At 72.0% G+C, this 230,686-nt stretch carries 172 protein-coding genes and 4 pseudogenes (1 of these 176 cut by a window edge); 98 read left to right on the top strand and 78 right to left on the bottom strand.

Translation table 11 applies throughout. The features are described from left to right. Both ACWDZ7_RS18250 and ACWDZ7_RS18245 read left to right on the top strand, forming a co-directional pair. Positions 1 to 195 carry the 3' portion of a hypothetical protein gene (locus ACWDZ7_RS18250; RefSeq protein WP_451798033.1) on the top strand. The gene continues 471 nt to the left of window position 1, outside the view, so only the last 195 of its 666 coding nucleotides appear in the window; the start codon falls outside the window, past its left edge; the stop codon is at positions 193 to 195. 83 nt (positions 196 to 278) lie between these two features. Next, on the top strand, positions 279 to 887 hold the full coding sequence (locus tag ACWDZ7_RS18245) for a sigma-70 family RNA polymerase sigma factor (RefSeq protein WP_451798031.1): 609 nt from the start codon (positions 279 to 281) through the stop codon (positions 885 to 887). Between the two features lie 589 nt (positions 888 to 1,476). Here the strand turns inward: ACWDZ7_RS18245 and ACWDZ7_RS18240 are convergent. Beyond that, on the bottom strand, positions 1,477 to 1,953 hold the full coding sequence (locus ACWDZ7_RS18240) for a GNAT family N-acetyltransferase (protein WP_451798030.1): 477 nt from the start codon (positions 1,951 to 1,953) through the stop codon (positions 1,477 to 1,479). A gap of 282 nt (positions 1,954 to 2,235) precedes the next feature. On the opposite strand from ACWDZ7_RS18240, the gene hemC reads away from it, so the two are divergent. From hemC to ACWDZ7_RS18220, 4 genes are all read left to right on the top strand, one after another. Beyond that, entirely contained in the window at positions 2,236 to 3,171 is a 936-nt protein-coding gene (gene hemC / locus ACWDZ7_RS18235; protein WP_451798029.1) for a hydroxymethylbilane synthase, read from the top strand. A gap of 94 nt (positions 3,172 to 3,265) precedes the next feature. Next, complete coding sequence (locus tag ACWDZ7_RS18230; protein ID WP_451798027.1) at positions 3,266 to 4,594, top strand: sensor histidine kinase; 1,329 nt, start codon at positions 3,266 to 3,268, stop codon at positions 4,592 to 4,594. A 13-nt stretch (positions 4,595 to 4,607) separates the two neighbouring features. After that, positions 4,608 to 5,252, top strand: a complete 645-nt coding sequence (locus ACWDZ7_RS18225; RefSeq protein ID WP_451798025.1) for a LuxR C-terminal-related transcriptional regulator — start codon at positions 4,608 to 4,610, stop codon at positions 5,250 to 5,252. Positions 5,253 to 5,419: 167 nt separating this feature from the next. Continuing rightward, a complete protein-coding gene (locus tag ACWDZ7_RS18220) occupies positions 5,420 to 6,838 on the top strand; it encodes a PP2C family protein-serine/threonine phosphatase (protein ID WP_451798023.1) in 1,419 nt (472 codons plus the stop codon). A 6-nt stretch (positions 6,839 to 6,844) separates the two neighbouring features. Here the strand turns inward: ACWDZ7_RS18220 and ACWDZ7_RS18215 are convergent, their stop codons facing one another. Next, on the bottom strand, positions 6,845 to 8,338 hold the full coding sequence (locus ACWDZ7_RS18215) for a DNA-binding protein NsdB (RefSeq protein WP_451798021.1): 1,494 nt from the start codon (positions 8,336 to 8,338) through the stop codon (positions 6,845 to 6,847). A gap of 234 nt (positions 8,339 to 8,572) precedes the next feature. Between ACWDZ7_RS18215 and ACWDZ7_RS18210 the strand changes: the two genes are divergently transcribed. Together ACWDZ7_RS18210 and ACWDZ7_RS18205 are read left to right on the top strand one after the other, a co-directional pair. Continuing rightward, positions 8,573 to 9,757 carry an aminoglycoside phosphotransferase family protein gene (locus tag ACWDZ7_RS18210; protein ID WP_451798020.1) on the top strand — a complete coding sequence of 395 codons (1,185 nt, stop codon included), beginning with the start codon at positions 8,573 to 8,575 and terminating at the stop codon, positions 9,755 to 9,757. A gap of 227 nt (positions 9,758 to 9,984) precedes the next feature. After that, the gene (locus tag ACWDZ7_RS18205) at positions 9,985 to 11,973 is read left to right on the top strand and encodes an N-acetylmuramoyl-L-alanine amidase (RefSeq protein ID WP_451798019.1); all 1,989 of its coding nucleotides are present in this window, start codon (positions 9,985 to 9,987) and stop codon (positions 11,971 to 11,973) included. A gap of 25 nt (positions 11,974 to 11,998) precedes the next feature. Here the strand turns inward: ACWDZ7_RS18205 and ACWDZ7_RS18200 are convergent, their stop codons facing one another. Both ACWDZ7_RS18200 and ACWDZ7_RS18195 read right to left on the bottom strand, forming a co-directional pair. Further along, positions 11,999 to 14,362 (bottom strand): glycoside hydrolase family 95 protein, encoded by a 2,364-nt coding sequence (locus tag ACWDZ7_RS18200; RefSeq protein ID WP_451798017.1) that lies wholly within the window; start codon positions 14,360 to 14,362, stop codon positions 11,999 to 12,001. Positions 14,363 to 14,522: 160 nt separating this feature from the next. Then, on the bottom strand, positions 14,523 to 15,023 hold the full coding sequence (locus tag ACWDZ7_RS18195; RefSeq protein ID WP_451798015.1) for a hypothetical protein: 501 nt from the start codon (positions 15,021 to 15,023) through the stop codon (positions 14,523 to 14,525). Between the two features lie 236 nt (positions 15,024 to 15,259). Here ACWDZ7_RS18195 and ACWDZ7_RS18190 point away from each other — a divergent pair, with 236 nt between their 5' ends. Further along, complete coding sequence (locus tag ACWDZ7_RS18190; RefSeq protein WP_451798014.1) at positions 15,260 to 15,766, top strand: hypothetical protein; 507 nt, start codon at positions 15,260 to 15,262, stop codon at positions 15,764 to 15,766. Further along, complete coding sequence (locus ACWDZ7_RS18185; RefSeq protein WP_451798012.1) at positions 15,742 to 15,873, top strand: hypothetical protein; 132 nt, start codon at positions 15,742 to 15,744, stop codon at positions 15,871 to 15,873. The genes ACWDZ7_RS18190 and ACWDZ7_RS18185 overlap by 25 nt, the downstream gene beginning before the upstream one ends. 29 nt (positions 15,874 to 15,902) lie before the next feature. Here the strand turns inward: ACWDZ7_RS18185 and ACWDZ7_RS18180 are convergent, their stop codons facing one another. The 5 genes from ACWDZ7_RS18180 to ACWDZ7_RS18160 form a co-directional block, all read right to left on the bottom strand. Continuing rightward, a complete protein-coding gene (locus ACWDZ7_RS18180; protein ID WP_451513989.1) occupies positions 15,903 to 16,145 on the bottom strand; it encodes a DUF397 domain-containing protein in 243 nt (80 codons plus the stop codon). A gap of 107 nt (positions 16,146 to 16,252) precedes the next feature. Further along, positions 16,253 to 17,467, bottom strand: coding sequence for a thiolase domain-containing protein (locus tag ACWDZ7_RS18175; protein ID WP_451798114.1), 1,215 nt, complete (start codon positions 17,465 to 17,467; stop codon positions 16,253 to 16,255). A gap of 8 nt (positions 17,468 to 17,475) precedes the next feature. Beyond that, a complete protein-coding gene (locus ACWDZ7_RS18170; RefSeq protein WP_451798010.1) occupies positions 17,476 to 18,558 on the bottom strand; it encodes a thiolase domain-containing protein in 1,083 nt (360 codons plus the stop codon). Further along, positions 18,559 to 19,521: a Zn-ribbon domain-containing OB-fold protein gene (locus ACWDZ7_RS18165; protein ID WP_451798008.1), complete on the bottom strand. Its 963-nt coding sequence runs from the start codon at positions 19,519 to 19,521 to the stop codon at positions 18,559 to 18,561. Between the two features lie 67 nt (positions 19,522 to 19,588). Continuing rightward, the gene (locus tag ACWDZ7_RS18160) at positions 19,589 to 20,389 is read right to left on the bottom strand and encodes a crotonase/enoyl-CoA hydratase family protein (protein WP_451798006.1); all 801 of its coding nucleotides are present in this window, start codon (positions 20,387 to 20,389) and stop codon (positions 19,589 to 19,591) included. 222 nt (positions 20,390 to 20,611) lie between these two features. Between ACWDZ7_RS18160 and ACWDZ7_RS18155 the strand changes: the two genes are divergently transcribed. Next, entirely contained in the window at positions 20,612 to 22,234 is a 1,623-nt protein-coding gene (locus tag ACWDZ7_RS18155) for an acyl-CoA synthetase (RefSeq protein WP_451798005.1), read from the top strand. A 13-nt stretch (positions 22,235 to 22,247) separates the two neighbouring features. Here the strand turns inward: ACWDZ7_RS18155 and ACWDZ7_RS18150 are convergent, their stop codons facing one another. Further along, on the bottom strand, positions 22,248 to 22,868 hold the full coding sequence (locus tag ACWDZ7_RS18150) for a chorismate mutase (RefSeq protein ID WP_451798003.1): 621 nt from the start codon (positions 22,866 to 22,868) through the stop codon (positions 22,248 to 22,250). A 63-nt stretch (positions 22,869 to 22,931) separates the two neighbouring features. Beyond that, a complete protein-coding gene (locus ACWDZ7_RS18145) occupies positions 22,932 to 23,777 on the bottom strand; it encodes an alpha/beta fold hydrolase (protein ID WP_451798001.1) in 846 nt (281 codons plus the stop codon). Between the two features lie 183 nt (positions 23,778 to 23,960). Here ACWDZ7_RS18145 and paaK point away from each other — a divergent pair, with 183 nt between their 5' ends. Together paaK and ACWDZ7_RS18135 are read left to right on the top strand one after the other, a co-directional pair. Next, complete coding sequence (gene paaK / locus ACWDZ7_RS18140) at positions 23,961 to 25,244, top strand: phenylacetate--CoA ligase PaaK (RefSeq protein ID WP_451798112.1); 1,284 nt, start codon at positions 23,961 to 23,963, stop codon at positions 25,242 to 25,244. 130 nt (positions 25,245 to 25,374) lie between these two features. After that, the gene (locus ACWDZ7_RS18135; RefSeq protein ID WP_451798000.1) at positions 25,375 to 25,776 is read left to right on the top strand and encodes a hypothetical protein; all 402 of its coding nucleotides are present in this window, start codon (positions 25,375 to 25,377) and stop codon (positions 25,774 to 25,776) included. Between the two features lie 23 nt (positions 25,777 to 25,799). Here the strand turns inward: ACWDZ7_RS18135 and ACWDZ7_RS18130 are convergent, their stop codons facing one another. The 5 genes from ACWDZ7_RS18130 to ACWDZ7_RS18110 are packed head-to-tail and all read right to left on the bottom strand — an operon-like array spanning position 25,800 to position 30,383. Further along, a complete protein-coding gene (locus tag ACWDZ7_RS18130) occupies positions 25,800 to 26,468 on the bottom strand; it encodes a class I SAM-dependent methyltransferase (RefSeq protein WP_451797999.1) in 669 nt (222 codons plus the stop codon). Positions 26,469 to 26,481: 13 nt separating this feature from the next. Continuing rightward, positions 26,482 to 27,594: a nitroreductase/quinone reductase family protein gene (locus ACWDZ7_RS18125; RefSeq protein WP_451797998.1), complete on the bottom strand. Its 1,113-nt coding sequence runs from the start codon at positions 27,592 to 27,594 to the stop codon at positions 26,482 to 26,484. Next, entirely contained in the window at positions 27,594 to 28,421 is an 828-nt protein-coding gene (locus ACWDZ7_RS18120; RefSeq protein ID WP_451797996.1) for an SDR family oxidoreductase, read from the bottom strand. The genes ACWDZ7_RS18125 and ACWDZ7_RS18120 overlap by 1 nt, the downstream gene beginning before the upstream one ends. After that, on the bottom strand, positions 28,418 to 29,464 hold the full coding sequence (locus ACWDZ7_RS18115; protein ID WP_451797994.1) for a type III polyketide synthase: 1,047 nt from the start codon (positions 29,462 to 29,464) through the stop codon (positions 28,418 to 28,420). The genes ACWDZ7_RS18120 and ACWDZ7_RS18115 overlap by 4 nt, the downstream gene beginning before the upstream one ends. Before the next feature lie 31 nt (positions 29,465 to 29,495). Continuing rightward, positions 29,496 to 30,383 carry a UbiA family prenyltransferase gene (locus ACWDZ7_RS18110; RefSeq protein WP_451797992.1) on the bottom strand — a complete coding sequence of 296 codons (888 nt, stop codon included), beginning with the start codon at positions 30,381 to 30,383 and terminating at the stop codon, positions 29,496 to 29,498. A gap of 180 nt (positions 30,384 to 30,563) precedes the next feature. Here ACWDZ7_RS18110 and ACWDZ7_RS18105 point away from each other — a divergent pair, with 180 nt between their 5' ends. From ACWDZ7_RS18105 to ACWDZ7_RS18095, 3 genes are read left to right on the top strand one after another with little or no spacing between them, the layout of a single operon-like run. Next, positions 30,564 to 31,778 (top strand): cytochrome P450, encoded by a 1,215-nt coding sequence (locus tag ACWDZ7_RS18105; RefSeq protein WP_451797991.1) that lies wholly within the window; start codon positions 30,564 to 30,566, stop codon positions 31,776 to 31,778. 32 nt (positions 31,779 to 31,810) lie between these two features. Continuing rightward, positions 31,811 to 32,842: a polyprenyl synthetase family protein gene (locus ACWDZ7_RS18100; RefSeq protein WP_451797989.1), complete on the top strand. Its 1,032-nt coding sequence runs from the start codon at positions 31,811 to 31,813 to the stop codon at positions 32,840 to 32,842. 2 nt (positions 32,843 to 32,844) lie between these two features. Further along, positions 32,845 to 33,321, top strand: coding sequence for an SRPBCC family protein (locus ACWDZ7_RS18095; RefSeq protein ID WP_451797987.1), 477 nt, complete (start codon positions 32,845 to 32,847; stop codon positions 33,319 to 33,321). Here the strand turns inward: ACWDZ7_RS18095 and ACWDZ7_RS18090 are convergent. Continuing rightward, positions 33,266 to 34,105, bottom strand: a complete 840-nt coding sequence (locus ACWDZ7_RS18090) for a methyltransferase domain-containing protein (protein ID WP_451797985.1) — start codon at positions 34,103 to 34,105, stop codon at positions 33,266 to 33,268. The two genes, ACWDZ7_RS18095 and ACWDZ7_RS18090, sit on opposite strands and share 56 nt — an antisense overlap. Then, a complete protein-coding gene (locus ACWDZ7_RS18085) occupies positions 34,102 to 36,003 on the bottom strand; it encodes a prenyltransferase/squalene oxidase repeat-containing protein (RefSeq protein ID WP_451797983.1) in 1,902 nt (633 codons plus the stop codon). Before ACWDZ7_RS18085 ends, ACWDZ7_RS18090 begins: the two co-directional genes overlap by 4 nt. A gap of 469 nt (positions 36,004 to 36,472) precedes the next feature. Here ACWDZ7_RS18085 and ACWDZ7_RS18080 point away from each other — a divergent pair, with 469 nt between their 5' ends. Genes ACWDZ7_RS18080 through ACWDZ7_RS18070 form a run of 3 tightly spaced genes read left to right on the top strand, consistent with a single transcriptional unit; the run spans position 36,473 to position 38,432 of the window. After that, positions 36,473 to 37,528: an aromatic ring-hydroxylating oxygenase subunit alpha gene (locus ACWDZ7_RS18080; RefSeq protein ID WP_451797981.1), complete on the top strand. Its 1,056-nt coding sequence runs from the start codon at positions 36,473 to 36,475 to the stop codon at positions 37,526 to 37,528. 45 nt (positions 37,529 to 37,573) lie between these two features. Further along, positions 37,574 to 37,930: a winged helix-turn-helix transcriptional regulator gene (locus ACWDZ7_RS18075; protein ID WP_451797980.1), complete on the top strand. Its 357-nt coding sequence runs from the start codon at positions 37,574 to 37,576 to the stop codon at positions 37,928 to 37,930. Positions 37,931 to 37,982: 52 nt separating this feature from the next. After that, positions 37,983 to 38,432 carry an FhaA domain-containing protein gene (locus ACWDZ7_RS18070; protein WP_451797978.1) on the top strand — a complete coding sequence of 150 codons (450 nt, stop codon included), beginning with the start codon at positions 37,983 to 37,985 and terminating at the stop codon, positions 38,430 to 38,432. Here the strand turns inward: ACWDZ7_RS18070 and ACWDZ7_RS18065 are convergent. Continuing rightward, positions 38,395 to 39,900 carry an acyl-CoA synthetase gene (locus ACWDZ7_RS18065; RefSeq protein ID WP_451797976.1) on the bottom strand — a complete coding sequence of 502 codons (1,506 nt, stop codon included), beginning with the start codon at positions 39,898 to 39,900 and terminating at the stop codon, positions 38,395 to 38,397. The genes ACWDZ7_RS18070 and ACWDZ7_RS18065 overlap by 38 nt on opposite strands. Positions 39,901 to 40,006: 106 nt before the next feature. On the opposite strand from ACWDZ7_RS18065, the gene ACWDZ7_RS18060 reads away from it, so the two are divergent. Then, on the top strand, positions 40,007 to 42,430 hold the full coding sequence (locus tag ACWDZ7_RS18060) for a penicillin acylase family protein (protein ID WP_451797975.1): 2,424 nt from the start codon (positions 40,007 to 40,009) through the stop codon (positions 42,428 to 42,430). Between the two features lie 44 nt (positions 42,431 to 42,474). Here the strand turns inward: ACWDZ7_RS18060 and ACWDZ7_RS18055 are convergent, their stop codons facing one another. Genes ACWDZ7_RS18055 through ACWDZ7_RS18040 form a run of 4 tightly spaced genes read right to left on the bottom strand, consistent with a single transcriptional unit; the run spans position 42,475 to position 46,741 of the window. Then, positions 42,475 to 44,049 carry an acyl-CoA synthetase gene (locus tag ACWDZ7_RS18055; protein ID WP_451797974.1) on the bottom strand — a complete coding sequence of 525 codons (1,575 nt, stop codon included), beginning with the start codon at positions 44,047 to 44,049 and terminating at the stop codon, positions 42,475 to 42,477. After that, a complete protein-coding gene (locus ACWDZ7_RS18050) occupies positions 44,046 to 45,158 on the bottom strand; it encodes an NAD(P)H-dependent flavin oxidoreductase (protein WP_451797973.1) in 1,113 nt (370 codons plus the stop codon). The genes ACWDZ7_RS18055 and ACWDZ7_RS18050 overlap by 4 nt, the downstream gene beginning before the upstream one ends. A 54-nt stretch (positions 45,159 to 45,212) precedes the next feature. After that, positions 45,213 to 46,103, bottom strand: a complete 891-nt coding sequence (locus ACWDZ7_RS18045) for a PaaX family transcriptional regulator C-terminal domain-containing protein (RefSeq protein ID WP_451797972.1) — start codon at positions 46,101 to 46,103, stop codon at positions 45,213 to 45,215. Further along, positions 46,100 to 46,741, bottom strand: coding sequence for a GNAT family N-acetyltransferase (locus tag ACWDZ7_RS18040; RefSeq protein WP_451797971.1), 642 nt, complete (start codon positions 46,739 to 46,741; stop codon positions 46,100 to 46,102). Before ACWDZ7_RS18040 ends, ACWDZ7_RS18045 begins: the two co-directional genes overlap by 4 nt. 134 nt (positions 46,742 to 46,875) lie before the next feature. Here ACWDZ7_RS18040 and ACWDZ7_RS18035 point away from each other — a divergent pair, with 134 nt between their 5' ends. After that, entirely contained in the window at positions 46,876 to 47,943 is a 1,068-nt protein-coding gene (locus ACWDZ7_RS18035) for an alpha/beta hydrolase family protein (RefSeq protein ID WP_451797969.1), read from the top strand. Here ACWDZ7_RS18035 and ACWDZ7_RS18030 read toward each other — a convergent pair. From ACWDZ7_RS18030 to ACWDZ7_RS18015, 4 genes are all read right to left on the bottom strand, one after another. Then, the gene (locus ACWDZ7_RS18030) at positions 47,919 to 49,487 is read right to left on the bottom strand and encodes a phytoene desaturase family protein (protein ID WP_451797967.1); all 1,569 of its coding nucleotides are present in this window, start codon (positions 49,485 to 49,487) and stop codon (positions 47,919 to 47,921) included. The two genes, ACWDZ7_RS18035 and ACWDZ7_RS18030, sit on opposite strands and share 25 nt — an antisense overlap. A 61-nt stretch (positions 49,488 to 49,548) precedes the next feature. Beyond that, entirely contained in the window at positions 49,549 to 51,786 is a 2,238-nt protein-coding gene (locus ACWDZ7_RS18025) for a tetratricopeptide repeat protein (protein ID WP_451797966.1), read from the bottom strand. Further along, positions 51,768 to 52,712 carry an oxygenase MpaB family protein gene (locus tag ACWDZ7_RS18020; RefSeq protein ID WP_451797964.1) on the bottom strand — a complete coding sequence of 315 codons (945 nt, stop codon included), beginning with the start codon at positions 52,710 to 52,712 and terminating at the stop codon, positions 51,768 to 51,770. The genes ACWDZ7_RS18025 and ACWDZ7_RS18020 overlap by 19 nt, the downstream gene beginning before the upstream one ends. 4 nt (positions 52,713 to 52,716) lie before the next feature. Beyond that, positions 52,717 to 53,733, bottom strand: coding sequence for a LuxR C-terminal-related transcriptional regulator (locus ACWDZ7_RS18015; protein ID WP_451797963.1), 1,017 nt, complete (start codon positions 53,731 to 53,733; stop codon positions 52,717 to 52,719). Between the two features lie 165 nt (positions 53,734 to 53,898). Between ACWDZ7_RS18015 and ACWDZ7_RS18010 the strand changes: the two genes are divergently transcribed. From ACWDZ7_RS18010 to ptlD, 18 genes are all read left to right on the top strand, one after another. After that, positions 53,899 to 54,261: a hypothetical protein gene (locus ACWDZ7_RS18010; protein ID WP_451797962.1), complete on the top strand. Its 363-nt coding sequence runs from the start codon at positions 53,899 to 53,901 to the stop codon at positions 54,259 to 54,261. A 110-nt stretch (positions 54,262 to 54,371) separates the two neighbouring features. Further along, positions 54,372 to 54,542, top strand: a complete 171-nt coding sequence (locus ACWDZ7_RS18005) for a hypothetical protein (protein WP_451797960.1) — start codon at positions 54,372 to 54,374, stop codon at positions 54,540 to 54,542. Positions 54,543 to 54,579: 37 nt separating this feature from the next. After that, a complete protein-coding gene (locus ACWDZ7_RS18000; protein WP_451797958.1) occupies positions 54,580 to 55,038 on the top strand; it encodes a cobalamin B12-binding domain-containing protein in 459 nt (152 codons plus the stop codon). Continuing rightward, positions 55,035 to 56,345, top strand: coding sequence for a methylaspartate mutase (locus tag ACWDZ7_RS17995; RefSeq protein ID WP_451797956.1), 1,311 nt, complete (start codon positions 55,035 to 55,037; stop codon positions 56,343 to 56,345). Before ACWDZ7_RS18000 ends, ACWDZ7_RS17995 begins: the two co-directional genes overlap by 4 nt. Positions 56,346 to 56,412: 67 nt before the next feature. After that, positions 56,413 to 57,414 carry an asparagine synthetase A gene (locus ACWDZ7_RS17990; RefSeq protein ID WP_451797954.1) on the top strand — a complete coding sequence of 334 codons (1,002 nt, stop codon included), beginning with the start codon at positions 56,413 to 56,415 and terminating at the stop codon, positions 57,412 to 57,414. Continuing rightward, entirely contained in the window at positions 57,411 to 58,709 is a 1,299-nt protein-coding gene (locus tag ACWDZ7_RS17985) for a glutamate synthase-related protein (protein WP_451797953.1), read from the top strand. Before ACWDZ7_RS17990 ends, ACWDZ7_RS17985 begins: the two co-directional genes overlap by 4 nt. Further along, the gene (locus ACWDZ7_RS17980) at positions 58,709 to 59,992 is read left to right on the top strand and encodes an MFS transporter (protein WP_451797952.1); all 1,284 of its coding nucleotides are present in this window, start codon (positions 58,709 to 58,711) and stop codon (positions 59,990 to 59,992) included. Before ACWDZ7_RS17985 ends, ACWDZ7_RS17980 begins: the two co-directional genes overlap by 1 nt. After that, entirely contained in the window at positions 59,985 to 61,484 is a 1,500-nt protein-coding gene (locus tag ACWDZ7_RS17975; protein ID WP_451797950.1) for an amidase family protein, read from the top strand. Before ACWDZ7_RS17980 ends, ACWDZ7_RS17975 begins: the two co-directional genes overlap by 8 nt. Continuing rightward, a complete protein-coding gene (locus tag ACWDZ7_RS17970) occupies positions 61,481 to 61,687 on the top strand; it encodes an MbtH family protein (RefSeq protein WP_451797949.1) in 207 nt (68 codons plus the stop codon). Before ACWDZ7_RS17975 ends, ACWDZ7_RS17970 begins: the two co-directional genes overlap by 4 nt. A gap of 69 nt (positions 61,688 to 61,756) precedes the next feature. Further along, positions 61,757 to 72,988, top strand: coding sequence for an amino acid adenylation domain-containing protein (locus ACWDZ7_RS17965; RefSeq protein ID WP_451797947.1), 11,232 nt, complete (start codon positions 61,757 to 61,759; stop codon positions 72,986 to 72,988). Positions 72,989 to 73,017: 29 nt separating this feature from the next. After that, positions 73,018 to 76,974 carry a non-ribosomal peptide synthetase gene (locus ACWDZ7_RS17960; protein ID WP_451797946.1) on the top strand — a complete coding sequence of 1,319 codons (3,957 nt, stop codon included), beginning with the start codon at positions 73,018 to 73,020 and terminating at the stop codon, positions 76,972 to 76,974. Next, positions 76,971 to 77,321, top strand: coding sequence for a nuclear transport factor 2 family protein (locus ACWDZ7_RS17955; protein ID WP_451797944.1), 351 nt, complete (start codon positions 76,971 to 76,973; stop codon positions 77,319 to 77,321). Before ACWDZ7_RS17960 ends, ACWDZ7_RS17955 begins: the two co-directional genes overlap by 4 nt. Positions 77,322 to 77,364: 43 nt before the next feature. Next, positions 77,365 to 78,429 carry a branched-chain amino acid aminotransferase gene (locus ACWDZ7_RS17950; protein WP_451797942.1) on the top strand — a complete coding sequence of 355 codons (1,065 nt, stop codon included), beginning with the start codon at positions 77,365 to 77,367 and terminating at the stop codon, positions 78,427 to 78,429. 309 nt (positions 78,430 to 78,738) lie between these two features. Continuing rightward, positions 78,739 to 79,935, top strand: a complete 1,197-nt coding sequence (penM, locus tag ACWDZ7_RS17945; protein WP_451797940.1) for a pentalenolactone synthase — start codon at positions 78,739 to 78,741, stop codon at positions 79,933 to 79,935. A gap of 32 nt (positions 79,936 to 79,967) precedes the next feature. Beyond that, positions 79,968 to 80,819, top strand: a complete 852-nt coding sequence (gene ptlH / locus ACWDZ7_RS17940) for a 1-deoxypentalenic acid 11-beta-hydroxylase (protein ID WP_451797939.1) — start codon at positions 79,968 to 79,970, stop codon at positions 80,817 to 80,819. Positions 80,820 to 80,883: 64 nt separating this feature from the next. Next, complete coding sequence (locus ACWDZ7_RS17935; RefSeq protein ID WP_451797938.1) at positions 80,884 to 82,374, top strand: MFS transporter; 1,491 nt, start codon at positions 80,884 to 80,886, stop codon at positions 82,372 to 82,374. Between the two features lie 43 nt (positions 82,375 to 82,417). Further along, positions 82,418 to 84,232, top strand: coding sequence for a neopentalenolactone/pentalenolactone D synthase (gene ptlE, locus ACWDZ7_RS17930; protein ID WP_451797936.1), 1,815 nt, complete (start codon positions 82,418 to 82,420; stop codon positions 84,230 to 84,232). A 34-nt stretch (positions 84,233 to 84,266) separates the two neighbouring features. After that, complete coding sequence (ptlD, locus tag ACWDZ7_RS17925) at positions 84,267 to 85,202, top strand: neopentalenolactone/pentalenolactone F synthase (protein ID WP_451797935.1); 936 nt, start codon at positions 84,267 to 84,269, stop codon at positions 85,200 to 85,202. On the opposite strand, the gene ACWDZ7_RS17920 is transcribed toward ptlD, so the two are convergent. From ACWDZ7_RS17920 to ACWDZ7_RS17900, 5 genes are all read right to left on the bottom strand, one after another. Then, positions 85,159 to 86,346 (bottom strand): acyl-CoA dehydrogenase family protein, encoded by a 1,188-nt coding sequence (locus ACWDZ7_RS17920; RefSeq protein ID WP_451797933.1) that lies wholly within the window; start codon positions 86,344 to 86,346, stop codon positions 85,159 to 85,161. The two genes, ptlD and ACWDZ7_RS17920, sit on opposite strands and share 44 nt — an antisense overlap. A 126-nt stretch (positions 86,347 to 86,472) precedes the next feature. Continuing rightward, entirely contained in the window at positions 86,473 to 86,919 is a 447-nt protein-coding gene (locus ACWDZ7_RS17915) for a ferredoxin (protein ID WP_451514031.1), read from the bottom strand. 236 nt (positions 86,920 to 87,155) lie between these two features. Beyond that, a complete protein-coding gene (locus ACWDZ7_RS17910; protein ID WP_451797932.1) occupies positions 87,156 to 87,713 on the bottom strand; it encodes a hypothetical protein in 558 nt (185 codons plus the stop codon). Between the two features lie 47 nt (positions 87,714 to 87,760). Beyond that, complete coding sequence (locus tag ACWDZ7_RS17905) at positions 87,761 to 89,260, bottom strand: PepSY-associated TM helix domain-containing protein (RefSeq protein WP_451797930.1); 1,500 nt, start codon at positions 89,258 to 89,260, stop codon at positions 87,761 to 87,763. Positions 89,261 to 89,359: 99 nt separating this feature from the next. Continuing rightward, positions 89,360 to 90,463, bottom strand: coding sequence for a cation diffusion facilitator family transporter (locus tag ACWDZ7_RS17900; protein ID WP_451797929.1), 1,104 nt, complete (start codon positions 90,461 to 90,463; stop codon positions 89,360 to 89,362). Positions 90,464 to 90,557: 94 nt separating this feature from the next. Here ACWDZ7_RS17900 and ACWDZ7_RS17895 point away from each other — a divergent pair, with 94 nt between their 5' ends. Together ACWDZ7_RS17895 and ACWDZ7_RS17890 are read left to right on the top strand one after the other, a co-directional pair. After that, a complete protein-coding gene (locus ACWDZ7_RS17895; protein WP_451797927.1) occupies positions 90,558 to 90,905 on the top strand; it encodes an ArsR/SmtB family transcription factor in 348 nt (115 codons plus the stop codon). Between the two features lie 95 nt (positions 90,906 to 91,000). Then, positions 91,001 to 92,209, top strand: coding sequence for a cytochrome P450 (locus ACWDZ7_RS17890; RefSeq protein ID WP_451797925.1), 1,209 nt, complete (start codon positions 91,001 to 91,003; stop codon positions 92,207 to 92,209). 189 nt (positions 92,210 to 92,398) lie between these two features. Here the strand turns inward: ACWDZ7_RS17890 and pstS are convergent, their stop codons facing one another. Further along, complete coding sequence (pstS, locus tag ACWDZ7_RS17885) at positions 92,399 to 93,469, bottom strand: phosphate ABC transporter substrate-binding protein PstS (RefSeq protein WP_451798110.1); 1,071 nt, start codon at positions 93,467 to 93,469, stop codon at positions 92,399 to 92,401. Positions 93,470 to 93,732: 263 nt separating this feature from the next. On the opposite strand from pstS, the gene argG reads away from it, so the two are divergent. From argG to ACWDZ7_RS17870, 3 genes are all read left to right on the top strand, one after another. Further along, positions 93,733 to 95,184 carry an argininosuccinate synthase gene (gene argG, locus ACWDZ7_RS17880; protein WP_451797923.1) on the top strand — a complete coding sequence of 484 codons (1,452 nt, stop codon included), beginning with the start codon at positions 93,733 to 93,735 and terminating at the stop codon, positions 95,182 to 95,184. 170 nt (positions 95,185 to 95,354) lie between these two features. Next, on the top strand, positions 95,355 to 96,296 hold the full coding sequence (locus ACWDZ7_RS17875; protein ID WP_451797922.1) for an alpha/beta fold hydrolase: 942 nt from the start codon (positions 95,355 to 95,357) through the stop codon (positions 96,294 to 96,296). Positions 96,297 to 96,351: 55 nt separating this feature from the next. Next, positions 96,352 to 97,041 (top strand): TetR/AcrR family transcriptional regulator, encoded by a 690-nt coding sequence (locus tag ACWDZ7_RS17870; protein WP_451797921.1) that lies wholly within the window; start codon positions 96,352 to 96,354, stop codon positions 97,039 to 97,041. Positions 97,042 to 97,045: 4 nt separating this feature from the next. On the opposite strand, the gene ACWDZ7_RS17865 is transcribed toward ACWDZ7_RS17870, so the two are convergent. The 3 genes and pseudogenes from ACWDZ7_RS17865 to ACWDZ7_RS17855 all read right to left on the bottom strand — a co-directional run bounded on the left by ACWDZ7_RS17865 (position 97,046) and on the right by ACWDZ7_RS17855 (position 100,092). Then, positions 97,046 to 97,978, bottom strand: coding sequence for a LysR family transcriptional regulator (locus tag ACWDZ7_RS17865; RefSeq protein ID WP_451797919.1), 933 nt, complete (start codon positions 97,976 to 97,978; stop codon positions 97,046 to 97,048). 59 nt (positions 97,979 to 98,037) lie between these two features. Continuing rightward, positions 98,038 to 99,441 (bottom strand): annotated as a pseudogene (locus ACWDZ7_RS17860) (alpha-amylase); the annotation flags it as partial. Between the two features lie 129 nt (positions 99,442 to 99,570). Beyond that, positions 99,571 to 100,092 carry a CGNR zinc finger domain-containing protein gene (locus tag ACWDZ7_RS17855; RefSeq protein WP_451797917.1) on the bottom strand — a complete coding sequence of 174 codons (522 nt, stop codon included), beginning with the start codon at positions 100,090 to 100,092 and terminating at the stop codon, positions 99,571 to 99,573. Positions 100,093 to 100,117: 25 nt separating this feature from the next. Between ACWDZ7_RS17855 and ACWDZ7_RS17850 the strand changes: the two genes are divergently transcribed. The 5 genes from ACWDZ7_RS17850 (at position 100,118) to ACWDZ7_RS17830 (ending at position 105,187) form a co-directional block, all read left to right on the top strand. Then, positions 100,118 to 100,660 (top strand): GNAT family N-acetyltransferase, encoded by a 543-nt coding sequence (locus ACWDZ7_RS17850; RefSeq protein ID WP_451797916.1) that lies wholly within the window; start codon positions 100,118 to 100,120, stop codon positions 100,658 to 100,660. 186 nt (positions 100,661 to 100,846) lie between these two features. Continuing rightward, complete coding sequence (locus tag ACWDZ7_RS17845) at positions 100,847 to 101,944, top strand: M20 family metallopeptidase (RefSeq protein WP_451798109.1); 1,098 nt, start codon at positions 100,847 to 100,849, stop codon at positions 101,942 to 101,944. Beyond that, positions 101,941 to 102,732 carry a GNAT family N-acetyltransferase gene (locus ACWDZ7_RS17840; protein WP_451797914.1) on the top strand — a complete coding sequence of 264 codons (792 nt, stop codon included), beginning with the start codon at positions 101,941 to 101,943 and terminating at the stop codon, positions 102,730 to 102,732. The genes ACWDZ7_RS17845 and ACWDZ7_RS17840 overlap by 4 nt, the downstream gene beginning before the upstream one ends. Further along, on the top strand, positions 102,729 to 103,829 hold the full coding sequence (gene menC, locus ACWDZ7_RS17835) for an o-succinylbenzoate synthase (protein ID WP_451797912.1): 1,101 nt from the start codon (positions 102,729 to 102,731) through the stop codon (positions 103,827 to 103,829). Before ACWDZ7_RS17840 ends, menC begins: the two co-directional genes overlap by 4 nt. Before the next feature lie 134 nt (positions 103,830 to 103,963). Next, a complete protein-coding gene (locus ACWDZ7_RS17830; RefSeq protein ID WP_451797910.1) occupies positions 103,964 to 105,187 on the top strand; it encodes a GDSL-type esterase/lipase family protein in 1,224 nt (407 codons plus the stop codon). Between the two features lie 15 nt (positions 105,188 to 105,202). Here the strand turns inward: ACWDZ7_RS17830 and ACWDZ7_RS17825 are convergent, their stop codons facing one another. The 5 genes from ACWDZ7_RS17825 to ACWDZ7_RS17805 all read right to left on the bottom strand — a co-directional run bounded on the left by ACWDZ7_RS17825 (position 105,203) and on the right by ACWDZ7_RS17805 (position 109,808). Further along, positions 105,203 to 105,811: a GNAT family N-acetyltransferase gene (locus ACWDZ7_RS17825; RefSeq protein ID WP_451797909.1), complete on the bottom strand. Its 609-nt coding sequence runs from the start codon at positions 105,809 to 105,811 to the stop codon at positions 105,203 to 105,205. A gap of 53 nt (positions 105,812 to 105,864) precedes the next feature. After that, entirely contained in the window at positions 105,865 to 107,178 is a 1,314-nt protein-coding gene (locus tag ACWDZ7_RS17820) for an MFS transporter (RefSeq protein WP_451797907.1), read from the bottom strand. After that, positions 107,175 to 107,879, bottom strand: a complete 705-nt coding sequence (locus ACWDZ7_RS17815; protein ID WP_451797905.1) for a helix-turn-helix domain-containing protein — start codon at positions 107,877 to 107,879, stop codon at positions 107,175 to 107,177. Before ACWDZ7_RS17815 ends, ACWDZ7_RS17820 begins: the two co-directional genes overlap by 4 nt. Positions 107,880 to 108,073: 194 nt before the next feature. Continuing rightward, the gene (locus ACWDZ7_RS17810; protein WP_451519718.1) at positions 108,074 to 108,292 is read right to left on the bottom strand and encodes a chaplin family protein; all 219 of its coding nucleotides are present in this window, start codon (positions 108,290 to 108,292) and stop codon (positions 108,074 to 108,076) included. 163 nt (positions 108,293 to 108,455) lie between these two features. After that, positions 108,456 to 109,808 (bottom strand): NAD(P)-binding domain-containing protein, encoded by a 1,353-nt coding sequence (locus tag ACWDZ7_RS17805; protein ID WP_451798107.1) that lies wholly within the window; start codon positions 109,806 to 109,808, stop codon positions 108,456 to 108,458. Positions 109,809 to 109,988: 180 nt separating this feature from the next. On the opposite strand from ACWDZ7_RS17805, the gene ACWDZ7_RS17800 reads away from it, so the two are divergent. Next, positions 109,989 to 110,348 carry an ArsR/SmtB family transcription factor gene (locus tag ACWDZ7_RS17800; protein WP_451797904.1) on the top strand — a complete coding sequence of 120 codons (360 nt, stop codon included), beginning with the start codon at positions 109,989 to 109,991 and terminating at the stop codon, positions 110,346 to 110,348. Here ACWDZ7_RS17800 and arsB read toward each other — a convergent pair. Continuing rightward, entirely contained in the window at positions 110,338 to 111,495 is a 1,158-nt protein-coding gene (gene arsB, locus ACWDZ7_RS17795) for an ACR3 family arsenite efflux transporter (protein WP_451797903.1), read from the bottom strand. The two genes, ACWDZ7_RS17800 and arsB, sit on opposite strands and share 11 nt — an antisense overlap. Then, the gene (locus ACWDZ7_RS17790) at positions 111,495 to 111,806 is read right to left on the bottom strand and encodes an ArsR/SmtB family transcription factor (protein WP_451797902.1); all 312 of its coding nucleotides are present in this window, start codon (positions 111,804 to 111,806) and stop codon (positions 111,495 to 111,497) included. The genes arsB and ACWDZ7_RS17790 overlap by 1 nt, the downstream gene beginning before the upstream one ends. A gap of 88 nt (positions 111,807 to 111,894) precedes the next feature. Between ACWDZ7_RS17790 and ACWDZ7_RS17785 the strand changes: the two genes are divergently transcribed. Next, entirely contained in the window at positions 111,895 to 112,308 is a 414-nt protein-coding gene (locus tag ACWDZ7_RS17785) for an arsenate reductase ArsC (protein WP_451797900.1), read from the top strand. Positions 112,309 to 112,721: 413 nt separating this feature from the next. Here ACWDZ7_RS17785 and ACWDZ7_RS17780 read toward each other — a convergent pair whose 3' ends face one another. After that, positions 112,722 to 112,886 (bottom strand): hypothetical protein, encoded by a 165-nt coding sequence (locus tag ACWDZ7_RS17780; protein ID WP_451797898.1) that lies wholly within the window; start codon positions 112,884 to 112,886, stop codon positions 112,722 to 112,724. A 181-nt stretch (positions 112,887 to 113,067) separates the two neighbouring features. Between ACWDZ7_RS17780 and ACWDZ7_RS17775 the strand changes: the two genes are divergently transcribed. After that, the gene (locus ACWDZ7_RS17775; RefSeq protein WP_451797896.1) at positions 113,068 to 113,454 is read left to right on the top strand and encodes a hypothetical protein; all 387 of its coding nucleotides are present in this window, start codon (positions 113,068 to 113,070) and stop codon (positions 113,452 to 113,454) included. Here the strand turns inward: ACWDZ7_RS17775 and ACWDZ7_RS17770 are convergent. After that, positions 113,438 to 114,427 (bottom strand): RICIN domain-containing protein, encoded by a 990-nt coding sequence (locus ACWDZ7_RS17770; RefSeq protein WP_451797895.1) that lies wholly within the window; start codon positions 114,425 to 114,427, stop codon positions 113,438 to 113,440. The two genes, ACWDZ7_RS17775 and ACWDZ7_RS17770, sit on opposite strands and share 17 nt — an antisense overlap. A 229-nt stretch (positions 114,428 to 114,656) precedes the next feature. Between ACWDZ7_RS17770 and ACWDZ7_RS17765 the strand changes: the two genes are divergently transcribed. The 4 genes from ACWDZ7_RS17765 to ACWDZ7_RS17750 all read left to right on the top strand — a co-directional run bounded on the left by ACWDZ7_RS17765 (position 114,657) and on the right by ACWDZ7_RS17750 (position 116,553). After that, on the top strand, positions 114,657 to 115,115 hold the full coding sequence (locus ACWDZ7_RS17765; RefSeq protein ID WP_451797894.1) for a hypothetical protein: 459 nt from the start codon (positions 114,657 to 114,659) through the stop codon (positions 115,113 to 115,115). Between the two features lie 50 nt (positions 115,116 to 115,165). After that, on the top strand, positions 115,166 to 115,630 hold the full coding sequence (locus tag ACWDZ7_RS17760) for a hypothetical protein (protein ID WP_451797893.1): 465 nt from the start codon (positions 115,166 to 115,168) through the stop codon (positions 115,628 to 115,630). 52 nt (positions 115,631 to 115,682) lie between these two features. After that, positions 115,683 to 116,108, top strand: a complete 426-nt coding sequence (locus tag ACWDZ7_RS17755) for a peptidoglycan-binding domain-containing protein (RefSeq protein WP_451797891.1) — start codon at positions 115,683 to 115,685, stop codon at positions 116,106 to 116,108. 94 nt (positions 116,109 to 116,202) lie between these two features. Further along, complete coding sequence (locus ACWDZ7_RS17750; RefSeq protein ID WP_451797890.1) at positions 116,203 to 116,553, top strand: hypothetical protein; 351 nt, start codon at positions 116,203 to 116,205, stop codon at positions 116,551 to 116,553. A gap of 7 nt (positions 116,554 to 116,560) precedes the next feature. On the opposite strand, the gene ACWDZ7_RS17745 is transcribed toward ACWDZ7_RS17750, so the two are convergent. Continuing rightward, on the bottom strand, positions 116,561 to 117,061 hold the full coding sequence (locus ACWDZ7_RS17745) for a metallophosphoesterase family protein (RefSeq protein WP_451797889.1): 501 nt from the start codon (positions 117,059 to 117,061) through the stop codon (positions 116,561 to 116,563). A 95-nt stretch (positions 117,062 to 117,156) separates the two neighbouring features. Between ACWDZ7_RS17745 and ACWDZ7_RS17740 the strand changes: the two are divergent. Beyond that, a pseudogene (locus ACWDZ7_RS17740) lies at positions 117,157 to 117,285 on the top strand (hypothetical protein); the annotation flags it as partial. 238 nt (positions 117,286 to 117,523) lie between these two features. Further along, positions 117,524 to 118,933, top strand: a complete 1,410-nt coding sequence (locus tag ACWDZ7_RS17735) for a DEAD/DEAH box helicase (RefSeq protein ID WP_451798105.1) — start codon at positions 117,524 to 117,526, stop codon at positions 118,931 to 118,933. A 294-nt stretch (positions 118,934 to 119,227) separates the two neighbouring features. Here ACWDZ7_RS17735 and ACWDZ7_RS17730 read toward each other — a convergent pair whose 3' ends face one another. Next, a complete protein-coding gene (locus ACWDZ7_RS17730) occupies positions 119,228 to 120,571 on the bottom strand; it encodes an MDR family MFS transporter (RefSeq protein WP_451798103.1) in 1,344 nt (447 codons plus the stop codon). 251 nt (positions 120,572 to 120,822) lie between these two features. On the opposite strand from ACWDZ7_RS17730, the gene ACWDZ7_RS17725 reads away from it, so the two are divergent. From ACWDZ7_RS17725 to ACWDZ7_RS17705, 5 genes are all read left to right on the top strand, one after another. Then, entirely contained in the window at positions 120,823 to 125,919 is a 5,097-nt protein-coding gene (locus tag ACWDZ7_RS17725; RefSeq protein ID WP_451797887.1) for an amino acid adenylation domain-containing protein, read from the top strand. A gap of 3 nt (positions 125,920 to 125,922) precedes the next feature. Next, entirely contained in the window at positions 125,923 to 131,001 is a 5,079-nt protein-coding gene (locus ACWDZ7_RS17720) for a MupA/Atu3671 family FMN-dependent luciferase-like monooxygenase (RefSeq protein WP_451797886.1), read from the top strand. A gap of 67 nt (positions 131,002 to 131,068) precedes the next feature. Next, positions 131,069 to 134,191 carry a type I polyketide synthase gene (locus ACWDZ7_RS17715; protein ID WP_451797885.1) on the top strand — a complete coding sequence of 1,041 codons (3,123 nt, stop codon included), beginning with the start codon at positions 131,069 to 131,071 and terminating at the stop codon, positions 134,189 to 134,191. Beyond that, complete coding sequence (locus tag ACWDZ7_RS17710) at positions 134,188 to 136,818, top strand: MupA/Atu3671 family FMN-dependent luciferase-like monooxygenase (RefSeq protein WP_451797884.1); 2,631 nt, start codon at positions 134,188 to 134,190, stop codon at positions 136,816 to 136,818. Before ACWDZ7_RS17715 ends, ACWDZ7_RS17710 begins: the two co-directional genes overlap by 4 nt. A gap of 11 nt (positions 136,819 to 136,829) precedes the next feature. After that, positions 136,830 to 141,515, top strand: coding sequence for a non-ribosomal peptide synthetase (locus tag ACWDZ7_RS17705; protein WP_451797882.1), 4,686 nt, complete (start codon positions 136,830 to 136,832; stop codon positions 141,513 to 141,515). 142 nt (positions 141,516 to 141,657) lie between these two features. On the opposite strand, the gene ACWDZ7_RS17700 is transcribed toward ACWDZ7_RS17705, so the two are convergent. Together ACWDZ7_RS17700 and ACWDZ7_RS17695 are read right to left on the bottom strand one after the other, a co-directional pair. After that, entirely contained in the window at positions 141,658 to 142,452 is a 795-nt protein-coding gene (locus ACWDZ7_RS17700; protein WP_451797880.1) for a thioesterase II family protein, read from the bottom strand. Between the two features lie 4 nt (positions 142,453 to 142,456). Beyond that, positions 142,457 to 142,657, bottom strand: coding sequence for an MbtH family protein (locus ACWDZ7_RS17695; RefSeq protein WP_451797879.1), 201 nt, complete (start codon positions 142,655 to 142,657; stop codon positions 142,457 to 142,459). 315 nt (positions 142,658 to 142,972) lie between these two features. Between ACWDZ7_RS17695 and ACWDZ7_RS17690 the strand changes: the two genes are divergently transcribed. From ACWDZ7_RS17690 to ACWDZ7_RS17660, 7 genes are all read left to right on the top strand, one after another. Next, complete coding sequence (locus ACWDZ7_RS17690) at positions 142,973 to 144,076, top strand: DUF6421 family protein (protein ID WP_451797878.1); 1,104 nt, start codon at positions 142,973 to 142,975, stop codon at positions 144,074 to 144,076. 63 nt (positions 144,077 to 144,139) lie between these two features. Beyond that, the gene (locus tag ACWDZ7_RS17685) at positions 144,140 to 144,649 is read left to right on the top strand and encodes a flavin reductase family protein (protein ID WP_451797876.1); all 510 of its coding nucleotides are present in this window, start codon (positions 144,140 to 144,142) and stop codon (positions 144,647 to 144,649) included. A 116-nt stretch (positions 144,650 to 144,765) separates the two neighbouring features. Continuing rightward, the gene (locus ACWDZ7_RS17680; RefSeq protein WP_451797875.1) at positions 144,766 to 145,980 is read left to right on the top strand and encodes a cytochrome P450; all 1,215 of its coding nucleotides are present in this window, start codon (positions 144,766 to 144,768) and stop codon (positions 145,978 to 145,980) included. 37 nt (positions 145,981 to 146,017) lie between these two features. After that, on the top strand, positions 146,018 to 146,800 hold the full coding sequence (locus ACWDZ7_RS17675; protein WP_451797873.1) for a restriction endonuclease: 783 nt from the start codon (positions 146,018 to 146,020) through the stop codon (positions 146,798 to 146,800). Positions 146,801 to 146,865: 65 nt separating this feature from the next. Continuing rightward, a complete protein-coding gene (locus ACWDZ7_RS17670) occupies positions 146,866 to 148,650 on the top strand; it encodes an N-acetylglutaminylglutamine amidotransferase (protein ID WP_451797871.1) in 1,785 nt (594 codons plus the stop codon). Then, positions 148,623 to 150,620, top strand: a complete 1,998-nt coding sequence (locus ACWDZ7_RS17665; RefSeq protein WP_451797870.1) for a S9 family peptidase — start codon at positions 148,623 to 148,625, stop codon at positions 150,618 to 150,620. The genes ACWDZ7_RS17670 and ACWDZ7_RS17665 overlap by 28 nt, the downstream gene beginning before the upstream one ends. A 98-nt stretch (positions 150,621 to 150,718) precedes the next feature. Then, entirely contained in the window at positions 150,719 to 151,813 is a 1,095-nt protein-coding gene (locus ACWDZ7_RS17660; protein ID WP_451797869.1) for a carboxylate-amine ligase, read from the top strand. 66 nt (positions 151,814 to 151,879) lie between these two features. Here the strand turns inward: ACWDZ7_RS17660 and ACWDZ7_RS17655 are convergent, their stop codons facing one another. Both ACWDZ7_RS17655 and ACWDZ7_RS17650 read right to left on the bottom strand, forming a co-directional pair. Continuing rightward, positions 151,880 to 152,080 (bottom strand): hypothetical protein, encoded by a 201-nt coding sequence (locus tag ACWDZ7_RS17655; RefSeq protein ID WP_451797868.1) that lies wholly within the window; start codon positions 152,078 to 152,080, stop codon positions 151,880 to 151,882. Between the two features lie 36 nt (positions 152,081 to 152,116). Beyond that, entirely contained in the window at positions 152,117 to 152,311 is a 195-nt protein-coding gene (locus tag ACWDZ7_RS17650; protein WP_451797866.1) for a DUF2795 domain-containing protein, read from the bottom strand. A gap of 155 nt (positions 152,312 to 152,466) precedes the next feature. Here ACWDZ7_RS17650 and ACWDZ7_RS17645 point away from each other — a divergent pair, with 155 nt between their 5' ends. From ACWDZ7_RS17645 to ACWDZ7_RS17590, 12 genes are all read left to right on the top strand, one after another. Beyond that, positions 152,467 to 153,459: an NAD-dependent epimerase/dehydratase family protein gene (locus ACWDZ7_RS17645; RefSeq protein ID WP_451797865.1), complete on the top strand. Its 993-nt coding sequence runs from the start codon at positions 152,467 to 152,469 to the stop codon at positions 153,457 to 153,459. A 135-nt stretch (positions 153,460 to 153,594) separates the two neighbouring features. Next, positions 153,595 to 155,226, top strand: coding sequence for a carbamoyltransferase family protein (locus ACWDZ7_RS17640; RefSeq protein ID WP_451797863.1), 1,632 nt, complete (start codon positions 153,595 to 153,597; stop codon positions 155,224 to 155,226). A 3-nt stretch (positions 155,227 to 155,229) separates the two neighbouring features. After that, positions 155,230 to 156,234, top strand: a complete 1,005-nt coding sequence (locus tag ACWDZ7_RS17635; RefSeq protein ID WP_451797862.1) for a glycosyltransferase family 2 protein — start codon at positions 155,230 to 155,232, stop codon at positions 156,232 to 156,234. Then, complete coding sequence (locus ACWDZ7_RS17630) at positions 156,231 to 156,833, top strand: D-glycero-alpha-D-manno-heptose-1,7-bisphosphate 7-phosphatase (RefSeq protein ID WP_451797861.1); 603 nt, start codon at positions 156,231 to 156,233, stop codon at positions 156,831 to 156,833. Before ACWDZ7_RS17635 ends, ACWDZ7_RS17630 begins: the two co-directional genes overlap by 4 nt. Further along, a complete protein-coding gene (locus tag ACWDZ7_RS17625) occupies positions 156,830 to 157,819 on the top strand; it encodes a glycosyltransferase family 9 protein (protein WP_451797860.1) in 990 nt (329 codons plus the stop codon). The genes ACWDZ7_RS17630 and ACWDZ7_RS17625 overlap by 4 nt, the downstream gene beginning before the upstream one ends. Further along, positions 157,816 to 158,766, top strand: a complete 951-nt coding sequence (locus tag ACWDZ7_RS17620) for a glycosyltransferase (protein WP_451797858.1) — start codon at positions 157,816 to 157,818, stop codon at positions 158,764 to 158,766. Before ACWDZ7_RS17625 ends, ACWDZ7_RS17620 begins: the two co-directional genes overlap by 4 nt. A 17-nt stretch (positions 158,767 to 158,783) precedes the next feature. Further along, positions 158,784 to 160,004, top strand: a complete 1,221-nt coding sequence (locus tag ACWDZ7_RS17615) for a glycosyltransferase (RefSeq protein ID WP_451798101.1) — start codon at positions 158,784 to 158,786, stop codon at positions 160,002 to 160,004. Continuing rightward, the gene (locus ACWDZ7_RS17610) at positions 160,004 to 160,591 is read left to right on the top strand and encodes a D-sedoheptulose-7-phosphate isomerase (RefSeq protein ID WP_451797856.1); all 588 of its coding nucleotides are present in this window, start codon (positions 160,004 to 160,006) and stop codon (positions 160,589 to 160,591) included. Before ACWDZ7_RS17615 ends, ACWDZ7_RS17610 begins: the two co-directional genes overlap by 1 nt. Further along, positions 160,588 to 162,066, top strand: a complete 1,479-nt coding sequence (gene rfaE2 / locus ACWDZ7_RS17605) for a D-glycero-beta-D-manno-heptose 1-phosphate adenylyltransferase (RefSeq protein WP_451797855.1) — start codon at positions 160,588 to 160,590, stop codon at positions 162,064 to 162,066. Before ACWDZ7_RS17610 ends, rfaE2 begins: the two co-directional genes overlap by 4 nt. Beyond that, positions 162,063 to 163,013, top strand: coding sequence for a glycosyltransferase family 9 protein (locus ACWDZ7_RS17600; RefSeq protein ID WP_451797854.1), 951 nt, complete (start codon positions 162,063 to 162,065; stop codon positions 163,011 to 163,013). The genes rfaE2 and ACWDZ7_RS17600 overlap by 4 nt, the downstream gene beginning before the upstream one ends. Then, on the top strand, positions 163,010 to 163,879 hold the full coding sequence (locus ACWDZ7_RS17595) for a glycosyltransferase family 2 protein (protein ID WP_451797852.1): 870 nt from the start codon (positions 163,010 to 163,012) through the stop codon (positions 163,877 to 163,879). Before ACWDZ7_RS17600 ends, ACWDZ7_RS17595 begins: the two co-directional genes overlap by 4 nt. Further along, positions 163,876 to 164,772 (top strand): glycosyltransferase family 2 protein, encoded by an 897-nt coding sequence (locus tag ACWDZ7_RS17590; protein ID WP_451797851.1) that lies wholly within the window; start codon positions 163,876 to 163,878, stop codon positions 164,770 to 164,772. The genes ACWDZ7_RS17595 and ACWDZ7_RS17590 overlap by 4 nt, the downstream gene beginning before the upstream one ends. Before the next feature lie 101 nt (positions 164,773 to 164,873). On the opposite strand, the gene ACWDZ7_RS17585 is transcribed toward ACWDZ7_RS17590, so the two are convergent. Further along, positions 164,874 to 166,034, bottom strand: a complete 1,161-nt coding sequence (locus ACWDZ7_RS17585) for a hypothetical protein (RefSeq protein WP_451797849.1) — start codon at positions 166,032 to 166,034, stop codon at positions 164,874 to 164,876. 101 nt (positions 166,035 to 166,135) lie between these two features. After that, entirely contained in the window at positions 166,136 to 166,879 is a 744-nt protein-coding gene (locus tag ACWDZ7_RS17580) for a TetR/AcrR family transcriptional regulator (RefSeq protein WP_451797848.1), read from the bottom strand. 151 nt (positions 166,880 to 167,030) lie between these two features. Here ACWDZ7_RS17580 and ACWDZ7_RS17575 point away from each other — a divergent pair, with 151 nt between their 5' ends. Both ACWDZ7_RS17575 and ACWDZ7_RS17570 read left to right on the top strand, forming a co-directional pair. Beyond that, positions 167,031 to 169,253, top strand: coding sequence for an MMPL family transporter (locus ACWDZ7_RS17575; protein ID WP_451797847.1), 2,223 nt, complete (start codon positions 167,031 to 167,033; stop codon positions 169,251 to 169,253). A 196-nt stretch (positions 169,254 to 169,449) separates the two neighbouring features. After that, on the top strand, positions 169,450 to 170,193 hold the full coding sequence (locus ACWDZ7_RS17570; protein ID WP_451797846.1) for a S1 family peptidase: 744 nt from the start codon (positions 169,450 to 169,452) through the stop codon (positions 170,191 to 170,193). Between the two features lie 123 nt (positions 170,194 to 170,316). Here the strand turns inward: ACWDZ7_RS17570 and ACWDZ7_RS17565 are convergent, their stop codons facing one another. The 3 genes from ACWDZ7_RS17565 to ACWDZ7_RS17555 all read right to left on the bottom strand — a co-directional run bounded on the left by ACWDZ7_RS17565 (position 170,317) and on the right by ACWDZ7_RS17555 (position 175,531). Further along, positions 170,317 to 173,487 carry an amino acid adenylation domain-containing protein gene (locus ACWDZ7_RS17565; RefSeq protein WP_451797845.1) on the bottom strand — a complete coding sequence of 1,057 codons (3,171 nt, stop codon included), beginning with the start codon at positions 173,485 to 173,487 and terminating at the stop codon, positions 170,317 to 170,319. 17 nt (positions 173,488 to 173,504) lie between these two features. Beyond that, on the bottom strand, positions 173,505 to 173,945 hold the full coding sequence (locus ACWDZ7_RS17560; RefSeq protein ID WP_451797843.1) for a pyridoxamine 5'-phosphate oxidase family protein: 441 nt from the start codon (positions 173,943 to 173,945) through the stop codon (positions 173,505 to 173,507). Between the two features lie 656 nt (positions 173,946 to 174,601). Further along, positions 174,602 to 175,531: a TerC/Alx family metal homeostasis membrane protein gene (locus ACWDZ7_RS17555; protein ID WP_451797841.1), complete on the bottom strand. Its 930-nt coding sequence runs from the start codon at positions 175,529 to 175,531 to the stop codon at positions 174,602 to 174,604. Positions 175,532 to 176,028: 497 nt separating this feature from the next. Here ACWDZ7_RS17555 and ACWDZ7_RS17550 point away from each other — a divergent pair, with 497 nt between their 5' ends. Both ACWDZ7_RS17550 and ACWDZ7_RS17545 read left to right on the top strand, forming a co-directional pair. After that, positions 176,029 to 176,952, top strand: coding sequence for an alcohol dehydrogenase catalytic domain-containing protein (locus ACWDZ7_RS17550; protein ID WP_451797839.1), 924 nt, complete (start codon positions 176,029 to 176,031; stop codon positions 176,950 to 176,952). Beyond that, a complete protein-coding gene (locus tag ACWDZ7_RS17545) occupies positions 176,916 to 177,155 on the top strand; it encodes a hypothetical protein (RefSeq protein ID WP_451797838.1) in 240 nt (79 codons plus the stop codon). Before ACWDZ7_RS17550 ends, ACWDZ7_RS17545 begins: the two co-directional genes overlap by 37 nt. 32 nt (positions 177,156 to 177,187) lie before the next feature. On the opposite strand, the gene ACWDZ7_RS17540 is transcribed toward ACWDZ7_RS17545, so the two are convergent. Next, positions 177,188 to 178,396, bottom strand: a complete 1,209-nt coding sequence (locus ACWDZ7_RS17540; protein WP_451797836.1) for a serine hydrolase domain-containing protein — start codon at positions 178,394 to 178,396, stop codon at positions 177,188 to 177,190. A gap of 239 nt (positions 178,397 to 178,635) precedes the next feature. On the opposite strand from ACWDZ7_RS17540, the pseudogene ACWDZ7_RS17535 reads away from it, so the two are divergent. Together ACWDZ7_RS17535 and ACWDZ7_RS17530 are read left to right on the top strand one after the other, a co-directional pair. Then, positions 178,636 to 178,816, top strand: a pseudogene (locus ACWDZ7_RS17535) (transcriptional regulator); the annotation flags it as partial. Continuing rightward, entirely contained in the window at positions 178,813 to 179,205 is a 393-nt protein-coding gene (locus ACWDZ7_RS17530; protein WP_451797835.1) for a VOC family protein, read from the top strand. The pseudogene ACWDZ7_RS17535 and the gene ACWDZ7_RS17530, both read left to right, overlap by 4 nt. A 16-nt stretch (positions 179,206 to 179,221) precedes the next feature. Here the strand turns inward: ACWDZ7_RS17530 and ACWDZ7_RS17525 are convergent, their stop codons facing one another. Then, on the bottom strand, positions 179,222 to 179,770 hold the full coding sequence (locus ACWDZ7_RS17525) for a phosphatase PAP2 family protein (RefSeq protein WP_451797834.1): 549 nt from the start codon (positions 179,768 to 179,770) through the stop codon (positions 179,222 to 179,224). Between the two features lie 50 nt (positions 179,771 to 179,820). Further along, on the bottom strand, positions 179,821 to 180,801 hold the full coding sequence (locus ACWDZ7_RS17520) for a YihY/virulence factor BrkB family protein (protein ID WP_451797833.1): 981 nt from the start codon (positions 180,799 to 180,801) through the stop codon (positions 179,821 to 179,823). A 110-nt stretch (positions 180,802 to 180,911) separates the two neighbouring features. Here ACWDZ7_RS17520 and ACWDZ7_RS17515 point away from each other — a divergent pair, with 110 nt between their 5' ends. Next, positions 180,912 to 181,172, top strand: a complete 261-nt coding sequence (locus tag ACWDZ7_RS17515) for a GlsB/YeaQ/YmgE family stress response membrane protein (RefSeq protein WP_451519634.1) — start codon at positions 180,912 to 180,914, stop codon at positions 181,170 to 181,172. A gap of 84 nt (positions 181,173 to 181,256) precedes the next feature. On the opposite strand, the gene ACWDZ7_RS17510 is transcribed toward ACWDZ7_RS17515, so the two are convergent. Genes ACWDZ7_RS17510 through ACWDZ7_RS17490 form a run of 5 tightly spaced genes read right to left on the bottom strand, consistent with a single transcriptional unit; the run spans position 181,257 to position 192,833 of the window. Beyond that, complete coding sequence (locus ACWDZ7_RS17510) at positions 181,257 to 181,952, bottom strand: formyltransferase family protein (protein ID WP_451797831.1); 696 nt, start codon at positions 181,950 to 181,952, stop codon at positions 181,257 to 181,259. A gap of 3 nt (positions 181,953 to 181,955) precedes the next feature. After that, entirely contained in the window at positions 181,956 to 183,206 is a 1,251-nt protein-coding gene (locus ACWDZ7_RS17505) for a cytochrome P450 (RefSeq protein ID WP_451798099.1), read from the bottom strand. After that, complete coding sequence (locus ACWDZ7_RS17500) at positions 183,203 to 184,987, bottom strand: beta-ketoacyl synthase N-terminal-like domain-containing protein (protein WP_451797830.1); 1,785 nt, start codon at positions 184,985 to 184,987, stop codon at positions 183,203 to 183,205. Before ACWDZ7_RS17500 ends, ACWDZ7_RS17505 begins: the two co-directional genes overlap by 4 nt. Positions 184,988 to 185,022: 35 nt before the next feature. After that, complete coding sequence (locus tag ACWDZ7_RS17495; protein WP_451797828.1) at positions 185,023 to 186,855, bottom strand: non-ribosomal peptide synthetase; 1,833 nt, start codon at positions 186,853 to 186,855, stop codon at positions 185,023 to 185,025. Further along, positions 186,852 to 192,833 (bottom strand): acyltransferase domain-containing protein, encoded by a 5,982-nt coding sequence (locus ACWDZ7_RS17490; RefSeq protein ID WP_451797827.1) that lies wholly within the window; start codon positions 192,831 to 192,833, stop codon positions 186,852 to 186,854. The genes ACWDZ7_RS17495 and ACWDZ7_RS17490 overlap by 4 nt, the downstream gene beginning before the upstream one ends. Positions 192,834 to 193,510: 677 nt before the next feature. Between ACWDZ7_RS17490 and ACWDZ7_RS17485 the strand changes: the two genes are divergently transcribed. Both ACWDZ7_RS17485 and ACWDZ7_RS17480 read left to right on the top strand, forming a co-directional pair. After that, the gene (locus tag ACWDZ7_RS17485; RefSeq protein WP_451797826.1) at positions 193,511 to 194,884 is read left to right on the top strand and encodes an MFS transporter; all 1,374 of its coding nucleotides are present in this window, start codon (positions 193,511 to 193,513) and stop codon (positions 194,882 to 194,884) included. A gap of 66 nt (positions 194,885 to 194,950) precedes the next feature. Then, positions 194,951 to 195,352, top strand: coding sequence for an NUDIX hydrolase (locus ACWDZ7_RS17480; protein ID WP_451798097.1), 402 nt, complete (start codon positions 194,951 to 194,953; stop codon positions 195,350 to 195,352). 89 nt (positions 195,353 to 195,441) lie between these two features. On the opposite strand, the gene ACWDZ7_RS17475 is transcribed toward ACWDZ7_RS17480, so the two are convergent. The 5 genes from ACWDZ7_RS17475 to ACWDZ7_RS17455 all read right to left on the bottom strand — a co-directional run bounded on the left by ACWDZ7_RS17475 (position 195,442) and on the right by ACWDZ7_RS17455 (position 200,267). Continuing rightward, positions 195,442 to 196,551 (bottom strand): hypothetical protein, encoded by a 1,110-nt coding sequence (locus ACWDZ7_RS17475; RefSeq protein ID WP_451797824.1) that lies wholly within the window; start codon positions 196,549 to 196,551, stop codon positions 195,442 to 195,444. Positions 196,552 to 196,571: 20 nt separating this feature from the next. Then, on the bottom strand, positions 196,572 to 197,633 hold the full coding sequence (locus ACWDZ7_RS17470) for a hypothetical protein (RefSeq protein ID WP_451797823.1): 1,062 nt from the start codon (positions 197,631 to 197,633) through the stop codon (positions 196,572 to 196,574). Between the two features lie 739 nt (positions 197,634 to 198,372). Beyond that, complete coding sequence (locus ACWDZ7_RS17465) at positions 198,373 to 199,065, bottom strand: DUF3618 domain-containing protein (protein WP_451797821.1); 693 nt, start codon at positions 199,063 to 199,065, stop codon at positions 198,373 to 198,375. After that, on the bottom strand, positions 199,041 to 199,490 hold the full coding sequence (locus tag ACWDZ7_RS17460) for a phage holin family protein (RefSeq protein ID WP_451797820.1): 450 nt from the start codon (positions 199,488 to 199,490) through the stop codon (positions 199,041 to 199,043). Before ACWDZ7_RS17460 ends, ACWDZ7_RS17465 begins: the two co-directional genes overlap by 25 nt. Positions 199,491 to 199,493: 3 nt before the next feature. Further along, entirely contained in the window at positions 199,494 to 200,267 is a 774-nt protein-coding gene (locus tag ACWDZ7_RS17455) for a hypothetical protein (protein WP_451797819.1), read from the bottom strand. 371 nt (positions 200,268 to 200,638) lie between these two features. On the opposite strand from ACWDZ7_RS17455, the gene ACWDZ7_RS17450 reads away from it, so the two are divergent. The 3 genes and pseudogenes from ACWDZ7_RS17450 to ACWDZ7_RS17440 all read left to right on the top strand — a co-directional run bounded on the left by ACWDZ7_RS17450 (position 200,639) and on the right by ACWDZ7_RS17440 (position 205,083). After that, positions 200,639 to 201,076, top strand: coding sequence for an NfeD family protein (locus ACWDZ7_RS17450; protein ID WP_451797818.1), 438 nt, complete (start codon positions 200,639 to 200,641; stop codon positions 201,074 to 201,076). Between the two features lie 29 nt (positions 201,077 to 201,105). Beyond that, positions 201,106 to 202,197 carry an SPFH domain-containing protein gene (locus tag ACWDZ7_RS17445; RefSeq protein WP_451797817.1) on the top strand — a complete coding sequence of 364 codons (1,092 nt, stop codon included), beginning with the start codon at positions 201,106 to 201,108 and terminating at the stop codon, positions 202,195 to 202,197. Positions 202,198 to 202,408: 211 nt separating this feature from the next. Next, positions 202,409 to 205,083, top strand: a pseudogene (locus ACWDZ7_RS17440) (FAD-binding and (Fe-S)-binding domain-containing protein). A gap of 82 nt (positions 205,084 to 205,165) precedes the next feature. Here ACWDZ7_RS17440 and ACWDZ7_RS17435 read toward each other — a convergent pair. Next, positions 205,166 to 206,986 carry a thiamine pyrophosphate-requiring protein gene (locus ACWDZ7_RS17435; protein ID WP_451798095.1) on the bottom strand — a complete coding sequence of 607 codons (1,821 nt, stop codon included), beginning with the start codon at positions 206,984 to 206,986 and terminating at the stop codon, positions 205,166 to 205,168. A gap of 574 nt (positions 206,987 to 207,560) precedes the next feature. Further along, entirely contained in the window at positions 207,561 to 207,794 is a 234-nt protein-coding gene (locus ACWDZ7_RS17430; protein ID WP_451797816.1) for an alcohol dehydrogenase catalytic domain-containing protein, read from the bottom strand. Between the two features lie 149 nt (positions 207,795 to 207,943). Here ACWDZ7_RS17430 and ACWDZ7_RS17425 point away from each other — a divergent pair, with 149 nt between their 5' ends. Further along, a complete protein-coding gene (locus ACWDZ7_RS17425) occupies positions 207,944 to 208,354 on the top strand; it encodes a four-helix bundle copper-binding protein (RefSeq protein ID WP_451797815.1) in 411 nt (136 codons plus the stop codon). Positions 208,355 to 208,472: 118 nt separating this feature from the next. Continuing rightward, complete coding sequence (locus tag ACWDZ7_RS17420) at positions 208,473 to 211,172, top strand: SpoIIE family protein phosphatase (RefSeq protein ID WP_451797814.1); 2,700 nt, start codon at positions 208,473 to 208,475, stop codon at positions 211,170 to 211,172. Here the strand turns inward: ACWDZ7_RS17420 and ACWDZ7_RS17415 are convergent. The 7 genes from ACWDZ7_RS17415 to ACWDZ7_RS17385 form a co-directional block, all read right to left on the bottom strand. Beyond that, positions 211,169 to 212,431 (bottom strand): lipase family protein, encoded by a 1,263-nt coding sequence (locus ACWDZ7_RS17415; protein ID WP_451797812.1) that lies wholly within the window; start codon positions 212,429 to 212,431, stop codon positions 211,169 to 211,171. The genes ACWDZ7_RS17420 and ACWDZ7_RS17415 overlap by 4 nt on opposite strands. Before the next feature lie 109 nt (positions 212,432 to 212,540). After that, positions 212,541 to 213,602 carry a methyltransferase domain-containing protein gene (locus ACWDZ7_RS17410; RefSeq protein ID WP_451797811.1) on the bottom strand — a complete coding sequence of 354 codons (1,062 nt, stop codon included), beginning with the start codon at positions 213,600 to 213,602 and terminating at the stop codon, positions 212,541 to 212,543. After that, positions 213,581 to 214,783, bottom strand: coding sequence for a glycosyltransferase (locus tag ACWDZ7_RS17405; RefSeq protein WP_451797809.1), 1,203 nt, complete (start codon positions 214,781 to 214,783; stop codon positions 213,581 to 213,583). The genes ACWDZ7_RS17410 and ACWDZ7_RS17405 overlap by 22 nt, the downstream gene beginning before the upstream one ends. Further along, a complete protein-coding gene (locus ACWDZ7_RS17400) occupies positions 214,780 to 215,655 on the bottom strand; it encodes an alpha/beta fold hydrolase (RefSeq protein WP_451797807.1) in 876 nt (291 codons plus the stop codon). The genes ACWDZ7_RS17405 and ACWDZ7_RS17400 overlap by 4 nt, the downstream gene beginning before the upstream one ends. 2 nt (positions 215,656 to 215,657) lie before the next feature. Next, positions 215,658 to 215,966 carry an acyl carrier protein gene (locus ACWDZ7_RS17395; RefSeq protein WP_451797806.1) on the bottom strand — a complete coding sequence of 103 codons (309 nt, stop codon included), beginning with the start codon at positions 215,964 to 215,966 and terminating at the stop codon, positions 215,658 to 215,660. 64 nt (positions 215,967 to 216,030) lie between these two features. Beyond that, on the bottom strand, positions 216,031 to 220,656 hold the full coding sequence (locus ACWDZ7_RS17390; RefSeq protein ID WP_451797805.1) for a beta-ketoacyl synthase N-terminal-like domain-containing protein: 4,626 nt from the start codon (positions 220,654 to 220,656) through the stop codon (positions 216,031 to 216,033). A 120-nt stretch (positions 220,657 to 220,776) separates the two neighbouring features. Then, positions 220,777 to 227,913, bottom strand: a complete 7,137-nt coding sequence (locus tag ACWDZ7_RS17385) for an SDR family NAD(P)-dependent oxidoreductase (protein WP_451797803.1) — start codon at positions 227,911 to 227,913, stop codon at positions 220,777 to 220,779. 318 nt (positions 227,914 to 228,231) lie between these two features. Between ACWDZ7_RS17385 and ACWDZ7_RS17380 the strand changes: the two genes are divergently transcribed. Continuing rightward, complete coding sequence (locus ACWDZ7_RS17380; RefSeq protein ID WP_451797802.1) at positions 228,232 to 229,365, top strand: DUF6801 domain-containing protein; 1,134 nt, start codon at positions 228,232 to 228,234, stop codon at positions 229,363 to 229,365. 159 nt (positions 229,366 to 229,524) lie between these two features. Next, positions 229,525 to 230,529: a COG1470 family protein gene (locus ACWDZ7_RS17375; RefSeq protein WP_451797800.1), complete on the top strand. Its 1,005-nt coding sequence runs from the start codon at positions 229,525 to 229,527 to the stop codon at positions 230,527 to 230,529. Positions 230,530 to 230,686: the final 157 nt, after the last annotated feature.

Genomic DNA, 230,686 nt, shown 5'->3' with positions numbered 1-230,686 from the left:
GCGTTCCGCACCGGACGCGCGCTCGCCGCGGCCGTCTTCGTGCCGCTGCGGCTCGTCCTCACCGTCCTCGTCGCGGCTCTCCCTCCGGCGCCGCCGCACGTCGGCGCGCTCGTGCCCGTGCCGCGGCTGCGGGGGGTCCTGCTCCAGTACGCCGTCTCGCGCAGAGGTCCACCGGTCCTTCCGGTCAGTTCCTGAAACCGCCCGCACCCCTCGGTGCCGGGCGGGTGTCCGGCGTTCGCGCCGCTCTCCGAACTCCCTTCACCGAAGGACCTTCTGCGATGACTCCTACCCTTTTGCGCTCCGGGCGCGCCACAGACCTGGCCCGTGACGACCTGCTCCGTGACGACCTGATCACTGAGTGGGCACTGGCGGCCCGCGACGGTGACGCCGAGGCGTTCGAGCGGTTCGTGCGGGCCACCCGGCGCGACGTCTGGCGGTTCGTGGCCCACCTCAGCGGCGATCTGCACGGCGCCGACGACCTGACCCAGGAAACGTATCTGCGCGCCCTGACGGGGCTGCGCGGTTACGCGGCCCGCTCGGGCGCCCGCACCTGGCTGCTCGCCATCGCGCGCCGCACCGTCGCCGACCGCTTCCGCACGGCGGCGGCCCGGCCCCGGATCGCCGACACCTCCGACTGGCAGGCGGCCGCGGAGCGCGCGCAGCCGCGCGGTCTGCCCGGGTTCGAGGAGGGCGTGGTCCTCCTGGACCTCCTTCAGGCGCTGGATGCGCCGCGCCGCGAGGCGTTCGTGCTGACGCAACTCGCCGGGCTGCCCTACGCGGACGCGGCGGCCGCCGCCGGCTGCCCGGTCGGAACCGTGCGCTCACGGGTGGCGCGCGCTCGGGAACGGGTGAGCGCGTTGCTGCTCGCGGCGGACCACACGGCTTGAGGACATGCCGCAGGCGGCTTGACGGATACGCCCCACGCGGCGTGCCGGATACGCCTCACGCGGCGTGCCCGACGCGGCTTGACGGACACGCCGCACGTGGCGTGACCGACACGCCCCACCCGGCGCCCGACGCGCCCAAGACGGCCTGACGGATACGCCCACGCGGCTTGCCCGACGCGTCCCGCCACCGGTCCCGCACCCCGTGCGGGTGCTGGTGGCGGGCGGGTGCGAGGGTCGTCTTCCTCGCCGCACTCGCCGGGTTCACGGTGGCGTCCGCGATCGGCGGCGCGGTGGGGCCGCTGCTGGGCGGCGTACACACCGAGTATCTGGGCTGGCGCTGGTGCCTGTACGTGAACCTCGCGTTCGCCGCGGTCGCCATGGCCGGCGGCGCGCGCCTGCTGCACGCGGGCGCGGGAGCAGTCGGCGATGCAGTCGTACGCGACCGCGTACTGGTGGCCGGCCCTCTTCTTCGCGGTCGGCCTGGTCGCCACCGTCGTCCTCCACCGCAGAGGGGCGCCGGCCCCGACCGAGGCGGGCGGCGGCCCCCGGCCCCCGGCCCGCCTCCGCGCGACGGCGGGACAGCGCGCCGCTACCGGTGCGTCTCCCGTACGAACAGGGTCACCGACACGCTCGCCTCGAAGCCGTTGCTCCGCATCAGCGCGGCCGACGCCGTGTTCCGGGACTCCACATCGGTCACCACGGCGCTCGCACCCGCTTCCGTGAGCGTCGCGCAGCAGGCCTTGACCAGGCGGCTCGCGACGCCCCGGCCCTGGTACTCGGGGGCGCTCGCGATCCACTCCAGGTTGCCCCAGTCGGTCCGCTGGTCGAAGCCCATCGAGCCGAGCACGAACCCGGCGAGCCGGTCCCCGTCGAGCGCCACCCAGCATGCGGACGCCTCACTGTCCAGGTGGCCCGCGATCGCCGTGAGCGACCAGGACGTGTACGGCTTCACCGATGTGTCGTAGACCTTGCGGCCCAGCGCGAGGACATCGGCCAGGTGGGTGGCCGTCATCGGCGCGAGGCCGATCGCCGGGCGCGGCGGCGCGGCGGAGGTGGACGTGGACATGGGGCCTCCCAGGGGGCCGGATGCGGCGCTCGGCAGCGGCTTCGTCTCCCTCACGCTATGAGGCGGCTCCCGGTCACGCATGCCGAGCGGGCCGGAGGGACAGGGCGAGGGAGAGGCCGGAGGGAGAGGCCGGAGAGACAGGGCCGGGGCTCCGGGCGGCTACTCACGGGCGTATGAGGGGCGCGTAGGGCCGTCCGCGCCGCAACTCGCCCGAACGGCAAGTATGTTGATCAGTTGGACACCCGTTCTGGGCGTCTCCGCGAAACCCTTATCGTGGACCGCATGCCCGTTCCTGAACTGATCCGCATCGTGTCCCGCTCCTCCCCCATGGCCCTGGCCCAGGTGGAGCGGGTCCGCGCCGAACTCGCCACGCTGCACCCCGGCATCCGCACCGAGGTCGTGCCCGTCACGACCTCCGGGGACCGCTGGATGGGCGATCTGGCGCGCCTCGGCGGCAAGGGGGCGTTCACCAAGGAGGTGGACGCCGCGCTGCTCGCCGGTGAGGCGGATCTCGCGGTGCACTGCGTCAAGGACGTGCCCGCGGACCGGCCGCTGCCCGCGGGGACGACGTTCGCCGCGTTCCTGAAGCGGGACGACATCAGGGACGCGCTCATCCACCCCGGCGGGCTCACCCTCGACGAGCTGCCCGCGGGCACCCGCATCGGCACGTCGTCGGTGCGCCGCCGCGCGCAACTCGCCGCCTCGCACCCGGAATTGGAGTGCGTGCCGATGCGCGGCAACGCGGGCCGCCGCCTGGAGAAGCTCGCCGCGGGCGACGCCGACGCGCTGCTGCTCGCCCAGTCCGGACTTGACCGCATCGGCCGCCCCGACCTGGCGAGCGAGGTCCTGTCGGTGGAGACGATGTGCCCGCCGATCGGCGCCGGGATCCTCGCCCTGCAGTGCCGCGAGGACGACACCACGACCATCGAAGCGGTGACGGGCCTCGGCGACAAGAACGCCTGGCGCGAGGCGACCGCCGAGCGGATGTTCCTGCACGTCCTGCAAGGCCACTGCAACTCACCGATCGCCGGGTACGCCCGCTCGGAGCGCGGCGGCGACCTGTCGCTGCGCGCCTGCGTCTTCACGCCCGACGGCAAGACGGTGCTCAACGCGCACGAGTGGGCCGGCCCGCTCGACCCGGCGACGCTCGGCACGTCCGTGGCCGTCGCCCTGCTGCGCCAGGGTGCCCGGGAGCTGATCGACGGCATCGCGCACTGAGGAGCCAGCCCTGTCTGCCTGGGGGGAAACCCCCAGATCAGAAGGGGGAAAACCGTGTTCCTCGCGGGACCCGCGTCGGCCTAGCCTCATGTACATGCAACTGCACAACCACATCCACGACCACGTGCGAGAAACGGCCGGCGCACCCCTCACCCGGCGGGCGTGGCGCGAGGCGGCGTACTGCCTCATCGGCTTTCCGCTGGGGCTCGCGGGTGGCGTGGTCCTCGCGGTGGTGCTCGCCCTCGGCGCCGGGCTGACGCTCTCCCTGGTGCTCACGGTGATGGGCGTGCTGCTGCTCATCGCGGGGCTGCGTCTCGCCCGCGCGCTGGGCGGCGTCCACCGTCGCCTCGCCGCGGCGCTGCTCGGTGAGCGGACGGCCGCGCCGCCGCCGTTCCGCCCGGGTGACGGCCTCGTGGGGCGGCTCGACGCGCGGCTGCGGGACGGCACCGGCTGGCGGTCGGCGACCTACGTCCTCACGAAGCTGCCGGTGGGCGCACTCGGCGCGTACGCCGTCCTGTGGTGGGTCACGGGCCTGGTGAACGTCACCGCTCCGCTTCGCTGGGCGCTGTTCGGGCAGCACCCGCAGGCCGGTGACCCGCAGGGCATGCCGGTGCTCACGCCCGTGCCGGTCGGCGGCCCGACCGCGGACACCTTCGCCGGGACCTGGCTCACGGTCCTGACCGGCGTCGCCACCCTGCTGTGCGCCCCCTGGGTGACCCGGCTCGTCGTCGCCGGCGACCGCTGGCTGATCCGGGCCCTGCTGGGGCCGGGCCGGCTCGCGGACCGCGTGCGGGACCTGGAGGAGACGCGCGCACTCGCCGTCGACGACTCGGTGGCTCTGCTGCGCCGGGTCGAGCGCGATCTGCACGACGGCGCGCAGGTCCGTCTGGTCGCGGTGGCGATGGGCCTCGACATGGTCAAGGAACGCCTCGACGCCGGCCGGCCCCTGGACGTGGCACGCGTCCGCCAACTCGTCGAGGGCGCGCACCGGAGCGCCACCGAGGCGCTCACCGAGCTCCGCGACCTGGCCCGCGGCCTCCACCCGCCCGCCCTGGACGACGGCCTGCCCGACGCGCTCGCCACACTCGCCTCGCGCAGCACGGTGCCGGTCGAACTGACGGCGGACGTACCCGTGCGGCCGACGCCGGCGATCGAGACCATCGCGTACTTCTGTGCCGCCGAGCTCCTGACCAACGTCATCAAGCACAGCGGGGCGCGCCGGGCCGCACTGACCGTGACCCAGCGGGAGGGGGCGCTGCGGCTCCACGTCAGCGACGACGGGCGGGGCGGCGCCGCCTTCGGCGCGGGCAGCGGTCTGACCGGGCTCGCGCAGCGCGTACGTACGGTCGACGGACTCATCGACGTACGCAGCCCCGAGGGCGGCCCGACGGTGGTCACCGTCGAGCTGCCGCCGCACGCGTGAGAGCATGCGGGCCATGCGTGTCGTGATCGCCGAGGACGCCGCCGTGCTGCGGGAGTTGCTGGCCCGGATGCTCGCCGACCGCGGGCACGAGATCTGCGCCGCCGTGGGCGACGCGGACGCGCTGCGCGAGGCGGTGGCCGAACACCGCCCCGACGTCACGGTGGTCGACATCCGGATGCCGCCGACCCACACGGACGAGGGGCTGCGCGCGGCCATCGACATCCGTGGCGCGCACCCCGGCACGGGGGTGCTGCTGTTCTCGCAGTACGTCGAGACGAAGTACGCCACGCGGCTGCTCGCGGCGGGCTCGGCGGGCGTCGGCTATCTGCTCAAGGACCGGGTCGCGAACGTCGCGGAGTTCACGGACGCCCTGGAACGGGTGGCGGCGGGCGGCACCGCGCTCGACCCGGAGGTCGTCACCCAGCTCGCCGGCGCAGGCCACCGCGCGGCCGAACTGGCCCCGCTCACCACCCGGGAGCGCGAGGTGCTCTCCCTGATGGCGGAGGGCCGCTCCAACGCGTCGATCGCCCAGGCCCTCTTCGTCTCGCCCGGCACGGTGGAGAAACACGTGGCGGCGGTCTTCGGCAAGCTCGGCCTCCCCGCCTCGCACGATCACAATCGGCGGGTCCTCGCGGTCATCCGGTATCTGCGGCCTTGAAGGGCGTCGAACGGCCTTGAACGTCCCGCAGGACAAAGGCATATGCCGCGAGCAACACCGTATCGGGTGTTGCCAAATCCCTTACGGACCCCCTTCTGCTGTGCGAAAGTCATTAGCGGTCCACCATCCGCCAAGTTGGTCGCACCGCACCTTCACCGGAGCACCCCATGCCGTCCCATGTCTTCGCGGACCACGCCGCCGCCCAGCCGCCCGAGCGCGGCACGGTCGACGCGCTGATCTCGCAGACGCGTCGGCTCCGCGGCGAGGTCGACGCCGTCCGGCGCGACGCCGTCAGCGACCGGGCGGACCCGGCGGGGCGCTGGCAGCGGGCCCTGTGCGACCTGGCGGTGCACCAGCTCGACGACCTCGATGACCATCTCGCCCAGCTGCGGGACGGCCCCCCGCGGGTGGGAGGGGAACCCGCGGCGCCGACCGCTCCCGCGCCCACCGAGTTACGCGGAAGCTCGCTCCTGAGCCGGGTGGGCAGCGCCGAGTGGAACCTCCTCACCGACGAGGCCAGCTGGTCCTGCGAGCTCTACCAGATCCTCGGCCGCGACCCGGCCGCTCCCCCGCTCTCCCTCGACGAACTCCCCTCCCTCGTGCACTCCGACGACCAGCCCCTGCTGACCGCGATGGTCACGGACTGCCTGATCGACGGAAAGCCCATCGACGGCGAGTTCCGCATCGTGCGTCCCGGCGGGGGCGTGCGCCAGGTGCACATGATGGGCGAGCCCGTGCTCGCCGGGGACGGCTCCACCGCCTCCATGTGGGCGGTCCTTCGGGACGTCAGCGAACTGCGTCGCAGCCAGCGCGTGCTCCGCGAGACCCATGACTCGCTGCGGCGCCGGCTCGACACGGCGGACGCCGGACACCGGTTCACGGTCGAACCGCGGGAGACGGACCTGCCGCCGTGGCGAGACGCGCTGCGCTTCCCGCGAGGCACCCCCGCACGGCTCGACCTCGCCGCCCACCACCTCCCCTCCTCACTCGGCGCGCCCGCCGGCGGCGACTGGTACGACGCGATGGAACTCCCCGACGGTCACGGCCTGTTGAGCGTCGGCGACCTCACCGGGAACGGCGTCACCGTCACCGCCGGCATGGCGATGCTCCTCGGCGCGCTGCGCGGCATGGCGGTCGCGGGAGCCCGGCCCGGCAAGCTCATGGGCTGGCTCAACGACCTCCTTGACGCCACGGTCCAGCCCGCCCTCGGCAGCGCGATCTGCTGCCGCTACGACCCCGACACGCGCCTGCTCACCTGGGCGCAGGCCGGGCACCCCGCCCCGCTGCTGTTCCGCGACGGGACGGGGCGCGCGCTGACGCCACCGGTCGGCGTGCTCCTCGGAGCCACCTCCGGAGCGGTGTACGAGCAGGCCGAAGAGCAACTGCGGCCCGGGGACCTGTTATTACTGCACACCGATGGTCTGGTGCCACGGCATGACAGGGACGCGGCGACGGGCCGGCTGCTCTCCCTCGCGCCCCGCTTCGCGGAGCGGCGTACGGCACGGGAGTGCGTGGAGACCGTCGTCGAGGAGTTCGGCGGGGCCCTGCGCGAGGACGACGCCTGCCTGTTGATCGCGCGGTGCTGAGTCCTGTTACGCCCTCGCTGTCCGGCCCGCCCGCTTGGCCCCCTTCGGCAGCGCGAGCTTGATCTCCTCGCGCAGGTCCTGGATCTTCGGATATCCGGCGTACTGCGCCGTCAGCCGGTACATCTCCCGGAGCCGGTCCCAGGTGCGGTGGGAGGAGTTGGCCCCCATCGACACCAGCGCGAGTCTCGCGTACCGGTCGGCCTGTTCGGGGTCGTCGGCGATGAAGCAGGCCGACGCCAGCGAGAGATAGTCGAAGATCTGCGAGCGGTCACGGCCCCTGGACCGCAGCTCGATGGCCTCCTTGGCGTGTCGCTGCGCGGTGTTCGCCGCGGCCGGTTCGTGGTCGGCGAGGGTGCGGTAGGCCAGGGCCTGCATGCCGTGCAGGTCGGCCTCGTCGAACATCTGCATCCAGCTCGGCGGGGGCACGTCGCCCTTGTCCGAGACGAACAGGTCCTCGGCGAGGCCGAGCGTGCGCCGCATCGCCTGACCGCGCCCCATCGACGCCTGCGCCCAGGCCTCGATGGTGTACAGCATCGCCTTGGTGCGGGGCAGCGCCTCCTCCCCCGCACCCGACTTGGCGAGCTTCATCAGGTCCAGGGCGTCGTCCGGCTTGCCCAGGTGCACCATCTGGCGCGCTGCCCGCGAAAGGGCCTCCCCCGCGCGAGGGCGGTCACCGCCCTCGCGCGCCGCGTGCGCCGCGATGACGAAGTACTTCTGGGCCGTGGGCTCCAGGCCGACGTCGTGCGACATCCAGCCCGCGAGGACGGCGAGGTTGGCGGCGACGCCCCACAGGCGGCGCTGGAGATGGTCGGGGTGGCGGTAGGCGAGCATGCCGCCCACCTCGTTGAGCTGGCCCACGACGGCCTTGCGCTGCAACCCGCCGCCGCGGGCCGCGTCCCAGGCGCGGAACACCTCGACCGAGCGCTCCAGCTCCTCGATCTCCGGTGACCCGATGGGGGCCGCCTCATAGCGGTCGAATCCGGCGGGGTCGGCGTACAGGGGGTCGCTGATACGGGGGGCGTCGGCCGCGAGGGCCGGGTCGGTGTGCAGCCAGTCGTGCATGGCGCTGCTGAGTGCGGAGCCTGCGGCAAGCGCGGCGCCCGCGCCCACCAAGCCGCGTCGGTTGAGCATGAGGTCCATTCCCGTGAATTCGGTGAGGACCGCGGCTGTCCGCTCGGGCGCCCACGGCACGCCGTCGGGGTGCTCCGCACTCCCGTCGTCGCGCCGCTTCCCTGGACGCCCGTGCCGGACCAGACCTAGATCCTCAGTGGTCACGACACGGCCGAGACGCTCGGTGAACAGAACAGCCAGCACCCGGGGCACCGGATCGCGCGGGATCTCCCCCATGTCGATCCACCGCCGCACCCGCGAGGTGTCGGTGGCCAGCTGGGAGTGGCCCATGGCCGCCGCCTGCCGGTTCACCAGTCTCGCGAGCTCACCCTTGGACCAGCCGGCCAGGCCGAACAGATCCGACAGGCGGGTATTGGATTGTCCGTTCACGTCAAGCCCCCAGGTTCTCGGCTGAGTTGACAGTAACCGCCTGTCAGTTGCTGAGCGACTATTCGCCAGGGTTCGCCAGGGTGCGCCACATGGTGTGCCAGGGGACGCCGGGTGTCAGGTAGGAGTGCGCCACCCCGACCCGGTCGCCGCGAGGTACTCCCCAGGGTGCTCCCCACGCGATCGGGGCGGGAGGCGCACGCAATCCACAGGCACACGAAGGGATCTGTATCGCCCATGTACGCAGCATCGTCCTCCGTGTCCGCCCCGCCCCGGCCGCTTCGCCCGCGCCCCCCGGCCCCCCGTGGCCGCGAGGTGCCCCCTTCCTCGGGCGGCCCCTATCTGGAACCGGTGCGGCCCTCCGCCGCGCAGCTCGGTGCCGGCCGGACGCGTCGCGCACCGGGATCCGGCGCACAACCGCTCAGCGGGAGACTCGACTTGTCCGGCCCCCAGGGGGCGCAACTGCGTACCGCGATCGCCTCGGTGCACCGCATCTGTCCGGAGTTCAACCCCGTGCAGGTGCTCCGCCGGAGCGGCCGCACCGTACTGCTCGTCGGTACGGCAGGACGCGGTGCCGCCGTCGCCAAGTGTTTACTGGACCACTCTTCCCTGTGGGCCGACCGGATCCGGCACGAAATAGCTGCCTACCGCTCGTTCGTCCGGCACCGCCCGCCGGTCCGTGCGCCTCGGCTGATCGCCGCCGATCCCGAGGACTGCACACTGGTGATCGAGCGGATGCCGGGACGGGTGGCGGCACTGCAGCGGCATCCGGTCGAGGCCCCGCCGCGGGCGGACATCCGGGCGGCGCTCGGCTCCGTGCTGCGCCTGAACCAGTGGCGGCCGCCGGCGGAGATGTTCGGCAGGCCGATGGACTACGGCAGGCGGATCTCCCGCTTCCACGAGCTGGGCCTGCTGACGGACCGCGACATGGGCGACCTGCAGAAGCTGCTGCACGGCATCGCGCACTCGGCGGTCCACCAGGGAGAGGGCCCCGAGGCCATGTGGCAGTTCTGCCACGGCGACGCCCTGCTGTCGAACATCCTGCTCTCGCCCGCCGGGCCCGTCCTGGTCGACTGGGAGCACGCGGGCTGGTACCTGCCGGGCTACGACCTGGCGACGCTGTGGACGGTCCTCGGCGACGCCCCGGTGGCGCGGCGCGAGATCAGTCAGCTGGCGCAGTCGGCGGGGCCCGCGGCGCGCGACGCGTTCCTGGTCAATCTCATGCTGGTGCTGACCCGCGAGATCCGTACGTACGAAACGGCCGTGCAGCGTTCGATGCACGAATCGGCCCCGGCGGCACCGGTCCCGGCCCACCCCGGTGCTGCGCCGTCCGGCGAGGAACAGCGGCTGCTCCTGAGGCGGCTGCACGACGACTGCCAGATGGCCCGCCGGGCCGTGCGAGCGGCGGTCGGCACTCGCTGACGGGGACCGGAGGTCCGCGGTACGCCCAGGACAGGGGCGCACCGCGGACTTTCGTATGCCTCTGGCCCATGTCGTCGGGAAGGGCATACCGGCCTATGCCGACACCGCCTCCTCCCCCTTCTCCTGGGCATGATTGACGGATCGTCGGAGAGCCGGTACCACTGACGCACGCCCGGCCCCGCACGCCCCGCCACGCTTCATCGGCCCAGGAGCCCCAGGAGGCTGCATTGCGAGGAACCACCGCCCGTACCTCGTCGGCGCGCGGACGCACCATCAGGACGGCGGGCGCCCTCGCGTCGGCCGGCCTGCTCGTGCCGCTGCTCGGCGCCGCCCCGTCATCCGGCGTTTCCCGAGAGCCGTCCACCACACAGCTGCAGGGCGCCTTCGCGTCCGCCGCCGCCGAGTACCGCGTGCCCCAGAGCGTGCTGCTCGGCGTCTCGTATCTGCAGTCCCGCTGGGACGCGCACGGCGGCGCGGCCAGCGTCACCGGCGGCTACGGCCCCATGCACCTCACCGACGCGCGCACCGCTCTGGCCTCCGCCCCGCACCACAGCGAGGGCGAGGAGGACCCGCGCGGCGACACCTCGCGCCCGATGCCGCCGCCCAAGGCGGAGATCCCGGAGGAGTCCGAACTCCCGGCGCGGCTCAGTACGTTGCCCCGCGCGGCCGAGCTGAGCGGCCTGTCGGCGGAGGAGTTGCGTACCGACACCGCCGCGAATGTGGAGGGCGGCGCCGCTCTGCTCGTCGCGGCCCAGAAGAAGCTCGGCAGGCCGCTGAGCGCCGACCCCGCCGACTGGTACGGCGCGATCGCCCGCTTCTCCGGCGCGGACGACGAGGCGACGGCGGCGACGTACGCCAATGACGTGTTCGCCGTCATCCGCGACGGCGAGCGGCGCACCACGGACGCGGGCCAGCGCGTGGCGCTCCCTGCGGTGCCCGGTCTGCGGCCCGACGCGGCGCAGCTGAAGCGCATGGGGCTGCGCGAGGCGGCCGCGGGTGAGACGGAGTGCCCGAGGACCGTGTCGTGCGAGTGGATCCCGGCGCCGTACGAGGAGTTCAAGGACCCCAACGGGAATCCGGACTACGGCAACCACGATCTGTCGAACCGGCCCAAGAGCCAGAGCATCGACTCGATCATCGTCCATGACACCGAGGGGCGGTGGGAGGGCGTCCTGAAGATGGTGCAGGACCCGACCTACGTCTCATGGCAGTACACCCTGCGCTCCACCGACGGCCACATCGCCCAGCACGTGAAGGCCAAGGACGTCGCCTGGCACGCGGGCAACTGGTACGTGAACGCCAAGTCGATCGGCCTGGAGCACGAGGGTTTCCTGACCGCTCCCGACACCTGGTACACCGAGGCGATGTACCGCACGTCGGCCCGTCTGGTGAAGTACCTCGCCAAGAAGTACGACATCCCGCTGGACCGCCAGCACATCCTCGGCCACGACAACGTCCAGGGCCCGGTCTCGTCCTCCATCCCGGGGATGCACACCGACCCGGGCCCGTACTGGGACTGGCAGCACTACTTCACCCTGCTCGGCAAGCCGTTCCACCGCACGGCGGGCCCGAACGGCGGTCTCGTGACGGTGGCCCCCGAGTACTCGGCGAACAGGCCGGAGTACACGGGCTGCGCCAAGCCCGGTGAGAAGTGCGTGCCGCACGGTTCGGCGGCGGTGCGGGTCCACACCGCGCCGCGTGACGACGCGCCGCTGATCAAGGACATCGGCAAGCGTCCGGGCGGCCAGGACTCGACGATCGACGTGAACGACGTCGGGGCTCGGCTCTCCACCGGTCAGCGGTACGCGGTCGCCGACCGCCAGGGCGACTGGACCGCCGTCTGGTACCTCGGCCAGAAGGCCTGGTTCAAGAACCCGAAGAAGCAGCCCACCGCCGTCGACGCGAAGGGGCTCGTGGTGACGCCGAAGGAGGGCGCGAGCGAGGTCCCGGTGTACGGGCGCGCGTACCCCGAGAAGGAGGCCTACCCGGCGGGCGTGCCCGTGCAGGCCGTCTCCCCGCTGCCGTACAAGATCCTGGCGGGCCAGAAGTACGTGATCGGCGACAAGGTGCCGGGCGAGTACTTCTACGCGCCGACGTTCGACACCACGCCGCACAAGGTGGTGCGCGGCAAGGACATGTACTACGTGATCCAGTACGGGCACCGCATCGGGTATGTGCGGGCGGCGGACGTACGGGTGGTCCCGTCGATGTCGTGACGCCGGACTTGGCGTGGGGGCAGACCTAGTCGAAGACGTAGCGCTGTCCGGCCCGCGCCCTGAACGTCGTCGTACCGCCTCTGAACAGGTCGCCGCGCACCGTGAGTTCGCGTGTGCGCGAGGCCTTCAGGACGATACGGGTGGCGCGGCCGGTCTCCCAGGTGATGTCGACGGTCGCGCCGCCGCGTGCGCGCAGGCCGCGCACCGAGCCGTCGGGCCAGCTCGCGGGCAGCGCGGGCAGGATCTCGATCGCGTCGTGGTGGCTCTGCAGGAGCATCTCGACGATGCCCGCGGTCGCGCCGAAGTTGCCGTCGATCTGGAACGGCGGGTGGGTGTCCCAGAGGTTGGGCAGCGTGGAGGACCTGAGCTGTTCGCCGAGCATCTTGTGCGCGTGGTCGCCGTCGCGCAGCCGCGCCCAGAAATTGATCTTCCACGCCTTGGACCAGCCGGTGCCGCCGTCGCCGCGCGCCGTGAGGGAGACCTTCGCCGCCTCGGCCCACCGGCTGCCGGGCTCGATCTGCCGGCCGGGGTGCAGGGCGTAGAGGTGGGAGACATGCCGGTGGTCGTCACTCTCACCGTCCATGTCGGCTTTCCACTCCTGGAGTTGGCCCCAGGAGCCGATGCGCAGGCCGGGGTCGAGGCCGTCCAGGGTCTTCTCCAGCTCGGCGCGGAAGGACGGCGAGTCGCCGAGCACCCGCGCCGCCTCCAGCGTGTTGGTGAGCAGGTCGTGGACGATCTGCTGGGCCATGGCGCCGCCCGCGGTGAAGTCGCCGTGCTCGGGCGAGTAGCTGGGCGTGGCGACCAGGGTGCCGTCGCGCGGGTCGGTGCGGAGGTTGTCGAGCCAGAACTCGGCGGCCTCCTTCATCGCCGGGTACGCGGTGGAGCGCAGATAGTTCGTGGAGCCGCCGAAGCGGTAGTGCTCGTAGAGCTGCGCGGTGAGCCAGGCGGCGGCCTCGGGGAACCAGAAGGCGGTCGACCAGTCGTGGACCCCGGTGAAGCCGTAGGGGTTGGTCTCGTTGTGCGCCACCCAGCCGCGGCTGCCGAACATCTCCTTGGCCGTGCGCCTCCCGGGCGTGCGCAGGGCCTCGACGAAACGGTCGTACGGAGCGGTGGTCTCCGCCAGATTGGCGGCCTCGGCGGGCCAGTAGTTCATCTGGAGGTTGATGTTGGTGTGGTAGTCGGCCGACCAGGGCGGGGTGGTGCTGTTGTTCCAGACGCCCTGGAGGTTGGCGGGCAGTGATCCCGGGCGCGAGGAGGCGATGAGGAGGTAGCGCCCGTACTGGAAGAACAGCGCTTCGAGCGCCCGGTCGGCGGCGCCGCTCGCTTCCCCGTCCTGCTTGTCCCCGTACTGCTTGCCCCCGTCCTGCTTTTCCCCGTACCGCTTGAGCAGCCGGTCGGTGGGGACGTCGGCGGGCAGGGCCTGGCCGAGGTCGAGGCCGACCCGGCCGAACAGGGCGCGGTGGTCGCGCACATGGCGGGCGCGCAGCGCCGCGTGGCCCGTCCCGATCGCCTTGTCGACGGCGCGGGTGACGGCCGCGTGCGGGTCTTCGCCCCGGTAGTCGGGGTAGGTGTCGGCGTAGTCGGTGCCCGCGGCGAGGACGAACCACACGTGGTCGGCGCCGGTCACGGTGACGCTGCCGTCGTCGTGCGCGACGCGTGTGCCGCCCTGGTGCCGGATCCGCAGCTGAGCCTCGAACTCCAGGCCGTTGTCGGCGAGTTGACCTCGTACGGTGATCCGGTCGTCGTCCGCCTTCGCGGTGAAGTCGGCGCGGGGCGAGGTGTAGCGGAGGGTGCAGGTGACCTGGGCGGCGCGGCCGGCGGAGAGGCGGCCGACGATCACTCGGTGCGGGTACGAGGCGAAGAACTCACGGTGGTGGCGCGTCTGTTCGTGGCGGTAGGTGACGGTCGCGAGGCCCTGGTCGAGGTCGAGGGCGCGGCGGTATGTGGTGGCGTCGGGGGCCGGGGCGCCGGGCACGTCGATGTGCAGGTCGCCGAAGGTCTGGTGGGCGCCGTAGCCGCGGCGGGACTGGCCGAGCCGCGCGGCGACCGCGTCGGGGGAGAGTCGGCTCTTGGCGTCAAGCTCCTCGCGCACGGCGTCGAGGGCGCCGGGTCTCGGGGCGCGCCAGTTGCCGAAGTCGTAGCCCTCCTTCGAGCCGGGGCCGCCGGTCCACAGGGTCTTCTCGTTGAACTGCAGCCGTTCCGAGGCGAGGGTGCCGAAGACCATGGCGCCGAGGGCGCCGTTGCCGATGGGCAGGGCCTCGCGCTCCCAGTCCTCGGCGGGAGCGGCGTACCAGAGGGTCGATTCACCCGATGTATCAGCCGCCTCGACGTCGTCGAGCGCCCCGCTTCCCGCCGCGAGAACTGCTGCGCTGCCGAGTGCGGACTTCATGGTGGTCCTTCGCGTGATCCCCTGAGTCATGACGGATCACGTTAAAAGTCCGATGACTGCCCTGACAAGACAGAAAACCGCCCCGCTCCTTGGACGGAACGGGGCGGTGCTTGGACGGAAGTGCGGGGTCGGCGGGGCGCTCGGGTCCGGCCGAGGGCGGTCAAGCCTGCTGGAAGAGTTCCGCGGGCAGCGGCTTCAGGAGGGCGTACAGGTCGTCGGTGATCGGCCGGTCCCAGGCGGCGATGGTCACCAGGACGTTGTCGCTGCGGTCGAACTGCACGCAGGAGATGCGGCTCTCCGAGAGCTTCAGGCGGCGCACGATGAGGAGGTTGTCCCCCTGCATCACCGGGATGTCCTCCGTCGAGACGACGGTGATCTCCTCGTCGTTCTCCAGGGCCAGGAGCAGCTGGGCCACCTCGAAGGGGACCTCGCCCTCGGCGGTCTCGCGCGCGGGGGAACCCTCGGGGAGGTTGCCGATGATCATGGCGGGGCCGCGCCCGCCGAACAGGTCGTAGCGCAGGAACACGCCCTGGCAGCTGCCGTCGGGGGCGGGCAGCAGACCCGCGCCGAGATTGCCGGGCCAGTCACCGGGATCCATGGCCAGTACATCGAAGTCCGGGCCCGCGGGGGTGGCGGAGCTGCGGCGGCGGAGGAAGGACATGCGCCCATGGTACGTGGCCGCCGACGTTTACCGACGCGGGGGCGCGGCTGGTCGGCGGGGGGCGGCGGGGCGGTGCGGGTCCATGGCCGGATACCGCACACCGAGTAGCCTCGCGGGGAGAAATCGGCGTGGGTGGGGCCGGTGGGGGGCGCTCGGTTGCGGGCTGAACCGGGGGCGAGATCGACGGCGCGGGGGAGGGGCGGGGGCAGAAGCAGGGACGGGGAGGGAGCAGGACAGTGGACGACCGCACGGACGGGGAGAGCGGCACGGGTGCGGAGACCGGCACGGGCGCGGAGGGCAGCACGGGCGTGGACACCGGCACGCGCGTGGACACCGGCACGGGCGCGGAAGGCAGCACCGGTGCGGAGGGCGGTGGGTGCGTGGGCGCCACCGAGCGTGTCGAGGGCAGTGGGCGCGTGGACGCCACCGGGCGGGTCGAGGGCGGCACGCGCGCGGGCGGCGGCACCGAGGTGGGCGGCCGCATGGCTGCCGGCCACCGTCTCACCGAGGACGACGACCGCGTACTGGCCGACCCCCGCACCGCCGCAGAAGACCACCACACCGGGAGCGAGACCCCGACTGCGGGCAACCGCACGGCCACCGATGACGCCCTGCCCGCAGGCACCCGCGCCCCGGCGGTCGTTCGCCCGGCCGGCGACCCCGCCACCACCAGCGCGGTCTGCCCCTGCTCCGCCGCGTCGACCTCCGCGGGAATCAGGTGCGCCATCTCCCCGACTGGCTGAGCGAGTTGCCGTCCCTGGAGAAGCTGGACCTCCGATGGAACGACACCCACGTCCACGAGGACCTCCTCCGGACGCTTGAGGGCAAGGGCTGCGTCGTACTCCGCTAGCCCAGGCACATCAGCGCGGCGAGCACGCTCTACGTCAGATCGAACTCCCCCGCACGCGCGCCGTGCACGAACGCCCCCCACTCCGCCGGAGTGAAGATCAAGGACGGGCCCTCAGGCCGGCCTCCGTTGCGCATCGCGACGAAACCTTCGACGAAGGCGATCTCCACGTCCCCGCGCCCTTCGCTGCTCGATCGCCAGTCGGCACTGCTGAGGTCGAGCTCCGGCTTGTCCCAGCCCGCGAATGGATGCTGCTGAATGGTGCCTTCGGCCACGTCCGTGCTCCTCCCAAATGCGTCGTCCGGCGTCAGCCTAGCTTTCGCTTCGGGCGCCGGACAGGTCGCGGAGCAAGGAGTGCGCTCCGTCCGGCGCGCCGGTGGCGTCAGGTGGTGGGCGGTTCGGCCCCGACGAGCCACATCGAGAAGAACTGGGCGCCGCCTCCATAGGCGTGCCCAAGTGCCTTGCGCGCCCCCGGTACTTGGTGCTCTCCCGCCTGACCGCGCACCTGAAGTGCCGCCTCCGCGAAACGGATCATGCCGGAGGCGCCGATGGGGTTGGTCGACAGGACGCCGCCGGACATGTTCACGGGGAGGTCGCCGTCCAGTTCCGTCACGCCGGACTCGGTGAGCTTCCAGCCCTCGCCCTCCGCCGCGAAGCCGAGGTTCTCCAGCCACATCGGCTCGTACCAGGAGAACGGCACGTACATTTCGACGGCGTCGATCTCCCGGCGGGGCTCCGCGATGCCCGCCTGACGGTAGACGTCGGCCGCGCAGTCCTTGCCGGCCTGCGGGGAGACGAAGTCCTTGCCCGCGAAGAGCGTCGGCTCGCTGCGCATCGCGCCGCCGTGCATCCAGGCGGGCGGCCGGGGCGAACGGGCCGCGCCCGCACGGTCGGTGAGGATCATCGCGCAGGCGCCGTCGGAGGACGGGCAGGTCTCGGAGTAGCGGATCGGGTCCCAGAGCATGGGCGAGGTCTGGACCTTCTCCAGGGTGATGTCGTGCTCGTGGAGGTGCGCGTAGGGGTTCTTCAGGGCGTTGCGGCGGTCCTTGTACGCGACGAGGGAGCCCACCGTGTCGGGGGCGCCCGTGCGCCGCATGTACGCGCGTACGTGTGGGGCGAAGAAGCCGCCCGCCCCCGCGAGCAGCGGCTGCTGGAAGGGGATGGGCAGCGACAGGCCCCACATCGCGTTGGACTCCGACTGCTTTTCGAAGGCGAGGGTCAGGACGGTGCCATGGATGCGGCCCGCGACGAGGTTGGCGGCGACGAGTGCCGTGGAGCCGCCGACGGAGCCGGCCGTGTGCACGCGGAGCATGGGTTTGCCGACGGCGCCGAGGGCGTCGGCGAGGTACAGCTCCGGCATCATGACGCCCTCGAAGAAGTCGGGCGCCTTGCCGATGACGACGGCGTCGATGTCGGCCCAGGTCAACTCGGCGTCTTCCAGGGCGCTTTTGGCCGCCTCACGGACCAGGCCCGCGATCGACACGTCACGCCGTGCGGCCACGTGCTTGGTCTGGCCGATTCCGACGACGGCGACGGGCTCCTTGCCGACCGAACCGCCCACCGAACCGCCCACCGAACTGCTCCCCGAACCGCTCATCGAACCGCTCATCGGGTCTCTCCTTCCAGGACGGCCACCAGGTTCTGCTGGAGGCAGGGCCCCGAGGTGGCGTGCGCGACGGCGCGGTCCGAGGCTCCTCGGTGGATGCGGGCGGCGGCCTCGCCGATGCGGATGAGTCCGGCGGCCATCATGGGGTTGGCGCCGAGCGCACCCCCCGACGGGTTGACCGCGACGTCGTCACCGAGCTTCAGGGCCTTGCGCAGGACGACCTCCTGTGCGGTGAACGGGGCGTGCAACTCTGCGGTGTCCACGGGGCGTTCGAAGGCTCCGGCGCGCTCGGCGGCCAGGCGCGTGGACGGTGAGTCGGTGAGGTCGCGCACTCCGAGTGCGTGGGCCTCGACGCGGTGGTCGATGCCCCGGATCCACGCGGGCCGCTCGCACAGCTCCCGGGCCCGCTCCCCCGCCGCGAGGATCACGGCGGCGGCTCCGTCTCCGACCGGCGGGCAGTCGCCGGTGCGCAGGGGACGTACGACGTATTCGCCCTGCGCGACCGAACCGGACAGCTGCGCGCGGGAGTTGGCGGTGGCGTCGGCCCGGCTGCGGTGGGCGATCCCGGCCAGCGCGGGCTCGTCGGTCTCGCCCGCGTCGATGAGCGCCTGAGCCTGGAGGGCGGCGAGCGCCACGGAGTCGGGCCAGAGCGGGGCGACGTAGTACGGGTCGAGCTGCCGGGTCAGTACATCGCGTACGGAGCCGGGCGAGGACTTGCCGTAGGAGTAGACGAGCGCGGTGTCGGTCTCGCCGGTCTGCAGCTTCGTCCACGCCTCGTACAGCGCCCAGGCGCCGTCCATCTCGACGTGCGACTCGGAGATCGGCGGCCAGGCGCCCACCCCGTCGAGCGCCATCGTGAAGGAGAAGGCGCGGCCCGCGAGATAGTCGCAGGAGCCGGAGCAGGTGAACCCGATGTCGCTGGTCTTCAGACCGGTGGCGGCCAGCACTTCGTGCAGTACCGGCATGAGCATCTCGACCTCGGACAGCTCGTCGGTGGAGCGCAGATGGTCGGTCTGCCCGAAGGCGACGACGGCGACGTCGCGGGCGGGCCGCGGCACGGACGGCTTGCGGGGCGGCGCCATCTAGATCAGCTCCTTGTACATGTCGTAGTCGGCGTCGGGCTCCCCCGTGGGCCGGTAGTGCTCGGGATAGCGGCCGCCTTCGGTCCACACCGGCTCGACGCGCAGGCCCATGCGGACCTCGTCGTAGGGGATGCCGGCTATGCGCGCGTGCAGCGCGAGGTCGGCGCCGTCCAAGGCGATGTGCGCGTACACGTACGGCACTTCGATGTCGAGGTTCTTCGCCTTGATGTTGACGATGCAGTACGTCGTGACGGTGCCGCGCGGCCCGACCTCCACCCGCTCCGCCGTGGCGACCCCGCAGGTGGGACAGGCGCCCCGGGGCGGGACGTACACCATGCGGCAGGAGGGGCAGCGCTCGCCGACGGTCTTCCGCTCGGAGAGGGCGTGGATGTACGCGGACTGGGCGCGGCCGGGCGAGTAGGTGTAATCGAGCCGGGCGGGCGCGACGATCCCGGTGACGGGTTCGGCGAACTCACCGCTGTGCGGCGCGCTTCGCCGGCCCCCGCCCTCTCCGTCGTACGGCTCGAAGCAGGCGATGTCCGTGATCGCGCCGACGCGTTCGGCGGCCCAGCGGATGCGGACGCGCATGCCGGTGCGCACGGCGTCCGGGCCGGGGGCGTCGAGGGCGTGCAGCAGGGCGGTGTCGGCGCCGTCCAGCTTCACCAGGACCCAGGCGAAGGAGGTAGCGAGGGGCTGGCCGCGGCGAGGCTCGTGGTTCCAGGCCCAGGTGGTGACGGTCCCCGTGGCGCCGACCTCGACGAGGTCACGTATCTCCTCGGCGGTCACGGGGTCGTACTCGACGGGCGGCACGAGCGTGCGTCCGTCACCGGTCTTCACACCGAGCACGGTGCGTTCCCGCAGCCCGGTCAGAAAGGCACTCTGCACGGGTCCGAGGGACCGCGTGAACGGAAACTCGACGACAAGAGGAGCACGGAGCACATCGGGGGACGGGCCGGACGCCATGGGCGAACTCCATTTCACTCAGGGGATGGAAGGAGCCCCGTAGGGGGCGCGGGGCTGTGCCACTGGCCTACGCCCGCCGGTACACAGGCGCCCGCTTCTCCGCAAAGGCTCTGGAGCCCTCCTTCGCGTCAGCGGTGTCGAAGACGGGCCATCCCCGTTCCAGTTCGGCCGCCAGGCCGTCCGTCTCCGTCAGCTCAGCGGCCTCGTACACCGATGCCTTGACCGCCTCCACGGCGAGTGGCCCGCATCCGTTGATCTGCTCGGCGATGACGAGCGCCTTCTCCAGTGCGGCGCCGTCCGGTACGACGTGCCCGACGAGGCCGATCGCGGCGGCCTCGGCCGCCGAGTAGGGCCGCCCGGTGAGCAGCATTTCGAGTGCGTGCGTACGAGGGATCTGGCGCGGAAGGCGCACGGTGGAGCCCCCGATGGGGAACAGGCCGCGCCGGACCTCGAAGAGGCCGAAGGTCGCCGACTCGCCGGCGACGCGGATGTCGGTGCCCTGGAGGATCTCCGTGCCGCCGGCCACGCAGTACCCCTCGACGGCGGCGATGACCGGCTTGCGGGGCCGGTGGTGGCGCAGCATCGCCTTCCAGTGCAGATCGGGGTCGGCCTTCATCCGGTCCCGGTACCGCTCGCCCTCCATCCCGCCGCCCGCGAGGGCCTTGAGGTCCATGCCCGCGCAGAACGCGCCGCCCGCGCCGGTCAGCACGATCGAGCGGACCGCGTCGTCCTCGTCGGCCGCCACCCAGCCGTCGTAGAGGCCCACGAGCATCGACAGCGAGAGGGCGTTCTTCGCTTCGGGCCTGTTCAGCGTGAGGATCAGTGTGGCGCCTTCGCGCCGCACGGAGAGGTGTTCCGTCCCACCCATGTGCCGTGCTCCCTCCATCGACGGCCACCGAACGGCCGGCCTGTCGCCTCCGGACCTGGAACAGGTTGCAGTAGGCGGGGAGCCAGTTCAATACTTTTCTGACAGTCAGTCAGTTTCTTTCTGCGAGAGCCCTTCCCACTCAGGGGAGCCTCTGCTCTGATGACCGCCAAGCCAGACGTCGGACGGGACGTCGGAGTGGGTGCCGGGGTCAGGAGGAGTGCGGTGGAGTACAACCTTGCCGACCTGTTCGAGTCGGTCGTCGACGTGGTCCCCGACCGTGAGGCGCTCGTCTACATCGACCACCCCGGCACGGGTGCGGAGCGCCGGCTGACCTACGCCGAGCTGGACACGGCGGCCAACCGCGTCGCACACCACCTGATCGACAGCGGCCTGAAGCCGGGCGAGCATCTGGGACTGCATCTGTACAACGGCGTCGAGTACCTCCAGACGGTCCTTGCCTGCCTCAAGGCGCGGATCGTGCCGGTCAACGTCAACTACCGTTACGTCGAGGAGGAGTTGGTCTACCTCTACCGCGACGCGGATCTCGCGGCGCTCGTCTTCGACGCCGAGTTCACCGAGCGGGTCGCGGCGACGCTGCCGCGCACGGAGAGGCTGCGACACCTGATCCGGGTGGGCACGCCGCCCGCCGTCGCACCGGCGCTCGACGCCATGGACGTCGTGGCGTTCACCGACGCGGAGGCGGCGGGCTCGCCGGGCCGGGGATTCGCGCCGCGCTCCGCGGACGACCTGTTCATCATCTACACCGGCGGTACGACCGGCATGCCCAAGGGTGTCATGTGGCGCCAGGAGGACCTGTTCTTCGCGGGGCTCTTCGGCGGCGAGCCGACGGGCGAGCCGGTGAAGCGGCCCGAGGAGCTGGCCGAGCGCGTCGCCGCCGGCGGTCCCGGCCTCACCTTCTTCCCCACTCCCCCGCTGATGCACGGCACGTCGACGCTGACGTCGTTCATCGCCTTCAACTACGGCCAGCGGGTGGCCCTCCACCGCAAGTACGTACCCGAAGAGGTGCTCCGCACCATCGCGCGGGAGAAGGTGTCGAGCGTGTCCCTCGTGGGCGACGCGATGCTCAGGCCGCTCATCGACGCCCTGCGCGGCCCGCTCAAGGGCACCGACCTGTCGTCGCTGTTCAGCGTCTCCTCGTCCGGGGCGATCATGTCGGAGACGGTCCGCGCCCAGTTCCAGGAGCTGGTGCCGGACGTGCTGCTCCTGAACAACTTCGGCTCCTCCGAGTCCGGCTCCAACGGCAGGGCCACGGACGACTCAGGCCCGGAGAAGGGCTTCCGCCTGGAGGTCAACGACCGTACGCGCGTGGTGGACCCGGCCACCCACGAGCCGGTCCCGGTGGGCGAGCCGGGCCGTCTCGCACAACGCGGCCACGTGCCGCTCGGCTACTACAACGACCCGGCGAAGACCGCCGAGACCTTCTTCCAGAAGGGCGACGAACGCTGGGTGCTTCTCGGTGACATGGCGACGGTCGACGAGAACGGCATCGTCACCGTCCTCGGCCGCGGCTCGCAGTGCATCAACACCGGCGGCGAGAAGGTGTATCCGGAGGAGGTGGAGCAGGCCCTCAAGTCGCATCCGGACGTGTACGACGCGCTGGTCGCCGGAGTGCCCGACGAGCGGTGGGGCTCCAGGGTCGCCGCGGTCGTCCAACTCCGCGCGGGCGCACCGTCGTTGGACCTGGACGCGGTCCAGCTTCACTGCCGTGCGCTGCTCGCCGGATACAAGGTTCCGCGCGCGGTGGTCTTCACGGACCACATCCAGCGCTCACCGAGCGGCAAGGCGGACTACCGGTGGGCGAAGGCGGTGGCGGCGGGAGGGTAGCCGTACCGGCGGCTTATGCCGCGCAGACGGACCGCAGAGCCCGCCCGAGGGCAAGCGTGTGCAGGGCGTCGAGCCGGTCGGCGCGCCGGACGTGTGCGGCGGCCGCGGTCAGGGCTCCGCCGCAGTACGGCGCGGTCCGCGCGCCCACTGAAGCGGCGATGCCCCGGACCAGCCGGCCGTTTACGCGGTTGATCTTCTCGCGGACCTCGGCGAGGTCGGGCCGCTCCTTGGGGACCTGGGACGGGTCGGCGTCCCAGCGCCGGAACAGCCCTCGCTGCACCATCTTGTTGGCCTCGATCTGGTCCCGGAAGATGCGCACCGTCGCCTCGGGGTCGCCGCCGATCTCCCGTGCCTCTTGGGCCACCGCGTCCAAGACCTGCTTCTCGCGGACAGGATCGTCGATGGGGCCGCCCGTGCCGTATTTGGCGGCGGCGACGAGGTCGGCGGTGGCGAGGCGCTGGGCCGACAGATCGGCGAGTGGGCGCAGTGGGGCGTACGGACCCGTGGACGCGGCGGTGGCAGCGGGGGCGGTCCGCTGCGCGGGCGCGGCCACCGCCGCGGCGCTGCCCGTGAACAGGGCGGCGGCCACGGCGCCAACAGCCAGCAAGCGGCCCGCGGTCGAGATCAGCTGCACGAGATGTGTCCTCCTGGGCCGTGTGCGTGGAGTCCCGCCTGCCGCGGGCGGACAGGGCACCGCTCAGTCCTGCGCGAGGAACCCCGCCACCCGCCGCGTGAACCACTCAGGGTCGTCCAGCCAGGGGAAGTGCCCGCCGCCGGGCTGCACTTGGCACACACCGGCGGGGAAGTGCGCGGCCAGCTCCTCGGCGCGGGCGGGGCTCGGTCCGCCGTCGTAGGCGCCCGCGAGCACGAGCACCGGCGCGCTCACGGCGGCGAGGGCGGCGCGGGTCGCGGGCGGGTCGAAGATGGCCTCGCCGTAGTACGCCTCGGACGCCGCCGCGTTCTTCTGGGCCGCGCTCTGGGCCCGGTGCGCCTGGGCCGCGGCGTCCCAACGGCCGTAGGTGAGCGGCGCGATGGCCTCCCAGCCCGCCGCGGGGGCGCGGCCCTGGGCGATCTCGCGCAGCGCGGTCTCGGCCGCCGGGTACCAGGGCTCGTCCTTGCGGAGCGCGGCCGCCTCGCGGCGGTCCTCGTCGGTGGCGGCGCCGCCTACGGCCAGCGTGGCCGGGGTGACGAGGACCAGGGTGCGGATCCGCTTGGGGTGGCGGGCCGCGTACAGCGTGGCGAGGTCGCCGCCGGCGGAGTGCCCGAGCACGTCGACCCGGTCGAGACCGAGGTGCTCGCGCAGCGCCTCGACGTCGTCGGTCTGCCGGTCGCAGCGGTACGTCGAGGGGTCGTCCGGCACCGCCGAGTCGCCCGTGCCACGCAGGTCGAGCAGGATGAGGCGACGGTGCGCCGTGAGCCCTCCGAGATCCCCCAGATAGACGGAGGCCCGCATGGGGCCGCCGGGCAGGCAGAGCAGCGGCTCGCCCTCACCCTTCTCGTGATAGGCCAGCTGGGTTCCGTCGTACGCGCTGAATACCGGCATGCCGGGGATCATCACATCCCGGCGCCCTTCAGGCAACGCTGTTGCCCATGCTCCACCAGCTCGAAGCGGTGGTGCGCGATCTCTTGACGCCCACCGCCCTGCCTGGATTACTGACCTCGACGGAAGATCGACGACCGAATGACCGGTCGCCCGTTCAGGACGGGAGAAGCCCTTATGGCGCGTATGCCGCTACAGCTGGACGAGGCGGAACGGCTCGGCCCAGGGGAGCTGGGGGCGCTGCAATTGGAACGCCTTCAGGACACGCTGCTGCACGCGTACGAGAACGTCCCGTTCTACCGGGCGGCGTTCGACAAGGCGGGCCTGCGCCCCGACGACTGCCGTTCGCTCGCCGATCTGGCGCGGTTCCCCCTCACCACCAAGGACGATCTGCGGGCCAACTACCCGTTCGGAATGTTCGCGGTGGAGCAGTCCGAGGTGCGCCGGCTGCACGCCTCCAGCGGCACGACCGGGCTTCCGACGGTCGTCGGGTACACCGAGCGGGACCTGTCCATGTGGGCGGACGTGGTGGCGCGCTCGATCCGCGCGGCGGGCGGCAGGCCCGGTGACAAGGTCCATGTGGCGTACGGCTACGGCCTGTTCACCGGCGGCCTCGGCGCGCACTACGGCGCCGAGCGGCTCGGCTGTACGGTGATCCCCGCGTCCGGCGGGATGACCGCGCGTCAGGTGCGCCTGATCCAGGACTTCCGCCCCGAGATCATCATGATGACCCCGTCGTACATGCTCACGCTCCTGGAGGAGTTCGAGCGACAGGGCGTCGATCCCCGTACGACGTCCCTGCGGGTCGGCATCTTCGGCGCGGAGCCGTGGACGCAGGAGATGCGGCGCGAGATCGAGGAGCGTTTCGCGATCGACGCCGTCGACATATACGGGCTCTCCGAGGTGATCGGCCCCGGCGTCGCGCAGGAGTGCGTGGAGACCAAGGACGGGCTGCACATCTGGGAGGACCACTTCTATCCCGAGGTCGTCGATCCGATCACGGGTGAGGTGCTGCCCGACGGGGAGCGCGGCGAGCTGGTGTTCACCTCGCTCACCAAGGAGGCCATGCCCGTGGTCCGCTACCGGACGCGGGATCTGACGCGGCTGCTGCCCGGCACCGCGCGCGTCTTCCGGCGGATGGAGAAGGTGACGGGCCGCAGCGACGACATGGTGATCCTGCGCGGGGTCAATCTCTTCCCCACGCAGATCGAGGAGATCGTGCTGCGCACGACGGGCGTCGCCCCGCACTTCCAGCTGCGCCTGACGCGCGAGGGACGCATGGACGCCCTGACGGTGCGGGCCGAGGCGCGCGCGGACACGCCGCCCGAGCGGCGCGCGGCGGCGGCCCGGGAGATCGCGGCGGCGGTGAAGGACGGCATCGGCGTCTCGGTCGGCGTCGACATCGTGGACCCGGAGACGCTGGAGCGGTCGGTGGGCAAGTTCAAGCGGATCGTGGATTTGCGGGAGTAGGAGCGGGCGGCAGCACCTCCGAGAGGCGTGTCACGTGAAGTGACGACTCACTCACGGTAAGTAGTAGCCTGTCTTGCCGTCGGCGGCCTCCTTCGTCAACCCCGTCGGCTTCACCTCGGAGGAAACTGTCATGCGTCGCTCTCTCGTATGTGTCTGCGCTGTTCTCTCGACTCTCGCGGCGTTCACTGCCGCGGTGCCGGCCGCCGCCGGGGAGCGGGCTCAGGGTCCGAAACCCGCGGGGTGCGGGAGTGACAGGGCCGCCTGGGCCGGAACGTACAAGCACGCCACGAAAGGGGGCACCTTCACGTTCAGGAAGAACGGCACGGCCACCCTCGCCGCACGGAGCGGAGCGACACGCTCCTTCACGTTCCAGGTGATCGAGTACGCGAAGGACGACTGGCGCGCGCGGCTCTCGTTCGCCGACAACGGCAGCCACCTGGCCGACCTCGTCCCCCAGTGCGCCTCTCGACAGGCGCCCGGTCGCGTCAGCCGGTTCAACATGCTCGGCCGCACCGACTTCGAACGCCGCTGAGCCGTCGGCCGCGGTGTGGTTCGTTACACCTGCCTTCGTGCGTGGAACAGGGCCACCGAGCCCACCACCGTCACCTCGTGGCAGGCGAACGTGCGGGTCAGTGCCGCCTGGAGGTCGTCGAGGCGGTCCTGGCGGTTGCACATGAAACCGCGCCAGTTGGCTGCCGCGAGCTGGAGTCCGGCGAGGGGGGTGTGGTCGACGCCCCGGGCGAGGATGGTCGAGCCGAACAGCACGCCGCCCGGCCTCAGGACCGCGCGGGCCTCCTCGAAGACGACGGCCTTCTCCGGGAGCGAGCCCGGCAGACAGTGCAGCAGGTAGCACATGCCGATAGAGTCCACCGAGTCCGGCGGCAGCCCCCACGGTCCGAGCACGTCGGCCCGGTGAAGGCGCGGCGCGTGGCGGCGCAGGCGGTGCGCCGCGGTCGTGAGCGAGTGCGGGTTGAGGTCCATCAGGGTCAGGTCCGGCGTCGGCGTCGGGAACCGGCACTCGTCGAGCAGCAGGCCGGTGGCGACGCCGATGTCGAGGTGGTGTGCCGAGACGTGCCGGTCGTACAGCTCGACGATCCGGCTCTTCGGGCAGCGCCAGGTGAGCGGGGAGTTGATGCCGTAGACGAGGCAGTCGTACGCCCGCAGGAACCCGCGCGTGTACAGCGCCTGTCCCCGGTGGGCCGGGCTCCCGCGCTCCACGGTCATGTCGCCGGGGCCTTCAGGCGGGACGGGACGTCAGACGCACCACGGGAATCTCCCGGCTCGTCCTGCGCTGATAGTCGGCGTACCCCTTGAAGTCCGCCACGACGCGCTCCCACCACGCACCCCTCTCCGCACCGGTCAGGACGGTCGCCCGCACGGGCCACGAGCGGTCGCCGATCCGGATGACCGCGTCCGGGTTCGTCGCGAGGTTGCGGAACCAGGCCGGGTGCTCGGCCGAGCCTCGGTAGGAGGCGACGACGATCACATCGTCGCCGTCCCGGTACGTGAACAAGGGGACGGAGTGGGGCTGCCCGTTCCGCCGCCTGGTGGTGGTGAGGATGCCGACCTGCTGTCCCAGCATCCGGGTGCCCAGGCGTCCGTGTGACCTCTCGTACAGCTTGGTGTGCGCGGCGTTGTTCGCGAGCTGTACGAGCCTGCTCCAACGAGAGACCCGTCGCCCCGTTCCTTGCGTCGTCATCCCTGTCGCTCCCTTTCCGGGCTCGGGGGCGCCGCGGAGCCGCTCCCGCAGCAGTGTCGGTACGACCCAGGCGGCGTGGGCGAGAGCGAGGCGTTCGACGCTCGCTCCGTTCGCGCGCAGCAACGACAGGCTGGCGCCCGTGCAGACGGCGGCGGCGGTCACCGCGGAATTGCCGGTCGCCACATGGGCGGCGCCGTACAGCACGCTCGTCAGGACCGCCGCGCCGACAGCCCCGTGCCGCCGTGCGAGCCTGCCTTGGAGCAGCCCGCGCCAGAACAGCTCCTCGCCCGGGGCGATGGCCAGCACCAGACAGGCACACATCCGGGCCGGACCGGCCGTGGCCGCCACCGCGTCGAGGGCCTTCGCGTCCTCGTCGAGCCGGGGCACGGCGCGACGCGCTCGGACGTCCATGAAGGAGCCCACGGCGAAGAGGCCGAGGCCGACCGGCAGTGCGACGGCGGCGTCCCGTCGTGACAGCGCGCATCTGCGAAGCGAACGGTCGGACAGCAGAGCCGCGAGGCCCAGGGAACCGTGCGCGAGGGCGAGACTGCGCCAGTGCGCGTGTTCCGGTCCGCGGAAGGCCGCCGCCAGGCCGGCCGCGGAGAGCGGAACCCCGGCGCCCGCCACGAGAGTTGGCGCACTGATACCCATCAGGCTCCTTCGGCGCGTCGCAGGGACGGGAACTTCGTGTGCACGCACCGCGCCCAGACCGCATGGGGAAGCAGTCTGCGCAGGGGCAGCAGCACGTGGGCGTCGGTGCCCACCCGATAGCGTGCGCGGGGGCGCCGGGCCGTCACGGCGCGCAGCACCACCTCGGCGACGCGGTCGGGGGACACACCGCGGGGCAGACGCTCGGCCATCTGCCGGTCCATCTCGGTGACGACGTCGCCGTAGGGCCCGGAGGCGTACCGGCTCAGTTCGGGGACGTTCTCGCCCCAGCGCGTGTTCACGGCGCCCGGCTGCACCACCGAGACGCCGATCCCGAACCGGGCGACTTCCAGTCTGAGCACCTCCGTCGCCGCCTCCAGCGCGTACTTGCTGCCGTGGTACGCCGCGCCCACCGGGAGCACGAGTTCGCCCGCCATGGAACTGACGTTGACGATGCGGCCGTCGCCGCGTGCGCGCATGCCGGGCAGGACGAGCTGGATGAGGCCGACCGGGCCGAAGACATTGGTCTGGAACTGGAGGTCCCAGCGGTCGAGAGGCACCTCTTCGCACGGGCCTAGCTCCCCGTAGCCGGCGTTGTTGACGAGCGCGTCGACCGTCCCGTACGCCTCGGTCACCTCCTTCACCACCTGCCGGCGCGCACTGTCGTCCGTCACATCGAGCCGCCGGACGGCACATCCCGCTTCGGCGAGCGGTTCCAGCGCCGCGACATCGCGTGATGTCGCGATCGTCGTGAATCCGCGGCGGACGGCCGCCAGTGCGACGGACCGCCCGATTCCGGAGGAGCAACCGGTGATGAGGATGACTGTCATTGGAATACACCCAGGGAGAAGTCGGCGCTGATACCGGGACCGAAACCGGCGATGAGTCCGCGTGCTCCCGTGGTGCCGGCGACGTCACTCGCGTAGAGGCGCGCCAGGGAATCGAAGATGAGGGTGCTCGCGGTGTTGCCGTGCTCGCCGAGGGCGGCGCGGCTGAACCGGTGATGCGACGGGTCGATGTCCAGATAGGTGGTCAGGTCGTCGAGGATGCGCGGACCACCGGCGTGCGCGATGACGAAGTCGAGATCCTGGTTGCTCCATTCGGCTTCCGTCAGCAATTGCCGGATGCCCGGCGTGACCGAGCGCATGGTCGTCCGCACACGGCTGTCGAGCCGGAAATGGAAGCCCGTGTCCTTTATCTCGTACGAGATCCAGTCGGCGGTGTTCGCTATGGTCTCGGCGGCCGAGAGCTCGATCCTGATTCCGGAGGCTCCGGTGCCCTTCATGACGGCCGCGGCGAATCCGTCGCCGAAGAGGCCGGCGGACAGCAGGGAGCCGACATCGGATTCGGTGGGCTGGTAGCAGAGTGAGCACAACTCGAAGGAGACCATCAGGGCGTTGCGGTCCGGATGGGCCCGGCAGTACTGCGCCGACATGCTGATCGCACTGCTGCCGGCGGCACAGCCGAGCTGTGCGACGGGCAGTTGGCTCAGGCGGGTGGGAAATCCGAGTTCGTTGATCATCCACACGATCGGCGACGGCATGCTGAAGCCCGTGCACGACACGAACACCACGGCGTCGATCTCGTCCTTCGACAACCGGGCGTTGTCCAGGGCGGTGGAGACGAGCGCGGGCAGATAGGTGCGGACGGCGTCCCAGTAGAGCTCGGTGCGAGCGGCGACTCCCGGGTGCCGCAGTGTCTCTTCGAGCGGCTGGAGAATACGGCGCGTCTGTACGCCGGTGTTCTCGATGAGCCGCAGGACGACGTCGAGGCGAGGGTGGTCCGCATGGACCCGGCGGGCGCTTTCCAGGGTGTCCTTGAGGGTGATCTCGTAGTCGGGGAACAGCACCGCCGGGCGGCACAGAACAGACATCCAATTACCGCCTCAATGCGGTGAGGGCCGGTCAGAGCCAGGTGGCCAGTACGAAGAGGGCGAAGAAGGCGGCGAGCAGGCGTGGCATGTGGAACCACGTCGGCATGGTGTCGTCGAACCTCGAACGCGCCACCGATACGGCGAGGAATGCCGCATAGGGAAGGCTGAGCAGAGGTGCCGCACAGCGAATCGAGTCGAATTCCAGAGCCACGCCGAGCAGGCACAGGTAGGGCGCCGTCAGCAGGGTCACGTACAAGATCTTGGCTGTGCGCCGGGAGAGCACATGGGCGACCGTCCGTTTTCCCGCCCGCAGATCGTCGGTGAGGTCGGCGAGGTTGTTGTGCAGCATGGTCGCGGCGAACAGGAACCCGCCCGCCATCGCGCCCAGGACGACGGGCAACGTGATGCTGTGCGCGTTGACCCACACCACGCTGCCCACGACGAGACAGCCGGCGAGCACGAAGTCGACGACCTCGCCGAGCGCCCGGTAGCCGAGGGGAGCGGGCCCGCCGGAGTAGAGCAGCGTCACGAAGATCAGGGGAATGATCACGAGCGACAGCGGGCTCGTCGTGTACAGCAGGTAGATGAACCCGCAGGTGGCGAGCGCGAAGCAGGCCAGGCCCGCCACGCGGACCCGCTTCATGGGCAGTCCGAGGGCGAGCGCGCTGCCCGGCCGGGCGTTGTCCGGCCGATCGACCCCGCGCCGGTGGTCGTCGTAGTCGTTGATCAGCCGTCGGCCGATGCTCTCCGGGACGAACAGGGCCAGCGTCAGCAGGGCGCGGGGCGTGGAGAGGGACCCGACGTACCGCGCGAGGGCGAGCGCGTACGCGGCCTGCAGGACGATGACCACGGTCATCTGCAGGCCGAGCGCGGATATCCAGGCACGGACCCGGGCGGCGCCGACCGGAGCCGTCGCCACGACTCCTGTATGAGCGACTCCCGTATGCGCATCCGCGTTCGCATCCGCATTCGCGTCCACATTCGCATCCACGGAGAGAATTAGAATTCCGTCACGATCGGCTGTCCAGAGACGCCGTTGTCCGGTGGGGACACCGTTGTCCTTATCCCGGGTGCGAGCGCTCTGCTAGCGTCGAATTTCATGAGCTCTGACGCGCGGGACGAGCGCCCGGATGAACTTCCGTATCCTTTCGGGGAGTATCACGGGCTCGAACTGCACGCGCTTTACCGGCGGTTGCAGGACCACCGGCCGCTCTGCCCGGTACGCATGCCGTACGGGGAACCGGCCCTGCTGGCCACGCGCTACGAGGACGTGAAGACCGTGCTCGGCGATCCGCGCTTCCGCCGAGCGGTGCCGGCCGGGCACGATCAGCCGCGGGTCACGCCCGAAGTGATCCCCATGGGCCTCATGGAAATGGACCCGCCCGACCACACACGCATCCGGCGGCTCATCGCGGGGGCGTTCAGCGCCCGGCGCGCCGAGCGACAGCGGCCCTCCGCCGAGGCGTTGGCCCATTCGCTCCTCGACGACATGCTGGCCGCCGGCTCGTGCGCCGATCTCGTCGAGAGCTACTCCGTGCCGCTGCCGATCGGAGTGATCTGCGACCTGCTGGGTGTGCCGTACGACGACCGCGCCACGTTCCACCAGTGGATCGTGGCGATGAACGAGCTGCTCTCCGGCAACGGCGATCAGATACGCATGGAGAACATCGGCCATCTGACCACGTACATGGCCGATCTGGTCGTACAGCGGCAGGGCCGGCCCACCGACGACCTGATCGGCGAACTGGCGCGGGCGCAGGACGAGGACGAGCGACTGTCCGAGGAGGAGCTGGTCTTCCTCTGCATGCTGCTGCTGGTGGCCGGCTACGAGACCACCTCGAACCAGATCGGCAACTTCGTCCATCTGCTGCTCACCCACCCCGGTCAGCTGGCCCTGCTGCGGGAGCGGCCCGAGTTGCTGCCCCAGGCCGTGGAGGAGTTGCTGCGGTTCACGCCGCTGAGCGTCTCCGCGGCGTTTCCACGCTATGCCGCCGCGCCGGTGAAGCTCGGGGACGAGGTCGTGGCCGAGGGGCAGCCGGTGCTGACGTCCACGTCGGAGGCCAACCGGGACCCCCGGGTCTTCGAGGACCCCGACCGGCTCGACATCACCCGTCCGATCACCGGCCATCTCGGCTTCGGCTGGGGCGCACACCACTGCGTGGGTGCCTCGCTCGCCCGGATGGAGCTCCAGGTGGCGCTCGGGTGCCTCCTCGACCGGCTGCCGGGCCTGCGGCTCGCGGTCGACGCGGAGGACGTGACGTGGAAGCGCAATCTGTTGTTCCGCGGTCCCGGGGAACTCCCCATCGCGTGGTGAACGGACGGAGAAACCGAGTGCATTCGACGCGCATGTCCCCCACGGCGGAGCGGCTCGTGTTCGCTCGGCTCGACCGTGATCTCAAACGCGTTCGGCGGTCCATGGCGCACGTCGCCGAGGTCGACGAGATCGGCGAGACCGGCGAGACCGGCGAGGTCGGCGTTCGTGAGGCGGAGGCCCCGTTCACCCACTATCTGAAGCGTCCGGGGCGGCTGTTCCGCCCGGTCCTGACGCTGGTCTCGTCCTACATCTTCGATGGTGGCGCGGCACGGTCCGAATCGGTCGTCGCCGCCGCCACAGGGATGGAACTCCTGCATCTGGCCACCCTCTGCCACGACGATCTCTGCGACCGCGCCACGACCCGCCGGGGCTACCCCACGGTCAACGCCGAGTTCGGGGACGACGCCGCTCTGCTGTCCGGTGACTATCTCCTCGCCTGCGCGACATCCACGTTCGCCTCGCTCGGGCATCACGAGATGCGGGTGGCCGGCAACACGCTCAAGGACATCTGTCTCGGACAGATGCTGGAGATGGCCGACGTGGACAACCTCGACCGCTCCGAAGAGGCGTACCTCTCCGTGATCTCGGGCAAGACGGCCGCGCTGATGGCCGCGTGCTCGCGCGTGGGCGCCGCGGTGGGCGGGGCGGGCGAGCCCGACCAGGAGATCATGGCCGCCTTCGGGCACAGCCTCGGCATGGCCTTCCAGATCTGGGACGACGTCCTCGACATCTGGGCCGCGCCCGGAGCGACCGGGAAGGCGCGGGGCCAGGACATCGAGAACGGCGTCTACACCCTGCCCGTGATCCACGCCCTGCGCGAGGAGCGCACGGAGCTGGCCGGCCTGCTCGGCCAACGTCCGCTCGGGCCGCGGCGGTACGACGAGCTGCTGCGGATCCTCGACCGGTGCGGGGCGCGGCAGCGGGCGGTCGAGGCGGCACGGAAGCACATCGAGCACGCGCTGACCGGCGTACGGCAACTTCAGTCGCCGGTGGACGCGGTCGCCCCGCTCGTCGATGTCGCCAGGCGCCTGATGCCCGAGATCGACCATCTGCTTCCGGAGTAGCCGTGGAGAACGCGGAGTTCGGGACCGCGACCTATCGGGTGACGATCGACGCCCCGCCCGACCATGTCCTGGCGACCCTGCGGAATGTCGCCGCCTATCCGGACTGGCAACCGGAGATCAAGTCGGTCGAGGTGCTGCGTCTCGACGGTCTCGGGCGCCCCGAGGAAGCCCGGATGACGGTCACTTCCATGGGGATGAGCATGGCGCTCACGCTGGCCCTGGAGCACGAGGCGCGAGAGATGCGGTGGTCCTTGATCGAGGGCGACTTCGTGACGCGGAACGACGCGCGGTACACGGTCGTCGGGACGGCGGACGGGCGCTCGGAACTGTCATTGCGTCAGGACCTCGCTCTGAAGTGGCACCTGCCGCCCGTGGTGGCCAGGCCCATGATCGCACGCAGGATCGGCGCGACCATGGACGCGGTCAAGCGGAGGGCCGAGGAGACGGCGAGGGGTGGTGCGTCGGAGCGGCGCTCGTGACCGGATGGTCGACTCGTGACGGGTGGTCGACTCGTGACGGGTGACCGCCCGTGGCCGGATGGGTCCGGTCGGATGGGTCGGCGGTCTTCACGCCGACCACTCCGTACAGCATCCTCGTCGACTTGACCCGCCGCATCCGTACGTCACCGTGGCGTCGCCCCGCCGCCCAGGAGAGCAGCTCGCGCGCGCCGGGCGCCAGACCGAACGCCTCCACCGGTACGCCGCCCGCGGCGCAGGCCCGCACCAGCGCCCCGGGGTCGACGAACAGGCGGTGGTCGTGGGTTCCCTTGGGGGCCGCCCAGGTGACGGGGATGTTCTCGCCCAGGGTGATGACCGCGGTCCGTGCCAGCCACGTGTCCGCGATGGTGTCGATGATCAGCGTGCCGCCCGGCCTGAGCAGACGGCAGCACTCGGCCACCACGTCGAGAGGCCGCTCGACGTGCTCCAGACAGTGGCCTGCCACGACGACGTCCGCGTGACCGTCGTCCAGTGGGATGTCCGCGATGTCGCCGATGATCACGTCGTCGACCCCGTGCCGCAGGGCCACCTCGGCGCTCCGGGCCGACAGGTCGACTCCGATGTGCCGGTATCCCTTGTCGGCGATGTACGGGTGGAGGAGGCCGCCGCCGCAGGCGATGTCGAGCAGTACGGCTCCGGGACGGGCCGCGGGCGGGACGTGCTCGGCGCGGGCGCGAGCGATCCACCTCAGGCTGGAGAACGGTCCGCGGGGCTGCCACCACAGGGACGACCAGGTGTCGTACTCGGCGGTCTCGACCGCGGTCATGCCTGGGCCTTCCGCTCGGCGTGCAGGGCAAGAGCCCACAGGGCGTAGGCGTTGGTGAGGGCGCTGTCGACGGCGTACACGTTGTCGGGGATGATGATCATCCACTCTCGGGTGTCGAGCCAACTCCCGTCATCCTGTTGGTGCTTGACGAGATGGTCGACGGCGGCTTCGACGCGGTCGGCGTCCACGACGCCGGTCGTGTAGGCGGCGATGACGCACCAGGCGGTCTGCACGACCGTGCTCTCGCCCGTCGCGCGCCGGGCCGCGTCGAAGGTGGAGGGGATGTCCTCCCCCCAGCCGCCGTCGTCGTTCTGGTGCTGATAGATCCACTCCATCGCCGACGCCACGGCGAGGTGACCGGAGCCGAGGCCCGCCTCCTTCAGGGCGAAGAGGACCTGGGCGGTGCCGTAGAGCCGGCCGCCCCACCTGCCGCACCACGACCCGTCGGCGTCCTGCTGCTTCAGAAGCCACCGCAGCGCCCGGCGGACCTTGGGATGCCAGCCGTACCCCTCCAGGCAGAGCATCTCGACGATGTGCGCGGTCACGCAGGGCGAGGGCGGCTCGATGAAACCCATTCCGGTGAGGACCCGCTTGCCGATGAGGGACCAGCGGTAGACGCCGTATCCGGACCAGCCGCCGCCGTTCGACTGCCATTCCAGGATCCAGCGGATGCCCTCGGCGACGGCGGTGTCCGTCTCCGGGGTGCGGTGCGCGCGCACCTGGTTGAGGGCCGCGATGACCATGGCGGTGTCGTCCACGTCCGGGTTCACGGTCGGGATTCCCTCGTAGTCCCAGACCAGTGCGGGCGGATGGGCGGCGTTGTGGGTGGAGTCGCTGCGGTGCTCCATCAGCCAGCCGATCGCGCGGTCGACCACGGGATCGGCTCCGGCCCGGCCACCCGCGGCGGCCAGGGCGCGCAGGGTGATCGCCGTGTCCATGACGGGGCAGGGGAAGATGCGCACCCGCCGTGTCCACTCGCTCTGGACCTCGCCCCGAGGCTCGCCCCGGTCCTGGACCTCGGCCCGGATGCAGTAGCGGTCGCACGCTTCCAGCGCGCCGCGGACGACCGGGTGCCGGGTGCCGTACCCCAGCGACCACAGGGCGAGCGCACACACCAAGGTCTCCGTCCAGCTGCCGCCCCAACTCCCGTCGGGCTCCTGCCTGCCGAGCAGCCAGCGTTCCGCCTTGTGCAGGGCCTTGCGGCGCAGCGGCTGCGGGGACGTCCGGTTGACGGCGTGCGCGACACGGAGGGCGGCGGCGCCGGCCGCCTTCTTCGACAGAGCGAGCGCGGAGGGCCGGGGCGCTGTGCCCGCGCGGCGCAACGGCGCCGTGTCGATGGGGAGTTCGCGTACGGGACGGACCACTCCCAGGATGCCCACCGCGACGACGAGCTCGCGCGCCAGGGGTTCGAAGTCCTCGACGGTGCCCGGGAACCAGGAGGGCAGCAGGATCAGTTCGGGCGGCAGCGGAGGAATCTCGTCCCAGCTCACCACCCCGGTGAGGGCCAGCCAGAAGCGGGTGGGGACCAGCTCGGCCGCCTCGATGCCGCCGTGGGTCCGCACGAACCGCGCGGCCCGGTCGAGCCGCTCCCGGTCCTCCTCGTACGCGGCGAGCTGGAGCGCCACATGCGTGAGGACGGTACCGGACAGGTCCGACGGGCCGCCCGTGTAGAGGGGAAAGCCTCCGTCGTCGTTCTGCTGGGAAATGATCCAGGTCCGTTCCTCAGCGATATGCGCGCTGTCGGCCGTGTCCAGGACATGCTGCACGAGAATGTCAGCGGATTCCCAGGACGTTCCACCGGTGGCGAAGTCGCCGGCCCAGCCGCCCGCCTTCTCCTGCTGCTCACCCAGTGCGGCGCGGCCCGCGGTCAGAGCGGGGAGAACGAAAGATTCGGTCACGGAATCATCGGCGAAGACCATTCGCGCACCGTAGCGTGCGTCGATCGGTGAGTCCATTGGGGAGAATGTCTTTTCCCCGCCTTTGGGGATGGGTCCCGTGATGTCAGGGGAGACTGGTATTCATGGGGCGCGGGAGATGCGCGTCCGCTGACTTGTTCCGGCCCGTGAGAGCGGGTGCGCCACTGCTCGGGCGGGGCAAGGGATGACAATTGTGGTTTCTGCCTTTGCCCGGGGTGCGGTGGGTGATCGGCGAGGCATCGACGGGTGGTGAATTCTTGCCGCTCTCGCGGCAGGGCCGATTCCGGCCACATCGGAACCGCCGGAAAAGCAGATCTCATTGACCGTGCTCTCTTTACCGTGATAGGGCGTTTGTAATGCGTATGCCGGCACGCGGGTGCCGCCTTATCATTCGGTTCTCCAGAGCGACGAACGGATACGATCCATTATGTTCGGCTGGAAAAAGACGGATGTGACTCTGTCCTCTCCCGTATCGGCGAACAGGCCGAGGCTGCCCTATCCCCATGGCTGGTTCGCGGTGGCGTTCAGCGGTGACGTGCCGCCCGGGCGGGTGGTGCGGCGCCGGTTCAAGGGCGAGGACCTCGTGGTGTACCGCACCCGGCAGGGCAGGCTCCGTGTCATACAGCCGTACTGTCCGCACCTGGGCGCGCATCTGGGGTTCGGCGGGAAGGTGGACGGCGAGGAACTCGTGTGCCCCTTCCACCACTTCGCCTACGGCCCCGACGGTACGTGCGTGCGGACGGGCTATGGAACCCGTCCGCCCAAGCTCCGCCTGAGCCACTGGACCGTCCGGGAGGTGAACGGCGTCGTCATGGTGTGGAGCCACCCCGAGAACGCCGCTCCCTCCTGGGAGATCCCGGCGGCCGATGCCGGGGCCGAGGGGTTCCCACCGCCCGCCAAGCACACGACGGTCATCATCGACCACCCTCAGGAAGTCGTCGAGAACGCGATCGACATCGGGCACTTCGGCGCGGTGCACGGCACGTCGGGTGCGCGGATCACCGAGCCGATCAGCGTCGACGGGCCACGGCTGACCATCGGTACCGCCGTGCACCGGATGGTTCCGCTGCTCGGCCGTTCCGATGTCGTGTTCGACGTCGAAGCGCATGGCCTCGGCTATGTGTGCGTCCGCGCGCACATGCCGCAGGTGAAGCTGTCCGCGCTCGTCCAGATCATGCCCACCCCCCTGGATCCCTGCCGCATCGAGACGCGCTTCACCGTCAGCGCCCGGATCGGTTCGCCGGGGAGCCGGCTGAGCGGGTACTCCTCGTGGCTGGCCACCCAGCTGTTCGCGAAACCGTCGTGGCAGGGCATCGACCAGGACGCGCCGATCTGGCGGAACAAGACGTATCTCAGGCATCCGAGGCCGGTCCAGGGCGACGGTCCGATCATGAGGTTCCGTGGCTGGGCGGAGCAGTTCTACCCGGCTGATCCCGGACGGGACGACGGTCCCGTACAGCCTTCCCGTCCCGTGCCTGTCGACAAGGGATCGTCCGCGCCCGCCTGAAGGCCCGGTCCACTCATCGGCACCACGGACGGAGGAATTGACGCGATGGCCATCCTGCCGCCCGGACACCGGGACGAGCGCCAGAAGTTCCAGGACGCGTACGAGGCCGCACGGATCCTCTCCGGGAAATGGATATTCGCCGTGCTGCTCCAGCTGGCGGCGAGAGGCCCCAGCTGCCACAACGACCTGGCCCGCGCGACGGGACTACTGGAGAACAAGCCGCTCGACCGGGCGCTGCGCCAGCTGGTGAACACGCAGCTCGTCGACCGGACGGTGCACGACGTCGGGGGCTCCGCGCCGCGCGTGCGCTACCGGCTGACGCCGAGGGGGTACTCGGTGCTGCCGATCATCGACGACCTGGCGGTCTGGTGGCAGGCGTCGGACCCGGCGGGCGAGCGGTGACGTCCGTCGAGCACACCCCTGTGACCGCACCCCTCTGGGTGAGTGTGCGCGCATGAGGGCCGGGCACCCGACGACGATGGGACTCATCGGCTCCGTCGAACACGCCATGGAGAAATGGACCGACACACTGTGGACGCTGCTGCTTCCGCCCCGCCAGGAGCGGTGCGAAGTGGTGGCCATACTCCACCGTCAGTGCGACGAGAACGCGCTGATCCTGGACCGGGAACGGACCGTCGTGCCCAACGCCTTCGTCGTCGAGCTGCCCCCGCCCGTCCACCGGCAACTCCGCGAGGCCGAGGCCGAGGTGGACTACCACCTCGCCGCCCAGGTACGCCGCCACGCCGCGGAACAGGGTTACACCTTCGCCGGCCCCGTGGCCGTCGATCTGCGCGCGTCGGGCAGCAGCGCCGTCGGCCGCTTCCGTATCCACAGCCACGTGGTGCCCCTGGACGGCCCTGAGGGCGTCACCCCTCGCCGAAACGGTCCCGCAGCTCCCGCTTGAGGATCTTCCCGCTGGCGTTGCGCGGCAGCTCGTCCACGAAGAGGACCCGCTTGGGTGCCTTGAAGGGGGCGAGTCTCTCGCGCGCGTGGGCGATGAGCCCGGCCTCGTCGAGCTCCGCGTCCTCACGTACGACGACGACGGCGGTGACCGCCTCGATCCAGCGCTCGTCGGGCAGCCCGATCACGGCGGCCTCCGCGACGCCCGCATGCTCGTACAGCGCGTCCTCGACCTGCCGGGAGGCGACGAGCACTCCGCCGGAGTTGATGACGTCCTTGACGCGGTCCACGACGGTGAAGTAGCCGTCCGCGTCCCGCACGGCGAGGTCCCCCGAGTGGAACCACCCGTCGCGGAACGCCTCGGCGGTCTCCTCCGGCTTCTCCCAGTAGCCGTCGCACAGCTGCGGCGACCGGTAGACGACCTCGCCGCGCGTGCCGTCCGGCACCTCACGGCCCTGTTCGTCGACGACGCGCGCCTCGACGAACAGGACGGGCCGCCCGCAGGAGTCCATGCGCCCCGCGTGCTCCTCGGGCCCGAGGACGGTGGCGAGCGGTCCGATCTCGCTCTGCCCGAAGCAGTTGTAGAAGCCGAGCCCCGGCAGCCCGGCCCGCAGCCGTTCCAGGACCGGCACCGGCATGATCGACGCTCCGTAGTACGCCTTGCGGAGCGCGCCGAGGTCGCGGGCGGCGAAGCCGGGGTGGTTCGAGAGGCCGATCCACACGGTCGGCGGCGCGAAGAGGCTGTCGGCGCGCCCCGCTTCGACGAGGTCGAAGATCCGCTCGGGGTCCGGCGCGTCGAGGACGGTGTTCTCGGCGCCGACCGCGAGGTAGGGCATGAGGAAGACCTGCATCTGCGCCGAGTGGTAGAGCGGCAGCGAGTGGACGGGCCTGTCGCTCTCCTTGAGGTCCAGTGCGGTGATCGCGCTCACGTACTCGTGGACCAGGGCACGGTGCGACATCATCGCGCCCTTCGGCTGTGCGGTCGTGCCGGAGGTGTAGAGCAGCTGCGCCAGGTCGTCGCCGCCGGGGCCCTGCCCGTCGTACGCGGATGACGCGGCGAGCCGCGCGAGGAGCGCGTCGTCCGTGTCGCGCAGGGCCAGGGCCGGCACGCCGGCGGGGAGGCGTGCCGTCAGGTCCGGGTCGGTGAGGGCGAGTGAGCTGCCGGACTGGCGGACGATGTACGCCAGGTCGTCGCCGGTCAGGTTCTGGTTGACCGGCACATGGACCAGGCCCGCCCGCGCGCAGGCGAGGAAGCCGATCAGGTAGGCGTCGGAGTTGTGGGCGTAGGCGGCGACCCGGTCGCCGGGGGCGAGGCCGTGGTCGCGCAGCACCCGGGCCGCGCGTGAGACGGCGTCGTCGAGTCGCTCGTACGTCCAGGACCGCTCGCCGTAGTGGAGCGCCGTGCGCCGTGGCGTGCGGCGCGCGCTGCGGCTGAGGACTCCGTCGACCGTGCTGTCGCGTACACCCGTCATGGCGTGATCCTGTGTCCCCCGCAGCGCCCCGGTCAAGGGACGACACAGATGACATACCGCTTGGTACGCTCAACCGCCCCTTCCGTCCATGCTGTTGGGAGGCACCATGCGTATCCGTACGAGACGACTGGCCGCCGCCGGGATCACCTTGCTGACCGCCGTGGCCCTGCTGCCGGCCGGCGCGGCGGCCGCGCCGCGCGACGCCCACCCCTCGGGCGGCGGCCTGCACGCCACCGTCCGGTACACCCAGTACGGCATCCCGCACATCCTCGCCAAGGACTACGCGGACCTCGGCTTCGGCACCGGGTGGGCGCAGGCCGCCGACCAGGTGTGCACGCTCGCGGACGGCTATGTGACCGTACGCGGCGAGCGGTCCCGCCACTTCGGGCCGGATGCCTCTCCCGGCTCCGCCCTTTCGTCGGCGTCCACGAACCTCAGCAGCGACCTTTACTTCGGTGGCGTACGGGACGCGGGCACCGTGGAGAAGCTCCTGAAGCAGCCCGCCCCGGCGGGCCCGAGCCGTCGGGCGAAGGAGCTGATGCGCGGCTTCGCCGCGGGCTACAACGCCTGGCTGAAGCAGAACCGCGTCACCGACCCTGCCTGCGCCAAGGCCGACTGGGTCCGCCCGATCACCGCCCTGGACGTGGCGCGGCAGGGCTTCGCCGTGCAGGTGCTCGGCGGGCAGGGGCGCGGCATCGACGGCATCACGGCCGCCCGGCCGCCGGGCGCCGCGGGCAAGGACCGCGCCGCCGACCAGGACCGTGTGGCCGACCCGCGGCGCTCGGCGGAGGCCGCCCGGGAGCTGTTCTCGGCGCACAACGCCGACATGGGTTCCAACGCCGTCGCGTTCAGCGGCGAGACCACCGCGAACGGCAAGGGGCTACTGCTCGGCAACCCGCACTACCCCTGGCACGGCGGGCGCCGCTTCTGGCAGTCGCAGCAGACCATACCCGGCGAACTGAACGTGTCCGGTGCCTCGTTGCTCGGCACCAGCGCGGTCAACATAGGCTTCAACGCCGACGTGGCGTGGAGCCACACCGTCGCCACGGGCGTCACCCTGAACCTGCACCAGCTCACGCTGGACCCGGCGGAGCCGACCACGTATCTGGTGGACGGCAAGCCGCACAAGATGACGAAGCGTACCGTCACGGTGCCGGTCAAGGGCGGCGCTCCTGTGACCCGCACCCAGTGGTGGACCCGCTACGGCCCCGTCGTCACCGGCCTCGGTCCGCAGCTCCCGCTGCCCTGGTCCTCGACGACGGCGTACGCGCTGAACGACCCCAACGCCGTGAACCTGCGCGGCAGTGACACCAACCTCGGCTTCGGCAGGGCGCGTTCCACCGCCGGAATCCTCAAGACCCTGCGCGACACGCAGGGGCTGCCCTGGGTGAACACCGTCGCGGCGGACCGGCGCGGCCACTCGCTGCTCACTCAGTCGCAGGTGCTTCCCCGCATCACCGACGAGCTCGCGCAGCGCTGCAGCACGGCTCTCGGCAAGGTCACCTACCCGGCGTCGGGTGTCGCCGTGCTCGACGGTTCGCGGGGCGCGTGCGCGCTCGGCTCCGACAAGGACGCGGTGCAGCCGGGCATCTTCGGCCCGTCGAGGATGCCGACCCTCAAGGACGCCCCGTACGCGGAGAACTCCAACGACAGCGCCTGGCTGTCCAACGCCGACCGGCCGATCACCGGCTACGAGCGGGTCTTCGGGACCATCGGCACCCAGCGCTCGATGCGGACGCGCGGCGCCGTCGAGGACGTGGCGGCGATGGCGAGGAAGGGCCGTCTGACGGTCGCGGATCTGCGACGCCAGCAGTTCGCGAACCGTGTGCCCGCGGCGGATCTCGCGGCGGACGACACCGCGAAGGCGTGCGCGGCGCTGCCCGGCTCCACCGCGCCGGGCAGTGACGGCAAGCCCGTCGACGTAGGCGAGGCGTGCACGGTCCTGGCGCGCTGGGACCACAGGATGGACACCGGCAGCCGGGGCGCGCTGCTCTTCGACCGCTTCTGGCGCAAGCTGACGGCGGCCGTGCCGAACGCGCGGCTGTGGAAGGTGCCGTTCTCGGCGGCCGACCCGGTGCGCACCCCGAACACCCTGGACACATCGGCGCCGGGCTTCGCGACGGCGCTGGCGGACGCGGTGACGGAGCTGACGGCGGCCGGGATCGCCCTTGACGCGCCGCTGGGCGAGAACCAGTACGTCGTACGCGGCGGAGAGCGCCTCCCGGTGCACGGCGGCACGGAGTCCCTCGGCGTCTGGAACAAGATCGAGGCGACCTGGGACGCGAAGGCCGGTTACACCGAGGTGGCGCACGGGTCGAGCCACATCCAGGCGGTCGGCTGGAACGACGGCCGCTGCCCGCGGGCCCGTACGCTCCTGACGTACTCGCAGTCCTCCAACCCGAACTCCCCGCACTACAGCGACCAGACGCGGCTGTACGCGAAGGAGCGGTGGGTGACGTCCCGCTTCTGCGAGAAGGACATTCTCGGCGATCCCGCACTGAAGGTGGTGCGGGTGCGCGAGCGCCGCTGAGGCAGCGGGCCGGGCCCTCACGGCCCGGCCCGCCCGTCCCCGGGTCACATGGCGCGCTCGCGGCCCTCCCAGTACGGGTCGCGCAGCCGCCGCTTGTACAGCTTGCCGTTCGGGTCGCGGGGCATGGTCTCGATGAAGTCGACGCTCTTGGGCCGCTTGTAGCCCGCGAGCCGCCGCTCGCAGTGGGCGAGGATGTCGGCGGCGAGCGCGTCGTCGGCGGCCCGGCCCTCGGCGACCTCGACGACGGCCTTGACCTGCTCGCCCCAGTCGTCGTGCGGAATCCCGAAGGCGGCGGCGTCGGCGACCGCCGGGTGGGTGAGCAGCGCCGATTCGATCTCGGCGGGGTAGACGTTCACCCCGCCCGAGATGATCATGTCGATCTTTCGGTCGCGCAGGAAGAGATAGCCGTCCTCGTCGAGGAGGCCGAGGTCGCCGACGGTGAAGAAGTCGCCGATGCGGTTCTTCCGCGTCTTCGACTCGTCCTTGTGGTACGAGAATCCGCCGGTGGACATCTTCATGTAGACGGTGCCCAGCTCGCCGGGCGGCAGACGGTTCCCGTCGTCGTCAAAGACGGCCAGCTCGCTGATGGGCCACGCCTTGCCGACCGTTCCCGGCTTCTTCAGCCAGTCCTGCGCGGTGGCGAAGGCGCCGCCGCCCTCGCTGGCCGCGTAGTACTCCTCGACGCACTCGCCCCACCACTCGATCATCGCCCGCTTCACATGGTCGGGGCAGGGGGCGGCGCCGTGGATGGCGTGCCGCATCGAGGACACGTCGTACGCGGCCTTCGTCGCGTCGGGCAGGGCGAGCAGGCGGTGGAACTGGGTCGGCACCATATGGGTGTGCGTGCACCTGTGCGCGTCGATGAGGCGGAGCATCTCCTCGGGCGTCCACTTGTCCATCACGACCAGCGGGTGGCCGATGTGCAGGGCGGCGCCCGCGAACTGGAGCACGGCGGTGTGGTAGAGCGGCGAGCAGACGAGGTGGACGTTGCCGTCGAAGGGCTTGATGCCGAAGATGCCGAGGAAGCCGCCGAGGTAGGACTCCTCGGGGAGCTTGCCGGAGAGCGGGCGGCGGATGCCTCGGGGGCGGCCGGTGGTACCGGAGGTGTAGTTCATGACCCAGCCGAGCGTGCGGCCTTCGGGCACCGACTCGGGCCGCCCGACGAGCAGTTGGCGGTAGGGGCGGAAGCCGGGCACGTCGCCGACGGCGTAGCGGTGGGTCGCCGGGAGCGCCGCCTCGTCGGCCGCCGCCACGGCCGCGTCGGCGAACCGTTCGTGGGCGACCAGCACCTTGGCGCCGGAGTCGGCGACGATCCAGGCGATCTCGGGGCCGACCAGGTGGTGGTTGACGGGGACGAGGTAGAACCCGGCCTGGGCGGCGGCCAGGTACGCGGTGAGGAACTCCACGCCGTTGGGCAGCACGACGGCGAACGCGTCACCGCGCTCCAGACCGGCGGCCCGCAGCCCGTGCACCAACTGGTTGGCGGCGCCGTGCAGTCGCCCCGCCGTCCACTCCTCGCCACCGGGGGTGACGAGCACGGTGCGGCCGGGGTCGGCCGTGGCCTGCGCCCAGAAGCCGTTGGGGGGTGTGCTCGCGGTCCTGCTCCCGGGTGCGCTCACGACTGGTTTCCCCTTCCCGCGATGCGGTTGATGCGGTCGACGGCCCGCTCGAAGCCGCGCGTCAGATCGTCGAAGACGGCCTGGACGGTGCGCTCGCTGTTCATCCGGCCGACGATCTGCCCGACCGGGGTGCCGAGCAGCTCCTGGACCTCGTACTTCTGGATGCGGGACACGGCTTCGGCGACGAGGAGGCCCTGGAGCGGCATCGGCAGCGTCCCCGGGCCCTGCGGGTCGTCCCAGGCGTCGGTCCACCGCGTACGCAGCTGGCGTGCGGGTTTGCCGGTCAGGGCCCGGGAGCGGACCGTGTCGCCGGAACCGGCGGCCAGCAGTTTCCGCGTCAGGGCGGGCGAGTGCAGGTCGGCCTCGGTGGTGGTGAGCCAGAGGGAGCCGAGCCAGACGCCCTGGGCGCCGAGCGCGAGCGCGGCCGCGATCTGTTCCCCGCTGCCGATGCCCCCGGCGGCGAGCACCGGCAGCGGCGCGACGGCCTCGACGGCTTCGGGGGTGAGCACCATGGAGGCGATCTCACCGGTGTGGCCGCCCGCCTCGTACCCCTGGGCGACGACGATGTCGATCCCGGCGTCCGCGTGCTTGCGGGCGTGCCGGGCGCTGCCGGCGAGGGCGGCGACGAGGACGTCGTCGGCGTGTGCGCGCTCGATCACGTCGGCCGGGGGTGAACCGAGCGCGTTGGCGAGGAGTCCGATCGGGTAGTCGAAGGCGACGTCGAGCTGGTCGCGGGCGACCTGCTCCATCCAGCCGGTGATGCGCCAGCCGGACGCCTCGCCCTCGGCCAGCTCGGGTACGCCGTGCCGGGCGAGGGTGTCCTTGACGAACTGCCGGTGCCCCTCGGGGATCATCGCCTCGACATCGGCCTCCGTGACGCCCTCGACCTTCTTGGCGGGCATGACGACATCGAGTCCGTACGGCTTGCCGTCGACGTGCTCGTGCAGCCAGTCGAGATCTCTGGCCAGTTCGTCGGGCGCCGTGTAGCGCACCGCTCCGAGCACCCCGAACCCGCCCGCCCTGCTGATGGCGGCGGCCACCGCGGGGAAGGGCGTGAAGCCGAAGATGGCGTGCTCGACTCCCAGTCTCCTGCTCAACTCCGTCTGCATGGCGGCAGGATGCCGCAGCGGCCCGGACGAGGGAAGGGGTTTTCTGATGCTGCGTCAGTTTCCCTCGCCGCCGCGGGCCTCCTGGGTGATGTCGGCGTACAGGCGGAAGACGGCCGGTCCGGCTCCGCCGTCGTCCCTCGCGCGCAGGGCCGCCCAGCATCGGGCGATCAGCTCCCGGGCCTGGGCGCCGGGCCAGGGGCGGGGCAGCAGCTCGGGCGGCAGCAGCGGATCGGGCTCCATGGCGCGGCTCAGCTCGGCCGCCAGCTCGATGGCGACGGTGAGGAGTTCCGCCGGGGAGAGCGCGGCGGAGTCCGTGAGCCGGTCCAGGCGCGGCCGTGCGACGCGGCCGAGCCGGTGGTAGCGGTCGGCGATCTCCGTCAGGGGCCAGAGCTCGCGGACGAGTGCGCGGGGGTCGCTCGTGTCGCCCCTGCGCAGATCCGTCGTGGTCAGGAGGGTGAGCGCGTCGTGCACCTGAAGGCGGCGGGCCGCCTCCTCGACGTACGGCTCCCAGGCGTTGGCGCAGACGTACAGCCCGCCCTGGAGCGGTGAGCCGCCGAGGTGGACGAGTGTCTCGCGCAGCGAGTCACGGGCCGTGCGCGCCGATTCGGGCACCGCGAAGGCGGCCAGGTGCCAGACGCCGTCCCAGGGCGCCTGTCCGGCGTCCTGCCGGAAGGCGTGGCGCAGGAAGTCCGCGTTCGGGGCGAGGGCGCGCGTGGTGTCCGCGGTCGCGCGCAGCTCCGCCTTGCGGCCCCGGCCCTCGTGGGTGAACCGGCCCTCGGCGACCAGGCGCTTGACGCACAGCCGCACCTGCTGGTCGCTCATGCCCAACGTGTTGGCGACGGTGTACAGCTCGTCCGCGGCGACCGTGCCGTCCTCGCGGATCAGCGCGTGGACGAGCATGCGGGTGGGGACCTCGACGTGGTCCGTCCCGGCGTTCGCGGTCATTTCGTCCCTCTCGCTCCGACGGCGCGGCGCATGGTGGTCACCGCGCCGAATCCCAGCAGTGCGCGCAGGTAGGGCGTGCGCTCGGTCCGTACGGCCGTGAAGCCGCGCCGCTCGTAGAGCGCCCTGGCGCGCGGGTTGGTGTCGATGACGTCCAGTCTGATCTCGCGGCAGCCCGCCTCCGCCGCCAGGGTGGCCACTTCCTCTATGAGCAGGCTCCCGACTCCGCGGCCCCGCATGCGCGCGTCCACGGCTATGCCGTCCATCACGAGCTGCCGCGGCGCCGGCCGGCGTTCGAAGAGGGCGAGGAGCAGGAGCCGGTGCAGCCCTCGCACATGACCGTACGCGCGCAGCACGGCGGCGGCCGATCCGCCGGTGAGGGAGCGGCCGCCGAGCTGGTAGCCGGCGAGGCCGACGAGCTGCCCGTCGAGGAGGGCGCACACCGCGCGGTCGCCGTCGAGGTGGGCCGCGATGAAGGGCACCGCCTTGTCCGGCGGGTTCAGCGCGGGGCCGAGTTTGCGGCCGAAGGCCTCCCAGTACAGCTCGGCCGCCCGGCGTCCGGCACCCGCCGGAACGCCCCGCAGGACCGTCACCGGTCCGCCGTCGGCGCCCGTCCCCACGCTCTTCGCATCGGCTTCCATGCCGCCACCCTCTCTCACTGCCATCCGGATTTCCGCGTTGCCACCAGAACCCAAACCTATCACCCACCGCACGATCGTATAAGTAATGATAGTTTTCGCTCCCCCGGCAATCCGAACAGTGGAGGTCGCCTCCCATGCGCCCGTCTCTCAAGTCGATCAAGCCCCGTCGGCGCGGGCTCCGCATCGCCGTGTGGACGCTCGTCGCCGCCCTGACTGTCGCCGCCGGACTCGGCGGTGTGGTGCTGTGGCAGAACTCCTACGCCATGGACGAGCGGCGGGTCTCGATCCGTCACGGCGGCCACACCCTGCGCGGCGTGCTCGCCACGCCCCGGGACGGCCGCGAGCGGCACGGACTCGTCGTGTACGTCCATGGCGACGGGCCCGTCGACGCCACCCACGAGGACGGCTACAAACCCATGTGGGAGGCGAACGCGCGAGCCGGGTACGCCTCCCTCTCCTGGGACAAACCCGGCGTCGCGGGCGCTCCCGGCGACTGGCTCGGCCAGTCGATGGCGGACCGGGCCGACGAGGTGGCCGCCGCCATCGCGTGGGCGCGGGCGAGGCCGGACATCGACGGCGACCGGATAGGGCTCTGGGGCGCCAGTCAGGCGGGCTGGGTCCTGCCGAAGGTCGCCGCCAGGACGCCGGTGAGTTTCGTCATCGCCGTCTCGCCCGCGGTCAACTGGCTCCGCCAGGGCCGCTACCACCTCCTCGCCGGACTGCGCGCCGACGGCGCGTCCCGGGCCCGCGTCAGGACCGAGGTGGCGCGGAGCGACGCCACCCGTCGGCTGCTGAAACGCCACGCCCCGTTCGAGGAGTACGTGAAGTCGACGGGCGGCGACACCGACGGCATGACCGCCGCGCGCTGGGGCTTCATCTCCAGGAACCACACGGCCGACGCGACGGACGACCTGCGGGCCCTGCGCGGCGTACCGGTGCTGCTGACCCTCGCGGGCCACGACCTCAACGTGGACACGGCCGAGACGGAACGCGTCTATCGCGGGGTGCTGGCAGGCGGCGGCGCGCTGACGGTCGAGCACTATCCGGACGCGGCCCACTCCCTGGTCAAGCGGTCCATCGAGCGGTCCGGCGCCAGGACCACGCTCACCGCCCTCTTCTCCCCCAGGTCACTCTTCGCGGACGGGTTCCTGGCGGACCAGCGGCGGTTCCTGCGGGCTCAGGCGCGCTCGTCGAGGGCGTAGAGCGTGGCCATGGCGGCGTTGTGGCCCGGGATGCCGCTGACGCCCCCGCCGCGCGCGGCGCCCGCCCCGCACAGCAGGACATTCGCGTGCCGGGTCTCCACGCCCCAACGCCCGGTGCCCTTCTCGGCGTAGGGGAAGGCGAGGTCGCGGTGGAAGATGTTGCCGCCGGGCAGCCGCAGGTCCCGCTCCAGGTCGAGCGGGGTCTTCACCTCGACGCAGGGGCGGCCCTCCGCGTCGAGTGCGAGGCAGTCGGCGATCGGCTCGGCGAGGTGCGCGTCGAGCTGGGCGAGGGTCGACTTCAGGAGGACGGCGCGGACCGCGTCGTTGTCCTGGGCGAAGAGCCGGGCGGGCGTGTGCAGTCCGAAGAGGGTGAGGGTGTGGTGGCCGCGCTCGACGAGATCGGGGGCGAGGATCGTCGGGTCGGTGAGCGAGTGGCAGTAGATCTCGGAGGGCGGCGCCGTGGGCGGGGTTCCCGCGGCGGCCTGGGCGTACGCCGTCGCCAACTCCTCGTACCCCTCGGCGATATGGAAGGTCCCGGCGAAGGCGTCGCACGGGTCGACGGACGTGTCACGGAGCCTCGGCAGCCGCTTGAGCAGCATGTTGACCTTGAGCTGGGCGCCTTCGGCGGGCGCGGGCGGCTCGTCGCCGAGGAGGGTGGCTAGGGCCTGTGGGGAGGCGTTGACGAGGACGTGCCGGGCGGCGACGGTCCGCTCGCCGCCGTCGCCTTCGCGGTAGGTGACTTCGCCGCGCCGCCCGTCGGTGGCGATCCGTGTCACCTCGCATCCGGTGCGCAGCCGGGCGCCCGCGATGCGCGCGGAGTCGGCGATGGCTCCGGTGAGGGCGCCCATGCCGCCGACGGGCACGTTCCAGTCGCCGGTGCCGCCGCCGATGACGTGGTAGAGGAAGCAGCGGTTCTGCCGCAGGGACGGGTCGTGGGCGTCGGCGAAGGTGCCGATGAGGGCGTCGGTGAGGACGATCCCGCGCACCAGGTCGTCGGCGAAGCGTTCCTCGATCGCCGTGCCGATGGGCTCTTCGAAGAGGGTGCGCCAGGCGGTGGCGTCGTCGACGCGGGCGCGCAGTTCCTCGCGGCTCGGCAGGGGTTCGGTGAGCGTGGGGAAGACCCGGCGGGCGACCTGCCCGGTCATGGCGTAGAAGCTCCGCCAGGCCTCGTACTCCCGGCCGCTCCCGGTGAGCCGCGCGAAGGCCTGCCGGGTGCGGGCCTCGCCGCCGCCGACGAGCAGGCCCGTGGGGCGGCCGGCACGCTCGGCCGGGGTGTAGGAGGAGATGGTGCGCGTGCGCACCCTGAAGTCCAGGTCGAGATCCCGGACGATCTTCTTGGGGAGGAGGCTGACGAGGTACGAGTAGCGTGACAGCCGCGCGTCGACCCCGGGAAAGGGCCGGCTGGAGACGGCGGCGCCCCCGGTCCCGGCGAGCCGCTCCAGGAGCAGCACGGACCGTCCGGCGCGGGCGAGATAGGCGGCGGCGACAAGACCGTTGTGGCCACCGCCGACGACGACGGCGTCATACACAGCACGATCGGGCATGACTCTTCCTAGCACGGGGGCCGCCGGCCGGGAATCCGTCCGCCGTGGGCGGCCACGCCGCTCAGTGGCTCCCGGCGGCCCGCCGCTGGCGGAGCGCCGCCACCCTGCGGTACAGCTCGACCGCCTCCGTGCCGCGGCCCAGCTGCTCCAGGCAGTGCGCCTCGTCGTTGCGGCTGGCGAGCGCGTCGGGGTGGTCGGCGCCGAGGACCTGCTCGCGGGCGGCGGCGACCCCGCGGTACTCCGTGAGCGCGTCGGCCCAGCGGCCGAGCCAGCCGAGGCCGACCGCGACCTCCCTGCGGCTGACCAGCGTGTCGGGATGGTCCGCGCCGAGCACCCGCTCCCGTATGGCGCACACGTCCCGCGCCTCCGCGAGGGCCTCCTCCCAGCGGCCCTGCCGGCCGAGATTCACGCCGAGCCCGTGCCGTGCCCGCAGGGTCTCCGGGTCGGCGGGGCCGTTGACGCGCGTACGGTCGTCGATCAGATCGCGGTACAGCTCCAGGGCCTCGGCGCTGCGCCCGAGCCTGCCGAGGCTGATGCCGACCTCGTAGCGGGCGGCGAGCGTGTCGGGGTGGTCGGGGCCGAGCGCCCGCACCCGCGCATCGGCGACTTCGCGGTAGGTCTGCAGGGCTTCCGGCCAGCGGCCCAACTGGCCGAGCGCGTACGCCACTTCATAGCGGGTGACGAGCGTGTCGGGGTGGGTCGCGCCGAGGACGCGGGCGCGGGCCGCGGCCACCTCTTCGGCCAGGCGGTAGGAGTCCTCCAGACGGCCGAGGCGGCTGAGGTTGTACGCGAGGTTGTGGCGACAGCGCAGCGTGTCCGGGTGGTCGGGGCCCGCCGTGCGCTCACGGACGGCGAGCACCGAGGTGTACACCTGGTGGGCCTCGAAGTGCCGCCCGAGCTGTCCGAGTACGTACGCCGTCTCCTGGCGGGCGGCGAGCGTCTCGGGGTGGTCGGGGCCGAGGGAACGCTCCCGTCCCTGGGCGACCCGGCCGTACTCGCGCAGCGCGTCGGCGGCGCGCCCGGTGCGGCTGAGCGTGAACCCGACCTCGTACCGGCTGGCGAGCGTGTCGGGGTGGTCGGGGCCGAGGACGTGCTCGCGCTCGGCCGCGACCGCGCGGTGCACCTCGCCCGCCTCCGCCCAGCGCCCGAGCCTGCCGAGGCTCAGCCCCGCGTTGTGGCGGCTGGTGAGGGTGGCCACCAACTCCGGGGACGGCTCGGGGCGTTCGGGCTGCCGGGACACGGCTGTCCGGCGCGCGTCGACGCGCGGGATCCACTCGCCGGTCAGGCCCGCCGCCGCGTCGGGCGGGGTGGCGCGCAGCACGGAGGCGCCGCTCGCCTTGTGCCCGGTGGTCATGCCGCGGGTCCAGGAGGGCAGCCGCGGCGCGCCGGACGGCGGCTGCTCGAGGCGGCGCACCGGGGGCGTGACGACGGTCGGGACGTACGAGGGTGTGGCGCGGCCCGCGGCGATGCGGCGGCGCAGCTCCCGCGCGTCCGGGGGCCGGTCGCCGGGGTCCTTGGCGAGCAGGCCGAGGACGACGTCCTCGAAGTACGCGGGCAGTTCGCCGCGGTGGCGGCGCGGCGGCTCCGGGATGGTGTCGCGGTGTCCGACGAGGACGGCCCAGGCGTCCTCCAGGTCGAACGGCGGGGCGCCGGTGGCGATCTCGTAGAGCACGCAGCCGAAGGAGTACAGGTCGCTGCGCCGGTCGACGGGTTCGCCGCTGATCTGCTCGGGCGACATGTAGTGCGGCGTGCCCATCGCGATGCCGGTGCCGGTCAGACGCGAGGTGAAGCCGATGTCGGCGCCGAGCCGGGCGATGCCGAAGTCGCAGATCTTCACGGTGCCGTCGGAGAGCAGCATGATGTTCGCGGGCTTCAGGTCCCGGTGCACGATGCCCTGTTCATGGGTGTACGCGAGAGCGGCGGCGACCTGGTCGGCGATCTCCACGACGTCGGCGACGGGCAGCGGGTGCTGCTTGTTGTCCTCCAGGAGCTGACTGAGGTTGCGGCCTTCGAGGAGCTCCATCACCAGATAGAGCACGCCGTCGTACTCACCGAAGTCGTGGACGACGGTGACGCCCCGGTGCTGGAGTCCGGCCGCCACCCGCGCCTCGCGGCGGAAGCGCTCGCGCAGCACGCGGGTGAAGGACTGGTCGTGGTGGTGGCCCATCGGCTTGAGGCATTTGACGGCGACCTGGCGGCCGAGCGACTCGTCGCGCGCCCGCCACACCTCGCCCATGCCTCCGCGCCCGATCAGATCCAGAAGCCGGTAGCGGCTCTGGATCAGCCTGGTTTCCGCCATCTCGTGCTGTCGCCCCCGTTGCCTCGCTGCGCCCTCCCCGGCCCGTCCAGTATGGCGGCCCGACTGTCGAGTTTGTACGGGACGGGGCGGCTGCCGGGCCCGAGGCGGGCCATGGCGCGCAGGATGTGCCGGGGCGGAAGTTGCCAGCGCACACGTGAGGGGACGGCGCGCAGGGCGGTGCCGGTGAGGGTCAGGCGCCGGGTCACCGTGGCGGGCGGTGGGGCGGCTCTGCCGTACAGCTCATGGGCGTACGACGGCAGGGAGGCATACGCCAGATCGGCCACACGCCGCCACAGCAGGGCGCGCGCCGGGACGAGCAGGGGGTGCGTCGGCGGGCTCCGCAGGAAGTCGTCGACGGCGCGGGCGTCGGGCCCGGCGGCCAGCTCGGGGCGCACCTGGTCGAAGTACGCGGCGAGTCCGGCCGTGGAGCCGGGTACGTCGTCGGGGTCGAGGCCGACCAGCCGGGCGCTCCGCCGGTGTTCGTCGACGTACCGGTCGGCGAGCGCGTCCGGCATCCGGATCCCTGACCGGCGTACGACATGGAGGTAGGAGTCGATCTCCGCGCAGTGCACCCAGAGCAGCAGCCCGGACTCGTCTACGCCGTACCGCTCCCCCGTGTCGGGGTCGGTGGCCGTGAGCATCGTATGGATCCTGCGCACGCGGGCGCCCGCCTTCTCGGCGGCCTCGGTGGTGCCGTAGGTGGTGGTGCCGACGAAGTGGGCGGTGCGCATCAGGCGGCCCCAGGCGTCCTTGCGGAAGTCGGAGTTCTGCATGACGCCGCGGACCGCGCGGGGGTGGAGGGCCTGGAGGTAGAGGGCGCGGATCCCGGCGACCCACATCATGGGGTCGGAGTGGACCTGCCAGGTGACCGACGCCGGTCCGAAGAGTCCGGGGTCGGGCGGGGCCGCGGGCGTGTGCTCGGGCATGGTGCTATTCGTCCCCTCTCAGCCAGCCCTTCGCGACCGCCCGCGCACCCGCCTGGAAGCGGCTGCGCGCTCCCAGCTTCTCCATCAGGTCGGCGGCGATGCGGCGTGCGGTGCGCGGGGAGACCCCGAGGCGTTTGGCGACGGCCTCGTCGGTGAGGCCGTGGGCCAGCATCTTGAGGACTTCGGCCTCCTGGGGGGTGACGCCGTCCTCGTCGCGGTCGCGGGCGGCACCGCCGAGCGGGGTGGCCTTCTCCCACAGGGAGTCGAACAGGGCGCAGAGTGCGGTGAGCATGCCGTCCGCGCCGAGGACGAGGGCGCCGGCGGCGCTGTTCTCCCCGTTGACCGGCACGATGGCGACATCGCTGTCCAGGATCATCAGCCGTATCGGCAGGGAGGGCGTGGTCCTCACCTCGCCGCCGACTTCCGTGAGCCACTTGGCGTAGGCGACGGTGGCCGGGCTGTTCCGCACGCTGTCGAGGTACAGCGTCCGCATGCGCACGCCGCGGCCGAGGAGTTCCTCGTCCTGCGGTTTGGCCGCGTCCATGCTGGCGGCGCTCTGCGCACCGCCGGGGGCGAAGGTCATCACCTCGGCCTTGACCTCCCGGACGAGCACGTGGATGCGGTCCCGGATCTCCTCGATCCCCTCCAGCTGTTCGACGTCGGCCACGCTCTTGCGGGGGCGGCTGGCGGCGAAGTCGGCGGCGAGGCGGGTGGCGGCGGCGCGGAGCCGCTCGACCCGCTGCTGTTCGGCCACGAGCCGTTCCTGCTGCTGTGCGATGAGGGCCTGGATGCCCAGCTCCGGGTCGACGGCGCGGAAGATGTGGGGTTCCTCGAGGCAGGGGCGGATCAGCGCCAGTCCGCTCAACTTGTCCAGCGAGTCGCCCAGTTCGGCTTCGGAGAGGCCCAGTATCCCCCGCAGTTCGTCGAGGTCCGCCTGCGGCTGGGCCAGGAGGGCCTTGTAGACGTGCGCGCAGGTGTCGTCCAGTCCGAGCGCGTCCAGCACCCCGCCCCCTGAGTCCACCCGTCGATCCCTATCACACCATTGCTATCAAGCCGCGGGGAACGGCGGGAGATGCCCACATTCTCTGACCGAAAACCGCCGTGGAGCTGGCCGTTTCGGGACCTGGCATAGACCGGCCGCGAGCTGGTCTTGTTGGCTCCGCGTCGCCTTCAGCAAGCTCGGACGATGCAGCTTGTTCACGCACGGGTCCGGTTGGCCGTCGATCCCCCTGAGCCCGAGCGCCTCAGGGCGATCTTCCGGTCCCACGCACGTCGGCATGAAGGGATCCAGCACATCAGCATCCATCCGGACGCGGACCTGAGGCTGACGGTCGGGGTCTACGTGACCGCCGATTCGCTGTGCGAGGCGGAGGACACGGCGCGTGTGTTCGTGACGCGCACGCTGAAGTGCGAGTACGCGCTTCGGGGCGCCCGTGTCGCCGCCTGCTCGGCGGCACTGGTGCCGCAGTTCTACGACGGGCTCTGCGGCACCGGGGACGAGGGTGGACGGTCTATGCGAGGGCCGGATCAGGACACCGGTCAGACCTAGCGGCGCGCGGGGGCGGCGCGGGAATCTTCTTCCACCGGCGCAAGGGCGCCCCCACCACGGGGTGCGGCGGCCGGGTCACCCCGACGGTCCTTCACAAGAGGAGAGTTCGCATGCCCACCGGTGCCCGCTTTACGAAGTTTGTCGCTGTCCTCGTTCTCGCCACCGTCCCGGCCCTCGGGGCCGTGACGCTCACCGACGGGTCGGCGGGCGACATCAGCGGGCACGCGGCGGCCGGGTCCGCCACCGTCGCGCAGTCCAAGAACACCACCGGCTGGGACTGAGAACGCCCCGCGCACCGTCCATCCCTTCACAAGAGAGATGAGCACCGCCTTGAACCGACGACAGCCGGGCGACATACAAGGGCTGCGCACCATGGTCACCAGCCTCGCCTCCGACGCGCACACCTGGAACCTCGTGTACCTCCAGCTCCTGCTGGAGGAGTGGGGGCACGAGGTGGTGAACCTGGGCGCCTGCGTCCCCGACGAGCTGTTGCTCGACAACTGCCTCCGCCTCAACCCCGACCTGGTCGTGATCAGCAGCGTCAACGGCCACGGCTTCCACGAGGGAAAGCGGGTCATCGGCAAGCTGCGGGCCCGCGACGAGCTGGCGCGGACCTCCGTCGTCATCGGCGGCAAGCTCGGCATCGGCGGGGCCGGCGGGCGCGAGCGCGCCTCGGCGCTCACCGAGGCCGGTTTCGACGGCGTGTTCGAGGACAGCGGCGGAATGGGCGCGTTCCGCTCCTTCCTGGCGCGTCTGCCGCAGGGAGTGTCGTCATGACAGTGGATACGGCCGGACCCGGGCGGTCCTTCGGGGACTTCGTCGCCCGGGCCACGGCGTCCGGCCGGCTCGTCATCCAGCCGAGAATGGGCATCGGCGACCCCGCGGGGATGCGCGCCGGTCTGCACGCCGTGCGGGAGGCCGGGGTGTGCGCGGTCGGCACGATCACCTTGGACAGCTTCACCCGCGTGGGCGACCATGCCGCCGTCTACTCGGCGCTGGCCGCGGGCGATCCGCTGAACGGCTACCCGATCGTGGCCTACCCTCCCGAGTTCACCCGCGAAGTCCTCAACGGGCTGCACGACGACACCTTCCCTGTGCAGGTGCGGCACGGCTCGGCCCGGCCGCAGGACATCTTCGCCGCGCTCGGCGCGTGCGGCCTCCACGCGAGCGAGGGCGGCCCCCTCTCGTACTGCCTGCCCTACAGCCGTGTCCCCGTCGCCGACGCGGTGCGTCACTGGGCCGAGTCCTGCGAGCTCCTCGCGGAGCTGGGCGGGACCGGCGTACGGCCGCACCTGGAGTCCTTCGGCGGCTGCATGATGGGTCAGCTCTGCCCGCCGAGCCTGCTCGTGGCCATCAGTGTGCTGGAGGGGATGTTCTTCCGGCAGCACGGCGTGCAGAGCGTGTCCCTCAGTTACGCGCAGCAGACGCACCCGGAGCAGGACGCCGAGGCGGTACGCGCCCTGCGCCTGCTGTCCGCCGAACTCCTCGCCGGAGCCGACTGGCACGTCGTGCTCTACACCTACATGGGCGTCTACCCAAGGACCGAAGGCGGTGCGAGCGAACTCCTCGCGCAGGCCGCCCGGCTGGCGGTGCGGACCGGGGCGGCGCGGCTGATCGTGAAGACGGCCGCCGAGGCCCATCGCATTCCCACCGTCGAGGAGAACGTGACCGCGCTGCGGATCGCCGGCGCGGCGGCCGATGACGAGCGCTCGGCGGTGCGGCCCGACCCGCCGGACACCGGCATCCTCGCCGAGGCCAGAGCCCTGGTCGAGGCCGTCCTGAACCTCGACGCCGACCTGGGCAGGGCCCTGGTGCGGGCGGTGCGGCGGGGCTATCTCGACGTGCCGTACTGCCTGCATCCCGACAACGCGGGCCGCACGCGCGCGACCGTCGACGCGACCGGCCGGCTGCGGTGGTCGCACACCGGCGCCCTTCCGCTCGGCGGCCTCGTGGAGACGGACGGCCGTCACGAGGCCGACGCCGCGCAGCTCCTGCGCTCGCTGTCCTACGTGGAACAGACCTTCGACGGCGCCGCTCTGGAACGAGCCGTGAGCGCCGACGGCACGACGCTCGGCGTCGGCTGACCGTCCGGCACCCGACGCCCCGCCACCGCGAAGACGCCCCGCCACCTCACGAAGGAGACAGTCCGGCATGGACATCACCCAGCAAGACACCACCTCGCCCGGCGACCCGCGTGCCCACCTGACGTCGCCGGTCACCCGGGCCGTGCTCAAGACGCAGCACACGATGCTGGACGCGGCCCGCGAGTATCTGTCCGGGCAGGAGTTCACCGAGCTGCTGCCCCCGGTGATGGGCCCGGTGACCGACCCCGGAGCGCGGGGCGCCAAGCAGGTCGACGTGGACTACTACGGTCACCGCTACAAGCTGATGACCAGCGCGATCCTGTACAAGCAGGCGTCGCTGACCGCCTTCGACCGCATCTTCTGCGTGGCCCCGAACGTCCGCCTGGAGCCGCTGGAGACCAGTTCCACCAGCCGGCACCTCGCCGAGTTCCACCAGATCGACGTGGAGATCGCGGGGGCGACCCGCGACGACGCGATGGCGGTCGCGGAGGGGGTGGTCAAGCACATCGTGCGCCGGGTCGTGGAGCGCGCTCCGGAGCAGCTCGCCGAACTCGGCCGGGACACCGACGCGTTCACGGGGCTGCTGTCGCAGCAGCCGTTCGGCCGGCGCACCCACGCGTCCGCCGTGGCCGACCTGCACTCCATGGGCCACGACCAGAATCCGGACGCGGAGATCGACTGGGCCGGTGAGGCACTGCTGTCGTCCAAGGCCGACCAGCCCTTCTTCGTGACCGACTACCCCAAGGGCTCACGCGGGTTCTACGACAAGGAGAACGCCGAGCGGCCCGGGTATCTGCGCAACTTCGACCTGCTGGCCGCCGAGGGCTACGGCGAGCTGTGCAGCGGCGGAGAGCGCGAGCACGACTACGGCACGATCATCGCCCGGATGCGGGAGACCGGCGAGAACCCCGCCAAGTACGCCTGGTACCTGAAGGTCGTCCGCGAGGGCATCCCCGCCAGCGCCGGTTTCGGGATCGGCCTGGAGCGCCTGACCCGGTACATCGCCGGGCTGCACTCGGTGTGGCAGGCCAGCGCCTTCCCCAAGGTCCCCGGGGTGGTGGCTCCATGAGTGTCCTGCGAGCCGACCACTTCCCCGACGCGGAGGTGCGCGAACGCGCCCGCGGCGGGCCGGCGGCGGCCTTCCCCGCGCTGCACGACTACGGCCGCGCGCTGTTCGGCGCCGTCGACGAGCACGGCGGCGACCGGCGCGGCGGCGACGGCGACGGCCTGGACGACGCCCGGCTCGTGCCCCCGGTGTTCATGCCGCGGCGGCTGGAGAAGCTGATCGACCTCGGGCGTGAACCGCTCCACGGCGACGTCGAACTGGGCACGGAGATCGGCGGATTCGCCTCCTCGCTGCCGCTGTACCTGTCGGCGTTCGGCTCGACGCAGGTAGCCAGCGCCGACCTCGGGCGGGCCGCGGGCCGGCAGGCGGGCGAGCTGGGCATCCCGATGGTGATCGGCGAGAACGTCGCTCCGGTCAACGGCTCCGGCCAGCTCACCGGCGCCGAAGGCGCCACGCTCCTGGGACGGGTACGGGCCTACGCGGACGCCGTGCCCGACGGGATCGGCGGTGTGGTCGTGCAGCAGAGCACCGAGGACGCCGACGCCGAGGTCTGGAACCTCGTCTACAGCGCGCCGTCGGCCCTCCCCCTGCTGGACAGCGGCCGGCTCGCACTGGAGCTGAAGGTCGGCCAGGGCGCCAAACCGGGGCTCGGCGGGATGACGGTCGTCGACGACACGGGGGCGGCCGCGCTGGCCGGACAGTTCGCCCTGGAGCGGGTCTTCGACGAGGCGAGCGGACGGCAACTGCGCTGCGCCAGCCCCGGCACGTTCACCGAGGAGGTGCTGCGCCAGCAGATCCGGCTGATGCGCAACAACTATCCGCGGGCCCGGGTGTGGGTGAAGCTGCCGCCCGGCCGCGACGTGGGCGAGGCCGCCCGGGTGGCCTGGGCCGCCGGGGCCGACTCCGTCACCGTCGACGGCGCGGAGGGCGGGTCGGGCTGGGCGCCCAAGGCGTTCCTGTCCGGCGTCGGACTGCCGCTCGCCGAGTGCCTGCGCCGCGTCGGTGACCCCGACGGCTGTCTGCTGGTGTCCGGGCGGATGTGGGAAGGGGCGCGCGCGGTGAAGTCCCTCGCCCTCGGCGCCCGCGCGGTGGGTCTCGGCCGGGCGGCGCTGCTGGCCGTGGACGAGGATCCGCGGGCCGGTCTGCGGCGCCTGGCCGAGTGCATCGCCCTGGAGATGCGGCTGCTGATCAGCGCGCTGGGCAAGTACCGTCCGGACGCCCTGTCCGCCGAGGACGTCTGGGTGCCGTCGGCCGGACCGGACCGGGCGGCGTCACCGCTCCCCTCGGAAGCGCGCTGATGCCCACCGGCACCGCGGAGGCCACCCCCGTGCGAACAGGCCCGGTCTCCCCCCGCTATCTGTCGTTCGTCGGCGCCACCGGCCTGTCGAGCGTCGGTGACGCGGCGTGGACCATCGCCCTCGCGTCGACGGTGGTGGAGGCGACCAGTGCGGCGACCGCCGGCACGGTGCTCGCGCTGGCCGGTGTGCCGCGGCTCGCCGCGCTGCTCGGCGCGGGCGCGGTGGCCGACCGGCACGGTCCGGCGCGCGTGATGGTGTGGTCGGACGTGGCCCGAGGCGCGCTGATGGCCGTCGCGGCGGTCGCCGTGGCGATCACCGGTCCTTCGGTGCCCGTGCTGTTCGCCGTCGCCGCGGTGCTGGGTCTGCTGGGCGCGTTCTTCCTGCCCGCGAGCGGCGCCCTGCGCCCCCTGCTTCTGCCGCCGGAGCACTTGGTGCGGGGCAACGCCCTGTACCTGATCGGTCTGCGCGCCGGTCAGGCGGCGGGCGGGCCGGTCGGCGCGTGGCTGCTCGGGATCGGCGGGATGGTGGCGGTGGCCACCGCGAACGCGGTGAGCTTCCTGGTGTCGGCGGTGGCGGTGGCGGTATGCCGACCGGGGCGGGCGCGGGCGGCTCGGTCGGCGCGCAAGACGCGGGATGTCCCGCAGAGGATGCCGCAGGAGACCCCGCGGGACCAGGCCCGGCTCATCACGCGGGTCGCCGAGGGGATGCGGTACGCGGCTCGGCACCGGCATCTTCGTCTGCTGCTGTGCGTGGTCGGACTGGTGGAGCTGGCGGGCGCCGGGCCGATCAACGTCGGCCTGGTGCTGCTCGCCGACTCCCTCGACGCCGGCACCACGGGCGCGGGCGTGCTGCTGTCGGCGTTCACGGTCGGCGCCGCCGCCGCGTTCCTGACGAGCCTCGCGCTGCCGGTCCGCCGGCGGGCCGCCGCCGTACTGGTGGTGTGCGTGGCCGGGCAGGCTCTGCTGCTCGTCCTGCTCGGCCAGGTCCACTCGGTGGCCGCGGCGGCCGCCGGGTACGGCCTGATGGGCGCGGTCACCGCACAGGCGAGCCTGGTGCTGATGTCGCTGATCCAGCGCTGTGCGGCGACGGAGATGCGCGGCCGGGTGATGGCGCTGATGTCTCTTCTGTCGTTCGCCGCTCCGCTGATCGGCAACCTCGTCATGGGGGTGGCCGTCGACTCCTTCGGTTTCGCGGTGACGCTTGGCCTGCACGGAGTCGTCGCGGCCGCGGCGATCGCGGTGTTCCTCACGTCGCGCACGCTGCGGGAGGCCCGCCTTGACTGAGTTCACGGGGGCTGAGTTCACGGGCCCGTGGCCCTCTCTGGCCGAGCTGGGCCAGCGGCTGCGACTGCGGCGGCGCGATGTACGGGCCGTACGGGCCGTCGATCTGGTGGAGTCGTGCCTGGGACGGATCGCGGCCGTCGACCCGCGGGTCAACGCGGTGTACGCGGTCGACCCGACCGCCCGTGCCCAGGCGCGGGACAGCGACCGGCGCCTGGCCGCCGGTGGCGGGCGCCCGCTCGAAGGGGTGCCGGTCCTGGTGAAGGACAACGTGGACACCCGTGGGCTTGCCACGGCGGCCGGTTCGCCGCTGCTGACGCAGCACCCTCCGGCGTCGGACGCCGACGTGGTGGGGCTGCTGCGGGCCGCGGGCGCCGTGGTGGTCGGCAAGACGAATCTGTCCGGATGGGGCAACTTCTGTTCCATCGACGGGATCGAGGGGTGGTCGGGGACCGGGGGTCAGACGTGGAACCCGCACGCGCTCGACCACAGCCCCGGCGGTTCGTCGTCCGGTTCGGCCGCCGCGGTGGCCGCCGGCCTGGCCCCGCTGGCCATCGGCACGGAGACCGACGGCTCGGTCGTGTGTCCCGCGTCCATCACCGGGATCGTCGGGGTGAAGCCCGAACTCGGCCTGTTGCCGACGGGCGGCATCGTGCCGATCTCCACGGTCCTGGACACGCCGGGAATTCTGGCGGGCAGCTGCGCCGACGCGGCGGTCTGTCTCGCCGCTCTGACCGGCGAGGCGTGGCCCGGACCGGTCGGTGTGGCCGGGTTGCGCCTCGGGGTCTGGCCGGGACGACGGATGGCCCCGGCCGCCCGGCAGGCCCTCGACCGGACCGTCACCGCGCTCACCGCGGCGGGCGCCACCGTCATCCCTGTTGGACTGCCGCTGGACTCAAGCGTGTTGGAGGACGCCCTGGACGCGCTGGTGGCGGAGTTCCGGCCCGGCGTGGAGCGCTATCTGGCCGGTCGCGGAGGGGCGCCGCCCACCCTGGCCGCGCTGATCGAGGCCACGAGGGCGCTGGAGGCGCCGTTCGGCCAGGATCTGTTCGAACGCGCCCTGGCGGTCACCGACGCGCAGCGCGCCGAGGCCGCTGCCAAGCGCGCCCGCGCCCGGCAGTGGGCCCGCGCGCTGCTGCACGACGCGATGAGCGGGCACGGCCTGTCCGCCGTCATCGCGCCGACCAGCGATCCGGCGTGGCCGGTGGACCACGCGGGTGGCGACCGGCGGGCCCGCAACACCTCGACGGTCCCGGCCCTGGCCGGTTACCCGCACATCACCGTCCCCGCCGGACCGCACGACGCGCTCCCTGTGGGCGTATCCGTCTTCGGACCACCCCGTACCCGCGACGCGCTGGCCATCGCCGCCGCCGTCGAAACGGTCTGCGGTCCGCGCCCGGTCCCCCGGCTCGGCACCGGCCCCGCCGCCGCGCCGGCCCCCTCCGACGAAGCACCCGCTGAAGCACCCATCGAACCCGAAGGAGCCCCGCGATGACCAACCCCTTCGACGCCACCGACACCGACTTCCTCGTGCTGGTGAACGACGAGAACCAGCACTCCCTGTGGCCCGCCGCCATCGACGTCCCCTCCGGCTGGAACACGGCGCACGGACCCGCCGACCGGGCCGCGTGCCTCGCGTACGTCGAGACCCACTGGACGGATCTGCGCCCCGCGAGCCTCGCCGCCCTGCGCGGCTGACGCTCCCCGACGGACAGAACCGACACGAGCGACACGACCGACAACCGAGACGGGTAGGAGTGAGGTGCGGTGATCAGGCCACAGCAAGCCGACGTCGTGCACGAACTGTTCGAGCGCCGGGCCGGGGGCACCCCCGAAGCGACCGCCCTGGTCTGCGGGAGCGCCCGGGTCGGTTACCGGGACCTGGATGAGCGCGCCAACCGGCTGGCCCACCACCTGGTCGCGGACGGTGTGCGCCCGGGTGACGTGGTCGGCGTGTGCCTGCCCCGGGGCATCCCCCTCGTCGTCGCCGTGCTCGCCGTGCTCAAGGCGGGCGCCGCGTACACGATGCTGGACCCGCGGTTCCCGGCCAGGCGCCTGGTGTCGGTGTGCGAGGACGCCGGGGTCCGTACCGTCGTCGCGGAGCCGGGCGGCGTCTTCGCCGCCCCGCGCTGGTCGACGGTGGACCCGTCCGCCCCTGACGTGGCGGCCCGGCCGGACTTCTCGCCGCGCGTCGCCGTGTCGCCCGAGGACTCCGCATGCGTGATGTTCACCTCCGGCTCCACCGGCAGGCCCAAGGGCGTCGTCACTCCGCACCGGGCGCTGACAGCGACCCTGTGCGGGCAGACATACACGGACTTCGGCGCCGACCGCGTGTGGTTGCAATGCTCCCCCGTCTCCTGGGACGCCTTCGCGCTGGAGCTCTTCGGGCCGTTGCTGCACGGCGCGACCTGCGTCCTGCAGCCCGGTGACACCACGGACCCGTCCGCCATCACGGAGCTGATCCACGAGCACGGCGTCACCACCGTGCACGTCTCGGCCAGCCTTCTCAACCACCTGGTCGACGCCTACCCGCACACCTTCGACGGCGTCACGCAGGTCATGACGGGCGGTGAGACGGCCTCTCCCCGGCATGTGCACGCGCTGCTGGACCGCCGGCCCGATCTGCACCTGGTCAACGGCTACTCCCCCGTCGAGAACACCGTCTTCACCCTGACCCACCGCATACGGCCGACCGACACCACCATTCCCGTCGGCCGCCCCCTCGCCGCCAAGTCCGTACGGATCCTCGGGCCGGATCTGCGCCCGGTCGCGGAGGGCGACACCGGCGAGATCTACATGGCGGGCGCGGGACTGGCCCACGGCTACCTCGGGCAGCCGGGTCTGACCGCCGAGCGGTTCGTGGCCGGGCCGGACGGTGGCCGCATGTACCGCACCGGCGATCTGGGGCGGCTGCGCGACGGAGCCGTGGAGTTCCTCGGCCGGGCCGACGCACAGATCAAGATCCGCGGCTTCCGCGTCGAACCCGCCGAGGTCCAGGCGGCCCTGACCACGCATCCGCTCGTACGGCAGGCCGCGGTCACCGTATGGGAGGCCGCCCCGGACGACAGGCGCCTGGTCGCGTACGCCGTCACCGACCGTCCGTTCGACGTGGCGGAGCTGCGCGCCTACGCCGCCGACCTGCTGCCCCAGCATCTCGTGCCGTCGATGTACGTACAGCTGGACGCGCTGCCGCTGACCGCCAACGGCAAGCTCGACCGGACCGCCCTGCCCGAACCGGCGGTGGTCACGGGTGCGGGCGGCGCCGCCGGGACCGCGACCGAGGAAGCGCTGTCCGCCCTGTTCGCGGAGCTCCTCGGGGTCGCGTCGGTGGGCGTGGACGACGACTTCCTGGCACTCGGCGGCCACTCGCTGCTGGTCGCGACCCTGATCGGCAGGGTCCGCGCGACGCTCGGGGTGCGGCTGCGCGTCACCGACGTCTTCGCCGCCCGCACCCCGCGCGAACTGGCGCGGCGTGTCGGTGCCGCGGCCGCGGCCGGCCCCGCCCTGGTGCGCGGGCCCGAGCGGCCGAACCCGGTCCCGATGTCCTTCGCCCAGGCGCGGCTGTGGTTCCTCGATCAGGTCGAGGGCGGCGCCACGTACACCATCCCGCTCACCCTTCGGCTGCGCGGCACGCTGGACGCGCGGGCGCTGCGGGTCGCGCTGGCCGATGTGGTGGGGCGGCACGAGGCGCTGCGCACCGTCTTCCCTGTCGTCGGGGACGTGCCGGTGCAGCGGGTGCTCGACCGGGCCGACGTGCCATGGACGGTCGGCGACGTCACCGAGGACGGCCTCGACTCCCGGGTGCGCGAGCTGGCTTCGGTGGCGTTCGATCTCGCGTACGACATTCCGCTGCGCGCGCATCTGTTGCGGCTCGCGGACGACGATCACGTCCTGCTGCTCGTGCTGCACCACATCGCGGGCGACGGCTGGTCGACGGCGCCGCTGCTGCGCGATCTCGCGGAGGCGTACAACGCCAGGGTGCGGGGCGCCGAGCCCGCTCGGCCCGCGCCGGCGGTGCAGTACGCGGACTACTCCCTGTGGGCGCGCGACGCCCTGGGCACGCCGGAGGACCCGGCGAGCGCGCTGGCGGGGCAGGCCGCGTACTGGAAGTCCGTCCTCGCGGGGCTCCCCGCGGAGTCGACCCTGCCCACCGACCGCCCCCGGCCCGCGGTGCGCGGCCCGCACGGGGACACGGTGCCGTTCTCCGTGGACGCGCGGACGCGCGAGCGTCTGCGGTCCCTGGCCCGGGACACCGGAAGCACCATGTTCATGGTCCTGCACACCGCGGTGGCCGCCGTGCTGACCCGGCTCGGCGCGGGCACCGACATCTGCCTCGGCTCCCCGGTCGCCGGGCGGAGCGACGAGGCGCTGGACGGTCTCGTCGGCTTCTTCGTCAACACCCTGGTGCTGCGCACGGACACCGGCGGCGACCCCGCCTTCACCGATCTCCTCCGCCGTGTCCGCGACACCGACCTGGCCGCGTACGACCATCAGGACCTGCCCTTCGACCAGCTCGTCCAGGAACTCAACCCCGAGCGCTCGCTGTCGCGTCACCCGCTCTTCCAGATCATGCTGGTCCTGCAGAACACCCCGCCGTGCACGGCGGACTTCACAGGGCTGCGCGCCGAGCACGAGGTCGTCGACCTCGATGTGGCCAAGTTCGACCTCACCCTCGATCTGGCCGAGTCGGGCGACGGGATCACCGGCACCCTCAAATACGCGACCGACCTGTTCGACCGCGGCACCGCCGAGCGCTTCGCGCGGTTGCTGGCCCGCGCCCTCGCCGTGTTCGCCGCCGCGCCGCACACCTCCATCGGCCGCGCGGAGCTGCTGACACCGGCGGAGCGGAACCTGCTGCTCGACCAGTGGAGCGGCCGTTCCGACGACGGGATCAGCCGCCCCCTCCACGAGGTCATCGCCGAACAGGCCGCGCGCACACCCCGAGCGACCGCGCTGCTGTCCTCCGACACACGACTGACGTACGCCCAACTGGACGCGAACGCGAACCAGTTGGCGCATCACCTCATCGGTGAAGGCGTCCGGGCGGGTGACGTGGTCGGCATTCTGCTCGACCGGGACCGCGACCTCGTCGTGGCGGTGCTCGCCGTGCTCAAGGCGGGCGCGGCGTACACGATGCTGGATCCCCGTTTCCCGCGGGCGAGGCTCGCGGGGCTGGTCGAGGAGGGCGGGATCGCGCATGTCGTCTCGGTGCCCGACCTGGGCTTCCCCGGGATGGTGCGCGTCGACGACGAGTCGGTGGGACGGCGGCCGCGGACCGCGCCGGACGTACCGGTGTCGGCGCGGGACGTCGCGTGTGTGATGTTCACCTCCGGCTCCACCGGCAGGCCCAAGGGGGTCGTGACGCCCCATGGCGCGCTGACGTCGACGCTGCTGGGACAGACGTACGCCGACTTCGGCGCGGACCAGGTGTGGCTGCAGTGCTCCCCGGTGTCCTGGGACGCCTTCGCCCTGGAACTCTTCGGGCCGCTGCTGCACGGCGCCACCTGCGTCCTGCATCCGGGACACGCCACCGACCCGGCCGTGGTGGCCGAGCTCGTCACCAAGCACTCCGTCACGACCGTGCACTTCTCGGCCAGTCTGCTCAACCACCTCGTCGACGAGCACCCGGAGATCTTCCACGGCATCACGACGGTGCTGACGGGCGGCGAGCCGGCCTCGGTCGCGCACGTGGCGCGTCTGCTCGACCGGCATCCGGCTCTGCGCCTGGTGAACGGCTACTCGCCGGTGGAGAACTGCGTCTTCACGCTCACCCACCCCATCGCCCCGGCGGACACCGTCGGCCCGATCCCGGTGGGGCGGCCGGTCGCGGCCAAGGGCGTGTACATCCTCGACGAGCACCTCCAACCGGTCCCGGCCGGTGTTCCCGGCGAGATCCACATGTCCGGCACCGGACTCGCCCACGGCTATCTGCACGAGCCACGGATGACCGCCGAGCGGTTCGTGGCCTGCCCGTTCGAGCCGGGCCGGCGCATGTACCGCACCGGCGACCTGGGCCGCTGGCGTGCCGACGGCACCGTGGAGTACCTGGGCCGCTCCGACGACCAGGTGAAGATCCGCGGTTTCCGCGTCGAGCCCGGCGAGGTGCGCGCGGTGGTCGAGGGGCATCCCGGTGTCCGGCAGAGCGCCGTGGTCGTCCGCGAGGACCGGCCCGGGGACAAGATCCTCGTCGCCTACGTCGTTCCGGACGGTCCGGCGGACGTACCGTCCCTGCGCCGCCATGTCGCCGGGCACCTGCCCGAGCATCTGCGGCCGAACGCGTACGTGGTCCTCGACCGGCTACCGCTGTCGGCCACCGGCAAGCTCGACCGGAGCGCTCTTCCGGTGCCGGAGCAGGTCCCCACCGCCTCCGAGGGCGCGCGCACCGCGCGCGAGGAGATCCTGTGCGGGCTGTTCGCGGAGGTGCTCGGCCTGCCGGAGGCGGGACGCGAGGACGACTTCTTCGACGTGGGCGGCCACTCGCTGCTCGCCGCGAAGCTCATCAACCGGATCCGGGCGGCGCTGGGTTGCGAGGTCGGCATCCGTGAGCTGTTCACCCACCGTACGCCCGCCGCGCTCGACGCGGTCCTCGGTTCGGGCGGGCGTGCCCGGCCCGCTCTGGTGGCGGCCGAGCGGCCCGAGCGGGTGCCGCTGTCGGCCGCGCAGGCCCGGCTCTGGCTGCTCGATCAGGTCGAGGGCGGGTCGAGCACGTACAACGTGCAGTACGCGGTCGAGGTCGCGGGCCCGGTGGACGGCGATGCGCTGCGGGCCGCCGTCACGGACACGGTCCTGCGGCACGAGGCGCTGCGCACCGTGTACCCGGTCGCGGACGGGGTGCCCTACCAGCGCGTCCTGGGCGCGGAGGAACTGGACGGCGTCTTCGAGGCGTCGGCCGTCGCCGCCTCGGGGGTGGCGGAGGCCGTCACCGCGGCGGCCCGGCATGTGTTCGACCTGGCCGCCGAACCGCCCCTGAAGGTACTGCTGTTGAGCACCGGCGAACAGGAGCACACCCTGCTCGTGACCCTGCACCACATCGCGGGGGACGGCTGGTCACTGCGTCCGCTGTTCGACGACATGGCGACCGCCTACGCCGCCCGCAGGACCGGTTCGGCTCCGGCCTCGCGCCCGCTGCCGGTGCAGTACGCGGACTACACACTCTGGCAGCGGGAACACCTGGGCGACCCGGCCGGCGCCGACTCCCTCGCCCATCAGCAACTGGCCTACTGGCGCGAGAGGTTGTCGGGCATCCCGGACCAGCTCGACCTGCCGACGGACCGGCCGCGTCCGGCCCGCCCGACCCACCGGGGGGAGTCCCTTCCGGTGCGGGTCGACACGGACGTGCACACGGCGCTGTCGGCGCTCGCCCGGGCCAACGGCGTGACCTCGTTCATGGTGGTCCAGGCGGCGTTCGCGGCCCTGCTGACCCGCCTCGGCGCCGGCTCCGACATCCCCTTGGGCACCCCTGTGGCGGGCCGCGCGGACGAGGCACTCGCCGACCTGGTCGGCTTCTTCGTCAACACCCTGGTGCTGCGCACGGACACCGGCGGCGACCCCACCTTCACCGAACTGCTCCGCCGCGTCCGCGGCACCGACCTGGCCGCGTACGACCATCAGGACCTGCCCTTCGACCAGCTCGTCCAGGATCTCAACCCGGTCCGGGCCACCGACCGGCACCCGCTGTTCCAGGTCATGGTCGTCCTGCAGAACAACACGTCCCCGGCCGCCGCACTCGCGGGCACCAGCTGCACTCCCATCGATGTGCCCAACCTGGCGGCCAAGTTCGACCTGACGCTGTCGCTGCACGAGAGCCGGGGTGGTCTGGCCGGGTATCTGGAGTTCGCCACCGACCTGTTCGACCGCAAGACCGCCGAGCTGATGATGGAGCGGTTCACCCGTCTGCTGGCGGAGGCCGTCCGCGATCCGGAGCTGCCGCTCAGCGCCCTCGACGTGATGGACGCGCGGGAACGGCTCGCCGTGTCCGAGCGGTGGACCGGCTCCGTACGCGCGTCCGACCCGCGCCCCGTCCACGCGATCGTCGCCGAACACGCCGCACGCGCCCCCGAGGCGACGGCCCTGATATGCGGCGGTCAGCGGGTGACGTACGCCCGACTCGCGGAACGGGCACACCAGTTGGCGCACCATCTGATCGGGCGCGGGGTGCGTCCCGGGGACGTGGTCGGGGTCCTGCTTGAGCGCGACGAGGAGCTGGCCGTCGCCGTTCTCGGCGCGCTGGCCGCCGGGGCCGGCTACACGATGCTCGACCCGCGGTTCCCCGCGGCACGTCTTGCCGAGGCGCTGGACCGGACGAGCGCCCCGATGGTGGTGACCGCACGCGACCTCGCCGGTCTCGTCCCGGCCACGCCGCAGGTCCTGGTGGACGCGGACGCCGACGCGATCGCGGCCGCTCCCCGGTGCGCCCCGGACACCGTGGTCGCTCCGGAGGATGTCGCGTGCGTGATGTTCACGTCCGGTTCGACCGGCACACCCAAGGGCGTGCTCACCCCGCACCGGGCGCTGACCGCCACCCTCCTCGATCAGACGTACACGGACTTCGGCGCGGGCGCGGTGTGGCTCCAGTGCTCCCCGGTGTCCTGGGACGCCTTCGCCCTCGAACTCCTCGGGCCGCTGCTGCACGGCGCCACGTGCGTGCTGCAGCCGGGCCACTCCACCGACCCGGGCGTCATCGCCCGGCTGCTGACCGAGCACGACGTCTCCACGGCGCACTTCTCGGCGAGCCTGCTCAACCACCTGATCGACGAGCACCCGGCCGCTCTGGCCGGTGTGCGCCACCTCATGACCGGCGGCGAGGCGGCGTCCGTGCCGCACGTACGGGCCCTGCTGGAGCGCCACCCGCGCCTGCGCCTCGTCAACGGCTACTCCCCGGTGGAGAACACCATCTTCACCCTGACCCACGACATCACCACCGAGGACTCCCCCGTCCCCGTCGGCAGGCCGATCGCGGGCAAGCGGGCCTGGGTGCTCGGACCCGATCTGCGTCCGGTGCCCATGGGTGTGCCGGGTGAGATCTATATGAGCGGGCCGGGCCTGGCCCACGGTTACGTGGGTCAGCCCGCGCCCACCGCACAGCGGTTCGTCGCCGCGCCGGACGGCGGCCGCATGTACCGCACCGGCGATCTGGGCCGCTGGCGTGCCGACGGCGCCATCGAGTACCTGGGGCGTACGGACGACCAGGTCAAGGTGCGCGGCTTCCGGATCGAACCGGCCGCCGTTCAGTCGTATGTGACGGAGCATCCGGGGGTGCGGCGCTGCGCGGTCGTCGTTCGGGACGACCGGCTGGTGGCGTACGTCGTGCCCGAGGGCGAACTCGACCTTACGGAGCTGCGCGCGTATCTCACCGACCGGCAGCCGCAGCATCTGCGGCCGGCCGTCTATGTACGCGTCGACGAGATCCCGCTCACGCCGAACGGGAAGCTCGACAGCGCCGCCCTGCCCGAGCCGGGCCCTTCGGCGGACGGGGACGGCCCGTGCGAGGGCCGCGCCGCCCGCACGGTGCGCGAGCAGATCCTGTGCGGACTGTTCGCCGAGGTGCTCGGGACCGGCAAGGTGCTCGGGACCGGCGAGGCGCTCGGGGCGGGCGCGGTCGGCCCGGACGAGGACTTCTTCGCCCTGGGCGGTCATTCGCTGCTCGGCGCCAAGCTCGTCAACCGGGTGCGCTCGGCGCTGGGCGCCGAGGTCGGGCTGCGGGACCTGTTCGCCCGCCCGACGCCGGCCGCGCTGGCCGCCGTCGTCGACACCGCTGCCGCGGCGCGGCCGGCCCTGACCGCGGCGGACCGGCCCGCGGAGCTGCCGCTGTCCGCCGCGCAGCACCGCTTGTGGTTCCTCGACCGGATGCACGGCGACCGGACGCACGGCGCGAACGCCGCGTACAACGTGAGCCACACCCTGGAGCTCGAAGGCGACCTGGACCTGGAGGCGCTGAGCGCGGCCCTCACGGACGTGGTGGCCCGGCACGAGGCGCTGCGCACCACGTTCCGCCCGGTCGACGGGGTGCCCGTCTCGGTGATCGGACCGGCGGACGGGATACGGCTGGAGGTGCCGTGCCGGGAGGTCTCGGGGTGCGAGGTGGACGACGCGGTCGCCGAGGCCGCCCGGTACGCCTTCGACCTGGCCGCCGACCTCCCCGTCCGGGCCGCGGTGCTGCGGACCGGTCCGCGCTCCCATGTGCTGGTGCTGACCCTGCATCACATAGCGGCCGACGGCTGGTCGATGCGGCCCCTGCTGGAAGACCTCGCGGCGGCGTACACGGCACGGTCGGCCGGCGGCGCCCCGGACTGGCCGCCGCTGCCGGTGCAGTACGCGGACTACAGCCTGTGGCAGCGGCGGCTGCTGGGCGACGGCTGCGACCCGGACTCTCTGTTGTCGCGCCAACTGGCTCACTGGGCCAAGGCGTTGGCGGGCCTGCCGGACGAGGTGCCCCTGCCCGCCGACCGGCCGCGTCCGGACGCGGCCACCGGACGCGCCGACACCGTCGACGTCTCGCTCGACGCCCGGACGCACGCGGCGCTGCTCGACCTGGCGCGTGCGCACGGGGTGACGCTGTTCATGGTGGCGCAGGCCGCGCTCTCGGCACTGCTCACCCGGCTCGGCGCCGGCACCGACATCCCCCTCGGCACGCCCGTCGCGGGGCGGACCGACGCCGCCCTCGACGACCTCGTCGGGTTCTTCGTCAACACCCTCGTCCTGCGTACGGACACCGGCGGCGACCCCACCTTCCGCGAGCTGCTGGCCCGGGTCCGCGAGAGCGACCTCGCGGCGTTCGACCACCAGGACGTGCCCTTCGAGCGGATCGTGGAGCACGTCAACCCGGCGCGCACGGCACACCAACACCCCCTCTTCCAAACGGTGTTGGTGGTCCAGAACAACACCGCCGCCGACGTACGACTGCCCGGCCTGCGCACCACGGTCGCTCCCGTGAGCACCAAAAGCGCCAAGTTCGACCTGGTGGTGTCCCTCGACGAGCACCATGACGAGGACGCCCGGCCCGCGGGCATCGGCGGCCGCGTGGAGTTCGCCACCGACCTGTTCGACCGGGCGACCGCGCAGGCGCTCGTGGACCGCCTGGCCGGTGTGCTCAGGCACGCCGCCGCCGACCCGGAGGTGCGGGTCGGCGGACTTGACATACTGACGCCGGGCGAGCACGACGTGCTCGTCGGGGAGTGGGCCGGTGCGCGGCCGGGCGTGGACGGCCGCTGCGTCCACGAGGCCGTCGCCGAACAGGCCGCCGCCACCCCTGGGGCGACCGCGCTGGTCTTCGAGGAACAGCGCGTCACATACGCCGAGTTGGAGCGCCGGGCGAACCGCCTCGCCCACCGCCTCACCGCACGCGGCGTGGGGCCGGGCCGGCTCGCGGCCGTCCTGCTGGACCGGGGAATCGACCTGGTTGTGAGCGTCCTCGCGGTACTCAAGGCGGGGGCGGGCTACTCGCTGCTCGACCCGAGGTTCCCCGACGACCGTGTCGCGGCGATCCTGGAGGCGGCCGACGCGGCCCTGCTCGTCACCGACGCCGACGGCGCCGCCCGCCTGGACGCGCACCGGCCCGTGCTCGACATCGGCGCAGACCCGGGCGGCGCCCCCGGCCCCCTGCCGGACGGCGCCCCGGACGTGGCGGTCGCCGCGGACGATCCGGCGTGCGTGATGTTCACCTCCGGCTCGACGGGCAGGCCCAAGGGAGTCGTCGCTCCCCACAAGGCCATCACGGGCACACTGCTCGGCCAGACGTACGCCGACTTCGGCGCCGACCAGGTGTGGCTCCAATGCGCGCCGATGCCGTGGGACGCGTTCGCCATGGAGCTGTTCGGCCCGCTCCTGCACGGCGCCACCTGTGTGCTCCAGCCCGGCCCGGCACCCGAGCCGGAGCAGATCGCCCGTCTGGTGCGCCGGCACGCGGTGACCACCGTGTTCCTGTCGACGAGCCTGTTCAACTTCCTGCTCGACGAATACCCCGACGTCTTCGGCCGGCTGCGGCAGGTGATGACGGGCGGCGAGGCGGTGTCGCCGGACCACACGGCCCGGCTGCTGCGCGACCATCCGCACATCCGGCTCGTGCACGCCTACGGCCCGGTCGAACACATGATCTTCACCAGCTGCCACGACGTGCGTGCCGAGGTCACGCCGGCCAGGACGGTGCCGATCGGCACGTCCCTCGCGGGCAAGCGGTCCTACGTCCTGGACGCCCGGCTGCGGCCGGTGCCGCCGAACGTGCCCGGTGAGCTGTACGTCGCCGGCGTCGGCTCGGCACACGGCTATCTCGGCGAACCGGCCCTGACCGCCGAACGGTTCGTGGCCTGCCCCTACGGAGCACCGGGGACGCGCATGTACCGCACCGGTGACCTGGTGCGCCGACGGGCCGACGGGGTACTGGAGTTCGTCGGACGTACCGACGACCAGGTGAAGATCCGGGGTTTCCGGATCGAGCCGGGCGAGGTGCGGGCCGCGGTCACCGCGCATCCGGGGGTGCGTCGCGGCGCCGTCGTCGTCCGGGAGGACAGGCCGGGCGACAAGCGGCTCGTCGCGTACGTCGTGCCCGAGCCGGGCAGCGGCCTGGACGACGCCTCCCTGCGCGAGCACGCCCAGCGGCGCCTGCCCGAGCATCTGCGCCCCGGCGCGTACGTCCTGCTCGACCGGCTGCCGCTCAACCCCAACGGCAAGCTCGACCGCGCGGCGCTCCCGGCGCCGGACCTCGGCGAGCGCCCCGCGGGACGGGCGCCCAGGACCCACGAGGAGACGGTGCTCTGCGAGCTGTTCGCCGAACTGCTCGACCTGGACTCCGTGAGCGTGGACGAGGACTTCTTCGTCCTGGGCGGTCATTCGCTGCTGGTCGGCAGGCTGATCAGCCGGGTGCGGTCGGTCCTCGGGGCCGAGGTGTCCCTCAAGACGGTGTTCGAGGCGCGGACCGTGGCCGCGCTGGCCGGCCGGCTCGACCGGGCCGCGCCGGTGCGGCCCGCGCTGCGGCGACGCCCCAGGCAGGAGGAGGTCCAGTGACCGTGTCCGTAGAAGGAGGTCCGGTGACCATGTCCATCGAAACGGCCCCGCTGTCGCACAACCAGCAGCGGCTGTGGTTCCTCGACCGGGCCGAGCCCGGGCCCGCGTACAACATTCCGGTCGTGCTGCGGCTCCGTGGCGAGCTGGACGTGGCCGCGCTGCGGGCGGCGCTGGCCGACGTGACGGCCCGGCACGAGGTGCTGCGCACGGTCTACCCCGAGGTCGACGGCGCGCCCCGGCAGCGGATCATGCCGCCTGGTGCGCTCCGGCTCGACGTGGTCGATGGGAGCGGCACCGACGATCCGGCGGCCGCGCTCGATCGCGCGGCCCGCCACGTGTTCGACCTCATGGCGGAGCCGCCGGTGCGCGCCACCCTGTTCACGTCCCCGGGCACCGACGAGCACGTACTCCTGCTGCTCGTGCACCACATCGCGGGGGACGGCTGGTCCATCGCTCCCCTGACACGCGACCTGGCGGCCGCGTACACCGCGCGCGTGGCGGGGAGCGCTCCGGAGTTCCCGGAACTGCCGGTGCGGTACGCGGACTTCGCGTACTGGCAGCAGGAAGTGCTGGGAGAGGCGAAGGACCCGGACAGCCTGCTGTCCCGTCAGCTCGCTTACTGGCGCCGGGCGTTGGACGGCGTTCCTGAGGAAGCGGGTTTCCCCGCGGACCGTCCCCCGTCGGCGCACCCCGACCGGCGCGGCGGCAGCGTGTCGGTGCGGATCGGTTCCGAGACGCACCGGGCGCTGCTCGACCTGGCGGCGCGGTCGGAGACGACGTTGTTCATGGTGGTGCACGCAGCCGTCGCCGCGCTGCTGACGCGGATGACCGGCGGGACCGATCTGCCCCTGGGCACGGTCGTCGCCGGACGGTCCGACGAGGCCCTGAACGACCTGGTCGGGTTCTTCGTCAACACGGTGGTGCTGCGCACGGACACCTCCGGCGACCCGTCCTTCACCGAGCTGCTCGACCGGGTCCGCGCCACCGATCTGGACGCGTTCGCCCACCAGGACGTGCCGTTCGAGCGGGTCGTCGAGGAGGCCAATCCGGCACGGGTCTTCGGACGTCATCCGCTGTTCCAGGTGATGCTGGTGCTCACCACTCAGGTCGGCGAGCCCTCCGCGTGGCCCGGACTGCGGGTCGAGCCGGCTCAACAGGGCACCGGGACGGCCAAGTTCGACACGACGGTCGGGGTGCGCGAATCCCGGTCCGCCGCGGGCGAGCCGCTCGGCCTGGAGGTCACCTGGGAGTACGCGGCGAGCCGGTACGAGCACGGTTCGGCGGAGCTGCTGGCGCGCCGCCTTGAGCGGCTGCTCGCGCAGGTCGCGGCGGATCCGTCGCCGAGGCTGAGCGAGCTTGCGGTGCTGGGCGACGCGGAGCGGACGATGCTCACCTCACCGGCCGCGGCCGCGGCCATGGCCGTGGACGTGGGCGTACAGGAGCGCTGCCTGCACGAGCTCTTCGCCGAGCAGTGCTCCCGCACACCGGCGGCGACGGCCCTGGTGCACGCGGGCCGCCGCACCACGTACGCGGAGCTGGAGGACCACGCCCGCCGGGTCGCCCGCCACCTGGACACGGGGCCCGGTGACGTGGTGGGCATTCATCTCGACCGTGGTCCGGCGATGGTGGCCGCGCTGCTCGGCGTCCTGAAGACGGGCGCCTGCTACACGCTGTTGGACACCGCGTTCCCCGCGGAGCGGCTGTGCTCGGTGCTCGACCGGGCCGGCATCCGCACGGTGGTCGGCTCGTCCTCGTCGTCGCGGGTCCTGGGGCGCCGGTGCGTCGACATCGCCGACGTGCCGTCCGCCTCGGCCTGCGCCTGCGCCTCCGACACGGAACCGGCGCCGCGCACGGTGCGGCCCGAAGACCCGGCGGTGGTCATGTTCACCTCCGGCTCGACGGGCGTGCCCAAGGGAGTCGTGGCCTCCCACCGAGCCGTCGGCGCGACCCTCACGGGACAGACGTACGCCGGTTTCGGCCCCGGTGAGGTGTGGCTGCAGAGCGCACCGGTGTCCTGGGACGCCTTCGGCACCCAGCTGTTCGGGCCGTTGCTGCACGGCGGTACGTCGGTCCTGCTGCCCGGCGCGCAGGTCGACCCGGCCGTCATCGCCGAGCTGGTGGTCGAGCACGGCGTCACCGTCTTCGACGCGTCGGCGAGCCTGTTCAACCATGTGCTCGACGAGCATCCGCAGGTCTTCGCGACCGTCCGCCACGCGCTGACCGGGGGCGAACCGGCGTCCGCGCATCACCTCGCGCTCGCGCGGGCGCAGTTCCCGGAGCTACGGCTCGTCAACGGCTACGGGCCGGCGGAGAGCACGGGCTTCACCACGGCCCACATCGTCACGGAGGCGGCGGACGCCCGGGACGCCCAAGACGACGCCCGGAACGACACCCGCGTGCCGATCGGCCGGTTCCTTCCCGGCAAGCACGGCTACGTCCTCGACGACCGTCTCCGGCTCATGCCCTCGGGCGGCGTCGGCGAGCTGTATCTGACGGGGGCGGGCCTGGCCCTCGGCTATCTGGGCGCCCCGGGTGCGACGGCGGAGCGCTTCGTGGCCGATCCGTACGGGCTGCCGGGGACCCGTATGTACCGCACGGGCGATGTCGTACGGTGGCGGCCGGACCGCACCCTCGACTACCTCGGCCGTGCCGACGGCCAGGTCAAGGTGCGGGGCTTCCGCGTCGAACCGGCAGAGATCGAGGCCGCGCTGACCACGCACCCGTCGGTCGCGCGGGCGGCGGTCGTCGTACGGGAGGACCGTCCCGGCGACAGACGGCTCGTCGCGTACGCCGCACCGGCCACCGGCACCGCGCCGGACCCGGCGGCCCTGCGCGAGCACCTCGCCGCGAAGTTGCCCAGGCACATGGTGCCGGCCGCCGTCGTCCTCCTGGACGCCCTGCCGTACACCGCGAACGGCAAGCTGGACCGGCGCGCGCTGCCCGCACCGGAGTACACGCCGACCGCCGGCCGGGCACCCGCCACGGTGACGGAGAAGGCCCTGTGCGACCTGTTCGCGGAAGTCCTCGGTCTGGCCGCTGCGCCGGGCGTCGAGGACGGATTCTTCGACCTGGGCGGGCATTCGCTCCTTGCCACCCGGCTGACGGCGCGGATCGAGGCCCGCCTCGGGGTGCGCGTGGGCATCCAGACCCTGTTCGAGGCGCCGACGCCCGCCGCCCTGGCGTCCCGCATGGACACGTCGTCCCCCGTAGACACCTCGTCCCGAGCGGATGACGGACTGGCCGTCCTGCTGCCGCTGCGCTCCGAAGGATCCAGGCCGCCGCTGTTCTGCGTACACCCGGCGGCCGGCATCAGCTGGGTCTACTCGGGGCTGCTGCGCCATCTGCCGGACCGGCCCGTCTACGGCCTCCAGGCCCATGGCCTGTCCGAACCCGACGCCGCGCCCGACTCGATCACCACCATGGCCGCGGACTACCTCGCCCGGATCCGCACCGTCCAGCCCAACGGGCCCTATCACCTGCTGGGTTGGTCGTTCGGCGCGGGCGTCGCGCACGCGATGGCAGCCTCGCTGCGGGACGACGGCGAGGAGGTCGCGCTCCTCGCGATGCTGGACGGCTACCCGTCCGTCGGCACCGGAGCGTCCTTCACCGCCGACGATCCACAAGTCCAGGACGCCCTGCGGAAGTCGCTGGGGCACGCGGACCTGACGCCCGAGGCGTTCCGGAAGCGCATCGGCGCCCCGGCGACGCTCGGCGACGTGTTCGCGCACCACCTGACGCTCAGCTGCGCCGGCCCGCCCACGTACTACGCCGGGCGCGTGCTGTTCTTCCACGCCACCGCCGGCAAGACGGACGAGGCGCCCACGCCGGACGCGTGGCTGCCCCATGTCGCCGACCTGGAGCCGCACGCCATCGACTGCCGGCACGGAGACATGACCGCCCCTGGGCCGATCGCGCGGATCGCGTCCGTGCTCGACGCCCACCTCGACCTCGACCACGACCACGCAGGCCAAGGAGACCCACGATGACCGCCGCCGTGATGCACCAGTTCTACCGACTCGTCGACTCCGGAGACATCCCCGGTCTCGTCGCGATGTTCGCCCCGGACTCCACGTACCACCGCCCGGGTTATCCCCCGGTACTGGGCCGGTCCGGTGTCGAGCACTTCTACACGCACGAGCGGGTCATCCGCGAAGGCCGCCACCAGCTCGACTCCGTGGTGGTGAGCGGCGACGAGGTCGCTGTGAAGGGCTCCTTCGAGGGAGTGCTGCACGACGGCACACCGGCCAAGCACCGCTTCGCCGAGTTCTTCTCACTCACCCCCGAGAACCTGATCGACCGCCGCGAGACGTTCTTCTCCGCCCCGCTCGTCTGACCACCTCACCCGCCCGAACCCGCCCACGCACAAGGAGATCACCATGACGTCGCTTCTGGAGCACCCCACCGTCCAGCCCGCCTCGCCCGGCCACGGGGACGCCTTCACCCAGCACCTCTACTCCATGCGGTACTCCCCCGAACGCGGGTGGTACGACGGCTCGTTGCAGCCGATGGAGAACCTGTCCCTGCACCCGGCCACCATAGGCCTGCACTACGGCCAGGTGATCTTCGAGGGCATGAAGGCGTTCCGTCAGGCCGACGGGGCGGTCGCGGTCTTCCGGCCGCGGGAGAACGCCCGCCGCTTCCGCCGCTCCGCCGCGCGCCTGGCCATGCCCGAGCTTCCCGAGGACCTGTACATGGAGGGCGTCGACCAGGTCGTCGCCGCCGATCAGGGCGCGCTCTCCGACCACCCGGACCACAGCCTCTACCTGCGTCCGCTGATGTTCGCCACCGACGTGAACCTGATGCTGCGCCCCTCGGAGGACTACCGGTTCCTGGTCCTCGCGTTCGTGGCCGGCGGCTTCTTCGGTGACGAGGTGCGCCCGGTGTCCGTGCTGATCTGCCGTACGCAGAGCCGTGCGATGCCCGACGGCACGGGCGACGTCAAGTGCGCCGCGAACTACGCCCCGACGTTCGTCGCCCAGCGCCGGGCCCAGGAGGCCGGCTGCCAGCAGGTGGTGTGGCTGGACTCCGTCGAGCGGCGCTGGGTGGAGGAGATGGGCGGCATGAACCTGTTCTTCGTACGGGGCAGCGGTCCCGACGCCGAGGTGTCCACCACCCCGCTGACCGGCACCCTGCTGCCGGGCGTCACCCGCGACTCGCTGCTCCGCCTCGCCGCGCGCCTCGGCCACCGGGTCGGCGAACGCCCCGTCTCGGTCGACGAATGGCGCGCCGGATGTGCGAGCGGCGAGATCACCGAGGTGTTCGCCTGCGGTACGGCCGCGGTGCTCACGCCGGTCGGCACCGTGCGCGACGGCGAGGGCGGTGACTGGACCGTGGGAGACGGCGAGATGGGCCCGGTGACACGGAAGCTGCGCCAGGCGCTGGTCGACCTCCAGCACGGCCGCGTCGCCGACCCGGACGGCTGGCTGCACCACGTGCGCTGACGCCGGGACGAGGTGGTCCCTAGAAAACTAGGGCTCACTTATATAAGCTCGTTGAAGCATCGGAGGGCGGCGCCTGCGGCGGTACGCGGGCCGCACCCGGCCTCCATGGCGCAATGGCGCGTCGACCCACGTCAATGGCACAAGGTGAGGAATGCGCGTCGGCGGGAATGCAACTGATTACCGATGAAATAGCCTGCTGACGCGCAGGTATTCACCTCGCATTGCTATTTCTCGCCGACGCAAAAGAACGGCGAAATTCAGGTCTCAAGCTTATTGACACAAAAAACCGAAGCCTATGATCATGACCGCATGAAGGAACTTCCGAGGTTTCCGTTCGACAACCCGGCCGTGATCGGCATCGCGCCCCGGATGCGCGCCCTGCAGCAGGAGGGGCCGATCACCAAGGTGCGGATCGCCGGTGAAGAGGCCTGGCTGGTCACCCGCTACGACGAGGTGAGGAAACTGCTCGCCGACCGTCGACTCGGTCTCAGCAATCCCCATCCGGAGCGGTCGGCCAACAGCGCGGCCAGGAAATTCATGGTCGCGCTGATGGCCGGGGACGACTACGACACCGAGGCCCCCAGGCACGCGCAGATGCGCGCGCTGCTCGTGCCTCGGTTCTCCACTCGCCGGATGCGCCTCATGAAGACCCGGATCGAGCACCACGTGGACGAGCTGCTCGACGAGTTGGCCGCCGGCACTCCGCCGGCCGACCTGCACCACGCGCTGTCGTTTCCGCTGCCGACCATGGTGATCTGCGATCTCCTCGGCGTGCCGTTGGCCGACCGGGAGCGGTTCGGGCAGTGGGCGAGAGGCACATTCGACCAGAGCGACAACACGCACTCGGCGAACACCTTTCAACAGGTTGTCGACTACATGACGGAACTGGTGGCGCGCAAGCGGACCGAGCCGGGCGACGACATCCTGTCCGAGCTGATCGCCGACAAGGACGGCTCGCTGTCCGATGCGGAGATCGCCCACCTGGGAAACGCCGTGCTGCTGTTCGGCTACGAGACCACCATTGTCCGTATCGACCTGGGCACCCTGCTGCTGCTGCGCAATCCGGCCCAGCGTGCCCTGCTGGCCGAGAAGCCCGAACTCGCGCCGGCCGCGGTCGAGGAAATCCTGCGCCTAGGCGTCGGCGGCAAGGGATCCAACGCGCTGATACCCCGCTACGCGCACGGCGACATCACCGTCGGCGAGACAGTGATCCGGTCCGGAGACGCGGTGAAGCTGGCCATCGGCGCGGCCAACTACGACAGCCGGGCGTTCCCCGACGGCGACCTGTTGGACCTGACCCGGGAGAAGCCCAGGTCACATCTGGCGTTCGGGCACGGCGCCCGGCACTGCATCGGCCGCACGCTGGCCCGGATCGAGCTGACCGCGGTGTTCGAGCGGCTGTTCCGCAGACTGCCCGACCTGCGGCTCGCGGTACCGGAGGAGTCGCTGCGCTGGCAGGAGCACCGGATCACCGGCGGGTTCGACGAACTGCCCGTCACCTTCTGACCCCCGCACAGACGTCACGAGGACAAGGAATCATGACGGACACTTTCAGCGACTACGTCGACTGCACGCCTCTTCTCGACGACCGTGAGGGCCTCGACCGGTTCTACGACGAGCACGGCTACGTCTATCTGCGCGGCGCCCTGGACCCCGCACTCGTGCGGAGCGCCGCCGAGCAGATGCTGGAGGGCCTGATCGCACTCGGCCACGCCGCCCCCGGCACCACGCTCGACACCCTCACCATCGACTCCTTCGAGGCGGTCGACGAGGTGGCGATGCACGACTACGTCAAGTACGACGACCTGTGGAACCACCCCTCGACCCGCAAGGTCTGGGAGAAGGTCTTCGGCGAGCCCGTCTTCGTCTTCAAGTCGACGACGATCCGCTACTACCCCTCCGCCGCGGGCTCCGCGGAGCCGAGCTTCCTGACGCCGCTGCACCAGGACGGCTTCTACATCGGCCCGAACAAGGACTTCCGCACCGCCTGGATACCGCTGCTCCCGACGACCCGCGACATAGGCGGCGTCGCCGTCGCCGACGGCAGCCACAAGAAGGGTCCGCGCGAGCACGTCGTCACCGAGAACTTCCGCCGCTTCGGCCACCCCGTACGCGGTATCCCGGCGGAGGAGTTCGGCGCCGACGAGCAGCTGCTGTTCTCGCCCATGGAACCGGGCGACGTGATCCTCTTCCACGCCTTCATGTGTCACAAGTCCATCCCGAACGTCTCGGTGGACCCGGCCGGCATGCGGATGTCGATGGACACCCGCGTCCAACCCGCCTCCTCGCACCGCGGGTTCAACGCCCTGACCCCGTGGCCGGAGTCCGCGAAGGACCCCTCCAAGGGCATCTTCTCGAAGATCACCGGCACCCCCGCCACCATCGAGTGATGTCGTCACCCCCGCACCCGCCTGAACGGTCCCCCCACAAACACCACACCTGGGTAGGAAGCGCATGACGAAACGCGAGGGCCTCCCCCCTCTGAAGGGGTCCAACCCTCTGAAGGGGTCCAACCCTCTGAAAGGACCCAACGCGACACCGGAGCCCTCGGCCGGCCCGGAACCCGCCGCCGCGGGGCTCAGTGGCATCGCCCTCATGGTGGTGCTCACCGGGTACGCCCTGTCCATCGTGGACGCCTCCATCGTCAATGTGGCGCTGACCCCGATCAGTGACGACCTCCACGGCGGTCCCGCCGCACTGGAGCTGGTGGTGTCCGGCTACGGCCTCACCTACGCCCTCGGCCTGGTCCTTGGCGGCCGACTCGGCGACGCCTTCGGCAGGCGGCGCCTGTACGCCTACGGGCTCGCGGCGTTCACCGTCACCTCGGCCCTGTGCGGACTCGCCCCGACCATGGAGTTCCTCGTCACGGCCCGGCTGCTGCAAGGCGCCGCCGCCGCCATGCTCGTACCGCAGGTGCTCGCGACGATCCAGGCGGTCACGGAGGGCCAGGCGCGCGCCCGGGCGATCGGCATGTACGGCGCGACCGCGGCCCTCGGCATGGTCATCGGGCAGATCCTGGGCGGTCTGCTCGTCTCGCTGGACGTCGCCGGGATCGGCTGGCGGTCTGTCTTCGCGATCAATGTGCCGATCGGAGTGGCCGCGCTGCTGGCCGTCCGACGCGTCCCCGCGACCAAGGCCGACGCGAAGCCGGGCTTCGACCCGCTGGGCACCCTGCTGTTCGGTGTCACCATGGTCTGTGTCCTGGCCGTGGTCGTGGCCGGCCCCGAACTGGGCTGGCCGCTGTGGCTGTGGTCGCTGCTCGGGGTCGCCGCCGTGGGGGCGCTGGCGCTGGCGCGGGTCGAGCGCGGACTGGAGGCGCGGGGCGGCTCACCGCTGCTGTCCCCGTCGGTGCTGTCCCATCCGGGGATGCGCAGAGGGCTCGCGGCGATGGTGCCGTTCTCGGCCGGCTTCGGTGCCTTCCTGTTCGTCTACGCGCTGATCGCGCAGGGTCACTTCGGCCTCGACGGGCTCGCCTCCGGCGGGGTGCTCGCGCCGTTCGCCGTGGCGTTCTTCGTGGTGGCGCGGTTCACCCCGAGGATCGCGGCGGCGCTGGGCAGCCGGATCGTCACCCTGGGCGCCCTCGTCCAGGGCGCGGGCCTGCTGCTCCTTGCCCTGGTGATCCGGCTGGGCTGGCCGCACCCCTCCCTGACACTAGTGCTCGTCGGGATCGCCCTCTTCGGCGTGGGCGCGGCGCTGACCGGCCCGACACTGTTCCGGATGATCCTCGCCGACGTACCCCCCGCGCAGGCCGGCATGGGCAGCGGTGTGCTGGTGACCAGCCAGCAGATGGCGACCGCGCTGGGCGCGACCGTCGGCGGAACCCTCTATCTGTCCCTGGCGGGTTCGCTGTCGACGGCGTCGGCGGCCGTGCTCGTTCTCGCCCTGCTGACGTGTTTCTCGGTGACCGTTCTCGTGATCAGCCTGAAGCTCCCCGACCCCCGCTGACACCCGCTGTTTCCCTTCCGTCCCCTTGCCCCGAGGAGGAGCTGTGGCCCGCGCCGAGAGCGACGACCGTAGCGATGAGACACCGACCATCGACCTGGAGGCGGTGAGGGAGAAGTACCGGCAGGAGCGCGACAAGCGCAGCGTCGGTCGCACCTACCAGTTCGCGCGCGGTGACTTCAGCCGCTACGCGCGAGACCCCTACACCGAGCGGCAGGAGCGCGAGCCGCTCACCGACGAGGTGGACGTCGCCGTCGTCGGCGCCGGCATCGGCGGCCTGCTGACCGGCGCCCGTCTGCGCGAGGAGACGGGCCTGGAGCGCATCCGGCTGATCGACGAAGCCGGTGACGTCGGCGGCACCTGGTACTGGAACCGCTTCCCCGGCGTCCGGTGCGACGTCGAGAGCTACATCTACATGCCGCTGCTGGAAGAGATCGGCACGATACCCACCGAGAAGTACTCCACCGGGCCCGAGATCTTCGCCCACCTCCAACAGATCGCCCACAAGTACGACCTCTACCGCGACGCCCTCTTCCAGACCACCGTCACCGAGCTGCGCTGGGACGAGGCCGCCGGGAAGTGGCTGGTGAGCACCGACCGCGGGGATCTGATCCGGGCCCGGTACGTGGCCATGTCGATCGGTCTGATGCACCGCCCCAAACTCCCCGGGCTGCCGGGCCTGGAGACGTTCGCCGGGCACTCCTTCCACACCAGCCGCTGGGACTTCGACTACACCGGCGGCGACAGCACCGGCGGCCTGACGAAGCTGAAGGACAAGAAGGTCGGCGTCATCGGCACCGGCTCGACGACCATCCAGCTCGCCCCGCACCTCGCCGAGTGGGCCGAGCAGCTCGTCCTCTTCCAGCGCACACCGCCCACGGTCGACGTCCGCGGCAACCGGCCCACCCCGCCCGACTGGGCGGACAGCCTCGAACCGGGCTGGCAGCAGCGCCGGATGGAGAACTTCCACGCGCTGACCTCCGGCGTCCCGCAGGACGAGGACCTGGTCCAGGACCGTTGGACCCAGACCACGGCCAAGCTGGCCGCCGCGATCCTGCCCACCGGCGACACCGGGGGCGACCCGAAGGAGCGGGCGCTCGCGGCCGAGCGGGCGGACTTCCTCAAGATGGAGGAGCTGCGCGCCCGCATCGACAGCGTCGTCACCGACCCCGCGACCGCCGCCGCCCTCAAGCCGTACTACCGCGTGTACTGCAAGCGGCCCTGCTTCCACGACGGCTACCTCCAGACCTTCAACCGTCCCAATGTGACCCTGGTCGACACCCAGGGGCAGGGCGTGGAGCGGCTCACCCCGGCCGGGGTGGTCGCGAACGGCCGGGAGTACCCGGTCGACTGCCTGATCTTCGCCACCGGCTACGAGCACGAGTTCGCCGTCCCGTACACCGACCGCGCCGGCTACGACATCGTCGGCCGCGGCGGCGTGAAGCTGTCGGAGAAGTGGGCGGACGGGGCGCACACCCTGCACGGACTCCAGGTGAACGGCTTTCCCAACTGCTTCATCCTCTCCAAGGTCCAGGCCGGCCGGCACGTCAACATCGCCTACATGCTGGGCGAGCAGACCCGGCACCTCGCGCACATCGTCAAGTGCGTCGAGGAGCGCGGCCACCGGGTCGTGGAGGCGTCCGAGGCCGGTGAGAAGGAGTGGGTCGAGGAGATCCTCCGGCTCGCCGCCAACGACACCGACTTCCTGGAGAACTGCACGCCCGGCCTCTACAACAACGAGGGCGACCCGGGCGGTCTGCCCCTGCTCAACTCCAGCTACGGCGGCGGCTCGGTGGAGTTCGTGAACATCCTCAGGCGCTGGCGCGAGGCGGGCGACCTCGCCGGCCTCGAACTGCGCTGACCACCCCACCCTTCTGCGAAAGGCGGCAACGCCCATGGATATAACGCCGATACCGGGCGCCGCTCTCGGCGCCGTCGTGCACGGCGCCCCTGTCACCGGCGACATGGACCAGACCCGGTCCGAGGAGATCTGGGCGGCGCTCGACGCGCATCTCGTACTCGTCTTCCGCGGCCACGAGACGCCCTCCTCCGAGGAGTTCCTGGCCTTCGGCCGCCGCTTCGGTTACATCCCGAAGACCGGTCTGACCAGCGGCGCCCACCCCGACCACAACGAGATCCTGATCGTCTCCAACCTGGTGGAGGACGGTCGCAGGATCGGCGTCGGCGACGCCGAGTGGATGGGCTGGCACACCGACTACTCCTTCCGCCCCCGCGTCTCCCAGGTCGGCTTCCTGGAGGCCGTGGAAGTGCCGTCCTCGGGCGGCGGGGAGACCCTCTTCACCGACATGTACGCCCTGTACGAGTCGCTGTCGCCCCAAGAGCGCCTGCGCCTGCACTCCTACCGGGTCCGCCACGCCCTGCGCACCGGGTACGAGGAGACCATCGAGGAGGAGCTCCAGGGCGAGGTGTCCCTCGGCGAGAGCACCGCACAGATCAGGGCCGAGGACGGCACCTCCACCATCCACCCGCTGATCGCCCGCAATCCGCGCACCGGCCGCCAGTCGGTCTACATCAGCACCCTGAACACCAAGCGGATCGTGGACCTCGCCCCCGACGACAGCCGCAAGCTGCTCGACGAACTGCTGTCGCACGCGGGCAAGCCCCAGTACACCTACGCCCACACCTGGCAGCCCGGGGACATCGTCATGTGGGACCAGCTCGGCACCGTCCACGCCAAGCAGGCCTTCGACCCGGCCGAACGGCGCGTCATGCGCCAGGTCGTCAGCATCTTCGACGACCCGACCGCCCCCTGGCGCGCGGAGGCCGCTAGCGGCGGACGCGCGGCATCCCCAGGCCGATCCAGGAGATGATCTCCCGCTGGATCTCGTTGTTCCCGCCACCGAACGTGAAGATCACGGCCGAGCGGTAGCCGCGCTCCAGTTCGCCGTGGAGGACCGCCCCCGCCGAGCCCTCCTTCAGGGCGCCCGCCGCGCCGACGACCTCCATCAGCCAGGCGTACGCGTCACGGCGCGCCTCCGAGCCGTAGACCTTGACGGCGGAGGCGTCCTGCGGGGTGAGCGTGCCTTCCTGGACGGCGTTGACCATCTGCCAGTTGAGGAGCTTCATGGCGTCGAGCCTGGTGTGGGTCCTCGCCAGGCATCGGCGGACCCAGCCGAGGTCGATGACGCGGCGGCCGTCGACGAGCTTGGTGTCCATGGCCCACCGCTGCACGTTGTGCAGGGCGCGGATCGCCGTGGTGCCGTGGGCGGCGAGGGTGACGCGTTCGTGGTTGAGCTGGTTGGTGATCAGGCGCCAGCCCTTGTTCTCCTCGCCCACGCGGCGGGAGACGGGGACGCGGATGTTCTCGTAGTAGCTCGCGGTGGTGTCGTGCGAGGCCAGGGTGTTGATGAGGGTGCAGGAGTAGCCGGGGTCGCTCGTCGGGACGAGGAGCATGGTGATGCCCTTGTGGAGCGGGACGCCTTCCTCGGGGGCGGCGGTGCGGACGGCGAGCCAGACCCAGTCGGCGGTGTCGCCGTTGGTCGTCCAGATCTTCTGGCCGTTGACGACGTATACGTCGCCCTCCCTGACGGCTCTGGTCCTGAGCGCGGCGAGGTCGGTGCCCGCGTCGGGCTCGCTGTAGCCGATGGCGAAGTCGAGTTCGCCGGAGAGGATCCTCGGCAGGAAGTAGCTTTTCTGCTCCTCCGTGCCGAACTGCATGATCGTCGGGCCTACGGTGTTGAGCGCCATGAGCGGCAGCGGGACGCCGGCCTGCGCGGCCTCGTCGGAGAAGATGAACTGCTCCATGGGCGTGAGCCCGCGCCCGCCGTACTCCTTGGGCCAGCCCACCCCGAGCCAGCCGTCCGCGCCGAGGCGCCGGACGGTCTCCCGGTAGAACCGCTTCTGGGCGGCGGGGTCGGCGTAGCGCGCGTAGACGTTGTCCGGCACCAGTTCGGCGAAGTACGCACGCAGCTCGGCGCGCAACTGCTGCTGCTCGGGCGTGTATTCGAGGTGCACGGCCCCTCCAGGCTCTTACTGGCTCGCTCGGCCTCGGACTCGACGGCTTGAGACTTGAGGCTTGAGGCATGACGGCGCACACAGTAGAACGCGTTTCAGAAATAGGGAATGCCGGTGACGGGGCGGTCAACCCAGTGTCGTGAGGAAGTCGTCGCAGGCCTTGGCGCAGCGTCGGCAGGCCTCCGCGCAGGTGGCCGAGGCGGGGCGCAGGTCGCAGAGGTCCGCGCACTGGAGGCAGATGGCGCGGCACCATTCGACCTGCATACGGACCCGCTGCTCGTCCTGGTCGGCCTGGTCTGCCTGCTCGCCGAGGAGGCGGGAGGTCGCGTCGCACACGTCGGCGCAGGCGGTGTCGACGCGGGGCGTGTTGCCCGGCTCGGCGGGGCCCTGCCGCCGGGCGCACGCGCGGACGCAGTCGTCGCAGGCCTGCGCGCAGGCGAAGCGGTCTTCCAGGTACCGGACGAGATCCTGGTGGCTGCGCTCCTCCCGCGGCTCGCTCGCGGGCGCGGGATGCGCGGTATGAGCGCGGTGCGCGGGGTGCGGGACGGTCGGTGAGGATGACGTGGTTGTCACGGGACCTCTCCCTTCGGTCCCGCACGGGTAGCCGGGCCGGAGCGGGCGAAACCCGACGGTGCGGCAGCTCGGACCCTGGGGCCAGGAGGCAGCCGTAAGAAGTCATGAGGGAGCCCCGCCGCGACGGGGGAGACACGGCGGGGCCCAATCTTCGAGTGCCCGCTCAGGAGCCCGTCACACACGTCAGCCCGAATCTCTTGTTCCGGGATCGGGCGGCGCCGTCGCGGGCGCGGTGCTCAGTGGGTGTCCCACCAGCGGGGCGCCTGGTCGTCGGGCTCGTCGGGGCTCGCGAAGTGGAAGCGCACGCCGAACATCTCCGCCAGCGCCTCCCCGGCCCGCCGCGCCTCCTCCGCCTCCGGCCATGGAGGCACCTGCCCGTTGAAGATCCGCAGGTCGGAGCCTTCACGGAAGGTCGTGAGGCGTAGCTCGCGGTGAGGGTCGGCTGCGTCCGCCGTGCCGGGGAAGACGGCCACGAGGTCCACCATCCAGCCACTCGAATCCCCGTCCCAGACCGCCTCGATCACCACGGGGCGACCCGGTTCGGCGCTGACGCGGTCGGCGAGGTCGGTCACCGTGGGGCGGGCCGGACGGGCGATCCGGTCTGCCAGGACCTCGTGGCGAGCGGCCACCACGTCCTGGCACGCGTTCAGGCCGGGGCGAGGCTCGGCGAACCCCTCCCCGTCGAACGCCTGCCAAATCTCCTTGACCGCCCACACTCGGCGCCCCGCGACCACCAGCTCGTCCACTCGCTCCCGCGTGACCGGCGGCAGCGCGTCCCATATCCCTGTATCCACCGCCCCATTACAGCGTGCGGAGGGCGCCCGGAGGCCCGGCCCCCGGCCTAGCCGTACGTCCGCCTCCCCCGCCGGTACGCGATCTCGCCCAGCGCGATGTCCACGGCGAGGAACGCCGCCAGCGGGATGCCGAGCAGGGGGACGAAGTAGCCGAGTACCGCGATCCCCGCCATCAAGGGGACCAGGATGTACGCCGGTACGTCCTGCCAGGCGCCGCGGGCCATCGGGCGGCCGAAGGAGGAGCCGCGGCCTCGCTGCCACCACATCCGGTAACCCCACACGATCAGCAGGATCAGACAGAGGGCGAGCGCGGCGAGCGCGATCTGGTTGGCGATGCCGAAGAGCGAGCCGGCGTGCGCGTCGATACCCCAGCGCGAGAGCTTGGCCAGCACCGGATAGTCGTCGAACCGCAGGACATCGGTGACCTCGCCGTTCGCGGGGTTCACGGCGACCGCGTCCTGCTTCTCCGGCCAGCTGCGCTGGATCTGCTTGACGACGTACGCCGACGACCCGGATGAAGCGTCGGCGGGCGGGACGATCTCCACGGGGTCCGAAAGGCCTTGGCCGCGCGCCGACTTCAGTACGGCGTCGAGTCCGACATCTGCGGCGGTCTTCCCGCTTCCGGCACCGGTGGACTCCTCACGCGGACCGCCCGCCGCCGCGCCATGCCCGGAGTGCTCTCCTCCGGCGTCCGCTCCGGGCTCCGCTCCCGGCGTGACGCTCGCCGTCACCGCGGGCGTGGACTGGCCGATGGCGTCCCGCAGATCGCTGATGCTCTGGCCCGCGTACGTCGACCAGGTCAGCCCCGTCGCCGACAGGAAGAACAGACCCACCGCCGCCCAGACGCCCACCGAGCCGTGCAGCGTCAGCGTGCGGCGACGGCCCGTCGTATTCCGCAGCTTCCGCTGCGCCCTGCGGCGCCCGAACCACAGGACGAGGCCGCCGCCCGCGATCACCCACAACCAGCTGGCCGCGAGTTCGCTGTAGAGACGGCCCGGCTCGCCGAGGTGCAGATCGCGGTGGAGTTCGTCGATCCAGGTGCGCAACGGCAGGGCGCCGGACGCGCCGTACTGCTCAAGGGCGCCGCGCACCTCGCCCGTGTACGGGTTCACGAAGACGGCGAGCGTGCGATCGGGGTCGACGCCCGGCACGCCGGAGAGCAGGACGCGCGTGGTGGCGCCGTCCTCCGGCGCGGGCCGGACCGCGCCGATCGTCCCTTCCGGGTGCGCCTTACGGACGGCTGCCACCTGCCGCGCCAGGGGCAGTTCGCGCTTGTCCGCCGCGACGGGTACGCGCAGTTCGTCGGCGTACACGATCTTCTCGGCCTGGTACGAGCACGCGTACAGAAGGCCCGTCGTGGCGGCGACCAGGAGGAACGGCGCGATCAACAGGCCGGCGTAGAAGTGCAGGCGCAGGACCAGCGGACGCAACGACGCCCAGCCGGACCGCTTTCCGAGGGGCGGGGCCTCCGCGGCGTGGGGCGACTGCGGAGGCACGGCTGGCTGCTGCCCGTCGCCTTCGGCGAGGACGGTGGGTTCGGCGGGCATGAGGCGTTCTCCTGGATCGACGGGCCGCGGCCCGGCTGCGACCGGGCCGGTCCAGGAGTCGGCCCGCGAGTCGGCCCAGTTCCCGCCGCCTCGTGTGACCTACAGCACTTCGGCCGAGGCGGGTGCGTGATGGGCCAGGGGCAGATGTGGGTCGCGCTCTCCCGCGGCGGGTGCCGGGTCGGCGTGGACCAGGGCCGCCGTCAGGCGCGGGACCGCGTGCAGCAGTGCGTGCTCGGCCTCGACGGCGACGTGGTGCGCCTCGCGCACGTTCAGCGATCCGTCCACGACGACCGCCACTTCGGCGCGCAACCGGTGGCCGATCCAGCGCATCCGAAGCTCGCCGACCGCTCGTACGCCACGCACCTCCACAAGCGCACGCTCCGCCGCGTCGACGAGCGCCGGGTCCACGGCGTCCATGACACGGCGGAACACCTCGCGGGCGGCGTCCCGCAGGACCAGCAGGATCGCGGCCGTGATCAGGAGGCCGACCACGGGGTCGGCGAGCCGCACGCCGAGGGCGGCACCGCCCGCTCCGATCAGCACGGCGAGCGAGGTGAATCCGTCCGTACGCGCGTGAAGTCCGTCCGCGACGAGCGCGGCCGAGCCGATCTCGCGGCCGACGCGGACGCGGTAGCGGGCCACGCCTTCGTTGCCGACGAAGCCGATCACGGCGGCGAGGGCGACCACGGGGACATGGGTCATGTCGCGTGGATGCAGAAGCCGTTCGACGGCCGTCCAGGCGGCGAACGCGGCCGAGGCGGCGATCGTGAGGACGATGACGAGGCCCGCCAGATCCTCGGCCCTGCCGTATCCGTACGTGAAACGGCGCGTGGCGGCCCGCCGGCCAAGGACGAAGGCGATGCCGAGCGGCACCGCGGTCAGGGCGTCGGCCGCGTTGTGCACGGTGTCACCGAGCAGGGCGACGGAACCGGACATCGCCACGACGACCGCCTGCGCGAGGGCCGTCAGGCCCAGTACGCCGAGGGACACCCACAGCGCCCGAATGCCGCGCGCCGAACTCTCCAGCGCTGTGTCGACCTTGCCCGCGGAGTCGTGGGAGTGGGGGGTGAGGAGGTGCCGGAGGCGGTGACGTTGGGGGTGGGGGTGCTGGTGCTCGTGTAGGCGTCGGTGCTCGTGCTCGTGCTCGTGCTCGTGCTCGTGCTCGTGCTCGTGGGGATGCTGGTGCTCGTTGGGGTGATTCACGTGGTGCTGCCCCTTCCGATGCGACGCGGACGGCGTTCCGGCCGGTCTGGACACCGGCCGCCCAGCCCCCCATTATGTGCGTGTGAGCGCACGCATGCATCTATCACCTGCGCACCATGCGCATCCGCACAGCCCTGGCGTGGAGCAGTTCACCCTCGCCGCCGACCTCTTGGCGCTCCTCGCCGACCGCACCCGCCTGGTCCTGCTCCGCCGGCTGACCGAGGGCGAGGCCGACGTGACCACACTGACCGAGGTCTGCGGCGCCGCACGCCCCGCCGTCAGCCAGCACCTGGCGAAGCTGCGCCTCGCCGGACTGGTCGGCACGCGCAAGGAAGGCCGCCGCGTCGTCTACGCGCTCCGCGACGACCATCTGAGCCAGATCATCGACGAGGCACTGAACCTCGCGCATCACCGGCTCGGCATCCCCGTCAGCACCACGTGACGCCACTTGCCGCCACTGTGAGCCAACTTGGCTCGTAATGGCGTCGCCCATGTGCCATGCTGGCGTCACGGCGCTCTCTGCATCGGAGGAACCACATGCGGCACGACCTGCCGAACGACCCCTTACGCCTGCCCACCACCCGCCCCTCGGGCTGCCCCTTCGACCCGCCCGCCGAGTTCGCACGGCTGCGCGAGGAGCGGCCGCTCACCCGGCTGGCCTTCCCCGACGGCCACGTGGGCTGGCTCGCCACCAGCCACTCGGCGGTCCGCTCGATCCTGAGCGACTCCCGCTTCAGCTCGCGCTACGAACTCATGCACTTGCCCTACGGGGCCGGGCTGACAGGGCCGCTCAGCCCGGCCCCGATCGGCGACCTCACCGGGCTCGACGCGCCCGAGCACACCCACTACCGGCGGCTGCTCCTAGGCAGGTTCACGGTGCGCCGGATGCGGCTGCTCACCGAACGCGTCGAGCAGGTCACCGCCGAGCGCCTCGACGCCATGGAGCGCCAGGGACCCACACTCGACCTGGTGAAGGCGTACGCGCAGCCCATCCCCGCGCTGTTGATCTGCGAACTCCTCGGAGTCCCCTACGCCGACCGCGAGTTCTTCCAGCGCAACACCGCGACGCTCATGACGCAGAGCGCCGGCGAAGAGGAGCTGGTCGCCGCCCTCAACGCGGGCCAGGAGTACCTCCACAAGCTGGTCCTCGCCAAGCGGGCGGACCCCACCGACGACCTCCTCAGCGATCTGACCAGCAGCGACCTCAGCGACGACGAGCTCGCCGGCATCGGGTCCTTCCTGCTGGGCGCGGGCCTGGACACGACCGCCAACATGATCGCGTACGGCACCTTCGCCCTCCTGAGCAACCCGGACCAACTCGCCGCCCTGCGCGCCGATCCCGGCATGGCCGACACGGCCGTCGAGGAGCTGATGCGCTATCTGACCATCGCGCAGACAGGGGCGCGGACCGCGCTGGAGGACGTCGAGGTGGCGGGCCAGCTGGTCAGCGCGGGCGAGACGGTCATCGTCTCCATGGAGGCCGCCAACCGCGACCCGGAACGCTTTCCCGACCCCGACGCCCTGGATCTGCGCCGCAAGGCCACCGGCCACCTCGGGTTCGGCTACGGCATCCACCAGTGCCTGGGGCAGCAACTGGCCCGCGTCGAGATGCGGGTCGCCCTCCCCGCGCTGCTCGCCCGCTTCCCGGCGCTGCGGCTCGCCGTCGCACCCGAGGACGTTCCGCTGCGGACCGGCATGAACGTCTTCGGCGTGCACGAACTGCCCGTCACCTGGGGCGCGGAGTAGGGCCGGCAAGCCACCGGGAACGGCATCGGAGCAGCCGCCAGGGACTCCGCCGAGGCATGCCCGGCCCGAGCCGTCACCGTGATCGAGCACCGCCGGACCGGCGGCGCCCCCTCACGGTGCTCTCACCAAGACCGCCTCGGTCACACACCGGGGCAGGCCACCTCTGCGGGTGCGGTCGGCCGCTCCCGGTCAGGCGAGCGTGCGGATCACGTCGCGCACCTGACCGGCGACGGACTCCGGCAGCGGCGCGTAGTGCAGCCGGGACAGCGGCTCCTGCCCCGCCTCGCTCGCGGTGTGGCCGAGGAACGACTTGAGGGCGGGCAGCGTCTCCTTCCGGTTCCCCTTGTCGCACACGATCTCGTACGTGACCTGCACGATCGGATACGCACCGGGCGTCGAGGCGCCGTAGCGGAACTTCAGCGTCATGTCCTTGCCCTTGCCCGCGACGCGCGCGGCCGCGATACCGGCCGACGCCGTCGTGGGCGTCGGCTCGACGGGGGCGGGCGCGCCCGTGTCGATGCTGACCGTCTTGATGTCGCGCGCCCGCGCGAAGGACAGCTCGAAGTACCCGATCGCGCCGAAGCCGGAGGTGACCTCCGAGGCGACGCCGCTCGACCCGCTCGCGGACGCGCCGCCCCTGCCCTGCCACGCCTTGCCCGCCGGGTGGTCCCAGACCTCGGGGGCGGCGCCCGCGAGGTAGGCCTGGAAGTTCTGCGTGGTGCCGGAGTCGTCGGAGCGGTGGACGGGACGGACCGGCATGGAGGGCAGCTCGGCGCCGGGGTTGAGCCGCTGGATTCTCGGGTCGTCCCAGCTGGTGATCCGCCCGTCGAACATCCTGGCGAGGGTCGGCGCGTCCAGGACCAGATCATCGACGCCGGGCAGGTCGTATCCGATCGCGATGGGCCCGCCGACCATGGGCAGATCGATGGCGCGACCGCCCCGGCAGACCTTCTTGGACAGGTCGACCTCATCGCCCTTCAACGCGCTGTCGGAGCCGCCGAACGCGGTGGCGCCGCGCAGGAACTGGGCGCCCCCGGCCCCGGACCCGATCGGGTTGTAGGCGATCCGCACGCCGGGGCAGGCGCGTTGGTACTCCTTGATCCAGTGCTTCATCGCGTTCTGCTGGGCACTCGACCCCGTCCCCTGGACCTTCCCCGCCTCCGCGCAGTCGATCCCGGCGACGGCCGCGGGAACGGCGGACGCGTGGTCGTCCCCGTCCCCCTCCCCGAGCCCCGCGAACCCGCAGCCCGCCAGAGCCATCGACAGCACGGCCGCCAGCGAGCCTGCCGCGAGCGTTCTCCTGCCTTGGTACGTACGTCCTGGGCGTGGGCGTGGATGTGGGCGTTGCAACGTTGTCCCTTCGGGATGCGCGACCGGACCTGCCGCGACCGGACCTGCCGCGATCAGACCTCAGAGGCTCGCCGATCAAGGACGACGGCAGGTGACGCCCGGGCGAACATCGGACGACGTACCGCCCGCCCAGGGTGTTTGCATGGCCATGCGTTCTGATGCATACTCTTGCTATGTCCAAGGTTCTCACCTCCCTCCCCACCGGCGAGCGCGTCGGCATCGCCTTCTCCGGCGGCCTCGACACCTCCGTAGCCGTCGCCTGGATGCGCGACAAGGGCGCCGTCCCGTGCACGTACACCGCCGACATCGGCCAGTACGACGAGCCCGACATCGCCTCCGTGCCCGGCCGTGCCTCCGCGTACGGCGCCGAGATCACCCGACTCGTCGACTGCCGGGCCGCGCTGGTCGAGGAAGGCCTTGCGGCGCTCGCCTGCGGCGCGTTCCACATCAAGTCGGGCGGCCGGCCCTACTTCAACACCACGCCGCTGGGGCGCGCCGTGACCGGCACGCTCCTGGTGCGGGCCATGCTCGACGACGGCGTGCAGATCTGGGGCGACGGCTCCACGTTCAAGGGCAACGACATCGAGCGGTTCTACCGCTACGGCCTGCTGGCCAACCCGCATCTGCGGATCTACAAGCCCTGGCTGGACGCGGACTTCGTCACGGAGCTCGGCGGCCGCAAGGAGATGTCCGAGTGGCTGGTCGCGCACGACCTGCCCTACCGGGACTCGACGGAGAAGGCGTACTCCACGGACGCCAACATCTGGGGCGCCACGCACGAGGCCAAGACCCTGGAGCAGCTCGACACCGGGCTTGAGACCGTCGAACCGATCATGGGCGTGCGGTTCTGGGACCCGTCGGTGGAGATCGACACCGAGGACGTCACCGTCGCCTTCGACCAGGGCCGGCCGGTCTCCATCAACGGCAAGGAGTTCGCCTCCCCGGTCGATCTGGTGATGGAGGCCAACGCCATCGGCGGCCGCCACGGCCTCGGCATGTCCGACCAGATCGAGAACCGGATCATCGAGGCCAAGAGCCGCGGCATCTACGAGGCGCCCGGCATGGCGCTCCTCCATATCGTCTATGAGCGCCTCGTCAACGCGGTCCACAACGAGGACACCGTCGCCGCGTACTACAACGAGGGCCGGCGCCTCGGCCGTCTTCTCTACGAGGGCCGCTGGCTGGACCCGCAGGCGCTGATGGTGCGCGAGTCGCTGCAGCGCTGGGTCGGCGCGGCGATCACCGGCGAGGTGACCCTGCGGCTGCGGCGCGGCGAGGACTACTCGATCCTCGACACGCGGGGCCCGGCGCTCAGCTACCACCCGGACAAGCTCTCCATGGAGCGGACCGAGGACTCGGCGTTCGGCCCGGTGGACCGGATCGGCCAGCTCACCATGCGCAACCTCGACATCGCGGACTCGCGCTCCCGCCTCGAGCAGTACGTGGAGCTGGGCTTGGTCGGCGCCGCCGTCCACCCGACGCCGATCGGCGCCGCGCAGGCCGCCTCGACGGGTCTGATCGGCGCCATGGACGCGGGCGGCGCCGAGGCGATCGCCTCACGCGGCGAGACCACGGACGAGGAGACGATGCTGGACCGCGCCGCGATGGAGTCCGGCACGGACTGAGAACGGTTCACCGGTGCGGTACGCACCTGAGCGGCGGGCCCGGCGGATTCGTTCCGCCGGGCCCGCCGTGCGTGCGCCGCGCACAAGCGCCCCACACCCCCGCCAAGTGACCGCTCCTCGTCGTCGGGGCCCCTGTACATTTGAACCCAACGTCAAGTTCAATACTGCCCATGACGACACATACGCCGGTCAGCGCGTGGGAGCGCGTCGCGACGCGCCGGGTGGAGACGGGCGGCATCACGCTCCGCGTCTTCGACCACGGCGACGGGCGGCCGGGCAGGCCGCCGGTGGTGCTGTGTCACGGCTTCCCTGAGCTGGCGTTCTCCTGGCGGCACCAGGTCTTCGCGCTGGCGGCGGCCGGCCACCGGGTCCTGGTGCCGGACATGCGCGGCTACGGAGGCAGTTCGCGCCCCGAAGACGTCGACGCGTACGACGTCCTGACGCTCTGCTCCGACCTGGCCGGGGTGCTCGACGACGTCGGCGCGGACGACGCCGTCTTCGTGGGGCACGACTGGGGCGCGTCCGTGGTGTGGCACATGGCCCTGGACCGCCCGGAGCGGGTGCGGGCGGTGGCCGGGATGAGCGTGCCCGTGACGCCGCGCGCCCCCGCGCCGCCCCTGCCGATCCTGCGCTCCCGCCTTGGGGACGACTTCTACATGGCGTGGTTCCAGGAGCCGGGCGTCGCGGACCGGGCGTTGAGCCGCAACGTCCGCAGGACCCTCGTCGCGAAGGAGATCTGGTCCGCCGAGTGGGCCGCCCGCCCCGACGAGAAGTTGCCGCCCCCGCCGTGGCTGAGCGAGGAGGAACTCTCGTACTACGTCGACACGTTCGAGGAGACCGGATTCACCGGCGGCCTCAACTACTACCGCAACCTGGACCGCGACTGGGCGCTCACCGAGCACCTCGACGGCCGTGTCATCGCGCAGCCGTCGCTGTTCGTCACCGGCTCCAAGGACCCCGTCGCCCGCTTCATGCCGGCGGACCGCCTCGACCGGGTGCTGACCGATCCGCGGGGGCGCGTCGTGCTCGACGGCGCGGGCCACTGGATCCAGCAGCAGCGGGCCGATGAGGTGAACGCCGTTCTTCTCAAGTTCCTCGACGCGGTCGGCTGATAGCATCCGCTGCCACCGGTGAGGTAAAGGCTCGAACGACAGTGAATGGACCGCAGTGGCTGCCCAGGCCCCGGCCGCAGACGGCGGCCAGAAGCAACCGATCACCCCACGCAGCGCGCGCGGCGTCCGGACCCGCAACACGCTGATCGCCGCCGCCCGCGAGGTCTTCGAACGCGACGGCTACCTGGACGCCCGGATCACCGACATCTCCAAGGCGGCGCAGGTCGCCTCCGGGTCGTTCTACACGTACTTCAACAGCAAGGAAGAGATCTTCCAGGCGCTTGTCGAGCAGGTGCAGGAGGAGATGCTCCACCCGCATCTGCGCGAGCGCACCGGCATCACCGACACCCGTCAGCTCATCGACGCCTCGAACCGCGAGTACCTGCGGGCGTACAAGAAGAACGCGCGCCTGATGGCGCTGTTCGAGCAGGTCGCCCAGGTCGACGAGCAGTTCATGGCGCTGCGCGTCGAGCGCGGCAACGCCTTCGCGCGGCGCAACGCCAAGCTGATCCGCACGCTCCAGGAGAACGGCGAGGCCGACACGAGCCTCGATCCGCTGGTCACCGCGCACGCCCTGTCCGTGATGGTGAGCCGCATGGCCTACATGGTGTTCGTGCTGGGGCAGCGCATCCCGTACGAGCGGCTCGTGACGACGCTCAACAAGATCTGGGAGAACGGGCTGCTGCTCACGGACCGCGCACCCGAAACCGGTTCCGGTTCCGGTGTCGGTCCCGGTGTCGACTAGTCGGCTAGTAGTCGCGCGCGGACTCCAGCAGGTGGTTTCGGACCAGGGCGACGTGCGGGTTGTCCGAGGAGCCCGGGCGCTGCACGAGGTAGCCGGTGTTGATCGGCGGGTCCTCCGGGTCGTTCAGCAGGATCAGCGCCCCTGAGGCCAGCTCGTCGAGGCACAGGTAGCGGGGCAGCACGGTGAATCCGGTGCCGCCCACCACCGCCGCCTTGACCGCGCGCAGGTCGGGCATGGTGACGGCGGGCTCGCACACCAGGCGCTTGCCGAAGACGTGGCGCCAGTAGCGGCGGACGATGGGCATGTCCTCGGCGTACGCCACCAGGGGGACGCCGCGCAGTGCGGCGGGACCCAGGGCGGTGATCCGCTCCGGGCCGCCGACGCGCTGGGCCCAGGCGCCCGCGGCGACCAGCACGAACTCCTCGTCGGCGAGGGGCACGGAGGCCACGGCCCGGCCCCGGGGCCGGGCCGTGGCGACCACCAGGTCATGCCGGCCCGCGCGCAACTCCTCCAGGAGGTCGTCCGTGAGGCCCGTCGTGATCCGCAGCCGGACACCCTTCTCCACCAGGGACGCGAGGCCGGGCAGCACGCAGTGCGAGAGGAATTCGGCAGGTCCCGCCAGATGGACGGGGTCCGCCGAGCCGTCGCCGCCGTGGCCCGCGACCTCGGCCAGGGCGTCCAGGGGCTCGACGATCCGGGACGCCAGTTCCTCCGCGAACGGCGCGGGGGCGGCGCCGCGCGGCAGCCGCTCGAACAGCTCCCGGTCGAACTGCCGCTCCAGGGAGCGGATCTGCGCGGTGACCGTGGACTGCGAGAGCCCGAGGAGGCGGGCGGCCGCGGTGAAGGACCCGGAGCGGTAGACGGCGAGGAAGGTGCGGAGCTGGTTGAGGTCCAGCGACCCTGCCTCTGCCTTTCCCTGGGCCTCTGTCTTTCCCATACGGTGAGCCTAGGGGACCAGCGGGCCGACCTCGCGCGAAGGCATACCGGTCAGGAGCCGCACGTCCTCGCCCCCACGTGAAGCGCGACCGCCGTGTTGGCGCCGAGCGTGGCGGTGAACCGCCCGGAGGAGTCGACCGCGACGCGCTTGCCGGACTGGACGTCGCAGTAGGCCCCGGCGGGCAGCGAGGTCTGGAAGGTGCGGTTCAGCGAGGAGCCCTCGTGGTTGATCGCGACGTACGCCTTGTCGCCGCGGCCGAAGGCGATCTGGTCGCCGCCGTTGTCCCACCAGTGCGTGACGGCCTGGCCGCGCGCGGCGTTGCGGAAGGCCACCATGCCCGAGATCTCGCGCCACGCGTGCTGGCACTTCCAGCCGTCGGAGTAACAGGCCTTCACCGCGCCGCCGTTGGGAGGCCCGGCGTCGCGGTCGGAGAACTCGTATCCGGAGTGGACGTCGGGCGCCCCGTACGGCCAGGCGAGCATGAAGACGTTGGCCAGGGTGTAGTTGGCGCCGTCCTTGTAGCTGAGGGTGTCGCCGCCGCGCTCGGTGTCGTGGTTGTCGACGAAGACGGCGGACTTCCCGGAGGCCATGTAGCCCCAGCCCTCGCCGTAGTTCTTCAGGTAGGCCAGCTTCTCGTTGGTGAAGACGCGCTTGAGGTCGCGGGCGTACCGGAACTCCTGGACGTCTCCGTTGCCGAGGTACTCGCTCGGCGAGACCGCCTCGCCCGCACCGTGGATGGCCTCCTGCTTCCAGTACACGCCGGGGTCGCTCAGCCGTGACTTGATGTCGGCCAGGTCGCCGGCCGGCATGTGCTTGGCCGCGTCGATCCTGAACCCGTCGACGCCGAGCGAGAGCAGGTCGTTGAGGTAGGCGGCGATCCGGCCGCGTACATAGCCCTCGCCGGTGTCCAGGTCGGCGAGGCCCAGGAGTTCGCAGTTCTGTACGTTCCCGCGGTCGCCGTAGTTGTTGATCTGCGACCGGCAGTCGTCCATGTCGGCGCCGGACCAGATGCCGGGGTAGTCGTACTTCGTGTACGCCGAGCCGCCCGTGCCGGTCCCCGACGCGGCCGCCATGTGGTTGATCACGGCGTCCGCGACGACCTTGACGCCCGCGCCGTGGCAGGTGTCGACCATGTTCTTGAAGGCCGCCCGGTCACCGAGGCGACCGGCGATCTTGTAGCTGACCGGCTGGTACGAGGTCCACCACTGACCGCCCTGGATGTGCTCCTGGGGCGGTGAGACCTGGACGAAGCCGTAGCCCGCGGGGCCGAGCCGGTCCTTGCACGCCTTGGCGACCGAGTCGAAGCGCCACTCGAAGAGGACGGCGGTGACGTCCTTGCCGCCGGGCGGGGCCGCCTCGGCCTCGGGCGTCGGCGCGAAGAGGCTCCCGAGGACTCCGGCCGCGAGGGCGAGCGTGACGGCGACGGGCCTTCTGGCTATGTGCGTGGGCGCTGGGCCGTTCATGGGGCCTCCAGTGGGGGATCGCTTGCAGAATCTTGCAGATTGAATCTGCAAGAACTTGCGAACGGGACCGTAAGCGGCTTCAAACGCGCGGTCAACCCTTCGCGCAGCACACCGGGGCCCGTTACCGCGTCACCGCCTGGCCCGTGCGCGATGACGGCGTACCGCGTCGCGGTTGGCACACGGGTGGGAGCAGTAGCGCTGCCGTCCGGTGCGGGAGGTGTCCGCGAAGATCGTGGCGCACTCGGCGACCGCGCAGCGCCGCAACCGGTGCATGCCGCGTCCCACCAGGTGCAGCGCGGTGCCGACCGCGATGAGCGAGAACAGCAGGGTGCCGAGCGGCAGTTGGTCGCCGCGGTAGTGCAGGTGCCAGCCGTCGCCCGCGTGGTCGGTCAGGCGGGGGTGGCCGGCGGAGGCGGCCAGCATCCGGTTGACCGACTCGGCGCGCTCGCACTCGTCGGCGGCGTCGACGACCTTCTCCCACGCGTCCAGGGCCGCCCGGACAGCGGCCAAGTCCTCCGGTGCGGCCGGGCGTTCCAGGGTCAGACCGGCGGCGCGGCAGCGGTCCGCCAACTCCCCGGGGTCGGCGGGGAATCGGTTGGCCAGGTCCGCCGCCAGGTTCACGGCATCCGTGCCGTAAGGGTTGAGATGCATAAGACCATTACATCAAGGTGATCACATGACACACCCCGACGGACAGCTCGCCACGCCGCACCCCGGAGACCCCACCACCCGTGACCCCACCACCCATGACCGTGCCGTACGGCAGGCCGTGGAGGGCGATCTGCCGGAGCTCGTACGCCTCCGTGCGCTGCTCTTCGACGACCTCGGCGGCGACTACTTCAACCCGGCGTCAGCGGGCGGCGACTGGCGCCACCACCTCGTCACGGTCCTCAAGGAACAGCTGACCGCCCGGAGCGCGCGGATCCTCGTCGTGGACGGTGACGACGGCCTGGCCGCGTGCGGCATCGGCACGGTCGACCAGTGGTTTCCCGGGCCGCACAATGTCAACGGCCGGGTGGGTCACGTGATCGGGGTGGTCACCGACCCGGCGTACCGACGGCGCGGCCACAGTCGCGCGATCATGCGGGCCCTGCTCGACTGGTTCCGCGAGCGGGAGGCCTCCCGCGTGGACCTGTACGCCTCGCCCGAGGGCGAGCCGCTCTACCGCGCCCTGGGCTTCGTCGACCACCCCGATCCGGCGCTGTACTGGCGCCCTTGAGCCGTGGACGCGAACCGTCGACGCCCCCGGGCCTCCTTTAGCATCGCAGGAATGCTTTCAAGCAGGAATGCTCAAGTAGGAATGCTCAAGGAGGAAGAGGAGGAGTCGAGGGTGACCGAAGATCGACACAGCGGCGCGGGTGACACCGGGGCGGCGCCGGAGGAGTCCGCGGAGCGGCTCGCCGCGATGGTCGCTGATCTCCAGGAACTGGTGGTGTGCGAATCCTTCTCCTCGGACCTGGAGGCGGTGGCGCGCAGCGCGGACGTCGTGGCCGCGCAGGGGACCCGGCACCTCGGCGCCGCGCCCGAACGCATCGTCGTCAAGGGGGTGACGCACCTGCGATGGGTGTTCGGCACGCCCCGGGTGCTGCTCCTCGGTCACCACGACACCGTGTGGCCGATGGGTTCGCTGGCGAGTCACCCCTGGTCGGTGCGGGACGGCGTCGCGCGCGGGCCCGGCATCTTCGACATGAAGGCCGGCCTCGTGCAGATGTTCCACGCCCTGGCCTCGCTGCCCTCCCTGGACGGCGTGTGCGTCCTGGTGACCGGGGACGAGGAGGTCGGCTCGGACACGTCACGGAAGCTCATCGAGGAGACGGCCCGGCAGTGTGCGGCGACGTTCGTGCTGGAGGCGGCTGCCGACGGTGGCGCGGTGAAGACCGCGCGCAAGGGCACCTCCGACTACGAGTTGGTGGTGCACGGCAAGGCGGCCCACTCCGGCCTGGAGCCGGAGAAGGGGATCAACGCCGCGATCGAGGCCGCGCATCTCATCCTCGCGCTGGCAGGGCTCGTGGAGAAGGCCGACGTCGACGCCCCCTCCGCGGAAGGGTGGCGGACCACCGTGACGCCGACCATGACCTGGGCCGGCTCGGCGACCAACACGGTGCCCGCCGAGGCGACGGTCTGTGTCGACGTACGTGTCCCCACGCTCGCGGCGCAGGAACGGGTGGACGCCGCGATGCGGGCGTTGAGCGTGACCGTGCCGGGGGCGCGCCTTGAGGTGCGGGGCGGCCCCAACAGGCCCCCGATGGAGCCGACTTCCTCCGCCGACCTGTTCGAGCGGGCGCGGGCGGTCGCTCAGCGGTTGGGTCTTGGCCCGCTGCGCTCGGCGGCGGTGGGCGGAGCGTCCGACGGGAACTTCACCGCCGGGCTCGGCTGCCCGACGCTGGACGGTCTGGGTGCCGTGGGCGGCGGGGCCCACGCCGACCACGAGCATGTGATCGTCGCGGAGATGGTCCCCCGGGCCCGGCTTCTCGCCGGACTCGTCGAGGAGGCCGCCCGTTGAGCGACCTCGACGTCCGCGAACTCCATGAGCTACGTGAACTGGCCGCCGCCAACGCGCTGTTCGAGGAGATCTGGGGCTCCGCGCCCGGGGCCTCGCCGATGGGGACCGAGCAGATGCGGGCTCTCTCCCACGCCGGGAACTATGTCGCGGGCGCCTTCGCGGACGGCTGTCTGGTCGGCGCGTCCGTAGCCTTCTTCGCGGCGCCCGTCGGTCAGGCACTGCACTCCCATGTGACGGGCGCCCTCCCCGGGCACGCGGCGGGCCCGGCCCTCAAGTGGCACCAGCGCGAATGGGCGCTGGCCCGCGGGCTCTCCCGGATCACCTGGACGTACGATCCGCTGGTACGGCGCAACGCACACTTCAATCTGGCCAAGCTCGGCGCGCGGCCGGTGGAGTACCTCGCCAACTTCTACGGGTCACTGGACGACGCGATCAACGGCGGTGACGACACGGACCGGGCGCTGGTCGCCTGGGAGCTGTCCACCCCGGTGCCCGCGTCCGGCCCCGGCCCCGCTCCCGTCCCCGCGGATGCCGTGACCGCCCTGTCGCTGCGCGAAGGCCTGCCGGTCGTGGAACCTCTCGACTCCTCCACCACCACTCTCCTGCTCGACGTCCCGCCCGACATCGAGGCGTTGCGGCGCACCGATCCGGGCGCGGCCAAGGCGTGGCGCCTGGCGATGCGGGAGGTGCTGGGCGGCCTGTTGGCCGAAGGGGCCCGCGTCACGGGCTTCCACGACCGGACTTCGTACGTCGTCACGCGCGACCACCCCAGGAGGCAGGCCACATGAAGCTCACCGGAATCGAACTGCGCCGGATCGTGATGCCGCTGCGGTCGCCGTTCCGCACCTCCTTCGGCGTCGAGACCGCCCGCGACGTCCTGCTCGTACGGGTGGTCACGCCCGACGGCGAGGGGTGGGGCGAGTGCGTGGCGATGTCCGAACCGCGCTACTGCTCCGAGTACGTCGACGGGGCCGCCGACGTGCTGCGCCGCTTCCTCGTCCCGGCGCTGCCCGCCGTGGCGGACGCCCACTCGGTGAAGCGGGCCATGAAACCCTTCAAGGGCCACAAGATGGCCAAGGCGGCCCTGGAGACGGCCGTGCTCGACGCCCAGCTGCGGGCGGCCGACCAGTCCTTCGGGGCTTTCCTCGGCGCCGGGCGCGAGCGTGTGCCGTGCGGGGTGTCGGTGGGCATCATGGACTCGGTCCCCGAACTGCTCGACGCCGTAGGAAGCTTCCTCGACGAGGGGTACGTACGCGTCAAGCTGAAGATCGAGCCCGGGTGGGACGTGGCACCGGTCCGCGCGGTGCGGGAGCGGTTCGGCGACGAACTGCTGCTCCAGGTGGACGCCAACGCGGCCTACACGCCGGCGGACGCCCGGCAGCTGGCCAAGCTGGACGCGTTCGACCTCCTGCTCATCGAGCAGCCGCTGGCCGACGACGACCTGGTGCAGCATGCGGCGCTCGCGAAGCTGCTGCGTACGCCGGTCTGCCTGGACGAGTCGATCGAGTCCGCCGAGGACGCCGCCGCGGCGATCACGCTGGGCGCCGCGTCCGTCATCAACATCAAGCCGGGCCGGGTCGGCGGCTACCTGGAGGCCAAGGCCATCCATGATCTGTGCGTGGCCCACGGCGTCCCCGTGTGGTGCGGTGGCATGCTGGAGACCGGCCTCGGCCGCGCCGCCAACGTCGCGCTGGCCGCACTCCCCGGCTTCACCCTGCCGGGTGACACCTCCGCCTCACGCCGCTATTTCGCCACGGACATCACGGAGCCCTTCGAACTCAACGCGGGCCACCTCGACGTGCCCACGGGGGCGGGGCTCGGGGTCGAGCCGGTCGCGGAGGTGCTGGAGCGGGTGACCACGGAGAGGGAGTGGATCCAGCTGTAGGGCGGGGTCCACCGGCTGGAGGAACCGCCTGTAGGGGCTGCGGCTGCGGCTGCGGCTGCGGCTGCGGCTGCGGCTGCGGCTGCGGCTGCGGAAAATCATGTGCGGTTCAGGTACGCCCTTGACAGGCTGATGTCATGAACTCTCCGCACGACCCCGCCCCCGGCCCCTCCGTCACTCCCCGGGGAACGGACTGGATCACCACGCCGATCACCCTGCCTCTCGCCGAGGACCTGCTGCGCGGCGCGCTCGACCTGGAGCGTACCGAGCACGGGGTGCTGCCGCACCGGCTGCCCCCGCGCGCCCGCGCCCAGTGCGCCGACGGGCAGTTGGCCATGGCGGAGGCCCAGCCCTCCGGCGTACGGCTGGTCTTCCGCACGCGCGCCACCGTCGTGGAGCTGGACACGCTCCGCACCAAGACGGCCTACCGGGGAGCGCCGCCCCGCCCGGACGGCGTGTACGACCTGCTCGTCGACGGCACCCTCGCGGGGCAGGCCGGCGTGACCGGTGGCAACGTCCTGATGGTGGACATGACCACCGGTTCGGCGGAGACCGTGCCCGGGCCGGTCGGCACCGTCCGCTTCCCCGGCCTGCCCGACCGCGTCAAGGACGTGGAGATCTGGCTGCCGCACAACGAGGTCACCCAGCTGGTGGCCCTGCGCACCGACGCCCCCGTCGAGCCGGCCCCGGATCACGGCCGCAAGGTGTGGCTGCACCACGGCAGCTCCATCAGCCACGGCTCCGACGCGGCGAGCCCCACCACGACCTGGCCCGCGCTGGCCGCGTCCCTCGGCGGCGTGGAGCTGATCAACCTCGGCCTGGGCGGCAGCGCCCTGCTCGACCCGTTCACCGCGCGTGCCCTGCGCGACACCCCCGCGGACCTGATCAGCGTCAAGATCGGCATCAACCTCGTCAACCTGGACCTGATGCGTCTGCGCGCCTTCGGGCCCGCGGTGCACGGCTTCCTCGACACGATCCGCGAGGGGCACCCGAGCGCCCCACTGCTGGTCGTCTCGCCCATCCTGTGCCCGATCCACGAGGACACGCCCGGCCCCGGCGCCCCGGACTTCAGCGGCCTCGGCGAGGGAAGGCTCCAGTTCAAGGCCATGGGCGACCCCGCGGAACGGGCCGCCGGGAAGCTGACGCTGAACGTGATCCGGGACGAGCTGGCCCGCATCGTGAAGCAGCGTGCGGCCGACGACCCGAACCTCCACCACCTCGACGGCCGCGACCTCTACGGCCAGGCGGACTTCGCCGAGCTGCCGCTGCCCGACCAGCTCCATCCGGACGCCGCCACGCACCGCCTCATCGGCGAACGCTTCGCCGCACTGGCCTTCGGCCCGGCCGGACCGTTCGCCTAACGGCTCGGGGGGCTCCTAGGCGTCGGTCGGGCGGCGCGGCTCGCGCCACATCGACCAGAGCGTCGGCCCCTCCCCCGGCAGCCGCAGCTCTTCGCGCACGGTGAAGCCGAAGTGCTCGTAGACGGGGATGTTGGACGGCTTGGAGGACTCCAGGCGGACGGGCTCACCCGCCGCGTCGGCCTGGGCCAGCCCCGAGCGCAGCAGGGCGGCCCCCTGCCCCTGGCCCTGGGCGGCCGGGTCGGCGCCGATGAGCGACAGGGACCAGTGCGGTTCCTGGGGCGTGTGCTCGGCGGCCATCTCGACGGCGCCCCCGAAGAGTTCCGCCCGGTCGCCGAGGATGTCCCGAAGCTCCTGGACGGTCTCCGCGTCGGGTACGGCCTTCGACTGCGCCTGCGGCGGCACCCAGAACGCGGCCGCCGACTCCGTGCGTTCACACACTCCGTGGTGGACATACTGCCGGGTGAAGATCGTGGTGAAGTAGCGGCCCAACGACGCCTCGCGCGAGGCGCCGTCGGGGAAGAACCAGCACATCATCGGGTCGTCGCCGAAGGCGCGGGCCAGGGTCCGGCCCACCAGCGGAGCATCATCGATCGTGGCCGCCTTCGGCATGTTCGATATAGGCATACGGGTCATTCTGCACCCGGTGATCTTCGACGCAGGGGCGGGGCCCAGACCTGTCAGGGCTTCGAAGAACAGGCGCTCAGGGCTCCCAGTGGCGCGGGCGCGCGGCGGGTCCACAGCAGGGCCCCGGCAGTCAGTGCGGCGCCTCCGACCAGCCAGGGCAACGGTCCGGGAGGGAGGGTTCCGATGGCCAAGCCTGCCAAGGCGCCGAACAGTTGCAGCGCGAGGGACTGGACCGACAGGGCGGTGGCGCGCCCCGTCGGGGACACGCGCCGGTGCAGCAGGTCGTTCTCGTTCGGTCCTGCCGCGCCGAGGCCCAGGTAGACCAGGGCGAAACCGGTGACTCCCAGAGCCATGGACACCGGCCCCGTGGAGGCCGCCGTGGCCGCGATCAGCAGCAGTCCGCTCGCGCCGACGCCGAGGGCGACCAGGACCGCGCGCTCCCCGTCGGCCGCCAGTCGGGCGGTGAGCGGTGCGAGATGGCTGCCGAGGGCCGAGCAGACGAAGCCCGCGCAGGCCAGCCCGGCGAAGAACACCGCGCCCGTCTCGGGTTCACCGGTCAGGGCCGCGACCCGGCCGGGGGTGAGCAGTTCCACCGTCACCAGCGCACCACCCGCCGCTGCCGCGCTGAGCAGCACCCGGCGTACGAGTACGTCACGTCCGCCCAGGCGCAGTCCGGATATGACGGTGGCGGGGATGCCGCGCAGAACGCCGCACACGCTCGTCGGCGCCCGCGGCGGCTCGGGCAGAGCGGTCAGGACGTACAGCACGAAGACGACGTCCAAGGCGGCGGCCACCAGCACCGGGACGGAGAGCGGGAGCACCAGGCCGGAGGTGGCCCGGCTCAACCACGCGCCGGGATCGGGGCCGAGCCCCAGCAGCCAGGGCAGAACGCCGCCGGCCAGGGTGCCGGCCGCCAGCGCCGCCGCGGTGGCCGCGCTGCCGCGGGCCAGGCCGGTCCGCAGTTCGGCGTCCGGGCCGGCGGTGGCCTGGACGGTGTCGACGTACCAGGCCTCGGCCGGCCCGCTGGACAGGGCGCGTCCCGCGCCCTTCACCGCCATGCCGAGCATCAGCACCCAGGCGGTGGTGCCGAGGCTCACCAGGGTGAACGCGGCCAGGTCCAGGAGGCCGGCGGCGACGAGGACGGCGCGGCGGCCCAGGACGTCGGAGAGGCCTCCCGTGGGCAGTTCGAGCACGGCGGCCGTCAGCGAGTGCGCGGCGAAGAAGCCCGCGATGGCGGCGAGAGTCATGCCGCGCTCGGTGAAGAGCAGCACTTGCGGGGCGATGGCCAGCCCGAGCGGCAACCAGAAGAGCGCGCAGACAGTGACGTAGCGACGGCGCGCGGCCGCTATGCCGAGGGGCTCGCTCACGGCGCGCCACCCGCGGAGCCCGCGGAGCCCGCAGAGCCCGCAGAGCCCGCGGAGCCCGCGGAGCCCGCGGAGCCCTCCGACTCCTCAGAGCCCTCAGACTCCTCCGGCTCCTCGTCCGCGCGGCGTGCCAGAGGCAGGCCGGCCGCGAAGACGACCGTCTGGGCGGCGCGCGGGTCCGCCGCGTCGCGAGCGGTCAGCTCCGTCAGCTTCTCCTCGAACGCCCGCCACAGCTCTCCGAGCGACTCCGGGGTCAGACGGGGCAGCATGTCACTGATCCCGGACGGCTCCAGCCACTGCGGCCCGAGCCGACCCGCCGCCAGATCTTCCTCGTGCCGCACCAGCGTCTCCCCCAGATGCTGGATCTGACGCCTGCGCATCGTGCCGACGAAGCCGCGGCTGCCGGGCGACGCCTCCATCGCCTCATTGCTCCACGAGGTCACCTCGTGCACGGCCCGCCAGCGACGCTCCCTGCTGTCACGCCGGTCGGCCTCGGCGACGAACGCGTACTTCGCCAGGACCCGCAGGTGGTAACTGGTGGACGCGGACGACTCCCCCGTCGCCGCCGCCAGTTCGGTCGCGGTGGCGGGGCCCTTCATCCGCAGCAGACCGAGCAGCCGGATACGCAGGGGATGTGTGAGGGCCTTCAGGGCCGCCGCGTCGCTCTCGGGGTCGAGGACGCGCCGCTTGTCTTCGCTCGTCATGGCGTGAGCGTACGGCGAGACCCGGGCATCCAAAAGAAGTTTTGCAAAATTTCATTGGGGGTCCGTGGGCGGCGTCGCCGGGTGCGCGGCACCGCAGGGCCTTCACCTCGCGGCGGCACGCGCGCCGCGTACGCCGAGACGAGGCGGCCCGGCCGGGGTTTCCCCCGGCCGGGCCGCCTCTCTCAACGCCGTCGTCAGTTGCTCTTGCACTTGTTGCCGGAGGCGGGGTTGAGGAGCGCGATGATGTCGATGGTGTTACCGCAGACGTTGAGGTCGTTGTCGGACAGGATGTCCTGGCTGTCGTAGACCTTGCCCGGCCCGGAGGGGTCGTCGTCGGCAAGGGCCTGGCTCGCACCGCCGACAACGGTGCTGGCAGCGAGCAGGACGGCGACGCTGAGAGTGCGGACACGCATGGATTGATCTCCTGGGTCGTAGGAACTGCGATCGCCTCCAGCAGATAACCGACGACGCGTTCGCGCGAACGCTCGCGGCCGTTCGGGCGAAGCGGGCCCTACGGAGGCACGAGCCGCGCGGCAGCCCCGTGACAGCTCTGCGACAGCCCTGCGTATCGCGTTGTCAGCAGCCGCCCGAGGTCGCCACCGCGCTCGTACCGATCCGGAGGGTGGACGGCGCCCCGCAGCAGCCGCCGCCGGACTCGTCGGCGTCGGCCGGTTCGTCGAAGAGCCCGGCGCCGCCGCAGACGCCCGTCTCAGGGAGGGTCAGCTCCACGCGCTCGGCGGCCTCCCGGTCACCGGCGAGGGCGGCCGCGATGGAGCGGACCTGCTCGTAGCCGGTCATGGCGAGGAAGGTCGGGGCGCGTCCGTAGCTCTTCATGCCGACCAGGTAGACGTCCCGCTCCGGGTGCGAGAGCTCGCCCACCCCGTGTGGGTAGACGGTCCCGCAGGAGTGGACGTTGGGGTCGATCAGGGGGGCCAGTTCGACCGGCGCCTGGAGACGCTCGTCGAGGCCGAGGCGCAGCTCGCCGAGGAAGGACAGGTCGGGGCGGAAGCCGGTCAGGACGACGACCTCGTCGACCGGGTCGAGGTGACGGCCGTCCTCGGCGACCAGGATCAGCTGATCGCCGTTCTTCTCGACGGCGTCGGTGCGGAAGCCGGTGACGGCGTCGGCGTGGCCGTCGTCCACGGCGGCCTTCGCCGCGAGGCCCAGGGCGCCGCGGGCCGGGAGCTGATCGGCGTCGCCGCCGCCGAAGGTCGCGCCGCTGATGCCGCGCCGCAGCACCCATACCGCGTGGGTGCCGGGCACCTCCTTGGCGAGGTCGGCCAGGTACGCGAGCGCGGTGAACGCGGAGGCTCCGGAGCCGATCACCGCGGTGCGCTTACCCGCGTAACGGGCCCGTACCGCCGGGTCCTTGAGGTCGGGCACACGATAGGAGACGCGCTCCCGCAAGGCCCGCTCGCCGAGGGCGGGCAGGCCGTCGCCGCCGATCGGGCTCGGGGTGGCCCAGGTACCGGAGGCGTCGACGACCGCGCGGGCGATGACGCGCCGCTCGCTGCCGTCGGCGTTCCGGACATGGACGGTGAAGGGCCTGCGCTCGCGGTCGGCGTCGACGACGCGGTCGCGGCCCTGACGGGAGACGCCGGTCACCGTCGTGCCGTAGCGGACCCTCTCGCCCAGGGCGTCGGCCAGCGGCTGCAGATACTTCTCCGCCCAGTCACCGCCGGTCGGACAGGCCGCCCCGTCCGGCTTCGCCCAGCCGGTGGGGGCCAGGAGCTTCTCTGCGGCGGGGTCGACGAGCTCCGACCAGGTGGAGAAGAGGCGTACGTGCGACCACTCCCGCACGGCGTTGCCGGCGGCGGCACCGGCCTCCAGGACCAGGGGTTCGATGCCCCGCTCGACGAGGTGGGCGGCCGCGGCGAGGCCGACGGGGCCCGCCCCGATCACCACGGTGGGCAGGGCGGCGGTGGACACGTGGTCGATCTGCGCGGTCACGGTGACTCCCCATTTTCTGTATCGACGTCTATCGATGCATTAGGCGTGCGGCCAGCATGACGCCTGTTTCGACATTCGTCAACATAGACATGCATCTATTCAACGGTTCCGCCGACACTCGGCGATCCTCTCTGATTTGACGTGTGTCAACATAGACGCATGTCGAATGCCAAGGCGTTGCCGCTGCTGGAACCGGGCGTCGAGCCCTGCTGCCCGCCCCTGACGGAGCGCCCGCTCACCGCCGAGGAGGCGGTGCGGACGGCCGCGATGTTCAAGGCGCTCGGCGACCCGGTCCGGCTACGGCTGTTCTCGCTGGTCGCCTCGCACGAGGGCGGGGAGGCCTGCGTGTGCGACATCTCCGATGTCGGGGTCTCCCAGCCGACCGTGTCCCATCACCTGAAGAAGCTGAAGGAAGCCGGTCTGCTCACCTCCGAGCGGCGCGGGACCTGGGTGTACTACCGCGTCGAGCCGTCCGTGCTCGCGGCGATGGGGCACATGCTGGGCCGCGTCACCGCCTGACAGCCGGGAACTTCTTGCGCCAGGCCAGCGACACGTACACGAGCCCGATGAGGACCGGGACCTCGATGAGCGGTCCGACGACGCCGGACAGGGCCTGGCCGGACGTCACGCCGAAGGTGGCGATGGCGACGGCGATGGCCAGCTCGAAGTTGTTGCCCGCCGCGGTGAACGCCAGCGTCGCGGTGCGGTCGTAGGCGAGGCCGAGCCCCTTGCCGAGCAGGAAGGTGCCGAAGAACATGACGGCGAAGTAGACCAGGAGCGGCAGCGCGATGCGGGCCACGTCCAGTGGCTGCGAGGTGATCGTCTTTCCCTGGAGGGCGAAGAGGACGACGATCGTGAAGAGCAGACCGTAGAGGGCCCACGGGCCGATCCTGGGCAGGAAGCCGGACTCGTACTTCCCGCGGCCCAGCCTCTTCTCGCCGACGCGGCGGGTGAGGAATCCGGCGACGAGCGGGACGCCGAGGAAGATGACGACGTTCAGGGCGATCTTCCACATGGAGATGTCGAGGTGCTCACCGTCGCCGAGGCCGAGCCACTTCGGCAGCAGATCGAGGTAGAGCCAGCCCAGGAGGCCGAAGGCGATCACCTGGAAGACGGAGTTCAGGGCGACCAGGACGGCGGCGGCCTCCCGGTCGCCGCAGGCCAGGTCGTTCCAGATGATGACCATGGCGATACAGCGGGCGAGGCCGACGACGATGAGCCCGGTGCGGTACTCGGGCAGGTCCGGCAGGAAGATCCAGGCCAGCGCGAACATCACGGCCGGGCCGATGATCCAGTTGATGACCAGCGACGACACCATGAGCCTGCGGTCGCCGGTGACGGCGTCGAGCCGGTCGTAGCGGACCTTGGCGAGGACCGGGTACATCATGACCAGCAGGCCGACGGCGATCGGCAGGGAGATACCGCCGATCTCGACCTCGGCGAGAGTGCCGTCGAGGCCGGGGACGAGGCGACCGAGGCCGATCCCGACGGCCATCGCGAGCAGGATCCACACCGCGAGGTAGCGGTCCAGCGTCGACAGCTTGGCGACGATCGAGGCGTCCTTGCCGGCCTGGGGCGGCGAGGTGGTGCCGGTAGGGTCGGTGGTACTGGCGGTGGCACCCGTGGTACTGGTGGCGCCGGTGGCACCGCGGTCGGTCGCGGTCATCAGCAGGATCGCTTTCGGTTCGTCTCGATGGTGGTGCGCGCGGTCTCGGCGAGGTCGCCGAAGGTCGCCGCGAGTGCCTCGATGACCTCGGGCCTCAGCTTGTAGTAGGTGAAGCGGCCGCACGGCTCCGTCTCCACCACGCCGGCCTCGCGGAGGACGCGCAGATGGTTGGAGAGGTTCGTCTGCCGGGCGCCGGTCTCCGCCACGAGGTGCGTGGTGCACAGCGTCTCGCGGGCGAGCAGGGTCACGATCCGAAGCCTCAGCGGGTCGGCGATGACCCGGATCAGTTCAGTGCCGACTGATGTCATCATGGGCTGATACTTTCACATCAGCGTCCAGTGATGCGACCGTGCGCGACAACGTGGTGCGCCCGTGCGCGACAAGCGAGAGAGACCTCAGATGCCCGAGAAGCCTTCCGTCCTGTTCGTCTGCGTCCACAACGCCGGCCGCTCCCAGATGGCCGCCGCCTGGCTGACCCACCTGGCCGGTGACCGCGTGGAGGTCCGCTCGGCGGGATCGGACCCGGGCGCGGAGGTGAACCCCGCCGCGGTCGAGGCCATGCGCGAGGTGGGCATCGACATCTCGGCCGAGACCCCGAAGATGCTGACCGTCGACGCGGTCAGGGAGTCGGACGTCTGCATCACGATGGGCTGCGGCGACGCCTGTCCGGTCTTCCCGGGCAAGCGCTACCTCGACTGGCGGCTCGAAGACCCGGCGGGCCAGGGCGTCTCGGCCGTCCGCCCCATCCGCGACGAGATCAGGACCCTCGTGGAGGGTCTGATCGCGGAGATCGCCCCCGAACAGACGGCGTGAACGGAGCGGGTGACGGTCGCTGACGCAGCGGCAGGCCCCACGGGCCGCCGCTGTCAGGCCCCTGTCCCTTTCCTCGGAGAGGCGTGCGCGACACGAACATCCGGACCAGCAGGAAAGCGGCAACGACTGGCGCCGGCCCGCGCGTTCCCGCGCGACGAGCGGGATCTGATGGTCCTCGACGAACCGGCCTCCGGGCTCGACGCGCAGGCGGAGGCGGAGATCCAGGAGGCGCTGCGGACTCACGGGCGCGGCCGGACCAGCATGCGATCTCCCACCGGCTCGGCTCGACTCGGTCAGGGACGCCGACGTGATCGTGGTGCTCGCGGCGGGGCGGATCGTCGAACGGGGCGGCCACGATGCCCTGATGGCGCCGGACGGGAGCACGCGCGGCTGTTCGTCCTCCAGGCGTCCGGCTACCGGGCGGCGGGGGCGGCGGAGACCGGCCCGGCGTCGAGGAAGCGGGCCCGCGGTGAGGCGCCGCGGGGTTGGGCCGTGCCCGCCGCCGCGCTCGGCCTGGCGGGCGTCGCCGCGCTGCTGCGGTACTCGGTGGTCCGCGTCACCGTGCGATGCAGCGGCAAGGCGCCGGTGTACGGGGGACGGCGCCCAGGTCCTCGTACACCGCGACGGGCGGATCGTGGCGGGGCGGGGCGGATGGTCGTACTGGAGTCCCCGGCACGGAGGGCGAGTTGGCCGCTGCCGTCGGGGGGCCGCGCGGCTTCTCCCCGTGCGGTGACGGCCCGGCGGTGGATCATCAAACGCGTGGCGGCGGCCCCGGGCGAGCCGGCGCCCACTGCCCCGCGTCCCGGCCTGGACCGTACGGCGGGCCTGCACCGTACGGCGGGACTGGACCGCACGACGGGCCCTGCACCGCACGGCGGGCCCTGCACCGTACGGCGGGCCCTGCACCGTACGGCGGGCCTGGACCGTACGAAGGGCCTGCACCGCGTGCCGGGCCTGCACCGCGTGCCGGGCCTGCACCGTACGGCGGGCCCTGTCGGGCCTCCGGGCCGGCTCGTGCTCCTCGGCGTCAACCCGCTGAACAGCTACGGCTCTCGGCAGCCGGGCTGCTTTCCCCTCGGGCGGGTTCTGGGCACGGTCGTCGGGCGCCGTACGGCGCAGGCCCGCTCGCTCACTCCGCGTCGATGAAGAACTCCTGGGAGAGAGCTGACGTACACGTCTGGCGCATGACCTCGACGCCCTCCGCGGTGCCGCCGCCCACCATGCCCAGGCACTGGCCCGTGTTCGCGTCGCGGACGCGGAATCCGCCCGGCGCCGGGGTCTCGACCGGTTCGACCAGGAACACCGTGGCGGCGGCGCAGGCGTCCCACGGTTCGAGCATGCCGGGGACCGGGCCCCCGTCCATGACGGCCAGACAGCCGATGCCGAACTCGGGGTGGTGCCATTGGATGCGGTAGCGGCCCGTGCCGACCTCTTCGAGGTAGGTGCGGGGCGGGACGGCCTGGGCGCACGAACGCTGGACGGCGACGGCGCTGTGGTAGAGGCCCTTGCGGTCGCGGCCTTCGGTGACGCACAGGGAGGGCGCGCTCGCCGGACGGATCTTCGCCCAGCCCAGCGTGGGGCCCTGGTAGCGCTCCTGCGTGAAGACGGCTCCGGGCTGGCGATCGCAGCCCCACTGGCGCAGCTGCGCGCCGTCGGCGGTGGAGGAGCCGCTGACCTCCAGGCACAGCGGGGACGCGGAGACGGTCTTGGGCTGGATCCAGACCCCGCCGTCGGCCTCGGTGAAGGTGAAGCTCGCGCCGGGCTGATTGCCGCAGGTCTGCTGCCGGACGAGGGCGCCGGCCGTGGTGCTGGAGTTCTCGACCGCGGCGCACTTGCCGCTGTACACGTTGACGATCTGGTACGAACCACCGCCCAGGGCCGAGGACTTCAGCGTCCACAGCGCGTTCTTGCGTCCGGCGCACCGGCGTTGGGTGATCACCTCGCCCTCGGTGGCGGTGCCGGCTTCGAGGCACATGCCGCTGTGGGTGGCGATGATGTTGATGTCCTCCGGCGCGGCCTGGGCCGCGCCGGCCGTTCCTTGCACGCCCGTCAGCGCGAGCAGGAGGGTGACGACGGCGAGCAGCGCGGCGTGCGTACGTCCGTGACCGGGTCTTCGCATGGGTTCCCCTTGGGTGGGCCGGTGGGAGCGGAGATTTACACAAGGGGCTGACGTGAGCCTGACACAACGCGGGCGGACGCGGGGCGGATGCGGGAGGGCCGGTTCGTCAGCGGCGCGTCAGGACGCGCGGCCACCATCGGCCCCGTACCGCCAGTAAGGGACGGACCGGGCCGGCCGAGACGAGGGTCGGCCAGGACGATGGCCGACCGAGACGAGGGGTGTACGCACCATGAGTGGAAGACCCAGGAGCCGGCTGCGTCGGCTGCGTCGCCTGCGGGATGCCGCGGGCCCGCTGGCCGCCGCCGCGCTGATGTGCGGGGCGCTCACCGCGCCCGCCTCCGCGGCGGCCGAAGCCGATCCGGCGTGCTGGCTGCGGCCCGGTGAGCCGCATGTGGACTGGACCGGGATGAACTTCACCGGGGACATGTGGTGCGATCTCACCCCGGGCTCGGTGCGCATCCAGTCGCGCTCGACCAGCCCGGTGGTGGGCAAGATGCTCTTCAGTCCGCGGTGGTTCGTGTGCTGGAAGGAGGGCTCCGACTACATGGGCAACAACATCTGGTACTACACCCAGGGCGACCAGATCGTGACGTCCCCGAAAGTCAAGGCGTGGGGCTACATGCCGGCGGTCGCGGTCAAGGCGCCCCAGCATCCCTTCCCCGGCCTGGCCAAGTGCTCCTGGGCGTGACCTTCCGCTTCCCCCTCTCTCCGCCCGTGACGACCGATCAGGAGTACGCCGTGAAAAGGAGACCGTTCCTCCCCCGCACCTCGCCCCGTGCGACCGCCGTCGCCGTCGCCGCCACCGTCGGCGCCCTGCTGTGTCTGCCGTTGGCGGCCACCCCCGCGAGCGCCGGAGAGCGAGCCACCTGTTCCCTTCAGGAGGGCCTCGTCATGCGCGACACCATCGGCAACACGTTCACCAAGGCGCTGTACTGCGACAACTTGGAGTCGGACGTGTACGGCAGGCCCACGTTCGATGCGCCGATCACCGGATGGCTGCGCCTCTCGCCGTCCTGGTTCACCTGCTACACCATCGGCCCCAAGGACACCCAGGGCAACAACGTCTGGTACTACACGCAGGGCGACCAGGTGGGCGAGCTGCCCACCATCAAGGGCTGGGGCAACGTCCCCGCGGAGGTCGTCCAGATCCCCTCCACCATGTCGCACCCGGTCGCCGGGCTGCCGCGCTGCCCCTGGTACTGAGCGCTCCCGCCTCATCCCGAACTGTCATGCACCGAGCTGTGAGGAGTCCCCGATGAAGACGAGACGTACGATCCGAACGGCCGCCGGGGTGGCCGTGGCCGCCACCGCGCTGGCGATGTCCGCCGCGGGCCCCGTCGCCGCCCGCGCCCCCGGGAGCGCGCCGCCGTCGACCGCCACCCTCGGTTTCACTGACCCTCACGGAGGGGCCCACCCCGAGGCCGCCGAAAGCGCGACGGGCACCGAATGGCGCCTGTGCATGTATCTGGGCGGGCACACGACCCTCCAGATGGGCAGCACGGGAGAGGCCGTGCGGCACCTCCAGTGCATCCTCAACGACGTCTACCGCTACGTGAACGTCCCCAAGACCGGCGTCTTCGAAGAGGTCACCAAGGCGTCGGTCGAACACTTGCAGCGCCAGTTCTCCCTGCCGGTCACGGGCATCGTGGACTCCGCCACGTGGGGCGCCCTGCATCCTTGAGGGGTAACGTTGTGATCTTCGGTCGGCGGAAGCCGCCCGGAGTCACCCCGAGGCCAGGGCGTTGGTCAGCGGCCGCGTGGAGCCCCTGTTCGACATGGGAGAGGTCGGGCGTTCGTTCGCTCGTGGCAAGTGGCGGCTGTGGCCCGCGCGCCAGACCGTGGTGGTGTGGGAGTTCCTGCACGCCTGGTGGGCGGCCACCCTCGCCGAACTCGCCGAAACGGCCGCCCTCTGGGAGTACGACCTGCTGGGGGACCAACTCCCGTGGCGGGCCTGGGAGGACGAGGACATCCTGCGCGCCGAGCTCGCGGACTGGCTGGTCCGGCACGCCCCGGCGCGGCTTCGGGCCCACGGTGTCCCCGAGGAACTGCTGCACCGGATACGGCTCGTAGGGCTCACCGGTCCCGCTCGCTGGGAGGACACGCACTGGCCCGGCCACCGCTACTGAGCCGGCTTCAGCGCGGCGGCAGCCGGTGCAGCGTCACGTCGTGCAGGGCGCCGTCCGAGACGGTCAGGGTGAGGAACGTACAGAAGGGCTGGCGTCTGCGGTCGGTGGGAGAGCCGGGGTTGAGCAGTCTCGGGCCGCCGGGAGCTCGGGTGTCCCAGGGGATATGGCTGTGGCCGAACACGAGCACGTCCAGGTCGGGGAAGCGTTGAGCGCACCGGCGCTCGCGACCGGTGGCCGCTCCGGTCTCGTGCACGACACCGAACCGGAGCCCGGCCAGCTCCGCGCGTGCGACCTCGGGGAGCCGTCGGCGCAGCGGCGGGCCGTCGTTGTTGCCGAACACGCCGATCAGCCGACGCGACCTGGACTCGAACAGGTCGAGCGTGGCCTCGTCGATCCAGTCCCCGGCGTGGATCACCACGTCCGCCTCGTCGATGCCTGCCAGCAGGGCGTCCGGCAGCCTCTTCGCCCGGGCGGGCACATGCGTGTCGGAGGTCAGCAGCAGCCGCATGGGACCAGCGTAGGCCGACTCCCGGCCGGCCACGTCCTGACTGCGCCGAGGGACTGTCGTGGGCCCGGCCGCCAGGGAGACTCGTCCTGCAGGAGGTGCGGAAGGTCGTGCGCGGCGCATGGGATCGGGTGCCGGCGCTCCCGGAGACCTCCTTCACCGACCGGGGCCGCCCCGCCGACCTGGGCGGCACCTCTCTCAAGGCCATGGCGGTGCTCGCCGGACTGGAAGAGGCCTTCGATGTCACCGTGAGTCCGGCCGTGACGCGCGAGGACACTGTCGCCGCGCTTTGGGTCCGCGTACGGCCTGAGGTCGATCCGACCATGGCGTACGCCGGCATCCGGGCAGCGCGGTCAGGGCCAGGACTCCGCGCCCGGCGGACCGTCACTCTGTGTTATTCTCAACCGTTTGCGCGCACGCGCCGGCCGGGCCTTCCTCGGTACGTTCCTCTGCGGAAGGCTTTTCATGGATCACCACTCGGACCGCCCCGACACCTCGGACGGCGACCTCGCCCCGGCCGTGTCGCCCACCGTGCCGCCGATCGCCTCCTTCGCCGAGCTGGAACTGCCGGCCGGGATCCTGCGGACGCTCACCCGGCTCGATGTGCGCGAGCCCTTCCCCATCCAGGCCGCCACGCTGCCCAGCGCCCTCGCGGGGCGCGACGTCCTGGGGCGCGGGCGCACCGGTTCGGGCAAGACGCTCGCCTTTGGTCTGCCGCTGCTCGCGCGGACGGCGGGGCGGCGCGCGGAGCCGAAGCAGCCGCTCGCCCTGGTCCTGGTGCCCACCCGGGAGCTGGCCCAGCAGGTCACCGAGGCGCTCACGCCGTACGCCGACGCGCTGCGGCTGCGGATGGCCGCGGTCGTCGGCGGCATGTCGATCGGCCGGCAGATCGCCGAGCTGCGCGACGGCGCCGAGGTCGTCGTCGCCACGCCCGGCCGTCTGCACGACCTCATCGAACGCAAGGCCTGCCGCCTCGGGCGGGTACGGATCACCGTCCTCGACGAGGCCGACCAGATGTGTGATCTGGGCTTCCTGCCGCAGGTCACCGAGGTGCTCGACCAGGTGCGCCCCGACGGGCAGCGGATGCTGTTCTCGGCCACCTTGGACCGCGACGTCGACGACCTGGTCCGGCGCTACCTCCACGACCCGGTCGTGCACTCCGTCGACCCGTCCGCGGGCGCGGTCACGACGATGGACCACCATCTGCTGATCGTCCACGGCCCCGACCGGTACGCCGTCACCACGGAGATCGCCGCCCGCGACGGCCGCGTACTGCTGTTCCTGGACACCAAGCACGCCGTCGACCAGCTCAACCGGCATCTGCGGGCCAACGGGGTGCACGCGGCGGCCCTGCACAGCGGCAAGTCCCAGCCGCAGCGCACGCGGACCCTGGCGCAGTTCAAGAGCGGCCAGGTCACCGTCCTGGTGGCGACGAACGTCGCGGCCCGGGGCCTGCACGTCGACGACCTCGACCTCGTCGTCAACGTCGACCCGCCGACCGACCCCAAGGACTATCTCCACCGCGCGGGCCGCACCGCCCGGGCGGGCGAGTCCGGCAGCGTCGTCACACTGGCGCTGTCGGGCCAGCGCCGCGAGGTGACCCGGGTGATGGCCGAGGCCGGCATCGAGCCGACCGTCACCAAGGTGCGCTCGGGCGAGGCGGAGCTGAGCCGGATCACCGGGGCCAAGACCCCCTCCGGCACCCCCCTCGACGGTCCCGCCACACCCCGCCCCAAGAACACCAACGCCCCCTTCCGTGGCCTCGGCACCAGCAAGGACGCCTCCCGCACCACCGGCGGCAAGTCCCGCAAGACCGGCGAGGCCCGCAAGCTCGCGGAGGCCCGCAAGGCGGCACAGGTGCGCCGGGGCCGCTGAGGGGACGCCCGCGTACGGACGTTCCGGCCGATCATGGTCTTGCCTGTCAGGGCTCGACACCATGCTGTCGGGCCTGCACCCCACGATCCGCTGGACGCCTCCCGTCCTGGCGCCGGTCGCGGCCGGTCGCGGCCACCGAGGCGGAGAACGCGGCGAGCCGCCGGGCGCTGGGCTCCGCCGGGTACGTCCCGGCGGAGGGCCCCACGACGCGTACGCTGATGAACGGCCGGAGCGTCCCGGTGATCTGGTACGTACACCAGGGGGCGCCCGGCGGGTCCGTCCAGGCGGTCGGCGTCAGTCGTCCGCCGCCGCCGCGGCGGGGTGTCCGCGGGGCAGTGTCAGGGTGAGCGCCAGGGCCAGGACGATCAGGCCCGCGACCCACCAGAAGGTGTGGCTGAAGTCCGTGGGCGTGGCGTCCTGCTGCTGACCCGCCTGGCTCGTCAGCACCACGGCGAACAGGGCCGTGCCGAGCGAACCGCCCACGCGCTGCAGGATGTTCACGGCGGTGGTGGCCCGTGGTATGGACGCCTTCGGCAGTCCGCCCTGGAAGACGGCGGCCATCAGCGGGCCGACGCAGAGCCCCACGCCCGCGCCGCGCACGGCCAGTGCGGTCAGCAGCAGCCACATCGGCGGATCGGCGGGCAGCTGGGTGTAGACGAGCGTCCCGGCCGCCAGCACGCCGAGGCCCGCCAGCATCGCGGGCCGGGGGCCCAGCTTGTCGGCCAGCGAGCCGCCCAGGAAGAGCATCAGCAGCATGCCGATGCCCTGCGGCGCCACCTCCAGGCCGGCCTCCAGCGCGGTGTGGCCCCTGGCCTGCTGGAAGTAGAGGGGGAAGAGATAGACCGCGCCGAAGAAGAAGGCGCCGTACACCAGCATGATTCCGGCCAGCGTGCGGAACCAGCGGGTGGCGAAAAGCCGTAGGTCGATGACCGGAGGGTGCGGGGTGCGCCGGGCGTGCACGACGTATCCCGTCAGGAGTACGGCTCCGGCCGCGACCGGGACCAGTACCGCGGTCGCGCCGTCGGCGACCCTGGAGACGCCGAAGACCAGCAGGGCGAGGCCGGGAGAGAGCAGCAGCAGTCCTCTGAGGTCGAGGCGGGCCTCGCGCTGCGGCTCGTCGGGCGGGAGCAGCCGGGCGGCCAGTACGCCGGCGATCAGGCAGATGGGCAGGTTGAGGTAGAAGATCCAGCGCCAGGTCGTCGTCTCCACCAGGATGCCGCCCAGGGTCGGTCCGATGACCGAGGCGAACTGGGTGGGGATGGTCACCAGGGCCATGATCCGGCCGACCCGGGAGGGGCCCGCCGCGCGGGCGAGGACCGCCTGGGCGATGGGCACGATCATGCCGCCGCCGAACCCCTGGAGCACCCGGGAGATGATCAGAGAGGGAGCGGACCAAGCAATTCCGCACAGCAGTGAGGCGCCGAGGAAAATCCCCATCGCCGTGAGCCACATGGTCCGGGCACCGAAACGGTCGACGGCCCAGCCGGTTACCGGGATAACGGTGGCGATTCCCAGCAAATAGCCCGTGATAATCCATTGGATCGTGTCAATCGGAGTGTTGAATTCCGAACGAATACTGTTCAGGGCCAACGACACGATTGTCGCGTCCAGAGCCGCCGCGAACGTGCCGACGGCCATGAGAGCGCCCAGCACCAGCAGAGGTCGGTCAAGTCGCGTATCGGCCTGCTCGGAAGTGTCCGCACTGGTCACACGCGTCCTCCATGGGTGGGGATGTACGGCATTCGGGGAGCCATTACCCCCCTCCCGTCTGGTCCGAGATCATGCATTGTTCAAGCCCCGAAGTCCAGATCTTGATCTCGTGAACGCGGCCTGAAAGCATCCCTCTTCAAACACCGGCTGCTCCAATACGCAACGAACGGACGGATGTTATGTTTCGGGCTCAACTGCCCACTCTCGCGGGCATTTTCGAGAATCACGCCGATTCCGCACCAGAGCGGGCGGCCGTCATGTTCGATGCCCGGGAGTGGAGTTACGCGCAGCTCGACGTCCGCGCGAATCGACTGGCCGCCCATCTGATCGACCGAGGGGTGCGGCCGGGAGCCTTCGTGGGTGTGTGCACCGACCGGCGGTCGGACATGGTGGTGGCCACGCTGGCCGCGCTCAAGTGCGGTGCCGTCTCCGTGCCGTTGGACGTGTCGTACCCGGCCGAGCGGCTCGCCTGGATGGCCGGGGACGCCGGGCTCGACCTCGTCGTCACCCGTCGGCCGCACGACAAGTTGCTGCCGCTGGAGAACACCCCCGTGGTGCGGCTGGACAGCGACGCCGAACTGATCGCGGCGTGCGGCGCCGGGCGCCCCGGCCTCCAGTCGGCGGCCCAGCCCGCCTGCATGATGTACACCTCCGGCTCGACGGGCCGCCCCAAGGGTGTGCTGACGACCCAGAAGGCCATCATCAGGCTGGTCGTGGACACCTGCTACCTGCGGCTGACGCCCGAGGACCGGGTCGGCTTCGGCGGCAACCTCTCCTTCGACGCCAGCGTGCTGGAGATGTGGATGGCGCTGCTCAACGGCGCCTGCCTGGTGAGCATCGAGCGGGACGTGATGACCTCACCCCGTCACCTGGGGCAGTTCGTCCGGGAGCAGCGGCTCAGCACGGTGTTCGTCACGACCTCCCTCTTCAACGAGGTGATCCGGAACGAACCGGCGGCCTTCGCCACCGTGCCGCAGCTGGTCATCGGCGGCGAGGCGGCCGACCCCGGCAGCGTCCGCGCCGCCCGCGAGCACCTGCCGCCGGGCGGCCGCCTCCTCAGCGGCTACGGCCCGACCGAGGCCAGCACCTTCTCCGCCGTCTACGACACGGCCGCGCTCCCGGCCGGGGCCGACGGCGTCCCGATCGGCACCGCGATCGACCAGACACTGTTGTACGTACTGGACGAGCGGTTGGAGCCGGTCCCCGACGGCACCCCGGGCGAGCTGTACATCGGCGGCACCGGAGTCTCGTACGGCTACTGGCGCCGCCCCGACCGCACCGCCGCCTCCTTCCTGCCGGACCCCTTCGCGGGTGGCGGGGCGCGGATGTACCGCAGCGGGGACCGGGTGACCCGGCGCCCGGACGGCGTCATGGAGTTCGGCGGCAGGCTCGACGGCCAGGTGAAGATCCGCGGCTTCCGGATCGAGCTGGGCGAGGTCGAGGAGGCGCTGCGGGCGCACCCGGCGGTGATCGCGGCCGTCGCCACCGTGCGCGAGGACCGGCCGGGCGACCGGCGGCTTGTCGGCTATGTGGTGCCGGCCGATCCTGCCGAGCCTGCTGGAGAACTCCCCGATGCCGTACGTGAGTTCATCCGCGGAAGGCTCCCCGCCCAGCTCGTGCCGAGCGCGCTTGTCGTACTGGACCGCGTTCCGCTGACTCCCAACGGCAAGGCCGACCGCGCCGCGCTCCCCGCCCCCGCGGTGCGCGCCGCGACGGACGACGCGCGGGCGGAGCGGTCCGGGGGTCGCACCCGGGACTCCGCCGAGGAGGCGATCGCCGCGATCTGGGCCGAGGCCCTGGGCGTCGACGAGGTCGCCAACGACCGGAACTTCTTCGATCTGGGCGGTCACTCCCTGATCGCCACCCAGGTGGTCGCGCGCATCCGTGAGGCGTACGGCGTCGAGCTGCCGATGCGGCTGATGTTCGAGGGGCGGACGGTGGCCCAGCTGGCCGAGGCCGTCCGGCGGGCCGGGGCGGACCGCGAGGGCCCCGCGAAGCTGCCGACGGTGCCCCGCAGGGACGATCCGGCGCGGGGCCTGCCCTCCTTCGGCGAGGAGCAGTTCCTCTTCCTGGACGAGCTGAAGCCGGGCAACACCGCGTACAACAACGCCTTCGCCTACCGGCTGCGCGGCCCGCTGGACACCGAGGCGCTGCGCCGCGCGCTGAGCGCCCTCGCGGCGCGGCACGACGCGCTGCGCACCTCCTACGACAGCACCGGGGAAGCGCGGCTCGCGGTCGTCGCCGACGAGGTCCGGCTGGAGCTGCGTACGGCCCCGGCGCACCGCCCCGGGGACGAGGCGGGGCTGCGGAGCACGCTCGACGAGGAGGCGTACCGCCCCTTCGACCTGAGCAGCGCGCCGCTGCTGCGCGTCCTGCTGGTGCCGCTGGGCGAGGAGGATCACGTACTGCAGCTCACCGTGCACGAGATCGTCGCCGACGCCGCGTCGCTGCGTGTCCTCTTCGAGGACTTGAGCGCGCTGTACGCGGGCCGTCCGCTGCCGGCCGAACCCGCTGTGGGCTACCGCGACTTCGCGCAGTGGCAGCGCGGGCGGCTGGAGGGCGCGGAAGCGGCCCAGGGGCGGACCGAGGAGCGGGCAGAGGGGGCCGACAAGGGCCTTGTCGGCCAACTTGACTACTGGCGCCAGCGGTTGGCCGGGGCGCCCGAGTTGCTGCCGCTGCCCACCGACCGGCCGCGCCCCGCCGTGCAGTCCTTCCGCGGTGCCACCCACCACTTCACCCTGCCCGCCGAGCTGGTCACCGACCTGGACGAGCTGGCCAGGGAGCACGAGGCCAGCCTGTTCATGGTGCTGCTCAGCGGCGTCAAGGCGGTGCTGCACCGCTACACCGGCCTCGACGACCTCGTCGTCGGCTCACCGGTCGCCGGCCGGCTGCGGCCGGAGCTGGACCGGGTGGTCGGCTTCCTGGTCAACACCCTGGCGCTCCGTACGTCGCTGGGCGGTGACCCGACCTTCACCGAGCTGCTCGGCCGGGTGCGGGAGACCTCGCTGTCGGCCTTCACCCACCAGGAGATCCCTTTCGAGCGGCTGACGGCGGAGCTGGCTCCTTCGCGCAGCCTCAGCCACAGCCCGCTGGTCCAGGTGCTCTTCTCGCTGCACACCATGCCGGGCGAAGGGCTCACGCTGCCCGGAGTCGAGCGCGAGCCGCTGCCGTCGGACTTCCGCGCCACCCAGTTCGACCTGACGTTCACGCTGGAGCGGCGGCCCGACGGCACGATCGCGGGGGCCGTCATCTACAGCACGGACCTCTTCGACGAGCGAAGCGTCGACCGGCTGACCGGACATCTGACCACCCTGGTGCGCGGTGCGGTCCGTGCGCCACGGACCCCGCTCTCCGCGCTGCCGCTGCTCACCGCGCCGGAGCACGAAGGGCTGCGGCAGCTCAACGCCACCGCCAAGGACCTCACTCCGGGCGCCCCGCGACTGCTGCACGAGGTCGTGGAGGAGCAGGCCCGGCGCACCCCCGACGCCACCGCGCTCGTCCACGAGGGCGACCGGCTGAGCTACGCCGAGCTGAACACACGCGCCAACCGGCTCGCCCGCCATCTGACCGCCCAGGGCGTCGGCCCGGAGCGGATCGTCGCCCTGTCGCTCGAACGCGGCCTGGACATGCCGGTCGCGATCCTCGCCACGCTCAAGGCGGGCGGCGCCTACCTCCCGGTGGACCCCACCTATCCGCGGGAGCGGCGGGAGTTCATGCTCACGCACTCGAAGGCGGCCGTGGTCCTCTCCGGAGCGCTGCCGGACACCGGGGAACTCCCCGGCGACGACCCGCGCACGCCGGTCGACCCGCGCAGTCCCGCGTACGTCATCTACACCTCGGGCTCCACCGGCAGACCCAAGGGCGTCCTCATCCCGCACGCCGGGGTCGTCAACCTCATCACCGACCCCCATTACGACGCGCTGGTCCCCCGGGGCTGCCGGGCCGCGGTGTGGGCGAGCTTCAGCTTCGACGCCTCGGTCTACGCGATGTTCCCCGCCCTCGCCCGCGGCGCCGAGGTGCATCTGGCGCCCGACCGGGCCCGCACCACGCCCGAGGACCATCTGGACTGGCTGATCGAGCACCGCATCGAGAGCACGTTCCTCGCGCCGTACATGGTCCCCGAGGCGGCCCGCCGGTCCGGACTCGAACTGCGCGGCATCAGCGTCGGCGCGGAGGCGGTCTCCGTCGAGGCCTACCGGCAGCTGTCCGGGCGGCTGCGCGAGGACTGCCTGGTCGTCAACGCCTACGGCCCGACCGAGGCGAGCGTCAGCGCCAGCATGTATCCCGTGCCGGTGCCTCTTCCCGAGGAACTGTCCGGTGCGGAGAGCCTGCCCATCGGCCGGGCCCTGCAGAACGTACGGCTGCACGTGCTGGACCCGGCGGGCGCCCCCGTCCCCGCGGGCGTCACGGGAGAGCTGTGGATCGCCGGTGAGGGCCTGGCCCGCGGCTATCTCGGCGACCCGGCGCAGACCGCCGACCGGTTCCGCCCCGACCCCCTGGGCCCGCCCGGCACCCGCATGTACCGGACCGGGGACCTGGCGTACCGCCGGGCCGACGGTGAGCTGGTCTTCGCGGGCCGCGGCGACAAGCAGATCAAGCTGAACGGGCTGCGGGTGGAGCCCGGTGAGATCGAGGCCGTGGCCGAGCGTCATCCCGCGGTCAACGCCGCCCACGTACGGGCGTACGAAGGCGGCCTGGTCGGCTACCTGGAGGTGCCGGACGCGGACGGCTTCGACCTCGACGAGCTGCGCGGCTTCCTGACCGCGGCCCTGCCGCAGTCCTTGGTGCCGGGCCGGTTCGTGGTCCTGCCCGAGCTGCCGCTGTCGCCGAACGGCAAGCTCGAACCCGACCGGCTGCCCGACCCCGGCGAGCTGCGCACGCCACGCGGCCGCGCCCCGCGGACCGGGACCGAGCGGCTCGTCGCGGAGCTGGTGGGCGAGCTGCTGAACATCCGGGAACTGACCGCGCAGGACAAGTTCTTCCAGCTGGGCGGCGACTCCCTGAAGGCGGCCCGGCTCGCCCGCAGGCTCTCCAAGGCCCGCTCGCTCCCGGTGCCCACCCTGCTCCCGCTGGTCCTCCAGCAGGAGACCCTCGGCGACCTGGCGGCCGCCGTGGACACAGCTCTGGCCGCGGCCCTGGCCACGGCCGCCCGGCCCGGCGCACGGCGCGAGGGGCCGCTGTCCGGCGCCGCGCCGCTGCGCCCCGCGGTGCGCCGCACCCTGGCCGAACTGGTCACCGAAGACAGAGCGACCGAAGACAGAGCGGAGGAGATCTAACCCATGTCGGAGATACGCAGTGCCCGAATGTCCTTCGCGCAGGAGCGCTTCTGGTTCCTGGCGCAGATCGCGCCCGACGAGGCGTCCCCCCTGGTGCATGTGGCGGTGCGGCTGCGCGGCACGCTGGACGAGGCCGCGCTGACCTCGGCCCTGGCCGCCGTCGTGGCCCGCCACGAGGCGCTCCGCACCCGCTTCGCCGAGGTGGCGGGGAGCGCCTTCCAGGTGGTGGAGGACTCCGCCGACGTCGTGCTGGAGCGAGTGGAAGGCACCGAGGAGGAGCTGCCCTCGCTGCTGCGGACCGCGATGTCCCGCCCCATGGACCTGGGCCGTGCGCCGCTGCTGCGCGCGGTGCTCGTACGGCTCGGCGCCGAGGATCACGCGCTGCTCCTCGTCGTGCACCACATCGTCGCCGACGGGGCGTCGATGGAGCTCATCGCCGAGGAACTGAGCGCGCGCTACAGCGGCGAGGAGCTTCCCGAGGAACCCGCCCTCCATTACGCCGACTACTCGACGTGGCAGCGCGAGCAGCTGGCGGGACCGGCCCTGGACGAGGGCCTCGGCTTCTGGCGCGAACACCTCGCGGGCGTCCCCGAACTGCTCGAACTCCCCGCCGACCGCACCCGCCCCGCCGTGCAGAGCTACGCGGGGGCCACCCACCGGTTCGAGCTGGGCGAGGAACTGACCTCGGCGCTCATCCGGTTCGGCGCCGAGCGCGGGGCCACGCCGTTCATGACCATGCTCGCCGGGTTCCTGGCGTTCGTGCACCGCAGCACCGGGCGCGACGACCTGATCGTCGGCACGCCGGTGACCGACCGGCCCGATCCCGCCCTGGAGCGGGTGGTGGGGTCCTTCACCAACACGCTGGCGATACGCAGTCAGGTGGACGGCGCCCTGTCGTTCGGCGAGCTGGTCGACCGGGTGGGGGCGGACGCCCTCGCCTGTTATCCGTACGCCGAAGTGCCCTTCGAGAAGCTGGTCGACGACCTCCAGCCGTCCCGCCAGCTCAGCCACTCCCCCATCGTCCAGCTGATGTTCGCGTGGTACGAGACCGACGGGCGCACGCTGCGCCTGCCCGGCCTGGACGTCGAGCAACTGCCGGTCGACAGCGGCACGGTCCCGCTCGATCTGATCCTGACGGTGGAGCGGCACGCGTCCGGCGCCACCGGGGTGATCGAGTACAACACCGACCTGTTCGACGCCGCCACGATCGAGCGGTTCGCCGGACAGCTGAGGACCCTGCTGGCCGGCGCCCTCGACCGGCCCGGGACGCCGGTCGCGCGGCTGCCGCTGGCCACCGACGCCGACGCCGAGACGGTCCGGCGGCTCAACGACACCGCACGGGAATTCCCCCGCACCGAACTGGTGCACGAGCGGATCGCCGAGCAGGCCCGGCGCACCCCGGACGCCACCGCCGTGGTGCACGGCGGCGTCCGGCTCAGCTACGCCGAACTCGACTCCCGGTCCGACCGGCTCGCCCGGTCGCTGGTCGCGCGGGGCGCGGGTCCCGAGCAGCTGGTCGCCGTGGCGATGCGCCGCACCGAGGACCTGCCGGTCGCCCTGCTCGCGGTGCTGAAGACGGGCGCCGGCTATGTGCCGGTGGACCCCGACTACCCCGAGCGGCGCCGACAGCAGATGCTCGGCGACTCCGGGGCCGCCATCGTCCTGACCGGCGTGGAGCCGCTCGACGGGGACGACGGCCTCACCGACGAGCGGCCCGTCACCTCCGGGGTGCTGCCGGAGAATCCGGCGTACGTCATCTACACCTCCGGCTCCACCGGCACCCCCAAGGGCGTCACGGTGCCGCACCGCGCCCTCACCAACTTCCTGCACGCGATGGACGAGCACATCACCGCGGCCGAGGGCTCGGTGTGGCTGGCGACCACCAGCATCTCGTTCGACATCGCCGGTCTCGAACTGCTGTGGACGCTGGCCCGCGGCGTCACCGTCGTACTCCAGGGCGAGGAGCGGTCCGCGCCGCGCCCCTCGGTGGACTTCAGCCTGTTCTACTTCGCCAGCGCGGAGGGCGACCAGGGCCCCGAGCCGTACCGGCTGCTGCTCGAAGGCGCGAAGTTCGCCGACGAGCACGGCTTCGCCGGGGTGTGGACGCCCGAGCGGCACTTCAACCCCTTCGGGGGGCTCTACCCGAACCCGTCCGTGACCGGCGCCGCCGTCGCCGCGGTGACCCGGCGGATCGCCGTCCGCGCGGGCAGCGTGGTGCTGCCGCTCCAGGACCCGCTGCGGGTCGCCGAGGAGTGGGCGGTGGTCGACGGGATCTCCGGCGGCCGGGCGGAGGTGTCCTTCGCCTCCGGCTGGCTGGCCGACGACTTCGTGCTCGCCCCCGACCATCACGCCGACCGCAAGCGGGTCCTCATGGAGGGCATGGACACCGTCCGCGCGCTGTGGCGCGGTGAGAAGGTCCAGCGGGTCAACGGCGCGGGGGCCACCATCGAGGTGGCGTCCTACCCGCGTCCGGCACGCGGCGAACTGCCCGCCTGGCTCACGTCCTCCGGCGACGTGGCCACCTTCGAGGCGGCGGGCCGCGCGGGCGTGCACCTCCTCACCCATCTGCTGGGCCAGAGCCTGGAGGAGCTGGCGGAGAAGGTGGCGCGGTACCGCAAGGCGTGGGACGAGGCCGGTCACCCCGGCCGCGGCCGGGTGGCGCTGATGGTGCACACGGCGGTCGACAGCGACGCCCAAGCGGTACGGGAGCGGGCCAGGAAGCCGTTCGTCGACTATCTGCGCAGCTCGCTGGGGCTGGTGAAGCGGCTGCTCAGCGGCGAGGACGCGGCGGACATCGAGGCGCTGCCGCAGGAGGAGCTGGACGTCCTCCTGGAGCGCTACTACGACCGGTTCGCCGACGAGGCGGGCCTCATCGGCTCGCCCGAGTCCTGCGGGCCGATGGTCGAGCGGATCGCGGCCTCCGGGGTCGACGAGATCGCCTGCCTGGTCGACTTCGGCATCGACCCGGAGCAGGTGTTGTCGTCGCTGCCCCAACTGGACGTGCTGCGGGCCCGCTGGGCGGCCGCGGTCGGTGACCAGGGCCCCCAGGAGGACCAGTCGGCGCTCGCCCAGCTGGCCCGGCACGGCGTGACGCACCTCCAGTGCACGCCGTCGCTGGCGCTCGCGCTGGCCGAGACGGACGCGGGCCTCGCGACACTGGGGAAGCTGGAGCAGCTGGTGATCGGCGGCGAGGCCTTCCCCGCCGCGCTCGCGGGCCGGCTCTCCGACGTGCTCCTCGGCCGGGTCCTCAACATGTACGGGCCCACCGAGACCACCATCTGGTCCAGCACGCATCCGGTGACGGGAGACGGCCCGCCGCCGATCGGGCGGCCCGTCGCCAACACCCGCTTCCACCTGGTGGACGCGGAGGGCGAGCCGGTGCCGGTGGGCACCCCGGGCGAGCTGCTGATCGGCGGGGACAGCGTGGTGCGCGGCTACTGGCGGCGCCCGGACCTGACCGCGGAACGCTTCGTGCCGGACCCGTTCGGACCGCCCGGCGCCCGGCTGTACCGCACCGGCGACCTCGCGGTGCTGCGCCCCGACGGGACCCTGGAGTACCGCGGACGCCTCGACGACCAGGTCAAGCTGCGCGGGCGGCGCATCGAACTCGGTGAGATCGAGGCGCACATCGAGGCCTTCCCCGGAGTGGACCGGGCGGTCGTCGGCGTCGTCGGCGAGGGGGACCGCGCGGCGCTCGCCGGGTGGATACGCTCCCGGGGCGCCGCCGTCACCGCCGCGGAGGGCGGCGACCCCGAGCTGATCCCGCTGCCCTTCGGCGGCGTGGTCGCCACCGGGGACCACCGGGCCGCCGCCGAGATCCACAAGGAGATCTTCGAGGACGGCGACTATCTGGGCGACGGCTTCCTGCGGCTGTGGGACGGCATGACCGTCCTCGACGCGGGCGCCAACGTGGGCGGCACCACCTTGTGGGTGCACCGCAGTTGCCGGCCGGCGCGGATCGTCTCCGTCGAGCCGATCCCGCCGACCTTCGACCGGCTGAGCCGCACCGTACGGGCCAACGGCATCGACGCGGTCCTCGTCGACGCGGGCCTGTCCGACACCCCCGGCACGGCGGAGTTCACCTACTACCCGGCGCTGACCGGCCTGTCCGGCCGCTACGCCGACCCGGAGGCCGACCGCAAGCGGGCGGCGGTGCTCATGCCGACGGCGGACGCGGCGGACGTCGAGGACTTCCTCGCCGACCAGTACCGCAACGAGCGGTTCAGCTGCCGGCTCACCACCCTGCGCGAACTGATCGCCGAACACCGCCTGGAGGACATCGGCCTGCTCAAGGTCGACGTGGAGCGGGCCGAGCTGGACGTGCTCGCCGGGCTCGACGACGCCGACTGGCGGCGGGTGCGGCAGGTCGCCGTCGAGATCGAGGGCAACGACCGGCGGGACGAGGTCCTGGCGGTGCTGGAGAAGTACGGCTTCGAGACCGCAACCCGCACGATCCTCGACGAGCTGGAAGTGGGCATCGTCTACGGCCGCAGGCCCGGCCTGTCCGACGCCGAGCTGCCCGCCGCCACCCCGGTCGGCGACCCGCCCGACCTGGACCGGCTCCGCGAGCACCTGTCGCGCGGCCTGCCCGGCTACATGGTCCCGGACCGCCTCACCGCCGTGACCGCCTTCCCGCTCACCCCGAACGGCAAGGTGGACCGCAGGGCACTGGCCGCCGCACCGGCACGGCCACAGACCGCGGCGGCGGGGGCGGACGTCGCCCAGGTGCCGCCCCGCAACGAACTGGAACAGCGGCTGGCCGCCGTGTGGTGCTCGGTGCTCGGGGTGGAGCGGATCGGCGTCCACGAGAACTTCTTCGACGCGGGAGGCAACTCCCTGCTGCTCATCCGGGTGCACGCACGCCTCGCCGAGCTGGGTGGCGGCATCACCGCGCCCCGCCTGGTGGAGCTGTTCGCGTACCCGACCGTCGCCGCGCTCGCCGCGCACATGGGCGACGCGGGAACGGCGTACGAGGAGACCGGCCCGGGTCCGGCGGACGACGCGGACGGCAAGGACCAGGACCAGCGGCGCAAGGCCCGAAGCCGGTTCCACCGGCGCAGGAAGGCGGGGACAGATGGCTGACGGGGGACACATGGCCGAGCAGACGGACACGGCAGAAACGACAGACACGACAGGCACCACAGGCACGATGGACACCGAAGACCTGATCGCGATCGTCGGCATGGCGGGGCGCTTCCCCGGCAGCGACAGCATCCCCGCGTTCTGGCAGAACGCGGTGGCGGGCACCGACGCGGTCGTGGAGTACGGCCGCGACGAGCTGATCGCCGCGGGCGAGGACCCCGCGCTGGTGGACGACCCGGACTACGTCCGGTCCGGCGTCCCGCTCGCGGACCACGACCGGTTCGACGCCAAGGCGTTCGGCTACACGCCGCGCGAGGCCCGGCTGATGGACCCGCAGGTGCGGATCTTCCTGGAGTGCGCCTGGCAGGCGCTGGAGGACGGCGGCTGCGACCCGGACCGCTACCGCGAGCGCGCCGCCGTGTTCGCCGCCGCCGGCATGACCCGCTATCTGTGGCTGAACGCCGTGCCCGCGCTCGGCGGTTCGCTCAACATGCTCGAGGGGCGCATCCTCAACGACAAGGACTTCCTCGCCACCGCCGCCAGTTACCGGCTCGGGCTGCGCGGGCCCGCGGTCAGCGTGCAGACCGCCTGCTCCGCCTCGCTGGTCGCCGTCCACCTGGCCGTGCAGAGCCTGCTCTCCCACGAGAGCGACATCGCCCTGGCGGGCGGCTCCACCATCGAGCTGCCGCACCGCGTCGGCTACCTCTACAAGGAAGGCAGCATCGGCTCCCCCGACGGCCGCTGCCGCCCGTTCGACCACCGCGCGGAGGGCACGGTCGGCGGCAGCGGCGCGGGCGCGGTGCTGCTCCAGCGGTACGACGACGCCGTGGCCGAGGGCCGCCGCGTCTACGCCGTGATCCGCGGCTCGGCCATCAACAACGACGGCGCCGCCAAGGTCGGCTTCACGGCGCCAAGCGTCGAGGGCCAGGCCACCGCGGTCCGCGACGCGATGATGCTGGGCGACGTGGAGCCGCACACCGTCGGGTACGTCGAGACGCACGGCACCGGCACCCGGATCGGCGACCCCATCGAGATCGAGGCGCTGCGCAGCGCCTACGGCGCGGCCGACAAGGACGCGTGGGCGGGCAGGCGCGTCGCGCTGGGCTCGGCCAAGGCCACCATCGGGCATCTGGACGCCGCGGCCGGCGTGGCCGGGCTGATCCGGGCGGCGCTGGCCGTCCGGGACGGGATCATCCCGGCCGCCCCGTACTTCGAGAAGCCCAACCCACTCATCGAACTGGAGGACTCCCCCTTCTACGTGCCCGTGAAGAGCACCGTCTGGCCGTCCGGGGACACCCCCCGGCGGGCCGGGGTCAGCTCCTTCGGTGTCGGCGGCACCAACGCCCACGTGGTGGTGGAGCAGGCCCCCGCCGAGGCCCCCGGCAAGGACTCCGCCGACACCTTCGGCACGCCGAGCCCGCGCGAGCGCGAACTGCTCGTGCTGTCGGCCGTCGACGAGGAAGCGCTGGAGCGGTGGCGGCTGCGGGTCGCCGACGCGCTCGACCGGCCGGACGGGCCCGCGGACCCCCTCGCGGACGCGGCCCACACGCTGGCCGTTGGGCGGCGGCTGCTGCCGCACCGGCTCGCGGTGGTCGCCGCCGACGCCGAGGAGGCGAGGGCCCGCCTGCGGGACGTGGACACCCGGCGGATCAGGGTCGCCGCAGAGCCGCCCTCCCCCGTGTTCCTCTTCCCCGGGCAGGGCGCACAGCGTCCGGGCATGGCCGCGGGGCTGCACAAGGTGGCGCCCCGCTTCCGCGAGGAGCTGGACGCCTGCCTGGAGCTGCTGCGGGGCGAGGGCGTGGAGCTGCGCGAACCACTGCTCGACCCGGGCGCCGACGCGGCCGCGCTGAACAGCACCGACATGGCCCAGCCCGCGCTGTTCGCGTTCTCGTACGCGCTGGCCCGGCAGTGGCAGGAGTGGGGGATCGTTCCCCGGGCGATGGCCGGGCACAGCATCGGCGAGTACGTCGCCGCCTGTCTGGCCGGGGTCTTCGACCTGCCCGAAGCGCTGCGTCTCGTGGCCGCCCGCGGCCGTCTGATGGCCTCGCTGCCGCACGGGAGCATGCTGGCCGTGGCGCTGCCCGAGGAGGAGGCGGCCGCCCACGCGCGGGCCGCGCACCTGGACCTCGCGGCGGTCAACGGGCCGCGCCAGTGCGTGCTGTCCGGAACCGCGGAGGCCGTCGGGGAACTGAGCGCCTCCCTGACCGCGAAGGGCGTGCAGTGCCGGCTGCTGCACACCTCGCACGCCTTCCACTCGGCGATGCTGGACCCGATGCTGGCCGCGTTCGAGCGTGAGCTGCGCGCCGTGCGTCTGCGGGAGCCGTCGCTGCCGTTCATGTCCTGCCTGACCGGGCAGCCGATCACCGCGGAGCAGGCCCGCGATCCGGCGTACTGGTCGGCGCAGGCGCGCGGCACGGTCCGCTTCGGCGCCGCGGTGGACCTGCTGGCGGCGCGGCAGGACACGCTCTTCGTGGAGGTCGGCGCGGGCAAGGGGATGGGGGAACTGGCCCGCAGGCATCTGCGGACGCTGCGGCACGCGCCCGTCGCCTCCCTCCCGCTGACCGGCGGCGAGGAGCCCGCCGCCCAACTGCTCGGCGCGCTCGGCCAGGCGTGGGAGGCCGGGGCCGAGGTCGACTGGGACGCGTACTACGAAGGGGAGAAACGGCGCCACTTCGAGCTGCCCGGCTATCCGTTCGCCCGGGACCGCTACTGGCTCGACGCGCCGGCCCATGCGCAGGCGACGCCGACCGTGGCCGCCGACGGCAACGACGCGCAGGCCGCCACGGCCGCGCGCGAGGCGTCCGCCGCTCCTGTCGCGGCCGGTTCCGGCAGCCGCACGGAGACGATCGTGCTGGCCGCCTTCGCCGAGGCCTTCGGCATGGACGACGTCACCTTGGAGGACGACTTCTTCGGCCTCGGCGGCACCTCGCTGCTCGCCGCCGAACTCGTGCACCGGCTGCGCAAGCAGCTGGACACCGACTTCCCCGTGCGCTACCTCTTCGAGGCGCCGCAGGTCTGCGAGCTGGCCGCGCTGATCGACGGCGGCGGCGACGGCGGTACGCGGTCCGGTCCCCCCGGGTCCGCTGGGCCCGATGAACTCGACGAACTGCTGGCCCAGTTGGAAGGGCTGCCGGAGGACGAGCTCGTCCGGCTGCTCGGCGCCGACGGAGCAGAAGGAGCGAAGGCATGACCCCGCCCACGAACGACGACGCGAAGAGCGCGCTGCGGGACCGGCTGAGCGCCCTGTCCCCGGAGCAGCGGGCCGCGCTCACCGAGCGGCTGCGCGGCCGGGCCGCCGCCGCGCGACCACCCCGGCGGCCGCTGGAGTTCAGCCTCTTCTACTTCGCCAACACGGCCGGGGACAAGGACCGGCCGTACCGCTTCCTGATGGAGACGGCCCGCCAGGCCGACCGGCTCGGGTTCACCGCGGTGTGGACGCCCGAGCGGCACTTCCACGACTTCGGCGGCATCTACCCCAACCCCTCCGTGCTCGGCGCCGCACTGGCCACCGCCACCGAGCGGGTGCAGATCCGCGCGGGCAGCCTGGTGCTGCCCCTGCACCACCCGGTGCGGGTGGTCGAGGACTGGTCGGTGATCGACAACCTCTCCGGCGGCCGGGCCGGCATCTCCTTCGCCACCGGCTGGCACGGCACCGACTTCGTGATCGACCCGGAGAAGTACGCGGACCGGCGCCAGTACACGTGGGACACCATCCCGCTGGTGCAGAAGCTGTGGCGGGGCGACGAGGTGACGCTCCCCGGCCCGGAGGGCACGCAGATCACACCGACGCTCCATCCCCGGCCCGTGACCCGCGAACTCCCCTTCTGGATCACCGCGTCCGGCAACGCCGACACCTATGTGCAGGCCGGCCGGCTGGGCGCCAACATCCTGACCGGGCTCATCGGCACGGAGACGGAGCAGCTCGCCGCAAACATCGCGCTCTACCGCAAGGAGCGCGCCGCCCACGGCCACGACCCCGGCACCGGCACGGTCAGCGTCATGCTGCACACCTATCTGGAGGAGGACGCGGCCGCCGCGCGGGAGCGGTGCCGCGAGCCGCTGCGCGAGTATCTGCGCGGCTACCTGGGGCAGCAGAGCGACATGATCGACGGCTCCGGCGCGAACGCGGGCGGCGCAGACATCGAGGCTCAGCTCGACTTCGCCTACGAGCGCTACGCGCACCAGACGGCGCTGATCGGCTCGCCGCGGACCGTCCGCGCCCTGCTGGACCGGCTCGCGGAGGCCGGTGTCGACGAGGCGGCCTGTCTGGTGGACTTCGGCGTCCCGTTGGAGCGGGCGCAGCGGAGCATCGACCTGCTGGCGGGTGTGCAGGAGGCGTACCGGGCCGAGCCCGCCGCCGACTCCACCGGCTCCGCCGCCTCCCTCGTGGCACCCTCGGCCGCCGCCCCCGTCACCACGGCCCCGCTCGGCATCGACCAGGAGCGGATGTACCGGGTGCAGAAGGCCCTTCCGCCCGGCCCCGCCAACTACGTCACCACCGGGCTGCGCATCCGCGGCCCGCTGCGGCCCGCGCTCCTTGAGGAGGCGCTGCGCACGGTGGTGGGCCGGCACGAGGTGCTGCGCACCGCTTTCGACGAGTCGGCGAGCGGCGAGCCCTTCCAGCGGATCGGGGCGCCCGGCGAGTTCCCGGTGGCCCTGGAGCGCTTCGACGTCACCGACGTACCCCCGGCCGAGCGGGTGCGCGCCGCGCGCGGCATCCGTACGGAGCTGGCCCGGCGTCCCTTCGACGCGGGACTGCCGCCGATGCGGCTCGCCCTGATCACGCTGGGCGACGAGGAGTTCCAGCTCGCGGCCGTCAAGAACCACATGATCACCGACTGGGTCTCCTTCACCGTCTTCCTGAAGGAGCTCTTCACCCTCTACGGGGAGCTGCTGCGGGGCCGCACCGCCGACCTGCCGCCGTCCGTCCCGTACCGCGTCTTCGCGGAGCAGGAGCGCGCCCGGCTGCGCGACGGACTCCTCGACGACCAACTGGCGTACTGGGGCAAGCAGTTGGAGGGCGCGCCGGACCCGGCGACCTTCCCCCTCAAGGAGTCGCTGCGGGGCGAGCGACCGGCCGTGCCGTCCTTCGCCGGCCACCGGGCCTGGATGCTGTTCCCGGACGAGACCACCGCCCGCCTGAACGCGCTCAGCAGGGCCGCGCGCGTCACGCCGTTCATGGCGGCCTACACCGCGCTGGCCGCCTCGCTGGGCCGGACCACCGGCGGGAGCGACCTGGTGCTCGGCTCCCCGACCGCCAACCGTGACCGCTCGCCGGACAACCTGCTGGGCCTGCTGCTGCGGCCGATGCTGCTGCGCACCCGGCTGCGCCCCGAGCAGACCTTCCGCAGCGCCCTCGCGGACGTACGGCAGATGGTGTCGGGCGCGCTGTCGCACGCGGAGGCGCCCTACCAGTCGCTGGTGGACCGGCTGGCCCCGCACCGCGACATCTCCTGGACGCCGCTGTTCCGGCTCCGCTACCTCTTCCTGCCCTGGAACGACCCGTTCGAGATGTCCGGGCTGCGGCTGAACCCCATCGACACCGACCCGCAGACCTCCCTCTACGACAGCACGCTGACGCTCTGGGACAGCAGGCTCGGCGCCTTCGGGCGGTTCGAGTACGCCGTCGACCTCTTCGACCACGACACGGTCGTCCAGGGCATCGAGACCTTCGCGACCATGCTCGCCGCCGCCGTCGCCGATCCGGACACGCGCGTCGGAGACCTCCCGGACACCTCGTCCACCCGCTACCACGTGGACGTGGACGAGCTGGAAGCCCACCTCGGCTCCGAGGGCCCCCCGCAGGACCGCCGATGAGGAGAGACGCCATGGACACCCGGACAGCGGACATCCAGGCGGCCGCCGTCAGCGCCTGGGAGACGGCGCTGGGACAGACCGGGCTCTCCGCCGACGACGACTTCTTCGAACTGGGCGGCGACTCGATCGGCGGTGCCCGTCTGATGGCCGCCCTGCGCGGGCGGTTCGGCGAAGGACTGCCGCTGACGCTGCTCTTCTTCCACCCCGTGCTCGAAGAGTTCACCGAGGCCCTGGCCGAGGCCGTGAGCAAGCTGCCCGCACCCTCACAAGACCCCGCCCCGGAGCAGCGTGCGGAGCCCGTGCCGGACGAACTGCCGCTCTCCCCCGAGCAGGAGGCCCAGTGGGTCGCCGAGCAGGTCGCCCCCGGCAACCTCGCCTACACCGAACTGCTCTCGCTGCGCCTGAGCGGCCCACTGGACGCCGGGCGGCTTCAGTCGGCCATCGACCGGCTGGCGGTACGGCACGAGGGGCTGCGCACCCGCTTCCCGGCCGGCCCCGACGGCCGGCCGGTCCAGGAGATCCTGCCCGCCGACGCCGCGCCGCGGCTGACGCTGACGCGGCGGGACGCGAGGGACGAGGACGAGGCACGCGCGTACGCCCTCGACCGGCTGACCGAGCCCTTCGACCTGGCCGTCGGCCCGCTGCTGCGGCCGCATCTGGTGCGGCTCTCCCCCACCGACCACGTCTTCCTGCTGTACTCCCACCACATCGTCGCCGACGGGCCGACGATGGAGGTGCTCTGCGCGGAGCTGGCCACCCTCTACGCGGGCGGCGAGCCCGAGGGGCCCGCCCCCTCGTACGCGCGGTACACCCTCCGACGGCAGACCGAGGACCTGGACAGCCAACTCGCGTACTGGCGCAAGCAGTTGGCCGACGCCACCGAGCTGGAACTGCCGCTGGACCGTCCCCGCCCCGAAGTGCGGGACACCGCGGGGCGCAGGTTCCGCTTCGCCGTGCCCGGCGCCGTCAGGGACGGCCTCGACGCGTTGGCCCGCGAGCAGCGGGCGACGCGTTTCACGGTGCTGCTCGCCGCGTTCCAGGTGCTGCTGGGCCGCTGGGCCGGCAGCGAGGACGTGGTGGTCGGGTCCCCGGTGTCCACGCGGTCGCGGCCCGGCCTGGAGCGGATGGTGGGCGCGCTGGTCAACATGGTCCCCTTCCGCGGCGACCTCGGCGGCGACCCCACCTTCCGCGAGCTGCTCGGCCGCACCCGGCAGGCCGGGTTCGACGCGATGGCCCACAGCGACGTGCCGTTCGGCCGGGTGCTGACCGAACTGGCCGTGGAGCGGGACCGGTCACGGCCGCCGCTGTTCTCCACCACACTGATATCCCAGCCGACCCCGCCCGCCATCCGCGCCGACCTGGGCGAGGTCACGGGCGTCTTCTTCCCGGTGCCGCGGCGGCACGCGACGTACGACTTCAGTCTGTACGTCTGGGAGGCCCCGGAGGAGCTGCTCGTCGACGTCGAGTACGCCACGGCCCTCTTCGACGAGGCGACGGTACGCCGCTTCGCGGACCGGTTCGGCGCGCTGCTCGAAGCCGTGACGGCCGCCCCCGACCGGCCGCTGTCCGCGCTGGAGACCGTGCCCGCGGCGGAGCTGCGGCAGGTCCTGCACGACTGGAACGACACCGCGGCCGACCTCGGCCCCGACCGCCGCGTCCACGAGCTGTTCGAGGAGCAGGCCCGGGCCACCCCGGACCTCACCGCCGTGATCGGCACGGACCGCAAGCTGACCTACGCCGAACTGGACGCGGAGGCCGAGCGGCTGGCGGCCCGGCTGCGCGGACTCGGCACCGGTCCCGAGACGGTGGTCGCGGTCTGCCTGGAGCGCTCGGTGCGGCTGCTCGTCACGCTGCTCGCGGTGCTGAAGGCGGACGGCGCCTATCTGCCGCTCGGCCCTGACTGGCCCGCCGAGCGCAGGGAGTTCATGGCGTCGGACGCGGGCGCCGCTCTCCTGGTGGACGCGTCGGGCGTCCGGCGCCACGACGGGCGGCCGTCCGTCCCCGCCCCGTCGGAGGGCCGCCCCGGTCCCGGCGACCTCGCCTACGTCCTCTACACCTCGGGCTCCACCGGCGCGCCCAAGGGCGTCATGGTCCCCCACCGCGCCGTCGTCAACCGGCTCCGCTGGATGCGGCGCGACTGCGGTCTGGGCGCCGACGACGTGGTGCTCCAGAACGCCGTCCCGACCTTCGACTACGCGGTGTGGGAGCTGTTCGGGCCGCTGCACATGGGCGCGACGGTGGTGCTGCCCAGCGCGGAGGGCCACCGCGACTTCAGCGAACTGACCGGGCTGATCGTCGAGCACGGGGTCACCGTGGCGCACTTCATCCCCTCGCTGCTCAGGCACTTCGCCGAGGAGCCCGAGGCCGCGCGGTGCACCGGGCTGCGGGTGCTGTTCAGCGGCGGCGAGCCGCTGGACCCGGCGCTGGCCGCCCGGGTGCAGGAGGTCCTGCCGCAGGTGCGCGTCTTCAACGCGTACGGCCCGACCGAGGCGGCCGTGGACGTCACGTGCTGGCCCGTGCCGAAGCGGCCCGCGTCCGTGGCCATCGGCGGGCCCGTGGCCAACACCACGTGCTACGTCCTGGACGAGCGGATGCGCCCCCAGCCGATCGGTGTCCCCGGCGAGCTGTACCTCGGCGGGATCCAGCTGGCCCGCGGCTACCGCGGGCGGCCCGGCACGACCGCCGAGCACTTCGTCCCCGACCCGTTCGGCCCGGCCGGCGGCCGGCTCTACCGCACCGGCGACCGGGCGCGCTGGCGTCCCGACGGGACGCTGGAGTACGTGGACCGCGTCGACCGGCAGGTCAAGATCCGCGGCGTGCGGGTGGAGCCGGGCGAGGCGGAGGCCGCGCTGCTCGCCCATCCGGCGGTCCGCGAGGCGGCCGTCGTCGCGGCGGAGGGCAACGGCGGGCTCCGGCTCGTCGCGTACTACCGCGGCAGCCCGGCGGGCGGTGAAGGGGAGCTGCGCGAGCATCTCGCCGCTCGGCTGCCCGAGTTCGCCGTACCGGCCGCGTATGTGGAGCTGCCCGGCGGCCTGCCGGTGCTCTCCAGCGGCAAGCTGGACCGCAACGCCCTGCCCGCGCCCGAGCGGCCGAGTCCCGTCGCCGTCGAGGCCACCGGCTCCACGCCCCCGCTCGGCGCGCGCGAGCTGATGCTCGCGGCCCTGTGGGCGGAGGTGCTCGGGGTGGACCGGATCAGCCGGGAGGACAGCTTCTTCCAGCTCGGCGGCGACTCCATCCTCGGCATCCAGATGGTCGCCAAGGCGCGCAGGGCGGGCATCGAGGTGACGGTCCCCGCGCTCTTCCGGCACCAGACGCTCGCGGCGCTGGCCGACGCCGCCGCCACCGCGGCCGCCGAGAAGGCCGAGGGCTGCGGCGCGCCCGGCGGGAGCGGTCCGACTCCCGTCCCGGCGGGGAGCCGCACCCGCTTCCCGTTGACGCCGCTGCAACGGGAGATGCTGCGGGAGGCCGCGACGGCGCCGGGCCGGGGGGCGTACATCGTGCCCGCCGAGCTGCTGCTGGAGGGCGAGGTCGACCCGGAGGCGATGCGGACCGCGTTCCGCCGCCTGGTCGAGCGCAATCCGGTGCTGCGCACCTCGGTGACGCTGCACGAGCGGCCGCAGCGGTGCGAGCAGACGGTGCACCCGGCCACCGAGCCGTCCTTCCGCTACGAGGACTGGAGCGCGTACCCGCCCGAGGAGCAGGAGCGCGGGCGCCGCGAGCTGCTGGAGGAGGAGTGGCGCACCGGCTTCCCGCCCGAGGCCACCCAGCTGAGCCGCATGACCGTCCTGCGGCTCGGCGAGCGCCGCTGGGCCATGGTGTGGACCCGGCACAACGCGCTGCTCGACGGCTGGAGCTTCGCCCAGCTGTACGACGAGCTGCTCGAACTGCACGCGGCGGTGCGCACGGACAGCCCCGAGCCGCCGGCCGATCCCCGGGAGTGCTTCAGCAGTTACGTCGAGTGGCTCGGGGCACGGCAGCGGGCGTCGGCGGAGCGCCTGTGGGAGGAGCAGCTGCGCGACCTGTCGCCGCGGTCGCTCTTCTCGCCCGAGGTGGGACCTTCCCCGGAGCCGTACGGTGAGCTGCGCTTCCCGCTTCCCCAGGGGGCGGAGGCGTTCGTGCGGGAGCACGGCCTCACGATCAGCACGCTGCTGGAGGCGGCCTGGGCGGCCGTGCTCGCGCGGCGCACGGGCAGCCCGGACGTTCAGTACGGTCTGGTCTTCTCCGCCCGTGAGGCCGAGGTGCACGGTGTGGACCGGATGCTGGGCCTGATGATCAGTACGCTGCCGTCCGGGCTGCGGCTCGACCCCGGGGAGACGGTCGGCGGCTGGATGAAGGGGCTCCACCAGCGCGGCGCCCGGCTCAAGGAGCTGTCCACGGCCGATCTCGGGGTTCTCCAGGAGCGGGCCGGTGTCTCCGGGGCCCTGTGGGACACGCTGCTGATCATCCACAACTACCCGCACAACTTCCAGGACGTGCCGGCGGGCGGGCTGAGGGTGGTCGACACGGCGGGGTTCTCCCGGGTCGGGGCCGCGCTCATCGTCTCGGTGGACGTCAAGCCGCTGCGGCTCGCCATGATCTACGACGCGGCGAGGGCGGAGGAGCCGGTGGTGCGGGAGCTGGCGGCCGAACTGGCCGAGGTGCTCGAACGGATGACGGCGAGTCCGGACGGGAAGGTCGGTGATCTCCTCGGCCAGTGACGCGGAAGCGGGTGCGAGCGCGAGCGCCAGCGACGCGGAAGCGGGTGGGAGCACCGGTGACGCCGAAGCCAGTGGAAGCGCCGGTGACGCCGAAGCCGGTGGGAGAGGCGGTTCGCCTCTCCCACCGGCCCCGGTGGACGCGTCAGGACTGCCGGGCAGCCCGCAGGTCGCCCTCGACCGCCGCCGTGATCAGCGGGAAGGACTCCGGCTCGAAGAACGCTTCCTCGCCACTGGGCAGCATCCTCAGCCGGAACCGGCCGGTGGTGTGCTGCTTCCAGGCGGCCACGGACTCCGGCGGTACGACGTCGTCGTACTCGCCGGTGAACGCGGAGACCGGGCAGCGCACCGAGGTGTAGCTGTCCCGGGCCGCGTAGCGCTCGACGAGCCGGCAGTCGGCCCGGTAGCTCGGCAGCATCAGTTCGAGGAACAGCGGGTCGGACTTGAGCGGGCTGTTCTCCCGCACACGCGTCGGGTCCGCGAGGAACTGCTCGTCGGTCAACTGCTCGTCGGTCACCTCGGGAGGGGTCAGAAGATGCGGGGCACTCTCCGCCGAGACGAACAGGGCGACCGGCCCGGGGAGTCCCGGCCCGGTCCGCTCCAGATGGGCCGCCAACTCAAAAGCGATCAGCGATCCCATGCTGTGCCCGAAGAACGCGAACGGCACATCCAGATGGCCCCGCAGCGCGGTGGCCAGCTGGGCGACCAGCTCGTCGACATCGGGCACGGCCGGTTCGGCGAGGCGGCCCTCCCGGCCCGGGGTCTGCACCAGTACCGGTTCGACCTCGGGGCCGAAGCTGTCCGCGATCTCCCGGTAGCCCGACGCCCCCCTACCCGCGTAGGGGAGGAAGAACAGCCGGGTGGCCGTCTCGCTGCCCGGCCGCCGATAGGCAACCCACTTGTCTTTCTTGCCCTTCTTGTCTTTCGCGGCGCCTGTCATATCGCTAGCCCTGCGTCTCCATCGCGCGGCGCAGGCTCAGAGGCCGCATATCGGTCCACACCTCGGCGATATGGCTGAGGCACTCTTCCTTTGTGCCGGTCACACCGTCCGCACGCCACCCGTCCGGTATGTCCTTGCCCTGCGGCCAGACCGAATACTGCTCCTCGGCGTTGAGGACCACGGAAAAGAGACCTTGCTCGCTCACACGAACCTCCAGATAAGGCAGATAAGGCAGATAGGGCGTGAATTCAACTGTCCCGGACAGCCGATCTTGGCCTAGAAGCTAACAGTGCGGCCCTCGATCGGCAAGGCTCCACGGACGGCCGGCCGACATTGCCACCGCACCGAATCACGGGCCGAAGTTTATTGTGATCGCGCAGTCGAATCTTTAGACTTGCACCGCCCCTCCTTCCCCGCCACCCGTCTTGGTGGAGGAGTCGAGAAGACCGACGGATGCGGAATCCATCATTCAGGATGATTCCGCCGCTGCACACACTCCACATGTGAAGGGATGCACGAAATGGACGAGGCATTCGCGAAGGTCCACGAGATCCGGGAAACGCTTCCGGAGCGAGCGCTGTTCCGGGACGAAGCGACCCTCAAGGACCTTTCCACGAAGCTCGAAGGCAGCAGCTCCCTGCGGAGACTGCCCGCCGTCCAGGCGCTCCTGGAGGACATACGCTCGTTCAGGTCGGGCGACCGCCTCGAAGCGGTCAAGGAGCACATCAACACCCGCACGGACAACCACATCTTCTCCCTCTTCGACGCCTCGTACTTCCCCAAGCTGAACCTGGACTACCTGACCTACGAGACGCTTCCCACGGACCCCTATCTGGCGGACCGGTACGCGAGCAACACCATGCCCGTGAACATCGTCGGAGCCACCAAGGGATTCCACTCACGGGTGGTGGTTGCCCTCTTCCCGGAGAACCACATCGACGGTATCCAGCAGCCCGAAGACCTCATCTTCTACTTCGTGGACAAATTCGTCGAGCGGCACAACCGAATAACCCGGAAAATGATCGACGCGGTGATGGAGCCAGGCAGCTTCCCGCGTATTCAGGGAGTCTCCGACAAGAAGGTCGAACAGGCGGCATCCTGGTGGGTCAGGCTCCACGAATACCATCACAGGCAGGGCGACATGCCCATTCCCGACTTCCTCTCCGCGAAGAAGATGAAGCCACTGGCGGGCCTCGAAGAGCTGCGGGTCGATGTATCCGGAATGCTCGCCTGCCTCCACGACGAGAACCTCCCGCGCGCCGAGGCCCTGGCGGCCTACGAGTTCATGCTCGCGGAACGACTGCTGCGCTACGCCGTCGAAGGAATCCCCCGCCCCAACTACGACGCGGTGGCCTCCCAGCTCCTCTTCAACTACCTCACGGAGCACAAGGGAATCCGCCTCGCCAATGGGCGGATCACACTCCTCCCCGACCTTCCCGTCGCACTCGCGGCCTTCCTCCAGGAGATCCAGGCCATCGAGAGCCGGATCCACACGGAACCCGTGGACGCGGTCAAGAAGCAGCTCCTTGAATTCACCAACGCCTACACGGTCTTCGACCCCGAGGTGCGCGACTACCAGCACATCCCCTACTTCGCCGAGATCAAGCAGCGGCTCGGTGTGTGACCTGCGGGCCACGCCTGCCGCACCCGCCCTGCCCCTCACCGAAATCGAGTCGGAGGCTGTTTCGTGACGGTGCCCGCACAGCGACGCACAGCAGTGAGCGCGCAGGAGTACCGCGAGGCGATGTCGATGCTCGCGGTGCCGGTCTGCGTCGTCACCACGCGCCACGACGGGGAGAACGCGGGCCTCACCGCGAGCACCGTGACAGGGATCTCCCTCGACCCGCCGCTGGTCTCCGTCTCCGTGGCCAGAACGGCCAGTTGCCACGGCGCGCTGACCCGGGCCCCGGAGTTCGTCATCAACGTCCTCGGCGACGACCAGCGCCACATCGCCGCGCGCTTCTCCACCCGGGACATCGACCGTTTCGCGGGCGAGGGAATCTCCACCCTGCCCGGCACGCAGCTCCCCGTGGTCACCGAGGCGAGCGCCCTCTACCGGTGCACCCGCCAGGACGTCGTCCCGGTCGGTGACCACGACCTGCTCATCGGCGAGCTGACGGACGTCCGGCTCGACACGGAAGCGCGCCCTCTGACCTGGTACCGCCGCGCCTTCCACCGTCCCGAACAGTGCGACTGAGCCCGCCCACCGCATCGCGACCAGTCCCAGCAGAGGTAGTCCAAGTGAGTCAAGCGAGCCATGTGAGCCCGGTGAGTCCTGTGAGTCCTGTGAGTCCTGTGAGTCCTGTGAGTCCTGTGAGCACACCCCCCACCGGCTGCCCGTACCAGAGCAGTGCCGGCACGACGAGCGATCCGTGCCGTGACTATCTCGGGCTGCGGGAGGACGAGCCCGTCCGCTGGGACGAGGATCTCGAACTGTGGTTCGTGACGGGGTTCCGTGCGGCGACCGACCTGCTGCGTCACCCCTCACTGTCCTCCGCGTGGCCGGAGCGGGCGAGCACTCCCCTGCACGCGGCGGCCGGGGGCGTGGGCGGTGACGGGGCACGCACCTCGGGGCTCGTGCGCAAGTGGTTCATGTTCAACGACAACCCGGCACACCACCGTGCCCGGCGGCTGGTCGCGCCGCTCTTCGCGGCCGACCGCATCGCCGCGCATCAGCCCTTCATCAAGGAACTGGTCGACGAGCTGCTGGCCGGCGACCGCGACTCCCTGGATGTCATGGAGGACCTGGCCGTCCCCCTCTCGGGCCGGGTCATCTGCCGCATCCTCGGCCTGGACGCGGCCGTCGCACCCCACCTCGAACCATGGGCCCTGGATGTCGCGGCCCTGCTGGTGGCGGACTATCTGCCGGACGTGGTCAGCAGAGGGCACACCGCCCTGCGGGAAATGACCGCGGTCATCGACCAGGCCCTCGAAGGGGAACTCCCCGAGGACTGCGCCCTGCACCTCCTGCGGACGGCTCAGCGCGACGGCGAGATCGAACTCCAGGACGTCTGGGCCACGGCGACCTTCCTCATCTACGCGGGGTTCGAGACGACGTCGTCATTCATCGGCAAGGCCGTGCGGTCGATCCTCCACACGGGCTCCTGGGAGCAGTTGCACAAGGCCGACATCGGCGCCGCCGTGGAGGAGTTGCTCCGTTTCGACACCTCGGTCCAGCAGGTGGCGCGGCTCGCGACGGACACGATCGAGGTGGGCGACCGGCGGATATCGGCCGGTGACCTCGTCCTCATCATGCTCGGCACCGCCAACCGCGACGAGGAGACCTTCGACCGGCCCGACCATCTCGACTACGAACGTCGGATCAAACGGCACCTCGGCTTCGGCCACGGCGCCCACTACTGCCTGGGCGCGGGCCTCGCCCGGCTGGAATCGCAGCTCGCCCTCGAAGGCCTGCGCGACAAGTGGGACACCCTCCGTTTCCTCGACCCGCCGAGGACACGGTCCCACTTCGGGATCACCGTCCTGGAACACCTGGTGGTGGGGCCCGTTGATCTTGGGCACACGTAGACGAGTGATCTTCTTGTCGTCCTCGTGAGGGAGCGCAATGACCGTACGTCCGGGCCCCGTTCGGCGCATGGACCGTGAGCGGCGCTTCGATCTGCGCGCGACCGCCCTGTTCTTCGTCCTGCTCGCGATCATCCTGTGCGTCGCGGCGTTCCTGGTGCGCACCGCGGCGAGCATCGTCGAGAGCCGCCCGCTGTGGGCCGTCGTCCTGGTCGTGGTGGGCGTCGCGGCCGCACTGCTGTGCCGGTTCAGGTGGCGCCGCTTCTCCGCCGCGCGATACGCGCGCCACGCCGCCGAGGCCCTGGAGGAAGCGGCGGAGAAGGCCTCCGACGACCTCCACGCCACGGCGGCGGACGCGGACGCGCCGCCCCTCGCCGAGCCGGTCGATCACCCCGTACTCGACTACCTCGCACTCGACGCCGACGGCTTCGAGCAGGCCATAGCGGAGCTGTGCGCCCGTGACGGCTGCCAGGCGGTGGAAGTGGTCGGCGGGGCCGGCGACCTGGGCGCTGACGTCATAGCGGCCACCTCGGACGGGAGGCGCGTCGTCATCCAGTGCAAGCACTACGGCGACACCAACAAGGTCGGCTCACAGGACCTGCAGCGCTTCGGAGGTACGTGCTTCACCGTGCACGGGGCCGACATCGCGGCGCTCGTCACGACGAGCGACTTCACCGCTCCGGCCCTCGCGTACGCACGGCAGTGCGGCATCGTCTGCGTGAACGGCGAGGATCTCCACGCCTGGCGCGACGGCACGGGCCCCAGCCCCTGGGCACATCGAGAGGGAGCAATCAGGGACGTATGCGAACAAGGTGAACCATAGAGTCTGAATGTGACCGACGTGGTCGCCGTCCGGGCTCGCCCGTGCGGCACAGCAGGGAGGTGCCAATGTGCGGTCTGAGCGGTGAGGTCCGCTTCGATGACCGGCGGCCGGACGTGGCCGCGGTGGAGCGCATGACGGACCGGATGGCGGCCCGTGGGCCCGACGGGCGGGGCGTCTGGTCGCAGGGCCCTGTGGCACTCGGCCACCGGCGACTGAAGATCATCGACCTGTCCGAGCGGGGCGCGCAGCCCATGGCGGACACCGAGGCCCGGCTGACCGGCGTCTTCAACGGCTGCGTATACAACTACCGGGAGCTGCGGGCGGAGCTGCGCGCGCTCGGGCACCGGTTCTTCTCCACCTCGGACACCGAGGTGGTCCTGAAGGCGTACCAGGAGTGGGGCACGGACTGCGTCGACCACTTCATGGGCATGTTCGCCTTCGCCATCGTGGAGAACGACACCGGACGTGTCGTACTCGCCCGTGACCGGCTCGGCATCAAGCCGCTGTATCTGTCGCACGGACCCGGCCGGCTGCGGTTCGCCTCGACGCTGCCCGCCCTGCTCGCGGGCGGCGGCGTCGACACGTCGCTCGACCCCGTCGCACTGCACCAGTACCTGAGCTGGCACGCCACGGTGGCCGCCCCGCGGACCGTGCTCAACGGCGTGCGCAAGCTGCCGCCCGCCACCGTGCGCGTGATCGAGCCGGACGGCTCCTACCGCGACCGGTGCTACTGGCAGCCGTCGTACACGCGCCGCGCGGAGTACGCGGACATGGACGCGGCGGACTGGCGCGACGCGGTCCTCGGCGCGCTGCGGACGGCGGTGCGCCGCCGCATGGTCGCCGACGTGCCGGTCGGCGTGCTGCTCTCGGGCGGCCTCGACTCGTCGCTGATCGTGGCGCTGCTGGCCGAGGAGGGCCAGCGGGGCCTCGCGACGTTCAGTGTCGGCTTCGAGTCGGAGGGCGGCGAGGAGGGCGACGAGTTCGCGTACTCGGATCTGATCGCCCGCGTCCACGAGACCGACCACCATCAGCTGATGGTGCCCTCGGACCGGGTGTCGACCGCCCTTGACCGGGCGGTCGCGGCCATGAGCGAGCCGATGATCAGCCATGACGTGGTCGCGTTCCATCTGCTGTCGGAGCAGGTCTCCAAGGAGCTGAGCGTCGTCCAGAGCGGCCAGGGCGCCGACGAGGTGTTCGCCGGCTACCGCTGGTATCCGCAGATGGCCGCCGTCGAGCGCGAGCGGGAGCCGGAGACGTACGCGGAGGTCTACTTCGACCGGCCGCACTCCGACTTCGCCCGCGTCCTCCAGCCGCACCTGCTCACCGGCCACGACGAGTCGGGACGGTTCGTCCGTGAGCACATGGCCGTGCCCGGGGCCGAGACCGCGCTCGACGCGGCGCTGCGGCTCGACACGCACGTCATGCTCGTCGACGACCCGGTCAAGCGCGTGGACAACATGACCATGGACTGGGGCCTGGAGGCCCGCACCCCCTTCCTCGACCACGAGCTGGTCGAGCTTGCCGCGGCCTGCCCGCCGGAGCTGAAGGTGGCGCAGGGCGGCAAGGGCGTCCTGAAGGACGCGGGCCGCGAGCTGCTGCCCCGAGAGATCGTCGACCGGCCCAAGGGCTACTTCCCGGTACCGGCGATCCGCCACATGGCGGGGCCCGTCCTCGAACGGGTGCGTACGGCGCTCTGGGCCCCCGAGGCCAGGGCGCGCGGCGTCTTCCGTGACGAGTACGTCGCCGAACTCCTCGCCGCCCCCGACGACCACCGCACGAAGCGCGGGGCGAACGCCCTGTGGCACGTAGCGTTGCTGGAGATATGGCTGCAGACACACGGGATCAACTGACCGTATCCACGTCGGCGGCGCCCGTGCCGGTGCCGCTGGCCGACGCGGCGGGCCTGCGGGACACGCCTCAGCCGCTGGTCTCGCACGGCTGCTGGTATCCGTCCGTGGACCCCACGGGCGAGCACGTGGCGTTCATCTGCGACCGGACGGGCGTCCCGCAGCTGTGGACGGGGCCAGTCGACGGTTCGGAGGTCCACCTGCTCGACGCGGACCCCGACCCGGTCACGGAGGTGGCCTGGTCCCCCGAGGGGCGGTGGATCGCCTACACGGTCGCCCCGGGCGGCGGCGAGCACACGCGGGTGCTGTGCGTACGCCCGGACGGCACCGGCCGCCGCATCGTGGCGGGCGCGGACTCCGGCAGCTCGGCGTACCTGGGCTGCTGGACGCGCGACGGCGCGGCGGTGGCGGTGACGGTGGCCGAACCGCCGCCCACGAGCCGGGCGGAACGCGACGGTCAGGCCACACTGCTCGGCGCGCCGGGCGGTCCGGACGGAGCGCTGGACCGGCTCGGCGCGTATCTGGTCGACCCCGAAGGGGTCCGCACGCCCGTGCTCGTCGCCGCCGAGCCGGGGGCCGCGACGCTGCGGGTGTGCGACATCAGCGAGGACGAGCGGTTCGCTCTGGTGCGCCGGGGGCCGCGGGGGCGGCGGGAGGCCATGGTGGTGCGCACCGCCGACCTCGGGACCGGTTCCGTGCTGCGGGTGGCGGACGGGGACCCGTGGATCGGCCGGTTCTCGCCGGACGGCCGCACCCTGTGGCTGCGCAGCGACCACGAGCGCGAGTTCGCCGCCCTGCTGGCGGCCGGTCTCGACGACGACGGCGGGCGCCTCGGCGTGTCGGTGGTGGCCGAGCGCGACGGCAGCGACCTGGAACTCCTCGCCTTCGCCGAGGACGGCCGCACGGCCGCTGTCGCGTGGAACGTGCGGGGCGCCAGTGAGCTGCAGACGCTGGGCCTCCCTGCGGGCGGGGCCGTGGTCGGCGGCGCGGTCACCGGGACCACGCCGCCCCGGGACGTACCGCTGCCGCACGAGGTGGTCACGCGGATCACCCGGGCCGGGCCGGGCGGGATGGTGCTGGCCGTGTCCGGTTCGCAGCGCCGCCCCGGAGTGTGGTGGGTGCCCCCGGGCGCACCGTCGACGCGTACGCCGTGGTCGTCCCGGGACGAGGACGCCGTACCGCCGGGCAGGCCGCCCGTGCGTCCCGTCCCGCTGCGGCCGGTCGCCCGCGACGGGCTGCCTCTCGGCGGCTGGTACTACCGGGCGCCGGACCGCGCGGCCGGCCGGCCCGCGCCGTGTGTGATCCATCTGCACGGCGGCCCGGAGGAGCAGGAGCGGCCCGTGTTCGACCCGCTGTACCACGAACTGCTTGGCCGGGGCCTGGACGTCTTCGCGCCCGATGTCCGCGGCTCGTCCGGGTGGGGGCGGTCGTTCGTGGACGCCGACCTCGGCACCGGGCGGTTCGCGGCGATCGACGATGTCGCCGACTGCGCGGCCCACGCGATCCTGAGCGGGCGCGCCGACCCGACGCGGCTCGCCGTGATGGGACGCTCGTACGGCGGATACCTGACGCTTGCGTCCCTCGTGTGGCATCCGGAGCTGTTCCGTACGGGTGTCGCGGTGTGCGGGATGTCCGACCTCGGGACGTTCTTCGCGGGGACCGAGCCGTGGATCGCGGAGTCCGCGGCGCACAAGTACGGCCACCCGGTGCGCGACCGGGAGCTGCTGCGTTCCCTCTCCCCCATGAGCCGCGTCGACGAGCTGCGCGTACCGCTGCTCGCCGTGCACGGCGAGCACGACACCAACGTCCCGCCCGGTGAGTCCGCGCAGGTGGTGCGTGCCGCGCGGGAGCGCGGACTGGCGGCCGAGCTGCTGACGCTCCACGACGAGGGCCACGAGTTCCGCCGGGCGGACAACCGGCGGCTGTTCCGACGTACCGCCGCCGACTGGCTGGAGCGTCACCTGAGCGGCTGAGGGCCGCCGGGCGGCCGGGCGTACCCGAAGGGCGGGCTGCCACAGGGACCGCCATCATGTCCGATTTATCCCGACCTTCGCCGGGTACCCGGTAGGACATGATCACTATTGGGGTCGAGGAAGAGTACGTGCTGCTCGATCCGGACACGTGCCTGCCGGTGCCGCTCGGGGACCAAGTGCGGGGAGCGGCCGGGCTCGGGCCGATCGTCGAGGACGCGGAGGTCCAGTCGGAGCTGCTGCAGGCGCAGGTGGAGGTCGCCACGCCGGTCTGCGGCGACCTGGAGGAGGTCGGCGGGCACCTGCTGCGGCTGCGGCACGCGCTCGGCGCGGCGGCGGAGCGCAGCGGCTGCCGCATCGCCGCCTGCGGGACGTTCCCCTATCGGACGGCGGCGCCCGTACCGGTGACCCGCAAGGCCCGCTATCTGGCGATGCGCTCCCAGGCCCCGCAGCTCGTGGCCGAGCAACTCGTCAACGGCATGCACGTGCACGCGGCCGTGCCGGACCAGGAGATGGGCGTCGCCGTCCTGAACCGTATCCGCGTCTGGCTGCCGGTCCTGGTCGCCATGTCCGCGAACTCGCCCCTGTGGGACGGCGACGACACCGGCTTCGCGAGCTGGCGCACGGTCGTCTTCGGCCGCTGGCCGGTGAGCGGGCCGCCGCCCCGCTTCGCCTCGCTCGCCGACCACGAGAGCCGCGTCCGGTCGCTGCTGGACACCGGCATCATCACCGACACCGGCCAGCTGTACTGGCAGGCCCGCCTCTCCGACCGCTACCCCACGGTCGAGGTGCGCTGCGCGGACGTGCAGCTGCGCGCCGACTCGGCGGTCATGTTCGCGGGGATCGTCCGGGCTCTGGTCGCCTCCGCCATACGTGACGAGAAGGCGGGCGCCCCGGTCCCGGAGTGCACACCAGAACTGCTGCTGGCGTGCAACTGGCACGCCGCGCGGCACGGATTGAGCGGCACGCTCATCGACCCCACCGGCCAGGCACGCCGCGCGGGCGACGTGCTGTGCATGCTGCTCGACCACCTCACGCCGGCCCTGGACGGGGCGGGGGACACCCGTGAGGTCACCTCGCTCGTGCACCGGCTGCTCCAGGAGGGCACCCCGGCCGACCGCCAACGGCGCGCACTGGCCGAGCACGGTCTGCCCGGCTTCGTGGACCTGATCACCGGGGAGACGGTCGCGCCCTGACACCTGTCCGCTCAAAACATGCGCCCGTCCCGCCGCCGTACCGCGCGGCGGGACGGACGGTCCGGCTCAGTCGGTGTTCCCCGAGCGTTCCCCTTTCGGGCCGCGCCCTCGTTCGGTGCGCGGGCCCCGGCTCTGCCAGTCGGGGTCCTCCTGGAGCGCCTCGCTGGCGGCCCGGTCGGCGTCCTGGTCGGAGACTCCCGACCGCTCGGCGTCCTTGCGCAGCCGTGCGCGGCGGGTGTCGTACTTCTTGCTTCCTGGTTCGGGCATGACCATCACCTCGCGGTCCGGGCTGTTCGCTCCGGGCTATTCGTTGTCGAATACGACTTTCTGGACCTTGTCCGGCCCGTCGAACTGGTCCGTGGAGGCGTTGGTGAGCTTATCGACGAGTGAGTCGTCGGCGCCGTTGTCCTTGGCCAGGCTGACCAGGTCGTCGCGGCTCGCGGGGTACTGGGCGCCCTTGAGCGCCTTCTGCAGGTCGATCGGGCTGATGCTCGCCATGGGTCGTCGTCTCCTTGCCTGTGCTGCCTTGGTGGTCGGACGGATCCATCGTGTCCACAGTCGATGCGGCGGCGCATGTCGGGACGTATGCGAAGGACCGATCCGGGTTACCCAGGCCGATACGCACGTGAAGGGACAGAAGTGAGGAGCTTCCCGTGAATGGACAGACCCGGCGCGGACAGGCCCGGCGCGGACAGACCTGGCGGCGGGCCTTGGTGACCGGCGGCGCCGGATTCGTGGGGTCCCACCTCTGCGGTCGGCTGCTCGACGACGGCTGCGCGGTCGTCTGCCTCGACAACCTGGTCACCGGCGCCCACGACAACGTGGCCGAGCTGCGCCGGCGCGAGCGCTTCCACTTCGTACGAGGCGATGCCACCGATCCCGTGGTCTGGCGCGCGCTGCCCGGCCGCTTCGACGCGGTGCTGCACTTCGCCTGCCCGGCCTCGCCCGCCGACTATCTCCGGCTGCCGCTGGAGACCCTGGACGTCGGCAGCAACGGCACCCGCCTCGCGCTGGAGCGCGCCCGCGCCGACGGCGCCCGCTTCGTCCTCGCCTCCACGTCCGAGGTGTACGGCGACCCGCTGGAGCACCCGCAGCGCGAGACCTACTGGGGCAACGTCAATCCGGTCGGGCCGCGCAGCGTCTACGACGAGTCCAAGCGCTTCGCCGAGGCCCTGGTCACCGCGCACAGCCGCGTGCACGGCACCGACGCGGCCATCGTCCGCATCTTCAACACCTACGGCCCGCGCATGCGCACCGGCGACGGCCGCGCCGTGCCCACCTTCATCGCGCAGGCCCTGGACGGCACGCCGCTGACCGTGGCCGGTGACGGCAGCCAGACGCGCTCGCTGTGCTACGTCGACGACACCGTCGACGGCGTCCTCGCCCTGGCCGCCTCCGGTGAGCCAGGGCCGGTCAACATCGGCGGCGGCGAGGAGATCACCATGGTCGACCTCGCCCACCGCGTCGTCGGCCTCACCGGCTCCGCCTCACACGTCCGGTTCGTCGAACGCCCGGTCGACGACCCGCGGCGGCGCCGCCCCGACACCCGGCTGGCCCGTGAGCGCCTCGGCTGGCAGCCACAGGTGGACTGGACCGAGGGCCTGGAGCGGACGATCGGCTGGTTCACCCGGTCAGTGGCTGCCTGAACCGCTCCGGACAGGGCGGACGCCGCCCCGGGTTGCTGTCGAGGGAGTTGTCTCCAAGTGTTTGAGGCAGCCTCAGCGCGGGACCCGCGAGACCAGAGTGTCCCTTTACGTCGCCCGGGACGGAGTACGACCCCCATGCGCATCCTTGGAATCAACGCCCTCTTCCACGACCCGGCCGCCGCCCTCGTCGTGGACGGGCGCACGCTCGCCGCCGCCGAGGAAGAGCGGTTCAGCCGCCGCAAGCACGGCAAGCGACCCGTACCGTTCTCCGCGTGGGAGCTGCCGGAGCTGTCCGCCCGCTGGTGTCTGGAGCACGCCGGTATCCGGCCCGACGAGCTGGACGCGGTCACGTACTCGTACGACCCCAAACTCGCCAGGCCCGCCGCCGACATGGGCCTGGACGATCCCTGGGACCCGCTGCGCCAGGACTACGCCCGCCGCGCCCCCGAGTTCCTCGCCGAGGCCCTGCCCGGACTCGACCCCGACCAGGTCGTCTTCGTCCCGCACCACGTGGCGCACGCCGCCTCCGCCGGACGCGCCGCCCCGCACCCCGACAGCGCGGTCCTCGTCCTGGACGGCCGCGGCGAGTGCGCCTCCCACCTGGCCGGCCGCTACGACGGCGGCAAGCTCGACACCCTCTTCAGCCAGCCGCTGCCCGACTCGCTCGGCCTCGTCTACGAGGATCTGACACAGCATCTCGGCTTCCTGCGCAGCAGCGACGAGTACAAGGTGATGGCGCTCGCCTCCTACGGCAAGCCACGCTTCCTGCCCCGGCTGCGCCAGTACGTCCATGCCACCGGCGACGGCGGCTTCCGCGCCCACGGCGTCGACTGGGCCGCCCTCGCCCCGGCCCGCGGCAAGAACGAGCCGTGGACCCAGGACCACGCCGACCTGGCCGCGAGCACCCAGGCCGTCCTGGAGGAAGTCCTCCTGGAACTCGTGCACTGGCTGCACCGCGAGGCCGGCGGCGAGGCCATCGCCCTGGCCGGCGGCGTCGCCCTCAACTGCGTCGCCAACAGCAGGATCGCGGCGCGGGGCCCGTACCGGCACGTATGGGTGCAGCCCGCCGCCGGGGACGCGGGGACCGCGCTCGGCGGCGCGCTGCACGTGGCGGAGAACCCGCAGCCGATGCCCGGTGCCGACCTCGGGCGCGGCTGGAGCGACCAGGAGATCCGCGCCTGGCTGGAGGAGGCCGGCGTCCCGTACGAGGAGCCGGCCGACATCGCCGAGACGGTCGCCGATGAGCTGGCCGGGGACGGTGTCGTCGCCTGGTTCCAGGGGCGCAGCGAGTACGGGCCGCGCGCGCTCGGCCACCGCTCCCTGCTGGCCCATCCGGGCCGCGCGGAGAACCTGGAGCGGCTCAACCGGGTCAAGGGCCGTGAGGAGTTCCGGCCGGTCGCGCCCATGGTCCTCGCCGAGCGCGCCCATCAGCTGTTCAGCGGGCCGCTGCCGAGCCCGTACATGCTCTTCGTGCACGATGTCGCCCCGCAGTGGCGCGACCGTATCCCGGCCGTCGTGCATGTCGACGGCACCGCCCGCATCCAGACCGTCGAGGCCCGCCAGGAGCCGCTGGTGGCGCGCATGCTGAGCGCCTTCGAGCACCGCACCGGGCTGCCCGTGGTCGTCAACACCAGCCTGAACACCGCCGGGCGGCCCATGGTCGACGATCCGCGCGACGCCCTGGAGTGCTTCGGCTCCGCTCCCGTGGACCTGCTCGCCATCGGTCCCTTCGCGGTGCGTCGGGGCGCGATGTACGGGAGGGCCTGACGTATGACGGCCTACGCCGTGGTGATCCCCACGCTCGTCCGCGACACGCTCGCCGACTGCCTCGCCGCGCTCGCCGCCGCGACCGGACCGGAGCCCGAGGAGATCGTCCTCGTCGACGACAGGCCCGGGACCGAGCCGGACCCGGCGGCGCTGGAGCACCCGCTGAGCGTCCTCGGCGACCTGCGCGAACGCACCCTGGTGATCCACAGCGGCGGGCGCGGGCCCGCCGCCGCCCGCAACACCGGGCTGCGGGCCACCACCACGCCCTGGGTCGCCTTCCTCGACGACGACGTGCAGGTCGGCCCGCACTGGTGCGACCAGCTCGTCCAGGACCTGGCGGCGGCGGGGCCCGACACCGGCGGCGTGCAGGGCGTCATCACGGTGCCGCTGCCCGGCGAGCGCAGCCCCACCGACTGGGAGCGCGGCACCGCCGGCCTGGCGCAGGCGCGCTGGATCACCGCCGACATGGCCTTCCGTGCCGAGGCGCTGAAGCAGGTCGGCGGCTTCGACGAGCGCTTCCCGCGCGCCTTCCGCGAGGACGCCGACCTGGCTCTGCGTGTCCTGGACGCCGGGTGGGGCATCCGGCAGGGGCGGCGCACCACCCGGCATCCGGTGCGGCCCGCCGACCGCTGGGTGTCGCTGCGCGCGCAGCGCGGCAACGCCGACGACGCCCTCATGCGGCGGCTGCACGGGCCCGACTGGTGGCAGCGGGCCTTCGCCCCGCGCGGGCGGCTGCGCGGCCACCTCGCGATCACGGCGGCCGGCCTCGCCGCCGCTGCCCTCGCCGTGAGCGGGCGACGGCGGGCCGCCACGGCTGCCGCGCTCGGCTGGGCCGCGGGCACCGGTGAGTTCGCGTGGGCGCGCATCGCGCCGGGGCCGCGCACCCGGCAGGAGGTCGACACGATGCTCGCCACCAGTGTGCTGATCCCGCCCGCCGCCACCTGGCACTGGCTCAGCGGCCGGTGGCGCCACCGCGGCGCCGCTCCGTGGCGGGAGGTGGCGCCGTGACCGCGATCGACGTGGTGCTGTTCGACCGCGACGGCACGCTCGTGGAGGACGTGCCCTACAACGGTGACCCCGACCTGGTCCGGCCCGTGCCCGGCGCCGGTGAGGCCCTCGCCCTGCTGCGCGCCAGCGGCATCGGCACGGGCGTCGTCACCAACCAGTCCGGCGTCGCACGGGGCCTCATCTCCACCGCGGATGTCCGCCGCGTCCATGAGCGGCTCGACGAGTTGGTGGGCCCCTTCGACGTGTGGGCGGTGTGCCCGCACGGCCCCGACGACGGCTGCGGCTGCCGCAAGCCGCGGCCCGGCATGATCCTCATGGCCGCGGAGCGGCTGCGCACCCCTGCGGAGCGGATCGCCGTGATCGGTGACATCGGCGCCGACGTCGAGGCCGCCCGCCGGGCCGGGGCCCTCGGCATCCTCGTCCCCAACGCGCAGACGCGGCCCGAGGAGGTCACGGCCGCCGAGCACGTGGCGGCCGACCTGCTGTCCGCCGTGCACGCGGTGCTCGCGGGGCCGCCGCCCCTCAAGGACGTACTGACCGACGAGCGCGTACTCAATGACGGGCCTCTCGTCCGGGACGCCGGTGGGAGGGTGCCATGAGGGCTCTCGTCACCCGCCTGGACAGCTTCGGCGACGTGCTGCTCGCCGGGCCCGCGATCCGCGCCGTCGCCGCCCGCGCCGACCACGTCACCGTGTTGTGCGGGCCGCTCGGCGCCCCCGCCGCGCACCTGCTGCCGGGCGTCGACGACATCCTCGTATGGGACGCGCCCTGGGTCGGCTTCTCCCCTCCGCCCGTCGGCCGCGGAGAGGTCGAGCAGCTCGTCGACACGGTCGACGCCGACACGGCGCTGATCCTCACCTCCTTCCATCAATCGCCGCTGCCGACCGCCCTGCTGCTGCGGCTGGCCGGTGTGGAGCGCATCGCGGCGGACAGCGTGGACTACCCCGGTTCGCTGCTCGACGTACGCCACCGGCGCGCGCCGCACGCCCATGAGGCCGAGGCCGCTCTCGATCTGGCCGAGGCCGCCGGGTTCCCGCGACCGGACGACGGGCGGCTGCGGGTGGTGGTGCCGCCCGTCACCACCGGTGTCACCGGCCCGGGGCCGTACGTCGTGGTGCACCCCGGAGCCAGCGTCCCCGCCCGCGCCTGGAGCGCGGAACGGTGCGCCGAAGCCGTACGGGAACTGACGGCGGCCGGCCATCGGACCGTGGTGACCGGCGGACCGGGGGAACGCGAGCTGACCGCCGCCGTCGCCGGTGAACACGGCCTCGACCTCGGCGGCCGCACCGGCGCCGCCGAACTCTCCGGCGTGCTCGCCGGGGCCGGGGCCGTCGTCACGGGCAACACCGGGCCCGCCCATCTCGCCGCCGCCGTCGGCACGCCCGTCGTCTCCCTGTTCGCCCCCGTCGTACCGGCCGAGCGCTGGCGGCCCTACGGCGTCCCGTATGTCCTGCTCGGCGACCAGGACGCGCTCTGCGCGGACAGCCGCGCCCGGCACTGTCCGGTGCCCGGCCACCCGTGCCTGGAGTCGGTGACCGCGCACGACGTCGTGGCCGCCGTGGAGAAGGTGTTGGTCGCTCGATGAGGATTCTGATCTGGCACGTGCACGGCTCGTGGACCACGGCGTTCGTCCAGGGCCCGCACACCTGCGTCGTCCCGGTCACCCCGGACCGCGGGCCCGACGGCCTCGGCCGCGCCCGCACCTTCGACTGGCCGGATTCCGTGCTCGAACTCCCGCCGGAAGAGCTGCGGGACGCCGGTATCGACGTGGTGATCCTGCAACGCCCGCACGAGTACGCCCTCGCGCAGGAGTGGCTGGGCCGCCGCCCGCCCATGGTGTACCTGGAGCACAACGCCCCGGACGGCGACGTGCCGAACACTCCGCACCCGGCCGCCGACCTGCCCGGCGTCCCGCTCGTCCACGTCACCCACTTCAACCGTCTGATGTGGGACGCCGGGAGCGCCGCGACCAGCGTCATCGAGCACGGCATCGTCGATCCAGGGCCGCTGTGGACCGGCGAGATCCCGCATGCGGCCGTCGTCACGAACGAGCCGATCCGGCGCGGCCGCACGACGGGCACCGACCTGCTGCCCGCCTTCGCGCGGGCCGCTCCCCTGGACGTCTTCGGCATGAAGACCGACGGGCTCGCCGACCACCTCGGCCTGCCGCCCGAGCGGTGCCGTACGCACGAACTCGTCCAGCGCGAGCTGCACACGGAGATGGCCAGGCGCCGCCTCTACCTCCACCCGGTCCGCTGGACCTCCCTCGGCCTGTCGCTCCTGGAGGCGATGCACCTCGGCATGCCCGTGGTCGCCCTCGCCACCACCGAGGTGACCGAGGCGGTGCCGCCGGGCGCGGGGGTGGTCTCCACCCGCGTCGATGTCCTGGCCGACGCCGTCCACGACTTCATCGCCGACCCGCGGTACGCCCGTACGGTCGGCGACGAGGCACGCGCGGCGGCGCTCGACCGGTACGGGCTGTCCCGCTTCCTGGACGACTGGGAGCGGCTGTTGAAGGAGGTGACCCGATGAGGATCGCCGGTGAGCCGATGAGGATCGCCATGGTGTCCGAACACGCGAGCCCGCTCGCCGCGCTCGGCGGTGTCGACGCGGGTGGCCAGAACGTGTACGTCGCCCGCCTCAGCGAGGAGCTCGCGCGCCGCGGACACGACGTCACCGTCTACACGCGGCGCGACTCCACCGACCTGCCCGACCGTGTGCCGCTGCCCGGCGGCGCCGTCGTCGAGCACGTCGCGGCCGGACCTCCCGGGACCGTCCCCAAGGACGCGCTGTTCGAGCACATGCCCGCCTTCGGGGCCCACCTGGCCCACGCCTGGCGCGACGAGCGACCCGATGTGGCGCACGCGCACTTCTGGATGTCCGGCATGGCGTCGCGGCTCGGCGCGCACCCGTACGGCATTCCGGTCGTCCAGACCTTCCACGCCCTCGGCACGGTCAAGCGGCGCCACCAGGGCCGGGACGACACCAGCCCGGCCGAGCGCCTCGGCATCGAGCGACAGCTCGGCCGCACCTGCGCGCGGACTCTCGCGACGTGCTCCGACGAGGTGCGGGAACTCGCCGCCATGGGCGTGCACCGCCAGGCGGTGTCCGTGGTCCCGTGCGGGGTCGACGTCGACTGCTTCCACCCCGGGGCGAAGGACGCCGGCACTCCCGCGCGCGAGCGGCGGCACCGTCTCCTGGCCTGCGGCCGGCTGGTGCCCCGCAAGGGCTACGACCAGGCGATCCGTGCCCTCGCCCGGATCCCGGACACGGAGCTGCTCATCGCCGGCGGCCCGGCCGCAGGCGCGCTGGAGAGCGACCCGGAGGCCGCACGGCTGCGCGAAGTCGCCGAGAAGGAAGGCGTGGCCGACCGGGTGCGGCTGCTCGGCGCGGTCGACCCGCGCCGGATGCCGGCGCTCATCGGCAGCGCCGACCTGGTCCTGTGCACGCCGTCGTACGAACCCTTCGGCATCGTCCCGCTGGAGGCCATGGCCTGCGGGACACCCGTCGTGGCCACGGACGTCGGTGGTCACCGGGACACCGTCGCCGACGGACGCACCGGACGGCGCGTGCCGCCGGGTGACGCGTCGGAGACCGCCGACGCCGTCCGTGACCTGTTCGGGGACGAGCGGAGGCTTCGCCGCTTCGGCGAGGCGGGACGTGAACGCGTGCTGGCCCGTTTCACCTGGCAGCGCGTCGCGGACGGAGTGGAACAGGTCTACCGGCAGACCGTCCGGGGCCGCCGAGAACTGCGTACGGAGGTCGCCTGATGAGCACCCACGCCGAATCGTCCGTCACCGCGCACTGCGACGAACACGTCGACGCCATGGCCCGGTTCCGCGACCGGGCCCACCTCACCGAGCGGTGGGGCGAGCGGCTCGCGACCGCCCTCGGCGGTGGCGGCCGGCTGCTGGCCGCGGGCAACGGCGGCAGCGCCGCGCAGGCCCAGCACCTGACCGCCGAGCTCGTCGGACGCTACCGCGACGACCGGCCGCCGTTCTCGGCGATCGCCCTGCACGCCGACACGTCGAGCACGACCGCCATCGCCAACGACTACGGCGTCGACGAGCTCTTCGCCCGCCAGGTGCGCGCCCACGGCCGCGCCGGTGATGTGCTGATGCTGCTGTCCACCAGCGGCGCGAGCGCCAACCTGCTGTCGGCCGCCGACGCCGGGCGCGCCGCGGGCATGACCGTGTGGGCGCTGACCGGGCCCTCCCCGAACCCGCTTGAGGCGGGCAGCGACGAGGCGCTGTGCGTACCGGGCACCTCCACGGCGACCGTCCAGGAACTCCACCTGGTGGCGGTGCACATGGTGTGCGCGGCGTTCGACGCGGCGGTGGAGAGGGGGGCGGCGTGAGCGGCGCCAGGGCACCGTTGCTGGTGGTCGGCGACGCGCTGCTCGACCGTGATGTGAGCGGCACCGCCGACCGGCTCGCCCCCGACGCGCCCGTGCCGGTCGTCGCCGAGCGCGGGCGGCGGTCGCGGCCGGGCGGCGCCGCACTCGCGGCCCGGCTCGCGGCCGACGACGGCCGGGACGTCACGCTGATCACCGGAGTGGGCGCCGACCCGGCGAGCGAGGAGCTGCACCGGCTGCTGGACGGCCGGGTGAAGGTGATCGGCCTGCCGCTGACCGGCGCGCTGCCGGAGAAGACCCGGGTGCTCGCGCGGGGCCGTCCGGTGGTCCGCGTCGACCGCGGTGACGGCCGTGTCCGCGAGGCCACCGACGAGGCCCGCGAGGCGGTCCGCGCGGCCCCGGCCGCCTTGGTCGCCGACTACGGCCGTGGCGCGGCCGACGCCCTGCGGGACGTGCTGGCCGAGCGTCCTCCGGTCGTCTGGGACCCGCATCCGCGCGGCGGGGCACCGGTGCCGGGGACGCGGCTTGTGACTCCGGCGCGGTCGGAGGCGCGTACGTTCGCGGCGGCGGCCGACGAGCAGGGTGGCCGCGATGTGCCGGAGGGCGACTTGCGCGGTGCCGCCCGCGACGCCGCCGCGCTCGTACGGCGCTGGGAGGCGGCCTCCGTCTCGGTGACCATGGGTGCGCGGGGCGCCCTGCTGTCGTACGGCGACCATCCCTTGTTCATCCCCGCGCCCGCCGCCCACCACGGTGACCCGTGCGGTGCGGGTGACCGGTTCGCCGCCGCCGCGGCGGGTCTGCTGGCCGACGGCGCGCTCGTCGGTGAGGCGGTGGAAGGTGCCGTGGCCGCCGCGAGCGCGTTCGTCGCCGAGGGCGGCGCGGGTGGGGTGACCTCCCGTTCACCGGAGGCTCGCTCCCGGCCGCCGTCCGCTTCCGCCGACGAGGGCGGCGAGGACGCGGCCCCCGACCCGCATGCCGTCATCGCCCGGGTGCGGGCCGCCGGTGGCACCGTCGTCGCGGCGGGTGGCTGCTTCGATCTGCTGCACGCCGGGCATGTACGGCTGCTCCAGACGGCCCGTCGCATCGGCGACTGCCTGATCGTCTGCGCGAACTCCGACGCGTCCGTGCGGCGCCGCAAGGGCGAGGACCGCCCCGTGAACCCGCTCGTCGACCGGGCCCGTGTGCTGCTCGCCCTGGGCTGCGTCGACGCGGTGGCCGTCTTCGACGAGGACACCCCGGAGCGGCTCCTGACGGGACTGCGCCCCGACGTATGGGTCAAGGGCGGCGACTACTCGGGCGCGGACCTCCCCGAGGCGACGCTGCTGGAGGAGTGGGGCGGTCAGGCGGTGCTGCTGCCGTACCTGGACGGCCGCTCCTCGACCTCGCTGCTCGCGCGGGCCGCGGGTGCCCGGACTCGGGCCGCCCACGCCGCCACCGGGGCCGAGCGTACGAACGCCCGTGCGGAGGACGTCCGATGACCCGACCCCGGCTGCTCGTCCTGCGTGCCCTCGGGCTCGGTGATCTCCTCGCCGGTGTACCGGCGCTGCGCGCCCTGCGCCGGGGACTGCCCGAGCACGAGCTGGTGCTGGCCGCCCCCGCCGAGCTGGCTCCGGTCGCCGCGGCGAGCGGCGTCGTCGACCGGCTGCTGCCCGCCTCCGCCCCCGGCCGCGCCGTACCGGACCACCTCGACTGGACGGGCGCCCCGCCCGACATCGCCGTCGACCTGCACGGCAACGGACCGCCCAGCCACCGTCTGCTCCAGACGCTCGGCCCGCGCCGCCTGTTCGCGTTCGCCCATCCGCAGACCCCGGAGATCGAGGGGCCCCCGTGGTGGGCGGAGGAACACGAACGGGACCGCTGGTGCCGCTTCCTGGAGTTCTACGGCATCCCCGCCGACCCCGCCGACCTGCGGCTGCACCGCCCGGCGGCCCCCTCCCCCGCGCCGGGCGCCGTCGTGCTGCACCCGGGCGCCGGCGCCCCCTCCCGCTGCTGGCCCGTGGAGCGCTACGCCGCCGTCGCCACCGCCCTGCGCGAGCGCGGCCACCGCGTCGTGGTCACCGGAGGGCCGGGCGAGGACGACCTCGTGGCCCGGCTGACCAAGCAGGCCCAGCTGCCCGACACCGACACCTTCGCCGGCGGCCCGCCCTTCGAACGGCTCTCCGCGCTGGTCGCGGGCGCCCGCGCGGTCGTCAGCGGCGACACCGGCATCGCGCACCTCGCCGTGGCCCACGCGACCCCGTCGGTCACCCTGTTCGGCCCGGTCCCGCCGAGCCGCTGGGGCCCACCGGCCGGCCCGCGCCACCGCGCGCTGTGGCACCCCGGCCCGGACGGCGATCCGCACGCACGCCACACCGACCCGGCACTGCTGCGCATCGCCACCGATGACGTACTGCAAGCCCTCGACCAACTCCCCCACGCCTCATGAACCCCACACCCGACACAGGCGTCGTGATCGCCACCCGCAACCGCGCGGACAGTCTGTGCCGCACCCTGCGGCACCTGCTCGACCTGCCCGAACGGCCCGAGATCCTCGTCGTCGACAACGCCTCGAAGGACGACACCCGGGCCCGGCTCGCCCGCGACTTCCCCCAGGTCCAGGTGGTGCCGCTGCCGCACAACCGGGGCGCTCTCGCCCGCACCGACGGCGTGCGCGCCCTGCGCACCCCGTACGTGGCGTTCAGCGACGACGACTCCTGGTGGGCGCCCGGAGCCCTGGAGCACGCGGCCAAGCTGATGGACACGCATCCCCGGCTCGGCCTGGTCTCCGCCCGCACCCTGGTGGGCTCCGCCGAGGAACCCGACCCGCTCAACGACGTCCTCGCCACGTCCCCGCTCGGCCCGGCGGACGACCTGCCGGGCACTCAGGTCCTCGGCTTCCTCGCCTGCGCCTCCGTCGTCCGCCGCAGCGCCTACCTGGACGTCGGCGGCTTCCATCCCCTGCTGTTCTTCGGCGGCGAGGAGACCCTGCTCGCCTACGATCTCGCCGCGCGCGGCTGGGGCGTCACCCACTGCCCGGACGTGGTCGCCCACCACCATCCCGATCCGGCGCCGCGCGGCGGCCGCCCGGCCAGGATGCGCCGCAACGAACTCCTCACCCTGTGGCTGCGCCGCCCCCTGCCGCACGCCCTGGCCCGCACCGGCCGGCTGGCGGCCGACGCCCGCCGCGACCCGGCCGCCCGGCAGGCCCTGCGCCAGGCCCTCGCACGCCTGCCGGCGGCCCTACGTGCCCGCCGCCCCCTCCCCCCGCACCTTGAGCAAGCCGCCTGCACGCTGGACGGAGCACAGCCATGACCGACCCACGCACCACCGTCGTCGTCATCACCCACAACCGCCGCCCCGAGTTGCTCCGCACCCTGGACCGGCTGGCCGAACTCCCCGAAGAGCCAGAGGTGGTCGTCGTCGACAACGGCTCCACCGACGGCACCGCGGACGCCGTCACCCGCACACACCCGTGGGTGCGCCTGCTGTGCCCCGGACGCAATCTCGGCGCCATCGGCCGCAACCTCGCGGTCCGCGAGATCCGTACGCCGTACGTGGCGTTCTGCGACGACGACTCCTGGTGGGCGCCCGGCTCGCTGTCCGGCGCGGCCGACCTCCTCGACCGGCACCCCGCGGTCGCCACCGTCACGGCCCGCATCGTGGTCGAACCGGAGGGCACCGAGGACCCGATCGTCGAGGAGCTGCGCCATTCGCCCGTGCCGGGACCGGAGTGGCTGCCGGGCCCCGCGCTGGGCTCCTTCCTGGCCGCGGCGACCGTGCTGCGCACCGACGCCTTCCGCGCCGCGGGCGGCTTCAACCCGCGGTTGTGGCTGGGCGGCGAGGAGGAGTTGCTCGCCGCCGACCTGGCGGCGGACGGCTGGTGGCTGACGTACGCGGACCACCTGACGATCCATCATCACCCTTCCCGCGTACGGGACTCCACGCTCCGCCGGGCACACGGCATCCGCAACACGCTGTGGTTCACCTGGCTGCGGCGCCCGGCGCGCCCCGCACTGCGCCGGACCCTCCACCTGGCCCGCACGGTCCCGCGCGACACCGTGTCCCTGCGGGCCTTCGCGCAAGCCGCGGCCGCCCTGCCGTGGGTGCTGCGCGAGCGCCGCGTGCTGCCGACGGAGGCCGAGGCGCGGCTGCGGGTCCTGGAAGAGGCACAGCGGCAGTCGTCGGCCCGCCGCTACGTGGGCTGAAACGGACCGAAGTCCCCCGACGGACACCGCGAGCGACGGTCGCGCCGCAGACCTCGCTCCATCTCGTGCAGGATGCGCTGCGCGAAACTGATGGCACCGCCCTACTCATGCGGGTTGTTCGTGCCGCGGAAGCGGCCGAACGCCTTCGTGAGGGCGCTCAGCGGCGAGCCGTCCGCCTTGGCAGGCCCCGGCGCGGCCGGCCGGGGCACACCGTCGCCGCCACTCGTCTCGGCCAGCGCGGCCATCGCCGCCTCGGCCGCCTCCTGGTACAGGTCACGCGATTTCGTCATGGCGTCGAGCGCCTCGGCGTACTTGGTGACCATGCCCTGGGCGTGGACCAGCTCCTCGTCCGGGGTGAGCAGGTGCCAGCCGTGGCGCAACCGCGTCAGGGCCCGCTCGGCGTCGGCCGGCAGCGGGTGCGGCAGCGCGGCGAACTCCATGATCCTGTCGAGGAGTTCGGTCGGTTCCGAGCCGTCCAGGAAGACGCTGCGCACCGTGAAACGCTCCGCGTGGTCATCCGCGCCCAGCTCCGCCGTGGGCAGGACGACGGCGCCGCCGCGCGGCATCCGCACGCCCAGCTCCCGCTTCATCGCGAAGTCGGCGATCTGTGCCTGCTCGGGCGTGCCCCGGTGCTCGACGACCCGGTGCCGCAGGCTCGGCGGCAGGAACGCCGAGACCGGCTGCTGCCCCCTGGCGTCCGGCGTCATCGCCTCGTGGACGACGACGTGGACGAACCAGCTCTGCCGGGTGCAGTCCCGCAGCCGGTGGCGCAGCTCGTCGTCGTCCTTCGGCAGGTGGTTGGTGCTCCGCAGGCGCACGCCCGGCACCGTGTCGTGGTCCCAGGCGACGCGGTCGCTGTCGGGCCAGAACATGGTGGCGGGCGACGGCCAGTGCGCGTCCCACGCCCGCTCCGCCTCGGCGGCGAGGACCCAGATGACGCCCTCGCCCTCCTTGCGGCGGGCCTCGGGGTCGTACGTCGTCAACTGTGCCCGCACCGTCACGTCGTCGGCCACGCGCCAGCGGGCCTCGAAGAGACGGCGCGCGGAGGGGCCCGGGTCGGCGGACTCGTCACGCGGGTGCAGGACGGTGGAGCGGGCCGCCTCGACGGGGTCGAGGTCCAGGAAGTCGTCGAGCACCCCGGCCGCCTTGAGGGCGATCAGGTTGCGCCGGACATCCTGCTCGGGCTCGGGCCCGAGGTGGCGCCCGCGCCCCAGCCACGCGGTGTCGGGGACGGTGGTCGAGGAGGTGCTGTTCTTGGCCATGGAGTCGTTCTGTGGGTGATCGGGACTCGACCAGTATGGTCATTCGGCCTGGTAATGGAAGTGGTACCAGCGTTTCGGCGCCCGGCGGGCCCGAAGTCGCCTCAGGTCCCGGCGCCCCGCGCCGGAACCCGGCGGTGGATGTCCGCAAGCAGGTTCCGCATCGCCATGCGGAAGATCTCGGCCTGGTGGTCGCCTAGGAAAGAGGTGTGCCCGAACACCTCCAGGACGACGAGGCCGTGCAGGTGTCCCCACGCGCTCAGGAGGAGCGCGGTCGCGGGGGCGGGCATGTCCCCCAGCCCGTCCTTCGGCAGTTGTTCCAGATGTGCCCGGAGTGAGGGCGAGAGCGCGGGGGTCTCGGCCGCGGCGAGCTGTTCCGCGGTGAACCCGTCGAACAGTTCGCGTTCGAAGATGGCGCTCATCCGCCGCATCGCGTGCGTGGTCGGGCCTTCGGAGGGTGCCGCGTAGTCCCTCAGCGGCGTTCCGTAGAGGAGCTGGAAGCGCTCGGGGTGGGCGATGGCCCATCGGCGGTAGCCCTCGGCCGCGACCACCAGGCGCGGCAGGGCCGGACCGTCCGCCGCGGTGTCGACGGCGGCCCGCACGGCCTCCGCCAAGTCGTCGTACGCCTTGGCGACGAGTGCCGTGACCAGGGCGTCCCGGCTCGGAAAGTAGTGGTAGAGCGCCTGCACGGTCATCCCGAGGCTCCGGGCCACCGCCCGCAGGGACAGGGCCGCGGGGCCGTGTTCGGTGATGTGGCGCTCGGCGGCGTCCAGGATCTCCCGCGTGGCGGCGGCCCGGCGTCGCCGGCGCAGCGAAGGCGGGGCGGCCATCTGTTCGTCGACGGACATGCGACGACCGTACGACGTCAACTCGCGCCCCGCACCGCACAGTTGCGAGGTGTGAGGAAAATCTGACACTGCCAAATCTTCGGGGGTCTCACTAACGTCGCTCGTGCGCTTCGCGCCCCTTTCACCGTGTGGAAACCAAAGGAGATCGTGCGTGTTTGAACGCATAGCGGAGCTGGCGATTCGCCGGTCCCGGCTGGTACTTGTCGTCACCGTCGTGGTCGTGGCCCTCATGGGCACCTTGGGCGCCGGTGCTTTCGGGAAGCTGCTGGGGGGCGGTTTCGACGATCCGGCCTCCCAGTCCTCCCGGGCCAGAGATGTCATCGACGAGAAGTTCGGCGGCGAGACGAACCTGGTGCTGCTGGTCCATGCCGCCGAGGGCCGCGTCGACACCCCGGCCGCCGAACAGAGCGGCCGGACCCTTGTGTCCGACCTCAAGGAGGAGCGGCAGCTCGCGAACGTGGTCTCGTACTGGGACACGAACAGCCCCGACCTCCGCTCCAAGGACGGCCGCGAGGCCTTGGTGCTCGCCCGGGTGAAGGGGCACGACGCGCAGCGGCAGGAGAACGCCAAGAACGTCATCGACGACTACGCCGGAACATATGAGGGCGGGCTCACGGTCAAGGCCGGAGGCAGCGCCGGCGTGAGTCACGAGATGGGGCCTCAGACGGAGGAAGACCTCATTCTGGCGGAGTCCATCGCGGTGCCGCTGATCCTTCTGCTGCTCCTGGTCGTCTTCGGCACCGTGGTCTCCGCGCTGCTGCCGCTGGCCATCGCGCTCATCGCCATCGTGGGTGTCTTCGCGGAGCTGTTCCTCGTCGGCGGTGTCACCGAGGTCTCCGTCTTCGCGATCAACCTCACCACGGCGCTCGGCCTCGGTCTCGGCGTCGACTATGCCCTGTTGATGATCAGCCGGTTCCGGGAGCAGCTCGCGTCGGGGGCGAGCGTGGACGACGCCGTCCGGAAGACGATGAGCACCGCGGGCCGTACGGTCGCGTTCTCCGCGGTGACGGTGGCCGCCGCGCTCGCGGCGCTCACGGTGTTCCCGCAGTACTTCCTCCGCTCGTTCGGTTACTCCGGTGTCGGTGTCGTCGTCATCGCGGCCCTCGCCACCCTGTTCGTGATGCCGGCCCTGCTCAACGTCCTGGGGCACCGGGTCAACAGCGGGCGGCTGCCGTGGGCGAAGCCGGGGCGCTCCGGATCCGGGGCGTCGGTGTGGGGGCGGCTCGCCCGCACCGTCATGCGGCGGCCCGCGCTGACCGCGCTGCCCGTGCTCGCGGTGCTGCTGGTGGCGGCGGGCCCGCTGCTCGGCATCACCTTCGGCACGGCCGACGAACGCGTGCTGCCCGAGGGCGCGGAGAGCCACCAGGTCGCGGCGGCCCTGCGGGAGAACTTCGACGGCAACGACGCCGCGGCCCTGCACGTCGTCATCGACAGGGCCGTGGAGCGTGGCCCGTTGGCGGCGTACGCGGCCGAACTGTCCGCACTCAAGGGCGTCGTCCGCGTCGAGGCCAGTACGGGGGTCTACGCCGACGGGCGCTCCAAGGCAGCCGGCCCCGGCAACGCGGCGCTCGACCGCCCCGCCGCGCAGCAGCTCAACGTGGTGAGCGCTCTGACGCCGAAGTCGGACGCGGCCAAGGACCTGGTCGAGGAGGTCAGGACGGCCGCCCCGCCCGCCGGGACACACCCGCTGGTGGGCGGCGGCGACGCCGAACTGGTCGACTCGAACGACTCCATCGGCGACAGGCTCCCGCTCGCCGTGGGCCTGATCGCCGTCACCACCTTCCTGCTGCTCTTCCTGTTCACGGGCAGCGTCGTGCAGCCGCTGCGTGCGCTGGTCCTCAACCTGGTCAGCCTGGGAGCGACCCTCGGCGTCATGACCTGGATCTTCCAGGACGGCAATCTCTCGGGCCTGCTCGGCTTCACCCCGCAGCCGATGGAGACGTCCATGACCGTGCTGATGTTCTGCGTCGCCTTCGGACTCTCCATGGACTACGAGGTGTTCGTCACCAGCCGGATCAAGGAACTCCACGACCTGGGCGAGGACAACGAGTCCGCCGTGGCGGGCGGCCTCGGGCACACGGGACGCATCGTCAGCGCGGCGGCCGTCCTTCTCGCGGTGAGCTTCTTCGCCTTCGGTACGGCCCAGCTCAGCTTCATGCAGATGTTCGGCCTGGGCAGCGGCCTCGCCATCCTCATCGACGCCGTCGCCGTACGCGGCGTCCTCGTCCCCGCCGCGATGCGGCTGCTCGGCCGCTCGGCCTGGTACGCGCCCGGCTTCCTGCGGAAGCTCCACGGCCGGTTCGGCCTCAGTGAAGCCGGCCCGGCCCCGGAGCAGGCGCAGACCCAGGCCCAACGCCAGGGCCAAGCTGTTTGATCATGCGTCAGGTCGCAAATACAGACACCCGCGTTCAACCTCTTGCGCCGCCGTCGGCTCCTCTGCCACATTCGCCCCAGCCGAAAATGGCATGCACGCGCCAGGACAACCCGCCTTCTGTGCGCGTGCTCCCGCCGCATACCTATGCGGCCTCGTCCTGATCAAGGACGTCCATCCCCACATAATGGAGACGCACGTGCGAATATCCAGACTTGTCCCCGCACTCGCGGCCGTCGCCATGGCCGTTCTGGGACTCGCTCCCACAGCGGCGGCCCAGGCCCCGACAAGCGCGAACACATCCGCGCCCACCGTGGCGGCCGACAACGGGCCCCAGCCGATCATCGGCGGCGGCTACGCCAGTAACGCGCCCTGGGCGGCCCGGCTCTTCTCCAACGGCCGCCAGACCTGCAGCGCCACGATCATCGCCCCGACCTGGATCCTGACCGCGAAGCACTGTGTGAGCGGCGGCGGCCTCTCGTTCCGCATCGGCAGCCTCGACCAGACGTCCGGCGGCACCACGGCCAACGGCGTCAGCGTCCACAACCACGCGGGCTCGGACCTGTCCCTGGTCAGGCTCGACCGCTCCGTGTCGGCGACCTACGCGCGTCTCGGCGCCCCGGGTTCCGTGTCGGTCAACCAGACCGTGCAGGTGTACGGCTGGGGAGCGACTTCCCAGTGCGGCTCCGAGATCAACTGCCAGTCCAGGCTCCTGAAGGTCGCCAACGTCGTCGTGACCGGCGGCTGCCGCGACGCCTACCAGGGCCAGGCCATCTGCGCCCGGCGCGGCGACGGCATCACCGCGGGCGGCGACTCGGGCGGCCCGATGATGGCCAACGGCGTGCAGGTCGGCGTCGCCTCCACCAGTGACCGCCAGACCACGACCGCGTACACGAACGTGACGGCGTACCGGTCCTGGATCCAGAGCATCGCGGGCGTCTGAGAGGGCGACAGAGAGGGCGGCTGAGAGAGCTGCGAGAGAGCGCGTACTCGCCGGGTCCGGTCACCGACGAGTACGCGCGCTTCCTGTGGGGGCTGTGGTGATGGAAGGCCAGGTCCACAGAGGTCAGGTTTCGTGGTGGCCGCGGGGTGGGGGCAGATAGCCGCTGGAGCGGTAGAAGCCGAGGTAGCGGTCGAGGAGCGCGGCGTCGGTGGGTGGGCAGTGCAGTCCGGTACCGCGCAGGGCGCGGTCGATGTTGCGGCGGCCGAGGCCCGGGAAGACGCCATCGAGGTACATCTCCTTGACGCTGATGTCCGACTGGTTGCTGCGGTCGACGCAGAGGGAGACGAATGGGGCCGTCGGGCTGCTGGGGTTCTGTGCCACGTGCTTCACCAGCTCCCGCACCCATGCGACGTAGTCGAGGTCGCGGACGCGGTATCCCGCGGCGCGCATACGGGCCAGCATGTCGGTGAGGCGTGCGGGGCGGGGGTTGGTGAGGTGGTAGGTGCGGCCGTCGGCGGGTTCGTGGGTGGCCAGGTGCAGGACGGCGTCGGCGAGGTGGTCGACCGGTACGAAGTCCAGCGGGAGCGGGATGTCGGGAGCCAGGCCTGTCTCCGCGACGACCCTGAACAGCGAGCTGATCGCCGTCTCGGTGTTGCAGATGCCGGTGTGCTGCTCGCCAGTGATCTCGTACGGCCGGTAGACCGCGACGGGCAGGCCCGACGCCGCCGCCTCCTTCAGCATCCGCTCGGCCACCCACTTGCTCTCCGCGTAGCCCATGGTCAGGTGATCGGCGTGGTCGAGCGGGGTGTCCTCGTCCACGTGCCGCACCCCTGCGGTGCCGAAACCGGCGAGGACCGCGATGGTGGACAGGAAGTGCACGGGCACCCGGCGGCCCGCGGCAAGCCGCAGCACCTCGCGCGTCCCCTCGACGTTGGCCGGCCGTAAAGCGGCGTACGGGTAGAGGAAGTTGACGTGCGCGGCGCCGTGGACCACGAGGTCGACGGAGTCCGCCAGCTCCCCGAACACCTCCTCGGAGAGGCCGAGGCGCGGCCGGGTCAGATCGGCGGGGAAACAGGACAGTCGTGCTTGTTCCGGGGCCGGGGGAAGTCCGTATCGGGCGAGGTTGGCGTGCACGCGGTGGCGCGCGTGGGTCTCGTCCCGCGCTCGTACGGGGCACAGCAGGTGCGCGCCCGTGCCGCGCAGGAACCGGTCGAGGAGGAAGGCACCGACGAATCCGCTGGCGCCGGTCAGCAGCACGCGCCTGGGGCGGCGCCAGTCGGGCACGCGACCGCGCCGGGGCGGCAGCCGCAGCCCGAGCCGCGCCTCGCGGGCGAAGTCGACGGCGTGAAGGGCACGGTCGGTGGTCTGTTCGGCGCCTCCCGCCTGCGCCACCGCTCGGGCGTACGCCTCAAGGGTCGGCGCCCGCAGCAGACTGCGTACCAGGAACGTGCCGTGGGCGGCGTCCAGGTGCAGGACGCCCATCGTCCTGGTGGTCACCTCGGCGATGAGCAGGGAGTCGCCGCCCAGGTCGAAGAAGCTGTCGGTCGGCTGCGGCCGGACCCGCAGAGAACGCTCCCAGATGTCCGCCAGAGAGATGAGCAGGGCCTCTTCGACCGGCGGGCGGTCGCGGTGGGAGGCCGCAGCGTCAGGTCCGGCGTCGTCGGACACGGCGCCGTCGGCGGCGGTTCCGGCGCGGGCGGCCAGGGCCCGGCGGTCGACCTTGCCCGCGCCCGTCACGGGAAAGCGGTCCACGGCGTGGAGGTGACCGGGCACGGCGGGCGGCGGCAGCCACCGGGTCAGATACGCGCGTACGTGCGCCACCGGAACCGGCGAACCGGCACGCGCGGGCGTCACATGAGCGATGAGCCGGGCACCGGGGCCCTCGCCCAGGACGTCCACGCAGGCCTCCCCCACCGCGGGGTGCGCGCGCAGGCGTGCCTCGACCTCGTCCGGTTCCACGCGGAAGCCACGCAGTTTGACCTGCCGGTCCCGGCGGCCGAGGTACTCCAGCGATCCGTCGCCGCGCCAACGGGCCCGGTCCCCCGTGACGTACAGGCGCTCGCCCGAACCGAACGGGGCCTCGACGAAGCGCTCGGCGGTCAGCGCGGGATCGTTCCAGTAGCCGAGGGCGAGCCCGTCGCCGCCGACCAGCAGGTCGCCCTCCTCGCCGACGTCGGCGAGCGTGCCGTCGTCCCGAAGGACGTGACAGGTGGAGTTGGGAAAGGGACGGCCGATGGGAACAGCTCCTGTGCCGGGCGGGAGTTCACCCACGACGAACGCGCTGGACACGACGCTGTTCTCGGTCGGCCCGTAGAAGTTGACCAGCATGGTGTCGGGGCAGGCGGCCAGCAGCTGAGCGGCCAGCCGCGGGTCGAGCACCTCTCCGCCGGCCGAGACGAAGCGCAGCCCGCGCAGCGCCGAGGGCCGGTTGCGCACCACGTGGTGAAGCACTCCCGCGGTCAGGAACGCCACGCTCACACGCTCGCCCCGCAACAGGCGTTCCAGCGCGTCGACCGACAGCAGCGTCTCGCGCTCCGCGACGACCAGGCACGCGCCGGACAGGAGCGCCGACCAGATCTCGATGGTCGAGGCGTCGGATGCGCAGCTGTAGGCGTGCAGCACACGGTCCTCGGCCGTGGGAGGGGCGAGCCAGGGGGCGGAGGCGGCGAGGCGCATGATGCCGCGGTGCGGGACGGCGACGGGTTTGGGCCTGCCCGTGGACCCGGAGGTGAACATCACGTAGGCGCAGTCCGTCGCCGAGCGGGGTACGGTCCCGGCGGTCCTGGCCGGCCCGGGGCCCCGTCGGCTCCGGTGCCCTTCCGTGGCCGGCCCGGGCAGGACCGTGCCCACGTCGACACACGCGCCGAGGCGCCGGACGCGGCCCGTACTGCCCGGCAGGGACACGGCCACCCGGACGTCGGCGTCCTCGGCCATGGCCTGGAGGCGGGCCGGCGGCAGCTCGTCGTCCAGCGGCACGTAGGCCGCGCCGCACTTGAGCACGGCCAGGAACGCCACGAGCGCCTCGGGGCCACGGCCGCCGATGACGCCGACGTTGGTGCCGGGCCGGACGCCGGCGGCGAGCAGCCGCTCGGCGAGCAGGCCCGAGTGCCGGCTGAGGTCGCCGTAACTGAGCCCGCGGTTGCCGTGCCGGACCGCGGGTGCTCCGGGCGCCGCCGCCGCCACTTCCTCGAAGACCTCGTGGAGGCAGCGGTCCCGCGGATAGGGCGTCGCCGTGTCGTTCCACAGCGCCGACTCGTCCGGCCCGTCGGTGCGTGGTGTCGAGGCACCGGGCATGGTCGACTCCTTGGGATCTAAGGGGTGAAAGCGGCCGCGAAGGAGGAGAAGTCCGCGGTACGCCAGCGCTCCGGCCGCACGCGAATGGTCGCGTCGGTCAAGAGCTGCTCCGCGGTGGCGGCCAGATAGGCGCGGGCGGTGTCGGGGTCCAGATAGCGGTGTGCCATCGCTTCCCGTTCGCCCGCGTCCACGACGTTTTCATACGCGACGACCGGGCCTTCGACGCTGACGTATTTGTACGGTGCCGTTTCTCGTTGCACACAGATGACGAGTCGGCCTGCCGTTCGGACGAGGCCCGTCTTGGTCGAGTCCCGGCCGGTCAGGACGGTGATGTCGCCGCCGGGGCGGTAGGCGTACCAGACGGGTACGAGCAGAGGGCACCCGCCGTCGCCCGCGCTGACCCCCAGCACCCCGATGTGGACCCCGGCGAGGAATTCCTCTCGCTCCGTCGTGCTCATCGCATGAGGCATGCGTCGACAACTCCTGTTCGCTGAAAGGTGTTTCCGTGACGCCATTCGTCGAATACCCACGTCCCGCACCGGGCCAATTCACTCAAAGGGGTGCCGTGGGAGTTATTTCATCGGGTCACGGGCGTACTTTCACCGCCCCGGTGTGCTCAGAGAAGACTCGTGCGCCTCATGGCTTCCCTCGTGCCCCCTCACCACCTGGCCCCGCGGGCCGACTTGGTTTTTTGTCAGGGAGTACGCGAATGCAGACCTTTAGTGGGCGAAAACAGCCGGGCGGCGGACACGGTGACGCGGACGGCCACCATGGACCGCCACCATCACTGCCCCGGCGGCGCCGTCAGCCGTATGCCGGCCCGGGAGCGCTGTTCACGCTGTCGCGCCGTGCGGCTTCCGCTCTTCTTGCGCGCACTTGGGGCAGCTCGGATTGTGGCAGGGGCCCGACTTCCACAGGGGAACGTAAACCCCCATCGTCTTGTGCCGCGCGATCTGCGCGGACACCGGCTGCTTGCAGGCGGGGCAGACATGTCCGGCCTGCTGGGTCGTCGCACGCTCAGTTCTGGCCATACACATAGATTAAGCTAATTTGCCCTAAAATGGGATAAACATTGCACGCGCGGAGCCATCGGTGAGGTAGGACGACCCGGTGTTCACGGGCGCCGGACGCTCAGCACGACGGACACCGCGAGGACCGCGACGATGACGGCCAGGCTGACCGGCGACGGGATCTCCGGGATGCTGCCGCTGATCATCTTGTGCGATGCCTGGAGGATGAGCTTCACGGCGATGAAGGAGAGGATCAGCGCGAGACCCTTGCTCAGGTAGCGGAACCGGTCCAGCAGGCCGGCGAGCAGAAAGTACAGGGCGCGCAGTCCGAGGATGGCGAACGCGTTGCTGGTGTAGACGATGAAGGCGTCGTCGCTCACCGCGAGCACGGCGGGCACACTGTCCACGGCGAAGATCAGGTCGGCCGCCTCGACCGCGGCGACGACCGCGAGCAGCGGGGTGGCGACCCGCTTCCCGGCCTCCTTGACGAAAAACCTCATCCCGGCGTACTCGTCCCGGACGGGAATGACCTTGCGCAGCAGCCGTACGGCGATGCTCTTGCCCGGGTCGAAGCTGTCCTCTTCCTCCTTGAGGATCTTGTAGGTGCTGTAGAAGAGGACGGCCGCGAAGGCGAACAGCACCGCGGTGAACCGGCTGACGACAGCGACTCCGGCGGCCAGGAAGACGCCTCGGAACACCAGCGCGCCCATGACGCCGAAGAACAGCACGCGGTGCTGGTAGGCGCGCGGCACCTTGAAGTAGGCGAAGATCAGCGCGAAGACGAACAGGTTGTCGACCGACAGGCTCTTCTCCAGCAGCCACGCGGTCGTGTACTCCACCCCCGGCGTCACACCCAGGACCAGGAAGACGACCGCACCGAAGACCAGGGCGAGACCGACCCAGACCCCGCTCCAGGCGGCAGCTTCCTTGAAGCCGATGACGTGTGCCTCCCGGTGCGCCAGAAGATCCACGGCCAGCGCCACGACCACGGTGACGGCGAACGCGATCCACAACCAGAACGGCACATCCAGCACGGGAGCCCCCTCCCACGGACGGGGGTGAAAGCCTGCCTCTGTAAAAAGTCTGGCCCAACGGATCCCGCTTGTCGCCCGCGCCCCGCGCACGGGGATGGCGCGGCTCAGCCGTGGGTACCCGCGGCGCGTCGGCGCGCTCACCGGGACGCGCCCCGAGCGAGAAGACCAACCACCATGACCATGACCGCCGGAAAATCACTGTGGGCCGCCGCCGGACTCGCCGCCGGGGCCGCCGTCGTCGCTCGGCGTCACAAGGCGCGCCCGGCGGATCCGGCTGCACGTCGGCCGGTCCCAGATTGATCGTCACCGTCAGCCATCGGTCCGCGGCGAAAGGATCGAGACCCGGACCAGCCCCGCGCCGGGGGACCGCGGAACGGAGCTGGCCGTGCGCTTCGCGGCGCCACAGTCGAAGATCACACGCCGCCCACCCCACGGAAGACGCCCGGCGGGAAACTCGTCGGCTTGCTGAGCCGGCGCGCGGGCGGGGAGGGAGTGCTGTGAAGGCTCTCTGCTGGGAAGGCGTCAACAAGCTCGGCGTCGAGCAGGTACCCGACCCCGTCCCGCGCAACGAGCAGGACGTGATCGTACGGCTCCTCGCCGGCACCACCTGCGGCTCCGACCTGCACCTCATCGGCGGATACATCCCCTTCATGCGGTCCGGGGACGTCATCGGTCACGAGTTCCTCGGCGAGGTCGTCGAGGTGGGTGCCGGTGTGCGCCGGCACTCGGTCGGCGACCGCGTGGTGGTCTCGTCCTTCGTCGGCTGCGGCCGCTGCTGGTACTGCGCCAACGACCTGTGGTCCCTGTGCGACAACACGAACACCAACCCCGGCATCGGCCAGGCCCTCTTCGGCGCCGACACCGGCGGCATCTTCGGCTACTCGCACGCCATGGGCGGCCTGCGCGGCAGCCACGCCGAGTACGTACGCGTACCCTTCGCCGACTACGGCGCCTTCCCCGTGCCCGAGGGCATCGACGACACGAGCGCGCTGTTCGTGTCCGACTCGGTGCCGACGGGCTGGATGGGCGCCGACCTGGCGGGTGTGAAGCCCGGTGACGTGGTCGCCGTGTGGGGATGCGGGGCGGTCGGCCAGATGGCGGCGCGCGCCGCGATCCTGCTGGGCGCGGAGCGCGTGATCTCCATCGACCGGATCCCGGAGCGGCTGGGGATGACGTCGGTGCCGAGCTGCGGGAACGTACCGGTGGCCGTGGTCCCGACGTGTGCATCGAGGCGGTCGGCATGGAGGCGCACAGCGACAGCCCGGTCCACCTCTACGACCGGGCGAAGCAGCAGCTGCGGCTCCGGACGGACCGCCCCACCGCCGTCCGGCAGGCCATCCACGCCTGCCGCAAGGGCGGTTCCGTCTTCGTCCTCGGAGTGTTCGTGGGGGTCGTCGACAAGTTCCCCCTGGGCGCGGTGATCAACAAGGGTCTGACCGTACGCGGCGCCCAGCAGCACGGGCAGCGCTACATCCCGATGCTGCTGGACCGCATGGCGGCGGGCGAGCTGAGTACGTCCCATCTGGCGACCCACAGCGTCTCACTGGACGAGGCACCGCGGGCGTACGAGATGTTCAAGGAGAAGGAGGACGGCTGCGTACGCGCGGTCATCCGGCCGACGTGAGCGGCGCGCGGTCACCCGGCCGGGGTACGCGGTCACTTCGTCGCGCACAAGGCGTCGTCGATGAGCCGGTCGGTGCGGTCGTCGCGGTCATCCGCGGCGTTGCTGGTGGTCCGCATCACGATGACTCCCCTCTTGCCCTTGTCGACGAAGCCGTTGGCGTTGAGATGGCCGAGGGTGGTCCCGCCGTGGCCCCAGTAGCCGCCTCCGCAGCTGAGCCGCGTCCGGAAGACGCCGAGCCCCATTTCCTGGACCACCTTTCCGGCCTCGTCGGGGGCGGGCACCGTCTTGAACATCTGCGCCATCTGCTTCCGCTCCAGCAGCTTGCCGCCGAGGAGGCCCTGCCAGAAGCGCGTGAGGTCGTTCGAGGTGGTGATGAGGTCGCCAGCCGAGCCGCCCCACGTCATGTTCACCTCGGTGCTTTCGACCAGTCGGCCCCCCGGCTTGAACTGCTGGTACGCCTTGGCGTGCGGCTGCGGAAGGCCGGTGCGCCCGCCCGGCGAGAAGGTGTGCCTGAGGCCGAGGGGTTCGATGATCCGGGTGCGGACCTCGTCGCTCCAGTGGTGGCCCGTCGCCTTCTCGATGATCATCCCGGCCAGGATGTAACCGGTGTTGGAGTAGCTCCATCCCTCGCCGGGCTCGAAGAGGGGCCGGTTCCGCAGGGCCAGGTCGACCAGGCCCCGCGGCTCGTAGCGGTCGAAGCGGTGCTTCTGGAACTCCTCCTCGTCGGTGATGGGCAGGCTGTCGTCGTAGTCGGGCAGGCCGCTGGTGTGCTGCAGCAACTGCCGTACGGTGATCCGCCTGCCGTCGTTGCCGTTGGCCTCGACCACTCCGGGCAGCCATCGGTGGACGGTGTCGTCGAGGCGTATGCGCCCTTCGCCGACCAGTTGCAGCACCACGGTGGAGACGAAGGTCTTGGTATTGCTGCCCATGCGGAAGTAGCCCTGGCGCGGTACCGGCCGGTCGGTGCCGAGTTCGGCGGTGCCGCTTCTCACGGAGCCGCGGTGCTTTCCGTTCACCAATGTGCCCTCGGCGCCCACCACTTTGTCCTCGCGGACGATGCCGTCCAGACCTCGCTGGAGGTCCGCCCGGCCGTAACCGGCCTTGTGGGGGCCGGAGTCGGCCCACGCGGTGGAGAGCGGCATCGCCAGGGTCGCCGTGACGGCGATCGCCGTCACCGCACCCAGGGCGACTCCGCGGGCGCCCTTGGCGTCACGTGTGGTGGAGTTTCGCGGCTGCGTCATGGTGGTTGCCTCATATCACCGGAAGGCGTACGACGGTTCCCAACGGCCCTGCGGTAGCGGGGTGCTGGGGTGTCGAACGGGTGGCCGGCAGTACGCCCGCCCCAAGATCATTGACCCATGGGAGTACAGCGGCGGGCCATGGAGGCACCCACCTGACAGAAGGTACGGAGAACCCCACCATCGCCGGGGGGGGTGGAGGGCGAACGCCACGATCGGCGCCGCTGAGGTCGCCTCGACCGAAGTCCGGACAGACACTGTTCGAGATCCGCTCGCGGCTGAGCATGAAGCACCGGCTCGGGGTCTCGCGCCAGGCGGGAAGGCCGCTACAAGTTCCATGATCTGAACAGGGCCCCGCTCCGGCAGATCGCCGAGCGGTGGCTCGTGACCGACCCGCCCGACGCATCGGAGAGCACCCCATGAAGATCCATCTGACCAGCGTCTTCGTCGACGACCAGGCCAAGGCCCTGCGCTTCTACACCGAGATCCTCGGCTTCGTGAAGAAGCACGACGTCCCGGTGGGCGAGAAGGACCGGTGGCTGACCGTCGTCTCGCCCGAAGAGCCCGGCGGCGTCGAACTCCTCCTGGAGCCCGCGGCCCACCCGGCCGTCAAGCCGTACCGCGACACACTCGTCGAGGACGGCATCCCGCTCGCACAGTTCGCCGTCGAGGACGTGCACGCGCAGTACGAGCGGCTGCGCGGCCTCGGCGTCCGCTTCACCCAGGAGCCCCTGGAGATGGGCCCGGTCACCACCGCCGTCTTCGACGACACCTGCGGCAACCTGATCCAGCTCGCGACCGAGCCCCGGTAGGCGGCCGGCGGGCCCTTCACAGCCAGTGGCGCAGCAAGAGCTTGGGGGTGCTGTGGACCAGCCAGGCGCCGGCCAGCCCGATCACGGCGCCGACGGCCACGTCGGTGGGGTAGTGCGCGCCGGAGTGCACCCGCTCGACCGCGACCGCCACCGCGGGGACCGCGCAGGCAGCGCCCCAGCCGGGGCTGGTCGCGGCCACGGCGGCGGTGAAGCCGACGGCTGCCGCGGTGTGCCCGGAAGGGAACGAGGAGCTGTCCGGGCGATCCTTGACATCGTCATGAGGGATCAGCTCCTCGGGCGGCCTGCGTCGTTCGTAGAGCTGCTTGCACACCGTGTTGGAGACCAGCCCCGCGACGCCCATGCCGGCCAGTCCCGCTACCGCGGCCTTCCGTTCCCGGTAGCCGCCGGTGGCGGACATGAGCGCCGCGGCGGCCCACCACATTTTGGTGCGTTCGGCCGCCGACTCCACCGCGGGCAGTACGTGGCGCGTCAGGGGCGAGGTCCAGTGGGCCATACGGCGGGTGAGCCGCCGGTCGCCTTCTTTGAGGTCCGTCAAGCCGATCATGTGTGGCAGTTTCCCGCGCCCGCTTCTGTCATGCCTCCGTGCTGATGGATTCAGTCGAGACGGCGGCGGTCTTCTTCGGTCCATTTGGCGGTGTCGCGCGGTTCGACGTACGGCTCGTCGGTCTCGGGGTGGCCGCCCTCCATGGCCCGCTGGCGGGCCATCTCCGCGTCGAATTCCAGGCCGAGCAGGATCGCGAGGTTGGTGATCCACAGCCACACCAGGAAGACGACGACGCCGGCCAGGGCGCCGTAGGTCTTGTTGTAGGAGGCGAAGTTCGCCACGTACAACGCGAAGCCGACCGAGGCGATCATCCACAGCAGCAGCGCGAGGAAGCTGCCGGGGGTCACCCACTTGAAGCCGCGGCCCCGGGCGTTGGGCGAGGCCCAGTACAGGATCGCGATCATGATGACGACGAGCAGGACAAGGACCGGCCATTTGGCGATCGACCACACCGTCATGGCCGTGTCGCCGACCCCCAGCACCGAGCCCGCCCGCTGGGCCAGGGGGCCGGTGAACACCACGATCAGCGCGCTGACGACCGTGAGAACCATCAGGACCACCGTGAGGCCCAGGCGCAGGGGCAGCACCTTCCACGCGGGCCTGCCTTCGGGCATGTCGTAGACGGCGTTCGAGGTGCGGATGAACGCCGCGATGTAGCCGGAGGCCGACCACACGGCCAGCACCAGACCCACGACGGCCATGATCGAGCCGGTGCCGCCCTTGCCCTGCAGCTGCCGCACAGCGTCGGAGATGATCTCCCGGCCCGGGCCGGGAGCGAGTTCGCGCAGGTTGTCCATCACCCGCTGGGTGGCGGACTCGCCCGCGACACCGAGCAGGGAGACCAGCACCAGCAGAGCCGGGAAGAGGGAGAGGATGCCGTAATACGTCAGGGCCGCGGCCCGGTCGGCGAGCTCGTCGTCCTTGAACTCCTTCACTGTGCGCTTCAGCACCGCCTGCCACGACCTCTTCGGCAGGGAAGTCGGCTCATCGGGCGCGCCTTGAGGGTCAGGTGATTCCGGTGTCCGTGCCATGCCGGATGGGTAACCGATCACGCCGGGATGGAAACAGCGACGCATACGGTGCGGTCTGTAGGGCACACGGAGCTGTACGTTCTGCACAGTTTCAGACAGGAGGAGATGTCATGTCATTCCTGTGGGCCATCATCGCGGGGCTCATCATCGGTCTGCTGGCCAAGCTGGTGCTGCCAGGCCGTCAGCCCATTCCCCTGTGGATGACGGTTCTCCTGGGTATTGTCGGCGCCGTCGCCGGCAACGCGCTCGCCAGCGGCTTCGGCGTACGCGACACCGGTGGCATCGACTGGATCAGGCACATCTTCCAGATCGGCGTCGCCGCCGTCCTCATCTCTCTGGTCACCCCCTTGTGGGCCCGACGGCACGCCTGACCCCGCCCAGGGCTCATCGCTCCCCGACCCGAAGTCGGCCCGCAGGTGATCCGGACTCCCCGGATGCCTCCCGCGGGCCGACTTTCACCGTGCGTGAAGTGCCCACTTGCTGCCATCGACGGACGCCGTTCCGGGCAGCGCGATGAGTTCGGGCTTGAACAGCGGTGGCGCGCCCATCGCGGGCTCCCACGTCGCCAGCTTCTCGTCCTGCGGGACCTCGATCCGCCTGTCCTCGGCGAGGTCGCCGACCACCTTCAACAGCAGCCGCACGCCGAGCGGGGCCAGGTGGTCGCGCCACAGGCTCTGCGCGGTCGAGCCCGGGGGCACGAACAGGTGCTCCTGGGCGGCGAGCGGGCCGCCGTCGGTCCGCTCGGTGAGGTGGTAGACGCTGCCGCCCGTCACCTTGTCACCGTCGCGGATCGTCCAGCGGATCGCGTCCCGGCCGCGGTGCAGCGGCAGCAGGCTCGGGTGATAGCCGATGGTGGCGACGGCGGCCCTGGCACGCGTCCGGCGGCCGAGGAAGGCGTGCGAATGCGCGGCGACGATGATGTCCACGCCGTCCGGGACATGCATCGCGCGCAGCTCGGCCGAGTCCGTCCAGGGGATGCTCCTGGGGTAGGCCCAGGAGCGCAGGCGGTCCCAGGACAGCGCGTTGTTCTCGTCGGACTGCCCTTTGCGCAGCCGGGGTGCGGCCACACCGACGATCCGGTGCCCTTCGTCCAGCAGCGCCTCCGCGACCTGTACCGCGAATGCTCCTTGCCCTGAAATATAGATATTCATCACTCAGTCGATCTCTTTCAGTCCGGAGTGATCGGGACGGAACCGCACCGGCATCGTGGAGAACCCGGTCAGGAAGTTGGACCGGATGCGCAGCGCCTCGTCGGTCCGTTCAAAGCCGGTGGTGAAGTCCCGCAGGGCCATGAGCAGTTCGGAGATCTCCACCTTGGCCAGGTACGAGCCGACGCAGAAGTGCGGGCCGTAGCCGAAGGCCATGTGTTTGTTGGGGGTGCGGCCGAGGTCGAACTCCCCGGGCCGGTCGAAGGTGCGTTCGTCCCGGTTGCCGGAGGCGTGCCAGAGCGTGACGATCTCGCCCTGCCGCAGCCGTACGCCGTGCAGTTCGGTCTCCTTGATGGCGCTGCGCCCGAAGTGCATCGTGGGTGACGCCCAGCGCAGCACCTCGTCCACGGCGGTGTCGATCCCCACCTCACCGTGTTTGAGCCGACGCCACTGCTCGGGCCGGTCCGCGAGCGTGCCGACGCAGTCGATCATCGTGAGCCGGCTGGTCTCGTCGCCGCCGATGATCAGGCTGTAGCAGTTGAGCACGATGTCCTCGTCGGACAGCGGCACACCGTCGATGGAGCTGCCGATCAGCATGCTGATCACGTCGTCGCCCGGTGACTCGCGCCGCTCCTCGACGATGTCCATGAAGTACATCAGGATCTCGTTGCGGGCCATCTCGGAGTCGACCTCGTCGACGTCCTCGTCGACGCCTTCGCCGTCGGTCGACAGCGCGGTCTTGGTCTGCGCGAGAAGGAAGTGCCGGTCCTGTTCGGGCACGCCGAGCAGGTTCGAGATCGTGGTCATCGGAATCCGGCTGGCGATCTGTTCGGCGAAGTCGCAGCCGCCGGACCCGACCGCCTCGCGGAGCAGCTCCCGAGTGTTGGTCCGTACCGTCCGCGCGACCTCGTCGAGCACCCTCGGCGAGAGCACCCGCTGAAGGATCTTGCGCAGCTCGTGGTGCCGGTGCCCGTCGGTGACGGCCAGCATCCGGCCCGCGCCGGCGTCACCGCCGCCCAGCAGCGTGACGAGCACGTTGCCCCGCTCGGACGTGAAGTTCACGTTGTCCCGGTAGGTGGCCATGATGTCGTCGTAGCGGGAGAGCACCCAGAACCCGCGGCGGCCGTCGGCCGGAGGGTTCCAGTACACCGGGACGGTGTCCCGCAGGGTGCGCCAGAAGTCGTCGAGGTCGTGGTCGGCGAAGGTGTTCGGGTCGCCCAGGTCCACGGTGTCCAGTGCCGGTGTGCTCACGGTCACCAGTCCGTACGCCAGAACCGGCACGGCTGGAACGGATAGGTGGGCAGCGGCACCCGGTGGCTGGTCTCCCCCACGTGCAGGGAGGCGAAGTCCACCTGCCGGCCGTTCACCCAGGCGGCGGCCAGATCGGACAGCGCCTGTGGGTCCTGTCCGCAGTGCACGATCCCGTTGTCGTTGCGGTGGAAGGAGCCCACGCCCACCTGCGGCGCGTCGCCGGTCGTGACGGCCGGGCCGCGGGAGGTGTCGGCGGACAGCGCTTCGATCAGCTCCGCGCGGCTGCGGACCACGGCCGCCCACCGGCGGTCCATCACCTTGCGGCCCATGGTGAGGCTGAAGCAGATGTCGTCAAGGCGCTGGTCGGGGTTGGCGACCAGCCACTCCTTCAGCCTCGCGCGCTGACGCGCCAGCGCTTCGTCGTCCAGGGCGGAGAGCGTGGCGAGGCGCGGCCTGCCGACGGCCTCGGGGGCGCGTTCGGCGACGGCCGGCGCCTCCTCGAGAACGAGGTGCGCGTTGTAGCCACCGCCGCCGAGCGAGGTGACGCCCGCACGGCGGATGCCGGACTCCGGCTCCCAGTCCGCCGACTCCAGCTGCGGCACGAACGGGGTGCTGGGGAGGTCGAGGTCCTGGTTGACCTCCGTCAGGTTGATCGTCGCCGCGAGCTTCTTGTGGTGCAGGGCCAGTACGGTCTTCATCGCGCCGAAGCCGCCCGACACCACACCGCCGTGGCCGACGTTGCCCTTGACCCCGCCGATCGAGGTGGTGCCGGTCTGCTTGCCGAACGCCATGCTCGCCGCGTGCACCTCCAGCTCGTCGGTCATCGGCATGCCGAGACCGTTGGCCTCGTACATGGACACGGTGTCCGGGGTGACGCCGGCGACCTCCATGGCGTTGGCGATGCACGCGCTCAGCCGCTCGGGCTGGGCCAGGCCGTAGGCCATCGCGCTGACACCGTTGTTGTTGATGGCCGTGCCCTTGACGACGGCGTAGATGTGGTCGCGGTCGGCGACGGCCTGTGCCACCGGCTTCAGCAGCACCGTGACGACACCGCTGGACAGCGCGGTGCCGGTGCCGTTGGCGTCGAACGGGCGGCAGTGGCCGTCCTTGGACAGGATGCGGTTCTCTTCCCACAGATGACCGCGGGGGTGCGGCAGCCGGACCATGGCGCCACCGGCGACCGCCATGTCGGTCTGGCCGAGCAGCAGGGACTGGCAGGCGAGGTGCACCGCGTAGTGGAAGCCGGCGCAGACGGCGGCGACGGTGACGGCCTCGCCGGTCAGGCCCATGTAGTACAGCGCGTTGGACGTCATGGTGTCCGGCGACCACGCCAGGCTCGCCTCGATCGCCTCGGGGCCGACCGACACCCGGTCGGGCGGGGAGCTGTAGAGCGCGGCGGTCTGCGGGTTGTTGGCACCGTACATGCCTATCTCGGCCGTGACCCGGTCCGGGTCGTAGCCGCCGTCCTCCAGCGTCTCCCACGCGCTCTCCAGGAACAGCCGGTTCTCCGGGGTCATGGCGGCCGCCATGCGGTCGCTGATGCCGAACACCGACGGGTCGAACTTGTCGTAGGTGTCGAGGACGCCGCAGGCCCGCACGTAGAACGGGCTGTGGATCAGGGTCTCGTCGACGTGGATGTCGTCCTTGGCGAGGAACGACACGGACTCCCTGCCGTGCACGAGGTTGTCCCAGAACTGTTCCTTGGTCCTGGCGCCGGGCGCTCGGAGGGACATGCCGATGACGGCCACATCGCCCGGGTCGTAGTCCTGCTCGGGGCTTTCGGTCATGGGAAGGCTCCTGCTTCGGGTCGGGTCGGGGTGGCTCAGCCGCCGGTGGAGGTGGCGCGGCCGCGCAGCGCGGCGCGGCGGGCGTTGCCGCGCAGGCGGGCCGACTGGACCACCTCGGGGGTGGCGCCGCTCTCGTCGTCGAGCCAGCGGCCGAGGGAGGAGATGTCGCGGAAGCTGAACAGGTCGGGCACGCGGACGCGGCGGCCGAACCGCCGGGTCATCAGCCTGGCGAGCCGGACGAGGAGCAGGGAGTCGCCGCCGAGGTCGTAGAAGGCGGCCTTGACGTCGATGCCCGCCGGTTCGAGGCCGAGCAGCTGGCCCCAGATCTCCGACAGGGCCACCTCGGTCGGTGTGCCGGCGGCCGTCGCGGGCGGGCCGGTGTCGGCGGCCGGCGGCTCGGGAAGCGCGGCGCGGTCGAGCTTTCCGCCCGGCGCCAACGGCAGCGCGGTCAGGAACACGATCGTCCCCGGCACCATGTAGTCGGGCAGCTCGGTGGCGAGCTTGCCGGTGATGGTGGTCTGGAGCGCGGCGTCCCGCCGGACGCCGTCCCCGGGGTCGCCCTCGGGGTCGCTCTCGGGCACGACGTAGCCGATGAGCCTGTTGCCCCGGACGACGGCGGCGGCTTCCCGGACCTCGGGGCAGCCGGTCAGCCGGGCCTCGACCTCTTCCAGCTCGATACGGTAGCCGCGCAGCTTGACCTGGTGGTCGGTGCGACCGCCGAACCGGAGTTCGCCGTCGTCGGTGAACGTGACGACGTCACCGGTCCGGTACATGCGCTCGCCGTCCAGGAACGGGTCCGGCACGAACCGTTCGGCCGTGGTGCGCGGCCGGTTGACGTAGCCGTGGGCGAGGCCGACGCCGCCGATGTAGAGCTCACCGGGCACACCGGCCGGGAGCTGCTTCAGGTCCTCGTCGAGCACGTAGGCACGGGCGCTGACGGACGGCGTGCCGATCGAGGGCTCTTCGGTGTCGTCTTCCGGCACCAGCTTGAACGAGCAGAAGACGGTTCCCTCGGTCGGGCCGTAGGCGTTGAAGACCCGTTCGACGCTGGTCTGCTGGTACGCCCGGTCGACCAGCTTGCGCCGCAGGGGTTCGCCGCCGAACACGACCGTGCGTACGTTCGGTGGCAGGTACCCGGCGTCGAGCAGGCCGTTCATCACCGACGGGACGACGTTGAGGTGGGTGATCCTGTCTGCGTAGGGGCTCTCAGGCAGGTGGACGGCGCTCTCCACGAGCACGACGGCGCCGCCGCGGCACAGGGCGGCGAAGATCTCCATCACGGACATGTCGAAGCAGACCGAACTCGCCGCCGAGACGCCGCTCAGGTCGCAGCCTTCGAAGACCCGGTCCATCTCGGACAGCATGGCGACGCAGCCGCTGTGGTGGACGGCCACGCCCTTGGGCCGGCCGGTGGATCCCGACGTGTAGATGATGTACGCGGTGTCGCCGGGCACGATCGGCACGGGCCGCTCGCCGGGCTCGGTCGTCGCCGTCCCGTCCAGCACGACCACGGTCGGTCCCACCGGGCAGTTGGCCCGGGACGCGGGCGTGGTCAGCAGCAGGCGGGTCCCGCTGTCCCGGACCATGAAGGTCAGCCGCTCGGCCGGGTACCTCGGGTCCAGGGGTATGTAGCAGGACCCTGCGCGCAGAGTGGCCAGGATGCCGACGAGCAGGTCGGGGGTGCGCTCGACGCAGATGCCGACCGGGACACCGGGTCCCGCGCCCTCGGCGACGAGCCGTTCGGCCAGGACGCGGGACCGCTCGTTCAGGTCGCCGTAGGTGAGGACGCCGGCGTCGGAGTAGACGGCGGGCGCGTGGGGGTTCTTGACCGCTTGTTCGATGAACTCGGAGTGCAGGGTCTCGGTCACTGGTCCGTCTCCTCGGGGCGGCCGCGCCGCGCGATGTCCTTCAGTGCCAGGTCGGGGTGGGCGATCGAGTCGAAGAGCACGGTGCGGTAGAGCGCGAGCAGTCCCGTCACGGTCTGCCTCTCCAGATAGCTCGGTTTGTACTGGATGTGGCCGACGACCTCGCCGTCGATGTCGGCCATCGAGATCTCCAGGTCGAATTTGGCGAGGTGCCTGCGCACTCGCAGCGGTTCGAGCGGCAGGGCGCCGTCGGGCGCGATGGTGTCGCCGATGCCGTGGAAGAGCTTGACGGACCGGGGGAAGGCGTCCGAGGACAGCCAGTTCACCACCACGTCGAACCACGGGGAGCGGCCCTCGGCCCTCGGCGGCTTCAGCCGGGACGCCAGCAGGTCGAGGGGGTAGTTCATGTGCTCGAGGAGGCCGAGCGAGAAGGAGTGGACCTCGCTCAGCAGGTCCCGGAAGCCGCGGTCACCGGTGGGTTTGGCTCGCACCAGCACCGTGTTCAGGTAATACCCGATGGCGGATTCCCAGCCGGGTTCGGCGCGTTGGGCGATGGCGGTGGCCAGCACGGAGTCCTGGACTCCGGCAGCGCGGTTGAGCGTGGCGAAGAAGCCGGCCAGCACGACGGTGCTGATCGACACGCCTTCGCGTACCGCGAACTCCCTGAGCAGGCGGGTCTCTTCGGCGCTCCAGCGGAACGTGAGGTCGCGGCCTTCGTAGGTGACGCCCGGGGGTCGCTCCTTGGTGGACAGGTCGAGATGGGCGGGCGGGTCGGCCAGCTTCCGCGACCACCAGTCCAGTGCCGCGTCGGCCGCCGGTCCTGCCAGCCACTGCCGCTCCCACTCGACGAACTCGGTGTAGGGCGCGACCGGTTCGCTGTCGGCGGGGTCGGCGCCCTCGTAGAACTCCTGGAGCTCGCGGATCATCACGTCGGCCGATGCCGCGTCCGACGCGATGTGGTGCACGAGCACCAGCAGGTAGTGGTCAGCGGGCCCACGAGTCATCAGCACCACGCGCACCAGCGGCCCGTTGTCCAGGTCCAGCGGCAGGTGCCCGTACTCGGCCAGGTCCTCGCGGGCCTGTTCGTCGTCCAGGTCCGTGCTGTCCACGACCAGGAACTCGTACACCGGTTCGTCCAGGATGACCTGGTACGGGCTGCCGCCTGCCTCGACGAAGAGCGTACGAAGGGCGGGGTGCCGCTCCATGACAGCCTGTACGGCGCGGTCGAGCGCCTGCTCGTCGACCGCGGTCCGGATCCGGGCGGCCACCATGAAGTTGTAGGGCACGGCGTCCGGTGAGACCTGCTGCATGAACCAGAGCGAGGCCTGGCCGTGCGAGGCCGGTGCCAGTCGGAGACCGAGGCCGTCGGCGCGCAGCTGGTCCAGCGCCGGCGCGTCGGTGGCTTCCAGCAGCCCGCGCATGGCCAGTTCGTCCACCAGCTCCTCGGCGTCCAGCTCGGAGAGGCCGTCGAGGAAGGTCCGGGTCGGCTCGGCTTCCGGCCGGCCGCCGACGGCCTCGACGATATGGGCGACGACCTCGGATATGGTCCGGCCGTCCAGGAACACCACCGGCGACACCCGCTGCCCGTACAGGGACTGCAACCTGTTGACGAGGCGGATCGCCAGCATCGAGTCGAGGCCGAAGTCCCGCAGGGTGGCGCCTTCGTCGAACTTGCTCGCCGCCACGCCCAGCGCGTCGGCGATCTCGCCGAGGACGACTTCCTCCAGCGGCCTGTCCGCCACGGTCTCGACGGCGGGCTGGGCCACGATCGCGGCCACGGACTCGGCCACGGGCTCAGTGACGGTCTGGGCGACCGGAGCCGACGACGACGCGACCTGGGGACGTGGCGTGGTGTCCAGCCAGTAGCGGTCCTTCTGCCACTGCACGAGCGGGGTTTCCACGACCTCGACGTCATCGGCGAACAACGAGTCGAAGGTCAGCGGGAGGCCCCTGACGTACAACGACGCGGCGGCCCCCAGCAGGCAGCGGACGTCACTCTCGTCGCGCCGCAGGGAGTTGATCGCGTGCACCTGGGCCCCACGGGTCAGCGCGATCTCCTCGACCGCGCCACGCAATGTCTCGTGCGGGCCGATCTCGATGAACGTGCCGACGCCGTCGTCGACCAAGGCACCGATCGTCTCGGCGAACCGGACCTGGTTGCGCAGGTTGTGCACCCAGTAGTCGGCGTCGGCGACCGGGTTGACCGTGTCGGCCAGTGCCGTGGAGCGGAACGGGATGGTGTTCGTCAGTGGGATGATGCCGTCGATGAGTTCGCGCAGCGGCTGGATCAGCGGATCCATGCCGGGACTGTGCACCGGCCTTTCGACGCGAATCCTCCGGGTCGAGATCCCCTCCCGCCGCAGGTCGGCCTCCAGGGCGTCGACGGCTTCAGGCGAGCCGGAGACGGCCGCGCTGGTGGGGCTGTTGACCACGGCGACGGCCGCGTGCTCGGCGTACGGGGCGAGCCTCGGCAGCAGCTCCTCCTCCGGCAGGTCCACGGAGATCATGGCGCCCGGGGCCGCCACGCGTTCGAGCAGGTGCGACCGGGCGACCACGACGCGGGCGGCGTCCTCCAGCGACAGCGCACCGGCGACGCACGCGGCCGCGACCTCACCGAGGCTGTGCCCGACGACGGCGGTCGGCTGGATGCCGAGTCCGAGCCAGACCTTCGCCAGCGAGACCTGCAAGGCGAAGAGAACAGGCTGCTGGAAGTCCATTTCCTCGAACCTGGCCCGGTCGGCCGGGGCGGCGAGCTCGTCGAGCACCGAGCAGCCGCCTGCCGCGCGCACGGCGGCGTCGCAGGCGTTCATCCACGTACGGAATCCGGCGTGCGAGCGCATGAGTTCGCGGCCCATGCCGACCCACTGGGTTCCGCCGCCGGAGAAGACCAGCGCGACCCGCCGGTCGCTGTTGCCTGCGACCGTTCCCGTGACGACATCGGGGTGCGGCTGACCGGCGGCGACCCGGGCGAGTCCGTCCAGGACGTCCTGGCGGTTGCGGGCGAACAGCGCTATCCGCTGGTTGTGGTGGGTACGCCTGGTCGCGAGCGTGTAGGCGAGGTCGGAGACCCGTAGGCCCGCGTCGCGTTCGACGTGGTTGGACAGCTCACGGCAGGTGTCGGCCAGCGCGTCCGCCGTGCGCGCCGTGACGGGTACGAGCTGCACCTGTTCGTCGGCCGCGACGTCGCCCTGGACCGGCGCGACGTGTCGTCCCCGGTCGCCCGCGGTGAACGGGCCGGGAGTGACGGTAAGGCCCGCGGTGTACAGCGCGCCGAGCGAGCCGAGCAGGGTCGAGGCTTCGTCGGCGCCACGCCGGAGCGAGGGCAGGGTGGTCGCCGGCAGGATCTCCGACACGGACTTGAGCAGTACGGGGTGCGGGCTCAGCTCGATCACGGCGTCGATGTCGTGGTCGCGCAGGGTTGTCAGGGCGTCGACCACCCGGATCTCCTGGCGCAGGTTGTTCGCCCAGTAGTCCGGCCCCAGCTCCGCGCCGTCGACGAGTTCGCCGGTGACCGTGGAGATCATCGGGATGCGTGTGGTGCGGGGCTTGATGTCGGCGAGTTCGACCTTCAGCGGGGCGAGTACGTGGTCGACCAGCGGCGAGTGCGGTGCGTGGCCCATCCGTACGCGATGGCTGGTGAGGCCCTCCTCGGTCAGCCGCTGGACGAGTCCGTCGATCTCCTGCGGCGTACCGGTGACCAGTGTGGAGTTCAGGCCGTTGTGACCGGCGACCGTGAGCCGGCCGGTCAGATACTGCTTGACGACGTCCGCACCGGTCATGACCACGATGCCGTCGCCGCGTCCGACGGCCAGCTGCTGGAGGAGCCGACCGTGGTGGGCGGCGAGCAGGGAGGCGTCCTCGAAGTCGAGCGCACCGGCGATGTGGGAGGCGGCGAACTCGCCGACGCTCTGTCCGGTGACGACGTCCGGCTCCACCCCCAGCGAGCGCCAGGTGTCGGCCAGAGCCACCTGTAGGGAGAACAGCAGCGGCTGGAACACGTCCATGTCGTCGATGCGGCCGTCGGGCGACAGCATCTGATCGACGAGTGAGAAGCCGAGCAGTTCCCGCATCCGCTTGTCGGACTTCATCATGGACCGTCGGAACACGGGATGGCCGGCGAGCAGCTGCCTGCCCATGCCCACCCACTGCGAACCGTTGCCCGAGAACAGGAACGCCACCCGCGGCTTGCGTCCGGTGATCTCCCCGACGCTCAGTCCGTCGGCGGTGGCGCCGGCGGTGAAGGCGTCGAGGTACGCCCTGAGCTGGGTCATGTCGCGGGCGGCGGCCGCGAGCCGGAAGGTGCCGTCGCCGGGCGTCCGACCGCAGACGGCCCGCAGGTCGTTCTCGTCGCGCAGCGCCGAGGCCCGCTCGGCCAGCTCCTCCTTGGAGTCCGCGGCCAGCAGGAGGAGCGAGCTCTCGGGGCGCGGCAGCTCCTCGACGGCGACGTGGCAGATCGCGCCGCCGAAGCCGAACGAGCTGACGCCTCCCCGGCGCGCGTCGGACCGTCGCGGCCACGGCGTCAGCCGGTCCTGGACGGTGAGGTTGTACTCGTCGAACATGATCTGCGGGTTCGGGGCGGTGTAGTGCAGGCTCGGCGGCAGCACGCCGTTGCGGATCGACAGGGCGAGTTTGACGAGGCCGACGATGCCGGCTGCCGCCTCCAGATGTCCGACGTTGGACTTGACGGAACCGAGCCGCAGGGGCTCCGTGCGGTCGCCGCCCAGGACGGCGCCGATGGCATTGGCCTCGATCGGGTCGCCGAGGGGTGTCGCGGAGCCGTGGCACTCGATGTAGTCCACGAGGGACGGTGCGATGCCTGCCCGCCGGTACGCGTTGCGGAGCATCAGCTCCTGCGCCTGGGGGTTGGGCGCGGTCATGCCGTTGCTCAGACCGTCGTTGTTGGAAGAGCTGCCCTTGATCACGCAGTACACGGGCAGATCGCGTTCGAGGGCCACGCTCAGCGGGGCGAGCACGACGACTCCGGCGCCCTCACCACGTACGTATCCGTCGGCCCGGGCGTCGAACGACTTGCAGCGGCCGTCCGGGGCGAGCGCGCCCATCGCGTCCATGGCGGTGTAGTAGTCGGAGACGAAGCTCAGGTTCACGCCACCGGCCAGCACCAGCTCGCTCTCGCCCATCCAGATCGACTGGCAGCCCACGTGCACGGAGACCAGCGATCCGGCGCAGGCGGCGTCGATGGCCATGCTCGGGCCCTGGAGGCCGAGGATGTAGGAGACGCGGTTGGCGATGATGCCGTCGTGCATGCCGGTCGCGGTGTGCGGGGTGATCTGGCTGTCGGGGCCGCGGTAGTGCGCCAGCGCGGCGTAGTCGCCCCAGCAGGAGGCCATGAACACGCCGGTGTCGCTGCCGACGAGGCTGTGGGGCGCGACGCCCGCGTCCTCCAGCGCCTCCCAGGCCAGCTCCAGTACGAGGCGCTGCTGCGGGTCCATCTGGACGGCTTCGCGGGGTGAGATGCCGAAGAACAGCGGATCGAACCGGTCGATGCCGTCGATGAACCCGCCCCAGCGCGCCTTGTCGCCGATGAGTTCGCGCCGCGCGGCCGGCACCGGGCCGACGGCGTCGCCGCCCTCGGTCAGCAGCCGCCAGAACGTGGACGGGTCGGGTCCGCCGGGGAAGCGGCAGCCGATGCCCACGATCGCGATGGGCTCGTGCGACGCGACACGGCGATCGCTGCTCGGGGCCGCGGCCGCGGTCCCCGCGGTACGCGGACCGTCGACGAGCGCACGGGACAGCTCGTCGAGGGTCGGGTACTGCCACATCCAGGTGACCGGAACTCTCCAGCCGAGGAATTCGGACAGCGAGGCGGCGAGAGTCGACAACTTCAGCGAATCCAGGCCGTACTGGTGCATCGGCGCCCAGCGATCCACCGCGTCCTTGGACGTGTCCATCAGCTCAGCAACGCGAGACAGCAGAAAATCCGTTACGTCATGCGAATCTCGTGCTGCGTGCTCTTGGGGCATTTCGGCTCCTCGGCGGGGCGTACGGAAAATACCGGTAAGGCATGCGGCCGACTGATCGAGGGCTCGGAAACTTTGTCAGCCATGCAATAGCAGCGGCATTGAGGCGGCTGGGGAAATGGGGATGGCTCATGACACGGAAAATTCGCTTCGACGTGTCGAGCGCCGCGGTGGAGCCCAGACGTGAGGAAGTCCCGTCAGTGGTAAAGGGTTCCGCGATATGACTCAGGAAGGCATGACTGTGGAGAGACTCGTACCTGCACCGCGACCCGACCCCCGTTAAGTCGTTCTGGCTGCGTCAGATCGGGATCTGCTCAGGATCTCGCCCGACCGGCGATCAGCAGACTGCCACCCTGTGAATGGTGAAACAAGGGTGATCCGCGGGTCGGCAGGCGCACTGGCGTGATCTGATCCCCTGAGTGACCGGTTCACTCTCTTCTCGCACAACGCCCCTGTGCGCTATGCGCTTTGATCGCATACGTGTCAGGGCCGGTCTGGACAGCAGGCGAGAGGCATTGCAAGCTGCTCGGCATGAAAATCATGGAACACGAGCCGACGCCGACTGAGGCTCGCGCCCCGGGTACCGACGGCACCTTATCCAGACATTCCCCACACCTTCTTTCGGCCGTACGACCCGGCATGTCGGACCCAGTCGGCGGCGAGTTCCTCGGGGAGCCCGCATGACCAGTACCGAGGTGATGCCACAGCACAGGCCCGGTCTGGCACTCGGGGTGCTGGCCGGGGCGCTCGCGCTGGACGTGAGCGGTCTCGCGGTGCTCAACGCCGCCCTGCCGTCCGTCGGGGAGCGTTTCGGCCTGGACGACACCACGCTCCAGTGGGTGATGATCGCCTACGCCGTCACGTTCGCCGGCTTCCTGCTCGTGGGCGGCCGCCTGGCCGATGTGTTCGGCCGGCGGCGGGTGTTCGAATGGGGTGTCGCCCTGTTCACGGTGGCCGCGCTGGCCGGGGCTCTGGCGCCGGACACCTGGGTGCTGCTCGGTGCGCGGGCGGTCCAGGGCATCGGCGCGGCCCTGTCGGGTCCGGCCGCGCTGGCCCTGCTGACCGAGGTGTTCCCGGCCGGTCCGGCGCGCAACCGGGCACTCAGTGTGTACGCGGCGGTCGGCGCCGCGAGCTTCAGCGGCGGGGTGCTGCTGGGCGGTGTGCTGACCCAGTTCTTCGGCTGGCGGTCGGTGCTGTGGTTCTCGGTGCTGGTGGGGGCGGCCGTGCTGGCGGCGACGCGCGCCGGGCTGCCCGGTGGTGTCGGGCGCGGCGGCCGGCTGGATCTGCCGGGTGCGATATCGGGCACGCTCGGCCTCATCCTGCTGGTCGTCGGCGCGAGCAGTAGCGGCGCGTCGGCATGGGGTTCGCTCTGCGTCGCGGTGGTGTTCCTGCTGCTCTTCGTCGTACGTGAGCACCGCACCGCCGACCCGGTGCTCCCTCTCGGCCTCTTCCGGGTCGCGTCGGTACGGGCCGCGAGCCTGGCGGCGTTCCTGCAGTACATGGGCTCGGTCGGGATGCTGTTCTTCGCGCCGCTGTATCTGCAGGGGATGCTGAAGTACTCCCCGCTGGAGTCGGGCCTCGCGCTGGTGCCGATGTCGGCGGCCGTGTTCCTCACCGCCAACTTCGCCACCGGGCGCCTGCTGGCCAAGTACTCCCAGCGGACGCTGATGGCCGTGGGCCTCCTCCTCATCGGCGCGGGAACAGCCCTGTGGATGAGCACACCCCACCACGGCAGCTACGTACTGCACGTGCTGCCCGGCCTGGTGATCAGCGGCATCGGCCAGGGACTGAACTTCCCCTCGATGACGTCCGCCGCGCTCACCGGCGTCGCGCCGGACCGGCACGCGGTCGCCGGGGCGGTGAACGTCGTGGCACAGCAGATCGGCGCCAGCGTCGGAGTGGCGGTCATGGTCCTGGTCGCGGCGACCAGCGACGACCGGCTCACCGGCTACCACCTCGCCTACCTGGCGGCCGGCGTCGTCTGCGTTCTCGGCGCGGCGGTGATCGCCCTGGCAGGTCGTCATGTCTCGCCCAGCTCAGGCCCTGGGACGTGAACGGCGCCGTGGCGTATCGGTAGGGTTCCTTCTCGGCCGGTCTTGGGACGAGAAGGAAAGAAGGCGCTGCCGGTGCTGATCGACACCGTGGCCTGGGTGAGGGTCGAGGGCGGCAGGATCCTGTGTGCGCGCCCGCGCGACAAGGACGTCTTCTACATCCCGGGCGGCAAGCGCGAGGGCGCCGAGAGCGACCCGGAGACCCTGCTGCGCGAGATCAAGGAGGAGCTGACGGTCTCCCTCGACGCGGAGACGGTGGCGCATGTGGGGACGTACGAGGCGGGGGCACCCGGTCTCCCGGATCGCGTCACGGTGCGCATGGCCTGCTACACCGCCGAGTACGACGGGGAGTTGGCCCCCAGCAGTGAGATCGACGAGGTGGCCTGGTTCTCGTACAGCGATCGCGACCGGGTGCCGCCGGTGGACCAGCTGCTCTTCGACGACCTCCGCGCGTCCGGAGAGCTGAGCTGACGGCGGCTGCCGCAGCGGTGCCCGCGTCCGCGGCGGCCGGCAGGGCGGGATGCACTCGGTCCGGGTCGATGTGGGCAAGGTTCGTCACCTCAGCCGAACCGCAGGACGCGTGGGGCGAAGGTGGCCTCGGGGCCGGCGGCGCGGCCCACCGACCATACCGTCGCCGTGCCCGGCACCGGTGCGAGGCGCAGGTCCGAGGAGTCGCCCTCCCCGGCCACCGTCGGTTCGCTGTACTCGGTGAACGACTTTCCGTTCCAGGCGAGGAAGTCCGGCCCGGGGACAAGCGGCGGATAGCTGCCCGGCGGGCCCCACTTCTGCGAGCGGGCCACCGCGACCCAGGCCAGCGCGCCGGACGCGTCGGGTGCCAGTGAGGTGATCCCGCCGAAGTCGGCGGGCGTGGTCACCCTGCTCCACGACTGCCCGTCCCAGCGGGCCAGCAGGGGCGGAATCGGCTTGCCCGCCGGGCCGCCGATGAACCCGGCCGTGCCACCCGCCCACACCTCCGTCGGCGAGACCGCGAGCACACTGCCCACGGCCGCCCGCGGGAACCCGCTCACGATGGTCTGTTGCCACGCCTCGCCGTCCCAGTGCGACACGGCCGCACCCGACTCGCCGGCGCCCGCGGCCCAGACGTCGTCGGCCGCCAGGATGTGCAGGCCGTACACGTATCCCGGTGGCACCGGCACGTCCCGCCAGCCGCGCCCGTCCCAGCGCAGCAGTACCTGCGCGCCGTCCCGCGAACCGATCAGCCAGGTCTCGCCGCCGCCGGCGACGACTTTGGTCAGCACGACACCGCGCGGCGGCCTGCTCTCTGACCAGGCGGTGCCGTCGGAGCGGAGCAGGTGGGCGCCGCCCGCCGAGTCGCGGCCGACCGCCCAGACCGCGGTCGGTGAGGTCGCGGCGATGGACAGCAGCTCTCCCTGCCAGCGGACCCCGGGCAGGCTCTGGCGCTGCCACGCGGTTCCGTCCCAGCGCAGCATCAGCGGGAAGCCCGGCGCCTGGCGGCCGACGGCGTCGGCGCCCACCGCCCACGCCCGGTCCGGACCGAGCGCCACGGCCTCGTTCAGCCCGGCCTGTGGACGTACCTCTGCCGGGACCGGTACATGCTGCCAGGACGGGGTTTGAGCCGCGGCCGTGCTCATGACGGTCACGAGGGTCATGGCGACAGCGAGGGCCGCGATGAGAAGTCGACGCGCCATGTTCAGCCTCCCGGTCACAGTCACAGCCCCGGTCTCAGTGCCAGCCGTTCGCTCAGCAGGTTGGGTTTCGAGCCGTAGATCTCGACGGTCCCGAAGGACAGCAGTGAGAAGCCGGCCTTCGTCAGTGCACGCGGTGTGACGTCGATCGCGTTCGTGCGCTCCGGGCCGTAGGAGAAGGTGGTGCGGGAACCGTCCACCCGTGCGTACTTCGACTGGAACGCGCGGTCGCTGCGCATCGGCAGCCACAGCGCGCCGTCCGGGCCGCGCACCATGGCCTCGGTGTAGGTGTCGCCCAGCGGCGGGTAGGTGGTGCGCCAGGCGTGCCCGTTCCAGGTCATCAGGTAGGTGCGACTCCCGCTGTCGGTGTACTGGCTGCCGCCGATCGTGGCCCTGCCGGACGGTTCGGACAGGATCGTGTGCACGTTGCTGTTCGGCGGCAGCGCCACCTTCGCGTCCCGCCACGCCGTGCCGTCCCAGCGCAGGACGGTGGTCCCGTCGCTGGAACTGCCCCAGGCCCAGGCGTCGTTGGCAGTACGCGCGTTGATCCCCATCACGTACAGCACACCGTCCGGGATGGACTGCGTGGTCCAGCCGGAACCGTCGTAGTGCAACACCTTCACCCCGGTGTCGTCCTCACCGACCAGCCACGCGGCGCCCGGTACGGCGGTGAAGTCCTGGTAGATCCGCAGGGTCTGCGGCAACGGGACGGTACTCCACTCCCCCGCCGACCGGCGCAGGATGTCCCTCACTCCCTCGCGGCTGCGGAGGATCCACACCTCCTCGCCGACGACCTGCGCCTTGCCGAGCGAGCCCGGCTCACCGGCGCCGGGGAAGGTGGTGTCCCGGCTCCACGCCTTGCCGTCCCACCGGTACAGCATCGGCCGCACTCCATCGGCGGCGTGCTCGAACCCTGTCGCCCATGCCTCGCCCGGCCCGCGGGCGGCGAGATCCGACACGGTCACCGGCGGGGCCGCCGCCGGCACCGGCAGCGCCGACCAGCCCGGCGTCACGGCCGCGGCCGGCGACGCCAACGTGGCACACGTGATCACAAGGCAGACGATGGCCGCACGGAGACCGTTCACGAGACCTCCCCAACGCGAAGGCCGCTCAGCCTATGGGTGTTCACCAGCCGTGAACAGACGTCACACAGCGGCCTGTGCGCGTGTGCGCTCCCGCGCGTTCATGTCCGCGAAACGGTGTGGTGACCATGTGCGGGCGGCCGACCGAGGACGCCGGGTGTTCCACGACCCGGCCGTGAACCCTGCGTATCCGCAGGACCGGCCGGTCACCGGGTGTCGCGTGCACCTCGACGACGGCGCGGCTGTCGCGCAGCCAGAAGAGGGCAGCGGGTGTGCGTACCCCTGTCCACGGCATGCCAAGGACCTGGCTTACCCATCAACCACCGGCCAGTTCGCCGGGTGGTGTGCCGCAGCTCGGGCCGCCCGGCCCGTCGAATTGCACCGAACTGAAGAAGTCCCGGTAGGCAGGGAAGAAGTTGCCTTTGCCCGTAGGGCCGGAGGAGGTCACAGCCGTACAGCCGGTGCAGTTCGCATCGGACCAGAGATCGGATCTCGCGGCGCTCGGCATGAACGACCGGGCCAACTCGGGTTCACTCCGCCCGTGCGCTCGTGCGCTCATGGGCCGAGGTGCCGCGAACTCCCTTGTAAGCCTGCCGATTCGTTCGGCGCGCCGCGATCCCTCACAGGAGGGAGCGCACGGAAGCGGTCCCCGGCTCCGCCGCAATCGGCGGAGCCGGGGACCAAGGCGAGGAGGAGTTCCACGGTGCGGCGGGAGCGGTCCCGCATCAGGGGCAGCCGCCCGTCAGGTGTTCGGTTGCCCGGGGCGGCCCGTCTGCTCGCGCACCTCATGGACGGTGTCCCCGCCCACCTCGCGCAGCCCCTGCGCGGTGTCCTGTCCGGCGCTCCGGGCCTGCTCCTTCGTGGTCTGGGCTGCTTCCTGTGCCGTGGACTTGACCGCTTGCACCGCATCGGCGGCGGGTTGGCGCAGCTCTTCCTTGACGTCCTGCGCTGCCTGCACGGCTTGTTGCTTCACCGGTTCGAGCAGGTCATCGGCGTGCTCGCGCAGTTGCTGACCCGCTTGCTCCTCCGCCTTGCTGGTCGGCAGCATCGCGGCCGTCAGCATGCCGGCGCCGAAGGCGATGAGACCGGCCGCGAGCGGGCTGCCCTGCGTCTGCTGTTTGACCTGCGAGGGCGCCTGCTGGACGGCGTCACCGATCTGTCCGGTCGTGTCCTTGGCCGTATCGGCGAGGCTTCCTGCCGCCTGGCCGGCGGAGTCCGCGAGACCGTGCGCGGTGTCCGCGACGTTCCCGACGGTGTCGCTGGTCGTGCCCATCACACGCTCCTTGATGCCGCTCAGCCGTCCCCGGGCCGCGCCGACCTTGCGCTGGGCCACCCTGCGGGGGGTCACCTTGTCCGCCAGGAGGTCGACGTTGCGGGCCAGATGGGCACGCCGGTACTCCACGTCGGTCCTCAGCTCGTCGGGTGTCGTGCCCATTGGGCGTCCTCCTTCAGGGTTTCCACGGTCTGTTCGGGCTTGAGGTTCACGGTGCGCAGGCGCTTGCGGCCGGTGCTGTACAGCACCGCCGCGACCACCGCCCACACGGCGGTGACGATCAGTGCCGCCCAGGCGATGTCCATGACATTGGCGAGGGCGAAGATCACGGTCAGGCTGCCCAGGAGCAGGACGAGGTGACCGGCGTAACCTGCCCCGCCCAGCATGCCGAAGGCCTTGCCGGCCTTGGTCGACTCCTGCTTGATCTCCGCTTTGGCCAGCTCTATCTCGTCGCGGACGAGCTGCGACAGATCGGTGCTGATCTCGCTGAGCAGGTCACCGATCGACGGCTCGTCCGGCTTGGCGGAGCGCGGGGCCGTCGGGTGCTGGGCGTCCGTGCCGATGGATTCCGGGAACTGTGTGGCCACCGCTCAGCTCCCCTGGCTCGGCCCCGGCCGGCCCGGGTAGGGCGGCGAAGGCGGTGGCGGAGGCGTGGCCGTAGCGGGCCCCGTAGGCGTGGGTGGCTGTCCGTATCCCGGTGCGACGGGCGGCGGCTGGATCTGACCGGGGGTTTCCAGCGGACTCCGGTACCCCGTCCGGGGCGTGCCGGCACCCGTCACCGGAGGCCGGGGGGTGCCGCCCGGGCTTGAGGGGACCTGGTGCTGCCCGCTCTCAGCGCCCGAACCCGGTGCGGCGGACGAGCCGGCGGCACTGATCCCCTTACCGGCCCGCGCCACGGCGAAGCCCGCCAGCGCCGCACCCGCCAGGAACACACCCGGTCGGCGCCGCGCGAAATCCTGCAGATCGCTGACGAGGCCATCCGGGCCGCGCCGCTCCAGGCGGGAAGCCACCTGATGACCGCCGTCGGCTATCTGGCGCACCACTCCGGCGGCGCTCGAATCGGGCTTGCCGCTCGCGCTCATGTCGCGCAGCTCATCGGCCAACCGGCGCACGTTCTCCGCCAGGCGCTGCGTCTGGGACTGGGCCTGGTCCTGGAGCTGATCCCGCAGCTGTCCCACCACGTCACGCGCCTGAGCAGTGGCCTCGTGAGCCACTCCTGCCGCTTGTTCCTTCGCGGTCCCGGCCACCTCGGCGGCCTCCTCGCCCACCAGCCCGGCGCCTTCCGTCGCCTTGTCCTGTGCTGTCTTTGCCACCGCCGCCGGCCTGCTCTGGTCCGGGCGGCTCGTGCCCTGGAAGTCGCTCAAAGCTCCTCCTGGTCAATCGAAGCGATCGGTTGTCCGGCACCCGTCGCGTACCCCTATCCCAGCCGAGTACCGCTCGTCTTTGGGGCACCTGACGCCGTGAGCCGGGCTACCCCGGCCCGAGCTGGTATGCCGTCACCGGCCCCGGTGCGCCGGGCCGTCATACAGCCCCTCCGACCACCGCACGCGGTGGCTCCTGTCGGAGCTTCGGCTGTATTCCAGTTCCCACGCTGCCCCAAGCAGGCCGCCTCCGCATGTCGGACCAGCAGCACCGGCAACGGCGCGCGGGAGAGGGCCACCGGCGCGATGTCTGTTCCGCCCGTGGTCGCGGGAGGTAACTTAAGTAGACAGGGCCTCTGCAGGAGGGCGGTCCGATGCCGTGGTACCTCTGGTTGCTCGCCGCCTTGGCACTGGGTGCCGCGGAGTTCTTCGCCCTGACACTGGTTCTCGGATTGCTGGCGGCCGCCGCGATGGTTACGGCCGTGGTCGCCGGTGTGGGTATCGGCACGGCCGGCCAGCTCGTGGCCTTTGGGGCGACAGCGGCAGCCGGGCTCGCGATCATCCGTCCCATCGCACTGCGGCATGTAACACAGTCACCCCTCACACGCGAGGGCAGCGATGCGCTCATCGGCAAGCGGGCCGAGGTCTTGCAGGAGGTCACCGCGACCCGCGGCCTGATCAAACTGTCCGGCGAGGAATGGTCCGCCCGCGCCCTCGACGAAAGCCATGTAATTCCGGTGGGAACGCTGGTCGACGTGATGGAGATCGAAGGCGCTACAGCCATCGTCTACCCCCGCGAACTCCTTCCATGAACAGCTGAACACAGAGCAATGGAGGAAACGTGGACACGGTTGTCGTCCTGATGCTCGTGGCGGCGATAGTTGTCGTCTTCCTCGTGGCCTCCACCGTGCGGATCGTCCCGCAGGCGCGCCGCTACAACGTCGAACGGTTCGGCCGCTACCGCCGCACGCTGCAACCCGGTCTGAACTTCGTCCTGCCGGTGGCGGACCGCATCAACACCAAACTCGATGTGCGCGAGCAGGTGTATTCGTCCGACCCCAAGCCGGTGATCACAGAGGACAACCTCGTGGTGAACATCGACACCGTTCTTTACTACCAAGTCACTGACCCGCGAGCAGCAGCCTATGAGGTCGCTGATTACCTGCAGGCGATCGATCAGCTCACGGTGACCACGCTGCGGAACGTCATCGGCAGCATGGACCTGGAGGGGACGCTCACCTCACGCGAGGAGATCAACGCGCAGCTCCGCGCCGTCCTCGACGACGCCACCGGAAAGTGGGGCATCCGGGTCAACCGCGTCGAAATCAAGGCCATCGATCCACCCCACACCATCAAAGAGGCCATGGAGAAGCAGATGCGGGCCGAGCGTGACAAGCGCGCGGCCATCCTGCACGCCGAAGGGGAACGGCAAGCCAAGATCCTCACCGCGGAAGGCACGAAACAGAAGGACATCCTTGAAGCGCAGGGCACGCAACAGGCCATGATCCTGCGGGCGGACGGCGAGGCGAAAGCAGTGGAGCGCGTCTTCCAGGCCGTCCACCGCAACAATGCCGACCCGAAGATCCTGGCCTACAAGTACCTAGAGACACTCCCGCACCTGGCGAAGAGCCAGAACAACACGTTCTGGGTGATCCCGGGAGAGCTGACCGAGGCAGTTCGCACCGTCACCAGCGCGTTCGGTGACCATTCGCCGGCTGCCGCTCCCGAAGTCGCGCGGCCTGGAGGCCCCGGGGGAGCCGTCACCTCCGACGTCGACGGCCCACCGGACGAGAACACGGTCGCGCTCGACGCAGCCACCGCTGTTGTCCAGGCCGAGAAGCAGGCCGCCGCCGCGGTGAGCGACGCCAAGGCGGAGGCCGAAGCCGCGAAGTCACCCCAGGTACCGCGCCGGGAACAGACCTCCGGCGGCTGAGCCTGCCCTCGGCCATCCCGGGCCGGAGCGCCCCGCGACGCCCTCACGCCACAGCACCTCGACCTCGAGAGCGGCTTCAGCCACGGGCACGCCACCGAGATCCCGGCCGGCAACGACGACGGCACCGCCCCGCCGGCCTCGCTCAAGCGCGGGTTCGGTTTCTTCCTGTTCGCCGGGGTGCCGGCGATGCCGCGCACCGAGTGTGGACCGAATGCCCGAGCGCCCGGTTTGCGTGTTCGTGCCCAGGGTTACACCCTGTCAGGAGTCCTTGCCGCGCCCCCGCCCGTGCTGCCACTTCGACACGGGCACTCGGGCGGCGTATTCGACGGACGGCTCCAACTACCGGCAGGCGCCCATCGGAGTGGTCGTCCCGCGCACCGTGGAGGCGGCCCAGGAGGCCGTGGCGGTGTGCCGGGAACGCGGGGCGCCGCTGCTGTCCCGCGGTGGCGGCACCAGCCTGGCCGGCGAGTGCTGCAACAGCGCGGTCGTTGTGGACTGGAGCAAGTACTGCAACAGGCTGCTGTCGGTGGACACCGGGAACAGGCGGTGCGTCGTCGAGCCGGGCATCGTCCTGGACGATCTGAACCGGCAGCTGGCCGAGTACGGCTTGCAGTTCGGACCGAGGCCGGCCACTGCTGCCCGAGCACGGCTTCGACGTCGCCGGACTCCTGACCGGCTCGGAATCCACCTTGGTCACCGTATTGCGCGCGGAACTGGACCTCGTACCCGTGCCCAAGCACACCGCGCTGGTCGTTCTCGGCTACAAGGACATCTGTGAGGCCGCCGACCACGTGCCGGCCGTCCTTCGACACGAGCCGGCGGCGCTGGAAGGCGTGGACCACCAGCTGATCCACTTCCAGCAGGAGAAGCACCTCAACCCCGAGGCGCTGGACATCCTGCCCGGGGGGCAGGCGTATCTGATGGTGCAGCTCACCGGCCACACGCGCGAGGAATGCGACGCCGGGGCCAGGGCTCTCATCGACGCCAAACCGGACGACGTCGACCACACCTGGTACGACGACGAACAGCACGTGGACGAACTGTGGCTGGTCCGCGAGTCCGGCCTGGGCGCGACCGCGCACGTCCCCGGAAAGCCCGACACCTGGGAGGGTTGGGAGGACTCGGCGGTTCCGGTGTACGGGCACTTCGGCCACGGCTGCGTCCACACCCGTATCCCCTTCGACCTGGAGTCCGAGGAGGGCGTCGCCCGGATGCGGGCCTTCGTGGAGAGGGCCGCCGACCTGGTCGTCTCGTACGGCGGATCGCTGTCCGGCGGGCACGGAGACGGCCAGTCGCGGGGCGAGCTGCTGGTGAAGATGTTCGGGCCCGAACTGATCGAGGGCTTCGAGCGGCTGAAGGGGCTGTTCGACCCGGACAACCGGATGAACCCCGGCAAGATCGTGCTGCCGTACCGCCTCGACGAGAACCTGCGCCTGGGAGCCGACTACCTGCCCTGGGAGCCGGACACCGCTTTCGCCTTCCCCCACGACGACGGGAGGTTCAGCCGGGCCGCCGCCCGGTGCGTCGGCGTGGGCAAGTGCCGCTCCTCGCAGGGTGGAGTGATGTGTCCCAGTTATCGGGCCACCCGCGAGGAGGAGCACTCCACCCGGGGCCGGGCACGGCTGCTGTTCGAGATGGTCCGCGACGGCGACGACTCGCCGGTCAAGGACGGCTGGCGCTCGGACGAGGTGCATGACGCGCTCGACCTCTGCCTGGCCTGCAAGGGCTGCAAGACGGACTGCCCGGTCAACGTCGATATGGCCACCTACAAGGCCGAGTTCCTGCACCACCACTACAAGGCTGCGCCCACTGGCGCACTACTCGATGGGCTGGCTTCCCGCGGTGGCCCGGCTGGCCGCCCTCGCGCCGCGCACCGTCAACGCGCTGGCCGCGGTGGACCGGGTGGCCCGCGTGGCCAAGGCACTCGGCGGCGTCGCGCCCGAACGTGACGTGCCCGTCTTCGCCGAGCAGCGCTTCACCGACTGGTGGCGCGAGCGGGGCGGGACGCGCGGCGACGGCCGGCGGGGCGAGGTCGTGGTGTGGCCCGACACCTTCACCGACCACTTCCACCCCGCGATCGGCCGGGCGGCCGTGGAGGTCATGGAGGCGGCGGGCTTCCGGGTCGAGGTGCCCGACGCGGCGGTGTGCTGCGGGCTGACGTGGATTTCCACCGGACAGCTGGGCATCGCCAAACGCGCCCTCGGCCACACCGTCGACGTACTGCGCGAGGACCTGCGCCGCGGCACGCCCGTGGTCGGCCTCGAACCCAGTTGCACCGCCGTCTTCCGCGCCGACGCGGCCGAACTGCTGCCCAAGGACCCGGATGTGGAGCGGCTGCGCCGGCAGACCCGCACGCTGGCCGAGCTGCTCGTCGAGCGCGCCGACGACTGGCGGCCCCCGGCCGTCGACGCGCGGGCCGTGGTCCAGCGCCACTGCCACCAGTACGCCGTCATGGGCTTCGAGGCCGAGCGGAAGGTAATGGAGCGTGCCGGGGTCGACGCCGATGTGCTCGACGCGGGCTGCTGCGGTCTCGCAGGGAACTTCGGCTTCGAGAAGGGCCATTACGAGGTGTCCATGGCCTGCGCGGAAGCGGGGCTGCTGCCCGCCGTGCGGGAGGCGGACGACTCGACGCTGATCCTGGCGGACGGCTTCAGCTGCCGTACGCAGGTCGAACAGGCCAGCACCGGACGCGCACCCCTGCATCTGGCGGAAGTGCTGGCCGCGGCGCTACGGCGACAGAACGCCGAGGCCGAACGGCCCTCGCCCCCGGGGCCGCGCGCGCTGCTGCCCCTCGGGGTGGCCGGCGCGGCGACCGTGGCACTGGCCCTGCTGGCACGCGCCCGGCGCGCCGGGCGCATCCGCCTACGAGGAATCCGCCACCGGTGAACCACGCCCACCGCTGGTCGTGGCGCTGGGGCCCGGCATCGACGTGGTTCCGTCACTTGTTCTTTTTCCGTCACTTGTTCCTTTAGGTGCTGTCGTGCGTGGCGCCGGGCCGGTCGGCGCGGTGCTTGGTGCCCGGCAGGAACTCCTGCACCTTGGCCTTGAAGCCCTGCTTGAGTACGGAGCCGCGGTCGCTGTCGCCGTGCAGGATGGCGGAGGCGGCGGACTCGATCTGGTCCAGGGACGCGTGCGGCGGGATCGGCGGGACTGCCGGGTCGGTGCGGAAGTCGATGACGAAGGGCCGGTCGGCCGCCAGGGCCTGCTTCCACGCGTCCTCGACGTGCTTGGGCTTCTCCACGCGCACACCGGCCAGGCCGATGCGCTCGGCGATCTCGGCGTACGGCAGATCGGGGATGTGCTGCGACTCCTCGAACTGGGGCGCGCCGGACATCGCCCGCATCTCCCAGGTGACCTGATTGAGGTCGCCGTTGTTCAGTACGGCGACGATCAGGCGGGGGTCGGACCACTGGCGCCAGTACTTCGCCGCGGTGACCATTTCCATCATGCCGTTCATCTGCATGGCGCCGTCGCCGACGATGGCGATCGCCGGTCGGTCGGGGTGGGCGAACTTGGCGCCGATGGCGTACGGGACACCGGGTCCCATGGTCGCCAGGGTGCCGGACAGGGAACCACGCATCCGGCCGCGCAACCGCAGATGGCGGGCGTACCAGTTGGCGGCGGAGCCCGAGTCGGCGGTGATGATGGCGTCGTCGGGCAGCATGCCGTCCAGGGCGTGCACGACGTACTCGGGGTTGATGGGGTCGGCGTCGACGGCGGCCCGCCGCTGCATGACCTCCCACCAGCGCGAGACGTTCTTCTCGACCCTCTCCCGCCAGGCCCGGCTCTCCTTTCGGTGCAGCCTCGGCAGCAGCCGTTGCAGCGTCTCCCGGGAGTCCCCGACGAGGTTCACCTCGAACGGGTAGCGCAGACCGATCATGTGCGGGTCGATGTCGATCTGCACAGCTCGTGCCTGATCCAGCTCGGGCATGAACTGCGCGTACGGGAAGCTGGAGCCGATCATCAGCAGCGTGTCGCACTCCTGCATCAACTCGTACGAGGGCCGTGTGCCCAGCAACCCGATCGAGCCGGTCACGTACGGCAGGTCGTCGGGCAGCACGTCCTTGCCCAGCAATGCCTTGGCCACACCCGCGCCCAGGACGTCCGCCAGCCGTTCGACCTCCGCCCGCGCCCCGCGGGCACCCTGCCCGATCAGGACGGCGACCTTCTCGCCGGCGTTGAGCACGTCGGCGGCCCGCTGGACGTCCTCGTCGGAGGGCACCGGCGCGTACTTTCCCATGCCCATACTTGAGGGCACCATCTTGAAGGAGTGCGTCGGCGGGCTGTAGTCGAGCTCCTGCACGTCGGCGGGGAGGATGATCGCCGTGACGGTGCGCTTGGCGTAGGCGGTCCGCATGGCCCGGTCGATGAGGTTGGGCAGCTGCTCCGGGACCATCGCCGTCTCGCAGAAGTCCGAGGCGACGTCCTTGTACAGGTTCTGCAGGTCCACTTCCTGCTGGTACGAGCCGCCCATCGCGCTGCGGTTCGTCTGGCCCACCAGCGCCACGACGGGGACATGGTCCAGCTTCGCGTCGTACAGGCCGTTGAGCAGGTGGATCGCCCCCGGCCCTGACGTGGCCGCGCAGACACCCACTTTGCCGGAGAACTTGGCGTACCCCACCGCCTCGAAGGCCGCCATCTCCTCGTGGCGCGCCTGCACGAACTTCGGTTTGTTGTCGGCGCGCCCCCACGCCGCCAGAAGCCCGTTGATTCCGTCGCCGGCGTAGGCGAAGACATGGTCCACCTCCCACTCGCGCAGCCTGTGGAGGATGTAGTCGGACACTTTCATGCTGGCCATCGCTGCTCCGTTTCTCACTGCCGACGCGCAGATCCGCTCCGCGTTCTTCCGGAAGCGGGACATTCCATGAGTAACCGCGCAGATCGGATGGAAACGTCGGGAGGAGTCGAGTGCCGCCCGCCTCCCCGAGACCGGGCTCGACCGAGCCGCGTGCCGACCGTGCCGGCCTTCGCCACCATCCGCAGTGCCCAGCGGGCCGCCAGCGTCGGTACGTCGCCCGGCACCCATGTGTCCCCGTCCGGGTTCTGTTCGGGGGCCGCCTTGTCGCGTTCGTGGTCGGGCGAGCTCCAGCCGGTCCGGCACACCGTCGACGACGATGATCCGCCCGGCGCCCTGGAGGCGGGCGCAGGCGACGGCGGCCTGTCCGACCGGGCCGGCGCCCACGATCGCCACGGTGTCGCCGGCGCCGATCTCGGCCAGCCGGGCCCCGAACCACGCCGTGGTGCAGATGTCGGAGAGCAGGATCGCCTGGGCGTCGTCGACCGTGTCCGGCAACGGGACGAGGCCGACGTGAGCGAAGGGGACACGGGCGTACTCGGCCTGGAGCCCGCAGCCCATCGGCTGCCTATGGGCCGCCGAAGAAGACCGTGCCCGCCCGCGGTCCCCGCGGGTTGGCGTTGTCGCACTGCGCGTAGTAGCCGGCCCGGCAGTAGCCGCACGTCCCGCACGCCACCGTCGACGGCACCACGACCCGATCACCGGGGCGGAGGTTGCGCACCCCCGAGCCGACTTCCTCCACGACGCCGACGGCCTCGTGGCCGATCGCGTCATACGGGTCCTTGATCTTCGGCTCAGGCACGTCATCCAGACGTATGTCGCCCAGCGCGTGCCATACAACGGCCTTGCTCGCGCTTGACCGCGTGCGATGCGTTTGAGCGCTCCACACGCGTGTTACGCGTAAGGGCGACACCACCGCGTCTGACGACAACACCATGCTGGAGGCAACCAGTGACCACTGTGGTCAAGGACATGCTCGACACCTACCCCGCCGACCTGGGCGGTGTCGACCGCGAGAAACTCGCCCGCTGCATCGAAGAATGCGTCGCCTGCGCCCAGGCGTGCACGGCGTGCGCGGACGCCTGCATGTCGGAGAAGATGGTCGCCGAACTGACCAAGTGCATCCGCACCGACGCCGACTGCGCCGATATCTGCAACGCCACCGCCGCGGTACTTTCCCGCCACACCGGCTACGACGCCAACATCACCCGGGCCGTCCTCCAGACGTGCGCGACCGTCTGCAAGGCCTGCGGCGACGAGTGCGCGAGCCACGCCGACCAGCACGACCACTGCCGTATCTGCGCCGAGGCCTGCCGCCGCTGCGAGCAGGCGTGCAACGACCTCATCGCCTCCCTGGGCTGAGCAGGCGGCTGCGGGACGGGCGCGTATGCGGAGACGCCGCCCGCCGCACTCGTCTGAGCGCACAGTGGGAGCGCGGAGCGCGGCTGCGGGGTCGTGCGGGGTGAGGCAGGCTGGACGCATGGACAGTTCCGACGCGCGCGGGGCGAAATCGCGACGGTTTCCACCGACACCGCGGAGCGTGGCGTCAGCCCGGCGTTTCGTCGGGACCGCGCTGGACGAAGCTCCGTCGGAACTGGTCAGTACCGCTCAGCTCCTGGTCAGCGAGCTGGTGACGAACGCGGTTCTGCACGCGCGCACCGAGGTCGAGGTGTCGGTCAGGCCCCTTGGAGGCGGGGCTGCCGTGGAGGTGACTGATCGGTGCGCGTCACGCGGTCTGGTGCCTCGCGGCGGCCGTCCATACGCGAGTACGGGGCACGGGCTCGGCGTCTTCGAGCGACTCGCGTCCCACCGCGGGGTGGACGTCGACGGGGAGCGCAAGACAGTGTGGTTCGAACTGTTGCCCGATAATGTGCCGATTGCGTCACCGTCACCGTCACCGTCACCGTCACCGTCATCGTCATCGTCATCGTCACCGCCAGGATGGAACGCCGCAGCGCCGCCCGCCGGTCCTCGCACGACCGTGACCCTCATGGACATGCCGCGCGACCTCTGCGCGGCATCCGAGCAGCACCGGCACGCGCTGCTGCGTGAACTCGTGTTCGCCGCGACAGCCCGGGACACCCTAGGCGTACGACCGGAGGACCTCGCCACCGCTCACGACATGAACAACCTGCTCACCGCCGGCCTGCGGGTCGCGCTGGAGGAGCATCACCCCCAGACGAACATCCTCTCCCTGACGCTGTCGGTCCCGACCGACGCGGCCGTCGCCGTGACGACGCTGCGCAGCGTCCTCGGCCAGGCCGAAGACGCGGCTCGCGAGGAGCGCCTCCTCACCCTGCCCTCCCTCCCGCTCAACCGGCTCTTCCGCAAGTGGCTGCTCGATCAGGTCATCGGCCAGCTCGACGGCGGCTCCGCCGCCCCGTGGTCCTTGCTGACGGTCCCCACGGAGCCAGGTCTCAGCCCCTCGGAGCTGGTGCCGTGGGACGTGGGCCACCTGCGGGCCAGCAGAGTTCCGACCATCGCCGCCGATGACTCGAACCGAATCGTCGCGGCGAACGGGCCGGCGGCGGACATGCTCGGCTGGGACGCCGACGCGTTGATCGGACAGAGGCTGACCGCGCTCATCCCCGAGCATCTGCGGAGGCGTCACCTCGCGGCGTTCAGCTCATTGCTGCTCACCGGTGAGGCGCGCATCCTTGGCCGCTCGGTGCCGCTGCCCGCGCAGCACCATGACGGCCACATGGTCCCCGTGCGCCTGACCGTCCGGACTCAGGAGCTGGCCGACGGCCGCACCGTGTTCGTGGCGCACCTCGTTCCCAGGGGTGCCGCACCCGTCCACTCCGGAAGGAACCAGCTCGCGGTGGCGCAGCAATTCACCGAACCGCAGCTGCCCTCAGCACCGGAACGCCACAGACCGGTGAGCGGTACGCGCACGGATATGTCGGCCCTTGAGCGGCTCTCCCTGCTGGCCGACACCAGCAGTGCGCTGAGCAACACCCTGGATCTCGGTGCGGGCCTGCAGCGGGCGGGCCAGATCATGACAGAACGCCTTGCCGACTGGTGCACGGTGGACCTGTTCGACGACGCCACGCAAATCGACCGGGTCTGCGTCGTCCACCGCGATCCGCCCGCGGGACTGCGCCCGGAGGCGTACGAGGGCAGACTCCCCCCGCTGGCCGAGGGCGCGCGGGGTCCGCTCGCCCGCGTGCTGCGCGGCGCGGGGCCGTTGCTGCTCAACGAGGTTCCCCCACCGACCCCGGGCGAGAGCCCGCTGGACACCCAGTACGCGGAGCTGTTCGAGCGGATGGGCGCGACGAGCGCCGTCGTCGCACCGCTGCGAGCGCGCCGGGAGGTCTTCGGTGCCCTGACGGTTGGCCGCACGAGCTGGAGTCACCCGTTCACCGAAGAGGATCTGTCCCTGGTCGACGACCTGGTCCGCACCCTCGCTCTGGGAGTGGACAGTGCCCGCCTCCACCAGGACACCCACAACGTCGCCGAACGTCTGCAGCGGGCTCTCCTGCCCAGGCTGCCGGACGTGGAATGCTTCCAGTTGGCCGCCCGGTACGCACCTTCCTCCACCACCGCGCAGGTCGGCGGCGACTGGTACGACAGCTTCGTCGTGTCCCACGGAACCGCGCTGGTCATCGGCGACGTCACGGGACACAATCTCGACGCGGCCATCGCCATGAGCCAGTTGCGCAGCATGCTCCGCGGTATCGCCGTCGACCGCCAAGAGCCCCCTGAAGCGGTCCTGCGCCGCCTGGACCTGGCCAACCACAGCCTGTACAGGGAAGCCACCGCCACCTGCTTCTACGGTCTGGTCAAAGGCCCCGCGGGTGGGCCCTGGCAAGTGCACTATTCCTCCGCCGGGCATCCACCGCCGCTCCTGACAACCGCGGAGGGCGCCACTCGCTTCCTCGACGAAGGCGCGGGCCTGCTGCTCGGAGTGGACCCCGACATACCCCGCCCCGAAGCGACCGTCACGCTCCCCGCCCACTCGACGCTGTTGCTCTACACCGACGGCCTCATCGAACGCCGGGACGAAACCCTCGACGACTCCATGATGCGGCTCGCCCGGCACACCGCCGACCTGGCGCGTGAACCCCTCGACGCGTTCTGCGACGAACTCCTCATCCGCCTGGGCGCCGACAGCCCCGATGACCTCGCCATCCTCGCCGTCCGCCTCACACCGCCCTACCGCCGACACGCCTGCGCCTAGGAGCAGTTGGGCGCCGCCGGACGCCCCGCGAACCGGTCCGCGAGGTAGGTCATGGCCTCCGCGTTCGCCGCCTGGATCGGCCAGAGGTGGTCGGCGACCGGTGGGCGGCCCGTGGTGTCGTACGTCTTCCAGGTCAGCGGCACGCCCTGGGTGCAGTACTGCCGGTGCAGGGCGTCGGCCTGGTTCGGTTCGACGAGGGCGTCCTGGGTGGCGTGGTACTGGAACACCGGCACCTTGATCCTCGGGGTGGCGCCGAGGGTGTTCTCCGTGTAGCGGGCGACCCAGGGCGCGTCGACGAGCGGGCTGCGCGTGACGTACGTGGAGAGTGGCTTGTTGCCGTACTTGTTGATCATTTCGAGGGCGCAGCCGCCCGCTTCGAGGTCGGCGACCATGGCGCGTCCCGCGTCATTGAGCACGTCCCCGAAGTCGAGTTCCGGATAGGCGTTGTCGAGGCCGATCAGGGCGTAGAAGAGGAAGCCGGAGCCGGGCCGGCCGTTGAGCGGCAGGGCGACCTCCATGAGGCTGCCGGGGACGCCGCCCGCGACGATGCCCTTGAGCTTGAGCTCGGGCGCGTAGTCGGGCTGGAACTCGCCCGCCCACAGCGCGGCGCCGCCGCCCTGCGAGTAGCCGCGGAAGGCGACCGGCGCGTCGGCGGAGAGCCCGGTGGCGGGCAGGCGCTGAGCGGCGCGGACCGCGTCGATGAGGGCGGGGCCGAGGGATTTGCCGACCATGTAGGTGGTCTTCGGTCCGGGCCGGTAGCCCTCGTAGTCGGGGATGGCGACCGCGTAACCCGCCCTGAGCATGGCGTTGATGACCCACTGTTCGTACAGGGCGCCCTTGGCGATCATCCGGGACGGGGTGCAGCGGAAGGCGGGGCCCTGGGTGCCGGGTCCCCAGCCGACGATGGGCCGTGCGGCGGGGGTGCCGCCCTTGGGGACCAGGACGGTGGCGGTCACCGCGTGCGGTCTGCCGAGCGCGTCGGTGGACCGGTACATCACCTGCCAGGTGTCGGCCAGGGCGCGGGGCGTCGGAGTGCCGGGGTCGACCTTGCGGGAGCGGATCACGTCACCGGGCCTCCCGTCGGGCAGGGCGGATGGCGGTAGGTAGAAGTCGTCCGGCGGCAGTGCCGCGGCGGCCTCCGTGGAGGGGGCCCGGCGGGGCTCTCCACCCGCCGTGCTCGCGGAGAGGGTGCAGGCCGCGAGGATCAGGGCGAGGACGGCGGTGAGCCGACCCGCCCGGCGGGACAGCGATCTGGGCATGTCTCTTCCCTTGGCTGAGTGGTCTTTCCCTCGGCTGAGTGGTCTCTCTCGGCTGAGCGGTCTTGGTGAAGTCCGCTGCGGTCCGGCGGGCGCCAGCAGGGGCGCGCGCTCAGAGGCCGCGGCGGGCGATCACGCGGTAGGCGTTGCTCAGCGAGGTCCGCCGCAGGACGGGAGCGAGCAGCAGGTCGAGGCCGTACGCGGTGAGGACGAGCGGCAGCGCGGCGAGCGCCACCGTCCAGCGGGCGGCCACCGCGACCCTTCCCGGCCGCTTCGCCAGCCAGGGCGCGTCATCCTTGGGCATGGCGCGGGCCACCCAGAACCAGGTGGCGCAGGCGAGGTCGGCCGGGATGTGCTGGTTGCCGCGGCGGTGGGCGGACACGACGGTGAAGCCGATGCGTTCCAGTTCGCGGCAGAGGTTCCCGATGGGCACGAAGTGCAGGTGCTGGGGCTGGAACCAGGGCATCCAGCGCCCGCGAAGCAGCCTGCCCAGGGGGGATTCGGGGTTGGGCACCTCGATGAGGAGGTGTCCGCCGGGCCGCAGTGCGGTGCGTGCGGCGGCGAGTTCGTCGCGCGGGTGCGGGGTGTGCTCCAGGTAGTGGAACATGCTCACCGCGTCGTAACGGCCCGCCAAGTCGTCGGCGAGATCGGTGAGTTGCCCCCGGTAGGCGGCCGCGATCCGCCCCTCCTTCACGGCGCGCTCGACGCTCTCGCCCATGTCGAGGCCGTCGAACTCGGTGTCCTGGAGCTCCTCCTTCGCCGTCACGCAGAAGTGGCCGTGCGAGGTGCCGACGTCCAGCCAGCGTCGCGGGCTCGCATGGGCGCGCAGGGCGCGGGCGCTGTGCCGGAAGCGCTTCGCGCTGCCGCGTCCGGCGAACATCTTGGCCGTGGCCTCCTCACCCAGGCCGTCGTAGAAGTCCCCGTAGTAGAAGTCGAGGCCCTCGGCGGTCAGCCGCGGGTTCTGGAAGATGTGCCCGCAGTCGTGGCACTCGTCGAGGACGAAGGTGCCCGGCTTGTTCTGCACATGGTCCCGGCTGCGCAGCCTGTGGCGGAGCCGGCCGGAAGTGCACCAGGGGCAGGTGGTGCGCGGTGCCTGGAGGAACCGGCCCGTTCCCTCAGCCAGTTGGCGCTGGTAGTGGGGCCTGCGTTCGGCTATATCGGCAGTCCGTGCCATGGGTTCTCCTGCTCTTCGATGGCGAGCTGTTCGAGATGGGCGGCCGCGGTGGGCGCTCCGCCCGCCTCCCGGAAGGAGTGGCTGACGCGGCGGGCGGCCACCGCGAAGCGAGGCTGGTGCAGCACGGCGTCCAGGGCGGAGCCGACCGCCTTGGCGTCGGCCCGCCCGAACCGCAGCCGCACGCCCGCGCCCACGGCGGTGACCTGGGCGGCGACCACGGGCTGGTCGTCGCGGATCGGGGCGACCACCAGGGGGACGCCGTGCCACAGGGCCTCGGTGACGGTGTTGTGCCCGGCGTGGCAGACGACGGCGTCCGTGCGGGCGAGGAGGGCGAGTTGGGGCACGGCGGGGCGGATCAGGACGTCGTCGTCGGCACTCGGCGGACCGAGGACCCCGCCGGGGTCGACGACCACCGCGCGCAGTTGGCGTGAGCGGCCGCGTACGGCGTCGACGCACTGGGCGAGGAAGCGGGCGCCCAGCGCGGTGTTGGCGGTGCCGAGGGAGATCAGGGCCAGGGACCGGCCGTCGCCGCCGTCGACCCACTCCCAGGGGAAGTCGGCGCTGTCTTCGCGCGGGCCGAGGGCCGGGCCGACGAAGGACACCGGGCCGCGGTCCGGCGGCCGTGGACCGATGAGGTCGCTCGTGGAGAAGACCAGCGTGAGCCGGGGCGAGAAGCGTGGGTCGTAGCGGGCCGAGGGGTCGCCGAGGCGCAGCCGCAGGCCTTCGAGGAGGTCGGTGATCCACTGGTCGACCTTCGGGATGCCGACGAGGCTGCCGGACAGTTCCGCGGAGGTCGTCGAGGAGGTGACGTAGGGGACACCGAGCCGCTCCGCGACCAGGGCGCCCGCGACCGCCTGCTGGTCGACGACGAGCAGGTCGGGCCCGAACTCCATGACGGCGGTGGTCACTCCGGGCGCCATGGCGTACGCGAGAGGTGCGAGGAATTCGTCCCACAGGAACTTCAGAGCGGCAACGCCGCGCAGGTCGCGGGGCCTGACGTCGATATTGGGCTCGCCCGCGCAGGGGAAGACCGGGCTGTCGGCGACGACCAGGTCCTCCAGAACGGCGGGCTGCCCGGCCCAGGCCACCTGGTGGCCCCGTCCCGCGAGTTCGGCGGCGACGGCCGAGGCCGGGTTGACGTGGCCGGCGAGCGGCGGCACCACGAAGAGGAAGCGGCTCATCGGGCACCGCCCCCGCACATCAGCCGCCGCACCGTCCACTCCAGGGCGAGGGTGCCGACGCGTTCGGCGTCCTCGACCAGGACCGAGTGCTTCTGGCCGGGCACCGCGACGACATCGCAGTGCGGCAGCAGCTCCGCCAGCCGGGCGGTCTCCTCGGCGACGAGGCCGCCCTGGCCGTTGACCAGGAACACCGGGCAGTCCAGGGCCCGCAGTTGGTCGTCGCTGAGCGTACGGCCGCCCGGGATGTCCTGGACGATGGACGTGGCGGCGATCAGCCGCCCGGCCGCGCGGCCGAGACGTGCGATGTGCGCGTCGTGCAGATCGTCGCCCTGCCGGGTGGAGGCCAGCGCCCCGTACTCGGCGACGAACCAGGCGAGCGCCTCCTCCTCGGACCGCGCCCCCGTCACCTGGTGCAGCGCCCCGCTCATGATCGCGGACCAGCCGTGCGTCGCGGGCCCCGACTCGACGACGGTGACGCAGGACGTACGCGCCCTGTGGTGCACGGCGAAGTCCAGGGCCACGGTGCCGCCGAAGGAGTTCCCGAGCAGATGCACGGGATCGCGGATGCCGAGGACGTCGAGGAGGGCGGCGAGGTCGTCGCTGAAGTCCTCCAACGTGTAGCCGGTGGGCGGGCGTTCACTGCGGCCGTGCCCGCGCAGGTCGTACATGAGGACGTCGAATCCGGCGTCCGCGAACTGCGGGCCGAGGGTGAAGTAGAAGCTGGCGAGGCTGTCGATGAAGGCGCCGTGCAGGAAGACGACGGTGGGCGCGCGTCCGTCCGCCGTCATGGCGCGCGGTCGCGGTCGCGGTCCGGGTCGGTGAGGCAGCTGCTGCACATGGTGGTCGAGGCCGTTCGCCCGCACCTTGGCCACGGTCAGTCTCCCGCACTGGGCCGCAGGGCGCGGCAGATGTACGCGACGAGATCACCCACGGTCAGGGAGATGATCTCGTCGAGTTCCAGACTCGCCAGGTAGGACGCGAAGTTGGCGTCCGGTCCGTACCACTCGGCGAGCAGCCCGGCGAGGGTGACCAGGTCGATGCTCTCCATCTCCAGGTCGTCGCCGAAGCGGGTGTACATGCCGATCGACGCGGGGTCCGGGGCGTAGTCGCCGAGCACCGTCGTGATCATCTCGGCGATTTCGACGAGCACGTGGCGCTCGTCGGGCGGAGCGGTCGTTTTCACAGGTGGCTCTCCTTCACGGGTCGTTGTCCTTCACGGGTCGTTGTCCTTCACGGGTCGCTCTCCGTCACAGGTCGTTGTCCTTCACTGTCCAGGCCACGACGTAGTCCTTGCTGGGGCTGGGCGATCCGGGCGTGGGCGCCGCAACGTGTTCGCAGCGCACGTGGTGGCGCTGCCGCTCCGTCTCGACGATCAGTCCGTACGGGCGTACCGCGCGTACGGCGAACCTGCGCGGTCCGCCGCGCAGGCCGATGCCCTCGGCCTTGGCCGCGGCTTCCTTGGCCGCCCAGAAGCGGGTGAACCAGAGGGCCTCGCGCTCCCCGCCGGCCTTGCTGAGTCCGGCGAGCAGGGCGTGTTCCCGTCCGTCCAGAGCGATTGGATAGGTACTCTCGGCCCGCTCGGTGACGACTTCGACGTCGATGCCCACGCCCGTGCCCGGGTGCTCCCGTTCGGCACACGGCCGTACGAGGGCGACGGCGGTCTCCGCCCGGTGGGCAAGGGAGAGATCCAGGGCGGGCAGCTCCCTGCCGTGCAGGCCGACGGCGTACGGCCGTCCCTCGGCGTCGTTGCGGACGGCGATCTCGGCGGGGTACACCGCTTGCTCGCCCTGCTGCCACAGCCAGTGCCGCACCGCGTCCTTCGCGGCGATCCGGCCGAGCAGCCACTGGCGGCGGCCGCGCGGCGGACGCGTCTCGTACGCGGCCCGCTCGGCGGCGCCCAGCTGGGTGCGCAGGACGAGGTCGCGCGAGGCCAGGTCGGGCCAGGCGTCGGTGAGCAGCGTCCAGCCGCCGGGCCGGGCCCGGGACAGGGCGCGGCGCTCGGGGTAACCGCCGGGGCGGTCGGCGCCGGGCACGTCGAAACGGCGGTCCTGCCAGCCGGTGATCTCGACCCGGACCGTGCCCCCGACGGTCAGTTGGACGTCGGCGGTGAGGGCGGAGCCGGTGAGGGAGGTGACCTTGACGTGGCACTCGACGGGGGTGCCGGGCGCCGGGTGCGGGCCGAAGAAGCGGAAGGTGTGCATCCGTACGGGGAAGACGACGGTGCGCTCGCTGCGTTCGGCCAGGATCCAGTGACCGAGGAGCTGGCCCACGTTGTCGAGCAGCGCTCCGGGGGCGGCCGGCGTGATGATCGTGCCCCGGACGTGCTGGTCGCCGATGGCCGTCAGCTCGGTGACGCCCTGGAAGGCGGGGCCGTGGAACATCCACCGGTCGCGGTACAGCTCCTCGGCGGTGATCGCGCAGGGCCGCTCGTCCGCGTCCTGGCGCCAGCGGGCGGGCGGGCGGCCGGGATAGCCGTCGGCGAGCTCCAGGACGGCCCTCGCGTACGGCCCGAACGTCACCCGCACCAGGCGCTCGTCGGGCTCCGGTGTGACGACGACCTCGACCCGAGTGGCGGGTTCGGCCCCCAGCCACCGCTCCAGCCGCACGTCGTGCACCGCGACGACCCGCCGTCCGGGGCGGGCCCGCTCGGCGGCCTCGGTCATGTGGTGCACGACGGTGGTCGCGGGGACGACCGGATGCCGGTCGGCGAGCTCAGGCCAGCCGGGGCGCTGCGGGATGAAGCAGTGGTCGAGGAGGTGGGGCATGGCGGTGGTGCTGATGAGGAGCGGGGATCGGTGGAGGAGCAGCGTCAGCTGCGCCGGGTCGGGGGCCCCTGGGGGATGAGCTGCCGGGGCGACGGGCCCCATCGGAACCGGCGCCGACATCGCCCCCGCACCGGCGGCCGGGACAGCCCGTCCCGTCGATGCCGACCCCCGCGCGGCACCGACAGCCGGCGGCCGCGAACAGGTGGTGTGCCCGGCGGGCGCAGGCGGGGCCACCCGGGCGGCCGTCGCCCGGCCGGCGACGGGCGCGGAGGCGTTGCCCGGCGCGGGGGCCCGCGGCGCCGGGGCGGACCCTGCGAACAGCGCCACCGTCGCCTCCGTCGTCTCGGCCAGCGCGGCCCGCAGTTCGGCCACGGCGGGGAAACGGGTCGAGAGCGCGTCCAGGGGGGCGGGCGTGGCCGCTGGGATCCGGTCCATCGCGGCCAGCAGGTCCGCACGCAGTTCCGCCCGTACGGCGGACGGCAACGACACCGACGCGGCGCTGAGGTCGAGACGTACCGGCGTCCGGGCGGAGGAGCGATGGGGCGGCATCGCGCTCTCGGCCCGGCGGGTGGGGCTGCCTTCGGTCCACAGGGCGTTCACCACACGGCGCAGTTGGGCGAGTCCGCCGCCGCGGGGCGTGTCGGCGGCGACGGTCAGCCCCTCGCGGCCTGCGAGGGTGTCGTCGATCAGGGAGCTCAGGCGGCCGGTGCCCACCTGGACGAAGGCCCGGTACCCGGCCGCGTACATCGCGTCGATCAGCGGCCTGAACCGGACCGGCTCAAGGAGATGGCGTACGAACAGGTCGCGGACGTCGTCCGCGGCCGAGGGGAAGGGTGCCGCGGTCGTGCCCGACCAGACCGGGATGTGGGGCGTGCGCACGGGCGCGCGGTGGACGCCGTCCGTCAGCGGGCGCAGGTAGGGGGCGAGCATCGGCGTGTGGAAGCCGGAGCGGAACGGCAGGGTCTGGGCGACGATCCGCCGCTCACGGAAGTCGCGTACCAGCGCGTCGACCGCGTCCTTCGGGCCGCAGATCATGGACTGGGCCGGGGAGTTGTCGTGCGAGAGGACCACGTCGGTGCGGGAGCCGAGCGCTTGGAGGACCCGCTCGGCGGACGTGCCGAGCGCGGCGAAGGCGACGCCGGGGACGCGCAGCGAGTCGGGGTCGAAGTCCGCGAGCAGGGCGTCGGCCGTGGCGGCGTCGTACAGGCCGCCCGCGAGCATCGCGGACCATTCACCGATGCTGTGTCCGGCCACCGCGTCCGGTTCGATGCCGAGGGCGCGCAGGGCTCCGTCCAGTACACGGCCGACGGAGAGTACGCCGATGCCGTGGCGTCCGACGTCGCCGACGACCGCCTCGGTCTCGGTCCCGGCCGGCAGCGGCAGCCCGAAGTGCTGGGCGACTTCGGCCACGTGGGGGGCGAACTCGGCCTCAAGCCCCGGGAAGACGAACGCGAGTTTGCCGCCCGCATGCGGAGTGAGCAGGGGCTCCGGGGCGAACCACACGTCGCCACGGCCCCGCCAGGCGCGCCCCTTGGCCACCGCGCGGCGGGCCAGGGCGAGGCGTCTGGCGTCGGGGGCCACGATCGCGAGGCGGACCCGGCCCGGGGGCGGTTCGTTGTCCGTGCGGGCGCGGAGCGCGGAGTCGGGCGCGGCCAGTTGGCCGGCGAGGAGCTCCGGGCTGTCGGCGGTGAGGCGGAGTACCGGTTCCGGCTCACGGACGAACGGACGGGATGGTGCGGCAGTGGGTCTCGGGGCCTGTTCGAGGACGACGTGGGCGTTGATGCCGCCGAAGCCGAAGGCGTTGACCGCGGCTCTGCGGACCTCGGCGTCCCAGGGGCGGGCCGCGCTGAGCGGCCGGAAGCGGGTGGCCGCCAGGGCGGGGTGCGGATCCTCGCAGTGCAGGGTCGGCAGCAGGGTCGCATGGTGCAGGGCCAGCGCGGCCTTCACCAGGCCCGCGACGCCGGCGGCCGGCATGGTGTGCCCGATCATCGACTTCACCGAGCCGATGACCCCGCTCGGCTCACCGTCGGGTGGCCCGAACACCTCGGCCAGTGTGGCGAGTTCGGCCGCGTCCCCGGCCGGAGCGCCGGTTCCGTGAGCTTCGAGCAGGCCGAGGGCGCCGGGTGCGCGCGGGTCGAGCCCGGCCGCCCGCCAGGCCTGGCGTACGGCCCGGGCCTGGCCGCCCGGGTCGGGGCTCACCAGGCTCGCCGCGCGGCCGTCGGCGGCGACGCCCGTGCCGCGGATGACGGCGTAGACCCGGTCCCCGTCCCGGGTGGCGTCGGCGAGGCGCTTGAGGACGACGATGCCGGTGCCCTCGCCGATGAGGATGCCGTCGGCCTTCGCATGGAAGGGACGGCTCCGCTCGGAGGGGGACAGGGCGCCGAGGCGAGTGAAGACGCTCCACAGCGTGATGTCGTGGCAGTGGTGGACACCACCCGCCAGCATCATGTCGCAGCGGCCGGTGGCGAGTTCGGCCACCGCCTGGTCGACGGCGATGAGCGAGGAGGCGCAGGCCGCGTCCGTGGTGTACGCGGGGCCGCGCAGGTCGAGGCGGTTGGCGATGCGCGACGCGGCGAGGTTGGGGACGAGTCCGATGGCCGCCTCGGGCCGGTCGGGGCCGAGCTGCCCGGCGAAGGCGTCCTCGATGCGGGCGAGCCGCTCCGGGCCGAGCTCCGGAAGCACCTCGCCCAGGGTGTGCGCGAGCTGGCGTGCCGTGCGCACCCGCTGATCGTTGCGGGCCTGGGCCGGGGTGAGGTAGCCGCCGCGGCCGAGGACCACGCCGATGCGGTCGCGGCCGGGAAGGCGTTCCTCGCCGCCCGCGTCGGCGATGGCACGGGCAGCGACCTGGAGGGCGATCAGCTGGTCGGGTTCGGTCCCGGGCACGGAGTCCGGCATCACGCCGAACCCGGCCGCGTCCACCGAGGCGTACTCGTCTACGAAGCCGCCGCGTCCGCAGTAGATCCGCTCCGGGTAGAGGCAGGCGTCCCAGCGGTGCCCAGGCACCTCCGAAATGGCGTCGGCCCCAAAGGTCAGGTTGCGCCAGTACGTCTCCAGGTCGGGGGCGCCGGGCAGCAGAACCGCCATGCCGACGATGGCCACATCCGTCATGGCGACCTCACCGGCCCCACACGGTCCGGACGCCGGACGACGAACCCGCCACGCGCGCTGCGGTTCCGCGGCCGGTACAACGCCGCTCCCCAGCACCCCGACTCCTCAGCGCTCACGACCTCACCAACCCGACGCGGTCAGGACGACGGACGACGACGCCGGGTCGCCCCAGGCGAGTTCGCGGAGCAGGGACAGTGCTCCCTCGTCGGGGTCGATCAGGTCGACGCCGCGGCGTGCGTAGTCGCGGGCCAGCTCCGGGGTGACCATGCCGGTGTGGCGACCGGTGGGCGCCCAGGGGCCCCAGTGCACGGTGAGCGCGCGGTGCCCGGTGCGGGCGGACCAGTCGGCGCCGAGGCTCTCCAGCGCGTCGTTGGCGGCGGCGTAGTCGCACTGGCCGCGATTGCCCAGTACGGCGGCGACGCTGCCGAAGAGGACGGCGAGCAGCGGCTGTTGGCCTTCGGTGAGTTCTGCCGCCGCGTCCAGGAGATGACGCGCGCCGTCGACCTTGGTGCCGTAGACGCGGCCGAACGACTCGGCGTCCTTGTCGGCCATCATCCGGTCCTCGATGACGCCCGCCCCGCCGACGACGACGTCGATCCGGCCGTGCTCGGCCATGACCTCCTTCAAGGTGCGGTCGACGGCGTCCGCGTCGCGCAGGTCGACGGCGTGATAGCGGGCAGCGCTGCCGAGTTGCTCCAGCTCTGCGAGGGTGGCGGTGACTTCGCGCTGGGCGAGGATCAGGCCGGCGGCCCGGTCGACCTCGGCCGGGGAGCGGCCGCCCTGCGCGGCGAGCGCCGCCCGCAGCCGGGCCCGGTCCCGCGCCGCGGCTGCGGCCGGGGCCTCCGGGGCGCCGGGCAGCGGGGTGCGCCCCAGGAGTTCGATGCGGCAGCGTGCCGCGGCGGCCAGGGCCAGGGCGAAACGGGCCGTGATACCGCGCCCGCCCCCGGCGAGAACCACGACCGACTCGGCGGTGAGACCACAGGCCGCCGCCTCGGCGGGGCCGTCTCCCACGGGGCCGTCTCCCGCGGAGCTGTCTCCCACGGAGCTGTCTCCCACGGGGCCCGCGCCACGGTGCGCGGACGGACCCAGCGGGGCTGGTCGTGGGCTTGGCGCGAAGCGGCCCTCAGACGTGTGGTCGACCACGGGCTCGCGGTCGGGGGCCCCCAGCTCGGCCACCAGGGCGCCGGCGATTTCCGCGTCCTCGGGCCACTCGGCCGGGCGCACCAACCGGATGTGAGTATCCGGGTGTTCGCGTGCCGCCGTACGGAACAGACCGGGCAGACCGGCCCCTGCCGTGCCGGACGCCGGGCAGGCCGCGATCAGCCAGGCGGGGCGGCGGGCCAGCGCGGCGGCGAGCACCGCGAAGCCCGTGGGGAGCACGGGCCCCGCGTCGTCCTGGAGCGCGCCGAGGTGGACGACGCCGTCCAGCACTCCGAAGGCCTCCGTCAGCACCTGGTCGCGGCCGACCGGCACGGCGTCCGCCCCGCGCAGCCGCAGCTCGGCGACCACGTGGTCGGCCACCCGGCTCGCCCGGTCGGCCCCCGGGGCGCCCTGATCCGCGCCTGCCGTCGCGGTCCGGCCCGCGGGCGCGTCGCCGAGTACCGCGAACCGCTTTCCGGTCAGGTCCAGGTCCGCCGCGTCGGGCACCGGCCCCAGCGGCACCCGCCCGACCACATACCGCTTGGGGGCCGAGCCGTGGAGGGCCGCCGACGTCACGGGCGCGCAGGCGTCGGGCGACCCGCCGTCGGCCTCGAGCGTGATGGGGACGCCGGTCGACTGGACCCTGCCGGGGCCCGGGACGGCTTCGCCGGGTACCGGAAGGAGACTTGGGGAGGCAGGGGACGTACCACCACCGCTGTCGAACTCAGGGGACGTGCCGCCGGCGTGCCCCACGGACGAGAAGGAGCCCTGCCCGACGCCCACACCGACAGAGTGGGTCTGCCGCTCCGTCAGCCACCGCGTGATCGCCCCCGCCGTGCGTGCCCGGGACAGCTCCTCCAGCGACGCGTCGTCCAGACGTACCGCATCCGCTCCCCCGCCCAGCAGGCCCGCGAGTTCCCCGGCGATCTCGGTGCGCTTGATGGAGTCGATGCTGAGGTCGGCCTCCAGGTCGAGGTCGGGCTCGATCATGTCCGCCGGGTAGCCGGTGCGGTCACTGATGATCTGCAGGACAGCGGCGAGCAGGTCCACACCGGTCGCGGGCTCCTGCCGCACGGGCACAGATACGGGGTCCTGCTCCCGCCGGGCGGGCTCCTGCTCCTGCCGGGCGGGCTCCTGCTCCGTCGCCTCCACGTGGGCGGCCGGTCCGCCGAAGCGGGCGAGCAGGACGTCCCGTTGAGCCGCCACCATCTCCCGGCTGCCCCGGAGGAATTCCATGAGCAGCGCGTCCCGGTCGCGGTCTGCGCTCACCTCGGTCACCTCGGCCTCCAGGGTGATGCGTCGGGCCGGTCGCAGCGCGCCGGACAAGGGTTCGCCCGAGGTGTCCCGGACAAGGTGGCCGTCGACCGTCCAGGCGACGGGCCGGGTGGGTGCGGACACCTCCAGGTCGACGGTGGGGCGGCCGTGGAAGAGCCACCCGGTGGCCACGGGCACCCCCGCGACCGCGAGCCGGGCCAAGGCGCTGAGGAAGCCGCGCAGTCCGGCGCCGGCCTGCGGTTCGGTGGGGATCGCCTGGTGCGGACGGTCACCGAGGATGCGTCCGACGAGTCCGGTCAGTACGCTGCCGGGGCCCGCCTCGACGAAGATCCGTGCCCCGGCCGCGTACATCGCCTCGATCTGCTCGGCGAACCGGACGGGCGCGGCGATCTGTGCGGCGAGCCCGGCGCGGATCGCGTCGGGTGAGGCCGGATAGGGCGCGGCGGTGGCGTTGGCCCACACCGTGAACTCCGGGGCTCGTACGGGCACTTCGGCGAGGTGCTCGGCGAAGACCGGTCCCGCGCCCGCGACGAGCGGGCTGTGGAAGGCGCAGGCGACAGGCAGTGGCGTTGCGCTGTGTCCGGCGTCGCGCAGTGCGGCCACCGCGTCCCGTACCGCGTCGGTCGGGCCGGAGATGACGCTCTGGGCAGGGGTGTTGAGGTTGGCCAGGACCACCCGGCCGGCCAGGCCCGCGGACCGCAGGACGTCCAGGGCCGGGGCCGCGCCCGCCGCGATCACGGCCATGGCGCCGGGGTCGTCGCCCGCGGCATCGAGGATGGCCTGGGCGCGGCGGCCGCTCAGCGCGATCAGATCGTCCGGCGCGAGGGTGCCCGCCACGCACAGGGCGACGAGTTCGCCGTAGGAGTGCCCGGCGGCCATCTCCGGCCGCACTCCGGCGCGGGCGAGCAGATCGGCGGTGGCCAGCCCCGCAATGCCCAGGGCCGGTTGGGCATTGCGGGTGTCGGTGAGCCCGGCGCGCTGTCGTATCTCCGCGTCGGGGTCGAAGCCGGCGGGCGGGTAGAGCGCGGGAGCGCAGGCGGCGCCCACGCGGAGGTGCTGCTGCAACTCGGGGAAGGCGATGAGCAGTTCTCCTCCCATGCCGGGGTGTTGGCTGCCCTGGCCGGGGAAGAGGAAGGCGATCCGGCCACGGGTCGCGGCGCCCTCGGGGACACTCTCAGGGGCGCTCCCAGGGACGCTCCCGCTCCAAGGGACGCCCTCAACGGCTCCCTCAACGGCGCTCGCGAGGAAGACCCCCGCGGCCGGGTCGTGTTCCCCGGCCAGGGCTCGATGCAGCAGCCCGGGCAGGCTCTGCGGGTCGGCGGCGACGACGGCGACGCGTACCGGTCCGGTGCGGTGCGCGGCGCGCCGAGCGGTGGTGGCCGCGAGGTCCCGCAGGCGTGCGGTGGCCGGCCGGCGCTCGATCAGGTCGAGGAGCCGTCGCACTTCGTGGGCGGCGCCTTCGTGGTCGTGGCCGTGGAAGGTGAACAGTTCGGCGGGCCAGTGGGCGCGCCCGTGGGCGGGGGGTGCTCCGCCGTCGTGGGCGCGCAGGACCACATGGAAGTTGGTGCCGCCGAATCCGAAGGCGCTGACGCCGGCGCGGCGTTCGGCGGGTGCCGCCGCCCAGGGGCGGGCGCCGGTATGGAAGACGAAGGGGCTGGTGTCCTGGTCCCAGGCGGGGTTGGGGCGGGTGAGCTGCCGGGTGGGCGGCAGGACGCCGGTGTGCAGGGCCAGGGCCGTCTTGATGAGTCCGGCGAGTCCCGCGGCGCACTTGGTGTGCCCGATCTGGGACTTGACCGAGCCGAGCGCGCAGCTGCCGGTGGCGGCCCCGGCCTTGGTGAACACGTCGGTGAGAACGCTCAGTTCGGTGCGGTCGCCGACCACGGTGCCGGTGCCGTGCGCCTCGATGAGGCCGACCTCGGCCGGTGAGACGCGGGCCTGGAGGTAGGCGCGTTCGAGGGCGGCGCGCTGGCCCTCGGGGTGGGGGGCGGTCAGGCCGAGGGAGCGGCCGTCGCTGGAGCGGCCCACTCCGCTGATGACGGCGTAGACGCGGTCGCCGTCGCGTTCGGCGTCGCCGAGCCGCTTGAGCACCACGCAGGCGACACCCTCGCCGAGCGCGATGCCGTCGGCACAGGCGTCGAAGGTGCGGCAGCGGCCGGTCGGGGACAGGGCGCCCACCGAGGCGAAGAGGAGATAGTCGTTGATGCCGTTGTGCAGGTCGGCACCGCCGCACAGCACCAGGTCGCTGGTGCCCTGGACGAGTTCCTTGCAGGCGACGTCGACGGCGGCGAGCGAGGAGGCGCAGGCGGCGTCGACCGTGTAGTTGGCGCCGCCCAGGTCGAGGCGGTTGGCGATGCGGCCGGAGATGACGTTGGCGAGCATTCCGGGAAAGGAGTCCTCGGTGAGGCGGGGCAGCTGCCCGGACAGGGCCTCGGGCACGGCGTCGAGGTACGAGGGCAGGACGGTGCGCAGCGTGGTGGCGTTGGCGAGGTCGCTGCCCGCCTCGGCGCCGAACACGACCGAGGCGCGGGAGCGGTCGAAGGCACGGGAGCCGTCGAAGGCGCGCTCCGCGTATCCGGCGTCGTCGAGTGCGCGGCGGGCCGCTTCGAGGGCGAGGAGCTGGACGGGCTCGATGGCGCCGAGCGACGCGGGCGGGATGCCGTACGACAGCGGGTCGAAGGGGATCCGGGGCAGGAAGCCGCCCCACCGCGAGGGTGTGCCGTCCCCGTCGGCGTTGTGGTACACGGTCGGGTCCCAGCGGTCGGCGGGGACCTCGGTGACGGCGTCGGTCCCGTCGAGGATCTGGGCCCAGTAGGCGTCGAGGCCGTCCGCCTGCGGGAACATGCAGGCCATGCCGACCACGGCGACATCCAGCGGTGCGGGTGCCCGGACGGCCTGTGGTGCCGGGAGGGGGAAGCGGGAGCGCAGGAGGGGGGCTCGCCGCGCCAGGAACTCCTTGGCCCCGGCGCCGACTTCGGTATGCAAGGCGCGGATCGTGGTCGCCCGCGCGCGCAGCAGGGACACCTGCCCGGCCATGAACATTCCGGCGGTCAGCTGACGCCGCTCGTCGGCGGGGGCCAGCTCCCCGTCGCGGCGCTCCACGCCCTTGCTCGCGATGCGGAGCCGACCCAGGTTCAGGCGCTCAAGCTCCTCCCGGATCCGCTCCGCCGCAAGGCCCTCGTCCCTCAACCTCCGTTCCTCCGCGCTGAATTCGGCGGTGAAGGGGCTCGGCACACAGCGGGTCGCGTGGCCGGGCGCGGTGTGCAGGAGCGCGGTGGTCCGCGCCGCCACGACCTGCTGCTGGAAGGTCGGCTGTACGGCGCCGAGGGCGACCGCCTCCTCGGTGAAGAGGTACGCGGTGCCCATGAGGACGCCGACCGCCATGCCCCGCGCGGCGAGCGGCGCGGCGAGGGCCGTGACCATCGCCGAGGACCGCGCGTCGTGGATGCCCCCGGCGAACATCACCTGGGTCTGCGCCGGCGCTTCGGGGTGGCAGGCCGCGTACTCCTCAAGTACCGCCAGCTGTGCCTCCCACAGGGGGAAGGAGGCGAGCGGTCCGACGTGCCCGCCGCATTCGGAGCCCTCGAAGACGAACCTGCGGGCGCCCGCCGCCAGGAACTGCCGCAGCAGGCCGGCCGACGGAACGTGCAGAAAGGTCCGGATGCCGGCGGCCTCGAGTTCGGCGGCCTGTCCGGGTCTGCCGCCCGCGATGACGGCATGGCTCGGCCGGGCATCCCGTACCGCCGCGATCTGGGCTTCGCGGGTCGCCTCGTCGGTGAAGCCGAGGATGCCGACGCCCCAGGGGCGCTCGCCCAGCTCGGCGCGGGTGGCGGTGAGGAGGGCGCGGGCCTGTTCGCCGTCGGCCAGGGCCAGGGCCAGGAAGGGCAGCCCACCCTCGTCGGCGACGGCCGCGGCGAACTCCGGCCGGTCGCTGACCCTGGTCATCGGGCCCTGGGCGATGGGCAGTTCGATGCCTTGGGGGCCTTCCCGGGACGCGTTCGCCACCGCTTCCGCGACGGCGGTACGTATCCCCTGCACGGCCCCCGCCACCGTGCTCCACCGCGCGGCGAACCGGGCGGCCAGGAAGCCGTCCTCGCCGACGGGGAGCGCCTGCTCCGCGTCGGAGTGGTGGAGGTGGCCGCCGCCGGGGTGAGCGGCTTCCGGCCGCGCCGCACGTCGGCGCAGCACCCGTCTGCCGTCGACGGTGACCGTCCCGGTGCCGTCCGTCGCCGCGAGCAGCGCCCGTTCGCGTTCGGGCAGGGTGGATTCGGCGAGCAGGGCGAGCTGGGTGTCGAGGACGACGCCGGTCGCGCCGCCGAGGACCGCGGCCGCGGCGGTGTACGGGCCGATGCCGCCGTACGCCCAGACGGGCAGCGTGACGGCGGGATCGGCGAGGAGCTGCTGCAGGAGGACGAACGTACTGAGGTTCCCGATGCGTCCGCCGCTCTCGCTGCCGCGCGCGACCAGGCCGTCGACCCCGTCGGCCACTGCCCTGAGGGCCTCTTCGCGGCTGGTGACCTCGACCAGGACCCAGTAGTAGCCGCTCAGTTCACTGGCCGGCCAGGCGGAGTCCACGCCGAGCAGCACCGTGTGCGGCCGCCCGTCCCGCAGCGTGTCCAGATCGCCGGGGCGCAGGGCGCAGCGCTCCCCCACACGCACCCCGTAGCGGTCGGGCTCCCATCGGGACAGCCGGGCCAGTTCCTCACGGGTGTGCCGGTCGCCGGTCCCGAGGTCGAGTATGCCGAGGCCGCCGGCCCGGCACACCGCGCTCACCAGTCGCGCGTCCGGGCGGCCGAAAGGGCTCAGCCCAAGGACCGCGTCCGGAATTTCCTCAGAAGACAGCATCAGAACTCCGACCGCTCGGCGACACAGGCAATCACGTTGAATTGACAATCGAGCCGAAGGCGGAAGCTAGCCGCGCCCGGAGAAGCAGGTCAAGAGCTGTTTCGCCGCTTACTGAAGGTCTGTTGCTTTTTGGCATCGACGCTCAACTCCGGATTGCTGGTTACTCACTTCCAGATGAAGCACCACCAAAATCAAGAAACCTGAATTACCGCCGGTAATCGACACCTTGACCGCCCAACTACCCGTCAGTAGTTTACCGATCCGAAACAGGACCGTATTCACCCGTTCTGCTCGTTCACGCAGTACGAGAGGCAGCCCATGAGAGCTCATCGAAAGAGGTCCGGGGCGCATGGCGCCCTGGCCGCGGTCGCGACCGCGGGACTGGTCACCGGCCTGCTCGCCGTCGCCGGCGGAACCGCGTCCGCCGGTCCGGTGCAGCTGGACCAGAAGTACACCTGCAAGTTCCCGATCATCAACAACGACCCGATCGAGATCCACATCTCCTCGGACATGCCCACCACCATGAAGGTGGGCGAGACGGTTCCGGAGTACGACATCAAGGCCGTCACCAAGGTCAGCGCGCGGGCCGCCCAGGGCCTCGGCGTCATGGGCGCCGTGACGTTGGAGGGCAAGGCCACGGCGGATGTGGTCGTCACGCTGCCCGGCGGCGACGGAACCCTGCCGATCAAGGCGGTCAACACCGTCGCCAAGGCCAACATCCCCGACCCGGCCGCGGCGTTCGAGGTCAACGCCACCGGCAAGTCCCCCGGTGGTCTGCTGACCTGGGCCAAGGCCGGTACCGCCAAGTTCGATGTGAAGGGCCTCAAACTGCACAACATGATCGCCCGGGACGCGTCCGGCGCCCCGGTCCAACTCCCGCCGTTCGGTGACGAGTTCGATGCGGCCTGCACGCTCAACGCGGGCCAGGCGACACTCCTGCACACGATGGAGATCCAGGGCGACGGCCCCGGTCCCGGCCCGGACCCCACCACCGGCAAGCAGAACGTGAACACCAAGGTCACGCCCAAGCAGGGCGACGGCCGGCTCACCATGGCCCAGGCGGGCGACACCGTCGCGCTGTCCCCGGTCGAGGAGGGTGCGGGCGGCAGCTCGACCGGCGACCTGCAGAAGGTGACCGTCAAGGACGCCCGCAACGGCGCCACCGGCTGGTCGCTCACCGGGAAGGTCACCGACTTCACGGGCGGCGCCGGCACCATCGGCGCGGACAAGCTCGGCTGGACGCCGTCCTGCGCGACGGCGGCCGGGTCGGCCAGCACCTGCGTGCCGGGTACCCGAGGGCCGGTCGGCACGGTCGGCGCCACGCTCGCGAGCGCCCCCGACGCGGCACGGACCGGCGGCGAGTTCACGGTCGGCGCGGGTCTCGCGCTGGACGTACCGGCCACCGCGGCCGCCGGTGACTACGCGGCCGTGCTCACGCTGACGCTGACCTGATCCTTCTCTCCGACTGGTGGACCGGCCGTTGTGCGACGGCCGGTCCACCTCTTCGGCGTTGGTCCACCACTTCCGCGTTGCTCCACCACTTCGGCGTCGCTCCGCCCTTCCCCTCCCGCTTCCGTCTCTCCATGTCATCGTCATCGCTCTGGGGGCCGCATGAACTTCGTCCGTACGCAGCCGACGCGTCGCAGATGCGCCGTCGTGCTCCTCACCGCGCTCACCCTGGCGCTCGGCCTGCTCACCGCGAGCCCGCCACCGGGCGCGTACGCCGCCGACAACGGCCGCTGGTCCGTCTTCCCCGCCGACAAGAAGGCCGCGAAGGACGTGAGTCACCGGGCGTACTTCCGGATGAAGGCGGACCCCGGGCGCACCGTGCGCGACAAGGTCACCATCTCCAACCTCGCCAAGGAGCCGGTGACCTTTCTCCTCTACGCGGCCGACGCCTACAACACCCCGCGCGACGGCGGCTTCGCCGTGCGCGAACCCGCCGAGAAGCAGCGGTCCGTCGGGGTGTGGACGCGGCTGGAACGTACGGAGGTCACCGTCCGGGCGGGCGGTAAGGCGACCGTGCCCTTCACCGTCGCCGTTCCGCGCACAGCCTCGCCCGGCGACCATCCCGGAGCGGTCATCGCCCTGGACAAGCGCGTCGCCCGCGCCAAGGGCACCGGCGTCGGCATCCGCCAGGCGGTCGGTGCCCGGGTCTACCTCCAGGTCAACGGCGAGCGGGCGCCCGGCCTGAGCGTCCAGGACGTCCGGTTCGACTACGACGTTCCGCTGCTGCCCGGCCTCGGCAAGGCCGCCACGGTCACGTACACCCTCGTCAACAGCGGGAACGTACTGCTCGAACCCAGAGTCGACCTCAAGGCGAAGGGCCTGTTCGGCCGGACGTCCTTCGACAGCGCGGGCAAGAAGCTGCCGGCCGAACTGATGCCGGGCCAGCGGGTGCGGGTGACGCAGAAGTGGGCCGCGCCGCCGCCGCTGGACTGGGGCAGCGTCGAGCTGACCGCGAGCGACAAGGCCGGCGAGCTGGTGGAGAGCGGGAGCGCGGCCTATCGCACCGTGAACTGGGGCGTGCTCCTCACGCTTGCCCTGGTGGTGGTCTTCCTGGTCGTGGGGGTGGTGGTGCGGCGCCGCAGGGCGCGTTCCGCCGCGGGGAGCTGACCCGTACCCCCACGAGGCCGTACAGCACGAGGCCGTACGGCTTGAGCCTGTACGACAGTGAAGCGGGGGGGGGGGGCGGCGGGGGCGCGGGTCGGGTGTTGGGCGGGGCTGTGTTGGCGTCTGTGGGTGGGGTGGGTTTTGGGGGGGCGGGGCTTTG

It is taken from the genome of Streptomyces sp. NPDC003032 (assembly GCF_053591415.1).
This window is presented reverse-complemented; position numbering and strand designations above follow the sequence as displayed.

Bases quoted from the DNA above. Each gene is read 5' to 3' on its own strand.
- ACWDZ7_RS17595 (WP_451797852.1), top strand. From the start codon at position 163,010: ATGAACCCCACACCCGACACAGGCGTCGTGATCGCCACCCGCAACCGC.
- ACWDZ7_RS17490 (WP_451797827.1), bottom strand. From the start codon at position 192,833: ATGCCCCAAGAGCACGCAGCACGAGATTCGCATGACGTAACGGATTTT.
- ACWDZ7_RS17875 (WP_451797922.1), top strand. From the start codon at position 95,355: ATGACGACACATACGCCGGTCAGCGCGTGGGAGCGCGTCGCGACGCGC.
- ACWDZ7_RS17540 (WP_451797836.1), bottom strand. From the start codon at position 178,396: ATGACGCAGCCGCGAAACTCCACCACACGTGACGCCAAGGGCGCCCGC.
- ACWDZ7_RS17895 (WP_451797927.1), top strand. From the start codon at position 90,558: ATGCATCTATCACCTGCGCACCATGCGCATCCGCACAGCCCTGGCGTG.
- arsB (WP_451797903.1), bottom strand. From the start codon at position 111,495: ATGACCGCGACCGACCGCGGTGCCACCGGCGCCACCAGTACCACGGGT.
- ACWDZ7_RS18000 (WP_451797958.1), top strand. From the start codon at position 54,580: ATGAGCACCGCCTTGAACCGACGACAGCCGGGCGACATACAAGGGCTG.
- ACWDZ7_RS17600 (WP_451797854.1), top strand. From the start codon at position 162,063: ATGACCCGACCCCGGCTGCTCGTCCTGCGTGCCCTCGGGCTCGGTGAT.
- ACWDZ7_RS18040 (WP_451797971.1), bottom strand. From the start codon at position 46,741: ATGGAAGCCGATGCGAAGAGCGTGGGGACGGGCGCCGACGGCGGACCG.
- ACWDZ7_RS17525 (WP_451797834.1), bottom strand. From the start codon at position 179,770: ATGATCGGCTTGACGGACCTCAAAGAAGGCGACCGGCGGCTCACCCGC.
- ACWDZ7_RS17955 (WP_451797944.1), top strand. From the start codon at position 76,971: ATGACCGCCGCCGTGATGCACCAGTTCTACCGACTCGTCGACTCCGGA.
- ACWDZ7_RS18075 (WP_451797980.1), top strand. From the start codon at position 37,574: ATGGCCATCCTGCCGCCCGGACACCGGGACGAGCGCCAGAAGTTCCAG.
- ptlD (WP_451797935.1), top strand. From the start codon at position 84,267: ATGGATATAACGCCGATACCGGGCGCCGCTCTCGGCGCCGTCGTGCAC.
- ACWDZ7_RS18065 (WP_451797976.1), bottom strand. From the start codon at position 39,900: ATGACGGGTGTACGCGACAGCACGGTCGACGGAGTCCTCAGCCGCAGC.
- ACWDZ7_RS18020 (WP_451797964.1), bottom strand. From the start codon at position 52,712: ATGCCCGAGCACACGCCCGCGGCCCCGCCCGACCCCGGACTCTTCGGA.
- ACWDZ7_RS17590 (WP_451797851.1), top strand. From the start codon at position 163,876: ATGACCGACCCACGCACCACCGTCGTCGTCATCACCCACAACCGCCGC.
- ACWDZ7_RS17770 (WP_451797895.1), bottom strand. From the start codon at position 114,427: ATGCGAAGACCCGGTCACGGACGTACGCACGCCGCGCTGCTCGCCGTC.
- ACWDZ7_RS18170 (WP_451798010.1), bottom strand. From the start codon at position 18,558: ATGGCGCCGCCCCGCAAGCCGTCCGTGCCGCGGCCCGCCCGCGACGTC.
- ACWDZ7_RS17410 (WP_451797811.1), bottom strand. From the start codon at position 213,602: ATGGCACGGACTGCCGATATAGCCGAACGCAGGCCCCACTACCAGCGC.
- ACWDZ7_RS17865 (WP_451797919.1), bottom strand. From the start codon at position 97,978: ATGGGAAAGACAGAGGCCCAGGGAAAGGCAGAGGCAGGGTCGCTGGAC.
- ACWDZ7_RS17500 (WP_451797830.1), bottom strand. From the start codon at position 184,987: ATGACCGAAAGCCCCGAGCAGGACTACGACCCGGGCGATGTGGCCGTC.
- ACWDZ7_RS17655 (WP_451797868.1), bottom strand. From the start codon at position 152,080: ATGCCCGAACCAGGAAGCAAGAAGTACGACACCCGCCGCGCACGGCTG.
- ACWDZ7_RS17485 (WP_451797826.1), top strand. From the start codon at position 193,511: ATGACCAGTACCGAGGTGATGCCACAGCACAGGCCCGGTCTGGCACTC.
- ACWDZ7_RS17375 (WP_451797800.1), top strand. From the start codon at position 229,525: ATGAACTTCGTCCGTACGCAGCCGACGCGTCGCAGATGCGCCGTCGTG.
- ACWDZ7_RS17755 (WP_451797891.1), top strand. From the start codon at position 115,683: ATGAAGACGAGACGTACGATCCGAACGGCCGCCGGGGTGGCCGTGGCC.
- ACWDZ7_RS17735 (WP_451798105.1), top strand. From the start codon at position 117,524: ATGGATCACCACTCGGACCGCCCCGACACCTCGGACGGCGACCTCGCC.
- ACWDZ7_RS17640 (WP_451797863.1), top strand. From the start codon at position 153,595: ATGCGCATCCTTGGAATCAACGCCCTCTTCCACGACCCGGCCGCCGCC.
- ACWDZ7_RS18240 (WP_451798030.1), bottom strand. From the start codon at position 1,953: ATGTCCACGTCCACCTCCGCCGCGCCGCCGCGCCCGGCGATCGGCCTC.
- ACWDZ7_RS18230 (WP_451798027.1), top strand. From the start codon at position 3,266: ATGCAACTGCACAACCACATCCACGACCACGTGCGAGAAACGGCCGGC.
- ACWDZ7_RS18145 (WP_451798001.1), bottom strand. From the start codon at position 23,777: ATGCCGGTATTCAGCGCGTACGACGGAACCCAGCTGGCCTATCACGAG.
- ACWDZ7_RS17675 (WP_451797873.1), top strand. From the start codon at position 146,018: ATGACCGTACGTCCGGGCCCCGTTCGGCGCATGGACCGTGAGCGGCGC.
- ACWDZ7_RS18100 (WP_451797989.1), top strand. From the start codon at position 31,811: ATGTCCCCCACGGCGGAGCGGCTCGTGTTCGCTCGGCTCGACCGTGAT.
- ACWDZ7_RS18195 (WP_451798015.1), bottom strand. From the start codon at position 15,023: ATGTCCTTCCTCCGCCGCCGCAGCTCCGCCACCCCCGCGGGCCCGGAC.
- ACWDZ7_RS17450 (WP_451797818.1), top strand. From the start codon at position 200,639: ATGCCGTGGTACCTCTGGTTGCTCGCCGCCTTGGCACTGGGTGCCGCG.
- ACWDZ7_RS17415 (WP_451797812.1), bottom strand. From the start codon at position 212,431: ATGCCCAGATCGCTGTCCCGCCGGGCGGGTCGGCTCACCGCCGTCCTC.
- ACWDZ7_RS17660 (WP_451797869.1), top strand. From the start codon at position 150,719: ATGATCACTATTGGGGTCGAGGAAGAGTACGTGCTGCTCGATCCGGAC.
- ACWDZ7_RS18210 (WP_451798020.1), top strand. From the start codon at position 8,573: ATGTACGCAGCATCGTCCTCCGTGTCCGCCCCGCCCCGGCCGCTTCGC.
- ACWDZ7_RS17610 (WP_451797856.1), top strand. From the start codon at position 160,004: ATGAGCACCCACGCCGAATCGTCCGTCACCGCGCACTGCGACGAACAC.
- ACWDZ7_RS17845 (WP_451798109.1), top strand. From the start codon at position 100,847: ATGGTCGCTGATCTCCAGGAACTGGTGGTGTGCGAATCCTTCTCCTCG.
- ACWDZ7_RS17380 (WP_451797802.1), top strand. From the start codon at position 228,232: ATGAGAGCTCATCGAAAGAGGTCCGGGGCGCATGGCGCCCTGGCCGCG.
- ACWDZ7_RS17420 (WP_451797814.1), top strand. From the start codon at position 208,473: ATGGACAGTTCCGACGCGCGCGGGGCGAAATCGCGACGGTTTCCACCG.
- ACWDZ7_RS17765 (WP_451797894.1), top strand. From the start codon at position 114,657: ATGAGTGGAAGACCCAGGAGCCGGCTGCGTCGGCTGCGTCGCCTGCGG.
- ACWDZ7_RS17815 (WP_451797905.1), bottom strand. From the start codon at position 107,879: ATGACGAGCGAAGACAAGCGGCGCGTCCTCGACCCCGAGAGCGACGCG.
- ACWDZ7_RS18070 (WP_451797978.1), top strand. From the start codon at position 37,983: ATGAGGGCCGGGCACCCGACGACGATGGGACTCATCGGCTCCGTCGAA.
- ACWDZ7_RS17560 (WP_451797843.1), bottom strand. From the start codon at position 173,945: ATGAGCACGACGGAGCGAGAGGAATTCCTCGCCGGGGTCCACATCGGG.
- ACWDZ7_RS17830 (WP_451797910.1), top strand. From the start codon at position 103,964: ATGAACTCTCCGCACGACCCCGCCCCCGGCCCCTCCGTCACTCCCCGG.
- ACWDZ7_RS17705 (WP_451797882.1), top strand. From the start codon at position 136,830: ATGGACACCCGGACAGCGGACATCCAGGCGGCCGCCGTCAGCGCCTGG.
- ACWDZ7_RS17950 (WP_451797942.1), top strand. From the start codon at position 77,365: ATGACGTCGCTTCTGGAGCACCCCACCGTCCAGCCCGCCTCGCCCGGC.
- ACWDZ7_RS18035 (WP_451797969.1), top strand. From the start codon at position 46,876: ATGCGCCCGTCTCTCAAGTCGATCAAGCCCCGTCGGCGCGGGCTCCGC.
- ACWDZ7_RS17435 (WP_451798095.1), bottom strand. From the start codon at position 206,986: ATGAAAGTGTCCGACTACATCCTCCACAGGCTGCGCGAGTGGGAGGTG.
- ACWDZ7_RS17635 (WP_451797862.1), top strand. From the start codon at position 155,230: ATGACGGCCTACGCCGTGGTGATCCCCACGCTCGTCCGCGACACGCTC.
- ACWDZ7_RS17385 (WP_451797803.1), bottom strand. From the start codon at position 227,913: ATGCTGTCTTCTGAGGAAATTCCGGACGCGGTCCTTGGGCTGAGCCCT.
- ACWDZ7_RS17620 (WP_451797858.1), top strand. From the start codon at position 157,816: ATGAGGATTCTGATCTGGCACGTGCACGGCTCGTGGACCACGGCGTTC.
- ACWDZ7_RS17935 (WP_451797938.1), top strand. From the start codon at position 80,884: ATGACGAAACGCGAGGGCCTCCCCCCTCTGAAGGGGTCCAACCCTCTG.
- ACWDZ7_RS18045 (WP_451797972.1), bottom strand. From the start codon at position 46,103: ATGACCGCGAACGCCGGGACGGACCACGTCGAGGTCCCCACCCGCATG.
- ACWDZ7_RS17980 (WP_451797952.1), top strand. From the start codon at position 58,709: ATGCCCACCGGCACCGCGGAGGCCACCCCCGTGCGAACAGGCCCGGTC.
- ACWDZ7_RS17520 (WP_451797833.1), bottom strand. From the start codon at position 180,801: ATGGCACGGACACCGGAATCACCTGACCCTCAAGGCGCGCCCGATGAG.
- ACWDZ7_RS17730 (WP_451798103.1), bottom strand. From the start codon at position 120,571: ATGGCCGTCGGCACGTTCGCGGCGGCTCTGGACGCGACAATCGTGTCG.
- ACWDZ7_RS17580 (WP_451797848.1), bottom strand. From the start codon at position 166,879: ATGTCCGTCGACGAACAGATGGCCGCCCCGCCTTCGCTGCGCCGGCGA.
- ACWDZ7_RS17405 (WP_451797809.1), bottom strand. From the start codon at position 214,783: ATGAGCCGCTTCCTCTTCGTGGTGCCGCCGCTCGCCGGCCACGTCAAC.
- penM (WP_451797940.1), top strand. From the start codon at position 78,739: ATGAAGGAACTTCCGAGGTTTCCGTTCGACAACCCGGCCGTGATCGGC.
- ACWDZ7_RS17650 (WP_451797866.1), bottom strand. From the start codon at position 152,311: ATGGCGAGCATCAGCCCGATCGACCTGCAGAAGGCGCTCAAGGGCGCC.
- ACWDZ7_RS17715 (WP_451797885.1), top strand. From the start codon at position 131,069: ATGGACACCGAAGACCTGATCGCGATCGTCGGCATGGCGGGGCGCTTC.
- ACWDZ7_RS17700 (WP_451797880.1), bottom strand. From the start codon at position 142,452: ATGACAGGCGCCGCGAAAGACAAGAAGGGCAAGAAAGACAAGTGGGTT.
- ACWDZ7_RS17720 (WP_451797886.1), top strand. From the start codon at position 125,923: ATGTCGGAGATACGCAGTGCCCGAATGTCCTTCGCGCAGGAGCGCTTC.
- ACWDZ7_RS17750 (WP_451797890.1), top strand. From the start codon at position 116,203: ATGGGAGAGGTCGGGCGTTCGTTCGCTCGTGGCAAGTGGCGGCTGTGG.
- ACWDZ7_RS18130 (WP_451797999.1), bottom strand. From the start codon at position 26,468: ATGACCGTGGAGCGCGGGAGCCCGGCCCACCGGGGACAGGCGCTGTAC.
- ACWDZ7_RS17725 (WP_451797887.1), top strand. From the start codon at position 120,823: ATGTTTCGGGCTCAACTGCCCACTCTCGCGGGCATTTTCGAGAATCAC.
- ACWDZ7_RS18010 (WP_451797962.1), top strand. From the start codon at position 53,899: ATGCAGCTTGTTCACGCACGGGTCCGGTTGGCCGTCGATCCCCCTGAG.
- ACWDZ7_RS18200 (WP_451798017.1), bottom strand. From the start codon at position 14,362: ATGAAGTCCGCACTCGGCAGCGCAGCAGTTCTCGCGGCGGGAAGCGGG.
- ACWDZ7_RS17995 (WP_451797956.1), top strand. From the start codon at position 55,035: ATGACAGTGGATACGGCCGGACCCGGGCGGTCCTTCGGGGACTTCGTC.
- hemC (WP_451798029.1), top strand. From the start codon at position 2,236: ATGCCCGTTCCTGAACTGATCCGCATCGTGTCCCGCTCCTCCCCCATG.
- ACWDZ7_RS17850 (WP_451797916.1), top strand. From the start codon at position 100,118: ATGACACACCCCGACGGACAGCTCGCCACGCCGCACCCCGGAGACCCC.
- ACWDZ7_RS18025 (WP_451797966.1), bottom strand. From the start codon at position 51,786: ATGGCGGAAACCAGGCTGATCCAGAGCCGCTACCGGCTTCTGGATCTG.
- ACWDZ7_RS17810 (WP_451519718.1), bottom strand. From the start codon at position 108,292: ATGCGTGTCCGCACTCTCAGCGTCGCCGTCCTGCTCGCTGCCAGCACC.
- ACWDZ7_RS17615 (WP_451798101.1), top strand. From the start codon at position 158,784: ATGAGGATCGCCATGGTGTCCGAACACGCGAGCCCGCTCGCCGCGCTC.
- ACWDZ7_RS17515 (WP_451519634.1), top strand. From the start codon at position 180,912: ATGTCATTCCTGTGGGCCATCATCGCGGGGCTCATCATCGGTCTGCTG.
- argG (WP_451797923.1), top strand. From the start codon at position 93,733: ATGTCCAAGGTTCTCACCTCCCTCCCCACCGGCGAGCGCGTCGGCATC.
- ACWDZ7_RS17530 (WP_451797835.1), top strand. From the start codon at position 178,813: ATGAAGATCCATCTGACCAGCGTCTTCGTCGACGACCAGGCCAAGGCC.
- ACWDZ7_RS18120 (WP_451797996.1), bottom strand. From the start codon at position 28,421: ATGACAGTCATCCTCATCACCGGTTGCTCCTCCGGAATCGGGCGGTCC.
- ACWDZ7_RS17790 (WP_451797902.1), bottom strand. From the start codon at position 111,806: ATGATGACATCAGTCGGCACTGAACTGATCCGGGTCATCGCCGACCCG.
- ACWDZ7_RS18175 (WP_451798114.1), bottom strand. From the start codon at position 17,467: ATGAGCGGTTCGGGGAGCAGTTCGGTGGGCGGTTCGGTGGGCGGTTCG.
- ACWDZ7_RS18165 (WP_451798008.1), bottom strand. From the start codon at position 19,521: ATGGCGTCCGGCCCGTCCCCCGATGTGCTCCGTGCTCCTCTTGTCGTC.
- ACWDZ7_RS18160 (WP_451798006.1), bottom strand. From the start codon at position 20,389: ATGGGTGGGACGGAACACCTCTCCGTGCGGCGCGAAGGCGCCACACTG.
- menC (WP_451797912.1), top strand. From the start codon at position 102,729: ATGAAGCTCACCGGAATCGAACTGCGCCGGATCGTGATGCCGCTGCGG.
- ACWDZ7_RS18050 (WP_451797973.1), bottom strand. From the start codon at position 45,158: ATGCAGACGGAGTTGAGCAGGAGACTGGGAGTCGAGCACGCCATCTTC.
- ACWDZ7_RS17785 (WP_451797900.1), top strand. From the start codon at position 111,895: ATGCCCGAGAAGCCTTCCGTCCTGTTCGTCTGCGTCCACAACGCCGGC.
- ACWDZ7_RS17905 (WP_451797930.1), bottom strand. From the start codon at position 89,260: ATGCCCGCCGAACCCACCGTCCTCGCCGAAGGCGACGGGCAGCAGCCA.
- ACWDZ7_RS17565 (WP_451797845.1), bottom strand. From the start codon at position 173,487: ATGCCCGGTGCCTCGACACCACGCACCGACGGGCCGGACGAGTCGGCG.
- ACWDZ7_RS18060 (WP_451797975.1), top strand. From the start codon at position 40,007: ATGCGTATCCGTACGAGACGACTGGCCGCCGCCGGGATCACCTTGCTG.
- ACWDZ7_RS17585 (WP_451797849.1), bottom strand. From the start codon at position 166,034: ATGGCCAAGAACAGCACCTCCTCGACCACCGTCCCCGACACCGCGTGG.
- ACWDZ7_RS17475 (WP_451797824.1), bottom strand. From the start codon at position 196,551: ATGGCGCGTCGACTTCTCATCGCGGCCCTCGCTGTCGCCATGACCCTC.
- ACWDZ7_RS17985 (WP_451797953.1), top strand. From the start codon at position 57,411: ATGAGTGTCCTGCGAGCCGACCACTTCCCCGACGCGGAGGTGCGCGAA.
- ACWDZ7_RS17960 (WP_451797946.1), top strand. From the start codon at position 73,018: ATGTCCATCGAAACGGCCCCGCTGTCGCACAACCAGCAGCGGCTGTGG.
- ACWDZ7_RS17670 (WP_451797871.1), top strand. From the start codon at position 146,866: ATGTGCGGTCTGAGCGGTGAGGTCCGCTTCGATGACCGGCGGCCGGAC.
- ACWDZ7_RS18245 (WP_451798031.1), top strand. From the start codon at position 279: ATGACTCCTACCCTTTTGCGCTCCGGGCGCGCCACAGACCTGGCCCGT.
- ACWDZ7_RS17990 (WP_451797954.1), top strand. From the start codon at position 56,413: ATGGACATCACCCAGCAAGACACCACCTCGCCCGGCGACCCGCGTGCC.
- ACWDZ7_RS17625 (WP_451797860.1), top strand. From the start codon at position 156,830: ATGAGGGCTCTCGTCACCCGCCTGGACAGCTTCGGCGACGTGCTGCTC.
- ACWDZ7_RS18115 (WP_451797994.1), bottom strand. From the start codon at position 29,464: ATGTCTGTTCTGTGCCGCCCGGCGGTGCTGTTCCCCGACTACGAGATC.
- ACWDZ7_RS17890 (WP_451797925.1), top strand. From the start codon at position 91,001: ATGCGGCACGACCTGCCGAACGACCCCTTACGCCTGCCCACCACCCGC.
- ACWDZ7_RS18090 (WP_451797985.1), bottom strand. From the start codon at position 34,105: ATGACCGCGGTCGAGACCGCCGAGTACGACACCTGGTCGTCCCTGTGG.
- ACWDZ7_RS17970 (WP_451797949.1), top strand. From the start codon at position 61,481: ATGACCAACCCCTTCGACGCCACCGACACCGACTTCCTCGTGCTGGTG.
- ACWDZ7_RS18105 (WP_451797991.1), top strand. From the start codon at position 30,564: ATGAGCTCTGACGCGCGGGACGAGCGCCCGGATGAACTTCCGTATCCT.
- ACWDZ7_RS18135 (WP_451798000.1), top strand. From the start codon at position 25,375: ATGCGTCGCTCTCTCGTATGTGTCTGCGCTGTTCTCTCGACTCTCGCG.
- ACWDZ7_RS18005 (WP_451797960.1), top strand. From the start codon at position 54,372: ATGCCCACCGGTGCCCGCTTTACGAAGTTTGTCGCTGTCCTCGTTCTC.
- pstS (WP_451798110.1), bottom strand. From the start codon at position 93,469: ATGGCTCTGGCGGGCTGCGGGTTCGCGGGGCTCGGGGAGGGGGACGGG.
- ACWDZ7_RS18125 (WP_451797998.1), bottom strand. From the start codon at position 27,594: ATGGGTATCAGTGCGCCAACTCTCGTGGCGGGCGCCGGGGTTCCGCTC.
- ACWDZ7_RS17390 (WP_451797805.1), bottom strand. From the start codon at position 220,656: ATGACGGATGTGGCCATCGTCGGCATGGCGGTTCTGCTGCCCGGCGCC.
- ACWDZ7_RS17745 (WP_451797889.1), bottom strand. From the start codon at position 117,061: ATGCGGCTGCTGCTGACCTCCGACACGCATGTGCCCGCCCGGGCGAAG.
- ACWDZ7_RS18225 (WP_451798025.1), top strand. From the start codon at position 4,608: ATGCGTGTCGTGATCGCCGAGGACGCCGCCGTGCTGCGGGAGTTGCTG.
- ACWDZ7_RS18220 (WP_451798023.1), top strand. From the start codon at position 5,420: ATGCCGTCCCATGTCTTCGCGGACCACGCCGCCGCCCAGCCGCCCGAG.
- ptlH (WP_451797939.1), top strand. From the start codon at position 79,968: ATGACGGACACTTTCAGCGACTACGTCGACTGCACGCCTCTTCTCGAC.
- ACWDZ7_RS17800 (WP_451797904.1), top strand. From the start codon at position 109,989: ATGTCGAATGCCAAGGCGTTGCCGCTGCTGGAACCGGGCGTCGAGCCC.
- ACWDZ7_RS17710 (WP_451797884.1), top strand. From the start codon at position 134,188: ATGACCCCGCCCACGAACGACGACGCGAAGAGCGCGCTGCGGGACCGG.
- ACWDZ7_RS17510 (WP_451797831.1), bottom strand. From the start codon at position 181,952: ATGAATATCTATATTTCAGGGCAAGGAGCATTCGCGGTACAGGTCGCG.
- ACWDZ7_RS17825 (WP_451797909.1), bottom strand. From the start codon at position 105,811: ATGCCTATATCGAACATGCCGAAGGCGGCCACGATCGATGATGCTCCG.
- ACWDZ7_RS17665 (WP_451797870.1), top strand. From the start codon at position 148,623: ATGGCTGCAGACACACGGGATCAACTGACCGTATCCACGTCGGCGGCG.
- paaK (WP_451798112.1), top strand. From the start codon at position 23,961: ATGCCGCTACAGCTGGACGAGGCGGAACGGCTCGGCCCAGGGGAGCTG.
- ACWDZ7_RS17855 (WP_451797917.1), bottom strand. From the start codon at position 100,092: ATGCATCTCAACCCTTACGGCACGGATGCCGTGAACCTGGCGGCGGAC.
- ACWDZ7_RS18030 (WP_451797967.1), bottom strand. From the start codon at position 49,487: ATGCCCGATCGTGCTGTGTATGACGCCGTCGTCGTCGGCGGTGGCCAC.
- ACWDZ7_RS17690 (WP_451797878.1), top strand. From the start codon at position 142,973: ATGGACGAGGCATTCGCGAAGGTCCACGAGATCCGGGAAACGCTTCCG.
- ACWDZ7_RS17465 (WP_451797821.1), bottom strand. From the start codon at position 199,065: ATGGGCACGACACCCGACGAGCTGAGGACCGACGTGGAGTACCGGCGT.